A 219571-nucleotide genomic window follows, 5' to 3' on the forward strand; every position below is an offset into this window, starting at 1 on the left:
ATTCGGTGGAGCGGCGCGAGCCCTTCGAGGTGGGGACCGAGACCGTGCAGGCTCTGGCCGATCTGCGCAGCGCCATCGAGCACGAACGCGCGCGGGCCGGCACACCCGAGCGGCTGGTGCTGCTGGCCTCGGTGGAAGCATTGGCACGCAATCTCGCGCTGCTCGACGGCCAGCTCGCAGGGGCCAGCCAGCCTTCGGCGCGCGCGGGCCGTACGGAGATGGGCCTGTTCGACCGCTCGCCGCGCTCCTGGCGCGACGCGGTCGAGCGGGTGCGGCGGCAGCTCACGGTGCGCTCGCCGCTCTTCAGGCACGCGCTGCGGCTGTCGATCGCGCTGGTGGCGGGCTACGGGGTGATGCATGTCATCCACCCGGCGCAGGGCTACTGGATCCTGCTGACCACGCTCTTCGTCTGCCAGCAGACGTATGGCGACACCATCGCGCGCATGGGGCAGCGCATTGCCGGCACCGCCCTCGGCGTGGTGGCGGGCTGGGCGCTGCTGCAGCTCTTTCCGCAGCCGCTGGTGCAGTCGGTGCTCGCGGTGATCGCGGGGGTGCTCTTCTTCGCGACTCGCGCCACGCGCTACCTGCTGGCCACCGCATCGATGACGCTGCTGGTGCTGATGTGCTTCAACCAGGTCGGCGACAGCGGCGTGCTGCTGGTGCCGCGGCTGGTCGACACGGCCATCGGCAGCGCCATCGCCGGGCTGGCGGTGCTGCTGGTGCTGCCTCACTGGCAGGCCCGCCGCATCAACGAGCTCGCGGCGGCCGCCATGCGCGGCCACGCGGGCTACCTGCGGCAGATCGTCGGCCAGTACCGCACCGGCGCGCGCGACCACCTCGACTACCGGCTGGCGCGGCGCAACGACCACAACGCGGATGCGGCGCTGTCCACCGCCGTGTCGGACATGTTCCGCGAGCCGGGCTACGTGAGGCCGCGCGCGGGGGTGGCGCTGCGCTTCCTGATCCGCTCGCACACGCTGCTGAGCTACCTGTCGGCGCTCGGCGCGCACCGGGCCGCGCTGCCCGATTCGGCCCAGATGGCGGTGCTGCATGCCTCGGCCGAGGGGGCGATCGCGGCGCTGGAGGCGCTGGCGACCGGGCTGGAAAAGGGCGTGGTGGATGCAACAGGCGGCACGGAAGATGAAGCCGCAGCGCGGGCCGCGCTGGCACAGGCCGCAGCCGAAGGCGGGGAAAGCGGCGACCCGCAGGCGCGAACTTTCCATACCGAACTCGGTCTGATCTGGCTGCAGATAGACGCCCTGCGCACCCACGCAAGCGAATGGCTGCAGCCCGAAGGCGGTGATACGACGACCGCGCCAGCCTGAGGAACATCCATGCGATCCGGTCGGTTGAAACCGCCGCTGCGAAGAAAGGCCCGGCGCGGCAGGTAAAATACCCCTACATGTCCCGCTGGTTTGCCGCTACCGTTCTTGCCATCATGTTGTCCTGCTACGGCTTCGCCGTGCTTGCGCACAACATGCTCGGTGCCGGCCATTCGCATGCCGAACCACAGGCGGCACAGGCGACCCAGACGCTGATCGTCAGCGTCGCCTTCTCAGACATCTCCGATCTCTCCGAAGCCAGGAAGCCGGCAGGCGATGCCGACAAGGCATCGGACGACGCCCTCTCCATCGATGAAGCCGGCTCTGAACACGCCGAGCTGGTCGATGCACGCAACGGCGCGCCCGCGCTGCTGCGCTTCACGGAACAGCCGCCGAAACTCGGCCTGACCACCATCGTCTCGCCGTTTCTGGCGCGACCCAAGCGGCCACCCCGCGCCGCGTCCCTCGTCGCCTAGGCCCCAAAAGCCTTCGCGACCGGGAGCCGCCATGGCTCCCGCTCCCCTGTTGTGACCAGGGCCGGCCGCCATCGGGCGGCACCCGCATCGCAACCGCCGCTACCTGATCTCTCTCATTCACGGCCCTGTGCCCCTTTGCGCGCGCCATCCATTGCGCGCACCCGGCGCCGGTCCAGCTTCAAGGAATCAACACAGAATGAACAACAGCCCTACCACCTATCACGACGGCATCGAGCTGCCGATCGCCTCGCCGCAGGAGCGCAACCGCGTCCTGCGCAACACCTACTGGCTGCTCGCGCTGTCGATGCTGCCGACCGTGCTCGGCGCCTGGATCGGCGTCTCCACCGGCTTCTCGCGCGCCATGTCGCCGGGCATCGGCCTGATGGTCTTCCTCGGCGGCGCCTTCGGCTTCATGTACGCCATCGAGAAGACGAAGGAGTCGGCCGCCGGCGTGCCGGTGCTGCTGGCCTTCACCTTCTTCATGGGCCTGATGCTGTCGCGCCTGGTCGGCACCGTGCTCGGCCTGGCCAATGGCGCCAGCCTGGTGATGACGGCCTTCGCCGGCACCGGCGCGATCTTCTTCGGCATGGCCACGCTGTCGTCGGTCATCAAGCGCGACCTGTCGGCCATGGGCAAGTGGCTCTTCATCGGCGCCATCCTGCTGCTGGTGGCGGGCATCGCCAACTTCTTCATCAAGTCGAGCGCTCTGATGATGACGCTGTCGGTCCTGGCCATCGGCATCTTCTCGGCCTTCATCCTGCACGACCTCAAGCGCGTGAAGGACGGCCTGGAGACCAACTACATCTCCGCCACGCTGGGTGTGTATCTCAGCATCTACAACGTCTTCCAGTCGCTGCTGGCCCTGCTGGGCATCGCCGGCGGCCGGGACGAGTGATTCCCCACGAAGGAAGAAAAGGAAGGAACATCCCATGCGTCTCACCACCAAAGGCCGCTTCGCGGTCACCGCGATGATCGACATCGCCCTTCATGGGCGTTCGGGCCCCGTCACGCTGGCTTCGATCAGCCTGCGCCAGCGCGTGTCGCTGTCGTACCTGGAGCTGCTGTTCGGCAAGCTGCGCCGCGCCAGCCTGGTCGAATCGACCCGCGGCCCGGGCGGCGGGTACTCGCTCAGCCGCAAGGCGGCCGAGATTTCCGTGGCCGACATCGTCCTCTCGATCGAGGACCACGATGCCGAAACCACCCGCCAGCGCGATGCCAACGCGCCGGGCGAGGCCGGCCGCTGCGAGATCGACGAGCTCTGGGCCACCGTGAACCTGCGGGCGGTCGAGTTCCTCAAGTCGATCTCGCTGCAGAGCCTGGTCGACGAGCAGAAGGCCAAGGGCGTGCAGGCGGCGGTTCGCAGCGAAGTGCGGCGTTCGCCCAGCGGCCAGCCCGCCACGCGCAAGCCCTTCGTCGTCGACGCGCCGAACTCGGTGTTCGCGCTGGGACGGCGACAGCAAAGCGCCAGCTAGCTCCGAGCCAGCCAGCCCGCCCGGCCCATGCGGCAGGGCCCGTTGCCACGGATCGACGTGGCGGCGGGCTCTCGCCCGCATGGGCTTTTTTCGTTGGCTTCCCCAAGGAAGCCTCAGGAACCCTTCATGTTGCGACGCAACACGGCAGGCAGAATGCACCACAACAGTGCAAATCAATACAGACGCGCGACCCGGGCGATCCCGGCTCGCGCCGCAGCGCGTTTCCGGACGGCCATGACTTTCAAGCTTCTGCTTCTACCCCTCTCCCTGCTCGTGCTCGCCGCGTGCGGCGCCCGGCAGGCCCCTCAAACCGAGACCGCGCCGCCCGAAGTCGGCGTGATGGCGATGCACGCGGGCGATGTGCCCGTGCACACCGAGCTTTCGGGCCGCACGGCCGCGTTCCGCGTGTCCGAGGTGCGCCCGCAGGTCAACGGCATCGTGCGCAAGCGCCTGTTCGAGGAAGGCAGCATGGTCCGCGCGGGCCAGGTGCTGTACGAGATCGAGCCCGGCCCCTTCGAAGCGGCGCACGAGCAGGCGCAGGCCGCGCTCGCGACCGCGCAGGCCGGTATCGCGAGCCTGCGCGGCAAGGCCGAGCGATTCGGCGAACTGGTGAAGGCCAATGCCGTGAGCAGGCAGGAGCACGAGGAGGCGCAGGCCGCGCTCGTGCAGGCGCAGGCCGGCGTGAAGGCCGCGCAGGCTGCCCTGAAGGCGGCGCGCATCAACCTCGAATTCACGCGCATCGAGGCGCCCATCTCGGGCCGCATCGGCCGCTCCAGCGTGACCGAGGGCGCGCTGGTGGCGCCGGGCCAGGCCACGGCGCTGGCGACGATCCAGCGCATCGACCCGATCTATGTCGACGTGGTGCAGTCCAGCCTCGAACTCACGCGGCTCAAGCGCCGCTTCATCTCGGGCGACATGGCGCCTGCGAGCACGCGCGTGGGCCTGCGCATGGAAGACGGACTGCCCTACCCGCACGCCGGCACGCTGAAGTTCACCGAAGTGGCCGTCGACGCCGCGACCGGCTCGGTCACGCTGCGCGCGGAGTTTCCGAATCCGCAGGGTCTGCTGCTGCCCGGCATGTACGTGCGCGCGCAGGTCGAGGCCGGCGTCGAACGGCAGGCCGTGCTCGCGCCGCAGCGCGGCGTGGCGCGCAACGACAAGGGCGAGCCGACCGCACTGGTGGTGGGCAAGGACGACAAGGTCGAACTGCGCGCGCTCGAGGTGCGCGGCGCCTCGGGCGACCAGTGGATCGTGACCGGCGGTCTGCGCGAAGGCGACCGGCTCGTGGTCGACGGCCTGCAGCGCGCGCACCCGGGCGACAAGGTGAAGCCGGTGCCGGTATCGGCGGCGCCGACGCCCGCCTCGGCCGACTGAAGAAAAGACAACGCCCGTGATAGCCAACTTCTTCATCCAGCGGCCCGTGTTCGCATGGGTCATCGCCATCCTGATCATGCTGGCCGGCGGCGTGGCCATCCGCACGCTGCCGGTCTCGCAGTACCCGGACATCGCGCCGCCCACCGTCGTGGTCTCGGCCAACTACCCCGGCGCCTCTGCGCAGGCGGTGGAAAGCAGTGTCACGCAGGTGCTCGAGCAGCAGCTCAAGGGCATCGACGGCCTGCTGTATTTCAAGTCGACGAGCAGCTCGGCCGGCTGGGCCGAGATCGCCGTCACCTTCCGCCAGGGCATCAACCCCGACACCGCCCAGGTGCAGGTGCAGAACAAGGTCAGCCAGGCCACCAGCCGCCTGCCGCAGGCGGTGCAGCAGCAGGGTGTGACGGTTGCGAAGTCGCAGAACAACTTCCTGCTGATCGTCGCGCTCTACGACCAGACCGACCGCCGCACCGACACCGACGTGGCCGACTGGATGGCCAGCAACCTGCGCGATCCCATCAGCCGCGTCGACGGCGTGGGTTCGGTGCAGGCCTTCGGCGCTTCGTACGCGATGCGCATCTGGCTCGATCCGCACCGGCTCGCGAGCTACCAGCTGATGCCCTCTGACGTGACCGCCGCCATCACCGCGCAGAACACGCAGGTGTCGGTCGGCGAGATCGGCGCGCGGCCCTCGCCCGCGAAGCAGCAGCTCACCGCCACCGTGACGGCCCTGTCACGGCTGCAGACGCCGGAGCAGTTCCGCGACATCGTGCTGAAGACGCAGGCCGACGGCGCGGTGGTGCGCCTGGGCGACGTGGCGCGCGTGGAGATGGGCAGCGAGTCGTATGCCGAGACCACGCGCCTGAACGGCCACCCCGCCGCCGGCGCCGCGGTCATGCTGGCGCCCGGCGCCAACGCGCTGACCACCGCCAGCGCGGTGAAGGCGCGCATGGCCGAGATGGAGCCCTCGCTGCCCGCCGGCCTGCGTGTGGCCTACGCCGAGGACACGACGCGCTTCGTGAAGATCTCGATCAGGTCGGTCATCAAGACGCTGCTGGAGGCCATCGCGCTGGTGGTGGTCGTCATGTACCTGTTCCTGCAGAACTGGCGCGCCACGGTCATCCCGGCCATCACCGTGCCGGTGGTGCTGCTGGGTACCTTCGGCGTGCTCGCGGCCTTCGGCTATTCGATCAACGTGCTCACGCTCTTCGGCATGGTGCTGGCCATCGGCCTGCTGGTGGACGACGCCATCGTGGTGGTGGAGAACGTCGAGCGCGTGATGCACGAGGAAGGGCTGGACCCGAAGGCCGCCACCATCAAGTCGATGCAGGAAATCACCGGCGCGCTGGTGGGCATCGCGGTGGTGGTTTCGGCGGTGTTCCTGCCGATGGCCTTCTTCGGCGGCTCCGTGGGCGTGATCTACCGGCAGTTCTCGGTGACCATCATCGCGTCGATGGCGCTGTCGGTGGTGGTGGCCATCGTGCTGATCCCTGCGCTGTGCGCGCGCTTCCTGCGTGCGAGCGATGCGCCGCGCACGCGCGGCTTCCTGGGCGCATTCAACCGCCGCTTCGACGCCGCGCAGGGCCGCTACGTGGGCCTGCTGGGCCGCATCCTGCGCAAGCCGCTGCGCTTCGCGGCCGTGTACGCGGCCATCGTGGCCGGCATGGGCCTGCTGTACCTCGGCCTGCCCGGCGGCTTCCTGCCCGAGGAAGACCAGGGCAGCGTGATGGTGCAGCTCACGCTGCCGGCGGGCTCCACCATTGGCCGCACCGATGCGGTGAACCGCATGGTCGAGAGGCACTTCCTCGAAACCGAGAAGGACACGACCGACACCATCTTCACGCTCTCGGGCTGGAGCTATGGCGGCTCGGGGCAGAACATGGGCATGGCCTTCGTCTCGCTCAAGGACTGGTCCGAGCGCGGCCATGCCGACCAGCGCGCCCAGGCCATCGTCGAGCGTGCCGGCACAGCGCTGGGCAGGCAGCAGCGCGACGCCGAGGTCTACGGCATGGTGCCGCCGCCCATCGAGGGGCTGGGGCAGTCGAACGGCTTCGAGTTCTGGCTGCAGGACACCTCGGGCATGGGCGCGCAGAAGCTGGTGCAGGCGCGCGAGTCATTGCTGCGCGACGCGGGCAAGGACACGCGGCTGCAATCGGTGCGGGCCAACAGCGTGGCCGGCACGCCGCAGTTGCAGATCGACATCGACCAGCTCAAGGCCTCGGCCCTGCGGCTGTCGCTGGACGACGTGAACACCACGCTGGGCATCGCCTGGGGCGGCAGCTACGTCAACGACTTCATCGACCGCGGCCGCGTCAAGCGCGTGTACGTGCAGGCCGACGCACCCTACCGCTCCGACCCGGACGACATCCGGCAGTGGTTCGTGCGCGGCGCCACCGGCGCGATGACGCCGTTCTCGGCCTTCGCCACCACGCGCTGGTCGCAGGGCGCGCCGCAGCTGGAGCGCTACAACGGCCTGCCGGCGGTGCAGATCCAGGGCGCGGCCGCGCACGGCACGAGCTCGGGCACGGCGATGGCCGCGGTGGAAAGCATCGCGAAGAAGCAGCGTGGCACCGGCCATGCGTGGAGCGGGCTCTCGTACCAGGAGCGGCTCTCGGGCGGACAGGCGCCGCTGCTGTTCGCGCTGTCGATCCTCGTGGTGTTCCTGTGCCTGGCGGCGCTGTACGAGAGCTGGTCGGTGCCGTTCTCGGTGATGCTGGTGATTCCGCTTGGCGTACTCGGCGCGGTGATCGCGGCGGCGCTGCGGGGCCTGTCGAACGACATCTACTTCCAGGTCGGCTTGCTCGCGACCATCGGGCTGTCGGCGAAGAACGCGATCCTCATCATCGAGTTCGCCGAAGCCGTGCTGCGCCGGGGCATACCGCTGCTCGACGCGGTGGCCGAAGGCGCGCGCCTGCGGCTGCGGCCGATCCTGATGACCTCGCTGGCCTTCCTGGCCGGCGTGGTGCCGCTGGCGCTGGCCTCCGGCGCGGGCTCGGCCAGCCAGATCGCCATCGGCACCGGCGTGTTCGGCGGCGTGCTGGCCGCGACGGCGCTGGGGATCTTCTTCGTGCCGCTGTTCTATCTGCTGGTGAAGCGGGCTGCGGGCAGGTTCTTCAGGCGCAGCAGCGGGGTCGCGGCAACGCCTTGAGCGAAGCCAGGAGGCTTCTCAGCTCTTTCCGGTGGCCGGCGCCTGCCTCGGCAGCCCCGGCAAAGTCCATCCGAAGGTCATGCCCGCCGCCGAGACCAGGATGGCTGCCGCGCCCACCAGTTGCAGCATGCCCAGCCGCTGGCCGAAGACGACATGGTCGACGCCGATCGCAACCAGCGGATAGATGAACGACAGCGCCCCCGCCACCGGCGTCGACAGCTTCTGCAGCGCGCCGTACAGCAGCACGAACACCAGCCCCGTGTAGACAACGCCCATCGTCAGGTGCACGCCCCAGGTGGCCGCGTCGGTGGGCAGCGCCTTCAGGTTCGCGAAGGGGGCGAGCATCACGATGCCCACGCACACCTGTACCAGCGCGATGAGGTGCGGCGCGATGCCGTCGAGCTTCTTCGCGACGAAGGCGGCCACCGCGTAGCAGAAGGCCGCACCCAGCGCCATGAGCACGCCGATGAAATACGTGGAACCATCGGCGCCGCCGCCCGGCTTGGCCTGCGCCACCAGCACCACGCCGGCGAACGCGATGCACAGCCAGATCGCCTTCATCGCGGTGAGCCGCTCCGACAGCAGCAACGCGCCCAGCGCCACCAGCATGAAGGGCTGCGTGTTGTAGACCGCCGTGGCGATCGAGATCGATGCGCGCGAGAAGGACGCGAAGATCAGCACCCAGTTGACCACCAGGGCCACGCCACCGAATGCGGCCAGCGCGAACTTGCGCGGCGCGAAGCCCCGCTGGAGCAGACCCAGCGCAAGGCACACGACCAGCAGCGTCACCGCGCCGAACACGCAGCGCCAGAACAGCAGGTCGAACAGGGGCTGGTCGAAGCGCACCACGAACCAGCCGATGGTTCCCGAGATCGCCATGGCCGCGCTCATCTCGAGCGCGCCGCGAAGCTGGGTCTGCATGTCCGTCCGTTGTCGCCGCTGTTCAGGGGAAACAAGAGTGCCATGGATCGTGCCGCATGGATATGCTGCGAAGAAGGCGAAAACCACTGATGGCCTTCGAAAAGAAGGCATCCATGCCATTGCACCGGAGAACAGGAAAATGCTCGACGCAACCGACGAAGCCATCGTGCTGGCCCTCTCGGGCAATGCGCGCATGTCGCTGAAGGAACTGGCCCGTCACCTGGGGCTGTCGTCGCCCAGCGTGTCGGAGCGGCTGCGCCGGCTCGAGGAGCGCGACGTGATCCGCGGCTACACGCTCGAGCTGAACCCGAAGGCGCTGGGCTATCAGTTCCAGGCCATCGTGCGCATCCGGCCGCTGCCGGGGCAGCTGAAGGCGGTGCAGGAACTGATCGGGGACACGCCCGAGTTCTGCGAGTGCGACAAGGTCACGGGAGAAGACTGCTTCGTCGCGCGGCTCCATCTGCAGTCGCTCGAGCAGCTCGACGGCATCCTCGACCGCATCGCGGCCAGGGCGGAGACCAACACCTCCATCGTGAAGGCCCAGACGATCCCGAGGCGGCTGCCGCCCTTCGCGGCACGGTGAGGCGCCGCAGCCGATCGGCGGCGCCTTCCGATGGGTTATGTCCTGTTTTTGCATAGATGCGCACCATCGCCACGCGATGCGCCCTTCCAGAATCGATCGGCCGTGAGAGGCACGGCGCACGACGTCCATCCACAAGACCAAGGAGACACATGCCCATGATCACTTCCCGCCGCGGCCTGCTGGCCGGTTCCGCCGCCATGGCCACCGGTGCCATCGCCGGCTGTGCTCTGCCCGCCGGGGCCGGCCGCTCGGCCGCCACGCCGTTCGACGTCGCATCGTCGACCATTCCGATCGTCGGCAGCGACCAGGTCTTCCCGGTGCGGCGCATCTACTGCATCGGCCGAAACTACGAGGCGCACGCGCGCGAGATGGGCTCGGACCCGAGCCGCGAGCCGCCCTTCTTCTTCCAGAAGCCCGCCGATGCGATCCAGGTGGTGACGCCGGGCGTGGTGGCCGACCATCCCTACCCCACGCTCACGAAGAACTACCACTACGAGGTCGAGCTGGTGGTGGCACTGGGCAAGGGCGGACGCAACATCGCGACGAGCGCGGCGCTCGACCACGTGTACGGCTACTCGCTGGGCCTGGACATGACGCGCCGCGACCTGCAGCGCGAGATGGGCGACCAGAAGAAGCCCTGGGAGATCGGCAAGAGCTTCGACCACTCGGCGCCCGTCGGGCCGATCCACCCGGTGGCGAAGGTCGGGCACTTCAGCGACGGCGCGATCTGGCTCAAGGTGAACGGACAGACGAAGCAGAACGCCACGCTCAGGCACATGATCTGGTCGGTGGCCGAGCAGATCAGCCGGCTGTCGCAGGCCTTCGAGCTGAAGCCGGGCGACATCATCTACTCGGGCACGCCGGAGAACGTCGGGCCGGTGGTGCGCGGCGACCTGATCCAGATCCACATCGACCGGCTGCCGGAGCTGTCGGTGAGGATCGTCTGAGGAAGACGCCAAGGGTGCCGGGGGCTGGGCCGGGGCACCATTTTTTCTACGAGATTGGTGTCGATCATCGGGGCTCACGCAAACACCGAGCCACCATGTCCCAGCAACAGCAGCAGACCCCGCAAGCCACCTACATCGACGACCTGCACGCCCCGCAGGTGTTCGCGGACGAAGTCTCGGGCTACTGGGTCAACGCGGGCTGCGTGCACATCACCTTCGACGCCAGCCGCGTGGACCACAGCTCCGACCGGTGCCCGGTACACCGGGCCGCGGTGCTGCGCGTGACGCTGCCGATACCCATCGCGCAGGTGCTGGCGGTCAGCCTCTACGACTTCCTGAAGCAGCGCGGGCTGGCGCCCTCGCCGGGCAACGGGCACTGAGCGGCGGACAGCGGACAGGAGGTCAAACCGTACTCGCCGAAGGGGCAAGCTCCAATATTCCTGCCAGATTCATCGCGAAAATGAGATTCATTCTTATCTACAGAGTGAGTCAACGTTGAACCCCGGACGCAAGAAATCCGCCGCCGCAGCCTCGGTCCTTTCCTTTCCCTCCTCCCTATCTCCTTCTTCTCCCTCCCCGGTTTCATTCCGGCGCAGCCCGTTCGGTCCGCCCGCGCGCGCCACGCTGCTGGTGCTGTGGGCCGCCACGCTGGTCGGGCGCACGCACGCGCAGGAAGCGGCTGCCTCCGCCTCGCTGCCGACGGTGACTGTCACAGCCGAATCGCAGGACGGCACGCAGCAGCATCTGGGTGCCAAGGTGAGCAGCGGCGCGCTCGGTGCGCGCTCGCAGCTGGAAACGCCTTTCTCCACCAGCGTGGTCCGAGGCGAGGACATGGCCGAGCGCCAGGTGTCGAAGCTCGGTGACGTGTTCGCGCTCGACGCGTCGGTGTCCGACAACAGCGGCGCCTACAGCGCCTGGGCCAGCTACATCACGGTGCGCGGCCTGCCGCTGGACTGGCAGAACGGTTACCGCATCAACGGCCAGCCTTTCCTCAGCTACGCCATCACCTTGCCCTACGAACACTTCGAGCAGATCGAGTTGCTCAAGGGCTCGTCGGGCTTCATGTACGGCTTCGGCGCGCCGGGCGGCATCGTCAACTACGTGACGAAGAAGCCGACCGACCAGCCGGTGCGCAGCATCGAGGTCGGCTACAAGACCGCTGGCATCTGGAGCGAGCACGTCGACCTGGGCGGCCGCTTCGGCACCGACAACCGCTTCGGCTACCGGCTCAACGCCACGCACGAGGAAGGCAAGACCTATAACGACGGCAACGTGCGCCGCAACTCGGTGTCGCTCGGCCTCGACGCGAAGCTCACCGACAAGCTCACCTGGACCTTCGACACGCTCTACCAGAAGCGCAACACCTCCGGCCAGACGCCCTCGATCTACCTCGGCAGCTACACCGGCACGCAGCTGCCCTCCACCATCAGCGCCAGCAACCAGAGCCTGGTGGGCCCGGGCCAGCACCTGAATACCGACTTCAGGCTCTATTCGACCGGCCTGCAGTACCAGCTCGCGCCCGACTGGACATTGAGCACCAGCTACAGCCACAGCAGCGCCACCCGCAGCCGCAACGAAGGCATCGCCTACCTGCAGGACGCCGGCGGCAGCTATGACGACTACCGCTCCGACAGCGCCGAGGGCCACCGCTTCAACCAGTGGCAGGCGATGGTCAACGGCAAGCTGCGCACCGGCGACTTCGAGCACCGGATCACGCTGGGCACCTCGTGGCAGAAGCAGGTCAACTACTACAGCAGCAACGCCGTCTACCAGCTGATCGGCACCGGCAGCATCTTCGGCCAGAACACCAACAGCTACGCCACCTCCACCGACTTCAGGACCTACCGCAACAGCGACATCACGCAGCGCGCGCTGTTCGCGAGCGACACGCTGAAGCTGTCCGACAGGTGGTCGGTGCTGGCCGGCCTGCGCAGCACCACCTACGAGCAGATCGGCTACGACACCACCGGCGCGCGGAACTCCAGCTACCGCAAGAGCGGCGTGATCACCCCCACGCTCGCGCTGATGTACAAGCCCGCGCCCGACACCACGCTGTACACCAGCTATGTCGAATCGCTGGAACCCGGCAGCACGGTAAGCACCATGTACGCCAACAACGGCCAGCTGCTCAATCCGCTGAAGAGCAAGCAGTACGAACTGGGCGTGAAGACCGAGCACGACCGCTGGAGCGCCACGGCCGCGCTGTTCCGCATCGAGCGCGGCGCCGAGTACGCCAACAGCTCCAACGTGCTGGTGCAGGACGGCCAGTCGATCTACCAGGGCCTGGAAGTCGGCGCCTCCACCTGGCTGGGTTCGCAGTGGCAGATCGGCGGCAACCTGATGCTGCTCGACAGCTCGTACGAGCGCGGCAGCAGCTACATCGGCAACCGTGTGGCGGGCGCGCCCAAGCTGGTGGCGACCGCGCAGGTGTCGTACCTCGTGCCGCAGGTGCCGGGCCTGAAGCTCTCGGCCGACATGAAGTACACGGGCAACACCATGCTCAACGCATCGAACCAGCTGAACCTGCCGGGCTATACCGTCGCCAACATCGGCGCGAGCTACACGACGCGCATCGCGGGCCACAGCACGACCTTCCGCGCCGCGATCAACAACGTGACGAACCGCCGCTACTGGGAATACCAGTACGACAACTACATCAAGCCCGGCGATCCGCGCACCTTCAGCCTGAGCGCCAAGCTCGACTTCTAGTGCGCAGGATGGCCGCAGCGCGGCGCGGCGCGGCGCGGCGCGGCCATCCAATTTTTCTCCCCCTTTGAAATTCACGATACGGGTCATGAACAGTCCCCGGTATCGCAACCCACACAGCGCCTCGCGCGAGTCCCTCGCGGCACTGCGCGCCTTCCGCCTCGACGGCCTGCCGGCATTGGTGCATGCGCAGGGCTTCCCTCCGGAGCTCACGGTGCGGGCCCGATGGGACGGCAGGACGCAGTCTTCTTCCATTGCCACGGCGCGTTCCCGCAAGTCCTCCTGGCTGCCGCGCATCGCGGGCCTGCTGGCCTTCGGTGCGCTGGCCTTCGGCATCTTCTTGGCCGGCAGCGACACCTGCACGCGGCGCGAACCTGCCGCGGGCGGCAGCTACAGCCGATCGACCCTCGCACCGATCACCGCGAGCGACACCGCAAGCACGAGCCCGCGCGCCGGCAGCTGCAAGCGCAGCCCAGGCGGCTTCGGGCAATCGAAGACGGCCCCCTGAGGCACATCGGCCGCGGCGACGCAGCGCCGGGCCAGGAACGCGATGCGCGGGCCGCCCGAGAACTGGAACATCGCGAGCGGCGCGGGGCCGCAGACGGCAAGCGCGATCCGGGTGCGCCAGCCCTACAGCCTCAAGGACAGCAGTTTCATTTTCATCGATCACTTCCCCTGAACAGCGGCTCATCCGGCACAGCAGGAATGCTCGGCCACAAAGTCGGAGAAACCTCGGATCGCATGCGCGCTCGCGCGCACACAAACCCCAACGCATCAGCCAGATTTCTCCCAATTTGCGTGTTCGACTCGGCGTCCAGGAAGTTTCCGAATGCTTCCGGAACACGAGGAGTAGAACCACCATGACGCGGCTGCAGAAGAAGCCTCGAGAGGAGCGCCGTGCGCGGACGCGCGGCTTCACATTGATCGAGGTGATGGTCACCGTGGCGATCGTGGCGATCCTGGCGGCCATCGCCCTGCCCTCCTACACGGACTACGTCCGGCGTGGTCGCATCCCGGAGGCGACTTCCAATCTCTCCGCCGGCAACGCAAAGATGGAGCAATGGTTCCAGGATGCCAAGAGCTACTACGCCACCGGTTCCACCAGCGCATGCGGCGTAACGATCTCGAACACCAACCTGAAGTACTTCACGCTCACCTGCACGCCAAGTTCGTCCACGAGCTACACCATCACCGCCACCGGCACGTCTTCCATGGCCGGATTCGTCTACACCATCGACCAGGACGGCACGCGCACGTCCACCATCACCGGCGTATCGGGATGGACCGCGTCCTCGTCGAGCTGCTGGATCACCAACAGGGGCGGGAGCTGCTGATGCGCAGGCGGTCGCCTTCGACGCCAGGATTCGGCTTGATCGAGTTGATGGTGGGCATCACGATCCTGGCAGTCCTGACCATGCTGGCCGCGCCCTGGTTCGGCGACTGGACGCGCAACACCCGCCTGCGCAGCGCGGCCGAGTCGCTGCGCTCCGATCTGCAGATGGCCAGGGCGGAAGCCATTCGCCGCAACACCGGCACGCGCCTGCAGTTCGTCAGCTCGCTGGACGCCGGCTGCGCGCTGAGCACCAGTGTCGCGCTCTGGGTGACGAACGCCGGCCTCTCGCAGACGCCCGCCGGCGCTTGCGGCAACGCCTTGAGCGCCACCACCACGCCCTACCTGATCGGAAAGAGCCCGGTCGAGCCCAGCAAGAGTTCGGACCTCGTGCTCACCGCAACGCGCAGCACAGTGGGCTTCGACGCGCTGGGCCGCCAGTCCGCCACGACCAACCCGACCACATCCGTCATCGCGCTGACGGTGCAGCTGACCAGCGCCAGCGGCACCTGCGTCGCCTCCGGCGGCTCGGTGCGCTGCCTGAACGTGATCGTCTCGCCCGGTGGTGATGCCCGCATCTGCGACCCCTCGCGCAGCAGCAGCACCGACCCCATGACCTGCTGACCATGCCCCGCCAACACTCTTCCTCATCCGCCACCGGCGGCTTCACCCTCATCGAGGCAATGGCCGCATTGCTCATCTTCGCGATCGGCCTGCTCGGCATCACGGGCCTCTATGCCAGCGCGGCACGCACCGCGACGGGTGCCGAGTTCCGCACGGCCGCCGCGATGCTCGCCAGCGACCTGATCGGCCGCATGTGGATGAGCGACCGCACGGCCGCCACCCTCCAGGCCAGCTACGGGAGCACGGCTGCCGGTACGGGCTACACGAGCTGGAAGGCGGCCGTCGACAAGTCGAACCTGCCGGGCGTCAGCAGCCTGCCGCCGACCGTCACCTTCAGCACGGTCGCCGGCGGCGGCAGCTCGGCCGTCAGCAGCAGCCTGGCCACCATCACCATCTACTGGAAGGGCCCGGGCGACAGCAGCGCCCACCAGTACGTGGCCATGGCCCAGATGAAGCCGTGAGAAGCTCCGTGCCCACCCCGCGCCCTTCACGCCCCGCTCGCGGGCAGCACGGCTTCAGCATCATCGAGCTCATGGTCGGCCTGCTGGTCGGCATGCTCGCGGTGCTGATCGTCGTGCAGCTGCTGTACTCCACGAGCATGCAGCAGCGGCTGACCAGCACCAGCGGCGACGCCGAGATCAACGCCGCCACGGTCACCCACATGCTGGCACGCGAACTGAACCAGGCCGGACTGGGCATCAGCGCGTACACGCTGCTGGGCTGCAGCCTCACGTACACCACGACCTCCGACAGCAAGAGCGTCACGCTGTCGGCGCTGGCCCCGGTCACGGTGAACCCTGCCACCTCGCTGGTGCCCGCGGGCGACACCAGCACCGACACGCTGCTCGTCGTCAGCGGCAATTCCGCCAGCCCCACCGAGGGAGACGCACTCGCCGGTACCAGCACCGCGACCAGCTACACCGTGTCGACCCCTGCGTCCTTCGCCACGGGCGACTGGGTGACGGCCGCGGCGACCACGCGCGACAGCTCCACCTCATGCGCCCTGACCCTGGGCAAGGTGAGCGCCATCGCAAGCTATGTGCTGACCGTTTCCAGCGGCACCGCCGGCCTGACGGCGGCGGAGGCGGCCGTCTACAACCTGGGGGCCGCCCCCGTCATCCATGCCTATGCGGTCCGCAACGGCAACCTCACCGTGTGCGACTACGCGGCCTACAACTGCGGAGACACCAGCTACACCACCACGCTCAACAGCAGCGTCTGGGTTCCCATCGCCAGCCACATCGCGAGCCTGCGGGCCCAGTACGGCCGCGACACCAGCGACCTGGTCACGCCGAAGATGGACGGCGTGGTCGACAGCTACGACCAGGCCACGCCCGGCAGCACGAGCGACACCTCGGGCCTGTCCAGCTACTGCGGCTGGCTGCGGGTGGTCGGCCTGCGGCTCGCGGTGGTCGCGCGCAGCCAGCAGTACGACAAGGACGAGGTCACCACCACCGCGCCCACCTGGTCCGGCAGCAGCGCCAACACCAGCACCACCAGCACGCTGACCACCGTGACGCCTTCCGCCCTGGCGATCGACCTGAGCGCCAACTCGGAGTGGAAGCACTACCGCTACAAGACCATCGAGACCACGGTGCCGCTGCGCGACATCATCTGGAACGGCAACCAGGTCACCTACCAGAGCGGAGACGTCGCATGCTGAGCACCCGGCGCCCCCGGCACGGGCAACGCGGCTTCGTGATGATCATCGCCCTGATCGCGCTGGCGATCATGAGCATTGCCGCGATCGGCCTCATGCGCACCACCTCCAGCTCGGCGAGCATCGCGGGCAACCTGGCCTTCGAGCAGGCGGCCGTCACCTCCGCCGACCAGGCTATTGAGGCAGCGGTGACCTGGCTGGAGAACAACAGCGGACAGACAAGTTCCAGCACCGCCACCACCTGCTCGACAGGAAGCTCCGTGCTGGCCTGCGACCAGACGAGCCACGGCTACGCCGCCACGCGCACCGACCCGGGCAGCACGCAGTCGTGGTCGCAGCTGTGGACCCAATTGGTCAGCGCGGGCTACACCGCCGTCTCGCAGGGCCAGGACAGCTCGGGCAACACCGCGTCCTACCTGATCCAGCGCATGTGCGCCAGCGCGGGCGATGCGTCGTCGAGCAACGGCTGCGGAAGTTCTCCCATGGCCGTGAATACCGGCGGCAGCAAGAAGTCCGGCAGCACCCCATCGTCCAGCAGCCAGGTCTATTACCGCATCACCGTCAAGGTGAGCGGGCCTCGCAACACCGTCTCCTTCACGCAAGCCATGGTGGCCCTATGAACAAGCTCCTCTCCGGCCGCTGGCGCTCCTGCATGGGCGTCCTGGCGCTGATCCTCGCGGCTCCCGCCTTCGGCGCCCTCACCGACCTTGCCACGGCCCCGCTGGAAACATCCTCGGCCACGCTGGTCAAGCCCAACATCATGTTCATCCTGGACAACTCCGGGAGCATGAGTTCCGCCTACCTCCCGGACTGGGCGGACGACTACAGCGCCAGCAGCTATCCATACCTCTACCGCAACAGCCGCTTCAACGGCATCTACTACGACCCGTCGGTCACCTACACGCCGCCCGTCAACTACGCCGGCACCAGCTACACCAGCATGACCTCGGCCAATACCTCGGCATGGACCAAGGTACCCACCGACGGCTTCGGCATCATCTCCACGGGCACGACGGACCTGACGGGAACGAGCACCCCCGCCACGTACTACACCTTCGTTCCTGGCGAGTACTGCTCCTCGGCCAACCTGCGCACATGCAACAAGCAGAGCGCGGCCACCACCGCCTATGCCTACCCGGCGTACCTGCGCTGGTGCACCACGTCCGCACTGAGCACATGCCAGGCCGTCTACATCGACAGCACCTCCGCGCCCGCCACCTACAAGTACCCGCGGTATGCAGGCATGAGCTCCACCGCGACGATCGTCGTCAGCGGATCGAGCAGCACAAGCATCGGCGGCATCACGGTCAATGGCGTGCAGATTCTCTCGGCCACGACCTCGGCCAGCACCTCGTCCACCACGGTAGCAACCAACATCGTCACCGCCATCAACAACTGCACCAGCAGCAAGACAGGCAACTGCGGCATTGCAGGCTACAGCGCCAGCCGCAGCGGCAGCACGGTGACCATCACCTCGCCCAAGGGCGCCGATGCCTATGGCTATTCGCCCGTGGTCACACAATCCGGCAGCATGACGGCCACCGTCACCGCCTTCAGCGGCGGCACGCCGGGCAGCTGGATACAGACCACCATCAGCAGCAGCACGTCGACCTATGCCTACCCCGGCACCGGCGCCCGCTCCACGACCCGCACCGACTGCACGACCAACGGCACCACCTGCACCTACGCGGAGGAGATGACCAACTTCGCCAACTGGTGGGCGTACTACCACACCCGCATGCAGGCGATGAAGAGCGCCACCACCCTCGCCTTCAGCGGGCTGACCTCCAGCTACCGGGTGGGCTACATGACCATCAACAAGGTCAGCAGCTCGACGGACTTCCTGAACATCGCCGACAACACCACCACCAGCGGCGGGCAGAAGTCGCTGTGGTACGGCAAGCTGCTGGCGGCCCAGGCCAGCGGCACCACTCCGCTTCGCACGGCGCTGTCGAATGCAGGGCGCTACTTCGCCGCCAAGATCTCCTCCATCAATGGCGTCGCGACCACCGATCCGATGCAGTACGCCTGCCAGCGCAACTACACACTGCTGTCGACCGACGGCTACTGGAACGAGACCGCGACGCCCTACAAGGTCGACGGCACAACCGCCATCGGCGACCAGGACAGCAGCGAGTCCCGCCCCTATCTCGACGGCAATGCGGTGTCCAACACGCTGGCCGACACGGCGCAGTACTACTACGCCACCGACCTGCGCTCGTCCTCCCTGAGCAACGCGACGAATTCGAGCGGCACGGATGTCTCCAGCAACAGCTATTCCAACAAGCGCCAGAACATGGTGACCTCCACCATCGGCCTGGGCGCCTCGGGCTACATGCTGTTCGATGCGGACTATGCGAACGCCACGAGCGGTGACTACTACGACATCGCCAACGGCACCCCTACCAGCAGCACGACGCAGGCTTCCGGTGTGTGCATCTGGCAGAGCTCCGGCAGTTGCAACTGGCCCACGCCGGTCAGCAACACGCAAACCGCCATCGACGACCTGTGGCATACCGCCGTCAACGGCCGGGGCAGCTACTACAGCGCTTCCAACGCGGCCGACATCAAGACCAGCCTGACCAATTTCCTCAACACCGTGGACGCCACGACCAGCAGCTCCGCGGCAGTCACGCAAAGCGCCGCCGTGCTGACCTCCACCACGGCCGGCTACACCTTCTCGACCACCTATTGCTCGGGCAAGTGGTTCGGCGAACTGGCGCGCTATGCGGTGAATTCCAGCACCGGGGTCACCTCCAGCACCGCGGACTGGGCCGAATCGGGCGCGGGCTCCGACTGTTCGAGCACTTCGGGCAGCCTCACCACCACGGCGCTGCTGGACAACATCGGCTACGCCTCTCGCACCATCTTCACCTACGACGCCAGCACCGCCACGAAGCTGAGCTTCGCCTGGGACTCACTCACGACGACGATGCAGGGCTACTTCAAGATCGCGTCGATCAGCTCGCTGTCGCAGCTGTGCAGCTCGGGCACCAGCTGCCTGGCGACGGCATCGCAGGTCGACAGCTCCACCGCCGGCACCACCACCGGCGCGGGCGCGGTGAACCTGGTGAACTACCTGCGCGGCGACCGCAGCAACGAAGGCTCCACCAACACCAGGTACTACCGTTCGCGCACCCACGTGCTGGGCGACGTCGTCAACTCCACGCCGGTGTACATCAAGGCCCCCTCGCGCAGCTACAGCGACACGGGCTATGCCAGCTTCAAGTCTTCCAACGCCTCGCGCCAGGGCATGGTCTACGTGGGCGCCAACGACGGCATGCTGCATGCCTTCAATGCCGACACGGGCGCCGAGGCCTGGGCGTACATCCCCTCGGTACTGCTGCCCAACATGTACAAGCTGGCGGACAAGAACTACGCCTCCAACCACGTCTACTTCGTCGACGGCCAGATCACGCAGGCCGACGTCTACTACAACAGCGCCTGGCACACCATCATCATCGGCGGCCTGGGCGACGGCGGCCGCGCGTACTTCGCGCTGGACGTCACGGACCCGAGCTCTCCGACCGTGCTGTGGGAGTTCAGCTCGAGCAGCACGCTCACGCCCAATCTGTACGACACGGACCTGGGCTACACCTACGGCGCCCCCATCATCACCAAGCTGTCGGACGGAACCTGGGCGGTCGTCCTCAGCTCCGGCTACAACAACGTCTCCGACGGCGACGGCAAGGGCCACCTGTGGATCAGGAACGCCATGACCGGCGCGCTGATCAAGAAGATCGACAACGGCATGGGCAGCAACGCCAGCGGCAGCACCGTGACCGGCTGTTCCGTCGTGCCCTGCCCCAGCGGCCTGGCGAAGATCAGCGGCTGGACCAACAGCTCCACCGACAACACCACCACACAGGTCTATGGCGGCGACCTGTACGGCAACCTCTGGCGCTTCGACATCAGCGCCCTCGCCGCCAGCAGCGGCAGCGCCACGGTGCAGCTGCTGGCCACGCTGTCGGACAGCTCGGGCACCCGCCAGCCCATCACCACCGCGCCGGAGCTGGGTCTCGTGAACGGCCAGCACGTGGTCTTCGTCGGCACCGGCGCCTACCTGGGCGTGACCGACATCACCACATCGCAGGTGCAGTCGATGTACGCCATCAAGGACACGCTGAACGGCAGCTCCAGCACCACCGCCATCTACAGCAACCCGCGCAGCAACGCGTGCAGCTCGAGCACCGTGGCCAACTGCTTCATCAGGCTGACGCTCACCGACACCTCCGGCGTACGAACAGCCTCCAGTTCAGTGAGCTACTCCACCAATTTCAGCACCATGTACGGCTGGTTCGTCGACATGCCCGAATCGGGCGAACGCGTCGACGAAGACCCGGTGCTCTCCTCCGGCACGCTGGTCTACGTCTCCAACACGCCCAGCACCTCGGGCGCCTGCAGCACCGGCGGCTCCAGCTACATCAACTACGTCAACTACGCCACCGGCCTGACGGTGTCGGGCGCCGAGAATGCGGGGGTGCTGCTGTCGAGCGCGGGCCTGTCGAGCTCGGCCGCGCTCGCCATCACCACCAGCGGCAAGACCGTCGCCACCACCAAGGACTCCACCGGCGCGGTGACGACAACCACCATCCCGACCTCCTCTTCGAGCAGCACGCGACGCATCTCCTGGCGCCGGCTGACCGACGGCAAGTAGAAAGGGCCGTTGCCGGCCTGCTCGGGATCGATCCGCCTCCTGCCCAGGAGGCGAGCCCTCAAGATATCTCCCACATCGCCGCGCAGACTCGTCGGCATGTGCACTCCCTCAGCCTCGCGCCCGTGGATCCGCCTGCGCTGGCGGCTGCCGCGCGCGGGCTTGGGCGGATACATCGTCGAAGGGCATTGGCTGTGGGAGCCCGGCACGCCTGCGGTACGCGCCGCGTTCCAGGCGGCCGTGGATGCAGGCAACAGGACTTACGGCGCGGGAACGCATTGGGTGGAGCAGGAGGAAGCCGAAGCGCCTGCCGGCACCCAGATATCGGATGGACACCGAAGAACCATCGCGAAGACCTGCCGCTGATGTCCTGACTCTTCTTCGCGCCCCAGACCCGGCCCTTGTGCGAGACGCCGGGCACGACGCGGCAGATACCATACAACCATGAAGCCTGCTGCAAGCCGCGGGAAGTTCGTTGTCCGATACCTGGGCCCACTGATACCCTTGGGCCTTGCAGCCAATGGCATCTGGATACTGCTCTCCGGCTACTACACCTATAGACCGGGAAAGGGCAACTGGACCCTCACGCTGCTGCCGCCCGACTCCCATCTGGCCGGCCTTTTCTTCATCTTCCTCGGCGTGCTGGTCGCATCGCTCGGTGTCTCCGGGCGGAAGGAGCGATGGCTTTTCTGGAGCGGGCTCGCTGGCGCCCTGCTGTCCCTGATCATCGAAGGGCTGCGCCAGATCCTGCGCCTGGCCGTCCACGGCTAGCCGACGGCAGCCGATGAGCCGGGCGCTTCCCGTTCGATCGCGGGCCGCCTGAAGAAGCCGCGCAAGGCTCCCACATGGTCAGGTACATGGACCGGGCCGACCCGGCTCACCGCGCCGCGTTCCGATCCGAAATCATCTTCGGGCTGATGAAGATCAGCATCTCGGTCTTGTTGTTGACCCGGCTGCGGGTTCGGAACAGCGCGCCGACCATCGGAAGTTCGCCCAGCACCGGCACGCGCGATTCCGAGTTGGTGTCGGTCAGCTCGAAGACGCCGCCGATGACGACGGTGCCGCCGTTCTCCACCAGCACTTCGGTCTGGATGTGCTTGGTGTTGATGGCATAGCCCGCGGTGGTCGACTGGCCCACGGTGTCCTTGTTGACGTCCAGCGCCAGGATGATGTTGCCCTCGGGCGTGATCTGCGGCGTCACTTCCAGCTTGAGGTTGGCCTTGCGGAAGGCGATGGAGGTCGCGCCACTCGACGTCGCGACCTGGTAGGGCAGCTCGGTACCCTGCTCGATCAGTGCCTTGGTCTGGTCGGCCGTCACCACGCGCGGGCTCGACACCACCTTGCCCTTGCCGTCCGCTTCCAGCGCCGAGATCTCGAGGTTGAGCATCTTCGTCAGGCCCGAGTTGAAGAGCGACAGCGCGAAGGTGCCGACCGCGTCGCCCGTCGTGCTGGTCGCTGGCAGGTTGACGAAGCTGGTGCTCGAATAGGTGTTGGTGCTCGTGGTGGTGGTCACGCCGCCCGTGGTACTTGAACTCACGGAAGGCGTCACGCCCACCGACGAGTTCGCGTTGACGAAACCGCCGCCCAGCTTCGCGCCCAGGGACTTGCTGAAGGTGTCGGTCGCCTCGACGAAGCGCGCCTCGATCAGCACCTGCCGTATCGGCACGTCCAGCTTCTGGATGAGTTCGGCCACCTGCGAAAGACGCGAGGGAATGTCGGTCACGAAGAGCTGGTTGGTGCGCACCTCGGCCAGCACGCTGCCGCGTGAACTCAATATGCGCGTCGCGCCGCCCGAGCTGCCGCTGCCTCCGCCGGCGCTCGTGCCGGTGCCGGAGAGCCCCTGCGCCACCGTGGCCGCCTTCGCATAGTTGAGCTGGAACGACTGCGTGCGCAGTTGCTCGAGCCCCTGCAAGGTGGCCTGGGCCTCGGCCTTTATCTTGTCCTTGGCGTTGAGCTCGTCCTCAGGCGCGATGCGCAGCACGCTGCCGTTCTTGCGCATGCCGAGGTTCTTCGCCTCCAGGATGATGTCCAGCGCCTGGTCCCACGGCACGTCCTTCAGCCGCAGCGTGAGCGAGCCAGTGACCGAGTCGGAGGTGACGATGTTGAAGCTGGTGAAGTCCGCGATCACCTGCAGCAGCGAGCGGATCTCGATGTTCTGGAAATTCAGCGACAGCTTCTCGCCGTTGTAGCCCACGCCCTGCGTCAGCTTGGTCGGATCGACCTTGCGCGGGCGCACCTCCACCACGAACTGGCTGTTGCTCTGGTAGGCGCTGTGGTCCCAGTCGCCGCGCGGCTCGATCAGCATGCGCACGCGGTCACCGGCCTGCTGCATGCTCACCGTCTGCACGGGCGTGCCGAAGTCGGCCACGTCGAGCTTGCGGTTCAGGCCCTCGGGCAGCTGCGACTTGGTGAATTCGACGAGGAGGTTCTTGCCCTGCTGGCGGATGTCCACGCCGACCTGGTCGTTGGGCAGGCTCACGATCACGCGGCCCGCGCCTTCGGTGCCCAGGCGGAAGTCGACGTCGCGCAGCGGCAGCACGTCGCGGTTGCGGTTCTCCGCGAATTCGAAGGGCGTGGCGGCCACCAGAGCCGGGCCCGCCGCGGATTGCAGCGACACCAGCAGCGACTTGCCGCGCACCTCGGTCTTGTAGGCGGTGGCCTCTTTCAGGTTGAGCACGAGGCGCGTGCGTTCACCCGCCTGCACCACGTTCACGGAACGCAGGTTGCCCTGGTTCATCTCGATGGCCTCGCGGCCCAGGCTGCTGCGCATGCCCGGAAAATCGAGCGCGATGCGCGCGGGCGACTGGATGGCGAAGCCGTTGGGCGCTGCGGCCAGCGGCTCGGAGAAATCGACACGCAGCACTTCGCTGCCTGCCTGCAAGGAGCCCGTGACCGACTCGATCCTGTTCTGCGCCTGCGCCGCCGTGAGCGACCCGAACGCGACGAGCAGGAACACGGACGCGCGCAACCAGCGCGCGATCGCGAATATCTGTTTGTTCATTTGACTGCCTTGAAATGCGGCACCTTCTCCTCGCTGCCCTGAGCTTCCCTCCCGAGTGCAGCGTGTTCCGGAGACCGCGCAAGCCGTTGCGCGCGGCCGGAACGGGCAGCGCGGCGCCTCTGCGGCGGCCGCGCTGCCCCGTCACATCCTCACGCGATCAGAACGCGTGGCGGATGCCGAAGTCGTAGCCGGTGGAGGAACGCGGCAGGCCGGTGTAGCTGGTGCCCGTGCTGCCGTAGCCGGTGGTGCTGGCCGACACCAGGCTGCCCGTGTAGTTCACGTCGTTGCGGTTGTTCACGCGCGCCACCGTCGCATACAGCGCCGTGCGCTTGGACAGGTTGTGCACGTAGCCGATCGCGAACTTGCGCGCCAGCGGGTCCTCGCCCGTGATGCCGGCCGCGCCTTCGTTGTAGCGCACCTGCGAGTACGCCACGCGGATCAGGCCCGCGCCCACCGGCACCGTCGCGCCGATCAGGTAGCCGTTGTAGCTGTCGTGCGCGTCGGCCACTGCCGCGTAGTCGAACTTGTTCTTCACGTTCGACAGCTCCCCGAACAGCTTCACGGGACCGAAGTCGTACGAGGCGCCCAGGTTGATGGTCTGCACGCTGCGCTGCAGCGCGGTCGTGTCCACGACGGTGCTGCGGCCCACGCCCAGGGCGACGTCCAGCGGGCCGTTGGCGTAGCCGAAGCGGCCACCCACGTAGCGGCCCGCGCTGCTGCTCGAGGCGGCCGTGGTGCTGGTGGCGTCCGTGCTGGCGTTCTCGTGCAGCGCGTACTGGAACTGGCCGTAGAAGCCGCCCAGGTTCGGCGGCAGGAAGTAGCCGATCGAGTTGCTGGCGCGCACGTAGTTGGCGTTGTTGAGGGTGGTGTTGCCGCTGACGGTGCTGATGACGTTGGTGCCCGAGCCGTTGGTGCCGAACGGGTCGAAGACGGTGTCGTTCCAGAAGGTGGGCGTGTAGTCGCGGCCCAGGCGCAGCTCGCCGAAGCCACCCGACAGGCTCACGGTGGAGCGGCGCGAGAAGGTGGAGATGCCGGTGGCGCCGTCGTCGTTGGTGATGGGCGCTTCGAGCCAGAAGCTCGCGGCCAACCCGCCGCCGAGGTCTTCGGTGCCGCGGAAGCCGATGCGGCTGGAGTTGTAGCCCGAGTTGCCCAGGCTGGTCTTGCTTTGCTTGACCGACGCGCCGGTGGTGGTGTCGCGCGAGGTCGTCGACTGGTAGGTCAGGCCGGCGTCCACGACGCCGAACAACGTGACGGACGATTGGGCACAAGCCAGGCCGCAGACGGCCAGGGCAGCGAATGCCGTGAGGGTTTTCTTCATTCAGGGTTCTCCAGTTTCAGGTCTGTTGCGGCCGCTCGGTATCGACCGGCTGTACGCATCGTTTCGTCCAATTCGGGAGGAATTTGGTGGTTTGGTTTTCCTGCGCGCGGAGTGTTGTTCGCGCACATCAGACCTCTTCGCGTGAGCGTTACACCGCCCTTCAAATTTCTCCCAGATCGCCTGAAAAGATCCGTGCATGACGAAGCTGGAGACCCGAAGGTGATGCGTTCACGAACCCTGCTGGCGGCCGTGTGCGGCGCACTCGCCATCGCCTGCGCCAGCACGAGCATCGCGATGGTCCATCGCACTTCGCAGCAGCTTGCCGCGCACATGCTCGCCGGCCATGCCGCGCAAGGAGCACCCACTGCGCCACGCGCACAGGCGGACACACGCTCCTGGTGGTCCGCCTTCGAAGACCCCGCGCTGGACAGGTTGATTGCCGCGTCGCGCGACGGCAATGCCGAAGCCGGCATCGCCGCGACCTACATCGCGCTCAAGGTGAAGACGCTGGAGTCGAGCTACCTGGAGAACACGCGCGCGGCCATCGCGCGACAGACGGTGCTGATCAAGGGCGCGAAGCTGCCGTACGACGACTTTGCGAAACAGCTCGCGCAGCGCCAGTCGGGCGCGCAGGCCACCATCGAGAAGCTGCAGGCACAGCGCGCGAGCTACATCGCCTACCTCGCGAAACAGTGCCACATGAGCGAAGCGGCGCTCGGCGAGATGCTCGCCGATGCATTGCAGGACAAATCGCTTCCCCGCTTCGCGGCCGAGGTGCCGCGCGAGCTGCCGATGACGGTTCTCACCAACAGGAACGACATCAACCTGGCTGCCGCGCTCTACGACGCCGACCCGGCGGCGATGCCCGCGGGCACCATCGATGCGGCGGCAACCGACGAAGCGCAGGACATCGAAGTGCCCGGCAAGCCGCTCTATGCACGCGCGGTCGCGCAGGCGCGCGAGCAGGTCACCGAGGCGCTGCGCCGCCTGCAGATGCAGAGCGACATCGCAAACACCGCCTATGCGCGCGTGGTGAATGCGCGCGCGGGCTTCGAGGTGTCGAAGCGGCGGCGCGACCGCGGAGAGATTTCAGAAGTGCAGCTCATGGAGGACTTCCAGGGCCTGCTGCTCGACCTGCATGTGCTGGCCGCGGCCAATGGCGAGCTCGCGCTCGCATGGGTCGTTCTCATGGGAAGCATCGGAAGCGGTGCATCCATCGACACCATCGCCGACCCGCGCTCCGCACAAGCCGAGCGCACAGGACAGAGCGAGCAATTGCCGTTTCTGCACAAAGTCTCCCGAAAGTTGCGCAATCCTTGAGTTCCGAAGGAGCACCGAATGACCACAGCCCTGCACAAAGTTCCGGCCCGCCCCGTGCTGACACTGGCCGGCCACGGACACAAGAAGCCGGACCCCGCCGCGCTCGCGCGCCGCGCCTGCTCCCCCGACAGCGAACCCGCGACCAGCGCCGCCACCACGCTGGCCATCCAGCAGCTCGCCGCCGCGTTCCAGCCTGCGTTCGGACGCATGCACGTGCTGCGCGACCTCGTCATCCCCATGTACGAAGGCAGCGCCGTTCCCACGGCCCGCTTCGACGTCGCGCTGGTTTGCGAGGCCGGCGTGTACCTGTTCGAGGTGAAGGGCTGGCGCAACGCGGTGGTGTATCGCAAGACTTCCACGCAAACGGTGCCGCGCTGGTTCCTGCGCCAGCACGGGCACTCTCTGGCCCGCGAGGTGAAGGACCCGGCCTGGCAGTGCGGCCGCAAGACCACGCACCTGCGCAGCCTGATGCCTTCCGACCTGCGCGTGCAGTACTTCGTGATGCTGCCCTTCGACGGCGTGGAGCTCGAAGGCGTGATGCCCACCGTCGTCATCACGCCGCAAGACCTTCCCTACATCGCGCGTGTGGCGCGCAACAACGGCCGCAGCGAGCAAGGCTACCCCATGCTCGACAACGCCGCCATCGACCGCACGCTGCAGTTGCTGAACGACCTGCAGGGCGAGCTCACGGTGGACGACCACATGCGCAACTGCCGCGAGCGCACCGCGCAGCCCGGGGCCCTGAAGCTGCAATGACGCGATGAGCCGCATCCTGCTGGTGGAGGAAGGCCACGACGCCGCCTCGGTGCTGCTCGACGAACTGCGCCGCGCGGGGCACGAGACCGAGCACATCGAGGACGGCGCGGTCGCGCTGCACCGCATCCTGACCTCGCCGCCCGCGCTCACCCTGCTCGACGTGGAACTGCCGCGCGTCAGCGGCCTGCAGATACTGGAGAAGATCCGCGCACGCAGCGACCACCCGATCATCATGCTGACCGCGCTCGCGCAGGAGGCCGACCGGCTGCGCGGCTTCGAGCTCGGCGCCGACGACTACGTGTGCAAGCCCTTCTCGCCGCGCGAGGTGGCGGTACGCATCGGCACGGTGCTGCGCCGCTACGCGCAGCGCCAGCGCGTCGCGCGCCCGGGCATGCCGATCACTTTCGGCGCGGTACGCGGCTGCGCGATCCTCGACGGGCACTACCTGCCGCTGACGCGCCGCGAATCGCTGCTGCTGCGCGCGCTCTCGAAGGAGCCGGGCAAGGTGCTGACGCGCTCCAAGCTGCTGGAGGCCGCCTTCCCGGAAGCGCTGGACGTCAACGAGCGCGTGGTCGACACGCACATCAAGAACCTCAGGAAGAAGCTGGCCACCGTCTCGGCCGCGCACGACTGGATCCGCTCGGTCTACGGCGTCGGCTTCGCATGGGAATCGCAGGCCAGGCAGGACGCCTGAGCGGATACCGGCCTCTCTCGCACACTCTTCTCTTCACATGAAACTACGCTGGCGCGGCTTGTTTCCGCTGCCGCCGATGGTGCTGCTTTCGCTGCTCATGCTGCGCGCGCAGGCGGCCACGGCACAGGAAAACACATGGACCGAGGCGCCGCTCACGCTGCACCGAACGCCCGAGCTGGCAGAGACCATTCCGCCGGCCGAGCGCGGTCTGCGCCCCAGCATCGTCGATGGCGACAGGCTCGGCGGCCGGCCCGACCTCGAAGTGACGGTGGAAAGCAATGCCACGCTGCGGCGCGGCGACACGCGCATCACCGCCGACCGGCTCGAATACCAGCCGCCGGGCGACCTCGCCACGGCCACCGGCAACGTGCACCTGAACCAGGCCGGCAACGTGTACGAAGGCCCCGAGCTGCACCTGAAGGTCGAGAGCTTCGAAGGCTTCTTCGACCATGTGCGCTACACGCTGCTGGCCAACGGCGCGCACGGTGAGGCCGAGCGCATCGACTTCGTCGATCCGAAGGTGTCTGTGGCGCGGCACGTCACCTACACCACCTGCCTGCGCGAGAACTACCCGGGCTGGATGCCCGCGTGGATGCTCACGGCGGTCACGATGACCACCGACTCCGAGACCAACCTCGCGACCGCCACCGACGCGCAGATCACCTTCCTCGGCATCACCACCCCGCCCATACCGTCGGTGAGCTTCCCGCTGAGCAACGCGCGCCAGAGCGGCCTGCTGCCACCGGTGATCGGCTTCGACACCACCAACGGCTTCGAGTACCTGCAGCCCTACTACTGGAACATCGCGCCGAACCGCGACCTCACGCTGTACCCGGAACTCATGAGCAACCGGGGTGTGAACTTGGGCACCGAGTTCCGCTACCTGGAGAAGACCTACAGCGGCCAGATCCGCATCGACGAGATGCCCAGCGACAGCCTGCGCGACCGCAACCGCTGGGGCCTGTGGGCCAGGCACAGCCAGCAGTTCGACCCCAAGCCCTTCGGGCTGGATTCGCTGAGCACCTCGTTCAACATCAACCGCGTGAGCGACGACGACTACTGGCGCGACTTCACGCACTCGCCCACGCTGACCTCGCGCACGCTCACCAACGAGGTGGACCTCAACTGGAGCAAGGGCGACTGGAGTGGCCAGGCGCGCACGCTCTCCTACCAGACGCTGCAATACGCGGCCTCGCCGATCACGCCCTCGTACAACCGCGTGCCGCAGATCACGGCCAACTATAACAAGTACGACTGGCACGGCTTCGACGTGTCGGGCACGCTGGACTACTCGCGTTTCGAGGTCGATTCGGCCTACTCGCCCACGCTCAACGGCATCAAGCAGCCCAATGGCGAGCGCATGGTGGGCAACCTGCAGATCAGCCGGCCGTGGATCACGCCGGGCGGCTACGTCATTCCGAAGCTGCTGCTGCACACGGCCTCCTACCAGCTCGACTCGGCGCTGGCCAGCGGTGCGACCTCCATCAGCAGCGTGGTGCCCACCGTGAGCCTCGACAGCGGCCTGGTGTTCGAGCGCGACACCAATCTCTTCGGCCGCGCATGGCGCCAGACGCTGGAACCGCGAGCTTTCTACGTGCGCACGCCCTACCGCGACCAGAGCCAGCTGCCGGTGTACGACACGGCCGCCAACGACATCAGCTTCGCCACCCTCTACACGGAGAACGCGTTCTCGGGCAACGACCGCATCTCCGACACCAACACGCTGACCACGGGCGTGACCACGCGGCTGATCGACCCCACCACCGGCGCCGAGTCGGCGCGCTTCGGCATCGCGCAGCGCTTGCGCTTCAGCGACCAGAACGTCACGCTGCCGGGCGGCACCGCAGTGACCGACCGCTCGGGCGACTTCATCCTCGGCGGGCAGGTGCACTGGAACCCCAAGTGGAGCATCGACGGCCTGGCCCAGTACAACATGGACACCGGCAAGAGCACGCGCGACGCGCTCACCCTGCGCTACACGCCCGCGCCGTATCACACGCTCACCGCGGCCTTCCGCTACCAGGCCGACAGCACCACCACCGCGAACGACGGCACGAAGACGGTGGACTTCAACTGGCAGTGGCCGCTGAGCGAGCTGACCAGGGGGCTCTTCGGCGAAAGAAAACCCGGCGACCCGGGCCGCTGGTACGCGGTGGGCCGGCTAAGCTACAGCCTGCACGACCGCGCGATGTCCGACAGCCTGATCGGCGCCGAGTACAACGCCTGCTGCTGGGTCGGCCGCGTGGTGCTCGAGCGGCTGGTGTCGGGCCGCACGACGCCCGATACGCGGCTGATGTTCCAGATCCAGTTCAACGGCTTCGGCAACATCGGCTCGAACCCGACGAGCACGCTGCTGCAGAACATCCAGGGCTATCAGCCGCTGAACACCCAAACGCAGGAACCAAGCCGCTTCACCAACTACGATTGAGGCTCAGCTCAGGGCAGCATCTCGAACTTGAGCTCGGCCAGCGGCGTGACTTTTTCTTCGCGCACCATCTTGTATTCGGTGTTCGGGCCCAGCCACTTGGCCCAGAGGCGGTCGAGTTCGCCCGACTTCTCCAGCGCATAGAGAGCCGCGTTCACCTTCGACAGCAGCACGGGCTCGTCCTTCTTCATGCCGATGCCCACGGGTTGCAGCACCATCGGCTCGCTGATCATCTTCAGCGCCACGCCGCCGGTCTTCGACTGGTTGACCAGCTTGGTGATGGTCATGGTGTTGGCGACCATGCCCACCGACTTGTTCTGCTGCACCGCCATGAAGGCCGAGCCGGTGTCCTGGAAGGTGACCGGCTCGGAGCCGTTCATCTTGATCGACAGCTCGGAGGTGGAACCCTTGGTCGAGCTAAGGCGCTTGCCCTTGAAGTCGGCCTTGGTGGTGCCGGGGTCGGAGGCCTTCACGGCCAGCATCTCCTTGGCCACGTAGTACGGGTCGCTGAACTGGATCTGCTCGCCGCGGCTCCTGGTGTAGGCCAGGTTCGCGATGGTCACGTCGACGCGGCCGAGCTTCACTTCGGGCACGCGCGCTTCCACCGACAGCGGCGTGACCTTGGCGGTGAGGCCCAGTTCCTTGGCCAGCGCGTTGCACAGGTCGACGTCGTGGCCCACCATCTCGCGCGTCTTGGGGTCGGGCGCGGCGAAGGGCGGAACGTCGGCGAAGGTGCCGCACCTGAGTTCCTTGCGCTGGCTGATGTCGCTCCATTGGTCGGCGTGCGCGAGCAGCGAGGCCGCGCCAAGACATGCACCGACGGCGCAGAGACGAAAGACGGTCTGGTTCGACATGAGGAACTCCTTGTGTGGGATTCGAGGCGAGAAAGCAAGGGGAAATCGGTGCGGCTCAGTGCGCGCGCAGGTCCGACAGGAAGCGCTGCGCGCGCGGATGCTGCGGGCTGCCGAAGAAGGTGGCGGGGTCGGCTTTCTCGAGGATGCGCCCCGCGTCCATGAACCAGACACGGTCGGCCACCTCGCGGGCGAAGTTCATCTCGTGGGTGACGCACATCATGGTCATGCCGTCGTGGGCCAGCGCGCGCATCACCGACAGCACCTCGCCCACCATCTCGGGGTCGAGCGCGCTGGTGGGTTCGTCGAACAGCATGGCCGGCGGCTCCATCGCCAGCGCGCGGGCAATGGCCACACGCTGCTGCTGGCCGCCGGAGAGCTGTGCCGGGTATGCACCCGCCTTGTTCGACAGACCCACGCGCTCCAGCAGCTGCCCGGCCTTGGCCTTCGCGTCGGCGCGCTTCACACCCAGCACGCGCATCGGCGACAGCATGATGTTCTCCATCACCGACAGGTGCGGAAACAGGTTGAAGCTCTGGAACACGAAGCCGATGCGGCTGCGCAGCTTGTTCAGCGCCGCGCCGCCCATGGGCGCGTGGATGTCGTGGCCATCGAAGAGCAGTTGCCCCGACTTCACTTCCTCCAGCCGGTTCACGGTGCGGATCAGCGTGGACTTGCCCGAGCCCGAAGGGCCGCAGACCACCACCACCTCGCCCTTCTTAACCTCGGCGTTGATGTCGGCCAGCGCCTGGTAGTCGCCGTACCACTTGTTGATGTTCGAGAACAGGATCATGGTGTCGTCCCTGGCGGGCGATGTGTGGGGAGCGGGCGTCGTCATGGTCATGGCTGTGGCGCCGCCACCGGCGAAGGAAGCGGCGTGCTGTCTCCGGCCGCGGGTTGGACCTGCACCGCGCCGAGCCGCTTGTGCGCGACGCGCCGCTCCAGCCATTGGGTGAGCTGGGTCAGGCTGAAGCAGACCACGTAGTAGGTCATCGCCAGGATGAAGAACACCTGGAAGGGCTTGGTCAGCAGCTGGTTGTTGATCTGGTTGGCCGCGAAGGTGAGTTCCTGCACGTTGATCACGTAGCCCAGCGTGGTCTCCTTGATGGTGGAGATGAACTGGCTCAGCATGCTCGGCAGCATGTTGTAGAGCGCCTGCGGCAGGATCACGAACCACATGGTTCCCAGGTGGCTGTGGCCCAGCGCGCGCGCCGCCTCCGTCTGGCCCTTGGGCAGGGCCTGGATGCCCGCGCGCACCACCTCGGAGAGATACGCGCCCTCGTAGATCACCAGCGTGCACAGCATGGTGGTGAAGCCCGACACCTCGCGCCCGATGAGAAGCGGCACCAGGAAGTAGACCCACAGGATCACCATCAGCAGCGGCACGCCGCGCACCACGTACACCAGCACGGTGGCGGGCCAGCGCAGCACGCGCCAGGGCGACAACCGCGCCAGCGCGAGCAGCACCGACAGCGGAAAGGCCAGCACAATGCCCAGCACCGAGAGGATCAGCGTGGCGACGATGCCGCCGAGCGGACCGTTGGGGTACTGGCCGACCAGCAGCAGCAGCCAGTTGTCGCGAAGAATTTCGTAGACGCTGTACATGCGATGCCCCGCTTACCTTGTTCCCGCGATGCGATAGCGCCGCGACAGCCATCCGCCCACGGCCATGATGAGCAGCGAGCACACCAGGTACAGCACGGTGGCCACGCTGTAGGCCTCGAAGGTGCGGAAGCTTTGGCTTTCGATCTCCTTCACCGCGTGCGTCAGCTCGGCCACGCCGATGGCCATGGCCAGGCTGCTGTTCTTGAAGAGCGACACGCTGTGGTTGACCAGCGCCGGCACCGCATTGCGGATCGCCTGCGGCAGCATCACGTGGCGCATCGAGCCGATGTAGCCGTGGCCGAGCGCGCGCGCCGCCTCGGCCTGCCCCGCCGGCACGGCGCGCAGCCCCGAGCGCATGTCCTCGCTGAAGTAGGCGGCCTGGCACAGGCCGAGCGCGACGATGGACAGCAGCCGCTCCGCGTTGTTGGCCGACAGCCAGCCCTGCAGCGCGTCGGGCAGCAGGCTGAAGATGCCGAAGTACCAGAACATGAGCTGCACCAGCGTGGGCACGTTGCGGTGGTAGGAGACATAACCGGCCACCGCGCGTTCGGCGATGCGGTTCGGCGTGAGCCGCACCACCAGCAGCACGACAGCCATGGTCATCGCCAGCAGCCAGGAGCCGGCCGCGATCCTCAGCGTCTCCAGCATGCCGTGCAGCAGCATGTCGCCGAACTCCGGTTTCAGCAGGATCGCCAGCAGGTCGAAGTCCTTCATGCGCTGTTCCTTTGGCTGGCGTGCATGGACCTGGGGGAATCAGCCGCGCGGAGTTTCGGGCCGGGTGGTCGAGAGGCCGCCGGGCACCTGCAGCGTGGGCGTGATCTCCATGTGCCCCACGTTCACCGCAATGGGCGCCGCGATGGCGAAGGCGATGGCGCTGGCGATGTCCTCGGCCTGCGGCAGCTCGAATCCCTCGACGAAGCGCTTGTAGGTGTCCTCGGAATCGCCGTGCACGTGCGCGAAGATGTCCGTGGCCACGCGCCCCGGACAGATCTCGGTGACGCGCACGCGCTTGCCGAAGCAGTCGATGCGCAGCTGGCGCGACAGCATGCTCACCGCAGCCTTGGTCGCGTGGTAGGTGCTGTTGCCGCCGAAGTTGTAGGCGCCGGCGATGGAGCTGATGTTGACCACGTGCCCGCGGTCGCGCGCGACCATGCCCGGCACCACGAGCCGGCACAGGTGCAGCACCGCGCGCAGGTTCACGTCCACCAGCAGGTCGATGCCCTCGGCGTCGGCCTTGAGGATGGAGCCGGGGCGATCGACGCCGGCGTTGTTGACCAGCACGTCGAACTCGACTTCCTGCGCGAGCCGGGTGATGCCTGCGATGTCGCTCACGTCGACGGCGTGCGGAACGCAGCCGGTGCGCGCGGCCAGGTCGGCCAGCTTGCCGGCGCTGCGCGCCAGCGCATGCACCTTCAGGCCTTCCTTGCTCAGGCGCTCGACGACGGCGGCGCCGATGCCCGAGGAGGCTCCGGTCACCAGTGCGGTCTTGTAGTCGGAAAACGGCATGTTCGGTTCTTTCGTTGGGGGCAGATGACTGCCTGGATTTCACTGTAGCCAGCGCCCGCGGGCGGCGCCAAGACGGATTGGCTGTGGAGAGATAAGCCGCCCTTATGTCGCCCGCGATCCGTGCATATGGGTAAGGGTTAGCACCATGTTCGTGCCCCGACGCCCCACCGGTCAGGTGCGCTCAGGTGCGCTCAGGTGGATTGCCTGGAGATGGGCACCACGCGTCCCGCCTGCTCCACCACGCCGCGCACGGCACGCGCCAGCTCCACCGCGCCGGGGGTGTCGCCGTGCAGCAGGATGGAATGCACGCGCATCGGGATCTTCCGGCCGGTGACGCTGGTGACGGTGCCGTCTTCCAGCAGCTGGCGCACGCGCGCCAGCACGGCGTCGCGCTCATGGATGACGGCGCCGGGCAGCTTGCGCGGCACCAGCAGGCCGTCGTCTCCACAGGCGCGGTCGGCCAGGAAGGTCCGGCGCACGCGCAGGCCGCAGCGCTCGGCCGCGTCCTCGATGGCTCGGCTGGCGGAGGTGCTGACGGTGAGCGTGGGGTCGAAGTCGGCCACAGCCCGCACCAGCGGCTCGGCCAGCGCGGCATCGGCCGCTGCCATGTTGCCCAGTGCGCCATGAAAGCTCATGTGCGTCATGCGGTGGCCGGCGGTGCGGGCCATGCCGTCGAGCGCGCTCAACTGGTAGAGCACATAGGCCACCAGTTCCTTCGTCTCGATCTGCATCTGGCGGCGCCCGAACCCCATCAGGTCGGGAAAGCCCACGTGCGCGCCCACGTCCACGCCGCGCTGGCGCGCCATGCGCACGGTGCGGTCCATGATGACCGGGTCGCCCGCGTGGAAACCGCAGGCCACGTTGGCGGAGGAGACGATGTCCAGCAGGGCTTCGTCCTCGCCCATGCGCCAGGGGCCGAAGCCTTCGCCGAGGTCTGCGTTCAGGTCGATGTCCATGATGGGGAGTCCTTCTCTTTCTCGTTCTGTCAGAGGGGATGCAGATCGATCAGCGGGCTGCCGTAGCCGACGGCGACACCGTCGGCCGCACGGATGCCCTCGACGATGCCCGCCTGCGGCGCCGTCACCGGCAGCAGCAGCGGGCCGATCTTCAGCAGGCCGACGGCCTGGCCGGCCGCCACGCGCGCGCCGATGCGTGCCAGCGGCACGGCGGCCATCGGATGGCCGTGCAGGAAGACGCCGAGCGAAGGGGCGCGGATCGATACGAGTTCGATCTCTTCTTCCTCCTCCTCTTCCGGCAGCTCGACGACGTCGTCGCCCTTCCGTCCGAGGCGCAGCGTGCCCTGCGGCGTGCGCAGTTCGAGCAAACCGATGTCGGTGCCGGCCAGCCAGGCGGCGAGTCGGGAAACGTCCTGCATGCCGGTCATTTCGTGGCAGCGGGCGCGCCGCGGTGCAGTTCGACCATCCGCGCCACCTTGTCGAGCCAGGCGCGCACCTCGTCCAGCGCGTCCAGCGCTTCTTCCCAGCTGGTCTCGATGAAACGGATGCGGCTGCCGATGGGCGCCTGCCCCAGGCGCCACATGTCGGCCTCGATCACGGTGCCGAACTTGGGATAGCCGCCCGAGGGCTGGGCGTCGCGCATCTGGATGATGGGCTGCCCGCTGTGCGGCACCTGGATCACGCCGGGCACGATGCCGTGCGAGCGCAGCTCCATCGGCGCGATGGGCCGCAGCGCCTCGCCTTCGAGGCGGTAGCCGTAGCGGTCGCTGTGCGGCGTGATCTTCCATTCGCCGGCCCAGAAGGCCTCGCGCGAGGCCGGCTCGAAGGCCATGTACTCGGCGGCGGGCAGCACGCGCACGGCCGCGACGCCGTCGCGCTCCAGCGGCAGCGCGAGCGACGGAGGAACCAGACCGAATCCGGTGCGGCACGCAGCCCCGGCGCCAGCCGCACGCAGCAGGTCGCCCTTGCGCAGCGCGCGGCCCTCATGGCCGCCGAAGGCGCCGCGCAGCTGGGTGCTGCGCGAGCCCAGCACCTCTGGCACGTCGATGCCGCCGGCCACGCACAGCATGGCGCGGCTGCCGCGCTGGGCGCCGCCCCGCGGCAGGCCCAGCGTGAGCACCTGGCCGGCGCGGGCCTGGTGCACCCACCAGGGCAGCAGGGGCTGATCGTCGAGCCGGGCGGCGCAGTCTGCGCCGGTGAGCGCGAAGGCGCAGTCATCGTCGAATAGCACCTTGAACGGGAACACCGGCACCTCGACGGCGGCCGCGCCGAGCGCATTGCCCAACAGCAGGTTGCCGGCGGCCAGCGCGAGGTTGTCCATGGCGCCCGAAGTGCCCACGCCCCAGCGCAGGCTGCCGGTGCGGCCCAGGTCCTGCACGGTGGCGAGCGCGGCGGAGGAAAGTATCTCGATCATCGGACGATGCCCTCCACGCGGAATCGGATCATGTCGCCCGGCTGCAGCATCGCGGGCGGGTCCTGCGCGGGGTCGAAGAACACCATCGAGGTGGTGCCGATGGTGTTCCAGCCGCTGGGGCCGGCCGATGCCGACACGCCCGTCTGCGCGCCGCCGATGGACACGGCGCCGCCGGGAATGCTCAGCACCGGCACCTTGCGCCGGGGCGTGGCGATGCGCGGGTCCATGCCGCCCAGGTAGCAGTAGCCCGGGTGGCTGCCCAGCGCGTACACCGGATAGAGCGGCGTGCTGTGCAGCTCGACGATGACGTCGATGCCAAGCCCCGTGTGCGCCATCACGTCGGCCATGTGCGGACCGCCCTCGCCGCCGTAGACCACAGGCAGTTCGACGATGCGGCCCTCGCGCGGCAAGGCGGTGGCCGCGTCCCAGGCTTCGCACAGGCGCGTGCGCAACGCGTCGAGCTGGCGCGGCGCGCGCGTGAAGCTGAGCATCAGGTTGTTCATGCCCGGCACGGCCTCGCGCACCTCGGGCCAGCGCTCGGCCTCGCGCGCCAGCGCCCAGATTCGCTGCTGCGACGGCAGGTTCATGCCGCCGGGCGCCTCGAAGAGCAGCGCGGTGGTGCCCAGGAGGCTGATGGATGGTGCCGTGCTCACGCCGCGCTCCTTTGCTGCAGCCAGCGTTCGAGATGATGGATGTCGACGCCGCCGGCCGCGAAGCCCCCGTCGCTCAGCAGCGCGCGGTGCAGCGGCACGTTGGTGGCGATGCCTTCCACGAGCGTCTCGGCCAGCGCCAGGCGCATGCGCTCGAGCGCGTCGGCGCGGCTCGCGCCGTGCACGATGAGCTTGGCGATCATCGAGTCGTAGTACGGCGGCACGCGGTAGCCCGTGCCCGCGTGTGAATCGACGCGCACGCCGAAGCCGCCGGGCATCTGCCAGCCGGCGATGCGCCCCGGCGAGGGCGCGAAAGTGTCGGGGTTCTCGGCATTGATGCGGCACTCGATGGCGTGGCCCCGGCAGTGCACGTCGGCCTGCGCGATCGACAGGCGCTCGCCGCGCGCCATGCGAAGCTGCTGCTGCACGATGTCGATGCCGGCGGTCATCTCCGTCACCGGGTGCTCCACCTGCAGGCGGGTGTTCATTTCGATGAAGTAGAAGGCACCCTTCTCGTACAGGAACTCGAAGGTGCCGACGCCGCAGTAGCCGATCTGCCGGCACGCCGCCGCGCAGCGCTCGCCCACCTCGGCCAAGAGCGCCTCGTCGATGCCGGGCGCGGGCGCTTCCTCGATCACCTTCTGGTGGCGGCGCTGCAGCGAGCAGTCGCGGCTGCCCAGCCACACGGCGTTGCCGTGGCTGTCGGCCAGCACCTGGATCTCGACGTGGCGCGGGTGCAGCAGGAACTTCTCGATGTAGACCTCGGGGTTGCCGAAGGCCTGGCGCGCTTCCTCGCGCGTGAGCGCCATCGCTCCGGGCAGCGCTGCTTCGTCGTGCACCACGCGCATGCCGCGTCCGCCGCCGCCGCCCGCGGCCTTGACGATGACGGGGTAGCCGATCTCGCGCGCCAGCGCCTGCACGGCGGCGGCATCGTCGGGCAGCGCCTCGTCGGGGCCGGGCACGCAGGGCACGCCGGCCTTGCGCATCGCGCGCTTGGCCGAGACCTTGTCGCCCATGGTGCGGATGCACGCGGCGCTGGGGCCGATGAAGACCAGGCCGGCTTGCTCGACGCGCTGCGCGAAGCCCGCGTTCTCCGACAGGAAGCCGTAGCCGGGATGGATCGCCTGCGCGCCACTCACTTCGGCGGCGAAAAGAATGGCGGACTGGTTGAGATAGCTCTGGCCCGGCGCGGCGGGGCCCAGGCACAGGGCCTGGTCTGCCTGCGCAACATACACCGCGTCGCGGTCGGCCTCGGAGTGCACGACCACGGTACGCAGGCCGAGCCCACGGCAGGCGCGCTGGATGCGCAGGGCGATCTCGCCCCGGTTGGCGATGAGGACGGTGTCGAAGGACATCGCGCGTGCCTCCTCAGGCGAAGCGGAACAGGGGCTGCCCCGCTTCCACTTCCTGGCCCGACTGCACGAGCACCTGCTGCAGGGTGCCGCCCGCGTCTGTGCGGACCTCGTTGAACATCTTCATCGCCTCGATCACGCACAGCAGCTGGCCGGCTTCCACGGCCTGGCCCTGTCGCACGAAAGGCGGTTCGCCCGGCGCGGGCTGCAGGTGCACCACGCCGTGCAGCGGCGCGAGGCATTCGGTGCCGGCAGCCGTCGGATCGGCACTTGCTTCCAGGGCCTGTCGCGGAGCCCTGCGTACGGCGGAAGGCGCCCGTGCAGCGGGCGCAACGCCCAGCGCCGCGAGCTTCACCAGCCGCAGCGTGCTGCCGTTCTCGCTGAATTCCAGTTCCGCCAGGTCCGATGCGGCCAAAGCGTCGATGAGCGTCTTGATCTGTTCCTGCTTCATGCCGGGGCTTCGATGGCCGACGCGTTCCGCGAACGCGTGACGGCATGCATGAAAGGTAGCGGGCAGCGGGCACAAAGCCCAAGACGGATTGGCTGTGCCGGGATAAGGGCGGCTTATGACGCCCGGCTCAGGACAGGGCGGCGATCTCGGGCTCGGGCGTGGACGCGACGGTGCCCGCGAGGTCGGCCACCAGTTCGAGCAGGATGTCCTTCACCGCCTGCGCCGGCTCCGACAGTGGCAGGTGGTCGGACTGGCACAGCGCCAGCGGCGCCTCGATGACCGGATCGACGATGGGGAACTGCCATGCGCCGCAGCTCGCCACCACCTCGCGCGCCATCGACGCCGGCAGGATGGTGGCGCCCAGCCCGTCGGCAATGGCCGCCGTGAGGGTGAAGGCCGATTCGATCTCCGCCACCACGCGCGGCACCATGCCCGCGCGCACGAAGGCCGCGTCCACCAGCTTGCGCACCACGTTGTAGGGGCGCGGCAGGAAGAGTTCGATGTCGCGCAGGTCGGCCAGCTTCACCGGCTGCGAGGGCGCGGGCATCGAGGCCGGCCCGACCAGGAAGAGCGGTTCCTTCAGCAGCGGCAGGAAGCTCAGGCCGTGGATGGCCTTGTCGCCGTAGAGCACGGCCAGGTCCATCCGGCCGTTCATGATGAGTTCGCTGAGCGTGGTGCCGTAGTTCTCGTTCAGGTAGAGCAGGATGCCCGGGTGCCGCGCGCGCACGGTGCGCAAGAGCGGCAGCGAGAGCGCCGATGCCGCCGTGCCCGGCGCCAGCCCCACCGACACCTGGCCCGAGAGCCCTTCGCCGGCGGCTTCCATGTCTACACGGGCCTGCTCGCACTGGCGCAGGATGATCTGCGCGTGGCGGTAGAGCACCTTGCCGGCCTCGGTGGGCGTCACGCCGCGCTTGGTGCGCACCAGCAGCTGCTGGCGCACTTCGCCTTCGAGCGTGGCCAGCTGCTGGCTCAGCGCGGGCTGGGCGATGAAAAGAACCTCGGCCGCCTGAGTGAGGCTTCCGATGTCCACGATCTTCACGAAGTATTTGAGGCGTCGCAGGTTCACGCCTTGTCCCCAAGCAAAAGCCAAGCCTAGCACCGGCCCCGCGCGGCGGATATGGGTGCTCACCATGAGTCATAAGCTGCGCCTATACGACCAGTGCAATCTCGTCTTGGCCTCGCGGGATCGATGTGCGTACCGTTCGGTCCATGCAAGCCACTACTTCCAGCGCTGACTCCCGCATTGCCGCCCGCGTGCGGCGCATCAAGCCCTCGCCCAGCACCTCGGCGGCCGACCGCGCCAACGAGCTGCGCAGGCAGGGCAAGTCGATCGTGAACCTCGTGGTGGGCGAGCCCGACTTCGACACGCCCGCGCACATCCGCCAGGCCGCGGCGGCCGCCATCGAGCGCGGCGCCACGCGCTACACGCTGATGGCGGGCACGGTGGAACTGCGCGAAGCCATCGTCGCCAAGCTGCAGCGCGAGAACGGCCTGAGCTACGCGATGAACGAGATCATCGCCACCAGCGGCGCGAAGAGCGCGATCTACAACGCCTTCGCGGTCACGCTGGAGCCGGGCGACGAGGTGATCATCCCGGCGCCCTACTGGGTGTCGTATCCCGACATGGTTCTGGCCTGCGAGGGCACGCCCGTCACCGTGGCCTGCCCCGAAGCCAACGGCTTCAAGCTGACGCCCGCGCAGCTCGAGGCGGCCATCACGCCGCGCACGCGCTGGCTGCTGATCAACTCGCCGAGCAACCCGACCGGCGCGAGCTACACGGCCGCCGAATACCGCGCGCTGGCCGAGGTGCTGGAACGCCATCCGCAGGTGATGGTGATGACCGACGAGATCTACGAGCACATCCGCTTCGACGGCGAACCGCTGCCGCACATCCTCGGCGTGGCGCCTTCGCTGCGCGAGCGCACGCTGATCGTGAACGGCGTGTCCAAGACCTACGCGATGACGGGCTGGCGCATCGGCTACGCGGCCGGCCCGGCAGACCTGATCAAGGCGCTGGACACGCTGCTTTCGCAATCCACCGGCAACTGCTGCTCGGTGAGCCAGGCGGCGGCGGCGGCGGCGCTCAACGGCGACCAGGCCTTCGTGGCCGAGAGCGTGGCCGTCTACCGGCAGCGGCGCGACCGCACGCTGGCGCTGGTCAACGACATTCCCGGCCTGAGCTGCGCCACGCCGCCCGGCGCCTTCTACCTGTACATCAACTGCGGCGGCCTCATCGGCAAGACCACGCCCGAAGGCAGGCAGTTGCGCGAAGACGGCGACGTGGTGATGTACCTGCTCGAAAGCGAGGGCGTGGCGGTGGTGGCGGGCACGGCCTACGGGCTCTCGCCCTACTTCCGGCTTTCCATCGCCACGTCGCTCGAGACGCTGGAAGAGGGCTGCAAGCGCATCGCGCGCGCCGTGGCCGCATTGCGCTGAAGACTTCAAGACGAGGACGCTCCCCATGCCCTACAAAGCCATTCGCAAGAACCCGTCGGCACCGCAGGTGGCGCCGCACATCATTGCCGCGCTGCGCGACATCCCGGTGGCCGCGCTCAGCGACAACATGCACCGCAACATCGGCAGCGTGGGCCTGCAGCCCTACCACCGCCCCGGCCACAAGACCATGGCGGGCACGGCCGTGACCGTGAAGACGCGCGGTGGCGACAACCTCACGCCGATGCGCGCCTTCGAGTTCTGCAGGCCCGGCGACGTGCTGGTGATCGACGCGGGCGGCGACCTCAACAACGCGGTCATCGGCGGCATCCTGTCGTTCTACACCGCGACCATCGGCACCGCCGGGCTGGTGCTCGACGGCGCCATCCGCGACGTGGCCGAGATCCGCGAGCGCGACTACCCGGTGTACGCGCGCGGCGTGAATCACCGCGGTCCCTACAAGGACGGCCCCGGCGAGATCAACGTTCCGGTGTCGGTCGGCGGAATGATCGTGAACCCCGGCGACATCGTGGTGGGCGACCAGGACGGCCTGATGGCCTTTTCGCCCGACGAGGCGGAGCTGCTGATCGAGAAGGCGCGCGCGCACCTGGAGACCGAGGCGCACACCATCGCGGCGATGAAGGAAGGCCGCTGGGACCGCAGCTTCCTCGATGCGCTGGAAGCGCGCTGCGCCAACTGAAACGGACTGTGCTGATCAGCCGGCCTCGCTGACCAGCCCCCACAACGCCTCCGCCACCGGCGCCATCTGCGCCTGCTGGCGGTACAGGCGTATGTCCACCGGCACGCGCCAGCCGCCCGCGCCGGCATCGACCAGCGCGCCGCCGCGCAGGTCGCCCGACACCAGGCTCATCGGCAGCCATGCGAGACCGCGGCCTTCGAGTGCCATGGTGCGCAGCAGCGCGGCATGGTGCGCGGTGAAGACGATGGACAGCGACGCGGCGAAGTCCTTGCCGAACTCGATGTCCTGGATGGCACGCATGATGCGGCCCAGGCCCGAGGCCTCGCTGTAGGCCAGCACGGAGGGCGACTGGCCCTTGCCCAGCGCATGCAGCGGGGCGCCGCCGGCATCGGGCGCGCTCACGGGCACGAGCACGTCTTCGCTCAGCCGCCGCACGGGGTACTGCGCCTCGTCGAGCCGGCCCGGCGCATCGGCATGGCCGTGGCACAGCACGAACTGCACGCGGCGCTGCAGCATCAGGTCTTCGCAGGCGTAGGAGCTGTCGGAAATGGTCTGGATCGGGCCCATGCTCAGCCGCGATTCCACGCCGGCGAGCCAGCGCGGAAAGAAGGTGAGCGAGAGCACATGCGTGGCGGCGAAGCTCAGGCTGGCGGCTGCCAGGTCGTGCGCGGCGCGGGCCTTGATGCGCGCGGCCTCCAGGCCGGCCAGCACTTCCTGCAGCAGCGGCTGGAAGCGCTTGCCGGCGGCCGTGAGCGCAGTGGGGTGCGCGCTGCGGTCGAACAAATCGACGCCCGCCCATTCCTCCAGCGAGCGGATGTGGCGGCTGAAGGCGGGCTGCGCGATGGAGCGCGCCTGCGCGGCGCGCGAGAAATTGCCGGTCTCGGCCAGGGCCAGGAAGTCTTCCAGCCATTCGAGGTCGAGGGGTCGGTTGCCGGGGCCCATGCGCTGCGCGGTCGGTCGGGTTGAATAGTTGTATGCGATTCGAGTATTGGACGGTCCGCACCCCGCCGGCAAAAGATGCATCCATTCCTGCACCTTGAACCACCACGGAGACACAGCATGCCTTCCATCGCGAATTATCGCGGGATCATTCCCGCCATTTCCTGCCCCTTCACGGCCGACCACCGCATCGACGAACCCGCGCTGCGCAAGCTGGCTTCCTGGCTTGCCGGCCATGACGGCGTGGTGGCGGTCATGACCAACGGCCACACCGGCGAGGTGTTCTCGCTCACGCCTTCGGAGCGCGCCGAGGTCACGCGCATCGTCGCCGACGAGCTGCGCGGCCGCATGCCGGTGATCTCGTCGATCGTCTGCGAGGGCCTGGCCGAAGCCGCCGAGCACGCCCGCGCCGCCCAGGCCGCCGGCGCGGTGGCGCTGGACGTGATGCCGCCGCACCACTGGCTGCGCTTCGGCTTCACGCCCGGCCACGCGCTGCAGTACTTCGAGGCCATCCATCGCGCCGCGCCCGAACTGGACCTGGTCTGCCACGTGTACCCGGCCTGGACGCGCGCCTCGTATTCGTCGCAGCTGCTGGCCGAACTGGCGCGCCTGCCCTACCTGCAGGCCTTCAAGGTGGGCCAGCGCGACATGAACAAGTACGCCCGCGACATCCAGGCGATCCGCGAGGCCGATGCTTCCAAGGCCATCCTCACCTGCCACGACGAGTACCTGCTGGCGTCGATGGTGCAGGGCGTGGACGGCGCGCTGGTCGGCTTCGCGACCTTCATCCCGCAACTCATCATCGACCTGTGGAACGCGGTGAAGGCCGGCGACCTGAAGAAGGCGATGGCGGCGCAGGCGCTCATCACGCCGCTGAAGGACGCGGTGTACGGCGGCGGCGAGCCCACCGGCGAGGCCCACGCCCGCATGAAGGGCGGCATGTACCTGGCCGGCGTGCTGGAGAACGCCACGGTGCGCCCGCCCACGGAGGCGCCCAACGCGCGCGAGATGGACGCGCTGCGCGCCGCCGTCGAGCAGGCGGGCCTGTCGAAACGCTGACAGCAGGGGGCCGCCGCGCCCCTCGGTGAAAAGAACCCCAGGAGACAAGAGACATGCAACGCAAGCACTTCCTGCGCGCCACGCTGGCCGCGCTCGCGCTGGCCGCCGTATCGACCGCCGGCCTCGCCCAGAACTGGCCCGCCCGCCCGGTGCGCATGGTGATTCCCTTCCCGCCCGGCGGCACGCTCGACACGGTCGGCCGCCTGCTGGCGCAGAAACTGGGCGAGCAGACGGGCCAGACCTTCATCGTGGAGAACCGCCCCGGCGGCAACGGCGTGATCGGTGCCGACGTGGTGTCGAAGGCGCCGGCCGACGGCTACACGCTGCTGTTCAATGCATCGACCTTCACCACCGCGCCGATGACCATGAAGTCGGTGCCCTACGAGGTGGTGAGGGACTTCACCCCGGTGGCGCTGGTGGCCAAGGCGCCGCTGTCGGTGGCGGTCAACAAGAACCTGCCGGTGAACGACGTGAAGTCGCTCATCGCCTACGCCAAGGCGCACCCCGGCAAGATGACCTTCGCGGTGGGCTCCATCGGCTCGGCGGGGCACCTGTCGACCGAGCTGCTCAAGCGCGCGGGCGGCGGGCTCGACTACCTGATCGTGCCGTACAAGGGCACGGCGCCTGCCTTCCAGGACCTGATCGGCGGGCAGATCGACGGCTTCATCGACCCCATCCTCGGCTCGCTGCAGTACCACAAGAGCGGCATGCTGAAGGTGATTGCCGTCACCTCGGCCACGCGCGCCACCAGCCTGCCGAACGTGCCCACGGTGGGCGAGAGCATTCCGGGCTACGAGTTCTACAGCTGGTACGGCCTGTGGGGCCCGGCGAAATTGCCGCCGGCCATCACGCAGCGGCTGAACGCCGAGGTCAACAAGGCGCTGGGCACCGACATGCGCGAGACGCTGAACGCGCAGGGCCTGCTGCTGACGCCGGGCAGCGTCGAGGACTTCGCGAAGTTCCAGGCCGAGGACATGGCGCGCTCGAAGAAGATCATCACCGAGGGCAACATCCATGTCGAATAAGGGAGCCCAGCTTCCGCATGCCGTGGTGACGGGCAGCAGCGGCGGCATCGGCCGCGCCATCGCCTCGCACCTGCTGCAGTCGGGCTGGCGCGTGAGCGGGCTGGACCTGGCCGCGCCCACGCTGTCGTCCCACGCCGGCTTCACGCACATGGCGGTGGACCTCAGCGACGCCGCCGCCATCGCGCGCACCGCCTCGGCGCTGCAGGACGCGGGCGCGCTGGTGCACGCGGCCGGCGTGCTGCGCGTCGGCCCGCTGGGCGAACTCGACCATGCGGGCGGCGAACTGATGTGGCGCCTGCACGTGGACGCTGCCACGCGCCTGGCCGACGCGCTCGTGCCCGCGATGGCGGCGCGTGGCAACGGCCGCGTGGTGTTCGTCGGCAGCCGCGTCGCGCAGGGCCTGCCCGGGCGCGGCCAGTACGCCGCGACCAAGGCCGCGCTGATCGCGCTCGCGCGAAGCTGGGCGGCGGAAGTCGCCTCGCACGGCGTGACCGTCAACGTGGTGTCGCCCGGCGCCACGCAGACATCGATGCTTCAGGACCCGGCCCGCGCGGGCAGCGCGCCGCGCCTGCCGCCCATCGGCCGGCTGATCCAGCCCGAGGAGATCGCGGCGCTCACCGGCTTTCTTCTTTCGCCGCAGGCGGCGGCCATCACGGGGCAGGACATCCCGATCTGCGGCGGCTCGTCGCTGCATCTCTGAACCTCTTTCGCTTTCCCTCTCTTCCACCCGGAACCCGACCATGAAAATCGTCAACATCCTCGAATCCACCCGCCCCATCAAGTCGGACATCCGCAACGCCTACATCGATTTCTCGAAGATGACCCTGAGCCTCGTGGCGGTGGTCACCGACGTGATCCGCGACGGCAGGCCCGTCATCGGCTACGGCTTCAATTCCAACGGCCGCTACGGCCAGGGCGGGCTGATCCGCGAGCGCTTCCTGCCGCGCCTGCTGGAGGCCGACCCGGCCTCGCTGCTCGACGAGACCGGCGACAACCTCGATCCGCACAAGATCTGGGCCCGCATGATGATCAACGAGAAGCCCGGTGGCCATGGCGAGCGCTCGGTGGCCGTGGGCACCATCGACATGGCCGTGTGGGACGCCACCGCCAAGATCGCGGGCAAGCCGCTCCATCAGCTGCTGGCCGAGCGCTACGGCACCGGCAAGCCGAACCCGCGCGTGTTCGTCTACGCGGCAGGCGGCTACTACTACCCCGGCAAGGGCCTCGAAGGCCTGCAGCGCGAGATGACCAGCTACCTGGAGCGCGGCTACTCTGTGGTGAAGATGAAGATCGGCGGCGCCACGCTGGCCGAGGACTGCGAGCGCATCGAGTCGGTGCTGAAGATCCTCGGCCCCGGCCAGCAGCTCGCGGTGGACGCCAACGGCCGCTTCGACCTGCCCACCGCCATCGACTACGGCCGCGCGCTCTCGCAGTACCCGCTCTTCTGGTACGAGGAAGCGGGCGATCCGCTCGACTACGAACTGCAGGCCAAGCTCGGCGAGGTGTATGCCGGCCCGATGGCCACGGGCGAGAACCTGTTCTCGATGCAGGACGCGCGCAACCTCATCCGCCACGGCGGCATGCGCCCCGACCGCGACTGGCTGCAGTTCGACTGCGCGCTGAGCTACGGCCTCGTCGAATACCTGCGCACGCTCGACATGCTGAAGGAGAACGGCTGGTCGCCCTCGCGCTGCATTCCGCACGGCGGCCACCAGATGTCGCTGGCCATTGCCGCCGGCCTCGGCCTGGGCGGCAACGAGAGCTACCCCGACCTGTTCCAGCCCTACGGCGGCTTCCCCGACGGCGTGAAGGTGGACAACGGCTACGTCACCCTGCCGCCGCTGCCGGGCATCGGCTTCGAGGGCAAGGCCGATCTGATCTCCGAGATGCGGGCGCTCGCCAGCTGACGAGTCGAAGGGAACGCCCTCCGGGGCGTTCGGTCCTCAGGGGTGGAAACCGGAGCGGCGCACGACCGGCTCCCACTGTGCGCGGTAGGCCTTCAGCATCTGCGTCGTTTCCGCCGCGTTGCTGGAAACGGGCGTGATGAAGAGCGCGTCGGCCGCCTTGTGCAGGCCCGGGTCCTTCATCACGTCGCGGATCGAATTGGCCAGCAGCTGCACCTTGGCGGGCGGCATGGCCGCTGGCGCGAAAAAGGTGTTCCAGCCGTCGGCGTCGATCTTCATGCCGGCCTCGCTGAAGGTCGGGATGTTGGGCGCGAAGCTCGCGCGCTTCTTGCCCGAGGTGGCCAGGATGCGGATCTTGCCGGCCACGTGCTGCGGATAGAGCGAGTCGAGCGTGTCGATGGCAATCGGCAGGCTGCCGTTGACCAGGTCGGCCGCCAGCGGCGCCGAGCCGCCGTAACCCTTGATCTGCGGCTGCACGCTCAGCGCGTCGCCCACCATCAGGCCGAAGAAGTGCGGCAGGCTGCCGGTGGCGGGCACGCCGAAGATGGCTTCCTCGGGGTGCGCCCACAGCCGGCCCACGAGGAACATCGCGCGGTCGAGCTGGAGCTTGCTGCCGACGGCCAGCGCGAAGTCGTAGCTGCTCACCTGCGAAACGGGCACGAAGTCCTTGTCGGGGTCGTAGCCCGCGTCCTTGATGACCAGCGGCGCAACCACCATCACGGCGGGGTTGCCGAGCATCAGCACGTTCTGCGTGGCGGGCGCGCGCTTCACTTCCTTGGCCGCGAGACGACCGCCTTCACCCGGACGGTTTTCCACGCTCACCTGCACGCCGAGCTTCGGCGTGAGCCGCTCGGCGATCAGCCGCGCGATGCGGTCGGTGCTGCCGCCCGGGGCATAGCCGACCACGAGGGTGAGCGGCCCACCGTCCAGCGCGGCGGGCGCCTGGGCCTGGGCCAGGGGAGCGCAGGCGGCCAGGGCGACGCCCCATGCCATGATGAGCTTGCGCCGGGAAAGGAATGCGGGCATCGGATCGGGTCTCCTGCGGAGGTGGGCACGAGCGGAAGGACGGGCAGGCGCGGTTTCGCGGCGAAAATCGCGCACCAAGACTGTTTCCGGTCGTTCAAATTTGTTACTGGTTTATACGTACAGGGAAACAGTTGATCTAATCAATCAAGTGCCTGCCGAGGCGGGCGAACCACACTTCAACCGCTCGCGCCCTTCACGTTCCGTCACCTGTATGCAACAAGCTTTCCCCGATGCAGGAGCGTTGCGCGCGCCCCATTCACTGGACGACCTGCTGCTCTACCGCATGGCGCGCGCCGTGCGCGCGGGCAGCGGCATGGCGACGCGGCTGGTCGAGGGCGGCTTCGGCATCACGCGCCGCGAGTGGGGAATGATCGCCACGCTCGCCCAGGAGGGCGAGATGACCTCCTCGGCGCTGGCCACCCAGCTGCACCTGGACCGTGTGCGCACCTCGCGCGGACTGCGCAGCCTTGTCGAGAAGAAGCTGGTGCAGCGCCGGCAGAACGCGGAAGACCGGCGCGAAGTGCATGTGCGGCTGAGCGCCTCGGGCCAGCAGCTCTTCGGCAGGCTCTTTCCGCGCATCGCGGGGCTGAACACGGAACTGCTGGAAGGCGTGGCGCCCGCGGACCTGGACGCCCTCCTGCGCTGCCTGCACCACCTGGAGCAGCGCGGCGAAGAACTGCTCGCGCAGGGCGTAGTGGCGGAAAAGGCGGACCGGCGCTCGGGCGGAACACGGCACCGCTGGCCCGAGCGCGGCGGCTGACCCGGCGGGCGATCAAGCGGACAGTCAGGCCTGCACGTCCACCACGCTGCCGAGCGTGCCCGACGCACCGCGACTGGCGCGCTGCGTGCCCGCGGCGCTTTCCTCCAGCGAGGCCATCGCGCTCTGCTGGACGCCGGCGTTGCGCAGCGCATTCATCTGCTGCTGCAGCATCGCGAGCTTCGCCGCGAGCGCCTCGAGCTGCATCCGGATCGCATCGCGGGCATCCTCGGGCGCGGCGAGCAGCTGGGCCTGCGTCTCGCCGATCTGTTTCTGCGTGGCGGTGATCTGCCGCTGGATCTTCGCGATCTCGGCGTTCACGTTGACCCCGCTGCCTGTTGCGCCGCCGCTCGCGCCGATGGTATTGAGCATCTCTGTCCTCCTCTGGTTGTCCGCAAGGGAAAGAAGCTATATCGGCAGCCGGCGCGAAAAATAGAGGGCCGCCTCTGATCGCGCCGCAATTGCCCGCGACCGCTTGCACCGCCGCCATGGCCGACTAGACTGGAATTCGAGGGCACCCGCGGTGCCGGGGGCCAAGGAGCCTGCCATGTACAAGCGTGTTCTCGTGGCAACCGACGGCTCTGCGCTGTCGGAGCAGGCGGTCAATGCCGCCATCGATCTGGCCCTGCTCTGCAATGCCGAACTGGTGAGCGTCACCGTCGCGCACATCGAGCCCGTCGGCTACTTCGAAGGATCGCTGATGCTGAGCCAGCGCGACATCGAGGCCGCGCAGGAGCAGTCGGACCATGCCGCGCGCCGGCTGGTCGACAAGTCGGTCGCCGCCGCCACCGCCAGGGGCGTGCGCAATCCGAGGGCGGTGGTCATGAAGTCGAACCAGGTGGCCGAGGCCATCATCGCGGCCGCGAAGAACCAGCAGTGCGACCTGATCGTGATGGCCTCTCACGGCCGGCGCAGCCTGGCGCGGCTGCTGATGGGCAGCGAGACGCTGCATGTGCTGACGCACTCTCACATCCCGGTGCTGGTGCTGCGCTAGCGGCGCCAGCCCTTCTCCTGCTTTCTCTCGCCTTCTCCTGCTCAGCTCGCGTACCGCTTCTCCAGCGCGTCGAGTTCGGGCTTGCCCACCAGCCGCTGGCGTTCCGCGAAGGGCACGACCAGCGCCGGGTCTTCGTCCACGCGCTTCGTGTCGCGCAGCACCGTCAGCGCCTTCTGCATGCCGGCGACTGCCCCCTGCAGCGCCGCGTTGGCATACAGCACGATGCCGTAGCCCAGCCCGGCGAGTTCCTCGGCGCCGAAGATCGGCGTCCTGCCACCGATCACCATGTTCATGAGCTGCGGCTTCTTCAGCCGCTGCGGCAGCGCGCGGATCTCGTCGGCCGTGGTCACGGCCTCCACGAAGAGGATGTCTGCACCCGCCTCGCTGAACTTCTGCGCGCGCTCGATGGCGGCCTCGAAGCCCAGCGTGGCGGCGGCGTCGGTGCGGGCCATGACGAGCAGATCGGGGTCGGTGCGCGCATCGACGGCAGCCTTGATCTTGTTGACTGCCTCCTCGGTGGAGATCACGTCCTTGCCCGAGAAGTGGCCGCAGCGCTTGGGCGCGACCTGGTCCTCGAACTGGATGCAGTCGGCGCCCGCGCGCTCCAGCACGCGCACCGTGTGGCGCACGTTGAGCGCGTTGCCGAAGCCGGTGTCGGCATCCACGATCAGCGGCAGGCCCACCGCGTCGCGGATGCGCGCCGTGTGGTCGGCGATCTCGTGCAGGCCCATGAAGCCCTGGTCGGGCAGGCCGAACCACATGTTGGTGACGCCTGCGCCGGTGACGTAGATGGCCTCGAAGCCCAAGTCCTCGATCACGCGCGCCGACAGCGCGTTGAAGGCACCCGGCACCAGCACGCCCCGGCGCGCTTCGGCCAGGGCTCGGAGGGTCTTGCGAGTCGACATCGGTTCTTCCTTGTTGTGTTGCGTTGTCTTGTTGATTCCGGAGGTCAGAGCGCATCGCCGGGCACGCGCACCCAGCCTTCCATCAGCACGCGGGCGCTGCGGCTCATCTCGGCCTTGGTCACGCGCCATTCGCCATCGACCCGGCTGGCCTGCGCGCCCACGCGCAGCGTGCCCGAGGGGTGGCCGAAGCGCACCGCCGAGCGCTCGCCGCCACCGGCCGCGAGGTTGACCAGCGTGCCCGGAATGGCCGCCGCCGTGCCGATGGCTACTGCCGCCGTGCCCATCATGGCGTGGTGCAGCTTGCCCATGGACAGCGCGCGCACCAGCAGGTCGACATCGCCCGCCGCGACCGGCTTGCCGCTGGAAGCCGTGTAGCTCGCTGGCCTCGCGACGAACGCGACCTTGGGCGTGTGCTGGCGCCCTGCCGCTTCGCCGACGTTCTTGATGAGCCCCATGCGCACCGCGCCGTGCGCGCGGATGGCTTCGAACTTCGCGAGCGCGGCGGCGTCGCCGTTGATCGCGTCCTGCAGCTCGGTGCCCGTGTAGCCGATGGCTTCGGCCTCCACGAAGATGGTCGGGATGCCGGCGTTGATCATCGTCGCGCGCAGCCTGCCGACGCCCGGCACCTCGAGCTCGTCGACCAGATTGCCGGTCGGAAACATCGCGCCGCCCGCGCCCTCTTCTTCCGCAGCAGGGTCCATGAATTCGAGCTGCACCTCGGCGGCCGGGAAGGTCACGCCGTCGAGCTCGAAGTCGCCGGTTTCCTGCACCGCGCCGTCGCTGATGGGCACGCGCGCGACGATGGTCTTGCCGATGTTGGCCTGCCAGATGCGCACCACCGCCACGCCGTCGCGCGGCACGCTGCTGCCGTCGACCAGGCCGTTGGCGATGGCGAAGGGGCCGACGGCCGCCGAGAGGTTGCCGCAGTTGCCGCTCCAGTCGACGAAGGGCTGGTCGATCGACACCTGGCCGAAGAGGTAGTCCACGTCGTGGCCGGGCCTGTCGCTCTTCGAAAGAATCACCGCCTTGCTGGTGCTCGAGGTGGCGGCGCCCATGCCGTCGATCTGCTTGCCGTAGGGGTCGGGGCTGCCGATGACGCGCAGCAGCAGCGCGTCGCGCGCCTTGCCGGGCACCTGCGCGGCCCTGGGCAGGTCCTGCAGGCGGAAGAACACGCCCTTGCTGGTGCCGCCGCGCATGTAGGTGGCGGGAATCCTGATCTGTGGTGCGAAGGAAGCCATGGGCTGAGATTCTCGGTTCATGCGGCCACGGGCGCGGCCGAGGCAAGGAAGTCCTGTGCGAAGCGCTGCAGCACGCCGCCCGCTTCGTAGATCGACACCTCCTCGGCGGTGTCGAGGCGGCAGGTCATCGGCACTTCGAGCCGCTCGCCGTTGCGGCGGTGAATGACCAGCGTCACATCGGCGCGCGGCTCGCGCGCGCCGGTCACGTCGTAGGTCTCGGTGCCGTCCAGGCCCAGCGTGAGGCGACTGGTGCCGGACTTGAATTCGAGCGGCAGCACGCCCATGCCGATCAGGTTGGTGCGGTGGATGCGCTCGAAGCCCTCGGCCGCGATGGCCTCCACGCCCGCGAGGCGCACGCCCTTGGCGGCCCAGTCGCGCGAGGAGCCCTGGCCGTAGTCGGCGCCCGCCACGATGATCAGCGGCTGCCCGCGCAGCATGTAGGTTTCGATGGCCTCCCACATGCGCATGACCTGCCCTTCGGGCTCCACGCGCGCCAGCGAGCCGGCGCGCACGCTGCCGTCTTCCTTGCGCACCATCTCGTTCCTGAGGGTCGGGTTGGCGAAGGTGGCGCGCTGCGCAGTGAGGTGGTCGCCGCGATGGGTGGCGTAGGAATTGAAGTCGTCCTCGGGCAGGCCCATTTTGTGGAGGTACTCGCCGGCGGCGCTGTCCATCAGGATCGCGTTGGAGGGCGAGAGGTGGTCGGTGGTGATGTTGTCCGGCAGGATCGCCAGCGGCCGCATGCCCCTGAGCGTGCGCTCGCCGGCCAGCGCGCCTTCCCAGTAGGGCGGGCGGCGGATGTAGGTGGAGGCGGGGCGCCAGTCGTACAGCGGCGCCACCTTGTCGCCCGCATCGGGCCGGATCGCGAACATCGGCTCGTACACCTCGCGGAAGTGCGCGGGCTTCACGCTGGACTTCACGATGGCGTCGATCTCCGCGTCGTCGGGCCAGATGTCCTTCAGCCGCACCTCCCTGCCGTCGACCACGGCGAGCACGTCGCGCTCGATGTCGAAGCGCACGGTGCCGGCGATGGCGTAGGCCACCACCAGCGGCGGCGAGGCGAGGAAGGCCTGCCGCGCATACGGATGGATACGGCCGTCGAAGTTGCGGTTGCCCGAGAGCACCGCCGTCGCGTAGAGGTCGCGTTCGACGATCTCCTGCTGTATCGCCGGATCGAGCGCGCCCGACATGCCGTTGCACGAGGTGCAGGCATAGGCCACCACGCCGAAGCCGAGCTTTTCGAGCTCGCCCATCAGGCCTGCTTCCTGCAGGTACAGCGTCACGGCCTTGGAGCCCGGCGCCAGCGAAGACTTGACCCAGGGCTTGCGCACGAGCCCCAGTCGGTTGGCATTGCGCGCAAGCAGGCCGGCGGCGATCACGTTGCGCGGGTTGCTGGTGTTGGTGCAGCTGGTGATGGCAGCGATGATCACCGCTGCGTCGGGCATGCGGCCCGGTTCGTCGCGCCACGGCGCCGCGATGCCGCACGCCGCGAGATCGGCGGTGGCCACGCGCGCATGCGGATTCGACGGGCCCGCCATGTTGCGCACCACCGTCGAGAGATCGAAGTGCAGCACGCGCTCGTACACCGCGTCCTTCAGCGCATCGGCCCACAGGCCGGTGTGCTTCGCATAGGTTTCCACCAGCCGCACCTGCTCGTCACTGCGGCCGGTGAGGCGCAGGTAGTCGATGGTCTGCTGGTCGATCGCGAACATCGCGGCCGTGGCGCCGTATTCGGGCGCCATGTTGGAAATGGTCGCGCGGTCGCCCAGCGTGAGGCTCGCGGCGCCTTCGCCATGGAACTCCAGGTACGCGCCCACCACCTTCGACTGGCGCAGGAACTCGGTGAGCGCCAGCACCACGTCGGTGGCGGTGATGCCCGGCCGCGGCCGGCCCGAGAGCTTCACGCCGACGATGACGGGCAGGCGCATCCACGAGGCCCGGCCCAGCATCACGTTCTCGGCCTCCAGTCCACCCACGCCGATGGCGATGACGCCCAGCGCGTCGACGTGCGGCGTGTGGCTGTCGGTGCCGACCAGCGTGTCGGGGTAGGCCACGCCGTTTTGCGCATGCACCACGGGCGACATCCGCTCCAGGTTGATCTGATGCATGATCCCGTTGCCCGGCGGTATCACCTCCACATTCCTGAAGGCCCGCTTCGTCCAGTCGATGAAGTGGAAGCGGTCTTCGTTGCGCCGGTCCTCGATGGCGCGGTTCTTCTCGAAGGCATCGGGGTCGAAGCCGCCGCACTCCACCGCCAGCGAATGGTCGACGATGAGCTGCACCGGCACCACCGGGTTCACCTGCGCCGGGTCGCCGCCCTGCTCGGCAATGGCGTCGCGCAGGCCGGCCAGGTCGACCAGCGCGGTCTGGCCCAGGATGTCGTGGCACACCACGCGCGCCGGAAACCACGGAAAGTCGTGGTCGCGCTTGCCTTCGACGATCTGCCGCAGGCTCTGTTCGAGGATGGCCGGATCGCAGCGGCGCACAAGATTCTCGGCGTGCACGCGCGAGGTGTAGGGTAGCGTGGCCCATGCGCCTGGACGCAGGGCCTCGACGGCCTCGCGCGCGTCGAAATGGTCCAGCGAAGTGCCGGGAAGGTTCTTGCGGTACTGGGTGTTCATGGGGCGGCGCTCGGGCCTCTTGCCTTCTTGTCTTTTTACTTCCGATCCTGGATCGGCGCGAACTTCAGGTCTTCCGGCCCGGTGTAGTTGGCGCTGGGCCGGATGATCTTGTTGTCGACGCGCTGCTCGATGATGTGCGCCGCCCAGCCCGAGGTGCGCGCGATGACGAAGAGCGGCGTGAACATGGCCGTGGGCACGCCCATCATGTGATAGCTCACGGCGCTGAACCAGTCGAGGTTGGGAAACATCTTCTTGACTTCCCACATCACGCCTTCGAGCCGCTCGGCGATGTCGAACATCTTGGTCGAGCCCGCCTCCTGCGACAGCGACCTCGCCACGCCCTTGATGACCACGTTGCGCGGATCGCTCACCGTGTAGACCGGGTGGCCGAAGCCGATCACCACCTCCTTGGCCTCCACCCGGCGGCGGATGTCGGCCTCGGCTTCGCCGGGCGAGTCGTAGCGCTTCTGGATCTCGAAGGCCACCTCGTTGGCGCCGCCGTGCTTGGGCCCGCGCAGCGCGCCGATGGCGCCGGTGATGGCCGAGTACATGTCGGAGCCGGTGCCCGCCACCACGCGCGCGGTGAAGGTCGATGCGTTGAACTCGTGCTCGGCGTAGAGATTGAGCGAGGTGTGCATCGCGCGCACCCAGGCCTCGGAGGGCTTGCGGCCATGCAGCAGGTGGAGGAAGTGGCCACCGATGGAGTCGTCGCCGGTCTCCACGTCGATGCGCTTGCCCTGCGTGGACCAGTGGTACCAGTACAGCAGCATCGAGCCCAGCGAAGCCATCAGCCGGTCGGCGATGTCGCGCGCGCCCGGCAGGTTGTGGTCTTCCTTCTCGGGAAGCATGCAGCCCAGCGAAGAGACGCCGGTGCGCATCACGTCCATCGGATGCGCGCCGGCGGGCAGTTGCTCCAGCGCCTCCTTCAGGCTCGCGGGCAGGCCGCGCATCGACCTGAGCTTCGCCTTGTAGGCGCGCAACTCCGCCGCCGTGGGCAGCTTGCCGTGCACCAGCAGGTGCGCGATCTCCTCGAACTCGCAGACCTCGGCGATGTCGAGGATGTCGTAGCCGCGGTAGTGCAGGTCGTTGCCGGTGCGCCCGACGGTGCACAGCGCGGTGTTGCCGGCCGTCACGCCGGAGAGGGCCACGGACTTCTTCGGCTTGAAGCCGGCGAGGGCTTCGGCAGGGGAGGCGGTGTCGTTCATGCTGCTTCCTTTTCTGGGTTCGGTTGTGCGTTGGGGATGCGCCTGGGCCGCCCGCTCTTGTCGACGGCGACCATCTCGAAGAAGGAGCGCAGCGCCTCGCGCGGCGCCTGCCCCAGTTGCTCGAAGCTGCCGGTGACGCTGACGGTGAGCGAGCTGCGGCCCCGCCGGCTGATCCATGCGCGCAGCCGCAGCACGCTGCCGACCGGCACGGGCGCGAGGAACTGCGCGTCGCCGCAACCGGCCATGACCACGTCGGCCTGCGCGAAGTCGCGCGCCGCCAGGAAGGCTGCCTTGGACATCAGCATCAGCGCGTTGCCGCCGAACAGCGTGCCGTAGTGGTTCGCATGCTCCGGAAACACGATTTCCGTGAGTTCGAGCGCCGTGTTCCGGTTTGTCATGATTCGCAATTTACGCAAATGCGTACCCATAATGAAGGACTGAATTTGCCAATCATTGCGAATAGAAAACGCCAGATTTGCAAATATTGCGAATACCACAGATGCAGCCAGGAGCCGGACGATGAGCAAGACCTTCATGGGCGTGCGCCTGCGCAAGCTGCGCGCCGAGCGCGGCATGACGCAGGTGGCGCTGGCGCAGGTGCTGGGCCTGTCGCCCAGCTACCTGAACCAGCTTGAGCAGAACCAGCGGCCGCTCACCGTGGCCGTGCTACTTCGGATCAGCCGCACGCTCGGCGTCGACGTGCAGCAGTTTTCGGAAGACGAGGAAGCCCGCCTGGTCTCTGGCATGCGCGACGCTCTGGCCGACAACCCCGGCGGTGAAGCCGTCGCCCTGCCCGAGCTGCGCGAGGTGGCTTCGCAGATGCCGGCCGTTGCGCGCGCGCTGCTCGCGCTGCACCGCCGCCACCAGGAAGCGATGGAGCGGCTGGAGATCATGGCCGCCGAGCTGGGCGACGGACGCGGCGAACTCACCAACGCGCGGCCCATGCCCTTCGAGGCGGTGCGCGACTTCTTCTTCGCCCACCAGAACCATTTCGAGGAACTGGACCTGCAGGCGGAAAAGCTCTCCGACGAAGCGCGCGCCCGCGGTGGTCCGCTGTCGGAATGGCTGCAGCAGCGCCTTTCGAAGCAGCACGGCGTGCACGTGGTGCCCACCGATGACGACGCCATCGACAGCCAGCGCCGCTACGACCCCGCCAGCCGCGTGCTGCACCTGTCGGCCGGCCTGGAGCCCGGCCAGCAGGCCTTCCAGCTCGCGACCCAGCTGGCGCTGCTGGAGCAGGCGCGGCTGATCGAGTCGCTGCTGCAGGGCGCCGACTTCAACGACGACGCGCCCACGCATGCGCTGGCCCGCATCGGCCTGGCGAACTATTTCGCCAGCGCCATGCTGCTGCCCTACGGCCTGTTCCTGAAGACGGCGGAAGCCCTGCGCTACGACATCGACCTGCTGGCGCGCCGCTTCGGCGTGGGCTTCGAAACCGTCTGCCACCGCCTGAGCTCGATGCAGCGGCCCGGCGCGCCCGGCGTGCCCTTCTTCTTCATCCGCGTGGACCGCGCGGGCAACATCTCGAAGCGGCAGTCGGCCACGCACTTCCACTTCTCGAAGACCGGCGGCACCTGCCCGCTGTGGAACGTGTACGAAGCCTTCGCGCAGCCCGGGCGGGTGCTGCGGCAGCTCGCGCGCATGCCCGACGGGCGCACCTACCTGTGGGTGGCGCGCACCGTGTCGCACGGACAGCGCGGCTTCGGCTCACCGAGCAAGACCTTCGCGATCGGCCTGGGCTGCGACATCCGGCATGCGCCGAGGCTGGTCTATTCCAAGGGCCTCGACCTCGCGGACCAGGAAGCGCCCACGCCCATCGGCATGGGCTGCAAGGTGTGCGAGCGCACGGCCTGCCCGCAGCGGGCGTTCCCGTTCATCGGGCGGGCGCTGGACGTGAACGAGAACGAAAGCCGGTTCACGCCCTACGCGGTAGCGGATTCCTAGACGGCCGACATGGCGGCCGGGACCTAGACCGCCGATACGGCGGCCGATGCCGCAGCGCGGCCGTCGCCATAGACCGGCGGCGCCTTGACGATCGAAGTCAGCGCCGGCTCGGCCGCGCGCAAAGCGGTGAGATCGGGACGCGGCCTGCGCAGCTGCGCGCTGGACGAGAACGCCGCCTCCATCGCATGCGCCGCGCCCAGAACCTGGTGGTCGGCCCTGAAGCCGCCCACCACCTGCAGCCCGAAGGGCATGCCCGCATGGTCGAGGCCGCAGGGCAGCGTGATCGCGGGGTGCGTGGTCAGCGTGACCACGTAGGTCAGCGCCAGCCAGCGGTAGTAGTTGGCCTGCGGCTCGCCGTTGATGGCGGCTGCGTACAGTTGCGTCCAAGGGAAGGGCGAGACCGGCGTGGTCGGCGACAGCACGAGGTTGTAGTCGGCGAAGGTGGCCTGGAAGCGCTTCAGCAGCCGGGTCTGCTCGGCCTGCGCCCAGGCACTGTCGAGCAGGCTCATCTTCGCGCCCATCTCGTAGTTGGCGCGCGGGTTGGGGCCGAGGCTGTCGGGGTCGCGCTCGTAGGCCGCCTGCATGCCGGCCACGAAGGCCTCGGCGCGCAGCACGTCGAAGCAGCGGTGCGCCTCGCCCATGTCGAACTCGACCTTGTCGCAGCGGCCGAACAGGTGCCGCATCGCTTCGATCTTGCGGCGGAAGGTGGCGCGGATGCCGTCGTCCACCGCGCAGGTGCCGAAGTCTTCGGTCCACGCCACGCGCAGTCGGCCCAGGTCGACCGGCGGCGGCGTAAGAAAGGACAGCGGGTCCAGCGGATAGCTCAGCGGATCGCCCGCGCACATGCCGGCGGAGGCCGCCAGCTGCAGGCAGGCCTCTTCCACGGTGCGGCCCATGGGGCCGACGACAGAGATCGGCGTCCAGCCCAGCGGCTTGCGCACGCTGGGCACCACGCCGGGCGATGGCCTGAAGCCCACCACGCCGCACTTGGCGGCCGGAATGCGCAGCGAGCCACCGGTGTCGGAGCCAGTGCACACGGGCAGCATGTCGCAGGCCAGCGCGGCCGCCGAGCCGCCCGAGGAGCCGCCCGCATTGAGGTTCGGGTTGAACGGGTTGCCCGTGGCGCCCCACACGTCGTTGCGCGAGTTGGCGCCCGCGCCCATCTCGGGCACGTTGGTCTTGCCCGCGACGACTGCGCCCGCGCGACGCAGTCGCGCCACCAGCTCGATGTCTTCCGTCGGCACATGGTCGCGGTAGATCGGCGAGCCCCAGGTGGTGAGCAGGCCCTCGGTGGGCTCCAGGTCCTTCACGCCCATCGGCAGGCCGTGCAGCAGGCCCAGCCTGTCGCCGCGCATCACGGCGCCTTCGGCCGCCTTCGCTTCAGCGCGCGCGCGCTCGAAGCAGGTGGCTGTGACTGCATTGACGAAAGGGTTCACGCGCTCGATGCGCGCGATGCATGCCTCCAGCAGCTCGACGGGCGAGACCTGCTTGCTGCCGATGAGGCGGCGCAGTTCGACGGCGGATTTTTCGACGAGTTCGCTGGCGGAATCGTGGGTTGTCTTGGCAGAGGTCATCGATGTCTCTTGTTCTGGGCATGGCGCTGCGAATTCGCGGGACACCACGGAACCGGCTTCGCCGGGCCGTGGGTGTCGCCCCCGGCGAGGGGGTTGGCGCAGCGACACGAAGTGCGCGAAGCCTGGGGGAGTGCCAAGTCAATCTGCAGTGATGTTGGCTCTTGCGGCGACGGCCCGCATGATGGGCAGTTCGCGATTGATGAGCTCCACGCCCGCCGCGGCGCTGCTGTAGCTCGGCTCGAGCCCCGCGGCCAGCAGCTTGCTCTTCGTTTCCGGGTCGGCGATGGTCGCGGCCAGGGCCTTCTCCAGCTTCGCCTTCACGTCGGCGGGCACGCCCTTCGGCGCGGCCAGCATGAGCCAGGAATCCATCTCGACCTCGGGGTATCCGCTCTCGGCGAAGGTGGGCACATCGGGCAGCAGCGCCGAGCGCTTCGCGGTGGTCAGCGCGATGGCCTTGATCTTTCCGCTCTTGAGCTGCGGGACAGCCGCGCTCACGGTGTCGATGCTGAACGGGATCTGGCCGCCCATCAGGTCGGTCATGGCCGGTGCGCTGCCCTTGTAGGGCACATGCGTCATCTTCAGGCCGGTGGCATGCAGCACGGTTTCGCCCGCGAACTGCGCGGTGGTGCCGGTGCCGAAGGAGCCGTACGAGTATTTGCCCGGCGCGGCTTTCACGTAGTCGACGAACTGCTTCACCGTCTGCACCGGTACTTCGCTGTTCGCCAGAAGGATCAGCGCGACGCGCCCGGCGATGCCGATGGGCTCGAAGCTCTTCACCGGGTCGTAGGGCAGGTTGCTGCGGATCGCGGGGTTGACGGTGAAGGTGGAGCCCGAGCTCAGCAGCAGCGTGTAGCCGTCGGGCGCGGACTTGGCCACGTAGCTCGCGCCGACCACCGTGCCGGCGCCGCCGCGGTTCTCGATCACCACCGGCTGGCCCAGTTCCTTGCCCAGGCGCTGCGCGATCACGCGGCCGTTGACGTCGGTGGCGCCGCCGGGCGGGAAGGGAATCACCAGCGTGACCGGCCGTGCGGGAAACCCCGTCTCGGCGGCGAGCGACGCCAGCGGTACGGCGCCAAGTCCAAGGCTGCAGCAAAGCAATGCGATGCGCGCCACGAGCGGGAGACGGTTCATCGGGACTCCTGGAATATCGACTGGAAGACGAGGTTCAGCGGGGTTCAGGGTGCAGACGGGCCGATCCTAGGAGCGTCATGACGGTGTCACAAGCGCAATGTTTAGAATTCTTCGTTGCTGAATCGGCAATCCACAGCCTTCATCCAGATCACTTGCAGGAGCAATTCATGGCGCCTCGTGCCTTGCAGGAAACCGCCGTGCGCTACTTTCTCGAGGTCGTGAAGACCGGTTCGGTGAAGGAAGCCGCGGTCAAGCTCAACGTCGCGCCCTCGGCCGTGAGCCGGCAGGTGGCGCGGCTCGAACGCGAGCTCGACACCCTGCTCTTCGAACGCCATGCGCGCGGCATGGTGCCCAATGCCGCGGGCGAGCTGCTGGCAGCGCACGCCAAGCGCGCGCAGCAGGACATCGAGCGCGTCGCCAACGAGATCGCCGGCCTGCGCGGACTACGCAGCGGCCATGTGCGCGTGGCGAGCACCGAGGGCTTCGCCTTCGACTTCATTCCCCGGCTGATCGCGCAGTTCCGCCTCAAGCACGCGGGCATCCGCTTTCACCTGGAAGTCTGCGCGCCCGCCGACATCTCGCGGCTGGTGCGCGATGGCGAAACCGACGTGGGTATCACCCTCAGCGCCCTGCCCGAGCCGGGCATCGAGGTGGAGCTGCGGCACCCGAGCCCCATCCTCGCGGTGATGGCCATGGACCATCCGCTGGCGCAGCAGCGGCAGCTGTCGCTTCGCCAGGTGGTGGCCTATCCGCTGGGGCTGCCGCAGGAAGACAGCTCCATTCGCCGGCTGCTCGATGCCAGCTGCTCGCGGCAGGAGTTGCGCTACGAGCTGGCCATGTCCAGCAACCATGCGAACTCGCTGTTGAGCTTCGCGGCTGCGGGCGGCGGCAGCATCGCCTTCTACGGGCCGCTGTCGATCCGCACGCTGCTGCAGAGCAAGGCGCTGGTCGCCATTGCGCTGAAGGACCGCGAGATGCACGAGCGGCATCTCGCCATCGAGACCATGGCGGGCCGCTCGCTGCCCGATGCAGCGAAGGCCTTCGTGCGCTTCCTGGTGGACGCGGTGAAGGCCTCGGACTGAGTTTTCAGCGCTGCATCAGCGTATTCGACGGCAGCGTCTCGTCGAGCAGCTTGCGCGCCGTCTCGATGCCGGCCACCGGCAGCAGCTTCGGGTCGAGCAAGCCCACCTGCACCAGCACGCTGGCCTGGTCCCAGTAGATGTGCTCGTGATAGAGCTTGTCGCCGCGGAACTTGATGACCGCGAGCAGCGGAATCTCCACGCGCTTGCCGGTGGGCGCCACGCCCGGCAGCATCCACGGGATCTCGGTGGTGTGGGTGAAGCAGAACAGCATCTCGTCGACCACCTGCGTGGCGCCGATGGTGCGCGAGATCGGCACCAGCGAGGTGTCGGGCGGGTTGCTGTTGACGAAGTGGTTCGAATAGAAGGCGTGCAGGTTCCTGTAGCCCACGCCGCCGGTCATGGTCGGGATGTGGTTGACGTAGGGCTCGGCCACCATGGTCGACATGGTGTCGTCGACGTTGCGCGTGCCGAACTCGTACTCGCAGTGCTTGTCCCACAGCGCCGAGAGGTCGTAGTGCGGTCCGATGGCGTCCTTCAGCGTGGCGATGCTGCGCTCGTGCGCCATCAGCGCCGAGGGCTTGTGGTAGTGCTCGCCGCCCAGGCGAGCGAAGGCGTGGTCCATGCCCGGGTACACGTGCAGCGAGACGCCGGGGCGGCCCTTGAGCGCCGCGACGATGCGGTCGCGCGCCTCGGGCGGGCAGAACTTGTCGAGCTCTGCGATGTGCAGCGTGAGCGGGCGCCTGATCTTGTCGGCCTCGTCGAGCGCGGCATCGATGCCCACGCCGTAGTAGCCCACGGCCACGTCCGCGTCGGTGCGGCAGGCCGCGAGGTAGGCCAGCTTGCCGCCGAGGCAGAAGCCGAGCACGCCGACCTTGGCACCCTGCACTTCGGGGCGCTGGCGCAGGGCGGTGATGGCGGCCTGCATGTCCTCCATGCCCTTGGCCTCGTCGAAGCCCTGGTAGAAGCCGAAGGCACGCTGCCAGTCTTCGGGCGAATAGCCCAGCTCCACGTCGGGCTGCTGGCGCCAGAACAGGTCGGGCACGAGCACCACGTAGCCTTCCTCGGCGTAGTAGTCGGCCACCTCGCGCATCGTGGAGTTCACGCCGAAGATTTCCTGCGCGATGACCAGGCCAGGGCCGGTACCCGAGGCCGGCAGTGCGAGGTAGCCGCTGAAACTGCCGCTTGCGTCGGTGGCCTCGATGCGGATGCGTTGTGGTGCCGCTGCTTGAGGTGCTTTCTGCTGCATGTGTTTTGCTCCGTTCATGGGGTGGGTCACGGGATAAGTATGGCGGGCCGCGCGCTCATTGCATGCATTCCGGATGTCGTGTCGTCACCTGGTAGTAGCCCGAATGAAAGACCAGCGGCTCGCCGTCGAAGCGGTCGTAGCGCTCGACCTCGCCGATGAAGATGAGGTGGTCGCCGCCATCGTACTGCCTGACGTTGCGGCACACGAATCGCGCGATCACGCCGTTGAGCAGCGGCACGCCGGACGCGCCCTCGCAGCACTCCACGCCGCCGAACTTGTCCGCCTGCGGCGTCGAGAACTGCCGCGACAGGTGATGCTGGTTTGCCGCCAGCACGTTGATCGCGAAATGGCTCGCACCGGTGAAATCGGCCAGGCTCGGCGCCTGCCGCGCGAGGCTCCACAACACCAGCGGCGGATCGAGCGAGACCGAGGAGAACGAATTGGCGGTCATGCCCACGCGGCGGCCGTCCATCGCGCGGGTGGTGATGACCGTCACGCCGGTGCTGAACTGGCCGAGAGCCTTGCGGAAGTCGCGCCGGTCGAAGCGGTCCACCACGGCCTCGCGCGCCCGATCTTCGAGAAAGCGATCCGCCTCGGCGGCATCGAACCACCAGGGCGCGAAGGCGCGCGGGTCGTCGAAGCCGTTGACCACGATGCTCGCGACCGCGGGCATGCTGGCGGCGCTCTGCAGCAGCTTCTGCAGATGAGGTTGGGGCGGCGCGAGCAGGCTGTTGGTCCAGCCGGTGGCCCAGCGGGCATAGCCTTCCCAGTAGCGGTCGAAGGTCTGCTGCATCCACGCGGCGTCGAAGGGCGCGTCGCCGTGTTCGAGGATGCGCTTGAGGTAGATGTCGGCGCACTTGGCCGCGTTGTTGGAGCCCTGACCGGTGATCGGATCGTTGAGCACCACCGCGTCGGCTAGGCCCAGGACCTTGCGGCCCGACGGCAGCCGCGCCACCGGCTTGCGCACCGCGGGCGTGAAGCGGCCCGAGAGGATGCCGTTGTCGTCGGTCAGTTCGATGTCGCGGCAACGCTCGGCCTCCCAGGGCAGGAAGGTTTCCAGGATCCACTTGCTGCGGGCAAGGTGCTGCTGCGGTGTCTTCACGTCGGCCCAGCAGTCCATCGGGCCGCCCGGCACGCCTTCGAACACCATGATCTCGCACGGCCCCGTGGTCGTCAGCGCCGGAAACACGAAGTACTCGCCCACGCCGGGAATCAGGTTGAAGCACACCGCCGAGTGCGACGCGCGCGGCTTCATGCCCTTCACGTAGGTCAGCGCCAATGCGCGCTGCGGCTGCTCGTACGGGGAGCGCTCGTCGTCGCGCTCGAAGAGCCTGGAGATCTCGCCCTTGCCGCTCGCGACGACCACGAGGTCGTTCATCCGCGCGCAGGTCTCCAGGTCGTCGATGCCCATGTCCTGCAGCACCAGCCGGCCGCCGCGCCTCTCGAACTCGGCCATCCACGCGGGAATCTTGAGCCGCTGGTCGACCGACTGCGCGGGGCCGTCGAGCTTCGCGCTCCATTCGATGGCCTTGCCGCCCTCCGGATTGCGCACCGCGATGCCGATGCCCTCCACCGGCGGACACTCGTCCGCCCACCAGTCCAGTCCCAACTCGCGCTCGGTCTGCAGCGCGGTCTCGAACATGCACTGGCTGGACATCACCGGCCCTTCGCCGATCTCCTGCGCGCTGCGGTTGGAGAAGACCGTCACCTCGAGCCCCGAGCGCTGCAGGCCCAGGGCGAGCTGCATGCCGGACTGGCCGGCGCCGACGATGGCCACGCGTCGCTTCATGATGGGCTCCGCTCCAGGCTATGCGACGGCGGCGCAGGTGTCGATGAAGCGCTGCGCCTCGGTCGGGTCCGCGAACCAAGGGAAGTAGGTGCGCGGATCGTCGAAGCCGTTGGCGAATGCGCTGGCCAGCGGCGGCATCGCACCGGCCGCTCCGAGCAGGTTGAGCACGTGGGGCGGCGGCGGTGCCAGCAGCATGTTGGTCCACTGCGAGACCCATTGCGCGTAGCCGAACCAGTAGCGGTCGAAGGTCTGCTGCATCCAGGCCGCGTCGGCCGGGCCGTCGCCGCGCGCGAGGATGCTCCTGAGGTAGGTGTCCGCGCACTTGGCCGCGTTGTTCGAGCCCTGCCCCGTGATCGGATCGTTGAGCACCACCACGTCGGCCAGGCCCAGCACCTTGCGCCCCGACGGCAGCGTTGCCACCGGCTTGCGCACCGTGGGCGCGAAGCGGCCCGCGAGGATGCCGTTGTCGTCGGTCAGCTCGATGTCGTGGCAGCGCTCGGCCTCCCACGGCGTGAAGGTGTCGAGGATCCACTTGCTGCGCGCCAGATGTTCCTCGGGCGTCTTCACGTCGGCCCAGCAGTCCATCGGGCCGCCGGGCACGCCTTCGAACACCATGATCTCGCACGGGCCCGTGGTCGTCAGTGCCGGGAACACGAAGTACTCGCCCACGCCGGGAATCAGGTTGAAGCACACCGCCGAGTGCGGCTCGCGCGGCTTCATGCCCTTCACGTAGGTCAGCGCCAGTGCACGCTGCGGCTTGTCGTAGGTGGATTTGTGAGCGTCGCGCTCGAAGAGCTTGGAGATTTCGCCCTTGCCGCTGGCCACCAGCGTGAGGTCGTGCGTCTGCGTGCAGGTCTCGAGCTCGTCGATGCCCGCATCCTTGAAGACGAGCTCGCCGCCCTTCTTCCGGAATTCGTCCATCCACGCCGGAATCTTCACGCGCTGGTCGACCGACTGTGCGCTCGAATTCAGCCGTGCCACCCAGTCGATGGCCTTGGAGCCCTTCTGCTCGGGATGCGGCACGGCCAGGCCGATGCCTTCCACCGTGGGGCACACGCTGCCCCAGTGGTCGAGCCCCAGGTCGCGCTCGATCTGCAGCGAGGTGTGGAACATGCACTGGCTCGACATGACCTTGCCCTGGCGGATGTCCTCGCCCGTGCGGTTGCTGAACATCATGACCTCGTAGCCCGCGGCAAGCAGGCCCAGCCCCAGTTGCAGGCCCGACTGGCCCGCGCCGACGATTGCGATTCGCTTCATTGCCTTGCTCCTTGCTTGGTTGCTTGCTAGTCCATCAACTTGGGAATGGCCGGCACGGCCTGCTCGGGGCCCATGGCGGAGTAACCGCCGTCCACCGCATAGTCGGCGCCGGTCACGAAGCTCGCATGGTCGGAGCACAGGAACAGCACCACCTGCGCCACCTCGTCCGGGTCGCCGACGCGGCCCAGCAGGTGGAAGGGCGCGGCCACGCGGTCGGTCTTGGCGCGGTCGCCGTTGGTGAGCTGGTTCATCACGGCCGACCAGGTCCAGCCCGGCGACACGCTGTTCACGCGGATGCGGTCGGGCGCGAGGTCCATCGCCATGTTGCGCGTGAGCTGCGCCATCGCGGCCTTGCTCACCGGATAGAGCCAGCGGCCCGTCTGCGCCACGCTCGAGGAGATGCTCGTGAAGTTGACCACCGCTCCGCCACCGGCCGCCACCATGTGCGGATGCACGGCCTGCAGCATCGCCACCGCGCTGGCCACGTTCACGTTGAACGAGGTGAGCCAGTCGGCGCGGGGCGACTTGAAGCCGTCGTCCACGTAGGAGCACGCCAGGTTGACGAGAAAGTGCACGCCGCCGTGCCGCTCGGCCGCCTCAGCCACGCAGGCCTTCACCTGCGCGTCGTCCGTGATGTCGGTGCGCACGAAGCGCACGCCGGTGCCCAGCGAATCGGCCAGGGCCTGGCCGTTGCCGGCGTCGATGTCGGCGATGACGACCTTCACGCCCGCCGCATGCAGGGCGCGCACCACGCCCGCGCCTATCAGTGTGGAGCCACCGGTGACGATGGCGCTCTTGCCTTCGAGTCCCTTGAACATGACGCTTGCTCTCCTCGGTTGATCGGGCAGGCCCGGCTGGTGCCTGTGGGAGCGAACGTTAGGGGCAAGGGTTGCCAGGACGAGTCCCGCAAACGCAGGCGCTGTCCCTGGCGCGCAGATTTCTGGGGAGACGGCTCTCGCGGGCCCCGAGGGGAGGCCCGAATTGTGGGTAGGGATGGTTTTTGCTACGGTGCCCTGGCCCTGTACTCGCCCCATGGAAACCCTCACGACCCCACCGTTGCCGTTGCAGCGCTACCGGCTTTTCGAGAGCCACGACGTGGACGAGGCTCGTGAAAGCGTGGCCCGCATCTTCTGTCCGCACGGCCTCGTCATGCTCAGGCCGCGCACCACGCTGGACGCCTGCCACCACAGCGCGCGGCTGCACCGGGACGTGAGCCTCAACTACGTGCAGTACGGCCCCGGCGTGCAGATCGACCCGGGCTACCTGCAGGATTTCTTCCTGTTGCAGATTCCGTTGCGCGGCGGCGCCGAAATCCGCTGCGGCGCGCAGCAGATCGACGCCACGCCCCGCCTCGCATCGCTGCCCTCGCCCACCGAGCCGCTGTCGATGCGCTGGGCCGACGGCAGCCCGCACCTCATCGTGCGGCTGGCCCGTTCGGCGCTGCATTCGCGGCTGGAGTCGCTGCTGCAGGCGCCCCTCGGACGGCCGCTGGTGTTCGACCTCGGCGTGCCGCTGGACAGCCCCACGCTCGCGCCGCTGGTGCATTTCATCGACTACCTGCGGCTCACGCTCGACGCCGGCAACGGGCTGGAGGCCGGCGGCCCGCTGGCCGAGCATGCGGAGGCGTACCTGATCTCCAGCCTGCTGATGTCTGCCGGGCACAACCACTCGAAGGCCCTCGCCGGAGACAACCAGCGGCGCCTGCTGCCGCGCGTGGTCAGAAAGGCGCAGGAATACATGTCGGCGCATGCGGACCAGCCCCTGTCGCTGGCCGACGTCTGCCGCGAGGTCGGCTGCAGCGCACGCGCCCTGCAGCTGGCGTTTCGCCAGCATGCGGGTCAGGGGCCGATGGAGTTCCTGCGCGAGACGAGGCTCGACAGGGTGCGCACCGAGTTGCAGCGCACATCGGGCGGCGCCGCCGGAGCCGGCGTGCGCGAGGTGGCGCAGAAGTACGGCTTTCTCCACCTGGGGCACTTCGCGGCGCAGTACCGTGCGCGCTTCGGGGAGCGGCCCTCGGAGACGCGGGCTCCGCGCCCCCGCTGACCGCGCGCCCCCTGGGGGTGGATCAGACCGCCAGCGTCTGCTCCACGTCCTGCGTCTTGCGGCGCGCGAGCGCGAGGTTCGACTTCGACTTGTCGAGCACCAGGTAGATGAACAGGCCTTCGTGCTTCTGCAGCGGGCGGATGATGTGGTACTGGCGCCCGAGGGTGATCAGGATGTCCTCGATCACGTCGTTCAGGCCCAGTGCACGCATCGTCTTGTGCTTGGCGCGCACCACTTCGGTATTGCCGGCGGCGGCGACTTCCAGGTCGACGCCCGAACCGATCTGCCCAAGGATCATGCCGCTGCCCGAATCGACCAGTGCCGCGCACAGCGCACCGTCGATCGTCATGAGTTCGTCCATGGATTGCTTGATGTTTGCCATCGGAGTCTTTCGTAGGTAGTCCATCGCCCTGATGATCGGCCGCCGCCCGGGCGAATGATGAGCGGCGGCCGCTTGTAAAAAGGCTGGGTGCTCAGGCTCGCTGCAGCGCGAGCGTGGCCTGCTTGGAGAAGTACAGCGCCTGGCCGATGACGGCGTCCTTGCCCGTCACCACGCTCACGATCAAACCCGCTTCCTCGTGGCGGGCCTGCAGCATCAGGATGTGGCCCAGCGCGGTTTCGATGGCGACGTTCTCGCACTGGCCGAGGCCGCTCTCCTCGCCCGCCACCGCGCCGAGCGCGGCCAGCGAGCTCGCGATGGCCGACATGCGCGCGACCTGCGCGGTGTTCTCCGCGCGCGCGGCGAGCTCCATGCCGTCCTCGGTGGCGATCACCACGGCCTTCACGCCCTTGATCTCGCGCATGAGCGTGTCCACGACGGTCTCGGCGGCGTCCTTGATGCGGGGTGCGATGTTCATGTGGGTGGGGTCCGGCGTTGCGGCAGGAAGAGAAGAAAAGGGAAGAACAGGAAAGAAAGCAGTCCGGTGCTCGCTCAGGCTTCGAGCTGGATCAGCAGCAGATCGAGCAACTGCACCACCTGCTGCGGATCGGTTACGTTGGCGGGCAGCACTGGGCACAGCACGCCCTTGTCCTGCATGCGCTGGGCGTAGGCCTCCAGCCCGGGCTCGGGGTGCGTCTCCATGCGGCCCACCGCGACCACGCAGGCGGTCTTCTCGATGAGTTCGGCGAAGCCATCGAGATACACCTCGAGATCGGCCAGCGGATCGGGACGGCTGTTGTCGACCAGGACCACGAGGCCCAGCGCGCCGCGCGCGAGGATGCGCCACATGAAGTCGAAGCGCATCTGCCCGGGCGTGCCGTACAGGCGCAGCTTCTCGCCGTTGTCGAGCGTGAGCTCGCCGTAGTCCAGGCCGACGGTGGTGGTGGCCTTGGCGACCGAGGCGTCGTTGTTGCGCACCTCGGTGCGCACCGGTGGAATCTCGCTCACCGCGGCGATGGCGGTGGTCTTGCCCGCACCCATGGTGCCGGTGAAAAGAATCTTGTGCTCCACGCTGTTCAGGCCCTCGGTCCGGATGACAGCAGCCCCAGGCGGCTGCGGATGCGCGCGAGCAGGCCCGGCTCCACGGTGGCTCGCGGCGCGGGAGACACTGGAGGTGCGGCGTGTGGCGCCTCGTTGCCGGTTGCGATGTGCGAATCGGGCCAGATCGACTCGGGCGCGCGGCTGTTGACGAAGCCGGTGGCCCCATGACCACCACCACTGCTCGCGACGAAGCCCGCGCGCTCGAGCGCGGAGATGAAATCCGCGCACTCCTGCGCGCTGGCGTTCGAGCGCTGCTGCAGCGCCTGCAGCGAGGCCGGCCGACTCGCGAGCAGCGTGGCGAGCTTCATGCGCATGGTGGTGTCGAGCAGCGTCGACGAGGGCCAGCGCAGCAGCCGGTATTCCTCGCTGCGCGCGGCCTGCTCGTTGCGGCTGCGCGAAGCCGCGGCGAGCCCGAGTTCGCGGGCATGGACCACCATCGCGCCGAGGCGGTTGAGCATGGCCTCGAGCGCATCTGCATGCAGCGGCAGGCGCAGGAACGGGCCGCGCGAGGGTGGTGTGTCGCCGATGGTCAGCAACGGCACCGGGCGGTCGGCCGGGTCTACTTCAGGCGGCGCCGCAGCGAGCTTGTCGCCCACCACGCGGAGGTCGGCGTCCTCGACCTGCCAGGCCCAGTGCTGATGGGTGCGATGGTCCAGCAGCCGGACCAGGGACTTGAAGAGCAGTTCGTCGCGGGCCGGCAGGCCCTCGACGCTGAAGCTCAACAGCGGCCGGCGGGCGCGCGAGGCGGCGACCGGCGTGTTCATGGACAACTCCGAAACGGGCATGCGACGGCCGAGGCTGGCCGCACCAAATTGGGGCTTTCTTGCGGCTTGAACTGCAATTCCGGAGCTCCCCATGATGAACATTCACAGGGAGACGCGACGTCTGCCCTGGACTGAATGCCTAAGTGTTATGAGAATGTTTCTGGGAAAATATAACATTCGTTGCAAATAAAAACACTAGATTACAGAACCCGACTGCGGCCTACGGGAATCGGTGGGGAAGAGAGGGTGTGATGAGAGGGCGACGGGATGCTCCCTCCGCGCGCAAGAGTCAGGACGCCGCATCGATGCGGGAGCCTCGAAGCCAGCGACCGAGGGCGTCCGCATTGCCATGAGCACGAGCAAAAGGACGGCTGCGAGCTTCTCTCGACGATTCAGCAGTTCACGACCAGCGGGCTGTCGGTGGCCCTGATCTACGACGACGGCCAGCGAAATCGGCTGAACAAACAAGATCGTCGCCGACCAGAAACAGCGCGACCTGATTCGGCACCGCTGACGTCTGGCAACATGAAGCGCTCGGGCTGGAGGAGCGCGAAGACAGATGCCTCTTGCGGTGAAAAGACATCTGCCAATGAAAAAGTCCCGTCGCAGAGACTGCGCGGGACTTTCAAAAACTGCCAGAGATTGATTCTGGCGGAGAGTGTGAGAGCAAAATATCCTTTTAAGACATCCACTTAGCCGAAAGATACCACGATGAATGCCATAATTCACGCGAGCTACAAACGCGTTAGGGTGCTACGGCTCATGTTCTCGCTGACCGTTCAATTTCTCGCCGAGTTATCTTCCTCAGTGAGCTATCGCCTGTACTCCCGCGAGCTGCTGGCCCCAGCGATTGAGCCATTGCACCAGCGCCGACATCTCAGAATCGCTCATGGTTGAGCACAGCTCTCCCCATAGCGCAGATGCAGGGCCGTTGTAGTCGCGCACGTCCCTAGCTACATCCAAAAGCAATCCAGGCACTTCGGATGTGATGCTCTCTACCCACTTATCCCATTGAGAGCTCGCTTGCGCTGCAATCGATGCAATCTCGGAAAAATCCTCACTTGCACTTTGCTCAAGTGCGATCTGAATTCTTTCGAACATTGTCGGCGTGATTCCGTCGCGCAGATCTTTGTCACTCCCTGCATCCGAAACCAGCAGCATCAGCAAGTTAAGGATTAGAGCTGTGTTCCCGGAGGTTTCCTGATTGGATGTGAGCCCCCGATTGAGCCCCGACAGCGTTTCACAATCATGCGCGACCAATTGTGCGGTATTCATTGCACGCAGAAACTGACGCTCAGTCTCTTTCATGCGCGGCAAGGAATATTCAACATCCCAATAGCTGCTGTTCTCACCGACAAAACCCTTCACTATGCCTCGGCACTGCATGCTCATTTCAGTCGCGGCTTTCGAGGAGCTCAGCAGACCACAGCGCCCCCATGCTTGAAGAAACCAGTCGGTACTGAGCAACAATGTCAGGTCATCAGTTCGGTATTTCATGCTACAAGATTCGAGAAGGCAGTGGCGCGTAGGCGAGACGGAAAGCAAAAGGCGGGACTCTGCAGCCTGAAGAAAGTGCATCCGTTATTGCTTTCCGCAACTGGCTTTGCTTCTGCTCTAGTTGCTGAATGTGCCCATTCCAACTGCCGGACCCCGCGGGTAAAGAAGGAGATGGTTTTTGTGGTGCATGGGTCTTGAGGTTGAGCTTGTCAATATACAGATCCGTCAGTCGCCCTTCGATCTCGGTCATCAGGCGATATATCGCAGTGAGCCTCGCCTCGCAGTTATCCTCCGGATGGCACATTTGATATGTCAGAACCCCGGCGGCAAACGCCAACGTCCAGACGCTAGCTGCGGTAACGGGCCGCATCGCTCCGGACCCTCCCCGGTAGAGAGCATCATTGGCTGCCGGAGGGAACAGACGTGGAAACGGATCCGGTGTTTTGGGCAACGCCTGCAATCCCATCGGGTCACTGAAGCTCAGCGAATCTCCATCCACATACCCGAACCGATTCCATCCGCCATCGAGCCCAATGGGATCAGGCTGGCTGTATCGCCCAGTTCTTGAGTCGTAGCTCCTGAAGTAGTTGTAGAACAGCCCCGACTCCTCATCCGCATACTGCCCCGGATACCGCAGGTTGAACTTCACCTCTGCGATGTTTGTGGTGCCCGGGTTGGGTGTGACCTCCGTGTTGACGAAGCGATACCTTGCAAGCGTCGGCTTATCCTCGCCGAACGCGCTGTAGCTCCATTGCCAGACAGCCTGACCGTCCGCGTTGGTCAGCTTTCTCGGCGTGTTCAAGTGATCGCTGTGGACGGCATAGATGGTCCCATCGATGACGGCGGCGATCGGCATTGGCCCATTTGCCGTAGGCAGGTAGATGTACTGGTTCTGCCCCGCACTGGCCGTGCCGCCGCTGCCCACCTCGGCGATCAGCGTGCCCTGCTCGTCATAGGTGTAGGCATAGCCCAGCTGCTCCGCCTGTGTCGTGCTCGGGCTCCACAGCTTCGTGAAGAACGCGATCAGGCTGGCCATGAAGCCGGGGTCTGCCTCGTCGCCCTGGGTGGGTGGGTACAGCGGCTCCGTCTTGAACACCCGCTGCCCCAGCGCGTTGTGGGCGTAGCGAGTGGTCGGGCTGACGTCGGTGGCACCGGTGGTTGCCGCAGCCAGGCGTCCTTCGGCATCGTAGGTGTAGCTCCGAAGCCCATCGGTGAGCATGTCGCCGTTGGCGTTGTAGCCGTAGGTGACGCTGGTGCTGCTCGATCCGTTGAGGGTCTGGGTGAAGCCGGTGAGCTGATTGCTGAAGGCGCCGACGGCGTAGGTGCGGTTGGTGGTCTGGCCGTTGAGGACCCGGGTGCTGCTGGAGCGGTTGCCGTTGGCGTCGTAGCCAAAGCCTGCGATATCACTGGCCGTGTTACCCGTGGCGTTGAAGCTGGTGATGCGCCCCACGCTGTTGTAGCCCACGCTCCAGGTCACGTTCGCATTGGCGATGGTGCTGTGGGTGGGATCGGTGTCCCCGGGCAGGTTCAGGTTCTGCGTGAGGCTCGTGATGCGGCCTGCCGCGTCATAGCCGTAGCTGCTGAACTCGGTGTTCGTGAGCCGGCCCGCGGTGTCGTAGGTGCGGCTGGCGGCGAGTTGCGGGCTGCCGGTGGTGAAGGCCCAGGTCCATGCGGTGGGCTGGCCCAGCGGGTTCCAGGCGACGCCGCTGACCAGCGGATTGCCGCTCCAGTTCAGGCCCGTGAGGCGGCCCGTGGCGTCGTAGACGTGGCTGAGGGTGCCTCCGTTGGGATAGCCGATGCTCGCCAGGGTGCCGTTGGGGTTGTAGGCGTAGCTGACCTGCTGGACGCTTCCGTTGGCGAGGGTCTGCTTCTTGAGCGTGACCCGCCCGAAGGCATCCCGGGTGTACTCGGTGGTGCCGCTGCGGTCGATGATCTCCGACAGATACCCCTTGCTGTTGGCCGTGAGGTCGTAGCGCAGGGCGGTGGCCTTGCCGTCGGCGAAGACCAGTCCGGTGGGGCGGCCCAGGGCGTCGCGGGTGATGGTCGTGGCCTGGCCCAGGGCATCGGTAACCTGGCTGGGCAGGCCGAGGTTGTCGTACTGGGTGCTGGAGCCGCCTGTGTCGGCGCTGCTCTCGGTGGTGGCGTTGCCCTGGGCATCGCGGCCATAGGCGGTGACCACGCCCTTGAAGTCCTTGGCCTCGGTGACGGCATCCAGGGCGTTGTACTTCAGGGTGGCGCTGGCGTTGGCTGCGTCGGTGACGCTCTTGACGCGGCGCAGGCTGTCCAGGCCGTAGCTGGTGCTCTGGTTCAGGCCGTTGGTCGAACTGGTCAGCTCGCCGTTGGCGTCGTAGCCGAAGGTGCTGCTCTGGTTCGTGCCTTCGGTCCTGGAGGACAGCCGGTTGATGTTGTTGACTGCGCGAGCCACGCTCCAGGCGACGTTGCCGGCAGCGTCCTTGATCTGCTCGGCGGTGCGGTTGCCCATGCCGTCCAGGGTGTAGGTGCCGCTCTCGCCTCGGTTGTTGCTCCAGCCGATCAGGCGGTGGGCGGCGTCGTAGGCGTAGGTCAGGACGAGGCCGCTGGGCAACGAGACGGTCTCGACGGTGCCGTAGGGCTTGTAGGTGAGGACTGTGGTCTGGCCGCCTACGGTCTGGGTCAGCAGGCGGTCGCGCTGGTCGTAGGTGTAGGTGGTGGTCAGGCCATTGGGAGCCGTGCTACTCACGACGCGGTTGGCGAGGTCGTAGCCATACTGCGTCACATGGCCCAGGGCGTTCGTGGACGTGAGGACGTTGCCTCGGGGGTCGTAGGTGTAGCTGGTGACTGCGCCGTTGGGTTCGGTGGCTGTATCGACCAACTGCGACGCGTTGTAGGTCCACTGCCAGAGTTGGGCCTTGTTCGTGGCGGTTTCGGTGACAGTCTTCGACAACGGATTGCCGACGGCATCGTAGTTGTAGGCAGTGGTACGGCCGGGCTCGGTGATCAGCACGGGCAGCGAGAAGGTCGCATGCCATTGCGTAGTCACCGTGCGGGCATCGGGCGTGCCGGAGGCTGACACCACTGTCGTTGGCAAGCGCCGGGCAACGTCCCACGTCGTGGTGGTCACCACACTATTGAAGTCCGTCTCCGAGGTGATCAGGCCATTGCTGTCTTGAACCCGGAGCGCCGCATCGCTCTTGCCTTCGCCAGAAGGCAGTGAGCCTCCGGTGACAGCAAGCTTGCCCATCGTGGTGCCATAGCTGTAGTTGCGGCTCGTGCCCAGTGGATCGACCACGGTCGCTAACCCTGTAGACGGATAGCTGACCTGATAGCTGTCGACGGAGCCCGCGAGCTGGGTGCTGATCGCGCGGCCCGCGCTGTCGTAGGCAAACGTGCCCCAGCGAACACCGGCTTCATCGAAGATGCCGGTAAGCGCCTGGGGGAACGATGCGTTCTCGTAGACGAAGTTGCGGCCCTTGCCATCCGGGTACAGGACCGAGACCAGGCGGCTCGATCCATCGTAGGCATAGGCGATGACGCGGGCATCCGGCGTCGTGGCGGTGGTCAGTTGGCCTGCGCCGTTGTAGCCGAAGACGAGAGTGCGGCCGAAGTGGTTGGTGACCGAAGCGAGTTGGCCTGGGCCGTTGTAGGTATAGGTGATGACCCATCCGTTGTGATCCGTCTCGAACTGCAGCTTGCCGGTGCTGTCGAAGCTCAGCGTCGCGTTGTCATCGGCGCGGGAGTAGGTCCAGACGCCGGAGGAAAGTTGGACCAAAGTGTCCGCGCTGCCGCTTGCAGTCCAAACAGCCTCGCCTGCAGTCTTGCCGAATGTACGCACATAACCTTCGCCAGTGGTGATGGTCACGCTTGTAGGCGAAGCACTGGGCGTGGCGGCCAGTCTTGTGCTGAAGTTGTGCGACCAGACTTGACCGAGCGGACCGCCAACCCGCGCCGAATCACCGGCCCAGTTGCTACGGTAGGTGCGAGTGAAGGACAGCGCCCCGGGACCGGAATCGGACCAATCGGGTTCAGAACGGTACTTTTCAGCTGTCGCAGGAAAGATGGGCGAGCCTTCGAAAACGCCTGCAACCGGTCGTCTACAGATGTCGGCCGGCTCAGGGGCTGGCGGCGCGCTGCATGAGCGCCCATCCTCGCTTTCCGTTGAACCCTGGACACATTCGCATCCATCGCCAACTCTTCTCGCATTTGCCGGGCAACTGTTCCAACCAGCTTCTACGTCCAAACCGCCACTTGCGCAGCCCGAAAGAGCTGCGCCGAAGGACATCGTCGTGGCATTAATCCAGTTGACGGAAGTCCATATGCGGCAAGACAGATATCCACCGTTCACGGCATCCCAAGAGGCCTTTTCTGCCGCCAATCCAACATCTGGATCCGAGTAGCTCACGCCGGTGCGCGATCCAACCCACGAAGTAGAAGCAACCGGTAGCACTGCGCCCGCGATACCTGACGCAGCCATCAACTTGAGCAAGACCATGAGGCTGAGAAGCCTTCGAAGCACCCTGCTACTCCGATTCAGCAGGTGTCCACTCGGAACTACGATCAGTCCGTGAATCGCCCCTAATGCTCTCCAAAGACTCATCGAACACTCCCTCATGCTTTTCAATTCATTTGCCTAAGCAGCCGCAGGAAACTCCGAGGATTGCAACGGTCCACATTTTTCGAACGGCCGATCAAGCCGTCATGTAGCGCGCGTCACCGCACGAAGCGCACTCTGTACAAGTTGTTTCAGATTAGCCGAAACGTCTCACACCGACAACGCTAAATCGATGGCAGTCAAAGTGCCGGCGGCACGATGAATGCAAAAGAACTCCATTCATGGAATTGCTGTCGCGAAACGACCACTGAGCAGTACGTGGTCGCGCAAACCGAATCGCTATTGCCCGTGCGGTGAACTGCTCGCACATCCGGCCGACAGCGGCGCGGCGGCGCCCATCGATGCAGGCAGCGATACGGTGCCGACGCCCGCGAGAGCCGTGCACTCCGTCCTTCTGCACGACTATCCGCCGCCGCGTATTTTTGTAACGGGGTTTATCATTGCGCCTTCGCGATGCCACACCCTACGAGCTACCGACCCGACATCGACGGTCTGCGCGCCGTGGCGGTGCTTTGCGTCTTGGCATTTCACGCGTTCCCGAGCGCTTTGCCGGGCGGCTTCATTGGCGTCGATGTGTTCTTCGTCATCTCCGGCTTCCTGATCACACGGATCATCCGGACGGCACTGAATACGGGTCAATTCAGTTTCATTGACTTCTACAGTCGCCGAGTTCGTCGCATTTTTCCCGCACTCGTGCTGATGCTAGTCGCAGTGCACGTCGCCGGCTCCATGTTCCTTTTTTCTCACGAACTGAAGAGCCTTGGGCTTCACGTGGCGAGCGGCGCAGGTTTCGTTTCCAACCTGCTCTTGTGGCACGAGACGGGCTATTTCGACGCAGCGGGCGAGACAAAGCCACTAATGCATCTGTGGTCGCTCGGCATTGAAGAGCAGTTTTACATAGTGTGGCCCCTATTACTCTGGGGCTTGCACAAGTTCAATGCATTGCAAGCTCGAGCGATCCTCTTGCTTGGGCTAGCGTCGCTGGTCTTCAACATTCTCGTGGTGCAGCTCAGCGTCACGACTGCGTTCTATGCACCCCACGCCCGGGCGTGGGAGCTCGCAGCAGGGTCGTTGCTCACTTTCTGCAATTTGCGTCGAGTTGGTCGCTTTGCCAATGCGCTGGCAACCTGTGGAGCCGCACTGCTCGTGGTCTGCGCGCTGACATTTTCCGGGCGCCTCAACTTCCCTGGCGCATGGGCAGTGCTGCCAGTTTTGGGGGCAGCTTTACTGCTCGTAGCCGGGCCGGAGAGCGCCATTGGTCGACGAGTGCTGTCGCACCCGGCTGTCGTATGGGTCGGACTGATAAGTTTCCCACTCTACCTTTGGCACTGGCCGTTGCTCAGTTTTGTACGCATCTGGACAGGCGGCACTCCGGCCATGACGGTCCAGGTCTGCGCCGTCGGCTGCGCGGTGTTTCTTGCGTGGGCAACATACAAGTTCGTCGAGAAGCCGGTGCGTTTCGGCACTTGGTCCGGTCGGTGGCATGCATCAACGGCCATGCTTGCCGGGGCTGCTCTCTCAATCGGCGTAATCGGATTAACGACGCACCTGACCGATGGCGCGGCCGCGCGCGGGGTTCCACCTCAAATTGCGAAGCTGGCAGAAACTCACATTGGCCCAGCTCAGCGCGACGCGTGTTTCGACCTGCCGGCAGCCGAAACGGCCAGCGTTTGGAGCTGCTCGTACGGCAAAGCACAATCCAGCGTCGAGATCGTGGTCACGGGAGATAGCCACGCTTTTGCGCTCACCCCGGCGCTGGATCGCCTCAGCGCAGATCTTGACGCTCGCGTCACTGCTGCGATGACAGCTGCATGCCCCCCTCTTCTTGGGATTCAAACTCGCGGACATGGCCGATCCGATTGCAGGCGGTTCAACGAACGCGTTTTTGACTATGTCAAGCGTCTCGGCGTCAAAACGGTGGTACTCGCTGCTCGCTGGACGCACTACAGCGGCGGCATGACCAAGCCTCGCGACGTGATGCCTCTTTCCGTCAACGGCGAGCCGACCGATCTGACTGCGTCAAGGCGATTGTTCGAAGACGCGTTGGATCAAACGCTGCGGCAGTACCAAGCCGTGGGAGTGTCCGTCTACTTGGTCTTGGACAACCCGCAGCAGGTGGTCGCCCCGCGCGATGCTATTGCGAAGTCTCGCCGCGATGTGGCACGCGTGAACGACTGGTCGGTACCTAAGGCTGTGCATGACGGCGATCAGCGCTGGTCGCGCGAAACGATAGAGCGCATCGCAAACGGACGCGCCACGGTCATCGACTTTGACGATTTGCTTTGTGATTCACGCGTTTGCAGGCTAACCGATCCAGCGGGATTTCTGTACTCCGACGGTGACCACCTGAGCGTCCATGGGGCGCTCGTCGTCTACCCGGCAATCAGTGCCGCACTTCGTGGCGCAGGACCGGTCGGTAAACCGGATGGCGCGCTGCAGTAGCGTTTTCGACCAGCAGCGGATCGGCACGCACAGCCCGAACGGCGGGATCACTTCCCCGTGTCGCCCCGCCCCAGCAGTCGCGCACCTCGAAGCATGCCGGCACGCCGAGGCCGTTGGGGCCATGGTCCGGCGACGCTCAACCAGAAGAAACGGATTCGAGCCACCGCGGGGCAACTAGCGCAGCGCAATTGCCGCCGTGCACACATCGAGCGCCGCATTTAGTTCCAGTTCGTAGCCCTCGCGCAGCTCAATCTCGGCCATGGCCGCCGCCGAGAAGCGATCAGGATCGACGCCAGGCGCAAGCGCCTCGGTCGGCATGGCCGGCCGCGCCGGCCGCTGCACGCGGCATTCGACGGGAATCGGCGTCTTCACCGGCTGCACGGGCGCAACCCCACAACCGACGACAGCCACGCAAAGGCCCGCAACGGCCCACAGACGCGCGCAAACCTTCATTGCCCTGCCCTCCCCCTCAACCAATCGTCGATACGCGCCTGCGCGCTCGCGCAGGCACCGTCGCGATGGCGTTGGCGAGATGCCCGAGCACGCCGGCATCCACCATGCGCTCGATCTGGGCGAAGGGAGCTTCCATCACCATTGCACCGCCTCGCTCAGCGCACCTTGGCCGCGAAGGACGCGTTGATGCGGTACGGCACGGGCAGCGGCGCCGACTGCAGCAGCAGGATGCGCACGGCCGGGTCCTTCTCGATCCACGACTTGGAGAAGTACGGCACCGCCTGGAAGCCGGCCTCCTCGTCGCGGATCGCACCGTAGGCCCGGGCGCCTTCGAGGTCGGGGCTGGTGATGATGACGGTGTAGTCAGGCAGGTACGGCACCAGCTCTTCCGTCTCCGGGTCTTCGTACCAGCCGGCATAGACCCAGATGTCGAAGTCGCCGATGTTCCCCATGTAGCGACCGCCCTCGCCCACCACCGTGGGGTTGAGCTTGTCGTTGCCGCGGAAGCGGTCAAGCAGCTTACCGAGTCGTCGTATCCATCGATGGCACGCATCAGCGCTCCAGCTTCTTCTGGCGGAATGCTCGCCATCGGCTTCTTCGTCTTGCGCGCGACAAGCACGCGCGTAAGGCCCGCCGCGCCGTGCTGCTCTATCAGCCCGGTGTCCTGGGCGTAGTCGAAAACCGCTGAAATCCGGCTCGCGACACGATGTCCCGTCTCGATTTTTCCGCCCTCCTGGGCAGCGCGCACCACCTTCACCAGCTCTGACCTGGGGATCGCGTCGATGGGCAGCTTGCCGATAAAGGGCAGCGCATAGCGCTCCAAGGTGTTCGCGACCTGAATCTGATGTTTGCCATTGGAAAGGGTCGGCAGCTTCGCCTTCAGCCAGTCGCGCATGACCGTCTCGAAGTTAGGCGCCACGTTCCGGGCCGGAGCCTCTTCACGCCCCGCCAGGTGGGCTTTTCGCGCCTCGGCCAAGCTGACCCCAGGGTAGAGGCCGTACGTCCTGGTCTTCTGCTTTCCGGCTTCCGTGTAGTTGGCTCGCCAGCTCTTCGCACCCCTGGGCGAAACATAGAGATAGAGGCCGTGGGCGTCCGCCAACTTGTACGCCTTCTCGCGCGGCTTGGCCGCATCAACAGCTTTAACGGTGAGTGTCATGGTATCGACAGAAAAATACCATGACTGATGCCATGTTGGGAGCCGGGCTGGAGAGGATTCGAGCCGGACCTTTAGAGACCCAAAAGGAGCAATCTCCCAATGAAAAGTCCCGTCGCAGAGGCTGCGCGGGACTTTCAAAAACTGCCAGAGATTGATTCTGGCGGAGAGTGTGAGATTCGAACTCACGGACGCTTTCACGTCGGCAGTTTTCAAGACTGCTGGTTTAAACCACTCACCCAACTCTCCGGAGCCAGCGATTTTATGCCGACCGTGGCGCCCTACTCCTCGTCGGGCAGGAACATGGCCTGCAGGTCGCTCAGGAAGTCGAGGCCGCGCTCGGTCGGCCATACGCGGAACAGGTCTCGTGCGACGAGGCCCTTGCGTTCGGCTTCTTCTAGGCCGCGCTGGATCGACGTCATCGCCAGCCCGGTGCGTTCGCTGAACTGCGGCAGCGTGAAGCCCTGCTTCAGCCGCAGCGCATTCAGCATGAATTCGAACGGCAGGTCTGCCAGCGCCACTTCGTCGCTCTGCGACACGGCGGCACCGGCGCGTGCGTTATCCATATACAGGCGCGGTTCGCGAAAACGCACCTGCCGCACGATGCGGTGCGCGAAGCTCAGCTTGCTGTGCGCGCCGGCGCCGATGCCGAGATAGTCGCCGAACTGCCAGTAGTTGAGGTTGTGCGCGCACTGGTGCCCCTCGCGTGCATAGGCCGAGATCTCGTAGCGCGACATGCCGCTGGCACTGGTGCGCTCGGTGATGCGGTCGAGCATGGCGTAGGCGATGTCGTCCTCGGGCAGCGTCGGCGGAAACTTGGCGAACCAGGTGTTGGGCTCGATGGTCAGGTGGTAGACCGAGAGGTGCGGCGGCGCGAGCGACAGGGCCTGCGAGAGGTCGGTCTCGAGGTCTTCGAGGGTCTGGCCCGGCAGCGCGTACATCAGGTCGAGATTGAAGGTGTCGAAGGCGCTCGCGGCTTCCTCGAGCGCGGCGATGGCCTGCGCGCGGTCGTGCACGCGGCCCAGCGCCTTCAGGTGCTCGTCGTTGAAGCTCTGCACACCCACCGACAGGCGCGTGACACCGGCCGAGCGGTAGGCGCGGAAGCGATTGCGCTCGAAGGTGCCGGGGTTGGCTTCGAGCGTGATCTCGCAGTCGGGCGTGAGCTTCAGGCGTGCGCGAACGTCGCTCAGCAGGCGGTCGATGGCCTGCGGCGAGAACAGGCTGGGCGTGCCGCCGCCGATGAAGATGGTGTGGACGCTGCGGCCCCAGATGAGCGGCAAGGCAGCGTCGAGGTCGGCGACAAGCGCGTCGATGTAGGCGGTCTCGGGAATGCCGTCGATGTCGGCCTCGCTGGCGGCGCGCCACTCGTGCGAATTGAAGTCGCAGTACGGGCACTTGCGCAGGCACCACGGCAGGTGGATGTACAGCGACAGCGGCGGCAGCGCGCTGAGCTGCAGCGGGCCGGGGCGCATCCAGTGCAGGACGTCGTTGGCGTGCTGCGCGCCGGCGGGCTGCGCCGGCTGAATCGGGAAGGTGGTAGCCATCTATCGACCGCCGGTCAGAACCAGCGCTCGCGCATCAGCACCAGCATGGCCTGTGCCGCGCGGCCGCGGTGGCTGTTGGCGTTCTTCACCTCGGGCGTCAGCTGCGCGAAGGTCTTGCCGAAGGACGGCAGGTACATGACGGGGTCGAAGCCGAAGCCGTTGTCGCCGATGGGCGCGGGCGCGATCTCGCCGACCACGCGGCCCACGGCGATGAGCGGCTCGGGGTCGTCGTGGCTGCGCAGCGCGACCAGCGTGCTGACGAGCGCGGCGCGACGGTTGGCGACGCCGTCGAGCTGCTCGAGCAGGGCCTTCACGTTGTTGGCGTCGCCCTTGGCGTAGCCGAACTGCGTGGCGTAGTAGGCGGTGTCGACGCCCGGCAGGCCGCCGAAGGCATCGACGCACAGGCCGGCGTCGTCGGCGATGGCCGGCAGGCCGGTGGCGGCGCTGGCATGGCGCGCCTTGGTCAGCGCGTTCTCGACGAAGGTACGGAAGGGTTCTTCAGCCTCGCTTACCCCCAGCGCCGACTGCGGCACGAGGGTGACGGCGAGCTCCGCGAACAGTTGCTGGAGTTCGGCGAGCTTGCCCGCGTTGTTGGAAGCCAGAACCAGTTTCATGAATTCGCCAGTGGATGCGTCAGTTGGAGAGCAGTGCCTGCTTCTGCAGTTCCACGAGTTCGCCGATGCCCTTCTCGGCCAGGCCGAGCAGGATGTTCATTTCTTCGCGCGTGAAGGCCACGCCTTCGGCCGTGCCCTGCACTTCGACGAAATGGCCGGCGCCCGTCATGACGACGTTCATGTCGGTGTCGCAGGCCGAGTCTTCGGTGTATTCCAGGTCGAGCAGCGGCGTACCGCCGACGATGCCGACCGAGATGGCCGCCACGTGCCCCTTGATGGGCGATGCGGCAATGGCGCCCGAGGCCAGCAGCTTGTTGACGGCGTCCTGCGCGGCGACGAAGGCGCCCGTGATGGCCGCGGTGCGCGTGCCGCCGTCGGCCTGCAGCACGTCGCAGTCGAGGTGGATGGTGCGTTCGCCGAGCGCGGCGAGATCGAACACGGCGCGCATCGAGCGGCCGATGAGACGCTGGATTTCCTGCGTGCGGCCGGTCTGCTTGCCCTTGGCGGCCTCGCGGCTGCTGCGGGTGTGGGTGGCGCGCGGCAGCATGCCGTATTCGGCCGTGACCCAGCCTTCGCCGCTGCCCTTCTTGTGCGGCGGCACTTTTTCCTCGACGGAGGCGGTGCACAGCACGCGGGTCTGGCCGAACTCGATGAGCACGGAGCCTTCGGCGTGGATGGTGAAACCGCGGGTGATGCACACCGGGCGCAGCTGGTCGGCGGCGCGGCCGCCGCTTCGTGTGAAAGCAGTCATTGTTCGGGAACCGGAAAAGAAAAAAGAAAGAAGGCCGCGCTCAGGTCTTGCGCGCCGCCGATCTGCGGATGGCTTCGTTGATCTCGGCGATGGAGCGCTCGATGGCGTCCTCGTCGAGGTCGTCGATCTCGTTGTCGGAGGGCATGCCGGCCTGGATGGTCGAGGCGAAGACGCCGTCCTCGATGGTCTCGGTGGAAACGCCGCTGCGGTCGTCCGCGCTGTCGGGCATTTCCCATTCGAGCGCGATGAGCGTGACGTTGTCGCTGTGGGAGCCGCCCTTGCGCAGGGCCATCTCGGCGAGGTCGGGGGCAGCGTCGGACACGGGCTTGCCGGAGGAAAGCGTGTGCACGATGAGTTCGTCGTCGAGCACGCCCCAGACGCCGTCCGAGCACAGCATGATGCGGTCGCCGCGCTGCAGCTGCAGCGGCACCGAAACGTCGAAGAGCGGCGTGGTCGGCGAGCCCAGGCAGGTCAGCAGCAGGTTGCGGTTGACGGGCATGTCGGAGCCGTGCGGCTTCGGGCGTTCGGCGTGCGAATGGTCGCGCGTGCGCACCAGCAGGCGGCCGTCGCGCACGACGTACAGGCGCGAATCGCCGCAATGCATCCAGGTGGCGGCGTTGTTCTGGAGCACGGCCGCGACGACGGTGGTGCGCGGCGTGTCGAGCATGGCCTTGTGGCTCGCGTAGCGCATGATCTGCTGATGCGCAGCCATGGCCGATTCGGCGAGGAAGGATTTCACGTCCTTCACCATCGGGCGCGCCTCGCGCTGGTAGAGCGCGGCAATGGTCTGCAGCGCGAGCTGCGCCGCCACTTCGCCTTCCGGGTGGCCTCCCATGCCGTCGGCCAGCACGAACAACCCCGATTCCCGCGTGTAGCAATAGCCCATGCGGTCTTCGTTCTTGAGACGCCCGCCCTTGCGGCTGACCTGGAAGACGGAGAATTTCATGATGTCATGCAGGGCGCGTGGTCGGCGCGGCAGCCTTGGGCAGGGCCTTCTTGTCGAAGGAGCGGATGTTGTCGATCGACAGGCGCACTTTCTCGCCCACCGTGAGCTTGGTGTAGCGGCGCTCGCCCTCGCGGCTGAGCTCCTTCTGCAGCGCGAAGACCGACTGCGGGCGCGACAGCGGGTCGAGCGACATGCACCACTCGACCACTTCGATCAGGTTGTCGGAGTAGACGCCGCGCAGCCGCGAGAGCGACAGGCTGAGGCGGTCTTTTTCGATGCGACGGGGCGCGTCGTTGGGCGGATAGCCCTGCATGCAGGCGTAGATGCAGGCGCCGATGGCGTAGATGTCGGTCCAGGGGCCCATGGACGAATCGCGCCGGTACATCTCGGGGGCGGCGAAGCCTGGGGTGTACATCGGGCGGATGAAGATGCCTTCCTTGCTGAGCACTTCGCGCGCGGCGCCGAAGTCGATGAGCACGGCGCGGTCGTCGTCGGTGACGAAGATGTTGGCCGGCTTGATGTCCAGGTGCAGCATCTTGTACTGGTGGACGATGCGCAGGCCGCGCAGGATCTCGTCGAAGAGCGAACGGATGGTCGACTCGCGGAACACCTTCTGCTTCTTCAGGTCACGCGCCGTGACCACGAAATCCTGCAGGGTCGCGCCCTCCAGGTAATTCATGACCATGTAGACGGTCTCGTTCTCGCGGAAGAAATTGAGCACGCTGACCACCGACGCGTGCGAGATCTGCGCCAGCGAGCGCCCTTCCTCGAAGAAGCTCTTCAGGCCCAGCCGGTACAGCGACAGTTTCTCCGGCGGCACCTGTGGCGCAAGCTCGCCCGGACCCCGCGTGGCCAGCGACGACGGCAGATATTCCTTGATGGCCACCTGCTGGCCGCTGGAATCGATGGCGAGGTAGACGACCCCGAAACCGCCCGCGGAAAGCCGGCGTACAACGCGGTAACCACCAATGACCGTATCGGGCGGCAGGGGCGTAGGCTTGACCTTTGACATAATCCGGGAGTTTCGCCCGAAGGCGATGGTGCGGCAAGCGAACGCCGTGCCGGCGCCTCGGAGCATGCAAGCAAAACCACAGTGAGGCGCAATGCCAGTTTACAGCATGACCGGCTACGCCAGCGGCCAGAACGGGCCCGCAGGCAGCCACTCCGAAGCCGAAGCACGGCCTTCCGCCGCGGGCCGGCTCGGGGTTGAAATCCGCTCGGTCAACAGCCGCTTCCTCGATCTCACCTTCAAGCTGCCGGAAGAACTCCGTCAGCACGAAACCGCCCTGCGCGAACTGCTCACGGCCAAGCTCAAGCGCGGCAAGGTCGAAGTGCGCGCCGCCATCGAAAGCACCTCTTCCTCGGGCGTGGTCGAACCCTCCGTCAAGCTGCTGCAGCGGCTCAATGGCGTGCAGGACAGCATCAAGGCATGGCTGCCGGGCGCACGCGAACTCAGCGTGGCCGACGTGCTGCGCCTGGCCGGCGGCGACAGCGCCACGCGCGGCGATTGGGGCCCCGACCTGCTCGACGTGACAGGCAAGGCGCTCGAAGGCCTGATCTCGGCCCGCCAGCGCGAAGGCGCCCGGCTGGCCAAGATGCTCGAAGCCCACCTCGCGCAACTGCGCACCCTGGTGCAGCAGGCCGGTCCGCTGGTTCCGCAGCTGGTCGAACAGCAACGCACCCGGTTCCTGGAGCGCTGGCAGGAAGCCATGGGCCTGAGCGCCGGAACGGGCGGCACGCCGCCCGAGGCTGCTCAAGACCGTGCACTGACCGAAGCGACCGCGTTCGCCATCCGCATCGACGTGGCGGAAGAGCTCACCCGGCTGAACTCGCATCTCGACGAGATCGAGCGCCTGCTCAAGAAGGGCGGCGAGATCGGCAAGCGCCTCGACTTCCTGATCCAGGAGCTGCACCGCGAGGCCAACACCCTGGGCTCGAAGTCTGCGGCGCTGGAACTCACGCGCATCGGCGTGGACATGAAGGTTCTGATCGAGCAGATGCGCGAGCAGGTCCAGAACATCGAATGACGACGAAGACGAGCGAGAGAATGGACTACCCCGGCAATATCTTCGTGGTGGCGGCGCCCAGCGGCGCGGGCAAGTCGAGCCTGGTGAAGGCGCTGATGGAACTCGATTCGGCGGTGCAGCCTTCGGTGTCGCACACGACCCGGTCGCCGCGCGGACAGGAAAAGCACGGCCGCGAATACTTTTTTGCCTCGCCGACGGAGTTCGACGCCATGATCGCGGCCGACGGCTTCGTGGAGTGGGCCCATGTGCACGGCCACCGCTACGGCACCTCGAAGAAGGCCGTCGAGGACCGCATCGCCCAGGGGGCCGACGTGATTCTGGAAATCGACTTCCAGGGCGCGTTGCAGATCCGCAAGACCTTCGCCAATGCGGTCATGATCTTCATCCTGCCGCCCAGCTGGGAAGAACTGCGCTCCCGGCTCGAACGGCGCGGGGAAGACAGCGCCTCGGTCATCGAATTGCGCCTGAAGAACGCTGCCGAAGAGATGGCCCAGGCCGGGCAATTCGACTTCGTTATAATCAACGAGTTATTTGAGCGGGCACTTTTCGATCTCAAGGCGATCGTCCACGCTCAGCGGCTTCGGTATTCCGCACAACGCCGAGCGCGTGCCGACACCTTCGCCGCACTGAACATCCCCTGATTTCCGAGCCCGCCGCTCACCAGACCGACCGAAAGATCCTCATCATGGCCCGCATCACCGTCGAAGATTGTCTCGTCAACATTCCGAACCGCTTCCAGCTCGTCCTGGCCGCCACCTACCGTGCGCGCATGCTGAGCCAGGGCCACGCACCCAAGATCGAGAGCAAGAACAAGCCGGCAGTGACCGCCCTGCGCGAGATCGCCGAAGGCAAGATCGGCCTCGAAATGCTCAAGAAGGTGCCGGGCTGATCTGACGCAGCCCTGCAACGAAAAGGCACCGCAAAGCGGTGCTTTTTTTATGTCCGGACGCGTGCACACATCGGTCACGCTAAAGTGGTAGGCATGAGCGCGGTCGCCAAATCTCAGTCCCATGCCCCCAAAGGCACGCCGAAGCCGAGCCCGGCGGCGCTGAATGCGGCCGCAGCGAGCTTCGCCGCACTCACCGCTCGCCTGGACTACCTGAGCCCCGAAGACACCGAACTGGTCCGCCGCGCCTACCGCTTCGCGGACGAGGCGCACCTGGGGCAGCTGCGCAACAGCGGCGAGCCGTATATCACCCACCCGATCGCCGTGGCGGCGCAGTGCGCCGAATGGAAGCTCGACGCGCAGGCGCTGATGGCCGCCCTGCTGCACGACGCCATCGAAGACTGCGGTGTCACCAAGCCCGAGCTCATCGAGCGCTTCGGCGCCCCGGTCGCCGAACTGGTCGACGGGCTCACCAAGCTCGACAAGCTGCAGTTCAACACCCGCGAGGAAAACCAGGCCGAGTCCTTCCGCAAGATGCTTCTGGCCATGGCGCGCGACGTGCGCGTCATCCTGGTCAAGCTGGCGGACCGCACGCACAACATGCGCACGCTGGCCGATGCGCCGCGTGAGAAGTGGGGCCGGATCTCGCGCGAAACGCTCGACATCTACGCGCCCATCGCGCACCGACTGGGGCTGAACCAGACCTACCGCGAGCTGCAGGAGCTGTCGTTCCGGCATCTGAAACCGTGGCGTTATGCGACGCTGTCCAAGGCCGTAGCCAAGGCCCGCGGGCGCCGGCGAGACCTGATCCAGAAAGTGCAGAAGGAGGTCGAGGCCGCCTTTTCCGCCGCCGGGATGACGCTGCGGATCGCCGGCCGCGAGAAAACGCTCTACTCCATCTACCGCAAGATGGAAGAAAAGCACCTGAGCTTCGCCCAGGTGACCGACATCTACGGCTTCCGCCTGATCGTGCCGAACGTGATCGCCTGCTACACCGGGCTCGGCATCCTGCACCAGATGTACAAGCCCCTGCCGGGCAAGTTCAAGGACCACATCGCGATCGCCAAGCTCAACGGCTACCAGTCGCTGCACACCACGCTCGTGGGGCCGGCCGGCGTGAGCGTCGAGTTCCAGCTGCGCACCGAGGCCATGCACGTGGTGGCCGAATCGGGCGTGGCCGCCCACTGGCTCTACAAGGCGGCCGAGCCGAATGCGGCCAGCAACGACCGGCTGGGCACCAAGTGGCTGCAGTCGCTGCTCGACATCCAGGACGAGACGCGCGACGCGGCCGAGTTCTGGGACCATGTCAAGGTCGACCTGTTTCCCGACGCGGTCTACGTCTTCACGCCCAAGAGCCAGATCATGGCGCTGCCGCGCGGGGCGACGGTGGTCGACTTCGCCTACGCCATCCACAGCAACATCGGCGACCACACCTCGGCTGCCCGCATCAACGGCGACCAGGTGCCCCTGCGCACCGAGCTCAAGAACGGCGACGTGGTCGAAGTGATCACCGCGCCGGTTTCCACGCCCAATCCGGCTTGGCTGGGCTTCGTGCGCACCGGCCGCGCGCGCTCGAAGATCCGCCACTACCTGAAGACGCTGGCGCATGCCGAGTCCGAAGGGCTGGGCGAAAAGCTGCTCGCTCAGGCGCTGCGCGCCGAGGGGCTGAGCAAGCTGCCCGAGGAAGACGAAGAGCACCAGGCGCTGTGGGAGAAGCTGCTGCGCTTCACCGGCAACCGCACGCGCTCCGAGTTGCTGACCGATATCGGCCTGGGCAAGCGCATCGCAAGCATCGTCGCCAAGCGGCTGGTAGCGATGCTGACCGAACTGGGCGAGCGGCCCGACGCGCTGCTGCTGAGCCGCGAGCGCTTCATCTCGCACGAAACGGTGTCGCAGGGCGCGGTCACGCTGGACGGCAGCGAGAACTCGTCGGTGCGCTTTGCGCTGTGCTGCAGGCCGATTCCCGGCGACTCGATCGTCGGGTATCTCGGCCATGGCGAAGGCCTGGTGGTGCACACGGAAGAATGCGGCGTCGGCCAGCGGCTGCGCCACAAGGACAGCGAACGCTTCTTCGCCGTCGAGTGGGCGGACGAGCCCACGCGTGCGTTCGAGACCGGGGTTGTCATCACCGTGCGCAACGACAAGGGCGTGCTGGCGCGCGTCGCGGCGACGCTGGCCGATGCGGAAGCCGACATCACGCACGTGGAAATGGCCGACGAGACTCCGCAGGATTCGACGGATCTGCGCTTCGTGATCGCGGTGCGCGACCGTGCGCATCTGGATGCGGTGCTGCGGGCGGCGCGGCGCACGGCATCGGTGCTGACCGCTTCCAGGACGATTCCCGCGCCCTGACCCGATGGCCCTGCCGGGCTACGAAGCTCCGGCCGGGCGCGGCGCCGGGTAGCTCACGGACAGGATCTCGACATCGTGCGCCCCGCCGGGCGTCACCAGCTTCACGACATCGCCTTCGCGCGACTTCAGCAGCGCCCGGGCGATCGGCGAGATCCAGCTGACCTGCGACTTCGCGCTTTCCGCTTCGTCGATGCCGAGGATCGTCACGCTGCGTTCATCGCCGGTCTCGTCGGCATAGAGGACGGTGGCGCCGAAGAAGACCTGATCGCGGCCATGGTGCACCGACGGATCGGTGACCTCCGCGATTTCGAGCCGCTTGGTGAGGAAGCGGATGCGCCGGTCGATCTCGCGCAGGCGCTTCTTGCCGTAGAGGTAGTCGCCGTTCTCCGAGCGGTCGCCGTTCTTGGCGGCCCAATGGACGGTCTCGACGATCTTCGGGCGCTCCTCGTCCATCAGCTGCAGCAGCTCGTCGCGCAGGCGCGCGTAGCCTTCGGGGGTGATGTAGTTCTTGCCGCCCGCAGGAAGCGGAGGCGAGGCACCGTCGGCGCCGTCGTCGTCTGCGTCGGAATCCGTTTCCTTGGTGAATGCCTTGTTCACGCCAAACCTCCAAAAGAAAAAAGCCCGCAACTCGCGTTGCGGGCTTTCTTTATAGTGGTGCGGCTGGCAGGAATCGAACCCACGACCCCTTGGTTCGTAGCCAAGTACTCTATCCAGCTGAGCTACAGCCGCACAGCTTGCGATTATAGCCCGCTTTAATGGCCATTCTCGAACTATTCGGGTTAATTGGAGCGAAAGACTAAAAAAGAAAAATGCCCGGAAGACGAATCTTCCGGGCATTTTCAAGATGGTGCGGCTGGCAGGAATCGAACCCACGACCCCTTGGTTCGTAGCCAAGTACTCTATCCAGCTGAGCTACAGCCGCGAAGCTTTCGATTATAGCCTGATTTTTGGCTGCTCCCCGAAAGCATGGCAAGACGTTGCAATATCGAATCGCCGAAGGGAGGGTGGTAGGCCGTGCTGGGCTTGAACCAGCGACCAACGGATTATGAGTCCGCTGCTCTAACCAACTGAGCTAACGGCCCACGCGGCACGATTCTATTCGCGCAACCGGGCCTACTTGCGATGGCTCAGCGCATTGGTCACCAGGCGCGACGTGATGTCGACGATCTGGATCATGCGCTCATACGGCATGCGAGTCGGTCCGATCACGCCGAGCGTACCCACGACTTCCCCGTCGACCTCGTAGTTGGCGCTGACGATGGAGAGCTCCTCGAACGGCACCACCTGGCTCTCGCCGCCGATGAAGATGCGCACGCCCTCGGCCTTGCTGGATACGTCGAGCAGCCGCATCAACTGGGCCTTCTGCTCGAAGAGTTCGAAGGCGCGGCGCAGTTGCCCCATGTCGCTGGAGAAATCGCTCACCGCCAGCAGGTTGCGCTCACCGGAAATGACGACGTCGTCCTCCTGCGCCTCGGTCAGCACTTCCGAGCTGACCTGCACTGCCGCCTGCATCAGGGTGGCGATCTCGCCGCGCAGCTTTTCTATCTCGGACTGCAGCCGGTCGCGCACCTGCTCGATGGTCAGCCCCGCATAGTTCGCGTTGATGTAGTTCGAGGCCTCGACCAGCTGCGACTGCGAGTAGTCGGCCTCCGGAAAGATCACCCTGTTCTGCACGTCGCCATCGGGCGAGACGATGATCACCAGCAAGCGCCGCTCCGACAGCCGCAGGAACTCGATCTGCTTGAACACCGACGCGCGCCGCGGCGCCATCACCACGCCCACGAACTGCGACATGTTCGACAGCAGGTGCGCCGCATTGGCGATCACCTTCTGCGGCTGGTCGGGCGCGAGGCTGGGCGCGGTCATCTGCTCGCGCTGTGCCGTCAGCATGGTGTCGACGAAGAGGCGATAGCCGCGGTGCGTGGGAATGCGCCCGGCCGAGGTGTGCGGGCTGGCGATCAGCCCCAGCGCCTCCAGGTCGGACATGACGTTGCGGATGGTCGCCGGCGACAGATCGAGCCCCGAGGAGCGCGACAGCGTACGCGACCCGACGGGCTGCCCATCGGCTATGTAGCGCTCGACGAGCGTCTTGAGCAGCAACTTGGCACGGTCGTCCAGCATTGCAAGATTTTAGTGTTGTACTTTGAAAAACTCGGAAGAAGACGAAAAGCCTAGCTCAGCCTGCGATACCTTGCCCCACCCCAACCTCGCCGAGTCACGCCGCCCCGAACCAACGCAGAGCGCACCGCAGTGGGCGAAACGCCCAACATCAAGGCCACCTCCATGAGCGTGAAGCCTGCCGAGTAAAGCATCCGGACCACCTCGGCAGCGTCACCTGTCACCAGAGGCTGACGCCCAAACTGAACCCCCCTCGCACGAGCAGCTAATCTCCCAGCCTCGCACCGTTCACGAATGATGGCGCGCTCCAACTGCGCCACCGCACCGAGAATCTGAAGGACGAATTCACCCATGGCAGAAGACGTGTCAATCGGCTCTGTGAGCGACTTGACCGAGCAACCCGCGACCTTAAGCCTGTCGAGTAGCTGAAGCAGATCCTTCAAGCTGCGCGCCAACCTGTCGAGCTTGTAGACAACCAACGTGTACCCCGGCTGGAGCGAAGCTAGGGCCTTATGCAACTCAGGGCGAGGCCCTACCCCGCTGGTCTTCTCGGCGTAGATGCGACGCACGCCAGCACCCCGCAGGGCATCGAGCTGCATCCGTGTTTCCTGTTCATTCGTCGAAACCCTCGCATACCCCACCAACATCGGCCCCTCTGCCTTCCTTTTCCAAAATCTCAGCCCGCTTTTTCTCGTAATCAGCCCGCGAAGACGAGTTCAACCGTAGATGCTGATCGCGTTGATACGCGGCAACTTTCTCGGCGTAAGTCAGCCGAGGCCGATCACCATGGAAAACCCAGTTCGGTCGGTAGCTCGAATATTCGTCAGGCATGCGCCTTTGTAACCGATTGGTACGGAAAACGGGTGAACAGTAATAGGGGAACAGGGTGAGTGGAGGCCCTACATGGGGGGTCTGCACCCCCATACCCCCAGCCCCCACAAGTGGGGCCCCCGGTTGTTCTTCAGTGAAGGGGGTGGCCTGGGCCTGCTGGACTACGTGGACTCAGCGGGTGAGTTCACGCAGCCAGCGAGCCACATCGCGCGAGAGCCAGGAGGCGACCACCCAGACCGCGATGGCGGTGATCGTCACGTCGATGATGGTCAAGGTCATGCTGTGAACATACCACTGCGGCCCGGCGCTACGGTGCGCGTCGCAGGCTAGCGCACCTTCGCTTGTGACGGTTCCACAGCGGCCTGTGCCTGCACGGTTGCCCTTTGGCCCATGTACGTCAAAACCTCGCGGTCGTTGTTGGCCCACGAAAGACGTGCAAGCCTCTCGCGATGTTCCGCGCCATCGTCGCGCAGATGATCGAGCACGGCGCCCATGCCCACGGCCACCCGCGTCATGTCCTCGCAGAACAGCTTCTCCTTCTCAAAGGGCTTGCCCTTCTCATCGAAGCACTGGCACCGTTCCCGGATACGCGCGCATCCAGCAAACACCGGCGAGGCCGCTGCACCAACCAAAGGCGCAGGAACGGGGCTTGCGGGGCCAGCAGCAGCCGCAACGACCTGCACCGGGGCCTCCCCCTTACTTTCAGTCTTCGCGGCCTCTACGGGCTTCGGGTTGAATCGCTCGTGCAACCGGCCGTAGACCGTCGGGCCGAGGAAGCCGAGCATCACGACGGCAATCAAGATGCCGAAAATGACCGTGGGCAGTGATCGCTTCTGCTTCGTGTGCAGCGAGCTGGAGCGGTAGACCTCCTCGGCCTTCTTCGAGCGGCGCCACGGCTTCTTCGAGAACGAGTTCTTGTAGAGAAGCGTACGGCTCACGCCGTCCCATTCGTAGATCGTGGCGTACCGAGAGTTGCCGAGCTTCCGGATGTGGAAGTGCTGCCCAGCCAGACGGACGATGGCCGCGTTGATCAACATCGGATGCTGTGTCAGCAGGTGCATGTCGATGCCGTAATGGCGATGCGTCTCCAGCTCGGTGATGCACTTCGGCTGTTCCTTGTTCGCACCGGTCAACGGCCATGGCTTCTGAACTTCGTCGAACACGATCAAGTCACCGGGCTTCACCCACTCCTGCCACCGGTTCAAATCGTCCGCGTCGATCTTCTCGTGTTCCAGGAGGAGCCCGTTGATATTGGTGAACAGCTTACGCTTGACCTCCACCGCGTTGCCCTCTGCGTCCACCGCATGCTCGATCCACCCCTTCGCGGCCAGTGGCATCAACACCTTCTCGATCACGCCGGAGGTTTTGCCCGACCCCGGCAGGCCGGTCCATACGGTCAACATCAGCCGTTGCTCTTTCCAAGAATGCTCGTCGCGTTCTGGATCGACCACAGCAACAGCTTCGTCGTGCACGCGCCGAAGATGATGCCGATTGCCTTGCCGATCCCCATGAACAGCGCGAAATTGAGAACGTCCACCGGCAGCGCACCCATCTGCGCAACTATCTGCGCCTTCAGTTGCGCTACGACGGACTCCATGCCCACGATGGTGATCACACTGAACCCGAGAGTGGCGAGCACCTTCGCAATCAGCGGTTCCATCATCGCCAGCAGCCACACGCCGAGCTTCATGTGCGCACCTCCTTGCCCGGCATGACGATCAAGAACGCCGCGAACACAGCCAGCAGAATCACGAGAGCGCGCGCCGGGAGCGCGAACCCGCAAAAGGTCTGCCAGTCGATCAGCTTGAAGGACGCGTGCAGCGTGCCACTTGACCAATCCTTATCGCTCGGGCAACTGCCACCGCCAAACACCGACTCCTCGGCGTAGGTGATGGTCTTCGTCTCCTTGGGAACTTGGCCGGTTGGCGTGTCCAAGTCGGCGCAGCCAACGGAGTTCGGCCGTTTCGCACACTCATCCTCTTTGTCGGCGGACTCTTCTGTCGGCGTCTCCGTCGTGCTGCTGGTGCTGCGGACGCTGTTGTCGGTGTTGTACGTCGTGTTGTTCGTGACGTTCGACACGTTCGTGATGGTGTTGCCGGAGGTCTGGAAGTTGTACGTAGTGCGCTCCACCGTGCGTGAACCATCCGGGTTGGTCGTGGTCTTCTCGGGACCTTGAATCTGCGTCGGCCCTGTCACGGTCGGCGCGGGCAGCGGGAACTCTGCCCCCTTCTCGATGGCTTCGCCCCAGACCCGGCCATCAGGTATCACGTCTCGCATGTAGGGCGCGATATCGTCCATTGAGGACGGGTACCACGTCGGAGACAGCGGCGGTGCATCACGTCGCTCAAGCGAGCGATCAACCTGCCCGTTGCTCGCGGCGCGGCAAAGACCGTTATCGGAGAAGTAGACAAGGTTGGGGCCGTACGCGGTGTAGAAGCTGTCACAGGCGTACTCACCGTCGCGGGTCCACGCACCGGAAGCGTCCTTGAACTCATAGCAGGGCCCAACCGTGCAGGCGGTCAAGTCCTGCCGCTCCAGCGCGCCGGTCTCTGGGTTGATGCGCCCGCCGGACCGAGTGATCCAGTCGTACAGGTAGGGCAGCGCCACGGGGAGCCCGAGACACGCCACTGTGGCAACCCCACCAGTTGCGAACGTGCACCCAATGGCTGCGGCCGCCCCGAGCGCGGGCATCACCCAAGACGACTTCGGCTGCTGGTAGCCCGCTTGAAACGGGTACTTCTGCCCCGCGATGTAGGCCTCGCCATTCTGGCCGAGCTGCATCGTGGTGCCGGTCGCTCCGGGGGGCACACCGTAGTTGCCCGCCTGCGTCCAGCCGCCCATGTTGGGGGATACGGGGATGGTGCTGCCGCCGCTGTTGGTGACAGGGCCGATGGTGGTGCTCCGGCCGTTCGACTGCTGCTGCGCGCGGCCGATGTTGTACTTGTTGACGGCCCCAGCATTCAGCCAAAAGCAACCCAGAGCAAGAGCACACAGCCAAGCGCGAGCATGAGTTCGATGGAGGAAGGCATAGAGAACCCTAGTCATGAGGTGTGGCCTCGAAGAACTTGAGGAACTGCCGTCCGCAGTAAACGACGATGGCAGCACCGAGGAGCAGGCCGAACACGAGGCCGATATCGGCCACGTTGTCGGTGGTTGGCGGAGCGGGCGCGAGCTGCACGGTCACCGTGCACGCAGCGCCGCATTCGATGGTCTGTGAGGCCATGCCCGCTCCTATGGGCTTACAGCCAGCCCATCTTCTGGCCGAGCTTCTTCACGGCGTACACCGCGATGCCGGCCGCGATCACGAGGCCGATGGCGGCCACCACGTCGGTCTTGTAGGTGTTGATGGCCTCGGCCGCGCCCTCGGGCAGCGCAGCATGTGCACCAGCACCCAGAGCCAGCAGAGCAGCGCCGACAGCGGCGGGACGGAACGAGAGACGTGCGAACTTGTTCAATTTGAACTCCTTGAATGCCGGTCGTTAATGGAGGTACGCAGCCGGACCGGCGTCGGCTGTGTTCGTGTGTTCTGGGAGCCACGAGAAAGGCCCTGATGGGTCGATGCGGCGCGGAGTGGTCCGCACTCGGATAAAGCTCTGAAAACCGCCGCCTGTTGGTGCGAACTCAGAGAGCAGAAGCTCTCCGGTCTGGTCATTGCGATAGCCGCCTCCCTTCGCAGGTCTGAAGCGGTCGGTGATCGCAGCATTGCCCTGCACATACGCAGGCCAAAGAGCCCAGCGACGAATAGCAGCGCCAACAGAGCAAAGCCCTCCGACGCCGTGAATGCGTGCCCCACGGGGAAACCCTCCTACGTTCTTGCTGTCCGCCTTCTTGGCGTAGCTCATGAGGTAGGCCACGGGTGCGCGGCCCTTCTCGGTGTTGGTGAAACCGTGCGTCCACCAGCCGCGCTTGTCTGCCATGGGCATGGACACGCCGAGAGGCAGGAAAAAAATGGCGTGGTAGTGGATGACGCCCCGGCCTTGACCGTCCTCGCGACGCTTGCCGTCCTGCAGCTCGCCGACCCACACGTACTTCAGGCGCCGGCCAGGGCAGCGGTCCTTGAACCACGCGCGGACCTTGCGCAGGTAGTCGGAGATGTGGCGCGGGCGCCAGTCGGCATTGGTGCCCCTGTACGTTAGGGTCACCATGACGTTGTTATCGCCAACGCCGTCACCGAGGTTCAGGAGGCATTTCGCGCCGACGCCTACGGCCTTGCGAAGGCGGGTGACTCGCGCTTGCGCGCGGTCGATCTTGATGCAGTGCTCTGCCCAAACCATCACCGTCGGAAGGGAAGGCTTCAAGGCAAAACCACTTGTTGATTCTGAGACAAGCCCGCGCGCTGCGCGCGCTTCCGGAGCACGCGCCGAGCGCTCCAGCACCGCAGCCAGGTTCGCATCGCGCGCGGCGATCCACTCGGGCGAACGGACCACGCGCGCGGCTGCGAGGTCAACGTGGGAGGCGTAATGCATAGTCACGCGAGTCCGAGCAGGCGCACCACGAGCAGCGCGACGAACGACGCCGACAACGCGCCCAGGCCGAAACCGAAGCGCATGCCCATGGCGAGCAGCTTGATGAAGAGACGGCGACGGCTTGAGCGCGTCATGCTTCGACCAGGTGCGATGCCTGCGCGCGGAGCGAGTCCCACAGGCGTTGTTCGTACGGCGACAGCGAACGAGCTTCGCCGCCGTCGAGACCTTCGAGCCAGTAGCGAAGGCGGAGGAAGTTGCGGGCGTAGGCGCTCATCGCAGCGGCCCCTCAAATAAGAGCCAGTTGACGAACGCCACGAAACTCAGCGCCGCATAGCAGAGCGCCATGAAGATGACGAACGGCTTCACAGCGACTCGCCCGAGAGCGGCACGCCGGCCGCGCTGTACGTCACGTCGATCACGACCTGACCATCATCAGCCGATGCCTCGACGCTGATCGCATCAAGGCCGTCTTCCTGCGCGGCACGCAGGAGAGCGAGCAGCGCACCTTCCAGCGTGGCGAGGTGCGCGGCCTGCATCGCTTCACGCGAATGCATGGTGCACCCCTTCAGCTCGACGACTTGGGAGCCGGCGCGACGGCCTTAGCCAGCCTCGGAGCCACCGAGAGGCGGCCCTTGCTGTCGACGTAGATGCTGGAGGGGTGCAGGAGGTAGTCGCCGGGGGCGTAGAACAGCGCGGCGCCGTCCTTGTCCTTGGGCAACGAAACTTCCACCTTGGTCGGGTGGGGATCGGGCGTGCCGTCGCGGTCGCTGAGGAACATCCAGACGTCTTGGAAAGCCATGTCGTACGGCTTGCCGGTGGTCTTCGAGTTGCCCTGCATGCGCCGGACGGTGGTGCTGGTGACGGAAACTTTGATCATGGTGGCTCCTGTTGAACGCTACTCAAGGTGAATAGCGTTGCGGAGCGTAAGGTTCTCCACTTGGTATAACAAGCGATGGCTACACTTTCTTCACTCTGTGTAACCGTTATACAACGCGAGGAATTTACTGATATGCAAACGACAATGAATCTGCTAGACGCCGCGACAGCGAAGCAAGACCTGTCGGCATGGGCTCGCACCTTGGGCCTGACGCACCGAGCGCTCTACACCGCGAAGTACAGAGGTCACCTGAGTCCAGCCGTAGCCGGCGCGCTCGCGGAGCAACTCGGCGAAGACGTAGACCGTTGGATCGTGATCGCCGCGCTCGAATCGGAGAAGGACAGCAAGTGCAAAACACGCATGCTGACCCGAATGCGCAAGACTTTGATGTTGTAATTTGTGAGATATGACCTCACGCTTTCGTCACGTCGCCCTGATCGGCAAATACCAGGCTTCCGGCGCCCGGGCGCAGGCGGATGCGCGCGACAGCGTCATGGAAGGCATCGGAGCCTTTCTGGAATCGCAGGGTTGCACGGTCTATGTCGAGCGGCCGACGTGCGAGGAAGCCGATGCCGGCGCCGCCGCCCATCCGCGCTACGCCGCCCTCACCGTCGAGGAAATCGGCCAGCGCTGCGACCTCGGCCTGGTGGTCGGCGGCGACGGCACCATGCTGGGCATCGGCCGGCAGCTCGCGAGCTACGGCATTCCGCTGATCGGCATCAACCGCGGCCGGCTGGGCTTCATCACCGACATCCCGCTCGACAACTACCAGGCCACGCTGATTCCGATGCTGGCCGGCGAGTACGAGGAAGACCACCGCAGCCTGATGCAGGCCAAGGTCGTGCGCGACGGCGCCTCGGTGTTCGATGCCTTCGCCATGAACGACGTGGTCGTCAACCGCGGCGCCACCTCCGGAATGGTCGAGCTGCGCGTGTCGGTGGGCCGCCATTTCGTGGCCAACCAGCGCGCCGACGGCCTGATCATCGCCACGCCGACGGGCTCGACCGCCTACGCGCTATCGGCCGGCGGCCCGCTGCTGCACCCCGCGGTCCCGGGCTGGGTGCTGGTACCGATCGCGCCGCACACGCTTTCCAACCGGCCCGTGCTGCTGCCCGATGCCGACGAGATCGTCATCGAGCTGGTCGGCGGGCGCGACGCCAGCGCCAATTTCGATATGCAGTCGCTCGCCTCGCTCGCCATCGGCGACCGCGTGGTGGTGCGCCGCTCCGATTTCCGCGTGCGCTTCCTGCACCCGCGCGGCTGGAGCTATTTCGACACGCTGCGCAAGAAACTTCATTGGAACGAGGGAGGCTCCTGAATGAAGCACACCCCCAGGCTGCGCGCACTTCGTGTCGCTTCGCCAACCCTCTTGCAGGGGGCAACACCGGCGGCCCGGCAAAGCCGGTTCCGCGGTGTTTCACAGCTCGAACCCTACAAATTCGCACAACGCCCCCTGCCCGGAACCTGGAGGAACAACTGAGATGGCATTGCGACGCATCGCACTGCGCGACTTCGTGATCGTGCGATCACTCGAACTCGACCTGTCCGGCGGCTTCACCGTGCTGACCGGTGAAACAGGCGCGGGCAAATCCATCCTGATCGACGCGCTGCAACTGGCGCTGGGCAACCGGGCCGATGCCGGCGCGGTGCGCGAAGGCGCCGAGCGCCTGGACGTGAGCGCCGAATTCGACGCCGACCCGGCCCTGGACAGCTGGCTCGACGAAGGCGGCTTCGAGCGCGGTGACGCACTGCTGCTGCGCCGCACCGTCGACCTGCAGGGCCGCAGCCGAGGCTGGATCAACGGCAGCCCCGCCACCGCCACGCAACTGCGCGAACTGGGTGATCGCCTGCTCGACATCCACGGCCAGCACGCCTGGCAGAGCCTGACACGGCCCGAGGCGGTGCGCGGCCTGCTCGACGCCTACGCGGGCGCGCGCACCGACGCGCTGGACGCCGCATGGCAGGCCTGGCGGCAGGCGCTCTCTACGCTCGAACACGCCCGCTCGGCGCAGGACTCGCTGCAGCGCGAACGCGAGCGGCTGCAATGGCAGATTTCCGAAGTCGCCAAGCTCGCGCCGGGCGTCGACGAGTGGGAAGAACTGTCGACCAACCACTCGCGCATCTCCAACGCGCAGGCGCTGATCGACGCGGCCCAGGGCGCCAGCCAGGCGCTGGAAGACGACGACAACGGCGCCCTCTCCGCGCTGCAGCGCGCGGCCACGCTGCTGCAGAACTGCGAGCACATCGAGCCCGAGTTCCGCGCGCTGGGCGAAGTGCTCGCCTCGTGCGTGGCCCAGGCCTCCGACGCCGCTCACACGCTGCACGGCTACCTGCGCGATGCCGACACCGATCCGCAGAGCCTGGCCGAGCTCGACGAGCGCATGGGCCTGTGGATGTCGCTCGCGCGCCGCTACAAGCGCCCGCCGGCCGAGCTGCCGGCGCTGCTGGCCGGCTGGCAGGCCGAGTTGCAGGCGCTCGACGCGCAAAGCGACCTCGAAGGCCTGGAGCGCGCCGAGCAGGCCGCGCAGCAGGCCTACATGAAGGAAGCCAAGGCGCTGGGCAAGATCCGCAAGCAGGCGGCACCCCGCCTCTCGCAGGCCGTCACCGACGCGATGCAGGGCCTGGGCATGCAGGGTGGGCGCTTCGAGGTCGAACTGCAGCCGCTCGCGCAGCCCAGCCGCGCCGGCCTCGAGGACGTGGCCTTCCTCGTCGCGGGCCACACCGGCAGCACGCCGCGGGCCATCGGCAAGGTGGCTTCGGGCGGCGAACTCTCGCGAATCGCGCTGGCCATCGCGGTCACCACCAGCCAGCTCGGCGCAGCGCAGACGCTGATCTTCGACGAGGTCGATTCCGGTGTGGGCGGCGCGGTCGCCGAGACCGTCGGGCGGCTGATGAAGCAGCTCGGCCGCGATCGCCAGGTGCTCGCCGTGACCCACCTGCCGCAAGTGGCAGCCTGCGCCGACCACCACCTGGTGGTGGCCAAGCGCCAGACCGCGGCGACTGGCAGCGACGGCCCCCGCACCGAAAGCGGCGTGTCGCGCCTGGACGACGACAGCCGCGCCAGGGAAATCGCTCGCATGCTGGGCGGCGAGAAGGTCTCGCAGACCTCGCTCGCCCACGCACGCGAGATGCTCGGCCACAAGACCTCGGCAGCCCTGCAATGACCCTCGACCTCGTGCTCATCACGGGCATGTCGGGTTCCGGCAAGTCGGTGGCCCTGCATGCGCTGGAAGACGCGGGCTACTACTGCGTCGACAACCTGCCGCCCGAGCTGCTGACCTCGTTCATCGCGCTGCAGCACGAGCAGCAGGCCACGCGCGTGGCCATTGCCATGGACGTGCGCAGCGGCGTCTCGCTGCCCATCGTTCCGCAGCAGCTGGAGGCGCTGCGCCGCGACGGCGGCATCTCGCTGCGTTCGCTGTTCCTCGACGCGACCACCGACGCCCTGCTGCGCCGCTATTCGGAAACCCGCCGCCGCCACCCGCTCTCACGCCAGGAAGGCCGCACCGACGTGCCCGAGCAGCACCGCGTGCTGACCCAGGCGATCGAACTCGAGCGAGAGTTGCTGGCCGACCTGCGCGACGGCGCCGACGTGATCGACACCAGCCTGATCCGGCCGGCGCAGCTGCAGAGCTACATCAAGTCGCTGATCTCCGCGCCGCAGACGCCGCTCACGCTGGTGTTCGAATCCTTCGCCTTCAAGCGCGGCGTGCCGCTGGATGCCGACTACGTATTCGACGTGCGCATGCTGCCCAACCCGCACTACGTGCCCGCGCTGCGCCCGCTCACCGGCCGCGACGAGCCGGTGATCGAATGGCTGCGCGAGCACGACGACGTGGCGCGCATGTACGACGACATCGAGCAGTTCCTGGCGCACTGGCTCGACGCACTGGCGCGCGACCATCGCAGCTACGTGACGGTGGCCATCGGGTGCACCGGCGGGCAGCACCGCTCGGTGTTCCTGGTCGAGCAACTGGCGCGTTCGTTCGGCGCGCGCTGGGGTGCGTTGAAGAGGCACCGCGAACTCGACGCGGGCTGACCAGCCAGGGGCGGGTTGGCTGGCTGGCTAAGCCTCGCCGCCTTCCAGCAGCTTGCGCATCGGAGCCGGCAGGCCCAGCCGGCTCCATTCATCAGCTTCGAACCAGCGCGCAGCCTCGCCCTGTGGCTGGCCGCCGTCGATCCGCACCGGGTGCAGGTGCAGGTCCTTGTGGGTCAGCACGTGCACGAAGGCCGGCAAGTCATGCACTCCGCGCCTTGCGGCCGGCAAGGCAGCAAGAAGTTCTTCGCGGCTGTCGAACACCGGGAGGCAATAGAGCCCGGCCCAGATACCCTTCGCCGGCCGCTTCTCCAGCCAGACGCGCCCTTGCTCATCGCGCGCCAGCAGCACCCACAACGACTGCGCGCTGCGCTTGAGCTTGCGCGTCTTGACCGGGTAGCGCTCGGGCGCGCCTTCACGAAGGGCGACGCAGCTCTGCTGCACCGGGCAGATCATGCAGCTTGGCTTGCGCGGCAGGCAGACCGTGGCGCCCATGTCCATCACGCCCTGCGTGTAGGACGCGATGGCTTCCCTGTCATTCGCAGGCGGGAGCAGTTGCGTCGCCAGATCCCACAGCGCGCGCTCCTGCGCCGCCGAGGACATGTCGCCCGCGAAGCCGAGCACGCGCGTGAGCACGCGCTTGACGTTGCCGTCGAGGATCGCCACTCGCTCGCCGAAGCAGAAGGCCGCGATGGCCGCCGAGGTGGAGCGCCCGATGCCCGGCAGCGTGACCAGTTCTGCAGCCGTGCGCGGAAACTCCCCGCCGAATCGCGCGACGACTTCCTGCGCGCAGCGGTGCATGTTGCGCGCGCGGCTGTAGTAGCCCAGCCCGCTCCACAGGCCGAACACCTCGTCCTCGGTGCCCGCGGCGAGAGCCTTCACGTAGGGAAAGCGTTCGAGAAAGCGCGCGAAATAACCGAGCACCGTCGACACCTGCGTCTGCTGCAGCATCACTTCCGACAGCCACACGCGATACGGGTCGCGCGTGTTCTGCCACGGCAGCTGGCTGCGCCCGTGGCTGCGCTGCCAGCTCACGATCTGCGCTGCGAAATCCGGAGGCAATGGCTGGGTCGCGGTCGCCGCCGTGGAGGCGGTTTTCTCAGGCCGCACGCAGCTCGCCGATGGTGGCCGCGGGCTGCGGCTTTCCGTGCTGCGCGATCAGCGAAGTGAACTCGCGCAGCTGCACATGGAGTTCGGTGAGGTTGCTCTCCTGCGCGGCCAGCTCGACCAGCCGCTCGTCGAGGCTGCCCGCCGCGCTCTGGATGCGCTCGATCGCCTCGATGCGCTTGCTGAAGTTGCGGCGGCGCTCCTTGAGCTGCGCATCGATCTGCGCGCTCGCGCCCTTGCTCCAGCGCTCGACCTCGGTCATGGCCGCCTCGTTCACCAGCCGCAGCCGGCTGGCGAGCGCGCGCACCAGCTTGTCGCAGAAATCGGCCTGCGCGAGCTTCAGCAGGTTGCCCACGCCCAGGTAGTGGATGTGGCTGCGCTCGATCTGCGCGAGCTCCTGCTCGAAGCCGGTGAGGTCGGGCTCGGCCGGCGCCTGCAGGGTGAAGCCCTGCTCGGCGTTGAGCTGGCGGAAGGTGGCGTGCAGCATCGACTGGATCTCGGCCGTGGTCGCCTGCACCTCGCGCAGGTTGTTGCGCAGCGAGTCGAAAGTCTCGGCGTACACCTTGCGCACGTTGAACTTGACGCCGGGGCGCTTGAGCGCGGCCGACAGCTTCACCATGTCGGCCTTCAGCGCGGTGCGCCCCAGCACGGCATACACCTCGCGCAGCAGTTTGCCCTGCACCGAACGCAGCGCCAGGATGCGCGTGTTGCTGCCCTCGAACTCGGCGTGTTCCTGGTCGATGCGCGCGCGCATGTGGCGGATCACCGAAACGTTCTTGCCGCGCAGGCCCTGCAGCTCGAGCGCCTGCTCGGCCAGGTCGCGCTGGCGCACCTTCAGGATGCGCTCGGCCTCGGCGCGCAGCGCGGTCATGCCCGCATCGACCGCGAGCCGCAGCATGGTTTCGCGCTTGCCCAGCACGCCTTCGGCCAGCAGCGTTTCGAGCGCCGGCAGGCGGCTGGCCTGCAGCAGCTGGCCGTCGTGCTGGATCTTGGCCTGCAGGCCCTTCTGCGCCGACACGGGCAGCACCTGCGCCAGCGGCACCTCGAGCAGTCGGGCCGCGCCTTCGCGCTGGCGCTCGATCTGCTGCTCGATCTGCGCGGGCGTGCTGAGCGTGTCCCACATGGTGTCGATCTTGTTGAGCACCACGAAGCGCGTGTCGTTGCTTTCGTCCTCGGTGATCAGGTGCTCGCGCCAGATGGAAAGGTCGGAGCGGGTCACGCCGGTTTCGGCGCCGAGGATGAAGACCACCGCGTGCGCCTGCGGGATCAGGCTCACTGTCAGTTCGGGTTCGGCGCCGATCGCGTTCAGGCCCGGCGTGTCCAGAATGACCAGCCCCTGCTCCAGCAGCGGATGCGGCATGTTCAACACCGCATGGCGCCAGCGCGGAATCTCGACGCGGCCTTCGGCGTCCTGCACCGGGTTGTCGTCGGGCGTCTCGTCGTTCCAGAAGCCCAGCGTGCGGGCTTCGTCCTTGCTTACCCAGCGCACCTCGGCCACCTTGCCCATGGCCTGCGCCAGGTGCTCGGCGTTGCCCACGTCGATGGCGATCTCGGTCCAGCGCGTGGGCTTGTCGCGCCAGTGGGCCAGCGAATGGGGCTCCAGCCGGGTCTCGATGGGCAGCAGCCGCAGCTTGGGCGCGATCGCGGCGTCGTAGCCCAGCTCGGTCGGGCACATCGTGGTGCGGCCGGCGCTGGCGGGCATGATGCGCCGCCCGTAGCCGGCGAAGAAGATGGCGTTGATCAGCTCCGACTTGCCGCGCGAGAACTCGGCCACGAAGGCGACCATGACCTTGCTGGTGCGGATCTGCGTTTCCAGCCCGCGCAGGCGCTCCGCCACCGCCTGGTCGAGCAGCTCGTTCTCGGTCAGCCAGCGGGACAGCCACTGCAGCCGGTGGGCGAAGTTGCTCCGCCATGCACCGTGCTGATCGAGTTGTTGATTGAAGGAGCGGCTCAAGGGGAATGTGTAAGAAACAATTTACAAATATACATCGGCGGACATGCCACCGTCGTTTCTGGATTGTTTCTATTTTTCTGTTCCATCGCGCGAGCCCGCGCCTACTTCTGGCAATTGGGGCAGTAATAGGTGGAGCGCTGCCCCTGCCGCAGCAGCCGAATCGGCGTTGCACAAACCCGACAGGGCTCGCCCGCGCGGCCATAGACGGTCGCCTCGAGCTGGAAGTAGCCGTTCTGCCCGTCGATGTTGGAGAAATCTCGCAGCGTGCTGCCCCCCTTCTCCACCGCCCGCGCCAGGATCTCGCGCACCGCCGCGTGCAGCCTTGCCGCCCGCGGGCGGCTGATGCGAGCCGCCGACAGCGTCGGCCGGATGCCCGCCTGGAACAGCGCCTCCGACGCGTAGATGTTGCCGACGCCCACGACCACGTCGCCCGCCAGCAGCACCTGCTTGACCGCCGTCTTCCGCTTTTTCAGGCCGTCATGGAAGGCGTCGAGGTCGAAGCCTTCGTCGAGCGGCTCCATGCCCAGTCCACCCAACAGCTTGATGGCCCATGGAGCGGACTCGTCTTCCACGTAAACAACTGCACCGAAGCGGCGCGGGTCGTTGAGCCTCAGCGTGCCCCGGTCGGTAACAAGATCGAAGTGATCGTGCGGTCCGGGCGGCGGCAGCGCGGCATCGAAGCGCAGGCTGCCCGACATGCCCAGATGCAACAGCAGGATGCCGCGATCGAGATCGATCAGCAGGTACTTGCCGCGCCGGCGCACCTGGCGCACCTGCCGGCCGGCCAGCGCTTCGGGCAACACCATCAGCGCCCATCGCAGCGGCTTGCCGATGCGCACCGACTCGATGCGGCCGCCCGCGATACGGTCCGCAAACCCTCGGCGGGTGACTTCGACTTCGGGTAGCTCGGGCATGAAAGGTAAATCTTCGGCAAACGCCCGCGGCGGCGAAGCCCCACGGCGATGCTCGTACAAAAGGCTGGATTATTATGGTTGCATGAACCTTTCGCCCCGCCGACACCGCCTTGCGGCGGCCGCGTCTCTCGCCTTGATGGCTTGCGCCGTCAATGCGCAATCTTCCGATCCCGCAGCCCCTTTCAGCCCCACACCTGTCATCGAACGGCCGGCGCAGACGAGGCCCATAGTCAGGCCGCGACCGGCCGCAGCCAAGGAAGCAGCCGAACCCGCGCCGCTGCAGTCCGCGCTGACGGCCGACCTGTTCTACGAGATCCTGATGGGCGAAATGACCGCCCGTTCCGGCGACCCCGGCTCCGGCTATGCGCTCGTGCTCGATGCGGCCCGCCGACTGCGCGACGGCAAGCTGTTCCAGCGCGCGGTCGAGATCGCGCTGCAGTCGCGCTCCGGCGACGCGGCGCTCGCCGCGGCACGTGCCTGGCAGGAAACCCTGCCGAATTCGCGCGACGCGCGCCGCATCGAGTTGCAGATCCTGATCGCGCTGAACCGCATCAGCGAAACCGTCGAGCCGCTGCGCGCCGAGGTGGCGGCCACCTCGCAGATCGAGCGCCCGCTGCTGATGGCCGTGATCGCGCGCAACTACTCGCGCGCATCGGACAAGAAGCTGGCCGCCTCGGTGGTCGAGCAGGCGCTGGTCGACGAACTGAAGAGCCCCACCACCGGAGGGCTTGCCTGGGCCACGGTCGGCCGGCTGCGCCTGAACGCGGGCGATGCCTCGGGCGCGCTGGAAGCCGCGCGCAAGGGCCAGGAGATCGACCCGGCCTCGGAAGCCCCCGCTGCGCTGGCGCTCGAGATGATCGACCCGGGCCAGCCGCTGGCCGAGCCGATCGTCACGCGCTTCCTGAACAGCAACCCGAAGGCCTCGGCCGAGCTGCGCGTGGCCTACGCCCGCGTGCTGGTCGAGAACCGCCGCTACAGCGACGCCTCCGCGCAGCTGCAGACGCTGACCACCTCGCGCCCCGAACTCGCCGAGCCCTGGCTGCTGCTCGGCAGCCTGCAGATGCAGGCGCGGCAGGACGCCGCGGCCGAAGCCTCGATCAAGCGCTTCATCGAGCTGTCGGGCAATCCGAAGAGCGGCGCCGGCAACAAGGATGCCGACGACGCCACCGACCGCAAGCGCGGCATCTCGCAGGCCTACTTCGCGCTGTCGCAGCTGGCCGAGCGGCGCAAGGACTATGCGGCCGCCGAACGCTGGCTCTCGCGCATCGACGGCGCCGACGAGCTGGTGGCCGCGCAGACCCGCCGCGCGACGCTGCTGGCGCGCCAGGGCAAGCTGCCGCAGGCACGCGAGATCATCCGGGGCCTGCCCGAGCGCACGGCCGACGACAAAAAGCAGAAGTTCCTCGCCGAAGTGCAGCTGCTGCGCGACGCGAAGCAGTACCAGGCGGCCTACGACATGCTCGCCCAGGCTTCGGCGGCATCGCCGGACGACGGCGACCTCGTCTACGACCAGGCCATGGTCGCCGAGAAGCTCAACCGTCTCGACGACATGGAGCGCCTGCTGCGCCGCCTCATCGAGCTCAAGCCCGAGAACCAGAACGCATACAACGCGCTGGGCTACTCGCTGGCCGATCGCAAGATCAGGCTCGAGGAGGCACGCACGCTGATCCAGAAGGCGGTGCAGCTGGCGCCGGAAGACCCCTTCATCGCCGACAGCCTGGGCTGGGTCGAATTCCGGCTCGGCAACACGGCGGAGGCCATCCGCATCCTCGAGGCGGCCTACAAGACGCGGCCCGACCCCGAGATCGGCGCGCACTTCGGCGAAGTCCTGTGGACCTCCGGCCAGAAGGACCGCGCGGTCACGATCTGGAAGGAAGCCCTGCTGAGCGACGCCGAGAACGAAACGCTGCAGGAAACGCTCAAGCGCCTGCGAGTGAAGCCCTGACATGGCGCAGGCAGAGGCATTCGCGCCGGTGCAGGGCGGCCGTCGCGCTTTTCTCGCGGCCGGCGGGGCAGCAGCCTTGCTGGCGACCGGTTGCGCGCAGCTGTCCGGCGGTTCGTCGGCACCGAAGCCGACGGACAGCTGGAGCGGACGCATGTCGCTGCGCATCGAGAGCGAGCCGGTGCAGACCTTCGCGGCACTGTTCGAACTTCGCGGCTCGGCCGAGGCGGGCGACCTGACGCTCACGACACCCATCGGCAGCACCCTGGCCCAGTTGCATTGGGCGCCGGGCGAAGCGCTGCTGAAGGACGGCAACCGGACACGCCGGTTCGACTCGGTCGATGAGCTCATCGAGGCGGCTACCGGCGCGGCCATTCCGGTCGGAGCTCTTTTCGGCTGGCTGGCGGGCCGCAACGAACCCGTGCCCGGCTGGAAGCCCGATCTCGCGCAGCTCGGCAGCGGACGGCTGCAGGCGGTGCGCGAGTCGCCGAGTCCGAGGGCCGATCTGCGCATCGTGTTCGAGCGGTCATGAAGGCGATCTACGACCTCCCCGCGCCGGCCAAGCTCAATCTCTTTCTCCACATCACCGGCAGGCGCGACGACGGGTATCACCTGCTGCAGTCGGTGTTCATGCTGATCGACTGGTGCGACACGCTGCACGTCGAACTGCGGCGCGATGGCCAGCTCAGCCGGGAGGATCTGACGACGGAGCTGCCGGCGGACGACCTGATCCTGCGTGCCGCGCGTGCGTTGCAGCCCTTCGCCGCGCCAGGCCAGGGTGCGCACATCGGCGTCGCCAAGCATGTGCCGGCGCAGGCGGGGATGGGTGGTGGCTCGTCGGATGCCGCCACCTGCCTGCTCGCGCTGAACCGCCTGTGGGGCCTGAACCTGCCGTTGTCGCGGCTGGCCCACATTGGCCTGAAGCTGGGCGCCGACGTGCCTTTCTTCCTCGGCGGGCGCAACGCGTGGGTGGAAGGCATCGGGGAGGAAATCACACCGGTTACACTCCCTTCCGCACGCTTCGTGGTGGTCAAACCACCCGAAGGACTCGATACCCGATTAATTTTTTCGGATTCGAACCTTCAACGTGCCACGCCTGTTGCTATAATCTCAGGCTTTGCTGCAGACAGCGAATCGTCGGAAGCGACAAACTTGGGAAACCGGGTTTTCGAGTTCGGCCACAACGACCTGCAGCCGGTTGCCCAGCGACTTTGTCCCGCGGTCACCGACGCCATCGAATGGCTCGGTACCCAAGGATTGAAGGCACGGATGACCGGCTCCGGAAGCTCGGTGTTCGCGAAGCTGCCGCAATCGCCGCAGGAAGCGGAACTGCTCGAGGCCCCCGAAGGCTGGCAGGTTCGTCAATGCAGCAATCTGGAAGTTCATCCACTCTGGGGATGGGCAACCTGAAGATAATCGGATCGTTCGTTCGGTTCGATGCGACATATATCGGTTGATGGCGAAAGCCGTCGACCCGTGTAGGGGAGTCGCCAAGCTGGTTAAGGCACTGGATTTTGATTCCAGCATGCAAAGGTTCGAATCCTTTCTCCCCTGCCAAATCTTCACGACTGCGGCCCGAGAGCCGCAGTCTTCATTTGCAGCCCACCCGCTGCAATAATCGGCGGCTCACCGGCCGCCATGCATACGAACCTTTTGGCGGCTTCCTAAGCCCACTTGCACTGCCGGGACGCGCTCATGCAGGCTAATCACCCTGATTTCATGGTTTTCACCGGCAATGCCAATCCGGGCCTTGCCGCAGAAATCGCGCACAACCTTGGCACCTCGCTGGGCGCTGCCCGCGTGGGCCGCTTCTCCGACGGCGAAGTCACTGTCGAGATCAACCAGAACGTCCGCGCGCGCGACGTGTTCGTGGTGCAGTCGACCTGCGCTCCGACGAACGAAAACCTGATGGAACTGCTGATCATGGTCGACGCGCTCAAGCGCGCTTCGGCCGAACGCATCAGCGCCGTGATCCCCTACTTCGGCTATGCCCGCCAGGACCGCCGTCCGCGCTCGAGCCGCGTGCCGATCTCGGCCAAGGTGGTGGCCAACCTGCTGGAAACCGTCGGTGTCGAGCGCGTGCTCACCATGGACCTGCACGCCGACCAGATCCAGGGCTTCTTCGACATCCCCGTCGACAACATCTACGCCTCGCCGGTGCTGCTGGGCGACCTGCGCGCCAAGAACTACGAAGACCTGATCGTGGTCTCGCCGGACGTTGGCGGCGTGGTTCGCGCCCGCGCGCTGGCCAAGCAGCTGAACTGCGACCTCGCCATCATCGACAAGCGCCGCCCGAAGGCCAACGTCAGCGAAGTCATGAACGTGATCGGCGAGATCGACGGCCGCAACTGCGTGATCATGGACGACATGATCGACACCGCCGGCACGCTGGTCAAAGCGGCGGAGGTGCTCAAGGAGCGCGGCGCCAAGAGCGTGTACGCCTATTGCACGCACCCGATCTTCTCGGGCCCGGCCATCGAGCGCATCACCAAGGGCTCGGCCCTCGACGAAGTGGTCGTGACCAACACCATCCCCCTCTCCGACGGCGCCAATGCCTGCGGAAAGATCCGCCAGCTCTCCGTGGCACCGCTGATCGCCGAAACGATCCAGCGCATTGCCAAGGGCGAGTCGGTGATGAGTTTGTTCTCGGATCAGGACAACCTGTTCTGACCTGGGCAAAGAGCGGGCTTCACCCCTGAAGCCTTTTTGAACCGGAGTCGCACTGGTCGCGGTGGACTCTTACAGGAGCTAGTTATGAAATTCGTCGCTTTTGAGCGCGCAAAGCAGGGCACGGGTGCGAGCCGCCGTCTCCGCATCACGGGCAAGACCCCCGGCATCGTCTACGGCGGTGGCGCCGAGCCCCAACTGATCGAGCTCGATCACAACGCACTGTGGCACGCCCTGAAGAAGGAAGCCTTCCACTCCAGCGTTCTCGAGATGGAACTGGGCGGCAACGTCAGCAAGGTTCTGCTGCGTGACGTGCAATACCACCCCTTCCGCCAGCTGGTGCAGCACATCGACTTCCAGCGCGTGGACGCCAAGACCCGCATGACCCTGAAGGTGCCCGTGCACTTCAAGGGCGAGGAAGAGTCCGACGCCGTCAAGCTCGACCACAACCTGGTCAACCACGTCACGACCGAACTGGAAGTGAACTGCCTGCCGACCGACCTGCCCGAGTTCATCGAAGTCGACCTGTCGGGCCTGAAGAAGAACGGCACCGTCACGCTGAAGGACATCAAGCTGCCCCGCGGCGTGAAGTGGGTCAGCCACGGCAAGGCCAACCCGGTGCTGGCTTCGGCCGTGACCCCGGCTGCCGAAGAAGAAGCTCCCGCCGAAGGCGCAGCAGCTGCCGACGCAGCAGCCGCTCCGGCAGGCAAGGGTGGCAAGGCCGCGGCCAAGACGCCCGCTGCCAAGGCACCTGCCAAGAAGTAATCCGCTTCTTCGCACTCGTTGCTTCCCGATGAAGGCCCGCCTCGTGCGGGCCTTTTTGCTTTTACGGCGACCGGATAATCCACGACCATGATCAAGCTGTTTGTCGGCCTCGGAAACCCGGGCCCCGAGTACGAAGCCACGCGGCACAACGCCGGCTTCTGGTGGATCGACGCCCTCGCGCGTGAATGGAAGCTCAACCTCGTGCCCGAGCGCAGCTACCACGGCCTCGCCGCGCGCACGAGCATCGGCGGCCAGAGCATCTGGCTGCTGGAGCCGCAGACCTTCATGAACCTGTCGGGCAAGTCGGTGGCAGCCCTGGCGCGCTTCTTCAAGATCGCGCCGGAAGAAATCCTCGTGGTGCACGACGAGCTCGACGTGGTCCCCGGCCAGGTCAAGCTCAAGTTCGGCGGCAGCCATGCCGGCCACAACGGACTGCGCGACATCCACGCGCAACTGGGCACCGGCGACTACTGGCGGCTGCGCCTGGGCATCGGCCACCCCGGCGTGAAGTCGGAGGTCGTCAACTGGGTGCTCAAGAAGCCACTCAAGGAACAGCGCGAAGCGATCGAGGACGCCATCACCCGCACGCTGCACGCGATTCCCGCGCTGGTGGCGGGCGAGATGGAAAAGGCGACCCTGGTCATTCACACGAGCAAACCGCCCCGGCCCAAGCCGCCGCGGAGGGAGCCCGGCGAAGGGGGCACGCCTGCCGCCACCTAGCCGGCCATTGAAGTGCAGGAGGGAGAGAAATAAAAAATGAGCGAAAAAAAAGAGAAGAACGGAAAGACGGTTTCGAAACCCGCAATCGCTATCTTTTCAATAGCAGCCGGCATCTGCTCCGCAGGCGCTGCCGCCCAAGGGGCGAACACCTGGCGCTGCGGCAACACCTATTCCGACCAACCCTGTGAAGGCGGCAGGACGGTGAAGGTGGACGACCGCCGCAGCGACGAAGACCGCCGCGCCGCCGATGCCGGCACCCGCAGCGCCCAGACCCAGGCCGACCGCATGGAGCGCAACCGCCTGTCGCTGGAAAAGGCCGCTCATGACCGCGACCAGCGCGCCGCGCGGGAGGCAAGAAGCGCGGCCCTGGCGGAAAGGCGGCTCGCCATGGCCGAGCAGAGGGAGCGCGACCGCGCTCGCAAGGAAGCCAATGCGCCCCGCAAATCGAGCCTGAGCTTCAGCAGCGGCCCAGGCGCCGACGCACCGGAGCGCAAGAAAAAGAAACGGAAATCGGCCGATTAAGCGCCGGACGAAGCTGCTGCTGCAGTCACCTTGATCGCCGTGAGACGCTGGTATTTCTGCATCAGCGTCTCGCGGCTTTCCACATGCTCGGGGTTCACGGGAATACAGGCCACGGGGCAGATCTGCACGCACTGCGGCTCATCGAAATGGCCAACGCACTCGGTGCACTTGTGCGGATCGATCTCGTAGAACGCCTCGCCCATGTAGATCGCGTCGTTCGGGCACTCGGGCTCGCAGACATCGCAATTGATGCATTCGTCGGTGATCATGAGGGCCATGGCCCCGATTATCGCGGCTCGGGCCGGGCCGGCAGCCGGTGAATGACAAAGGCCACATTCGCGGCACATTTGTTGCGGGAGTCAGTTATGCTGCGCCCCGCCCCATGAGTCTGTTCCTAGTCAAGCGCCTCGCCACGCTGATCGGCACCCTGATCGGCGCCTCGGTCATCGTCTTCCTCGTGCTCGAGATCCTGCCCGGCAACGCCGCGCAGATGCTCATGGGCCCCGACGCCTCCCCCGAGGCCGTGGCCGCCCTGGCCACCAAGCTCGGCCTCGATCAGCCCGCGTGGACGCGCTACTGGCACTGGATCGGCGGCCTGCTCACCGGCAGCCTCGGCGACAGCTACGCCTACAGCTCGCCCGTGCTCGACCTCATCCTCGAACGCCTCGCGCTCACCGTGCCCCTGGCCGTGCTCGCCATGGCGCTCACCGTCGTGATCGCCCTGCTGGTGGGCGTGACCGCCGCGGCCCGCCACAACAAGCTCGGCGACGTCGGCCTCATGGGCATGGCCCAGGTCGGCATCGCCATTCCGAACTTCTGGTTCGCCATCCTGCTGATCCTGGTGTTCTCGGTGCAGCTGCAGTGGTTCTCCGCTGGCGGCTTCGAGGGATGGGGCGAAGGGATCTTCGCGGGGATCAAGTCGTTGCTTCTGCCTGCGCTTTCGCTGGCAGTCGTTCAGGCGGCGATCCTCGCACGCATCACGCGCTCGGCCGTGCTCGAAGTGATGCGCGAAGACTTCGTGCGCACCGCCCGAGCCAAAGGCGTCTCTCAGCGCATGGTGCTTTGGACGCACGTGCTGCGCAACGCGATGATCCCCGTCATCACGGTCATGGGCATGCAGTTCTCCGAACTGCTGGCCGGCACCATCGTGGTGGAGAACGTGTTCTATCTTCCCGGCCTGGGCCGGCTGATCTTCCAGGCCATCAGCAACCGCGACCTGATCGTGGTGCGCAACTGCGTGATGCTGCTGGCGGCCATGGTGGTCATCGTGAACTTCGTGGTCGACGTGCTCTATGCCGTGATCGACCCGCGCATCAAGGCCAGCGACATATGAGCACAGCAGCAGTTCCCAACGCCGCCGCGCTCAAGGTGCCGGGCTTCTGGCGCCGCGCATTGCATCACCGCAGCTTCGTCATCGGCGGCGCGCTCACGCCGCTCCTGCTGCTGGCCGCGGCCGTCTCGCTGGTGTGGACGCCATGGTCGCCCTACGAGATGGACATGGCCAGCAAGCTGAAGCCGCCGACGGGTTCGCACTGGCTGGGCACCGACACCTACGGACGCGACGTGGCCTCGTTGCTGCTCGTGGGCGCGCGCGCGTCCATCCTCGTGGGCGTGATCGCGGTCGGCATCGGCCTCGTGGTCGGCACCGCGCTGGGCCTGCTCGCGGCAGCGAAGCGCGGCTGGGTGGAAGAAGCCATCATGCGGCTCACCGACTTCTCGCTGGCTTTCCCCGCGATCCTCTCGGCCATCATGATGACGGCCGTGTTCGGCGCGGGCATCGTCAACGCGATCATCGCGATCGGCATCTACAACATCCCGACCTTCGCGCGCATCACGCGCGCATCGGCCAACGCCATCTGGTCGCGCGAATACGTGGCCGCCGCACGCGCCTGCGGCAAGGGCAGCTTCGCGATCACCATGCAGCACGTGCTGCCGAACATCTCGGCGGTGCTGATCGTGCAGATCACCATCCGCTTCGCCATCGCGATCCTCGCCGAAGCCGCCCTCTCCTACCTCGGCCTGGGCACGCAGCCGCCGCAACCTTCTTGGGGCCGCATGCTCAGCGAAGCGCAGACGATGATGTTCCAGGCGCCTCTGCTCGCGGTGTTTCCCGGCATGGCCATCGCCTTCGCGGTGCTTGGCCTGAACCTGCTCGGCGACGGCCTGCGCGACCTGCTCGATCCGCGCCTGGCGAGAGCAAGGTAAGCAAGATGCCCCTGCTCGAAGTCAAGGACCTCCACATCGGCCTGCAGACGCAACGCGGCCCCGCGGAGGCGGTGCGCGGCATCGGTTTCTCGCTGGAACGCGGCGAAACGCTGGGCATCGTCGGCGAATCGGGCTGCGGCAAGTCGATCACCGTGATGTCGCTCATGGGCCTGCTGCCCTCCACCGCGACGGTCGGCGGCAGCATCCGCTTCGACGGCACCGAGCTCGTCGGGTTGCCCGAGAAGCGGATGTGCGAGATCCGCGGCAACCGCATCGGCATGATCTTCCAGGAGCCGATGACGGCGCTGAACCCGGTACACACCATCGCGCGCCAGGTCGGCGAGCCGCTGCGGCTGCATCGCGGACTCTCGAAGGCCGACGCGCGCAAGGAGGTGCTCGCGCTGCTGGAGCGCGTGGGCATTCCGGATGCGGCTTCGCGCCTCGACGCGTATCCGCACCAGTTCTCCGGCGGGCAGCGGCAGCGCATCGGTATCGCCATGGCGCTCGCGTGCGGGCCCGACCTGTTGATCGCCGACGAGCCCACCACCGCGCTCGACGTCACCATCCAGAAGCAGATCCTCGAGTTGATCAAGAGCCTCGTGGCCGAGCGCGGCATGGCGCTGATCCTGATCTCGCACGACCTCGGCGTGATCGCGCAGACGGTCTCGAAGATGCTCGTGATGTATGGCGGCAGCGTGGTCGAGAGCGGGCCGACCGAAGCCGTGTTCGCCCGGCGCGCCCACCCGTACACGCAAGGCCTGTTCGCCGCGCGCCCCGTCATCGGCGCGCCGCGCGGCGTGCGGCTGGCCACCATCAAGGGCAGCGTGCCCGAGCTGGTCGACCTGCCCAAGGGCTGCCCCTTCGCGGGACGGTGCAGCTACACCGTCGACGCCTGCATGACCACGCGGCCGCCGGCCACGATGCTGCCGCAGGACCATGCGGTGCGCTGCATCCGCCTCGAAGAGATCGCCGCTGAAGGAGCCATCGCACCATGAGCGCGACCGCCGCCGCTTCTTCGCCGCTGCTGCGGGTCGCCGACCTCGTCCGCCACTACGCGCTGCCGCGCGAGAAGCTCTTCGGCCCGCCGCCGACCGTGAAGGCGCTCAACGGCGTGAGCTTCGAAGTGCAGGCCGGCCAGAGCGTGGGCATCGTCGGCGAATCGGGCTCGGGCAAGTCGACCATCGCGCGTCTCGTGATGGCGCTCGATACGCCCACTTCCGGCACCGTTTCCCTCGAAGGCCGCAATCTGCACGCGCTCTCCAAGAAAGAGCTGCGCGTCGCACGCCGCGACTTCCAGATGGTGTTCCAGGACCCGTACGGCTCGCTCGATCCGCGCCAGACGGTCGCGCGCATCGTCGCCGAGCCGCTCGAAGCGCTCGCGGCCACCACTCGCGCCGAGCAGCGCGAACGCGCCGCCGAAACACTCGCCGCAGTGGGCCTGCGCACCACCGACCTCGACAAGTACCCGCACGAGTTCTCGGGTGGGCAGCGCCAGCGCATCGCCATCGCACGCGCCCTCATCACGCGCCCCAAGCTCATCGTGGCCGACGAACCCGTGAGCGCGCTCGACGTGTCGGTGCAGGCGCAGGTGCTCAACCTCATGCAGGACCTTCAGCAGCAGTTCGGCATCAGCTACCTGCTCATCAGCCATGACCTCGCGGTGGTCAACCACCTCTGCGACAACGTGTGCGTGGTCTTCAAGGGCCACATCGTGGAGCAGGGAGCGCCCGCCGAACTCTTCCAGCACGCGCAGCACGAATACACGCGCACGCTGCTCGACGCCGTGCCGCGCACGCCTGCCGGCGGCACGCTGCTGCCCGGCTGACATCGAAGCGTCGTCCCGCCTCCCTAGGATGAGTGGGTCATAAGCATCTGGTTGCGCACGCGCGCGCCGTCGCGGATGATGCCTGCCCCTGTTTCGAGGACACCGCTCCATGCTCAAACGACGCACCCTGCTCGCCACCGGCGCCGCAGCCCTGACCCCGCTGGCACTGCCGACCCTCGCGCTGGCACAGAAAAAGAAGGATGCGCTGGTCATTGGCCTCACGCTGGAGCCCACGGGCCTGGACCCCACGGCCAAGGCCGGCGCGGAGATCGCAGAGGTGGTGCTCTACACCGTCTTCGAGACCCTCACCAAGATCAACTCCGACGGCAGCGTCACGCCGCTCCTGGCCGAGAGCTGGGAGGTCTCGCCCGACCTGAAGACGCTCACATTCAAGCTGCGGCGCGGCGTGAAGTTCCAGAACGGCGAACCCTTCAACGCGCAGAGCGTGAAGTTCTCGTTCGACCGCGCGGCCGCCGCCAACAGCACCAACAAGGACAAGCGCACCTTCACCAACATCGCGACGCAGGTGGTCGACGATCACACGGTGGTGCTGATCACCAAGGAGATCGAGCCCGACCTGCTGTTCCTCCTCGGGCAGGCCTCGGCCATCATCGTCGAGCCCAAGACAGTGGAGACCAACGCCACCAGGCCTGTCGGCACCAGCCCCTACCGGCTCGACAACTGGGCCAAGGGTTCGAGCATCGTGCTCGCCAAGTGGGACGGCTGGCGCAGCGCCGACACGGTGCAGATCCGCAAGGCCAGCTTCCGCTTCATCTCCGAACCGGCCGCGCAGACCACCGCGCTGCTCTCCGGCGACGTCGACCTGTTCCCGCATGCCTCGGTGTCGCGCAGCCTGCCGCAGTTCCAGAACGACAAGCGCTTCCAGGTGGTGTTCAACGCATCGCGCGGCAAGACCATCCTAGCCATCAACAACAGGCGCAAGCCGCTGGACGACGTGCGCGTGCGCCGCGCCATCTCGGCGGCCATCGACCGCAAGGCGGTGATCGAAGCCGCGGCCGACGGCCGGGGCGTGCCCATCGGCAGCCACTACGTGCCGGGCGCGCCGGGCTACGTCGACACCACGGGCATCAACGCCTACGACGTGGAGAAGGCGAAGAAGCTGCTGGCCGAGGCCGGCGTGAAGACACCGCTCGAACTCGAACTGGTGCTGCCTCCACCGCCCTACGCGCGCCAGGGCGGCGAACTCATCGCCGCGCAGCTCGCCAAGGTGGGCATCGTCGCGAAGATCCAGAACGTCGAATGGGCGCAGTGGATCAGCGGCACCTACGGCAACAAGAACTACGACCTCTCGCTGATCCTGCACGTCGAGCCCTTCGACCTGGTGAACTACACCAAGCCCGACTACTACTGGGGCTACCAGTCGGCGAAGTTCAACGAGGTCTTCGAGAAGGCCCGCAATGCGGCGCGCCCCGCCGACCGCCAGCGCTACCTGGGTGACGCCCAGAGGCTGCTGGCGGAGGACGCGGCCAACGTGTTCCTGTACCAGCCGCAGTTCATCACCGTGGCAGCGCGCAACCTGCGCGGGCTGTGGAAGGACACGCCGATCTTCGTGAACGACATCGCGGCACTGTCCTGGGCCTGAGTCACCGGGTCCGAGCCCGGCCGGAGCCCCCGCATACGGGAACGTCCCGAGGAAAAACCGGCCCGAGGGCCGCGCACCGGCGTGCCCTGTGCATCAAAATGACCGCTCGCGCAGGTGGCATCCTTCGTGCTGCTTGCCGTGTCTTTCGCGGCGCCGCGCCTCCCTTCGGGGCACGGCGTGCGCCGCAGCAGTCATCCGCCGTTCGAACCTGGCATGTTTTTCCGGAGATCACACGTATGTTGAACCGTCGCACCCTCCTTACCACCGCCGGCGCCACCGTGGCGCTGGCCAGCCCGCTCGCCGGCATGGCGCAGGGCAGGAAGGACGCTATCGTGATCGGCATGGCGCTCGAGCCGCCGGGGCTAGACCCGACCACGGGCGCGGCGGCCGCCATCGCCGAAGTGGTGCAGTACAACATCCTGGAGACGCTCACCAAGATCAACTCCGACGGCAGCGTCACCCCGCTGCTGGCCGAGAGCTGGGAGATCTCCCCCGACCTCAAGACCTACACCTTCAAGCTGAAGCGCGGCGTGAAGTACCAGAACGGCGAGCCCTTCAACGCGGCGGCCGTCAAGTTCTCGTTCGACCGCGCCGGCAGCGAGAAGAGCACCAACAAGGACAAGCGCACCTTCGCCAACCTGAGCACGCAGGTGGTCGACGACTACACGGTGGTCATCATCAACAAGGAGATCGACCCCGACCTGCCCTTCGTGCTGGGCCAGGCCACGGCCGTGATCGTCGAGCCCAAGAGCGCCGAGGGCAACGCCACCAAGCCGGTGGGCACCGGCCCCTACAAGCTCGACAACTGGGCCAAGGGCTCGTCGATCACGCTGAGCAAGTGGGAAGGCTTTCGCAGCCCCGCCACTGCGAAGATCAACAAGGTCACTTTCCGCTTCATCTCCGACACGGCCGCGCAGGCCGCGGCCATGCTCTCGGGCGACATCGACGTGTTCCCGCGCATCGGCACGCGCGTGGTGCAGCAGTTCAAGATGAATCCGCAGTTCCAGGTGATCCTGGCCGGTTCTCGCGCCAAGACCATCCTGTCGATCAACAACAGGAAGAAGCCGCTGGACGACGTGCGCGTGCGCCGCGCCATCCTCGCGGCCATCGACCGCAAGGCCGTCATCGAGGGCGCTGCCGACGGCTTCGGCGTGCCTATCGGCAGCCACTACGTGCCGGGCGCGGCGGGCTATGTCGACACCACCGGCATCAACCCCTTCGACGTCGAGAAGGCCAAGAAGCTGCTGGCAGAGGCCGGCGTGAAGACGCCGCTCGAGCTGAAGATGACGCTGCCCCCGCCGCCCTACGCACGCCAGGGCGGCGAGGTGATCGTGGCGCAGCTGGCCAAGATCGGCATCGTGGTGAAGGTTCAGAACGTCGAGTGGGCGCAGTGGCTGAGCGGCACCTACGGCAACAAGGACTACGACCTGTCGATCGTGTCGCATGTGGAGCCCTTCGACCTGGGCAACTACGCCAAGGCCGACTACTACTGGGGCTACCAGTCGAAGGCCTTCGACGCGCTGTTCGACAAGATCAAGACCACCGCCAACGCCACCGAGCGCAACAAGCTGCTGGGCGATGCGCAGAAGATGCTGGCCACCGACGCGGCCAACGGCTTCCTCTACCAGCCGCAGTTCCCGACGGTCGCGAAGAAGAGCGTGAAGGGCATCTGGAAAGAGAACCCGATCTTCGTCAACGACCTCTCCGCGCTCTCGTGGAGTTGATGAGGCTCGCCCCCAGGCTTCGCGCACTTCGTGTCGCTTCGCCAACCCCCTACCGGGGGCAACACCAGTGGCCCGGCAAAGCCGGTTCCACGGTGTTCCCCGAAGGGGCCGTGGGCGTCTCGTGCGCTGTGAATCATGATGAATGCGGAGCTTGAGTGAGTGACGCAATGTCCGATGTCGCCTTGCTGAGCAGTCTTTCCGCTCAGGAGCTTGCCGCCGCCTACCGCGACCGCAAGCTCTCGCCGGTCGAGGTCACGCAGGCCGTGATCGCGCAGGTGGAGCGCTGGGAGCCCCACCTGCAGGCCACCTGGCTCTTCAGGCCCGAGGCTGCGCTCGAACAGGCGCGGGCCTCGGAGGCGCGCTGGCTGCGCGGCGACGCGCGCGGGCCGCTGGATGGCGTGCCGGCCACCATCAAGGAAAACATCGCGACGCGCGGCGACCCGATGCCCGCAGGCACCGCCGCCGTCGACCTGAAGCCCGCGGCTGCGGATGCACCGCCTGCCGCGCGCCTGAAGGAAGCCGGCGCGGTGATCGTGAGCAAGACCACGATGCCGGACTACGGCATGTTGTCTTCGGGGCTGTCGAGCTTCCACACGCTGGCGCGCAATCCGTGGGACCTGAGCCTGACACCGGGCGGCTCCAGCGCGGGTGCCGCAGCTGCCACGGCGGCGGGCTACGGCCCCTTGCACCTGGGCACAGACATCGGCGGCTCGCTGCGCCTGCCCGCGAGCTGGTGCGGCATCTTCACGCTCAAGCCCAGCCTGGGGCGCGTTCCCATCGACCCGCCCTACATGGGCCGCGCCGCAGGACCGATGACCCGCGCCGTGGGCGACGCCGCGCTGCTGATGCAGGTGCTGTCCAAACCCGACGCACGCGACAGCATGAACCTGCCGCCGCAGGACATAGCCTGGGCGGGCTTCGATGTTGCGCCCGACCATCTGCGCGGCCTGCGCTTCGGGCTGCTGCTCGATGCGGGCTGCGGCCTGGCAGTGGAGCCCGAGATTCAGGCGGCGGTCGAGCAGGCCGCGCGCCTGCTGGAGAAGGCCGGCGCCGTCATCGAGCCGATGCGGCCCTTCATGTCGCAGGCCATGCTCGACGGCATGGACCACTTCTGGCGCATGCGCTCGCTGGTGGACATGAAGAGCCTGCGCGCCGACCAGCGCTCGAAGGTGCTGCCCTACATCCGCGAATGGGCCGAGAGCGCCGCGGAGTTCAGCGGCGAGCATGTGTTCCGCGGCTTCAGCCAGTTCCATGCGACGCGGGTGGCCGCCGTGAGCGCCTGCGCGCGCTTCGACTACGTGATCTCGCCCGTGTCGCCCAACATGCCGGCGGCGGCCGAGGCGCCCTCGCCCACCAACGACCCGCTGCGGCCGCTGGAGCACATCGGGTTCACCGTGCCGTTCAACATGTCGGAGCAGCCTGCGGCCTCGGTGAACTGCGGGTACTCGGCTGCGGGCCTGCCGATCGGGCTGCAGATCGCCGGCCAGCGCTTCGACGATCTCGGCGTACTGCGCGTGTCGCGCGCCTTCGAGCAGATCCGCGAACCGCAGCGCCCCTGGCCCTCGCCGCCCGGCCGCTAGCGAGGCACCTCAGGTCGCGGCATAGCGCCCTGGCTTGTGGTTGATCCAGAGGAAGAGTCCCATCACCACCGCGGCCAGCACCGACCACCCCACCCGCTGCGGCGGGATCACGAACATCGCCAGCAGCACTACGGTGCAGTCGATGCCGATCTGCACCTTGCCGGCGGGCCAGCCGCGCTTTTCCTGCAGGTAGAGCGTGAGCACCGTCGCGCCGCCCAGGCTGGCGCGATGGCGGGCGAGGAACAGGCAGCCGGTGCCCAGCATCAGGCCGCCGAGCACGGCCGCGAAGGCCGGGTGCAGCGAACCGATCGACAGGTAGCGCGGCGCCAGATCGGTCATCACCGAGAGCAGCGCGATGGCCGAGAAGGTCTTGAGCGTGAACGCCCGGCCCATGTGGTGCCAGGCGAACCAGTAGAACGGCAGGTTGACCAGGAAGAACAGCTTGCCGAAGCTCGCGCCGGTGGCGTAATGCAGCAGGAACGCGATGCCGGCCGTGCCGCCGGTGAGCAGGCCTGCCTGGCCGAACAGCATCATCGCGATGGCGACGAAGAGCGTGCCCGAGAAGATGGCCTGCGCGTCGTCGAAGCGGGTGTGGCGCAGCAGGCTGGGCGAGGAGGTCGTGGGAGGTGGCGCATCCATGGCCGGGGCTGACGCAAATCCCGCGCCACCCCTGGCGAGATCCGTCACATCAGGTGAGTGGCCAGCATCTCCCTCGCCCGGGTCACGAACGCGGTCTCGCCCTTGCGCCCCGCCAGGAACTGGAAGGCAACGCGCGGCAGCGCCGGCAGGCCGTGAGGCGGCGCCAGCCGTGTCACGCCGTCGCTGATCGATGACTCGTTGAGGCAGGCAACGCCCAGGCCCGCCGCCAGCGCCGACTGCAGCCCCGCCACGCCCGACGCGACGTGCGCCAGCGCATACGGTATGCGCCGGCGCCGCAGCAGCGAAACGGTGAACTGGTGCAGCGAGCAGGTGTCCGGCAGGGCCAGCAGCCGCAGCGGCTCCCCGCGCACGAGCCGCATGCCCTCCGCGCCGAGCCACACCAGCGACTCGCGCCGCAGCACCGAGCCCCGGGCCTCGGGCGCGGAAGCTCCGGCGATGTTCATCGCGATGGCCACGTCGAAATCGCCTTGGGCATAGGCCGAACGCAGCGCGTCGCTCTTCAGGATGGTGACGTGCAGCCGCACCTGCGGATAGCTCTCGCCGAGCCGCCCCAGCAGCCGCGTCAGGTCGCCCGGGCGGAAGTAGTCGGTGACCGCGAGACGCAGCTCCCCCTGCAGCGTCTCGCCGTGCAGGTCGCGGAATGCCTCGTCGCTCAGCGCGAGGATGCGCCGCGCATAGCCCAGCAGCCGCACCCCCGCCTCGGTGGGCGCGACGCCAGCCTTGCTGCGCGTGAGCAGCGACTGCCCTGCCCGCTCCTCCAGCTTGCGGATCTGCTCGCTCACCGACGACTGCGAGAGAAAAACGCGCGGCGCGGCCGCCGTGAGGCTGCCCGCTTCGACGACGGCGGCCAGCGTGCGCAGTTGCTCCAGGTCGAACCCTTGCATGGTCAATCCATCCGTTTATCCGATGGAATGCATCATATATTCCCGCTTTTCCGATGACCAGCAGGCTCCCACAATCACCCCATCGACAACCCATTCATCCAAGGAGCCAGCCATGCCCCACATCGTCGTCCACCTCTCCGGCCAACCCGATGCCGACCTCACCCGCAAGACCGTCGACGCCGTCGCCGAGCTCACGCAGAGCGTGCTCGGCAAGCAGCTGCCGGTCATCGCCGTCACCGTGCAGTACATCGCCGCCGACGCCTGGTTCATCGGCGGGCAGTCGCTCGCCTCGCTGGGCAAGTCGGCCTTCCACCTCGACATCAGCATCACCGACGAGACCAACACCAAGGCCGAGAAGGCGCGCTACCTGCGCGAGGTGCATGCGGCCATGGCGAAGATCAGGCCGGACCTGCACGAGGTGTCGTACATCCATGTGATCGACGCGCGCGGCGCAGCCTACGGCTATGGCGGCAAGACGCAGGAGTACCGGCACCAGCAGGCCGGGGTATAGGTTCACCCCCAGGCTCCGCGCACTTCGTGTCGCTGCGCCAACCCCCTCGCCGGGGGCAACACCGGCGGCCCGGCAAAGCCGGTTCCGCGATGTTCCTGGCCTTGGCAGTTGCAATCCGGCGTTGCGCGCCCGGCAATGGCACGGCAGAAAAACTATGCAACGCTGAAGCATTCCTGCCGTGGCACCATGCCGCCATGCCTTCCGCAAATCCCCTCGCCGACAGCCTCGGCAACCCGCTCACCCTCGACGATGCCGCAAGCCTGCCGCTGGTCGACGACTTCGTCATGGGCTTCATCTCCAGCGAGGCGCGCGCGGTCAACCTGCTAGCTGCCGCCGGCAACGACGCGAGCCCCGTCGTCCAGGCCTACTGCGCCACGCTGCACCTGTTCGCCGAATCGCGGGAAGCCGTGACCAATGCGCGGCCGTTCCTCGCGAAGGCTCGCGCCGGCGCCTCGCGCGCCACGCCGCGCGAGCAGCGCTACATCGCGGCCATCGAAGCCTGGGCCGAGGGCGACATCGCCCGCGCCATCGCGCTGCACGCCGAGCAGGCGCGCGAGCATCCGCGCGACCTGGTGTCGGTCAAGCTCGGCCAGTACCACTGCTTCAACACCGGCGACTGCCCCGGCATGCTGAAGCTCGCGCTGGCGGTGCTGCCGCACGCGGCAGACGTGCCCTACGTGCACGGCATGGCGGCCTTCGGCTACGAGCAATGCCATCTGATGCGCGAAGCCGAGGCAAGCGCGCGCTGCGCCATCGCGATGTGCCGCAAGGAGCCTTGGGCGCACCATGCGCTGGCGCACGTGATGCTCACCGAGGGCCGGCTCGCCGAGGGGCTGGCGTTCATGGAGAGCGTGAGCGACACCTGGATCGGCCTCAACTCGTTCATGGTCACGCACAACTGGTGGCACATGGCGCTGTTCCTCATCGACCTCGGGCGCGATGCCGAGGCGCTCGCGGTCTACGACGAGCACGCCTGGGGCGTGGTGAAAGACTACTCGCAGGACCAGATCGGTGCGGTCTCGCTGCTCGCGCGGCTTGAGCTTGCCGGCATCGACGTGGGCAGGCGCTGGGACGACGTGGCCGACCACCTGCGGCAGCGGCAGGCCGACCACGTGCTGCCCTTTCTCGACCTGCAGTACCTCTACGGCCTGGCGCGCGCCGGCCGCCCCGAGGCGGGGGTTCTGTTGCGCAACATCTTGGCCTTCGCACCGGATGCGCCGGCGTCGACGCGCGCGGCATGGCAGCGCGTCTGCGTCCCCGCCGCGCACGGGCTGGTGGCCTACGCGCAGGGCAATCTTCCGGCAGCCATCGAAGGCCTGGGCACGGCGCTGCCGCGCATGATCGAGATCGGCGGCAGCCACGCGCAGCGCGACCTGTTCGAGCAGGTGTATCTCGATGCGCTGGTGCGCAGCGGCACGGCGTCTTCGCTGGGGGTTGCCCAGGGCATCCTGCAGCAGCAGCTCAACGGCCAGCCCGAGTCGCTGCGCCTGCGCAGGCAGGCGGCCGCGGTGTATGCCCGGCTCGGCCTCGGGCAGTTGACCGGTGGAACCGCGGCGCACGCCTGAGCAGGTCCGGCCCGAGCGTTGAGGCAGACCAAAACTCCATGCCTTCAGGTCATGGGGCATGGTGCAAAAGGAATTGGCGACAGCATGCGAGCGGCTCCTAGACTGGCCGCTCCCTCAGACACCACGCCCTCGCGGGCAGGCCTTCCATGCACAAGTCGCTCGTCACGCTGGCCGTTCTCTCGGCACTCGCGCCCTTCTCACCCGCTCTCCATGCCGCTGATGGCACCCCGGTCGCCCTCGACCTGCTGCTGCGCGGCGGCACCGTGTACACGGGCGACTCCGACATGCCGGTGGTGGGCGACGTCGGCATCGCGGGCGACCGCATCGTGTTCGCGGGCAAGGCGGCGCCGGCGCAGTTCACGGCAAGGCGCGTCATCGACGCCACGGGCATGGTGGTGGCGCCGGGCTTCATCGACGCCCATACGCACGCGGATGCCGACCTGCACTCGAACGACCCGAAGAAGCGGCTGAACATCCCGTTCATCACGCAGGGCGTGACCACCGCGGTGATCGGCAACGACGGCTTCGGCGGCTTCGACATCGCGGCGCAGGCGCAGAAGCTGCGCGCCGCGCCGGTGGGCACCAACGTGGCCATGTACGTGGGTTTCGGCCCGGTGCGCATGAGCGAGCTGGGCGAGGCCAACCGGGCGCCCACGCCCGAACAGCTGGAGGCGATGAAGAAGCGCGTGAGCCAGGGCATGTGCGAGGGCGCGCTGGGCCTTTCCACCGGCCTCTTCTACACGCCGCAGAACTTCTCGAAGACCGAGGAGGTCATCGAGCTCGCGAAGGTGGCGGCACGGCACGGCGGCCTGTACGACAGCCACATCCGCGACGAGTCCATGTACAACATCGGCCTGAAGGGCTCCATCGACGAGGTGATCCGCATCGGCCACGAGGCGAAGCTGCCGGTGCACGTGGCGCACATCAAGGCGCTGGGCGTCGACGTGCAGGGCCAGAGCGGCGACATCATCGGGCGCATCGAGAAGGAGCGCGCGGGCGGGCTGGACATCACGGCCGACCACTATCCGTGGACCGCGTCGAGCACGCGTTTCTCGGCCGCGCTGCTGCCGCCCTGGGCCAACGAGGGCGGCCGTGCCGCGACGCTGCAGCGCTTCGACGATGCCTCGCAGCAGGAGCGCCTGCGCAAGGACATGCGCGAGAACCTGCGGCTGCGCGGCGGCCCCGAGGCCATCCTGTTCTCGGCCGGCAGCACGAAGTACGTGGGCAAGACGCTGGCCGACGTGGCCAAGGCGTCGAACGCCGATCCGGTGGAAGCCGCCATCGCGGTGCTGCGCGACGGCGACCTGATGATCGCCTCGTTCAACCAGAGCGACGACGACGTGCGCGCCTTCATGAAGCGGCCGTGGGTCATGACCTCGTCGGACTCCTCGCTCGGCCATCCGCGCGCCTACGGCACCTTCGCGCGCAAGTACGACCAGTACGTGGTGAAGGAGCACACGATCTCGCTGGCGCAGTTCATCCGCAGCAGCTCCTCGCTCACGGCCGACACGCTGGGGCTGAAGCAGCGCGGCCATCTGCGCCCGGGCTACTACGCGGACGTGGTGGTGTTCGACCCCACCCGTTATGCGGCGAAGGCCACCTATACGCAGCCAACGCTGCTCTCCGAAGGGGTGAGCACTGTGCTGGTGAACGGCCAGTTGGCGGTCGACGGCGGCAAGCCCACGGGTGTGGGCGCGGGCCAGCCGCTGCTGCGCACGCCGAAGGCCGGCAGCTGCGTCTGAGCGTGCCCGCTCAGTCCTTGTTCTTCAGGTGCCGCGTCTGGTCGTAGGTCGGCTGCGGCGGCAGGTCGGCCAGGTGGCGCGTGTCGGCCCATTCGACGATCTCGATGTCGTCGGGCCGCTGCGGATCGGCGATGCGGATGCGGTTGAAGCCTGCGTTGGGAATGTCGCTGCGGCGCGGGCCGCTCAGGCTCAGGCCCCTGGCGGTGCGCCACACCATGTCGAGCACGCCGCCATGCGTGACGACGATCAGGTGCCGGCCCCGGTGCTCCGAGGCGATGCCGCCCAGCGCCGCGATGATGCGCGCATGGAACTCGCGTGCCGTCTCGCCCTCGGGCATGGCGTGGTCTTCACGGAACTCCAGCCACTCTTCCCAGGCACGCGGATGCAGGCTCTGGATCTCATCGGAGCGCATGCCCTCGACCACGCCGAAGAACTGCTCGCGCAGCGCCGCCGAGGTGACCACCGGCAGCGACAGCTGCTGCGCCCCGGGCGCGGCGGTCTGCTGCGCGCGCATGAGGTCGCTGCTGATGATGTGCCGCACCGCCGTCTCGCTGGCCAGCCTCAGTCCGATGCGGCGGGCCTGCTCATGGCCGATGTCGTTGAGCGGAACGTCGGCATGCCCCTGGAAGCGGAGCTCGCGGTTCCAGGCGGTCTCGCCGTGGCGGATCAGGATCAGGTCGGTGGTGGTTTCGGGCTTGGGCGTTGGCATTGCCGCCCATTTTCCACCGTGGGCATGACGCTCAGGTATTCGCCCGCGCCGCCTGTTGCAGCACCGCCACCACGGCGTCGGCCGCAGGCGCCGCGCCCAGTCGCATCGGCGACGGCGTGAGCAGCGCCAGCACCCACGCGATCACCACGCCGCCGACGATGGCGCACACCACCACCACGGCGGTGTACGCAACGGCCTTGTCGGGCGGGCATTTCATGAGCACCGGCAGGCCGGTGTAGAGCAGGTAGATGCCGTAGAGCGCCGCCAGCGCCCCCAGCACCGAAAGCGAAGGCAGCAGGCTGAACACACCGCCGACGAAGGCCGCAGTGCTCGCATACGCCGACAGCTTGAGCGCGCCGATCTGGCTCCTGGTGCCCTCGAAAGTGGGCGCCATCGCGTCGATGATCAGCGCGAGCACGAACACCATCACCAGCGACAGCACGTAGCCCACGATCATGGTCGCGAGCCCCGAGGCCAGCGGCACGCGGAAGCTCACGCCGAAGGCACCCACGCCGATCAGCGACAGGCCGATGAAGCTGGCGAGCGCCGGGATCAGCGCGAGGATCATCACGTAGTTCCTGTAGAGCGATGCGGCGTCGGCCGGCTCGGCGTCGATCTCGGGCCAGGTGGCCTTCGGCTTGAGAAGGATGGCCTGGACGCGTTCTACAAGATTCATTGCGGGATTCCTCTGCACGGGCTGTCGAGTATGTCGGCGCCGCCGCGCGATGGCTGCTGGCCATGAGGCCTATGCCACGACCTATGCCGCTGCGTCCTCTGCCGCAATCGCGCAGAATCCGTGGCCATGCCCAATCTGATCCTGCTGCCCGGCCTCGCCTGCGACGAGCGCATCTGGCAAGCCCAGCTGCCCGCCCTTCCCCCCGCCTTCGGCGCCCGCGTGAGCGACGTCCAGCGGCACAACGACACCATCGAGGGCATGGCCGCAGCCGTGCTGCGCGACAACGAGGGCCCGCTGGTGCTGTGCGGCGCCTCGATGGGCGGCATGGTCGCCATGGAGGCTGCCCGCCAGGCGCCCGAACGCATCGCGGGGCTCGCGCTGCTCGGCACCAGCGCACGGCCCGAGACGCCGGAGATGTTCACGCTGCGCGAAGGCGCCATCGAGTACTTCGAGCGCGGCGAGCTGCGCGACGTGATCGAACCGAACGTCTACTTCGCCTTCCACCCCGTGCAGGCCGCCGACGAGGCGCTGGTGCAGCGCTACCTCGACATCGTGCTGGGCGCGGGCGCGCAGCAGCTCATCAGCCAGAACCGCGCGGTGATGCGCCGGCCCGACGCGCGCCTGCACCTCGCGTCGGTGCGCGCGCCCGTGCTGCTGATGTGCGGCAACGAGGACAAGCTCGCGCCCCCCGAGTGCACCACCGAGATGGCGGCACTGCTACCGCAGGCCGAGGTGGTGTGGGTGCCCGACTGCGGCCACATGCTGACGATGGAGAAGCCCGACCTCGTCAACGCCGCGCTCAACCGCTGGCTGGCGAAGAACTTTCCCGCCTGAGCCCGGACTCCCGCGGCCGCTCAGTGCAGCTGGCCGCCTGTCTCGGCGATGTCGTGCTCCACGGCCAGCGATGTGCTCACCGCGATGCGCAGCGCCTTGACCATGGTTTCCAGCGACATGCTCGGCGCCCCCGGAAAGCGCGCCGCCTGCTCAGGCAGGTACGGAATGTGGATGAAGCCGCCGCGCAGCCCCGGCACCGGATGCGTCGCGATGCGGTGCATCAGCCCGTAGAAGATGTGGTTGCACACGAAGGTGCCCGCGCTGTTCGACACCGAGGCCGGCACGCCGGCCGCGCGCAGTTCGCGCACCATGGCCTTGATCGGCAGCGTCGAGAAGTACGCGGCGGGCCCGCCCGGCACCACCGGCACGTCGATGGGCTCCTGCCCCTTGTTGTCGGTCGTGCGCGCGTCGTCGATGTTGATGGCGATGCGCTCCGGCGTGAACTCCGTGCGGCCGCCGGCCTGGCCGATGCACAGCACCAGTTGGGGCTGCAGCTCGTCCATGGCCGCCAGCAAGGCGTCGATGGCATCGCCGAAGACGCAGGGCACCAGTCGCGCATGGACCGTCGCTCGGCCCACCTTCCAGCCGTCGAGCGCGCGCACGGCATCCCACGAGGGGTTGAGCACCTCCTGCTCGAAGGGCTCGAAGCCGGTGAGCAGGACCTTGATGGGCTTGGCTGCCACGGTCTACCTTGCTCGTTCAGGTGTTCCGGCGGTCAGGCCGTCGCCCGGACGGCGATGCCCTCGGCCTCCAGCCGCTCGCGGATGCGGCGCGCAAAGGCCAGCGCATGGGCGCCGTCGCCATGCAGGCAGACGGTCTGCGCATTGACCGGCACGACACTGCCGTCGATGGCGGTCACGCGGCGGTCGCGCACCAGCGAGAGGGTCTGCGCGAGCGACTGCTCCTCGCTCTCGATCAGCGCGCCGGGCTGGCTGCGCGGCACGAGGCTGCCGTCGGGCATGTAGCCGCGGTCGGCGAACACTTCCTCCACGGGCTCGAGGCCGGCGCGGCGGGCCGCATCGATCATGTTGCTGCCCGCCAGGCCGAAGAACCTGAGCGAGGGATCGAAGCGGCGCACGGCCTCGCACAGCGCGTCGGCGAGTTCGGGCTCCTTCACGGCCTGGTTGTAGAGCTGGCCGTGGGCCTTCACGTGCGAGAGCCTGCCGCCCTCGGCCTTCACGATGGCCGCCAGCGCGCCCACCTGGTAAAGCACATTGGCCACGATCTCCTCGGGCGGCAGGTGCATGGTGCTGCGGCCGAAGTTCTCGCGGTCGGGAAAGCTGGGATGCGCGCCGATGGCCACGCCGTTGCGCATGGCCCAGCGCACGCACTGCTGCATGGTCTTCGCGTCGCCAGCGTGCCAGCCGCAGGCGATGTTGGCGGAACTCACCAGCGCGAGCAGCGCTTCGTCGTTGCCGGCGCCTTCGCCGAGGTCGGCATTCAGATCGATTTGCATCGTGGGCTTCCTTTTTCTCTCTCGCGCTTTCTCGCGATTTCCGGGCAGTCTATGCCGCGCCCGGCCAGCCCGCAGCCGCAAGGCCTTGAGCCACCTGCGCGAGGTAGCGCTGCTGGCCGGCCCACGCGGCCAGCGCCTGCGGCTGGTCGACCTGCACGAGGCGCAGCCTGCCGTTGAGCGGCGCCTGCGCGAGCTTCCAGAGGTCGGCGCGGATGACCACGCCGATGCGCGGATAGCCACCGGTGGTCTGCGCGTCGCCCATCAGGATGATCGGCTGGCCCGAGGGCGGCACCTGGATCGTGCCGGGGATCACGCCAGAGGAAAGCATGTCGCCGCTGCGCTTGCGCCTGAGCTCGGCGCCTTCGAGGCGGCTGCCCATGCGGTTGCTCTGCGGCGTGATGCGCCAGCGCTCGCCCCAGAGTTGCTCGCGCGCGGCCAGCGTGAACAGTTCGAACTCGGGGCCTGGCAGCACGCGCAGCGCGATGGTGCCGTCGTCCTCGGCCGGGCCCCAGTCAGGACCGCGGATGCCGAAGGGCCGGCGTTCGCGCTGCGCGGCATCGAGCATCGAAACACCCGTCGGCAAGCGGTCTCCCTTGCGCAGCGCACGGCCTTGAAGCCCGCCGAAGCCGGCCTTGAGATCGGTGCTGCGCGAGCCGAGGACCGGCGGCACGTCGATGCCGCCCGCCACCGCGAGCCAGCTGCGCACGCCGGGCTTCTTCGTGCCGCCGGCGTTGGCGCCTGCGAGCCTGAGCGTCTGGCCGGCAGCGACGGGCACGCTCCAGCAGGGCCACAGCGACACGCCGTCGAGGCTGGCGCCGAAGTCGTCGCCCGCGAGCGCGATGCGCGTGTCGGCCTCGAACTGCAGTTCGCAGCCGCCCATGGTGAGCTCCAGCCCCGCCGCGCGATCGGCATTGCCCACCAGCCGATTGGCCAGCGTGAGCGCGAGCACGTCGAGCGCGCCGCCCGGGCAGATGCCGAGCTGGCGATGGCCATGGCGGCCCAGGTCCTGCACCGAGGCGAGCACGCCGGGCTTGCGCACGGCGATCATGTCTGCACGCTCTCGGCGACGAAGCGCACGCGGTCGCCGGGTCGCAGCAGCGTAGGCGGCTCGGCGGCAGGGTCGAACATCTCCAGCGGCGTGCGGCCGATCAGCTGCCAGCCGCCCGGCGACACCAGCGGATAGATGCCGGTCTGCTCGCCGCCGATGCCGACCGAGCGCGCGGGCACCGCGAGGCGCGGCTCCGCCCGGCGTGGCGTGGCGAGTTCGGGCGGCAGTCCGCCCATGAAACTGAAGCCGGGCAGGAAGCCCAGCAGGTAGACGACGTACTCGGCGGCGGTGTGGCGCCGCACCACCTCGGCCGGTGTGAAGCCGGTGTGGGCCGCGACGTCGGCCAGATCGGGCCCGTGCTCGCCGCCATAGGCCACCGGGATCTCGACCAGTCGGCCCTCCACAGCGCCAGCCGACAGCTTCGGCCAGGCTTCGAGCACCCGCGCGGTGAGCGTGTCGAGGTCGATCGCGGTCGGATCGAAGGTGAGCGTGAGGTTGTTCATGCCCGGCAGCGTCTCGCCGACGCCGGGCCACTCCCGCGCATGCTCGGCCAGCGCCCAGATGCGCTGCTGCTGCGCGAGCGTGGCGGGTGCGGGCAGGTCGCACAGCAGTGCTGCGTCGCCCAGCAGATGCAGGCGCGGCAGGGGCACGTCGTTCACTTCACGCCGGCCCGTGGTCAAGGCTGGGCTCTTCGCGCGACACTGTGGAACCGGCTTTGCCGGGCCACCGGTGTCGCCCCCGGAGAGGGGGTTGGCGAAGCGACACGTAGTGCGCGCAGCCTGGGGGAGAACTTACTCACGTCCGAGGCTGCGGACTTTTGCAGCCAGTTGCTGCTCCACGTTCGGGGAGACGAACTTGTGGACTTCGCCGCCGAGCATCGCGATCTCGCGCACGAAGGTGCTGGAGATGAACTGGTACTTGTCGCTCGGGGTCAGGAAGACGGTCTCGACATCGGGCATCAGCGAGCGGTTCATGCCCGCGAGCTGGAACTCGTAGTCGAAGTCGGTCACGGCGCGCAGGCCGCGCACCATGGCCTTGCCGCCGCGCGCGACGACGAAGTCGCGCAGCAGGCCCGAGAAGCTTTCGACGGAGACCTGGTCGCTGTAGGGCTTGACGGCCTCGCGGGCCATGTCCATGCGTTCGGAGAGGGTGAACAGCGCCTTCTTGTGATGGCCCGCCGCGACCGCGACGATCACCTTGGAAAAGAGCTGGGTGGCACGGCGCACCACGTCCTCGTGACCGAGGGTGATGGGGTCGAAAGTGCCGGGATAAACCGCGATGACGTTGCTGGCCATGGTTGCTTCTTCCTCATGCTGCCGGTGCGGCTTGTCCGGCGGATTATGCAGTCCCCTGCGCGGCGGGCCTCAGCAGATGTGCATGCACGGCGCCGGCCTTCAGGTAGCGGAACTCGGCGAGGCCCAGGGCCGCGAGTTCTTCGCCGCTCCAGCGGCGCGGGGCCTCGAGGTACACCGAGCCTTCGGCGCGCAGCGAACGTGCGGCGGCACGAAGCGCGGGCTCGTAGAGCGCGGCGTTGTCGAAGGGCGGATCGAGGAAGACGACGTCGAGGCTGCCCGCGGGCGCTCGTTCGAGCGCGGTGACGCCGTTGCCGCGCTCGATGCGAACGGCCTCGGCTTCGAGCTTGGTCTTGACGGCCTGCAGCTGGGCGACGAGCGCGGCGTCCTGCTCGCACAGCAGCACGCTGGCCGCGCCGCGCGAAGCGGCCTCGAGGCCGAGCGCGCCGGTGCCCGCGAAGGCATCCACGCACCGCCAGCCGGGAAGCTCCCCGCCACCGGCGCCGGCCAGGCTGGCGAGCCAGTTGAAGAGGGTCTCTCGCACGCGGTCGGGTGTGGGGCGCAGGCCGGGCTTGTCGGCCACGGCGAGGCGGGTGCGCTTCCATTCGCCGCCGATGATGCGCACCTCGCTGGGCTTCGAGGGGCGCTTGACCGCCGGCTTGGACCTGTTGCCGGCAGGTGCGGATCGGGAGGATGAGGCGGCTTTCTTCTGGTGCTGGGGCATGCGACGAGCTTAACGCCGCCGAATCCGCCGGACTCTCAAGCCCCTGCCAACGCGCGGCGCAGAAGCATTGCCGCGAGCACGAGCATGGTGCCGCCGATCAGCGCGTCGAGCATCTGCCAGGCGCGGGGCTTGGCGAAAACAGGCGCGAGCAGCCGCGCTCCGAAGCCCAGCGAGGTGAACCACAGCGCGCTCGCCGTGGCGGCGCCCGCCACGAACCAGACCTTCAGCAGTCCCGCCTGCTGCGCACCCGCGCTGCCCACGAGCAGCACCGTGTCGAGGTAGACGTGCGGATTCAGCAGCGTGAAGCCGGCCGCCTGCGCCACCACCGCCGCGCGCGACAGCGACGAGGCGCCCTGCGCCGTGGCCTGCAGTGCCGCCGGCTGCCGCGAGCGCCACAGCGCCCTGAGCCCGTAGGCGCACAGGAAGGCGGCGCCCAGCCCCGCGAGCGCGGTGGCCAGCATCGGCCGCCCCTTCAGCGCCTGCGCCATGCCGGCCACGCCGGCGCCGATCAGCACCGCATCGCTGGCGGCGCAGAACAGCACCACCGCGCCGACGTGCTCGCGCCGCAGGCCCTGGCGCAGCACATAGGCGTTCTGAGCACCGATGGCGACGATGAGGACCAGGCTCATGAAGAGCCCATTGGCGAAGGCGGTGGTGACTTGTACGGCTTGCATCCGTCGGAGGATGCCGGCCGCCACGCATTAACTCAAACTAAACTTTCTTAAGTAGATTCAGTTTTTCTTCATTACTCGAGGACCGCCCATGCTCGACTATGCCGCCCTGAACGCCCTTGCTGCCGTGGTGCGCGAAGGCAGCTTCGAACGCGCCGCGCGCGCGTTGCACGTCACGCCTTCGGCGGTGTCGCAGCGCATCCGTCAACTGGAGGAGAAAACCGGCGGGGCGCTGCTGGTGCGCGGCCAGCCCTGCGTGGCGACCGAAGCCGGCCAGCAACTGTGCCGGCACGTCGAGCGCGTGGGCATGCTGGAGCACGAGCTGCGCGACGCCCTGCCCGCCCTGGGCATGGGCAGCGGCGAAGCGGGGGACGAGCGCGTCACGATCCGCGTGGCGGTCAATGCCGACACGCTCGCGACCTGGTTCATCGCAGCGGCGTCGGCCTTCACCGCGCAGGAACCGGGCGCGCTGCTCGACCTGACGGTGGACGACCAGGACCACACGGCCGAGCGCCTGCGCAGCGGCGCGGTGCTCGCGGCGGTCACCGCGCTGGCCCAGCCGGTGGCGGGCTGCAACAGCGAGGCCCTGGGCACGACGCACTACGTGGCGGCGGCCAGCCCCGGTTTCGTGCGGGAGCATTTCGCAAAAGGCGTGGGCGCCCGCACGCTGGCGAGCGCGCCCAGCCTGGTGTTCGACCGCAAGGACAGGCTGCAGGCGCGCTGGGTGCGGCGCATCTGCCACCGGAATGTCGAGACGCCGAGGCACTGGATTCCGTCGCCCAGCGCTTTCGTCGAAGCTGCGTGCTCGGGGATGGGCTGGGGCATGCACCCGGTCAGCATGGTGGCCGGGGCACTCAAGGAGGGAAAGCTGGTCGAGCTGGTGCCCGATTCGATGCTGCCGGTGCCGCTCTACTGGCAGCACGCGCGCGCGGCGCCGAAACTGCTCGAACGGCTGGGCGCCGCGGTGCGCGCGGCCGCCACCAGCGGGCCGCACGCATTGGCCCAGTAGCTATTGCTGCGCCTTGGCAGTACTGGCGTCCTTGCCGCCCACCACCACCGTCACCATGCGTTCGGGCTGCAGCTTGCGCTGGAACGCGGCCTTCACGTCGGCGGCGGTGACCGCGTTCATGCGCGCAGTCCAGGTGTCGAGGTAGTCCAGCGGCAGGTCGTGCCAGGCGATGTTGGCGACGTTGCCGATCAGCTTGCGGTTGCTGTCCAGCAGCAGCGGGAAGCCGCCGATCAGGTTGTCCTTGGCCGCCTTCAGCTCGGCGGCGGTCGGGCCCTCAGCCACGAACTTCGCGAGCACTTCGCGCGACACCTTGACGGCCTCTTCGGCCTGGTCGGGACGGGTCTGGAAGCCGATGCGGAACGCGCCTGCCTCGAGCCCAGGCGCGAAGCCGCTGTAGATGCTGTAGGTGAGGCCGCGCTTCTCGCGCACCTCGTTCATCAGGCGCGAGACGAAACCGCCGCCGCCCAGCACATAGTTGCCCAGCGTGAGCGCGAAGTGGTCCGGGTCCTTGCGCGGATAGCCGGGCTGGCCGATGAGCACATGGGCCTGCGCCGAGTCGAAGGCGATGCGCTCGTTCTTCGGCGCAGTCAGCGCAGCAACCGGGGCGACGGCCGGCAGCGGCGTGCAGGCCTCGGGGCCGGGCAGGCGCGACAGCAGCGTGGTCGCGATGGTCTCGGCCTCCGCGCGCGTGACGGCGCCGACGATGCTGAGCTTGGCGCGGCACGGCACCATGAGCTGCTGGTAGCGCTGGCGCATGGCGGCGGTGTCGATGCGCGCGAGCGTCTCTTCCGTCACTTCCTGGCCGTAGGGGTGCGTGCCGTACACGTCTGCAGCGAAGGCGCGGCCAGTAACGGTGGCGGGCTTGGTGTTGGCCTCCTTGATGGCGGCGTTGATGCGCTCGCGCTCGCGCTGCCACACGTCGTCGGGGAAGGAGGGCTCGCCGATCTCGCGCGCGGCCAGCGCCACCGCCTTGTTCAGCAGCGCCGGATCGGACAGCGAGCGCAGCGAATAGCTGGTGCGATCGGTGCCGGCGCTCACGTCGAAGCTGGCGCCCAGATCGGCCCAGGCTTCGCCCAGCGCGTTCTGGTCGAGCGCGGGCTCGCCGCTCTTGCCTGCACGCACGCCCTTCTCGACCATGGTCGCGGTCACGCTGGCCAGGCCGGCCTGCGGCGCCGGGTCGCGACGGCTGCCGGCGTCGAAATCGATCTGCGCGTCGACGATCGGCAGCGCGTTGGTCGACACGAGATAGATCTTCGCGCCGTTGGCCAGCGTCCAGTGCTGGATGGGCAGCGCGGCCTGCGCGCCGGTGATGCCCGCCACGGCGACGGCACCCGCGATCAGGGCGCGACGCGCGGTCTTCATGAAAGTCTTCTGCATGGGAATCGTCACCTTTCAGCGCATCTCGCCCGCGGGCGCGGCGAAGCCACGGCCACGCGGCTTGGCCTCGGGTGGCAGGGGGCGCAGCGTGGCGACGGTGAGCTGGTCGTCGCCGAAGTACTTTGCGGCCACGGCCTGCACCTGGGCGGCCGTGACGGATTGCAACCGGGCGACGATGCGCTCGCTGGCGTCCAGCGGCAGGCCCTGGATCCAGTTGCTGCCGAGCTCGCGTGCCTGCGCCATCACGGAGTCGCGCTTGTAGGTCTCGCTCGCCACCCACTGGGTCTTGACGCGGGCCAGTTCGGCCTCGCCCACGCCCTCCTTGGCGATGCGCGCGACCTGGGCACGCAAAGCGGCCTCGACCACCTCCGCGCTCTTGCCGGCGGCCGGAACGCCGTCGAGCACGAAGAGCTGCGGGCCGCGGCCGACGAAGCCCGAGTAGGCGCCCGCGGAATCGGCGACGCGATCGGGTCCCTGGGTCAGCGCGCGGTCGAGCCGGGCGCCGGAATAGCCGTCGAGCACGGCCGAGAGCACCACCAGCGCCCAGGCGTCGCTGTTCACGTCGTCGATATTGGCGAGCTGCGGCACGCGGTACGCGAGCGACACGTAGGCCTGTTCAGCCGGGGCCTTCAGCTCGATGCGGCGGATGCCGCGCTGCGGCGGCTCGATGCGCGGCTTGCGCGCGGGCACGGCGCGCGAGGGGATGCGGCCGTAGTACTTCTCGGCCATGGCGCGCACCTGCGCCACGTCGACGTCGCCGGCCACCACGAGCACGGCGTTGGCGGGCACGTACCACTGCTTGAAGAAGGCGCGCGCGTCCTCGGGCGTCATGGCGTCGAGGTCGCTCATCCAGCCGACCACGGGGCGATGGTAGGGAGAGGCTGTGAAGACGGCGGCGTTCTGCTGCTCGCCCAGAAGGGCACGCGGCTGGTCTTCGGTGCGCAGGCGGCGCTCTTCCTTGACCACCTCGATCTCGCGCTTGAACTCGTCGTCGGGCCACTGGTTGTTGGCGAAGCGGTCCGATTCGAGCTTCATCACCTGCTCCAGGCTGCCGACCGGGATCTGCTGGTAGTAGCCGGTGTAGTCGCGGGTGGTGAAGGCGTTTTCCTGGCCGCCGAGGGCGGCCACGCGGCGGGAGAACTCGCCGGGCTTGATGTCCTTGGTGCCCTTGAACATCATGTGTTCAAGCGCATGGGCCACGCCGGAGGTGCCGTCGACCTCGTCGATGGAGCCGACGCGGACCCACACCATCTGCACCGCCGTCGGCGAGCGCCGGTCGGGCTGCACGATCAGCGTCATGCCGTTGGCGAGCGTGAATTGCTGGGGACCGGGAGCCGCGGCGGCGCCTGCGGCGGAAGGCGAAGCGGATTGAGCCTGGGCAGGCACGGCCCATGGCGCCAGGAGCGCCATCGCCAGCACCGCACCAGACGCAGCGCGGCGTGGCGGGAGGTGTTTCATAGAATGGCTCGGATTGTAAAAAGCTCCCGATGTTCAGTTTCTTCAAGAAAAAACCGCCTGCCGAGGCCCCCGACGCGCCGGCGCCCACCCCGCCGGCCCCGGCGGCGCCTGCCCCGGACCCCGCGCCCGCACGCTCGGTGTTTTCGCCTTCGAGCTGGTTCGGCTCGAAGCCGGCGGCGGAAGAAACGCCGGCGCCCGCACCGGTCGCCGCGCCAGCGTCCGTACCGGTTCCCTCCCCCGCTCCCGCACCGGCCGCTGCCCCGGTCGTGCCACCCTCCCCGGCCGCCGCTCCTTCCGCCACGCCTGCGCCCGCGCCGACTCCGGTGACCGCCGCGCCGGTTGCCGAACCCGTGATCGCCACCGAGCGCAAGGGCTGGTTCGACAAGCTCAAGACCGGCCTGCGCAAGACCGGCACCGGCATCCAGGCCGTGTTCGTCAATGCGAAGATCGACGAAGAGCTCTACGAGGAGCTCGAATCCGCCCTGCTGATGGCCGACACCGGCGTCAAGGCGACCGAATACCTGCTCGACGACCTGCGCGGCCGCGTGAAGCGCCAGATGGCCACCGATGCTTCGCAGGTCAAGGCACTGCTGGCCGAGACAGTGGCCGACCTGCTGAAGCCGCTCGAGAAGCCACTGGTGATCGGCCAGTTCACGCCCACCGTGATCATGGTGGCCGGCGTCAACGGCGCGGGCAAGACCACCTCCATCGGCAAGCTCACCAAGCACCTGGCCGACGAAGGCGCCTCGGTGCTGCTGGCCGCCGCCGACACCTTCCGGGCGGCTGCGCGCGAGCAGCTGCTGGTCTGGGCCGACCGCAATACCGTCGAGATCGTGAGCCAGGAAGGCGGCGACCCGTCGGCCGTGAGCTTCGACGCGGTGAACGCCGGCCGGGCCCGCGGCAAGGACGTGGTGCTGGTCGACACGGCCGGGCGCCTGCCGACGCAGCTGCACCTGATGGACGAGCTCAAGAAGATCAAGCGCGTCGTCACCAAGGCCGACGGCACCGCGCCGCACGAGGTGCTGCTGGTGATCGACGGCAACACCGGCCAGAACGCGCTGGCGCAGGTCAAGGCTTTCGACGAGACGCTGGGCCTCACGGGCCTGGTCGTGACCAAGCTCGACGGCACGGCCAAGGGCGGCGTGCTGTGCGCCATCGCGCGGGAAAGGCCGATCCCGGTCTACTTCATCGGCGTGGGCGAGAAGCTGGAAGACCTGGAAACCTTCAACGCCCGCGAGTTCGCGCAGGCGCTGCTCGGATAAAAAAAACGGCCCCGGCTTGCGCCGGGGCCGCTCACTTTTCTCTCTCCCCTACCTACTACTCCATCGCGAGCGACGCGATGCAGTGAAGATAGGTCACGGCGCCGACACCCGCCAGTGTCGAAAGTCATGGGCGCAGCCGAACACAACGTCTACGCGCCGCATCAGGCGTTAAAACTAATACAAATGAATTCAAATGCAGGCTGACCCGTTGCAGCCGGCTGGTGCTATCTGGCAACGGCAACCTCGGCCATCGCCTGCAGCAGCAGGTCGGCCACCACCGGCTTGAAAAGCACCGGCACCTGCGACTCGCGCACGCGCTGCAGCCGGTCGGGCGAGGTTTCGCCGGTGATGAGCAGCAGCGGCGTCGCCGCGCCATCGGCCTGGCTCAGCCGCAAGCCCGCATCGAGCCCGTCCGCGCCATCGGCCAGACGGTAGTCGCACAGCAGCAGATCGAAGGGCCTACCCTCGCGTGTCGCCTGGCGCAGGGCTGCCGCGGCGCCGGCTTCGTCCGACACGGCGTGAGCGTCGATGGCGTGGGAGCGCAGCAGGCCGGTCATGGCCTCGCGGATTTCCAGTTCGTCGTCGAGCAGCAGCACGCGGCCGGGCAACGCCAGCGTCGACACCTTGCGCTCCCCGGCGGAGGCGACCTCGTTCATGGAAGCGGGCGCCAGCCCGGCCTGCGCCCGCTCGGGCGCACTCGCGACGGGCACCACCACGCGGAAATGCGTGCCGCGCCCCGGCCGCGAATGCATCTGCACCGGGTGGCCCAGCAGCCGCGACAGCCGCTGCACGATCGACAGCCCGATGCCCAGCCCCCGCGAGCGGTCGCGGCCCGGATTGTTGATCTGATAGAACTCTTCGAAGATCCGCCCCGACTGTTCGGGCGGGATGCCGATGCCGGTGTCGCGCACCTCGATCCATACCGCCTCGCCGCGCTCGCGCGCGGTGACGGTCACGCCGCCGCGCGTCGTGTACTTGAGCGCGTTGTCCATCAGGTTCGACAGCATGCGGTGCAGCAGCTGCGGGTCGCTGTGCACCCACAGGCCGCTGGCGCGCACGCGCAGCTGAAGCTCCTTCTGTTCGGCGCGCGCCGCGAAGGTGTGGTTCAGCGGCAGGAACAGCGCGTCGAGCTGCACCGGCTGCGGCGCGGGCGTGATCACGCCGGCGTCCAGTCGCGACACGTCGAGCATGGTGTCGAGCGAGGCGCCCAGCGCGTTCACCGCGCGCATCAAGCGCTCGGCGTTGCGGCCTTCTGGGCGGTCGCGCAGTTCGTTCTCCAGCGCGGCGCCGAACAGCGCGATGGCGTGCAGCGGCTGACGCAGGTCGTGGCTGGCGGTGCCGAGGAAGCGCGTTTTCTCCTCGCTCGCGCGCTCGGTGGCGGCGATCTGCTCGCCGAGCCGGGCGGCGAGCGCCTCGTTCTCGAATCGCAGCATCAGCGACTCGGTCAACAGCTTGTGCTGGCCGATGCCCGCGTACAGCGTGAGCAGAAGGTAGGCCGCGCCGGCCGCCGCCAGGAACAGGTGCAGCCCGTCGCCCTGCCAGGCCAGCGCGGTGATCATGCCCAGCGACATCGGCATGGTGTAGCCGAAGAGCGCCGGCTTCAGCGGCCACAGCGACTGCGCCGCCCGCGCGCAGCTGCCGACGATCACCGCCATCAGCAGTGAGGTCATCGGCAGGTTGTTGTGCGGCACGATGAGCCAGGGCACCACCGCCGTGACCATGCTCACCAGCGTGACCACCCGCGAGATCTTGCGTGCCCAGTAGGCGCTCTCGCGCACCGGACGCGAGGGGGTCCAGCGCGGCGTGAAGAAGACGTAGATGTCGGCCATCAGCAGGCCGGCGAGCCAGAACAGCAGGCTCGGGTCCTTCAGCTGCGAATAGATGATGCTGCCGAACACGACCACGAAGGCCATGTGCGTGAGCGTCGAGATGCCGTAAGTGCTGTAGACAGAGGCGACGTGCTCGCGCAGCACCCGCTGGCCGAGCGCGTGGTCGGCGGTCGGGGCGTTCGGCGCGGCGGACTGCACGCTCAATGCAGGGTGCTGATCAGCTGGGCACGCGAGCGCATGCCGAAGAGCAGCAGGATGGTCGAGACATGGTTCTTCACCGTGCCTTCGCTCAGGTTCGCGAGCTGGGCGATTTCCTTGTTGGCCTTGCCTTCGAGCACCCACTGCAGCACCTGCATCTGCCGGGGCGTGAGTTCCTGCCAGGCGCTGGCGTGGGCGAACTCGGCATATCCGCTGAGTGCCTTGCCGGGCATGGCCGGGGCCGCCGGTTGCTGCTGCTGTTGCGTGGCGTCGGGGCCGCCGTCGAGCAGGCCGCAGGCGCGGATGAAGCTCACGACCTCCTTGAGATCGGCCGACTTCGGCAGGAAGGCGGCGGCGCCCAGCGCGAGCACGCCCTGCGCCAGGGTGCTGTTGCCGGTGCCCGAGAGCACGACGATCCGCGCCTCGGGAAAGCGCATACGGAACTCGGCCAGGCCGCTCAGGCCGTGGGTGTCGGGCAGAGCCAGGTCGAGCAGCACAAGGCCGATGGAAGCCCGGTGGGCTTCGTAGAGCCTGAGCGCATCGGCGACGTTGCTGGCCTCGAAGACCTCGATGCGCGCGTCGGAGGGACCGGCCTGGGCCTGCACCAGGGCGCAGACACCCAAGCGCAGCAGATCGTGATCGTCCACGACGAGGATCGCCCGGGGCGTGCGGGTGGCCGTACCGGTCTCCGCGGCCGGCGACTGGGATGCGGGTGGAGAGTCGAAGGGAGGCACATGCCGATCTTAGCGATGTAACCTTCTTGTGACAGTGTAGAAAGACACGGCAACAACCGTGGCTGTAGTACCTTATGCTACTTATTTGATAGCATTTTCACATGGCGGTCGCCCTTGCCATCGGGCTTCTCTGTGGGCACCATCGAAAGCCTCGCCGCATCGCACGGCGCCCACGGAGACCTGCCATGACGCACACCGCTGCCGCCCCCCTCGAGTCGAGTGATCGCAAGGTCGACCGGCTGCTCGCCCACTACGAGGAGAGCCACCGCAATCCGACAAACGAGCTGATCCACTTCGCGGCCATCCCGGCCATCATGCTGAGCATCGTGGGACTGCTGTTCGCGATCCATCCCTGGGTGGCCTACGCCTTCGTGGCGGCCAGCCTCGTCTACTACGTCCTGCTGCGGTCCCCCGCTTTCCTGGTGGCCATGCTCGTGCTGACCGCCCTGGCCCTGGTGCTGGTGCATGCGATGGGGGGACTTGTATTGCCGGTTTCCGCCGCTATCTTTGTAGTGGCCTGGGTCTTCCAGTTCGTGGGCCACAAGATCGAAGGCAAGAAGCCCTCGTTCTTCGAAGACATCCAATATCTCTGGGTCGGTCCCCTTTTCGTCTTGTCCAAGCTCTTCCTAAGATTGGGCATCCGCTGGTAGCCATAGGCTATTCCGGCGATAGAAATTCAAGGGAACCCTTGGATTAGCACTCCCTCTAACCGAGTGCTAATATGGCCAACACAAAGGAGTTCCCCCTGATGACAACGCTGTCTGGAGTCTCTGCCAACCAGCTGGCCGTCGCCAACCCGTGGTCGATGGTTCCCCCGCTGGGTAACCTGGACGCCTACATTTCGGCCGCCAACCGCCTGCCCATGCTCACGCTCGAAGAAGAGCAAGGCTACGCACGCAAGCTGCGCGACCACAACGATCTCGAAGCCGCCGGCGCGCTCGTGCTGTCGCACCTGCGCCTCGTGGTCTCCATCTCCCGCCAGTACCTGGGTTACGGGCTGCCGCACGGCGATCTGATCCAGGAAGGCAACGTCGGTCTCATGAAGGCCGTGAAGCGCTTCGACCCCGACCAGGGCGTGCGGCTCGTGAGCTACGCCATGCACTGGATCAAGGCCGAGATTCACGAGTACATCCTGAAGAACTGGCGCATGGTCAAGGTCGCGACGACCAAGGCCCAGCGCAAGCTGTTCTTCAACCTGCGTTCGATGAAGCAGGGCTTCAAGGCCGACTCTGCCGCTGCCGACAACGGCACGCATCGCGAAACGCTGAGCTCCGACGAGGTTTCGCAGATGGCTACCCGCCTGAACGTGAAGCCCGAGGAAGTGCTCGAGATGGAAACCCGCCTCTCCGGCGGCGACGTGATGCTCGATCCGGGCCCGACGGACGACGGCGACGAAGCCTTCGGCCCGATCGCCTACTTGGCCGACGCCTCGCAGGAACCGACCGCCCTGCTCGAATCGCAGCAGCGCGACCGCCTCTCGAGCGACGGCATCGCGACTGCGCTCGAAGCGCTGGACGACCGCAGCCGCCGCATCGTCGAAGAGCGCTGGCTCAAGGTCAACGACGACGGTTCGGGTGGCATGACGCTGCACGATCTGGCGGCCGTGTACGGCGTGAGCGCCGAGCGCATCCGCCAGATCGAAGTGGCGGCAATGAAGAAGATGAAGAAGGCCCTCGCGGACTACGCGTAAGTCCCTTCCTCCTTCCACAAAGACAAAGCCCGGCAGTGCCGGGCTTTTTTCATTGTCTGGACAGCGTTCGCAGCGCCCGCTTCGCGATGTAGCGGGTCTCGGCTGCATCCGACTCCGCCAGCCAACGCGCGCAGAGCTTGTCGACCCACTCGGGCTGGCTCTTGCTCGCGTCGTTGAGCCAGTTCGCCACCGAGTTCTGCACATAGCGGCTGGTGTCGGCGCGCAGCGGTTCGATCAGCGGCAGCGCGCGCCAGGGCTCGGCCTTGAGCACCTCGATCTGCGCACACCACACGCCGCGCGGCCGCGTGAGTTCGCTGGCGAAGCGGCGGATGTTGGGGTCGGCGTCGCGCACCCAGGGCTGCAGCAGCACGAGCGCCTCGTCGAGCGATGCATTCACAGCGTCGCGCACCGCCATCCACGCGATCTCGCGCACGCCGAAATGCGGGTCGGCGGCGAAGCGGCGCACCGACTCCAGCTGCGCCGCCAGCGGCAGGCCCGAGAGCGTGACCCACTGCGCAGCCCAGCAACGGGCCACGTCGCTGGCGTGCGTGGCCAGCCGGTGCGCGACGGCATCGCGCTCGTCGTGCAGCGCGGCCAGATCGTAGAGCGCACGCGCGATGTGCCCGTGCCGCTGCATCGGCTTGAAGGCGCCCAGCATCGCGATCGTGTCGGCCAGCCGCTCGCTCTGCGCGTCCAGCCCGATGTGCCCCGCTACGCTGCGCGCCAGCCGGGGCAGTTCCAGCGCGAGGAATTCGTTGAGATTGACGGTTTCGATCAACCCGTCGTTGAGGGCATCGAGCACCTCGGGCGGGATCAGCGCGATGCGGAACGCGCCCTTGCGCCCCTTCAGGTGCCCGAGGGGATCGATGGCGGACATCGGGTGGCGGCCCCTTTCAGGAAGCCAGCAGCGTTTTCAGGTCGGACACCATCGGCGCCACGCCCGCGCCGTAGCGCGCATAGAGCCGCAGCCGGCCCTGCGTGTCATAGACGTAGCTGGCGGCCGAGTGGTCCATCGAGTAGCTGGTCGGCGTCTTGCCGTCGACCTTCTTGTAGTAGACCTTGTAGTCCTTCGCGACCGCAGCCAGCTGGTCGGCCGTGGGAATCAGCGCGACGAAGCTCGGGTCGAACGCGCCCATGTAGGCCTTGAGCACCTCCGCGGTGTCGCGAGCCGGGTCGACCGTGATGAACAGCACCTGCAGCTTGTCGCCGTCCTTGCCGAGCTGCTGCTTGACCTGGGCCATCTCGGTCATGGTGGTCGGGCAGACGTCCGGGCACTGCGCGTAGCCGAAGAACAGCACGACCACCTTGCCCTTGAAGTCGGCGAGCGTGCGGACCTTGCCGTCGGCGTCCTTCAGCGAGAAGTCCTTGGCGTAGTCGGCGCCGGTGATGTCGACGGCATTGAAGCTCTGCCCGGTCTCGCTGCACGCCGAGAGACCAAGGCCGAGCGCGGCGCTGACGCCCACCCAGCCGGCGCCGGCAGCCATCAGTCGAAGAGCGTTGCGCTTGTTCATTGAAACTTGATGCTCACTGGATGTAGTGATCCACCAGCAGCGCCAGGAACAGCACGCTCAGGTGGATCAGCGAGAAGCGGAAGGTCTTGCGCGCCAACGCGTCGGAGTAGTTGCGCCACAGCGCGAAGGCATAGCCGGTGAAGCCGATGCTCACTGCGACCGCCACCGCCAGGTACAGCCAGCCGCTCATGCCGTGGATGAAAGGCATCAGGCAGGCCGCGAAAAGGATGAAGGTGTAGAGCAGCACCTGCAGCCGCGTGAACTCGTTGCCGTGCGTCACGGGCAGCATCGGAAGGCCGGCCTTGCGGTAGTCCTCCACGCGGTAGAGCGCCAGCGCCCAGAAGTGCGGCGGCGTCCAGAGGAAGATGATGAGAAAGAGAATCCAAGCGCCCGGATCGAGGCTGCCCGTCATCGCGGCCCAGCCCAGCACAGGCGGCATAGCACCCGAGGCGCCGCCGATCACGATGTTCTGCGGCGTGAGCGGCTTGAGGATCACGGTGTAGATCACCGCATAGCCCACGAAGGTGGCGAAGGTCAGCCACATGGTCAGCGGGTTGACCATGAACCACAGCAGCGCCGAACCCGCCGCGCACAGAAGCGCCGAGAACACCAGCGCCTGCCGGTCGCTGAGCTCGCCGCGCGCCGTCGGGCGCCAGGCCGTGCGCTTCATCTTCGCGTCGATGCCCTTCTCGACCAGGCAGTTGAAGGCCGCGGCCGCGCCGGCCACCAGCCAGATGCCGATGCAGGCGACCACAGCACGCTTCACCTCGGCCCACGAAGGCAGCCCCGGAACGGCCAGCACCATGCCGATCAGCGCGCAGAACACGATCAGCTGCACCACGCGCGGCTTGGTCAGCGCGTAATACTGGCGCAGCACGTTGGCGCTGGCGGTTTGCTGAACGGAAATCGGGGTGCTCACGCGGCGGCCTTCCTTTGACTGTTGTTGTTGCGACCGGCCGTATTTTCACTGGCATGGGCGATCTGCGCCGCCGGAGCGCGCCGGCTCTCGCACAGCGCCCAGGTGAGCACCACGGCGAGCGCCGCGGCGCCGCCGGTATGGAGCACCGCAGCGGCCAGCGGCCAGCCGAGCAGCACGTTGCCCAGGCCGGTGGCCAGCTGCAGCAGCGCGAGGCCCGCGAGCCACCGCGCCTGCGGGCGCAGCGCGCCGATGCGGCGCATGCGCCAGGCCAGCACGCCGAGCGCGACGAAGACCGCATAGGCCATCAGCCGGTGCGCGTAGTGGATGGCGGTGAGGGCGGAAAAATCGAGCGGCTGGCCGTCACCGGTCACGCCCAGGTGGCGCCAGATCTCGAAGCCCTGCGCGAAATTCATGGTCGGCCACCAGCTGTCCTGGCAGGTCGGGAACTGCGTGCAGGCCAGCACCGCGTAGTTGGTGCTGACCCAGCCGCCCAGAGCGATCTGCAGCACGAGCAGCACGGTGGTCGCGATGAGGCCGTTGCGCAGCGCGGGCGACACGGGAGTAGGCAGCCGGTCGGCGGCCGCCTGCCGGTAGTGCACGGCCTGGATGCACAGCAGCGCCAGCAGCACCACGGCGCCGAGCAGGTGCAGCGTGACGATCGCGGGAAACAGCTTCCACGTCACCGTGAGCGCGCCGAAGGCTCCCTGCAGGCACACCCAGACCAGCGTGAAGGCCGGCCACCAGGCGCTCAGCGTGGCGTGGTGCTCTCCGCCCTTCTCAGGCGGGATGCGACTCTGGCGCCTGCGCACGATCCAGGTGGCCGCCGCGAGCGTGAGGATCAGCACCCCCACTCCAGTGGCCAGGTAGCGGTGGACCATCTCGACCCACGCCTTGCTGTGCGTGACCGGGCCGGTCGGCTGCGCCGACTGCGCCATCGCGATCTCGTGGCGTGCGCCGTGCGGACTGGCGTTGCCGTAGCAACCCGGCCAGTCGGGGCAGCCCAGGCCCGAATCGGTGAGCCGCGTGAAGGCGCCGAACAGCGTCAGGTCGAAGGTGAGGAAGAGCGTGAGCACCGTCAGCGCATGCAGCCGCCGCGCTGGTCCACTGCCTGCATTGCGGCGCCACACCCACACCAGCGGCCCGAGCGCGATCAGCACGCCGACCGCCATGAGCCAGGCGATGGGCGTCAGGTCGTAGAGCGAGCTCGTGGTGTCCATGCGGCGTCCGTCGTGCCGTCAGCGGCCGGGTTCGTCCCACGACGCCGAGGCGCGCAGCAGGCGGTCGAGGTCGCGCTTGGCGCGGCTCGCGCCTGCGACGTCCATGCGGGCCGGAAAACGCATCATCCAGTTGCCCATGGGGTCGACCACGTACAGGTGTTCGGCCAGCGAGTGGCCTTGCGCGGGCGCTAGCCATTTCGAGAGCTGGTCGGCCGGCACGCGCAGCACGGTCGCGCCGTGCAGGCCATTGTTCAGGCGCTCGGGCACGGGAGCGGCGTCGCTCACCAGCCAGACGCGGTCCATGCGATCTTTCTCGCGGCCCAGGCTCTCGCGCAGCTGCCGCGCCAGATAGAGCTGCTGCTCGCACAGCGTGTCGCATGCAGCATCGGCCACCGTCACCAGCAGCCACTGGCCCTTGAGCGTGGCAAGGTCGACGGGTGCGCCGCCGCGGTCGGTGGCGGCGATCTTCGGCAGCTCGCGCTGCGGGTCGATCAGCTCGCCGTAGACGCTGCGCCCTTCGGGCCGGATCACGTAGTACGTGAAGTACGAGGCGATGACGGGCGATGCGCACATCAGCATCACCGCGATCATCTTCCAGCGTCCCATGGCCGTGCGCCGGCCCTCCGCGCCGTCGAGCGCCTGGTTGGGCGACGGCATCGAATGCACCGTCAGGCCCAGCGGCTCGTCAGAAGCGGCCATCGCGTGCGCGGCGCCTTGAGCGGCGGATGGGCGTGATGAATTGGAACCAGACATAGAGGATGACGACGAGGGCCGACAGGCCGAACCACTGGAATGCGTAACCGTAGTGCCTCTCGAGGCCCAGTGCCGGCGCCGGCCAGTCGCGCTGCAGGCCCTCGGAAGCCGGGCCGCCCTGCTGCAGCGACACGTCGGTGCGCAGGGGCAGCCTGGTTTCGGCACGGAAGGCCTCAAGGTCGAGATTCTGCCGGATGGGCGAATACCCTTCGGCGACCGGTGCCGCAGCAGCGGTGGACGCCGGGGCCGAGGCCGCCGCGGCAGGCGCGGAGGCTGCGGGCACGGGCGCTGGCGCGGCGGAGCCCAGTTCCAGCAGGTGGCTCGGCGGCGGCTCGATCAGGCCGGTGACTTCGACGATGCCGGCCGGCGTCTCGACCGCGCCCAGCTTCGTGCGGTCGACGAAATTGCGCTGGATCCAGCCGCGCTGCACCATCACCGTCTGCTCGGTGCCCTCGAGGGCGAAGGGCGTCAGCACGTAGAAGCCGGGCGTGCCGTGCATCTGGCGGTTGTCGAGATACACGGTCTGCGGCGTGAGCCAGAGGCCGCGCAGGCGCACTGCGCGGTGCATCGCGTCGGAGGCCTTGCCGAGGGCAAGGAACTCTGCCTGCGTCAGCGGCGGCTTCAGCTTCTCGGCGTCGATGCTGGCCTGAAGCGCTTCCTTCTGGGCGGCGCGCGAGAGCTGCCAGCGGCCCAGCGAAATGGTGGCCGACACGGTCAGGGCGGCGGCAATGGTCATCACCCAGAAGCGGCCCCGGCGCAGGCGAGGTTCGTCGGGATACAGGGATACGGGAGTCACTGGAGGGGGCGGGGCGTGCGGCCGATAATGCGGGTCATGAAATACTTCGTCGCCCTGGTGTTCGTGGGCATCTTCGCGAGCCTCGCGTTTGCCCTGTACTTCATGCTGAAGGACGGGCGCAACGGGCGCGCCAAGAGCGGCGGCATGGCGCGCGCGCTCACCGTTCGGATCGGCCTCTCGGTGTTTTTGTTCCTCTGCATGCTGCTCGCCTGGAAGTTCGGATACATCCAGCCAACCGGGCTCCCGCTCGGCAAGTAGATGATGCTCGTGCCAGGAGAACCAAGAAAAAGGCGCCTTCCGGCGCCTTTTTTTTGGAATGCCGCGAGGTTCTTCGCTCAAAGCCAATAGACCAGCAGATAGAGGCCGAGCCAGACCACGTCCACGAAGTGCCAGTACCAGGCCGCGCCCTCGAAGCCGAAGTGGCGCTCGGGCGTGAAGTGGCCCTTGCGCAGTCGCAGCGTGATGAACAGCAGCATCAGCATGCCGATGAACACGTGCAGGCCGTGGAAGCCGGTCAGCATGAAGAAGGTCGAGCCGTAGGTGCCGGAGCTGAGCTTGAGGTTCAGTTCGGTGTACAGGTGGTGGTATTCGTAACCCTGCACGCCCAGGAAGATCACGCCCAGCAGCACGGTGAGCCACATGAAGCGGATCGTCTGCGCGCGATGGCCGGCGCGCAGCGCGTGGTGGGCGATGGTGAGCGTCACGCCCGAGCTCAGCAGCAGCGCGGTATTGATCGTGGGCAGCCAGAACGGGCCGACGGTCTGGAAGGGCTCGACGATGCCTGCCGGCGAGGCGGTGGCGCCGGCGGCGACGCTGGGCCACACGGCCTTGAAGTCGGGCCACAGCAGCGCGTTGTCCAGGCTGCCGAGCGACGGCAGCGCGTGAGTGCGTGCCCACCACAGCGCGGTGAAGAACGCGCCGAAGAACATCACTTCCGAGAAGATGAACCAGCTCATGCTCCAGCGGAACGAGAGGTCGATCTTGTGGCCGTACTGGCCGCTCTCGCTCTCGCCGATGGCGGCGCGGAACCAGACGAAGAGCGTGCCGAGCCAGATCACCATGCCGGCCAGCAGGGACCATGCGCCCCACTGGTGGCCGTTGATCCATTGCGCGGCGCCAAGGATCACGAAGAACAAACCGATCGCGGCCGAGACCGGATAGGCCGAGGGGCCCGGCACGAAATAGTAGGGCGTGGTGCCGTGGGTGGTTGAACTCATATCAGCTCCTGGCTCTCTTTCTTCTCTTCTCGGTTCAATGGATTCTGCTTGCCGTGGAAGGCTTCTTTTCCGTCAGGCCCCGGCCGACGCGACCACATGGCGCACCAGCAGCACAAGCGCGACCACGAAGACCACCACCGCCACGAACGCCACCGCGATGATGTGCAGCGGGTTGAGCTTGCGCAGGTCTTCCTGGTAGGCGCTGTTCTTGCGCACGCCGAAGAACGACCAGCCCACCGCCTTCACCGTGTCCCACAGCGAAGCCTTCGGCCGGTTCGAGGGATCGGTCACGAGCGGGGCTCATTCGTGGTGCCGGAAACTGCGGCCACCGGGGCCGCGGGCGTCTTGCCGCCCACCTCGAAGAAGGTGTACGACAGCGTGATGGTCTTCACGTCCTTGGAAATCTTCGGGTCGATCACGAACGCGACCGGCCACTGCTTCTTCTCGCCCGGATCGAGCGTGTACTGGTTGAAGCAGAAGCACTCGAGCTTGTTGAAGTACGGCGCGGCCTGCTGCGGCGCGTAGCTCGGAATGGCCTGCGCGGCCATGCGGCGGTTCTGCACGTTCTGGAACTCATACATCACCGTGTTGAGCTCGCCCGGGTGCACCTGGATGGTCCGCTCCGCGGGCTTGAAGTCCCACAGGCCGCCGCGCACGTTGGAATCGAACTCGACCGTGATGGTGCGGCTCTTGTCGACCTGCGTGTTGTCGGGCACGCGCACGTTCTTGCCGCCGCTCGCACCGCCGGGCACCTCGAGCTCGGACAGCGCGAGGATGTTGATGCCGGTCATCTCGCAGATCGCGCGGTACATCGGCACCAGCGCATAGCCGAAGGCGAACATGCCGCAGGCCACGACGGCCAGCTTGCCGACCATGCGGACGTTGGCGCGGCGGATGCGAGGACCGAGGCTCATGCGCGTGTGCTCCCGTTCGTTGCCTGCTCGAATGCCCGGTTCAGCGGCCGCTGAACCAGACCATGCGGACGATGAAGCCGATGAAGAACACCACGGCGATGGAGGCCAGCGTGAGCCCCATGCGGCGGTTGTTCCTTTTCTGCTCGGGCGTCATCGTGCTGCGTAGACTGACAGTGCGTTCAACCGATCACCTTGGTGGCGGTCGCGTCGAGCTTGGGCGGGTTCTCGAAGGTGTGGAATGGTGCTGGCGACGGCACTTCCCACTCGAGGCCCTCGGCAGCTTCCCACGGCTTCTGGGCAGCCTTTTCGCCCTTGCCGCGCATCGTGGGCAGCACGATGAACAGGAAGAAATACAACTGGGCAAAACCGAAGAAGAAGGCACCGACAGACGCGACGGCGTTGAAGTCGGCGAACTGCATCGGGTAGTCGGCGTAGCGTCGCGGCATGCCGGCCAGGCCCAGGAAGTGCATCGGGAAGAAGGTCACGTTGAACGAGATCAGCGACCACCAGAAGTGCACCTTGCCGCGCGTCTCGTTGTACATCACGCCGGTCCACTTCGGAGCCCAGTAGTAGAAGCCCGAGAACATGGCGAACAGCGAGCCGGCCACCAGCACGTAATGGAAGTGGGCCACCACGTAGTAGGTGTCCTGCAACTGCGTGTCGATGGGTGCGACGGCCAGGATCAGGCCGGTGAAGCCGCCCATGGTGAACACGAAGATGAAGCCCACCGCGAACAGCATGGGCGTCTCGAAGGTCATCGAGCCCTGCCACATCGTCGCGATCCAGTTGAAGATCTTCACGGCCGTGGGCACCGCGATCAGCATGGTCGCGTACATGAAGAACAGCTGGCCGGTCAGCGGCATGCCGGTCGTGAACATGTGGTGAGCCCACACGATGAACGACAGGATGGCGATCGACGAGGTGGCGTAAACCATCGAGGCGTAGCCGAAGAGCTTCTTGCGGGCGAAAGCCGGCACCACCTGGCTGATGATGCCGAAGGCCGGCAGGATCATGATGTAGACCTCGGGGTGGCCGAAGAACCAGAAGATGTGCTGGTACATCACCGGGTCGCCGCCGCCGGCGGGGTTGAAGAAGCTGGTGCCGAAGTGGCGGTCGGTCAGCGTCATCGTGATGGCGCCCGCGAGCACGGGCATCACGGCGATCAGAAGGTAGGCGGTGATGAGCCAGGTCCAGCAGAACATCGGCATCTTCATCAGCGTCATGCCGGGGGCGCGCATGTTGAGGATGGTCACGATGATGTTGATCGAGCCCATGATCGACGAGGCACCCATGATGTGCATCGCGAAGATGCCGGCGTCCATCGAGGGGCCCATCTGCAGCGTGAGCGGCGCGTACAGCGTCCAGCCCGCGGCAGGTGCGCCGCCGGGCATGAAGAAGGAGCCCACCAGCATCAGCGCCGCGGGGATCAGCAGCCAGAAGCTGAAATTGTTCATGCGCGCGAACGCCATGTCGGAGGCGCCCACCTGCAGCGGGATCATCCAGTTCGCGAAGCCCACGAAGGCCGGCATGATCGCGCCGAACACCATGATCAGGCCGTGCATGGTGGTGAACTGGTTGAAGAGCTCCGGGTTCACCAGCTGCAGCCCAGGCTGGAACAGCTCGGCGCGGATCAGCAGCGCGAGCACGCCGCCCACCATCAGCATGGTGAAGCTGAACAGCAGGTACAGCGTGCCGATGTCCTTGTGGTTGGTGGCGAACACCCAGCGGCGCCAGCCGGTGGGCGCGTGGTGGTCGTGATGATCGTCGTGTGCGTGATCGCCGTGGCCTGCTGCGTGACCGTGGGGGTCGAGAACTGCGCTCATTTCGTTGTTCCTTGCAATTTCTTCGTCGCGGGGCGCTCGCGCATCACTTGGCGCGCAGGGCCAGCACTTCGGCCGGCTGCACCAGCTGGCCCGTCTTGTTCGACCAGCTGTTCTTGGTGTACGTGGCCACGGCCGCGAGGTCGGTATCGCTCAGTTGCTTCCAGGAGGGCATTGCACCGTTGTTCTGACCGTTGAGCAGCACCGTCAGCTGGACCTTGTGGTCGGCGTCGGTCACCTTGGCCGAGCCGTCCAGCGGCTTGATCGGGCCGGCGCCCTTGCCGTTGGCCTGGTGGCAGGCCGCGCAGTTGGCGGCATAGACCTTCTCGCCGCGCGCGAGCATGTCGGGCAGGGTCCAGACCTTGGTCGGATCGTCGAGCTTGGCTGCGGCTTCCTTGCGCTTGGCGGCCACCCAGGTCGTGTAGTCGGCGGCCGAGACCACCTTCACGTGGATGGGCATGTAGGCGTGTTCCTTGCCGCACAGTTCCTGGCACTGGCCGTAGTAGTCGCCCACGGTCTCGGCGCGGAACCAGGTGTCGCGAACGAAGCCGGGGATGGCGTCCTGCTTGAGGCCCAGTTGCGGCACGGCGAAGGCGTGGATCACGTCGTTCGCGGTGGTGATGATGCGGACCTTCTTGTTGACCGGCACGACCAGAGGGTTGTCGACCTTGAGCAGGTAGTCGTCGGGCATCTGGCCCCTGGCGCCCGCGTCGGACATGGCGCGCTGCGAGCTGTCGAGCGTGGAAATGAAGGCCAGGCCCTCGCCTTCGCCGTTCAGATAGTCGTAGCCCCACTTCCACTGATAGCCAGTGGTCTTGATCGTGAGGTCGGCGTTGGTGGTGTCCTTCTGGGCCACCAGCACCTTGGTGGCGGGCAGCGCCATGATGATGACGATGAGGAAGGGCACGATGGTCCAGATGACCTCGACCACCACCGATTCATGGAAGTTGGCGGCCTTGTGGCCCACCGACTTGCGGTGCTTCCAGATGGAATAGAACATCACCGCGAACACGCCGACGAAGATGACCGTGCACAGGATCATCATGATCGTGTGGAGCAGATGCTGCTCCTGCGCGATCTTGGTCACGCCGACCGGAAGATTCAACTGGCGCACCGAAGGGCCGCCGGGCAGATCGTTGACTGCGTGCGCCGCGCTGCTGAAAGCCGCGCCGGCCGCCAGCAACAGATTCGCCGGCCTGTACTTATTGCGCCAAATGCTCTTCATCGTGTTCACGTTTCTTCAATTTTTCGACAAACCCAACCGTGCAGCACTGCGCGAGCCCCCTCAGGCGCCACGCAACGCCATTCGAATCTCGCGGGCCAAGGCCGCACGCAACTCCGGGCGTACATAGCGCCCCACCCTGACCGATCGACCCTGCCCCGAGACCTCGATCAGCGAGCGATCGCCGGTCTGGGGTTCGATCCGCACCTGGTGCGGAAGAAATTCCGTGCGCTCGTAGTGCCCGCCGTTTTCGAGCTCCACGACGAGCCGCCCCTCCTGCAATGCGATCTTCTCGCCGTCTGTCGCATGCCGTGCGTAGACCATGAACGCAAACCCGACAGCGGCCAGTTCGAGCCAGGCAAAAGGCAGCACCATGGGCGCACCGTGCAGCCAGAACAGGGTGCCGATGCCGAGAGATACCACGCACAGCGAGGCGTAGAGCCAGCCCAGCTGGCTCGGCGTCACCGAGCAGTTGCGCTTCAGGAACCAGTGGATGCTCTGGCCTGAAACGGTGGCAAATCGAAACACGGAATTCGACACGGGCGAGTTCAGCAAATCGGTGCGTCGACGGTCGCCAAACCCTCTCGTACGAACAGGATCCGACACCCCTCGATCGCGGGACAATACCCGCGAGTTTCACGCAACGGCGGATTGTAGCGGGTAGATACCTGCGCCCGAGTGCCCTGTGGGACGCCTACGGGTCACTACTAGTAGGCAAGAAACGCCCTGTACGACTAGCGTTTCCGGCACACGTTTTCCACACGCGCCCGCCGCGATCGCTCAGGCGCCCGGACGCCCGCGCTGGAGCATCGATCGCATCTCGCGCAACGACACCGCGCTCTCGGCCGCGAGCGACACGCGCGGCACCGGCTTGAACGCGTGGCCGTAGACGACCTCGAAGGTCAGCGCGATGCGCCCGTCGCCGCCCTCGGCCGGCGCGAGTTCGGGCAGCGCCTTCTTCAACGACTGGAGCCAGCCCTTGCCCCGCAGCGCCGGAAAGCGCGCCGGATGCAGGTTGCGGCCCAGCGTGCGCAGCTCGGCCAGCGCCGCCTCGGGCGTGGCCCAGGTCAGCACGATGCGCTCCATGTCCATCACCGGCTCGGCGAAGCCGGCATGCACCAGCATGTCGCCCCAGTCGTGCATGTCGGTGTACTCGTGGCCCGCGGCCGGCCAGCCGAGGCGGGCATGCAGCGCGCGCAGCTCGCGCACGGTGTCGGGGCCGAGGCAGGAGAACATGAGGAAGCCGTCGGTCGCCACCAGCCTGTGCCAGTGCGAGATCAGCGCCTCGGGGTCGGCCGCCATGTGCAGCGACATGTTGGCCCAGAGCAGGTCGACACCGTCTTCGGGCGGCGCCTCGAAGCGCGCCTTGCCGGCCTGCCAGCGCCGCGCGCTCCACCACGGCGCGGCGAGCGCCTGGCCGGTGGCGGCGGCGAGCGCGGGCTCGGGTTCGATCACGTAGGAGGCCGCGTCCTTGTAGCGGCGTGCGACAAGTTCATGGGCCTCGAGGCCGCTGCGCAGCGGCGCCCAGTCGGCCCAGTGGCGAGGCTGGGCCTTGATCCATTGCAGCCGGTCTTCCATTCGGCGGCCGATTTCCTCGTGCAGCCAGGGAGAGGCGCCATCAGCGGGCGCGAGCCGGCGCCAGCGGGCGGCCGCCGTGGCATCGATGGTCGGCGGTCGTCTTGTGGGGTCGGTGGCCATGGGGCCGTGAGTATATTGAGGCGATGTCCAGCCTCCGGGCCATGTGGCCTTTCGCTCCTCTTTCCCCTTTCGCGTCGTTCGGCTCGCTGCTGGCGCGGCTGCCCAGCCAGTGCGCGGTCTGCCGCGCCTGGCCCTCGCGCCCCGTGTGCGACGCCTGCGTGGCCCGCTTCGCACCGCCAGCCGCGCGCTGCGGGGGCTGCGCCCTGCCCGTGCCAGATGGCGTTAGCCGCTGCGGCGAGTGCGTGAAGAACCCGCCGCCGCTGGATGCCTGCCTCGCAGCCTGCACCTACGCCTGGCCCTGGCCGGACGCCATCGCCGCCTTCAAGTTCCGTGGCGAGGCCGGCTGGGCCGGTCCCTTCGCCACGCTCCTGCGCAGCGCGCCCTGGGTGGAGCCCGCGCTGGAAGCCGGCGACATCGTGCTGCCGATGCCGCTTGCGCGCGGCCGATTGCGCGAACGCGGCTTCAACCAGGCGCACGAACTGGCACGCCGACTGGCGCCAACGAAGACCGACGCCACCCTGCTCCTTCGCACACGCGAAACGCCGGCGCAGAGCGGCCTGTCGCGCGCCGAGCGGCTGCGCAACCTGCGCGGCGCCTTCGCCGTCGAACCGCTGCGCGCCCACAAGCTGCGCGGCCGGCGCGTCGTGCTGGTGGACGACGTGATGACCAGCGGCGCATCGATCTTCACCGCCGCAGAGGTGCTGCGGCAGGCCGGCGCGGCCCACGTCACCGCCATCGTGCTCGCCCGGACCGATCCGCCACGCTGAGCCTCGTGCCGCCCCGCCGACAATCGCCGCATGTTCAATATCGTCCTGGTCCACCCCGAAATCCCCCCGAACACCGGCAACGTGATCCGGCTCGCAGCCAACACCGGCTGCAAGCTGCACCTCGTGGAGCCGCTGGGTTTCTCGATGGACGACCGCCTGCTGCGCCGTGCCGGTCTCGACTATCACGAGTACGCCGAGGTCAGGCGCCACGCCGACTGGCAGGCCCTGCTCTCGGCCGAGCAGCCGGCCACCGATCGCATGTTCGCGCTCACCACGCGCGGCTCGCGTCCGGTGCACGACATACGCTTCCAGCCCGGCGACTGGCTGGTGTTCGGCTCGGAAACCAGCGGCCTGCCGTCCGCGCTGCGCGACGGCTTCCCCGAGGCCCAGCGCCTGCGGCTGCCGATGCGCGAGGGCCAGCGCAGCCTGAATCTCTCGAACGCGGTGGCGGTGACGGTGTTCGAAGCCTGGCGGCAAAACGGCTTCGGCTGACCCATCGGCCGCCCCTACGGGCAACAGGGGCGGACACATCCGACCGGCGAGGTGCGCCGTAAGGAAGACATGCCGGCCATCAGCCGACCGGCATTTGCTCCATCCACCACCTTGCTCCAAGGAGTCCCGCCATGAACGCCAAGCCGATTGCCCTCGCCGCCTTCGCCACGCTCGTTTTCGCCAGCGGCGCGCAAGCCTTCCAGGGAGAGCAGAACCCGCTGCCGCCCGCGCCGTTCCAGTCGACGCTGTCGCGCGCGCAAGTGCAGGCCGATGCGCGCCAGCCGCTGCAGATCGGCAACGGCGGTGCCGGCGTGACGCAGGCCAGGAACGGCAATACCGACCGTGACGCAGTGCGCGCCAGCGCCCGCAGCATCACCCGCCAGGGCGCAGCCACCTATGGCGAAGTGACCGACCGCCGGATGTAGAAAGAACGAGAAAGAGAAAAGAAGGCCGCCGCGCCTTCAGCGGTAGCGGCGCACCACCGACTCGGCCACGCAGGCCGGCTTGGCGGCACCCTCGAGCTCGATGGTGGTTTCCCAGGTCATCTGGAAACCATCGTCGGCAATGGGCTCCGCCGTCAGCAGCTTCATGCGCGCCCGCAGGCGCTTGCCCACCGGCACCGGCGACATGAAGCGCACCTTGTTCAGGCCGTAGTTCACGCCCATGCGCGACTCGACCACGTCCAGCGCCGTCTCGTAGAAGCGCGGCAGCAGCGACAGCGTGAGAAAACCGTGCGCGATCGGCCCGCCGAAGGGGCCGGCCTTGGCCCGCTCGATGTCGACGTGGATCCACTGGTGGTCGCCCGTCGCCTCGGCGAACTGGTTGACCTGCTCCTGCGTGATGGCGATCCAGTCGCTCACGGCGACTTCCTGGCCGACGCAGGCGGCGAGATCCGGAAGGGTCTGGAATGTCTTCTTGGTCATGCGGGGCATTCTGGCGTCTGGGGTCGCCGCGCGGCTGTCGGCCTCGCGACAACCGGGATCAGGGTAAACCGGGAGCAGGCAGCACGCCGTTCAGGCGTCGAGCCATTCGCAGATCGGCTGCCACTGCTCCAGGTCGCGCTGCACGCGCCCGGGTGCGATGTCGAACAGCGTGAGCCCGCGCGCGGCCAGTTGCACGTAGTTCTGCGTGTCGCGCAGCTCGCCGATCACCGGCACGCCAAGCCCCGCGATGAACTCGTGGAGCCGGTCGGCCGCCAGCGTGCGGGCGTTCACCCGCATGCCGACGAGGCCGATCTTCGTCTTCTCGGCGCGGCGGTTCTCCAGCAGCCGGTCGAGGAAATCGCGCGTGGCGTAGATGTCGAAGATGCTGGGCTGCAGCGGCACGATCACCCGGTCGGCCAGCGCCAGCACTTCCTTGAAGCGCCAGCCGTGCAGGCCGGCGGGCGTGTCGAGCACCGCGTGCGTGGTGCCGCGCGGCGGGCGCACCACGGTGCTTTCGCCGGTGGCTTCCCAGGTGGAGATCGGCCGGGCCATCGGCGGGCGCAGGCCCAGCCACAGGCGTGAGGATTGCTGGCGGTCCACGTCGCCCAGCATCACGGCATGGCCGCGGCTTGCGAAGTAGCCCGCGACGTTCGTCGCGATCGTCGACTTGCCCACGCCCCCCTTGGGATTGGCGACCAGAACCACCGGCATAAAAGCACTCCTCCAGAACGGCAACAGCGCAAATGGTAGTCGCTGAGCGTTTTTGCCCGGCGAAACGCCTTGCAGCGTGCTCTTGAGATATGTTCGCGGGATGACGACAACAACACCGACGGGAACTCCCGCCGAGGGCACCGAAACCGGCTCCGGCGGCATCTATGTGCTGGCCGCGCACCCCCACTGGCGCGACTCGCGCGTCAACCGCCGCATGCTCGCAGCCGCGCGCGGCGTGCCGGGGGTCGACGTCAACGACCTCTACGGCAGCTACCCCGATTTCGCCATCGACGTCGAGGCCGAGCAGGCCCGGCTCGCCAGGGCCAGCCTGGTGGTGCTGGTGCATCCGATCCAGTGGTACTCGATGCCCGCGCTGCAGAAGCTCTGGCTCGACGACGTGCTCGCCTACGGCTGGGCCTACGGCCCCGGCGGCACCGCCCTGCAGGGCAAGGACCTCTGGCTGGTCGCAACCACCGGCAGCCCCGAGGCCAGCTACCACCCGCAGAACTACCACCGCTATTTCTTCGACGCCTTCCTGCCGCCCTACGAGCAGACCGCCGCGCTGTGCGGCATGCGCTTTTTGCCGCCGATGATCTTCTACGGCGCGCGCAGCGCCGGCGAGGCGGCGGTGAAGGCCCACGTCGACACCTTCGCCCAGCGGCTGGGCAGCTATCCCGACTGGCCGGAGATCGAGGAGATCGACGCCTGCATCGCCTGCCCCGTGCCCGAGAGCGACCGGCCTGCCGACAACGACGAGGTCGGCAAGGTAGTCTCCGACGCATTCCGCGCGGCAATGACCCATGGGCTGGCCACCACCACAGCCTCCACTGGCGGAAACGGGAAGGCGGCCTGAATGGAACACGCACCCGCCTGGCTGACCAACAGCCTGATCTACCTGAGCGCCGCCGTGCTGGTGGTGCCGCTGTCGAAGGCCCTCGGACTGGGCTCGATCATCGGCTACCTCGTGGCCGGCATCGCCATCGGGCCCTGGGGGCTGGGGCTGGTCTCCAGCGTCGAGGACGTGCTGCATTTCGCCGAGTTCGGCGTGGTGCTGATGCTCTTCCTGGTGGGCCTGGAGCTCGAACCCAAGCGCCTGTGGAACCTGCGCCGGCCCATCTTCGGCTGGGGCACGGCGCAGGTGCTGAGCTGCGCGGCCGTGCTGTTCGCGGTCGGCTGCGCCGTGGGCGCCAGCTGGCGCGTGGCGCTGGTGGCGGCGCTGGGCCTGGCGCTCTCTTCCACCGCCATCGCGCTGCAGGTGTTCGGCGAGCGCAACCTGCTGAAGACGCCCAGCGGGCAGGCCGGCTTCTCGATCCTGCTGTTCCAGGACGTGGCGGCCATTCCGATCCTCGCGCTGCTGCCGCTGCTGGCCGGCGCCACCGCGGCAGAGCAGTCGATGACCGGGCTGGAGCGCGCGCTGGAGGCAGCGAAGATCATCGGCGTGATCGGCGGCATCATCCTCGGCGGCCGGCTGCTGCTGCGGCCCATCCTGCGCTGGATCGCGCGCAGCGACACGCCCGAGATCTTCACCGCCGCCGCCCTGCTGCTGGTGGTGGCCATCGCGGCGCTGATGCAGCTGGTGGGCCTGTCGATGGCGCTGGGCGCCTTCCTCGCCGGCGTGCTGCTGGCCGAGAGCGAATACCGGCGCGAACTCGAGACCGACATCGAGCCCTTCAAGGGCCTGCTGCTGGGCCTCTTCTTCATCGCGGTGGGCATGTCGATCAACTTCGGCGTGCTGATCGCGAGCCCGTGGATCATGGCGATGCTGGTGGTCGGCTTCATGGTCGTCAAGCTGGTGGTGATCTACGCGCTCGCCAAGGCCATGGGCATCGCCTACCAGGAGCGGCCGGTGTTCACGCTGCTGCTCGCGCAGGGCGGCGAATTCGCCTTCGTGGTGTTCCAGGCGGCGGGCCCCGACGTGCTGCCGCCCGAGGTCACCTCGCTGCTGATCGGCGCGGTGGCGCTGTCGATGCTGCTGTCGCCGCTTCTGCTGGTGCTGCTCGACCGGTTCGTGCTGCCGCGCTACAGCCGCAACACGGGCACGAAGCTCGAAGAGATCTCGGAGCAGCAGGACGCCAAGGTGCTGATCTGCGGCTTCGGCCGCTACGGCCAGATCGTCGGGCGCATGCTGATGTCGCAGGGCCTGCGCGTGACGGTGCTCGACCACGACGCCGACACCGTCGAAGGCCTGCGGCAGTTCGGCTTCCGCGTGTTCTACGGCGACGCGACGCGGCTCGACCTGCTGCGCACCGCAGGCGCGGGCACGGCCAAGGTGATCGTGGTGGCGGTGGACGACATCGAGCAGTCGCTCGAAATCGTCGACCTCGTGAAGGAGAACTTCCCGCAGGCGCGCATCATCGCGCGGGCGCGCAACGTGACGCACCTGTTCCAGCTGCGCGACCGCGGCGTGACGGAGGTGGAGCGCGAGGTGTTCGAGTCCTCGCTGCGCAGCGCGCGCTCGACGCTGGAGGCGCTGGGCTGGCCGGCGCACGAGGCGCGCGAATCGGCGATGCGCTTCCGCCGCCGCAACATCGAGCTCAGCAACGAGATCTACCCGCACTACAAAGACCGCGCCAAGCTGATCGCCGCCAACAAGGCCGGCCGCCAGCAGTTCGAGGAGCAGATGGCGCGCGAGCGCGAGGAGCGCCAGCGGCGGCTCGGGCGCGACTGGGGCAAGCTCGACGACGAGGAAGTGGCGGCGCCGGAAGCCGAGCCGGAATCGCAGTCCGCGCCCTGAACAGGCGCAGCTAGATCGGCACCGTCAGGTACACGCCCTCGCGCCCCACCAGCGGCGCGCGCGTGGGCATGAAGATCGTGCAGTCGTCGCAGGGCGAGCGGATCTCCTGGCCCGCGTCGGTCGCGATCAGCTCCCCCTTGCTGAAGACTTCGAAGCCCAGCACCGGTCGAGCGAAGGCGAAGCTCTCGGTCTTCACCATGTGCACTTCGAGCAGCCGGAAGCGCCGCGCCGGCGCCTTCCGTTCGGCGCCCGGCGGCGGCTCGACCAGCCCCAGGTGCGCGAGGAAGCGCAGCGTCACGTCGGTCGCCAGTTCGGCCGCCGCCCGGCTGAAATGCTGGCCGCATTCCACGACCACCGCGCCGCCGTCGACGCCCTCCTCGCCATGGCGGCCGTAGGCCGTCACGCCCGTGCCCGGAGCGCCACCCACCGGCATCACCAGGTGCACCAGCGGATTGCCGATGGCCAGCGCCAGCCCGGCGTTGCGCTCGAACTCCGGGTATACCCAGAAGGGCTGCACCGGTGCGCGGGTCGAATGGATGTCGAGCACGTAGTCGGCCGCGTCCAGCACCGGCCGCAGCTCGCGCGCGCGGCGCAGTTCGGGGCTGTCCTCGCTGCCATCGAGCATGGCCTTCGACCAGATGCGGTTGAGGTTGTGCACCAGCTGGCGGTTCTCGTAAGGCAGCGTGATGTCGAAGGCGTTGTAGGCCTCCACATTCGCGAAGCTCACGGTGAGCGAGCCGGTCTTCGGCCGCACGCCGGTGTCCAGCAGGTGCGTGGCGGCGACCATGCCGCAGATCTCGTTGCCGTGGGTCAGCGCGTTGACCAGCACGTGCGGCCCCGGTCGGCCCGACTCGAAGCGGTGCACGTAGTCGATGCCTGTGTTTCCCTGCCGGTAGGCTGAGATGTCGCGCGGCAGCACTTCCAGCGGCGCCGTGTCGGGCGCGAAAGATGGCTCTGTCATGCGGCGCTCACTCGCCGCGGATGCCGGCGCGCTTGACCAGGTCGCCGTAGACCGCGAGGCGCTCCGACATCATGGCGGTGAACTGCGCGGGCGATTGCGCCTCCGGCGGCAGCGAGCCGCGCGACTGCAGCGCCTCGACCATCGAGGGCTGGTCGGCCACCGAGCGCACGGCCTTGTGCAGCGCCTCGACGATCTCGGGTGGCGTCTTCGCGGGCGCGGCCAGGCCGATCCACGAAGTGGTGTTGAGCACCGGATAGCCTAGCTCCGCGAAGGTCGGGATGTCGGGTAGCGCCGCCACGCGCGTGGGCGCGGCCACGGCGAGTGCACGCAGCTTGCCCGACTGGATCAGCGGCAGGAAGGGCGCAAGGTTGTCGAGGCCGAACTGCACTTCGTTCGAGATCAGCGCGGTGACCAGGGGGCCGCCGCCGCGATACGGCACGTGCGTGGCGTTGAGCTGCAGCTGCGACTTCATCAGCTCCACGTTGAGCTGCCCCATGCTGCCCGGGCCGGCGCTGCAGAAGTTGAGCTCGCCGGGGCGCGACTTCACCAGCGCGATGAATTCCTTGAAGTTCTTCGCGGGCACCGCCGGATTGACCAGCAGCACGTTGATCGAGCGCGCGAGCTGGCTGATCGAGGCGAAGTCCTTGATCGGGTCGTAGCCCGGGTTGGGCTGGGTCAGCGGATTGGCCAGGTGCGAGCTCTGCGACGAAGCGACCAGCGTGTAGCCGTCGGGCTTGGCGCGCGCCACCTGCGCGCTGGCGATGGAGCCGCCTGCACCGGCGCGGTTGTCGATGACCACCGGCGTACCCAGCGCCTTCGCCAGCGGATCGGCGTACAGCCGCGCGATCAGGTCCACCGAACCGCCCGCCGGGAACGGCACCACCAGCGTGACCGGCCGCGAGGGCCAGGCCTGCGCGTGCGCCGCCAGAGGCAGCACCGATGCGAGGCCGGCGGCGAGGAGCTCGCGGCGGCGCAGTGCCGCGGCGGTGAAGAGGGATTCCATGGGGCGTCCTGTCGTGCAATAGAAAGTGCGCGCATTGTTGCAAGATGATTTCATTTTTGCAATGACCATTGCAAAATCGGGTGTAACAGCGCTGCGCGTGCAGAATGCCCCCGACCATGAACCTGAACCAACGCATCGCGGGCTACGGCAGGAAGCTCACCCGGAGCGAGCAGCGCCTGATCGACGAACTGCAGACGCGCTACCCGCAGGGCCTCCTCGAATCTGCAACGAGCCTTGCAAAGAAGGTGGGCACCAGCGCCTCGACCGTGGTGCGGCTGCTGGCCAAGCTGGGCTATCCCAGCTACGCCGACGCACAGATCGAGGCGCGCTCGGAGGTGACCGCGCGGCTGTCGTCGCCGGCCACGCGTGCGGACGCCGTCATCGCCGACGACGCCTCGGTGCGCAGCTGCCTGGACAACGCGCTGCTGCACGACCAGCACAACCTGGCCTCGACCTTCGCGGCGCTCGACGTCGCGGCCTTCGAGGGCGCGGTGCGGCTGCTCACGCAGCGCAGGACGCGCGTGCACGTGACCGGCCAGAGGCATGCCGCCGCGCTGGCCGGCCACCTCTCGCTGCACCTGAACATGTGCCTGCCCGACGTTCGCCCGATGAACGGCGGCGGCCCGTTGCTCCTGGAAGACCAGCTGCTGTGGATCGGCGAGAACGACGTGCTGCTGGCCCTCACCTTCAGGCGCCACGGGCTCGCCACCGCGCGCGCGGTCAGGTACTTCAGGGAGAAGGGGGCGAAGGTCATCGTCATCACAGACGGCCCGTCGGTCGCTGCGGCCTCAGCGGCCGACCATGTGATGCTGGTGCGCACGTCGAGCGCGTCGCCCTTCGATTCGTACACGGCGGCGCTGTCGCTGTGCAACGCGCTGGTTACCGCCGTCGTGCAGCGGCGCAAGAAGGAGCTCGGCGCAGCGCTCGAACGTGGCGATGCCCTGTGGGAGCAGCACTGGAACGACACGGCCGCGCCGGCCGGCCGTTCGCACAAGGCGGCTTCAGCCGGCTGACGGCGCGGGAGCGGCCGGCGCGGCATCGAGCCGCAGCAGCCGCATCGCGTTGCCCTTGAGGATGCCGGGCATCACCTCGGGCTTGAAGCCCGCGTTCTCGAAGTCGCGCATCCAGCGGTCCGGCGTGATCAGCGGGTAGTCGCTGCCGAAGAGCACGCGGTCCTTCAGGAGCGTGTTGGCGTACTGAACGAGCTGCTTCGGAAAGTACTTGGGGCTCCAGCCCGACAGGTCGATCCACACGTTGGGCTTGTGCGTGGCCACGCTCAGCGCCTCGTCCTGCCAGGGGAAGCTGGGGTGCGCCATGACGATCTGCATGTCGGGGAAGTCGATGGCCACGTCGTCCAGGTGCATCGGGTTGCTGTACTCCAGCCGCAGGCCGCCGCCGCAGCGCATGCCAGAACCGATGCCGCTGTGGCCGGTGTGGAAGATGGCCGGCAGGCCGTATTCGGCGATGACCTCGTAGATGGGCCAGGCCATGCGGTCGTAGGGGTGGTAGCCCTGCACCGTGGGATGGAACTTGAAGCCCTTCACGCCGTGCTCCTCAATGAGCCGGCGCGCCTCGCGCGCGCCCATCTTTCCCTTGTGCGGATCGACGCTGCCGAAGGCGATCATGATGTCGCTGTTGTTCCTCGCGGCCTCGGCGATCTCCTCGTTCGGGATGCGGCGGCGGCCCATGTTCGATTCGGCGTCGACCATGAACATCACCAGGCCGATCTTCCTTTCGCGGTAGTACGCCACGCTCTCGGCAATGGTGGGCCGGCCGCTGGAGCCGAAGTACTTGTCGGCCGCGCGGTCGTATTCCTCGCCATAGTTGTCGAACGGGTTCCAGCAGCTGACTTCTGCGTGGGTGTGGATGTCGATCGCGATCAGGTTCTGATGGTCCATGCGCTGTCTCCTGTACGGGTAAATCCCTAGTCTCTGGGGGCTTCAAATTCCTTGAATTGATTATTTCCCATAACCATAATTCGACGCAACCCCGGACCCCATCATGACCAATCCAGACCTCCAACTCGACATCCGCGACGAAGTCGCCATCGTCCGCCTGACGCGCGGCTCCAAGCGCAACGCGCTGTCCGACGGACTGATCCTCGCGCTGCGCGACACCTTCGAGAAGCTGCCTTCCACCGTGCGCGCCGCGGTGATCGACGGCGAGGGTCCGCACTTCTGCGCCGGCCTCGACCTGAGCGAGCTGAAGGAGCGCGACGCCGGCCAGGGCATGCAGCACTCGCGCATGTGGCACGCCGCGCTCGACCTGATCCAGCACGGCCCGGTGCCGGTGATCGCCGCGCTGCACGGCGCGGTGGTCGGCGGCGGGCTCGAATTGGCAAGCGCCTGCCACATCCGCGTGGCCGACCGCACCACCTTCTACGCGCTGCCCGAGGGCTCGCGCGGCATCTTCGTGGGCGGCGGCGGCTCGGTGCGCATCCCCAAGCTGATCGGCGTGGCCCGCATGACCGACATGATGATGACCGGCCGCGTCTACAACGCCGAGGACGGCGAGCGCGCCAACTTCGCGCAGTACCTCGTCGACGAGGGCACCGCCTTCGACAAGGCCTTCGAGCTCGCCAGGCGCGTAGCCACCAACGCCCCGCTCACCAACTACGCGCTGATGCACGCGCTGCCGCGCATCGCCGAGCAGTCGGCCGACCATGGCTTCTTCACCGAGGCGCTGATCTCCGGCATCACGCAGGCCGCGCCCGAGGCCAAGCAGCGCGTTCGCGACTTCCTCGAAGGACGCGGCGCGAAAGTGAGCAAGGGATGAGCGCCCCCGCCGTCCGCTACCGCCCGCTGGTCTTCGGCATCACCCGCGCGGTGCTGCGCGACGGCGCGCCGGGCACGCAGTACCTGAGCGCCGAAACGCCGCTCGCCCCCTACCGCGAACGCATGACCGACCGCCTCGCCCACTGGGCAGAGCGCACGCCCGACCGCACCTTCATCGCCCGCCGCGAACGGCTGGCCGACGGCAGCACCGGCGACTGGCTGCGCGTGAGCTACGCGCAGGCGCTGGAGGAAGCACGCGGTATCGGACAGGCACTGCTGGAGCGCGGCCTGAGCGCCGAGCGCCCGGTCGCGATCCTCAGCGAGAACGGCATCGAGCACGCGCTGATGGCGCTGGGCTGCCTCTACGCCGGGGTGCCCTATTGCCCCGTCTCGCCCCCCTACTCGGTGGTGAGCCAGGACTTCGAAAAGCTGCGCCACGTCTTCGACACCCTCACGCCCGGCCTCGTCTTCGCGAGCGACGCGGCGCGCTTCGCCAAGGCCATCGCCGCCGTGGTGCCCACCGGCACAGAGGTCGTGCTGGCCGAGGGCAGCCTCGAGGACCGGCCCGTCACCGCGTTCAGCGCCCTCGCCTCCACGCCGGCCACGAGCGCCATCGACGAGGCGATGCGCGCCACCGGCCCCGACACCATCACCAAGTTCCTCTTCACCTCGGGCTCGACCAAGATGCCCAAGGCCGTGATCAACACGCACCGCATGTGGTGCGCCAACCAGCAGCAGCTGCGCCAGTCGATACCCGCCCTGGGCGACGAGCCGCCCGTGCTGGTCGACTGGCTGCCCTGGAACCACACCTTCGGCGGCAACCACAACGTGGGCATCGTGCTGGACAACGGCGGCACGCTCTACATCGACGACGGCAAGCCCACGCCCGCCGGCATGGCCGAGACGCTGCGCAACCTGCGCGAGATCGCGCCCACCATCTACTTCAACGTGCCCACCGGCTTCGAGGCCATCGCGCAGGCGATGGAAACCGACGAGGTGCTGCGCCGCAACCTGCTGTCGCGCGTGAAGATGTTCTTCTACTCGGGCGCGGCGCTCTCGCAGCCGGTGTGGGACAGCCTGCACCGCACTCAGGAGTCGGAAGTCGGCGAGCGCATCGTGATGGGCACGGGCCTGGGCATGACCGAATCGGGCCCCTTCGCGCTCTACGTGACCGGCCCCGACGTGAAGTCGGGCGACGTGGGCCTGCCTGCGCCGGGCATCGAGCTCAAGCTGATCGAGGTCGACGGCAAGACCGAGGTGCGCTACCGCGGCCCCAACATCACTCCCGGCTACTGGCGCGCGCCCGAGGCCACGGCCGAGGCCTTCGACGAGGAAGGCTTCTTTTCCACTGGCGACGCGGTGAAGTGGATCGACGAGGGCAACATCCATCGCGGCCTGCGCTTCGATGGCCGCATCGCCGAAGACTTCAAGCTCGCCACCGGCACCTTCGTGAGCGTGGGCCCGATGCGCGCGAAGATCATCGCGGCCGGCGCGCCCTACGTGCAGGACGCGGTGCTGACCGGCATCAACCTGAAGGAAGTGGGCGCGCTCATCTTCCCGACGCAGAAGGTGCGCGAGCTCGCCGGCCTGCCGGCCGGCGCCACCATGCGCGAGGTGCTGGAAAGCGCACCCGTGCAGGCGCACTTCCAGCAGGTGGTCGACACGCTGGCCGCCGCCGCCACCGGCAGCGCCAACCGCATCGCGCGGCTGCACCTGATGGCCGAGCCGCCTTCCATCGACAGGGGCGAGGTCACCGACAAGGGCTCCATCAACCAGCGCTCCGTGCTCAAGCACCGCGCCGCGCTGGCCGATGCGATGCACGACGGCAGCCTGCCGTTCACCCTGAAGCCACGCTGAGCCTTTCCACACTTTTTCTGGAGACAAGACAAATGAAGATCGAAGGACAAGCCGCACTGGTCACCGGCGGCGCATCGGGCCTGGGGGAAGCCACCGCGCGCGAGCTCGCGCGGCTGGGCGCGAAGGTCGCGGTGCTCGACCGCAACGGCGAATTGGCCGAGAAGGTCGCAGCCGAGATCGGCGGCATCGCCTGCGCCTGCGACATCACCGACACCGACAGCGTGAACGCCGCGCTCGACAAGGCCGAGGCCGCGCACGGCCCCGCGCGCATCCTGATGAATGTGGCCGGCATCGGCAGCGCCAAGCGCATCGTCGGCAAGGACGGCAGCCCCGCGCCGCTGGAAGACTTCGTGCGCGTGGTCAACATCAACCTGATCGGCGGCTACAACATGGCGCGCCTGTTCGCCGCGCGCTGCGCGAAGCTCGCGGCCCTGGACAACGGCGAGAAGGGTGTGATGCTCTTCACCGCCTCGGTCGCCGCCTTCGACGGGCAGGTGGGCCAGCAGGCCTACAGCGCCTCCAAGGGCGGGCTGGTCGGCATGACGCTGCCGATGGCGCGCGACCTCGCGCAGCACGCCATCCGCGTGTGCACGGTGGCGCCGGGCATCTTCGCCACGCCGCTGCTGCTGGAGCTGCCCGAGCCGGTGCAGCAGTCGCTGGCTGCCTCCATCCCCTTCCCGCCGCGTCTGGGCAAGCCCTCGGAGTTCGCCGAGCTGGCCTGCCACATCGTCACCAACGGCCACCTCAACGGCGAGGTGATCCGCATCGACGGCGCGCTGCGCATGGCGCCGCGCTGAGGCCCTTCCTTCTTTTTCGCGTTCGTTCCGCCCGCTTCACAACGTACCCAGGAGACACCGATGACCTTCAAGAAGACCACCCTCGCCGCCATGCTGGCGCTCATGGCCATGGGCCTCGCCCATGCCGACATCACCGTGGGCGTGGTGCAGCCGCTCACCGGCCCGGCCTCGGGCCTGGGCATTCCGGTGAAGAACGGCATCGCCATCTGGCCGAAGACCATCGCGGGCGAGACGCTCAAGGTGGTGGTGCTCGACGACGCCACCGACCCGACCACCGGCGTGAAGGACGCGCAGCGCCTGGTCACCGAGGACAAGGCAGACATCATCATCGGCTCCAGCGCCACGCCCGTCGCCATCCCGATGGCCGACGTCACGGCCGAGTCGGGCACGCCGCAGCTGTCGACCGCGCCGGCCGGCCTGCCGCCGGGCAAGGACAAGTGGTTCTTCCGCCTGCCTCAGTCGAACGACGTGATGGCCTACGCGGTGGTCGCGCACATGAAGAAGCAGAACGTGAAGACGGTCGGCTTCCTCGGCTACACCGACGCCTACGGCGAACTGTGGCTCAAGGCGCTGACGGCCGAGGCCGCCAAGAACGGCATCAAGATCGTCGCCACCGAGCGCTTCGCGCGCGCCGACACCAGCGTGACCGGCCAGGTGCTCAAGCTCACCTCGGCCAATCCCGACGCGATCCTGATCGTGGCTTCGGGCAGCGGCGCCGGCATGCCGCAGAAGGCGGTGATGGAGCGCGGCTACAAGGGCAAGGTCTACCAGACGCACGCCGCCGCCACGCAGGACCTGATGCGCACCGCGGGCAAGGACGCCGAGGGGACCTTCGTGGTCTCGGGCCCCGCCACCGTGGCCGAGCAGCTGCCCGACAGCCATCCCTCGAAGGCCGCCGCCGTCGCCTTCGTGCAGGGCTACGAGAAGGCCTACGGCCCCGGCTCGCGCAACCAGTTCGCCGGCCACGCGGCCGACGCGCTCACGGTGCTCGAGAAGGCCGTGCCGGTCGCGCTCAAGAAGGCCAAGCCCGGCACGCCCGAGTTCCGCGCCGCGCTGCGCGACGCGCTCGAGGGCATGGGCCGCACGGTGCTCGCGCACGGCGTGCTGAACTGGACGGCGCAGGACCACTGGGGCTACACGACCGAGACCGGCGTGATGCTCAAGGTGGTGAACGGCGCGTTCAAGGTCGAGCAGTAATCCCCTTCTTCAGCCGCATCGAACACACGCCATGGATCTCTCGATCGCCAGCATCCTGACGCTGGACGGCCTCACCAATGGCGCGATCTATGCCCTGCTGGGCATGGGCATCGTGCTCGTCTTCACGGTGACCCGCGTCATCTTCATTCCGCAGGGCGAATTCGTGGCGTACGGCGCGCTGACGCTGGCGATCTTCCAGACCGGCAAGACGCCGGGCACGGTGTGGCTGCTGCTCATCCTGGCCGGCGTCGCGGCGCTGATGGACCTGGTCACCACCTGGCGCCACAACGGCAGCGCGGCGGCCGGGCTGAAGGCTGCCTTGCGCACGCTCGCGGCACCCGCCGTCATCTGCGCGATCTCGGCCTGGGCCGGCCCGCGCAACCTGCCGATCGGCGTGCAGGCGCTGCTCACGGTGTTCATCGTCACGGCGTTCGGGCCACTGGTTTACCGCGTGGCCTACCAGTCGCTGGCGGGTGCGAGCTCGCTGGTGCTGCTGATCGTCTCGGTGGGCGTGCACTTCGCGATGACCGGGCTGGGCCTGCTCTTCTTCGGCGCGGAGGGTTTCCGCAACCCGCCGTTCTGGGACGAGCGCATGGCGCTCGGGCCTCTCAACGTGAGCGGGCAGGCGCTCATCATCTTCGGCATGTCGGCCGCGCTGATCGTGCTGCTGTACCTGTTCTTCGAGCGCAGCCTGTACGGCAAGGCGCTGCGCGCCACCGCCGTGAACCGGCTGGGCGCTCGGCTCATGGGCATCTCCACCCAGGCGGCCGGGCAGCTCACCTTCGCGATGGCGGCGCTGATCGGCGCGCTCTCGGGCCTGCTGATCGGTCCGACCACCACGGTGTTCTACGACTCGGGCTTCCTCATCGGCCTGAAAGGCTTCGTGGCCGGCGTGATCGCAGGCCTGGCGAGCTACCCCGGCGCGCTCGTCGGCGCGCTGGCCGTGGGCGTGATCGAGTCCTTCGGCTCCTTCTGGGCCAGTTCGTTCAAGGAAGTGATCGTGTTCACCATCATCCTGCCGGTGCTGCTGTGGCGCTCGCTGAAAAGCGGCCATTCGGACGAGGAACATTGACATGGAAGCACTCCTGAATCCCTCGACGGCCCATGCGCCCGACAAGAGCGCGCTGCGCACCTGGGGCCCGCTCGCGCTGGTGCTGGTGCTCATCGCGCTGCCGCTGCTGCCGCTGCCCGACTTCTGGATCATCCAGCTCAACTACGTCGGCATCTACACGCTGCCGGTGCTGGGCCTGGTGCTGCTCACCGGCGTGGGGGGCCTCACCTCCTTCGGGCAGGCGGCCTTCGTGGGCATCGGCGCGTACACCACCGCCTACCTCACGGTGAACACCGGCCTGTCGCCATGGGTCACGCTCTTCATCGGCATGGCGCTCACGGGCATCAGCGCGGCGATCATCGGCGCGATCACGCTGCGCATGTCGGGGCACTACCTGCCGCTGGCCACCATCGCGTGGGCGCTGTCGCTCTACTACCTCATGGGCAACCTGGAGGCGCTGGGCAAGTACGACGGCATCCTCGGCGTGAAGGGCCTCACGGTGTTCGGCTTCGAGATCGGCCAGCAGCGCATGTTCTATGCGGTGGTGTGGATCTTCGCGCTGCTCGCGGCCTTCGCGGTGATCCGCCTGCTCGACTCGCGAAGCGGCCGCGCCATCCGCGCGCTGGCCGGCGGCTCGCAGATGGCCGAGGCCATGGGCGTGAACACGCTGCGCTTCAAGATCGGCATCTTCGTACTCGCCGCCCTCTTCGCATCGGTCTCGGGCTGGCTCTTCGCGCACTTCCAGCGCACGGTGAACCCGTCGCCCTTCGGGCTGAAGATGGGCATCGAGTACCTGTTCATGGCAGTGCTCGGCGGCGCGGCCCATGTGTGGGGCGCGATTGCCGGCGCGGGCGTGGTCAAGCAGCTCGAAGACCAGCTGCAGGTGCTGCTGCCCAAGCTGATCGGCACGGCCGGCAGCTACGAGCTGATCGTCTTCGGCATCATGATCGTGCTGGTGCTCAAGTACCTGCCCGACGGGCTCTGGGCCTTCGTCGACCGCCGCCTGCCGCGCCCGCGCCGCGCGGTCGACTGGCGCGATGCCGGCGACCTGCCCGCGCGCGCCAGGCCGGCAGCCGGCGAGGTGGTGCTCGACGTGCGCGCCATCCGCAAGACCTTCGGCGGACTGGTGGCGGTGAACGACATCAGCTTCCAGACGCGCGCGGGCCAGATCGTCGGCCTGATCGGGCCGAACGGCGCGGGCAAGTCGACCACCTTCAACCTGATCACCGGCGTGCTCGGGCTCTCGGGCGGCGCGGTGAGCTTCCGCGGCGAGGCCATCGGCGGGCTGGGCGCGCGGCAGATCGCGCAGCGCGGCGTGTCGCGCACCTTCCAGCACGTGAAGATGGTGGCCGACATGACGGTGCTGGAGAACGTGGCGCTGGGCGCGCACCTGCGCGGGCGCAAGGGCGCCGTCGCCGCCATGCTGCGCATCGACCGCGCAGAAGAGCGCGCGCTGTTCCGCGAGGCCGAGCGCCAGCTGCAGCGCGTGGGCATGGGCGACTACCTGCACGAGCTCGCGGGCAACCTCGCGATGGGCCAGCAGCGCCTGCTGGAAATCGCGCGCGCCCTGTGCGCCGACCCCGCCCTGCTGCTGCTCGACGAACCCGCCGCCGGCCTGCGGCACAAGGAGAAGGAAGCGCTGGGCAAGGTGCTGCGCCAGCTGCGCGGCGAGGGCATGAGCATCCTGCTGGTCGAGCACGACATGGGACTGGTGATGGACATCTGCGATCACATCGTGGTGATGGAATTCGGCACGCACCTGATGGAGGGCACGCCCGCCGAGGTGCAGGCGAGCGACAAGGTGCGCGCTGCGTATCTGGGAACGGAGCACTGACATGACATCTCCATTGCTCCGCATCCGCGGCCTGCACGCCGGCTACGGCCGCGCCGAGGTGCTGCACGGCATCGACCTGCAGGCCGGCCAGGGCAGCGTGGTCACGGTGATCGGCCCGAACGGCGCGGGCAAGTCCACGCTGCTGAATTCGCTGATGGGCGTGCTGCCCTCCAAAGGCACCATCGAGTTCAAGGGTCAGCCGGTCAACGGGCTGTCGCTGGAGGAGCGCGTGATGCTCGGCATTGCGCTCGTGCCCGAGAAGCGCGAACTGTTCGGCACCATGCCGGTGGAAGACAACCTCGTGCTCGGCGCCTTCCGCCAGGTGCGGCTGCGCAACCGCCAGTGGCGCGACCGCATCGACGAGGTCTACACGCTGTTCCCGCGCCTGAAGGAGCGCCGCGCGCAGCTGGCCGGCACGCTCTCGGGCGGCGAGCGGCAGATGCTGGCAGTGGGCCGCGCGCTGATGTCGCGCCCCACGCTTCTGATGCTCGACGAGCCCAGCCTCGGGCTCGCGCCGCTGGTGGTGCAGGAGATCTTCCGCACCGTAAAGGCCCTGCGCGCCACCGGCGTGACCATCCTGCTGGTGGAGCAGAACGCGCGCGCCGCGCTCGAGGTGGCGGACCACGGCTACGTGCTCGAGATGGGCAGCGTAAGCCTCGAAGGCGAGGCGAAGAAGCTGGCCGTCGACTCGCGCGTGATCGACACCTACCTGGGCGCCGCGAAAAAGGCCGCCTGAGCCGACGACAACGCCGTGCCCGCGCGGCAGCAAGGAGACGACCGCATGAAGAAGCCACCACGCCGCTTCCACCCTGCCCTGTGCGCGACCGCGCTCGGCGCCGCCGCGCTGCTCGCGGCCTGCGCGAGCTGGTCCACCGCGCCTCCGGCGCCTCATGCGCCGCTGGCCGCCGCGCGCCCCGGCACGCTGCAGGCCTGCACCGACCTCGCGGCCCGCGCGGTGCTGCCCGGCACCATCTACACATCGGCCACCGAGGTGGCGGCCGGCACCGTCACGGTCGGCGGCGTCCCGATGGCTGCGCCTGCGCACTGCCTCGTGCAGGGCCGCATGAACGAGCGCACCAGCCCCGTCGATGGCCAGCGCTATGCCATCGGCTTCGAGATGCGGCTGCCGGTCGCCTGGAATGGCCGCTTCTTCTACCAGGCCAACGGCGGGCTCGACGGTGTAGTGGTGCCCGCGCTTGGCGGCATCGGCGGCGGCGGGCCGCGCAGCAGCGCGCTGCAGATGGGCTTCGCGGTCATCAGCTCCGACGCCGGCCATGCGGGCTCGATGGGCCCGCGCTTCGGACTCGACCCGCAGGCGCGGCTCGACTACGGCTACAACGCCGTAGCGCAGCTCACGCCGATGGCCAAGAACCTGATCGCCAAGGCCTACGGACGCGGGCCCGACCGCTCGTACATCGGCGGCTGCTCCAACGGCGGCCGGCATGCGATGGTGGCGGCCGTGCGCTCGGCCGGCCAGTACGACGGCGTGCTCGCGGGCGACCCCGGCTTCAACCTGCCGAAGGCGGCGGTGGCGCAGCTCTACGGCGCGCAGCAGTACGCGGCGGTGGCCAGCGCGAAGACGCCCGCGGGCCAGCCCGACCTGCAGAGCGCCTTCACGCCTGCCGAGCTGAAGCTGGTGGCCGACAAGGTGCTGCAGCGCTGCGATGCACTCGACGGCATTGCCGACGGCATCGTGTCGGACGTCAACGCCTGCCGCACGCGCTTCGACATCCAGCGCGACGTGCCGACCTGCGCCGCCGGCACGCGCGACGCCATGTGCCTGAGCGCGCCGCAGAAGAACGCGCTCGCCAACGTGTTCAAGGGCGCGCGCAACAGCGCGGGCCAGCCGATCTACAGCGGCTTTCCGTTCGACGCGGGCGTGAGCGGCGCCAACTGGCGCGAATGGAAATTCGCGAGCCCGCCGACGCGCGACGCAGGCGCGGTCGGCTTCATCTTCAGCACGCCGCCGCTGGCCGACCGGCCGCAGGGCCTGCCCTTCGCGCTGGGCTTCGACATGGACCGCGACGCGCCGCGCATCGCCGCCACCGACGGCGTGTTCCGCGAGTCGGCGCTGTCGTTCATGACGCCGCCCGACGCGGCCAACCTGGGCGCGCTGCGCGAGCGCGGCGGCCGCATGATCGTCTACCACGGCACCAGCGACCCGGTGTTCTCGTCCGACGACACCCAAGCTTGGTACGAGCGCGTGCGCGCCGCGAACGGCGGCGATGCCTCCTCGTTCGCGCGCTACTTCCCGGTGCCCGGCATGAACCACTGCGCGGGCGGTCCGGCCACCGACCAGTTCGACATGCTCAGCGCGCTGGTCGACTGGGTCGAGCAGGGCAAGGCGCCCGCATCCGTTACCGCCTCGGCACGCGGCGCGGGCACGCCGGTGCCGAATGCCGAAGTGCCTGCCGGCTGGGCCGCGCAACGCACGCGGCCGCTGTGCCCCTATCCGCAGGTCGCCACCTACACAGGCGGCGACGCCGAGCGCGCAGGCAGCTTCGCTTGCAAGCTGCCCACGCCCTGATATCTAGCCAGTTACCGAGCCTCCGATGGATTACCAGCCCCGCCCCGATGACGTCCGCTTCCTGCTGAACGCGGTGCTCGATGCGCCCGCGCGCCTTGCCGCGCTCGCGCCCTTTGCCGAAGTCGACGAGGCGCTGCACTCGCAGGTGCTCGAGGAGGCCGGGCGCTTCGTCGGCGAAGTGGTCGCGCCGATCAACCGGGCCGGCGATGAAACGGGCTGCAGTTTTTCCAATGGCGAAGTCACCTCGCCGCCTGGCTTTCGCGAGGCGTACCAGGCCTTCGTCGACGGCGGCTGGCCCGCGCTCTCGGCCGCGCCGGAAGACGGCGGCCAGGGCCTGCCGGCGGTGCTCGAAGCGGTGCTCTACGAGTGGCTGGCCGCCGCCAACCACGGCCTCACGATGGCGCCCGGTCTGCTGCACGGCGCGTACGCCTGCCTCAAGCACCACGGCAGCGACGAGCTGAAGCAGCGCTACCTGCAGAAGATCGCCACCGGCGAATGGCTCGCCACCATGTGCCTCACCGAGGCGCACGCGGGCAGCGACCTGGGACAGGTGCGCACGCGCGCCGTGCCGCAGGCCGACGGAAGCCTGCGGGTGAGCGGCAGCAAGATCTTCATCTCCGGCGGCGAGCACGACCTGACGCCGAACATCGTCCACCTTGTGCTGTGCCGCCTGCCCGATGCGCCGGCCGGCCCCAAGGGCCTGTCGCTGGCGCTGGTACCCAGGCTGCTGCCCGACGGCACGCGCAACGCGGTGCACTGCGAGCGCATCGAGGAAAAGATGGGCCTGCACGGCAGCCCCACCTGCAGCATGCGCTTCGACGACGCCACCGGCTGGCTGGTCGGCGAGCCCGGCCGTGGGCTGGCCGCCATGTTCGTGATGATGAATTCGGCGCGCCTGCACGTGGCCCTGCAGGGCATCGGCCTGCTCGACGCGGCCTGGCAGAAAGCCGACGCCTACGCGGCGGAGCGCCGCCAGATGCGCGCGCCGGGCCCGGTGCCCGCGAGCCGCGGCGGCGAGAGTGCCGACCTGATCGCCGAGCACCCGGCGGTGCGCCGCATCCTCGACACGCAGCGCGCCTGGATCGACGGGGCGCGCACCATCGCCTACCGCAGCGCGCTGATGCTCGACGTGGCCGCGCACGACGCCGACCCCAAGGCCCGCGAGCGCGCGCAGCGCTGGTGCTCGCTGGTCACGCCGGTGCTCAAGACCGCGTGCACGCACCAGGCCTTCCACGGCGCGAGCGAATGCCTGCAGGTGTTCGGCGGCCACGGCTACGTGCGCGAATGGGGCATCGAGCAGATCGTGCGCGACTCGCGCGTGACGATGATCTACGAGGGCACCAACGAGATCCAGGCCATCGACCTGCTCGTGCGCAAGGTGCTGCCCGACGGCGGCGCCGCCATGTCGGCCGTGCTGCTGGAGCTGCGCGACACGCTGGACGCCTCCCGCGAGGCCGATGCCGACGTGCAGCGCCGGCTGGCGCAGCTGCGCTACCTGGGCACCACCGTGGCCATGGCTGCGCATGCCGACCCGGCGCTGCCGTACGAGGTGGCCGACGACTACCTGCGCTCGACCATGCTCGCGATGCTGGCGTGGGCCTGGGCACGCATCGAGACGGCCTCGCCCGGCGACGCGGAGAAGGCGCGCGTGGCGGCCGCCTTCAGGCGCTGGGTGCTGCCTGAATTCGAGATGCGGATGGGCATCGTCAAGAAGGCCTGCGAAACAGTGGCGCTGACCCATGCGGCCGCGCCCGGTGGCGGTGTCTCCAACTAGCCACTCCGGGCGTTCGCGGGCGTCCGGGCGGGGTTACGCTCGGGCCATGGCCTCCACCCCGAAATCCGCTCCCGCCAAAGGCGAGCAGGCCGCGGCGCCGCAAGGCAAGCCGGACCGGCTCGATGCGCGCATGCTCGAAACCCTGGTCGGCTACAACGCCCGCCGAGCCTGGCTGATCGTCAGCGCCTTCTTCGCGGAGCGCATGGCGCCCTACGGGCTCAAGCAGATCGATTTCTCGGTACTGTCGCTGCTGGCGCACAACCCCGGCGCCACTTCGCGGCAGCTGTGCAACGCGCTGGACATCCTGCCGCCGAACCTCGTGAGCCTGGTGGCGACGCTCGACAGCCGGGGATTGATAGAACGCCGCCCTCATCCGCATGACGGCCGCGCGGTCGGGCTGCATCTCACGGCGGCCGGAGAGGCGCTGATCCGCGAGGCGGAGCAGACCGTGATCCAGCTGGAAGCCGATGCCAGCGCCAAGCTCACGGCGCGGGAGCGCGAGACGCTGATACGGCTGCTGCAGAAGATCTATCTGTAGCAGCGGTCGCGGGCTTCACAGGCCCCGCTCGACCATGTCGATCAGCTGCTGGCCCAGCTTGTAGGCCGCTTCGGGCGGGATCTCGCGCAGCGGCCCGTCGATGATGAGCAGCGCCAGCCCGTGCACCGCGCTCCACGCGCAGTACTCGGCGTTCGGGCGCCGCGCCGCATCGAGCACGCCGGCATCCACCAGCCGGTCGATGGCCTTGCCCAGCAACTGGAACGGATCGAGCCCGCTCTCGCCGGCCTTGCCTGGGCCGAGTTCGCCGCGGCCCTCGTCGGAGATCACGAAGGCCGTGCGGAACAGGCCCGGCTCGGCCTGGGCGAAGCGCAGGTAGGCGGTGCCGATGGCGCGCACCTGCCCGCGCGCGAAGTCGGCGGGGGGCTGGTCGCAGGGCTGGGCCGCCAGTTCTTTTTCCATCGCCTGCGCCGCCGCGGCCAGCGCTGCCTCGCGCACCGCGAGCAGCAGTTCCTGCCGGCTTTCGAAGTGCCGGTAGGCCGCGTTGGGCACCACGCCGACGCGCCGGGTGGCCTCGCGCAACACGACCGCGTCGGGACCGCCGTCGCGGGCCAGTTCGATGCCTGCTTCCAGCAGCGCCCGGCGCAGATCGCCGTGGCGATACGTGCTGCGGGCGGGCGGCAGGCTCTCGGGGACGTTGTTGAGCTTCATCGCTTCTCCATGTGGACACTGTCCATTATCTCTGCTATTCTTTGTGGACGGTGTACACAAAGTAATCCGATTGTTTGCGGCCCGAGACACCGGGGGCCTCCGAGTCACCTCTTCAGTCCAAAGGAATCGTCATGAAAGTCCAGTCGTATCTCTCATTCGAAGGCCGCTGCGACGAAGCGCTCGGCTTCTACAGGAAGGCGCTCGGCGCCGAAGTCACCCAGCTCATGCGCTACAAGGAAGCACCCGCGGGCGACCCTTCGGAGAATGCCGAAGCCGGCTGCGCCGGCGGCACGCCCGATGCCGAGAAAGTGATGCACGCAGTGTTCCGCATCGGCGAGACCGAGCTGATGGCCTCCGACGGCCGCTGCTCGGGCCAGCCGAAGTTCGAGGGCGTGATGCTCGCCCTCACCGCCAGCACCGACGCCGAAGCCGTCAAGTGGTTCGACGCGCTGGCCGAAGGCGGACAGATCATGCAGCCGCTGATCCCGACCTTCTTCACCTCCAAGTTCGGCATGCTGACCGACCGCTTCGGCGTGGGCTGGCTGCTGGTCGTCGCACAGCCTGCCTGATCGCACCCGCCCGCGCCGCCAATCTCCCGGAAGCCCCGCCATGCTCAAGAAAATCGCCCTCGTCATCGTGCTCGCGATCGCCGCGATGCTGATCTTCGCGGCCACCCGGCCCGACACTTTCCGCGTCGAGCGCACCGCGCGCATCGAGGCGCCGGCCGAGAAGATCTTTCCGCTGATCGACGACTTCCACCGCTGGGGCGCCTGGTCGCCCTACGAGAAGCTCGACCCCGCCATGAAGCGCAGCTTCGGCGGCAGCGCGAGCGGCAAGGGCGCGACCTATGCCTGGGAAGGCAACGACAAGGCCGGCGCGGGCCGCATGGAGATCGTCGAGTCGGCGCCTTCGTCGAAGGTCGCGATCAAGCTCGACTTCATCAAGCCCTTCGAAGGCCACAACACGGCCGAATTCACGCTGCAGCCCCAGGGCAATGCGACGCAGGTCACCTGGGCCATGTACGGCCCGAGCCCCTACGTCGCCAAGCTCATGGGCATCTTCTTCAACATGGACCAGATGATCGGCAAGGACTTCGAGACGGGCCTTGCCAACCTGAAGGCCGCCACCGAAAAGTAATTCCCGAAAGGAAAAATCATGCCCCACATCCACGCCTACCTCACCTTCGACGGCAACGCAGCCGAGGCCATGCGCTTCTACGAGAAGACGCTGGGCGGCACCATGCAGATGATGATGACCGTCGGCGAAGCGCCCGACACCGAGCAGTTCCCGCCCGAGGCGAAGAAGCGCATCATGCATGCCTCGCTCGCCTACGGCCAGGGCATCCTCATGGCCTCCGACTCCATGCCTGGCCAACCGTACGAAGGCATGAAGGGCTTCGGCGTCGCGCTGACCATCGAGACCGTGGCCGAGGCCCGCCGCGTGTTCGACGCCTTCGCCGAGGGCGGCCATGTCGGCATGCCCTTCGAGAAGACCTTCTGGGTCGAAGGCTTCGGCATGGTGACCGACCGCTTCGGCACTCCGTGGCTCATCAACGGCGGCAAGCCGCTGGTCTGAGCCGCTTCCTGTCCACTCCAAGAAACCCGCTTCCCATGACCAACCAACTCGACAGCCGCAAGCGCTGGCTCGCATTGATGGTGCTGTGCCTCGGCGTACTGATGATCGTGCTCGACACCACCATCGTGAACGTGGCGCTGCCCTCGATCCGTACCGACCTGGGCTTCACCGAGACCTCGCTGGTCTGGGTGGTGAACGCCTACATGCTGACCTTCGGCGGCTTCCTACTGCTGGGCGGCCGGCTGGGCGACCTGTACGGCCACCGTCGCGTGTTCCTCGCGGGCCTGGTGCTTTTCACGCTGGCATCGCTGGCCTGCGGGGTCTCGACCTCGCAGGGCCTGCTGGTGGCGGCGCGCGCGGTGCAGGGCCTGGGCGGCGCGGTGGTGTCGGCCGTGTCGCTCTCGCTCATCATGAATCTCTTCACCGAGCCGGCCGACCGCGCAAAGGCGATGGGCGTGTACGGCTTCGTGTGCGCCGGCGGCGGCAGCATCGGCGTGCTGCTCGGCGGCCTGCTCACCAGCACGCTGAGCTGGCACTGGATCTTCCTGGTCAACCTGCCCATCGGCATCGCGGTGTACGCGCTGTGCGTGGCGCTGCTGCCCAGCGCGCGCGGCCATGCGCACGGCGAGAAGCTCGACGTGGCCGGCGCCATCACCGTCACGCTCTCGCTGATGCTCGCTGTGTACGGCGTGGTCAACGGCAACGAGGCCGGCTGGGGCTCCACCCAGACGCTCGGCCTGCTCGGCGCCGCCGTGGTGCTGCTGGCGATCTTCATCGCCATCGAATCGCGGGTGCAGCATCCGCTGATGCCGCTGGGCCTGTTCAAGCTGCGCAGCGTGTCGGTGGCCAACGTGGTCGGCGTGCTGTGGGCCGCGGCCATGTTCGCGTGGTTCTTCATCTCGGCGCTCTACATGCAGCTGGTGCTGAACTACACGCCAATGCAGATCGGCCTGGCCTTCCTGCCGGCCAACATCATCATGGCGGTGTTCTCGCTGGGCCTCTCGGCGAAGATCGTGATGCGCTTCGGCATCCGCAAGCCGTTGGCCGCCGGGTTGTGGCTCGCGGCCATCGGGCTGGCGCTGTTCGCGCGCGCGCCGGTCAACGGCAGCTTCGTGGTCGACGTGCTGCCCGGCATGATGCTGCTGGGCCTGGGGGCGGGCATGGCCTTCAACCCGGTGCTGCTGGCCGCGATGAGCGAGGTGAGCCCTTCCGATTCCGGCCTGGCCTCGGGCGTGGTCAACACCTCGTTCATGATGGGCGGCGCGCTGGGCCTGGCCGTGCTGGCCAGCGCGGCGGCCGCGCGCACCGCGTCGATGGAGGCCGCCGGCGCGCAGATGCCGCTGGCGCTCACGGGCGGCTACAACCTCGCGTTCCTCGTCGGCGCCGTGTTCGCGGCGGTGGCGGGTCTGCTCGGTGCCTTGCTGCTTCGCTCCGCCATGCCGGGGCAGATGCAGAACAACGAAGAAACAGCGGCACCCCAGGGAACGGCGGCATCGCAATGAGCGGCAACGTGCCATGCAGCCGCCGGTCTTCTTTCTTCAACGGTTCCACAGACTCTTCAGGAGAACAAACATGGCTCGCTATGTAGACGGCTTCATCATCGCCATCCCCACGGCCAACGTCGAGGCCTATCGCAAGCTGGCGCGCAAGGCCGGCAAGGTGTGGATGGAGTACGGCGCGCTCGAATACGTGGAGTGCATCGCCGACGACGTGAAGCCGGGCAAGCTCACTTCATTTCCGCAGAGCGTGAAGCAGAAGCCCGACGAGACCGTCGCTTTCTCGTGGATCGTCTACAAGTCGCGCAAGCACCGCGACACGGTCAACGCGAAGGTGATGGCAGACCCGCGCATCGCCGGGATGGACCCCAAGTCCATGCCCTTCGACGGCAAGCGCATGATCTTCGGCGGCTTCAAATCCATCGTCGAGTTCTAGGCTCGCTCCCAGGCTTCGCGCACTTCGTGTCGCTACGCCACCCCCTACCGGGGGCAACACCTGCGGCCCGGCAAAGCCGGTTCCGCGGTGTTCGCGAAAAGGCCTCGCTTCGCCGGCCTCAGGCCAGGAAGCCGTCATAGACGAGCTTGAGGCCGGTCAGAAACATCCCGAGATAGACGAAGCGATAGAACCACGTCGCATCGATGCGCCGCGCGATGCGGATGCCGACCCACACGCCGAAGGGCGCGATCGGCATCAGCACCAGCGAGGTGGCCAGCGTGCGGAAGTCGAGCAGGCCGAGCCACGCGTAGGGAATCCACTTGCTGAGATTCACCACGAAGAAGAAGTAGGCCATGGTGGCCGTGAAGATCACCGGCGAGAGCCGCAGCGGAATCACGTAGGCGTTGATCGGCGGCCCGCCCGCGTGGGCGATGAAGCTGGTGAAGCCCGATACCGTGGTCAGCACCGCGCCGACGCCGCGCGAGGGCAGCGGATCGTCGGGCTTCGGCGGAAACAGCAGGCGCTGCGCCAGAAAGAGCAGCGTGAACACGCCGACGATGCCCGCCACAGTGTGTGCCGAGAGCATGCGAAACAGCAGCGTGCCGATCACCGTGCCCAGCAGCCCGAAGGGAATCAGGAACTTCAGCAGCGAGCGGTCGAAGTCGCGCCGGAACGCGGCAAGGCCCAGCACGTCCATCAGCAGCAACAGCGGCATCAGGATCGCCGCCGCCTGCGGCACGGTGACGGCCAGCGCCATCATCGGCACCGCCAGCGAGCCGAAGCCCGCGCCGAAGCCGCTCTTGCTGATGCCGAGCAGGAGCACGGCGGGAATGGCGACCGCGTAGAAGTACGGGTCGGTGATCAGGGGAAAAGCCATGGAGGGAGGAAGCAGCCGCACAAGCCCCGCCATCGCGGCGGGCCTGCCGAGCGTAGCAGGACGGTGCCGGCCGCGCCCGCCAGGGGACTACTCCGTCCGCTGCAGAACAGCCGCTATCCCTGCTTCAGCGGATTGAGCACGAAGTCGAAGTCGAGCCGCCAGCGGCCGTTGTCCTGCTTCGTCCAAGGCGCGACCAGCGACTGGCGCACCGCGAACACGGCATCCGAGTCGAGGTACTCATCGCCCTCGCGGAACACGTGCGTGATGAGCCGCTCGTAGCCCGGCGCCTCGATCTTGAAATGCAGGTGCGCGGGCCGCCACGGATGGCGCTTCGTCGCGCGCAGCAGGTCGCCCACCGGCCCGTCGACCGGGATCGGGTACGCCACCGCCACCACGCTGCGGAAGTGCAGCGAGCCGTCGGGCCCCGTGCGCAGCGTGCCCCGGTTCTCCGCGTGGTCGAGTCCCGCGTGCTGCACGTCGTAGTGCCCGCCCGCATCGGCCTGCCAAACATCGACGACCGCATTCGCCACCGGCTCGCCGCCGAGACCGCGCACCGTGGCGAACACGTCGCAGGGCTCGCCCTCGGCGCCGTTGGCCACGTCGTCGCCATGCTCGTACTCGGGCGCGCCATCGAAATAGAAGGGGCCGAACACGGTGGCCTCCGTGCAGCCGGCCGGCTTGTCGTTGTTCATCGCGATGGTGAGCATCGAGAGCCCCAGCACGTCCGACAGCAGGATGAACTCCTGCCGCTTGTCGTCGCACTTCCGGCCCGTGGCCGTGAGGTACTGGATGCCCTGGAACCACTCGTCCTCGGTGAGCTTCACCTCGCGCGCGAAGGCGTGCAGGTGCTGCACCAGGCTGGTCAAGATCTCGCGCAAGCGCGGATCAGGCGTGTCGGCGAAGCGCGCGAGCACGGCCTGCGTGATGTTGTCCTGGTTGAGGTTGCGCATCGTGGCTGTCTCCAAGTTGTCCGGTCGAACTTCGACTTCGCCAGACTGTAGGCCGCTCGCCGCGCCGGTTGAAGCACCCCGGGCGCAAATGATTTTTCCGTGCAGCGGAAAGGTCGTTCGCCCTGTGGCGGCGTTCCGTCTGCGGCTGGCTGGCTATCGGGGAGACGCGCTCACCGCTTCCGGCCGCTGTCACCACAGGCCGGGGAGCAACCTCCAGCGCACGCGACCGGCATAGTCCGCGTACCCGGAAAGCTCTGCCTGCAACAGGCGATCTTCCCAGGAGGTTCGCAGTACCAGCAACGCCGAAGCGAGCGCGGCGGGCAGGAGCGCCCACAGCGAGCCCAGCGCGAGCGCCATGCCGAAGAACAGTGCGAGCGCCGCGGCATACCCCGGATGCCGGATGAACCGGTAAGGCCCCACATCGATCACGCACTGATGGCGCTCCGACTGGATTCGAACGCCGGGCTCGAAGAAAGGATTCACGGCCTGTGCCCAAGCGGTCATTGCGATCCCGGCGAGCAACGCGACGTGCCCCACCACCATGACCCAGGCCGGCACTGGTGACCACTGATAGCGCCCGGCATCGAGCGCCGCGACGGGAAGAATCGCCACCATCGCGGGCAGGATGACCGCAAGCAGCGCCTTGTCCCAGTCTTTCGTCCCCGGCTGGAAGCGACTGCGTGCACGATAGATCATCGGGTTGACTCGCGCGAGCACCAGCGCCGAGACACCGAACCCAAGAAGCAGCACTGCAAGGAACACCCACCCAGGTCGCCAGCCGATGGAGCCTGCGGGCAGGAAGATCAGGACGAGCAAGGCCAGCGGCAGGCCGATCGCATAGGCGATCGCTGCAGGCGGTGAGATCGATGGCGGTTGCCTGGGGGCTTCCATGACTGGTGCTCCTTCCGGGGTCATCCGATCTGGCGCGCTTCTTCGTCATTGCGCTGCCGCGCGCGAGCCGATGACGTGCGTTGCGGGTCTCGATGATGTGGTCATCATGCCGGATCAGGCATGTCAATTTTCTTCAAGACAGGCGTTTCCTGCGCTGCAAGAATGGCTTCATGCGAGAAGACGGACACCGTGAAGAAGCACTCGGGCCTGATGGCCTCCGATCCCGCAACGCGCTGCGGGACGACGCACGCTTCTTCACCTCGGGGTGCATGACAGGCGAGGAACGGGTGGACTGCCTGACCGCAACCTTCAGGAAGCACCGCTATGCCCTGCATGCGCACGAGACTTTCGTGATCGGAGCGATCACCTCGGGCTGTGGCACCTTGTGGCTTCAAGGTACGCGGCATCGCGCCAGCCCGGGAGACCTGACGCTGCTCAACCCGGAAGACGTGCACGACGGGACGCCCCATGACGACACGGGCTACAGCTACCGGGTGACCTACCCTTCCGCGTCGCTCGTTCAGCGCCTGGCGGCCGAGATCACCGGCCATGAAGTCCAGCCGCATTTCCGGTGCCGGGTGATCCGGGACCCCGCCGCGGCCACTCGCCTGGTGGCCGCGCACCTGGCACTGGAGACCTATGGCTGGTCGCTGGGCACGGAGGAAGCGCTGCTGCTGGCCTATGCCTGCTGCCTCGAGCGACACGCCGAGCGCTTCCGCCCCGAGGCCCCGCGAGGCCGGGAGCAGCAGCGAGTGTCCAGGGTCAAGTCGATGCTGGAAGATCAAGCCACGTCGAGCGACGTGTGCCTGGCCGACCTCGCCGGCGAAGTCGGCGTGAGCCGGTTCCACCTGATCCGCATGTTCCGCAATGAAGCGGGGACCACACCGCACGCCTATCTGGTCGGCCGCCGCATCGAGGCGGCAAAGCGCCGCCTGCGCCGGGGAGAAGCGCCGATCGCCGTGGCGTCGGCAACCGGCTTTGCGGACCAGGCCCACCTGACACGCGTCTTCAAGGCCAGGGTCGGCGTGACACCCGGTGCCTACAGGGACGGGGTGTCGAAATGAGGCCGCGCGAAGGCCCCGCCTCATCCGCGGCTCCGCCGGATCGCCGCCCCTCCTCGCTCGCCACAGCCGCCGAAGGCGCAAGGGACATCCTGCCTGCGGTGATGGTCGCGGTTCCGATCGGCCTGCTGCTCGGAGCCCTGTGCAGGTCCAAGGGCATCCACGCCGCGGAGGCCGGATGGATGTCACTGCTCGTCAACGCGGGCGCATCGCAGTTCGCGGCGGTCCAGCTGTGGGCGAACGACGGGCCGAGGCTCGGGCCGATCCTGCTGTCCACCTTGCTGATCAATGTGCGCCACGCGCTGATGAGCCTGACCCTCGTTCCGAAGCTCGCGAAGGCCGGCATGACGCGCCTGCGCATGTGCGTGGCGCTGGCCTTGCTCACCGATCCGACATGGGGATTCGCAGAGCAGCGTGCGCGCGCGGGCCTGCCGGTCACCTGGTCCTACTGGATGGGCCTGGCGCTCGTCTTCACGGCCGCGTGGGCTGGTGCGACCATGGCCGGCGCGTGGCTGGGCGCCTATCTCGGCGATCCCCGGCAGATCGGCGCGGACTTCGCGCTGGCGGCCTTGTTCATCGGCATGACGGCCAGGTTCTGGATGGGGTGGCGGCGCACCGGTTTTGCCATCGCCGCCAGCGGCCTGTCGTCGGCGGCCGTGTTCCACACCCTGGGTGCGCCGTGGCACGTGATGGCCGGCGCCATGGCCGGCATCGCGGTGGCCTACTTCGCGGCGCGGCCGGAGCAAGCACAGGAGCCGCAGCCCGCATGACGTTCCACGCGACAACCCTCGAGGCGATCGCGGCGATGGCCATCGTCACCTATCTCACCCGGGTCGCCGGCATGCTGTTGGTGCGCGGGGATCGGTTCGCCGTCCGCGGCCGCGCGAAAGCAGCCCTGGATGCCATACCGCCCGTCATGTTCGTCACGATCATCGCGCCGACCCTGCTGGTCACCGGCTGGCCGGAAACGCTGGCGGGCCTGCTGGCGGCGGTGGCCTCGGTCCGCCTTCCGCTTCTCGGAACGATCCTGGTGGGCGTCGTTGCTGTGGCCGTGCTGCGTCTTGGCCTCGGCATGGCAGGTGCGCCATGAGTGTCCGCGAGTACGGCAACCACGGCTCGGATCGGCTTCCCGGTTCCTCGATACCCTGGATGCGATGAGCCCGGCCATACATTCCTTCCTGACGTCGAGCGATGCGATCTTCGAAGTGCACGACCACGACGCCGTGGTGAGCTTCGCTGAAGCGCAGCGCCTGCTTCCCTTCGATCCCGATGCGATGGTCAAGAGCCTGGCCTTCCGCCTGCCGGGCGATCGCTACGCGATCGCCGCCATGCGGGCGGCCGAGCGCGCGGACTACAAGAAGATCGCCGATGCACTTGGCGTAAGGAGAGCGGATCTCCACATGGCAACGGACATGGAACTGGCACAGTTCCTCGCGATGGTCCCGGGAGGCGTCGTACCCTTGCCGATCAACGGGGCACGGGTAGTCGTCGATTCGGGAGTGACGGCAATGGAAACGATCTATTGCGGCACGGGGCGGAATGATTCGACTCTGCAGATTCGCAGTGCCGAACTTGTCCGGGTAAGTCGCTGTGCGCTGCACGACCTCGTCAAGCGGTGATCGCCCGCATTTGCCGGACTGAGTCCAGCATTGCCGGTCGCGGCTCTTCGTTTGATCGCCAGAGTCAACGGGTCGGCCGCGTCTGAGCCCAAGAGATTCCTCGCAGCCATCAGGGCGCAGCCGCCGGCAGGCAGCCCCGCAGCTCTTCCTGCACATCGCTGCCTGGCAGGATGCCCCAGCGCACCCGCACACTGCGCGCATCGTCCTCGCCCGCCCAGGGCAGGCGCAGGCTGCCGGAGCAGCTGGCGGTGGCCAGCAGCGGCTCCAGCAGCGCGCCCTCGGAGCGGAACTCCGGCGTGTCGAGGATCAGCACCATGCCGCCCTCGCGCGCCAGCGCATCGGGCGGCAGCCATGGCGAGGTGCGGGGATCGCCGTCGATCAGCAGCTGTACGGCCGGGTCCATGTGCAGCACCACCGCGCCGGTGAACCAGGTGTCGCCCACCATGAGCTTCAGCGGACGGTCGCCGGCGCGCTCATGCCACACGGCCTGAACGGCTTCGGCGATCTGCCCCGATGGCAGGTTGGCGCGGGTGATGTAGCCATGGCGCGCGCTCCAGACGCCATCGACCCAGGCCTGGCCGAACGATCCGGCGATGTGGAGCACGGCGGCCGTCAGGAGCGTGCCGACCCGGCGGCGCCGCGTCCAGCGCTCGGCCTCCAGGCCCGGCACCTTCATCACCGTCCACAGGGCGACCGGCAGGAAGAAGGTGCTGAGCCACGAAGCCACCAGCCGCATGTTGAGCAGCACCGACATCGCCAGCACCAGGCACAGCGGCCCGAAGGTGGCCCAGGCGAGGAAGCGGCGGTCGAAGCCGCCTTGCGGCGTCTTCTCCTGCGCCGTGCCGCGCTCGCGCGTGAACCACGCCCACGCGACGAACAGCAGCATCGGCGACAGGCGAGCGACCTGCACCAGCAGGATGCGAAGCGGCCGCGGGTGCACATGCTTCAGCAGCGGCCCCGACGGATGCACCGAATGCCGCGCATAGCCGATGGTCTGGTCGCCGTGCTGCAACAGCCATGCGAGATGCGGCGCCATGAGCAGCAGCGCCACGCCGCCTGCGCGCAGCAGGTCGCGGCGCACGCGCGCGTCTCGCCACGATCCCTCGCGCAGGATGAAGCCCGCGCCCACCGCGAACTGCACCAGCGCGCTGTACTTGGTGAGCATCGACAGCGCCGCGAACACGCCGAGCCAGAGCCAATCGAAGCGGCCGCCTGCCGAAGGCCTGCGCAGCACGCGCCACAGCATCCACCAGTAGCCCGCCATCGGCAGCAGCTGCACGGTGTTGTGGTTGAAGATGGTGGCGCGCTGCACGTGGTAGGTCACCAGCGAGCCGAGCAGCACCGCGAGCGCCGCCCGCATCGGCGGCATCATGCCCAGCGACCAGCGCCACATGATGTAGAGCGCGCCCACGCCGCAGCCCACGCCGGCGGCATAGGTCAGCCAGGGCTGGCGGCCGGCCAGCAGTACCGGCAGGCCCATCAGCCAGCTCGGCAGCGGCGGGTGTTTGTAGTAGCCCCATTGCATGCTGCCGCCCCAGAAGAGCTCCTCGACGTTGTCCCAGGGCGGCGTCTCGTAGAACGTTGCCATGGGCAGCGTCCACAGCACCACCAGCGCCAGCAACGCGACGACGACCGCGCCATTCAGGGAAAGATGCCGCGCGAACGCGGGCGCCGGACGGGCGCCGGGAGGGATCAGCCAGGAATTCATTGCCTCCCTTTGTAAAGCTGCAGTCCTAACGGCACCTGACCAACCCGCCATCCCCTGCACTCCCCGGCACATAGAATCGCCAGCCTGCCTGCAGGCGTCCGGGCCCCGGTTCAGCCCAGGATCGGCCCGCAAGTCTCGGAGACACACAACCCATGGACCGCTGGACCGAAATCGCCCTGCTCGTGCAGATCGCCGATGCCGGCAGCCTGAGCCGCGCCGCCGAGGCGCTGGGCCTCTCGAACGCCGCCGCCAGCCGCCACCTGAGCGCGCTCGAGGCACGGCTGGGCGCGCGGCTGGTCGAGCGCAACACGCGCCGGCTGTACCTCACCGACACCGGGCGCGAGTTCTGCGGCCGCGCCCGCACCATCCTGGCCGACCTGTCGGACGCCGAATCGGCGGTGAACGCCACCGCGCTCAACCCGACGGGCACGCTGCGCGTCACGGCCTCGCTGTCGTTCTCCATCCACCACATCGCGCCCCTGCTGCGCGAGTACACCGACCGCTACCCGGGCGTGACGGTGCACGTGGAGGCGGCCAACCGCTACTTCGACCTGATCGACAACAACATCGACGTGGCGATCCGCACCCGCGAGTTCGAGCCCGACTCCAACGTCACCATCCGCCGGCTCGGCGAGACGCGGCGCATCCTCGCGGCCTCGCCGCGCTACTTCGCGCAGCACGGCTTTCCGAAGACGCTGGACGAGCTGAAGCGGCACAAGCTGCTGATCTACACCCATGCCAACAACCCGAACGAGCTGCGCTTTCGCCGCGGTAAGGAGACGCACACGGTGTCGGTCACGGGCCTGCTGGAGTCGAACGACGGCCAGGTGCTGCGCGCGGCCGCGCTGGACGGCATGGGCATCCTGGTGCAGCCCACCTACATCGTCTACGACGACATCGTGGCCGGTCGGCTGGTGCCCACGCTGGACGACTGGGACCTGCCGCACCTGACGATCAACCTGGCCTACCCGAGCCGCAAGCACCTGTCGGCCAAGGTGCGCAGCTTCATCGACTTCATGGCAGCCCACTTCCGCAAGATGGACTACGAGCGCAAGTGGACAGGCAGGTTCTAGGCTCGCCCCCAGGCTTCGCGCACTTCGTGTCGCTGCGCCAACCCCCTACCGGGGGCAACACCTGCGGCCCGGCAAAGCCGGTTCCGCGGTGTTCCACGAAAGGGACTGCACCGCAGCCAATGCTTGAAACATGTGCGTAAACGCACATTCCGCGTTTCCGCAGCCCCGCACACTGGAACCGCAACCGTCGCATTCCGCGGCGGACCCACCGTTTCCACCCTTCAAGGATCTGCCATGAACACCCAGGCCACCGCCGCCAACACCCCGCGTGCGCCGATCGCGTCGCCGCTGTCCGCCCTCTCCCCCTCCACGCTGGACGATTCCGGCAAGCTGCTGATCCGCGTGACGGTCGGCTTCCTGGTGCTGCTGCATGGCATCTTCAAGATCTCGGCCGGCGTGGGCTTCATCGCCGGCATGCTGGCCAAGGCCGGCCTGCCGGGCGGCATCGCCTACCTGGTGTACGTCGGCGAGATCGTCGCGCCGCTGCTGATGATCGCGGGCCTCTACACCCGCGCCGCCGCCGGCGTGGTGGTCATCAACATGCTGGTGGCCTTCGGCCTCGTGCACATGGCCGATTTCTTCGCGCTGACCAAGCAGGGCGGCTGGGCGCTGGAACTGCAGGGCCTGTACCTGTTCGGCGCGCTGACCGTGGTGCTGCTGGGTGCTGGCCGCTTCTCTCTCGGCGGCACCAAGGGCCGCTGGAACTGATCGCCTTCCGGCTCAGCCGGCGTCGCCGCGTACCTGCGAGACCATCGCCTCCAGGCGGGCCACGTCGGCGACCAGAAGGGCCTTGTCGTCCTTGCGCAGCACGCCGCTGCGCGCCAGCACGTTGAGTTCGCGGGTCACCTGCTCGCGGTTGGTGCTGATCTGGCTGGCCAGCGCCGCGTGCTTGGGCGCCGGGTCGAGCCGGGCCTGGTTGCCCTCCACGCCGGCGGCGCGGGCCAGGCGCAGCAGCTCGGCATGCAGCCGGTTCTGCACGCCCAGGGTGCTCAGGTCGATCACCCGCTCCGAGAGCTGCCGCACCAGCGTCGCCAGCCGCAGCATCACCCGGCCGGCCACCAGGGGCTCGTCGCGCAGCAGGGCCATGAAGGAAGCGCGGTCGAGGCTCGCGACCACGCTGGGCTCCAGCGTGACCACGTCGGCGGAGCGCGGGCCGCCGTCGATTGCGGAGATATCGCCGAAGTGCTCGCCCGCTTCGGAGTCGCGGAAGGTCACCTGGCGGCCGTTGGCCGAGTAGGTCGTCACCCGCACACGGCCCGAGACCAGCAGGAACACCTCGCCCTGCTGCTCGGCGCGCAGCAGCAGGGGCTTGCCGGCCTCCACGCTGTGCCACAGGCATTGCTGGGCCAGCAGGTCCAGCCGCTGGTCGGAAAGGCCTTCGAGCAGCGCGATCTGGCGCAGCGCGAGGCTGGAGCGGGGGGTAGGTTCGGGTTTGGCCATGCCGGGGGACGGTAGGGGCGCGCGCATTATGCTCGGGTGCCGCTTCGAACCCGTTCATGGACAGACGTTCCCCCAAAGCCGTTGCTGCCGACACCTTTTCGCTGAGACCGCCCACACGGCGCAATCTCCGCTGGGCGAGCGGGCTGGTGCTGATGGCCTACGTCACGGCGCACCTGCTGAACCATTCGCTGGGCATCTATTCCTTCGCCGCCGCCGAGACCGTGCTGCGCGGCGTGCAGGCCTTCTGGCACACCCTGGCGGGCACCGCGCTGCTGTATGGCGCGGCCGCCACGCACCTGGCGCTGGCGGTGGTCGCCCTGTGGGAGCGGCGCACGCTGCGCATGCCCCCGCTCGAAGGCCTGCGCGTGGCGCTGGGCTTCGCACTGCCGCTGCTGCTGGCCACGCACCTCACGGCCATGCGCGGCGCCTACCTGGCCTACGGCATCGAGGGCTCGTATGCCCGCGTGGTCTGGGGCCTCTGGGACTGGCAGGGCGCGGCAGCACAGCTGCTGATGATGCTGGCCGCCTGGACGCACGGCTGCCTGGGCCTGCACTTCGCGCTGCGGGCCAAGCCGGTATGGAGGCGCTTCTCGCACCTGCTGCTGGCCGTCGCGGTGGTACTTCCGCTGACCGCCGCGATGGGCTTCGTCTCGATGGGGCGCGAGTTCCAGTGGACCGGCGTGCCGCCGACCGCCCTCCCCACGACCGAACAGGGCAAGGCGCTGGGCGCGGCCGAGAACGCGATCAAGTGGGGCTACGGGCTGGCGCTGGTCGCGCTGCTGGCAGCGCGCTGGGGCCGCAACGGCCTCGCGCGCTGGTCGCGCCAGCCGCAGGTGGCGCTGCGCTACCCGGGCCGCACGGTGCATGTTCCGCATGGCTGGAGCGTGCTGGAGGCGAGCCGCTCCCACGGCATCGACCATGTGTCGATCTGCGGCGGACGGGCGCGCTGCTCCACCTGCCGCGTGCGCGTGGCCGGCCCTGCCGACCACATCGGCGAGCCGGGCCGCGACGAGCGGCGCACGCTCGAGCGGGTGCGCGCGCCGGCCGACGTGCGGCTGGCCTGCCAGCTGCGCCCGCGCGGCGACATCGAGGTCACGCCGCTGTTCGCGCCGCTGCCCAACGAGGGCCGGCCCGCGCCGGTCGGCAGCTTCGGGCGCGAGCGCGACGTGGCCATCCTCTTCGTCGACCTGCGGCGCTGGTCGGGCCTGTCGGAGCGGCAGTGGCCCTTCGACCTCGCCTACGTGCTCGACCGCTACTTCGCCACCGTGGGCGCGGCCGTGCGCGAAAGCGGCGGCGTGCCCAACCAGTTCATCGGCGACAGCGTGATGGCGATCTTCGGCCTCGACTGCGACCTGCCCACCGCGTGCAGGCAGGCATTGCGCGCCACCGAGCTGATCGGGCAGCGCATGGACGCATGGAGCGAAGGCTTCGAGGCGCAGTTCGGCCAGCGGCTGGAGTTCGGCATGGGCCTGCACGCGGGCCGCGCGGCTGTCGGCGAAGTGGGCTACCTGGAGACCACCACCTTCACCGCCATCGGCGAAGTGGTCAACACCGCGAGCCGGTTGCAGGATCATTCGAAGACCGCGGCGTCACGCCTCGTTGTGTCGCTGTTCGCGGCCGAGAAGGCCGGTGTCGCGCACGCCATGGGCGCGGCCGAAACGCTCACGGTGCGCGGCCGCTCCGAGCCGCTGGCGGTGCTCTACGGACAGCACGCGGCAGCCGCCCCTGTCTGAACAATCGCCGAAAGCGGTGCGCAAACGCACAGCGCCGGCCGCGATGCGGTTTCACACTGCATCCCGTGGCAACGACGAATGTCCGCCGCCCACACCAGTCAGCAAAGGGACTCGCATCATGAACACCAAGCAACGCATCGCCGCTCTCTCCGCCATCGCATTCGCCATGCTCGGCGCAGCGGGCGCGGTCCACGCCGAAACCTATGAAGGCGTGCATCCGATCACCTCGTCCGTCAGCCGTGCAGACGTACGTGCCGAAGCCGTGGCTGCCGCGCGCGCCGACAACCCCTACGCCGATGGCGCCAGCGCCGGCCCCGCTCCGGTGATCGCCTCGTCGGCCAGCCGCGCCGCGGTGCGCGCCGAAGCTGTCGCCGCCGCGCACAACGACAACCCGTACGCCGAAGCCGCTTCGTCGGGCGTGGCCCCGATGGTGGCCAGCACGGTCGACCGTGCCACCGTGCGTGCGGCAGCACGCGCTGCAGCCCGCGGCGACGCACTGCCGCTCTGATCGGCCCAAATCGCTCGAAAGGAATCCCGCAATGAACAACAAGCAACGCATCGCCGCATCCGCCCTCGCCGCAGCCTTCGCCATGCTGGGCGCCGCTGGCGCGCACGCCGAAGCCTATGAAGGCGTGCAGCCCCTGACCTCCTCCGCCAGCCGCACCGACGTGAAGGCCGAAGCCGTGGCCGCGGCGCGCGAAGGCAACCCCTATTCGGACACCGTCGCCGAAGGCGCCGTGGCCTTCAAGTCCACGCTCGACCGCAGCACCGTGCGCGAGCAGGCCGTGGCCGCCGCCAACAACCCGCTGCAAAGCCTGGACCGCCGCGCCTTCTACCGCGACGAAGTGCCCGCCGCCTACAAGAAGCCCAGCGTCTCGTTCACGCAGCAGGCTGGCCTGCCGGTCACGGCACGCCCCTGACGCATTGGCATTGCCTCAGGGCCGCACGCCTTCCCAGGCGTTCTGCAGCAGCGCGCGGATCGCCGCGCGCTCCAGCGGACGCGGGTTGGGATACTGGTTCTTGAGCGCGTGCTCGCAGGCCAGGTCCAGATCGGCTTCCTTCATGCCGATGTCGCGCAATGCGACCGGCGCGCCGTTGTCGCGCGCCAGGTCGTACACGGCCTGCGCGGCGCCACCGCTTCCCCCAAGTGCCTTCGCGATCTTCGCCATGGCTTCGGGCGCAGCCCCGGCGTTGTAGGCCAGCGCGTGCGGCAGCACGATGGTGTGGGTCTCGGCATGCGGCAGGTTGAAGCTGCCGCCCAGCGTGTGGCACAGCTTGTGGTGCAACGCCATGCCCACATTGCCCAGCACCGTGCCGCACAGCCATGCGCCGTAGAGCGCGTCGCCGCGGGCGGCCGGGTCCTTCGGCGTGGCGCGGATGGCCGGCAGCGCGCGGCCCAGCGCGGCGATGCCTTCCTGCGCCATCAGGTCCATGATCGGATTCGAATCGACCGCATAGAGCCCCTCGGCCGCATGCGCGATGGCGTTGATGCCGCTGGTCACGCTCATGCCCACGGGAAGGCCGAGCGACAGCTCGGGGTCGTAGATCACGGTGCGCGGCAGCACGCGGAAGTCCTTGCCGGTCTTCTTCATGCCGGCTTCGGTGATGCCGTAGATCGGCGTCATCTCGGAGCCCGCGTAGGTCGTCGGAATCGCCAGGATCGGCAGGCCCGAGTCGAGCGCGATCGCCTTGCCCAGGCCGGTGGTGGAGCCGCCGCCGATGGCCACGGCGCAATCGGCGCCGAGCCTGGTGGCCACTTCCCTCGCCTCGCGCGCGGTCTCGATGGGCACATGCATCACGGCGCGGTCGAACACGCCGGCCGCATGGGCGCCGAGCATGTCGGCCACGCGCTCGGCCTGCGGGCGCTGCTCGGGCGTGGAAAGCACCAGTGCCTGGCGCGCGCCCAGCGCATCGATCTCGCGGGCCAGGTGCTGCAGCGAGCCGGCGCCGAAAACCACCCGCTGGGGGGCGCTGGTGTAGATGAACGAGGGTGTGGTCATGGCTTTGGCCTGTGTCTCGGGTCTTTGCTCGAACGGATCTGTCTGCCGCCCGGCTCGCGCCGGGGCATCCACGATACGCCGGCTCGCCCCTCGCTCAATGGCGGAAAACGGAAAGGAGTTTTCCGCTCACCCCCTGGAGCCGGCCCCGCGCTCGACAGTGGAGACGTAGGCGATGAGCACCAGGAAGCCGCCGACCATTGCCACGTTCTTCAGGAAGTTGTTGAGCTGGCCGGCGAACTGGGCCGCGTCGGCCGCCCAGAAGGCATGAGCGGCGAAGGCCGAGGCCAGCGTGAAGAGCGCCAGCGCCGAAGCCACCCATCGCACCTGCCAGCCCGCGATCAGCAGCAGCCCGCCACCCACTTCGAGCGCGATGGTCAGCGGCAGCACCACGTCGGCCAGCGGAATGCCGAGCTTGCCGAAGTAGCCCAGCGTGGCGCCGTAGGTGAGCAGCTTTCGCACGCCCGCGACCAGGAAGATCACCGCCATCAGCACGCGCGCGGCCAGGACCAGGCCGCTGCGGGCCTGGGCGTTGTTCATCGTTTTCGTCATTTCGTTGCTCCGGAAGATGCCTGGCGCGCGGTGGCGCCGGTGAATTTCAATCGCCCCATGCACAGCACCATGGCGCAGGACAGCAGCGCCGGCACGGCCGCCGCGAAGAAGAGCGCGCTGTTGCTCCAGTGCAGGGCGATGAGCCAGCCCGCCAGCACCGGCCCCACGATGGAACCCGCGCGGCCGATGCCCAGGCTCCAGCCCATGCCGGTGGCGCGCACCGTCGTCGGGTAGACGCCCGAGGCCAGCGCGATGAGCGCCGGCTGCGCGCCGACCACGCAGAAGCCGCTGACCGCAACCACCGCGAGCAACATCAGCAAGGGCAGCGCCGGCTGGCCGATGACCGCGATGGCCACCGCCGCCACCGCGAACACCGGCACCAGCACGCGGTAGAAGCCCACGCGGTCGATCAGCGGCCCCATCGCCACCGTGCCGACCACGCCGCCCACCTGCAGCAGCGTGCCCACCAGCACGGCGGTGCTCGCGCTGTAGCCTGCTCCGGCCGCGATGGTGGGCAGCCAGTTCGCCAGGAAGAACAGGTTGAGCAGGTTCATGAAGTTGATGCCCCACAGCAGCAGCGTGGCCGGCCCGCGTCCGGCGCGGAAAAGCTCGACCACCGGCGTGCCGTCCTGCTTCGCCTCGTGCACCACGTAGCGCGTGCCGGGCCCGGCGGGCGCGCCGGGCGCGATGCGGCCCAGCCACTGCTGCACGCGGTCGAGCTTGCGCCCGCGCAGCACCAGGAACTGCATCGACTCGGGCATGTAGCGCCACATGAGCGCGGCGATCAGCAACGGCACCACGCCGCCGAAGACGAACACCGACCGCCAGCCGCCCCAGGGGATGAGCACCGCCGAAATCAACCCGCCCAGCACCGCGCCGCCGGTGAAGCCGCAGGACACCCACATCATCAGCGTGACGCGCCGGCGCTGCGGGCTGTACTCGCTGGCCAGCGCGCTCGCGTTGGCCATGATGCCGCCCAGCCCGATGCCGGTGATGAAACGCATCGCGAGCAACTGGTCGAGCGTGTGCGCGAAGGCGGTGGCCAGCATGCACAGCGCGAAGAACACCGTGGCGCCCAGCAGTACCGGGCGCCGGCCGATGCGGTCGGCGCAGATGCTCAGCACCAGCGAGCCGACCAGCATGCCGAGCAGGCCGGCGCCGAACACCGGGCCCAGCGAGGCCTTCTCGATGCCCCAGGCCTGCACGATGGCGGGCGCGACGAAGCCCATGGCCTGCACATCGAAGCCGTCCATGACGACCGCGCAGCCGACCAGCAGAAGAATCCATTTCTGGAAGGCGCTGACTGGGTGGCTGTCGATCAGGGCCGGTATGTCGATCGTCGCAGCGGCCGCGCCGCCGCCGCCCGCCTCGATGGATGCCGAGTCGATCTTCACGCGCCAGCCCCGTCGCTGTCGGCGAGGCAGCTCGCGGCGGTCCATCCGTAGAGCCATTCGAGCGCGTCGTAGAAGCGCTCCTGCGGCCTGCCGGTCCACATGCTGTTGCGCACCAGCCGCTCCACGCCCTTGGCGTGGTAGATGCGGCCCATCTCCCGCGCCGACAGAACCACCCGCGCGGTGCGGGCGACGCGGGATCGCTCGTACAGCGCGAGCGCTCGTGTCCAGTCACCGCCTTCGCGCCGCAGGGCCAGGCCCAGCGTCACCGCGTCCTCGCAGGCCATGCACGCGCCCTGGGCCAGGTACTGCACCATCGGGTGTGCCGCATCGCCCAGCAGCGTGGCGCGTCCGAAGGTCCATTGTTCGATGGGGTCGCGGTCGGCCGTGGAGTAGCGCTTCCAGGCCTTCGGGATGCGCAGCAGTTGCTGCACCCGCTCGCAGGTCGAGCGGAAGTAGCGCTGCACTTCGGCCGGGTCGCCGTCCATCGAGCCCCATTCCTCGGGCTGGTCGCTGTGGAAGGTGACGGCGATGTTGAACTTGTCGCCGCCCTTCAGCGGGTAATGCACCAGATGGCAGTTGGGGCCGACCCAGATGCAGGGCGCTGTGAAGCGCAACGCTTCGGGAAAGTCAGCCGTGTCGACCACAGCGCGGAACACCACATGGCCCGAGACGCGGATGCTGTCGCCCACGTACTGCTGGCGCACCGCCGAGCGCACGCCGTCGCAGCCGATCACGGCCTGGCCCTCGTGGCGGCCGCCCTGGGCATCGATGAGCGTCACGCCGCCTTCGTCCTGCTCGATGTGCACCACCTTGGTCGAGGTGAGGAACTCGATGCCCTCAGTGGTCGCCTTCACGCCTTCGAGCAACGCGCCGTGGATGTCGGCACGGTGGATCACCGCATAGGGGTTGCCGAAGCGCTCGCGGAAGCGCTCCGACAGCGAGATGCCCGCCACGCGCTTCGCGTCGATGGCGTCGAACATCACCATCTCTTCGGTGTAGACCGCCTTGGCTCGCAGGTTCGCGCCAACGCCCAGCGCATCGCAGGCCGCGAAGGCATTGGGGCTGAGCTGGATGCCCGCGCCGATCTCGCCGATCTGGCCGGCCTGCTCGATCACCTTCACGCGGTAGCCCTCGCGCACCAGCGCCAGCGCCGCGGCGAGCCCGCCGATGCCGCCGCCGGACACGAGCACGGGGCGGTTGTCTTTGTGCCGGCTCATGTCACTTCAGCCCGAAGAGCTTGACCGCGTTGTCGCGGCCGATCTTGCGGCGGTCGTTCTCGCTGATCTCGCACCTGTCGAACCAGCGCGCCGCGTCCTCGTGCTTCTCGAACGGGTAGTCGACCGAATACATGATGCGGTCCGCGCCCACCTCGAGCATGGTCGACAGCAGCGTCGGCGTGCGGAAGTTGCCGCTGGTCGTGATGTGGACGTTGCTTCGCAGGTAGTCGCCGATCTCCCTGTCGCAGGGCATGCCGCGGCGGCCCTTGCGCAGGATGTGGTCCACGCGCCAGATGTTGAACGGGATGCCTTCGCCGAAGTGGCCGAGGATCATCTGCAGCTCCGGGTGGCGGTCGAAGAGGCCGCTCGAGAGCAGTCGCAGCGCGTGGATGCCCGTTTCCACCGCGAAGGCCCAGGTCGGGCCGGTGAGCCAGTGCGCGCCTTCGTAGATGGGCTCGCGGCCGAGCAGCGGATCGCGCGGGTGCATGTAGAAGGGCTTCTTCAGCGCCGCGGCCACGGCCCAGAAATCGGCGAAGCGCGGATCGTCGTAGTAGACGACGGTGTTCTCGTCTCCCACCTGCGAGAAGCCGTTGACCAGGAAGCCGTGAAAGCCCAGCTGCGTGACGCAGCGTTCCAGCTCGCGCGCGGCAGCCTGCGGGTCCTGCATGGGCAGCGCGGCGAAACCGCCGAAGCGCGTCGGGTGGCGGGCGATCTGCTCGGCAAGCACGTCGTTGGCGCGGCGGGCCACGTCGATGGCGCGCCGTGCGTCGGGAATGCCCTGCACCGCCGGCGAGTTGAGCGAGAGGATGGACAGCTCGGTGCCCCACTCGTCCATCTGCTCGATGCGCTGCTGCTCGAAGTCGAGCAGGTTGCTCTTCAGCGTCTGCCACACCTCGGGGCGGGCGTAGACCTGCGAGTCGCCGATGGTCATGTCGATCGCGAAATGCTCTTCGAGCGCAATCTTGTTCTTCATTGGGGAAATCACTCCGGTTTGATGTTGAGCTTGTCCAGCACGTCCTGCCAGGTCTTGCGGTCCTCGGCGATGTAGCGCGCCAGCTGTTCGGGGGTGCCGGGCCTCGGATAGGTGCCGAGCTCGCGCGACTTGGCCACCACGTCGGGCAAGAGCAGGGCTTCGTTCATGTCCTTGTTGAGCCTGGCGAGCACCTGCGGATCGACGCCCTTCTTCGCGATGACGGCGAACCAGCCGTGCGCGACGGCGCCGGGCACTGTCTTGCTCGCTAGCGGGAACTGCTCCAGCCCGGCTTCCACGCGGTCGCCCATGCTGGCCAGCACGCGCATGCGGCCGCCCTGCACGTTGCCGGCGACCACGTTGTAGGTCTCGACCATCATCTGGGTCTGGCCGCCCAGCGTGGCCTGCATGGCCTGCGCACCGCCCGGGTAGTGCACTTCGAGGAACTGCGCGCCCGACTGCAGGCCCAGCAGCGCCGACGCGAGATGCGGCGCCGTGCCGCGTCCGTTGTCGGCCACCTCGATGCCCTGCGGCCTGGCACGCGCGGCGGCGATGAAGTCGGCCAGTGTCTTGTACGGCGAATTGGCGGGCACCGCGAGCATGAAAGGCGCGACGGCCGCGAGCGTGACGGGCACGAAGTCGCGGTTGAAGTCGTAGCTCACGCCCCTGATGGTGCTGGGCGCCACCGAGATCGCCGAGCCCTGCACGAAGCCGAAGGTGTAGCCGTCGATCGGCGCCGCGAGGATCGCGTTCATGCCGATCACGCCGCTGCCGCCGGGCTTGTTGTCGACGATCACGCCCTGCCCCCACTTCTCGCCGAGCCTGGCGCCGACGTGGCGGATCAGCACGTCGGGCGCGGAGCCCGCCGGAAACGGCACCACGAAGCGCACGGCCTGGGACGGCCATTTCGCCGCGCCCTGCGCATGAGCCGGCGGCAGCGCCGACAGCAGGGAAAGTGAAACGGCCCATGCGATGGCACCGCGGCGGGAAGGCGTCCGGCTCATTTTCATCTCCGTATTTGCTTGATTATTCAAGTAATTGCGGCGGACTATATACTTGATTGATCAAGCATGTCTAGATGAAAACCCTCCCCCAAGACCACGACCTCGAGAAGGCCATCCCCTTCCTCCTCGCACGCGCCGGCGCTCGCATGGGCAACGCCTTCGCGAAGGCGCTCAAACCCTACGGACTGAGCCTGAGCGAATGGCGTGTTTGCGCCTCGCTGCAGCACACGCCGCGGCAGACGCTGTCGGAACTGGCCACGCACGCATCGACCGACCTGTCGGCGCTGTCGCGCATCGTCGACCGGCTGGCTTCGCATGAACTGGTGGCGCGCGAGAAGTGCGACACCGACAAGCGCGCGGTGCGCATCGCGCTCACCGAGCGCGGCCTTGCGTTGACGCTGGAGCTGATTCCGCTCGCGCAGCACTACGAGGCCGTCGCGACCTCGGACTTCACTGCAGCCGAAGTGAAGACACTGCGCGCGATGCTGCTGCGCCTGTACGCGAACGCCACGCCGCTCGCCTGAGCGGGTGGCACCCGTTTGCCTGCTTCAGGCAGGCGAGACCTGCACCGTACAGGCCTGGCGGCTCTCGGCGATCGCGAAGCGCACCGGCAGGAAGCGCTCGATCACCGCGCAGTTGGTACGCGTGTGCTCCGTCACCTCGCTGCAGGTGAAGGCGCCGGCCTTCCTGCTTTGCCACGCGGCGAGCGCCAGCAGCAGCGCCAGCTGGTCCGCCAGGTGCGGACCGACAGCCGCCTCGCTCTTCTGGAAAGAGCGCAGTTCCTTCACCAGCCCATGCGCGACCTGCTCTGCGCTCAGCGACTTCTCGCCGAAGGCGGTGAACACCTCCGTCACGTGCTCGTAGGCCAGCGTGGCCAGCAGCGCGTTGCCCGGGCCTTCGTTCTGGCGCACCGAGCCGAAGCGCAGTTGCTCGCTCGACCAGCCCATTGCGCCACCCAGCGTGTCGAGCTCGCGCGTCGGCACATGGCGCGGGATGCCCGGTGCCAGGCACTCCGCATAGCTAGAGAGATTCGCGCCGCGCGCCATCAGGTCGAAGGGCTGCAGCGCACCAGCCGCAGGCACGATGGCCGCCTCGACCTCGCCGCCGCCGGCCGGATAGAAACCGCAGCGGCGCAGCGTCAGCTGCAGGTCGGCGCCGAGCCGGCGCACCAGCGGCGCGAACGCGCGCTCCAGGAAGTGGAACGGCGGCGCCATCGGGTTGTGCGTGCCGCCGCTCAGATGCACGCGGCTCTGCGCGCCGGCCAGCAGCAGCGGCGGCAGCACGGTCTGCAGCACCAGCATGCAGCTGCCGGCGCCCGAGATCGCGAAGCGATACTCGCCCGCGCGCACTGTGCCGGGCACGAAACGCAGCGACTGCGAACCCAGCTCGGCGCCATCGACTTCCGCGCCGCTGATCGCGGCCGCCGCGTTCACGCACGCGAGGTGCTGGCGCATCAGGCCCGGCTTGGCGCGGCCTGCGCGGATCTTCTCGATGGACATGGGCTGGCCCGTGACCATCGACAGCGCGAGGCTGGTGCGCAGGATCTGGCCGCCGCCCTCACCTTGGGAGCCGTCGAGTTCAACCATGCGCGGCCTCCTTCTCGCTCTTCTTCGCTTCGAAACGCAGGACCGTTTCGTACAGGAAGGCATCGAGGCCGGCCTGCTCGGACTGCGGCAGCGGCGTCACCGGCTGCGCGGCATTGGCTGCCAGCTCCGACTCGATGAACGCGTGGATGCCGGGCCAGCGCGGGCTGGTCGCGGCCTCGCCGGCGCGCATCTTCACTTCGAGCAGCGCGTTGATCTCGCCGATCAGCGCGGCGTCGCGCACCGGGTCGAGCGTGCGCTGCGCAAGGTCGGCGAAGCGCATAGGCGGCACACCGGGCTGCGAGCGGATCCAGCGCGCGGCCAGCAGCGGACGAAGCACGTAGAGGTATTTCTTGTAGCGCACCTCGTCGGCCTGCAGGTGCTCGCGGAAGTTCTTCCTCGCCATCGAGCTGTAGTGGTGCCAGCCGCGCGCGTTGGAGAACACCGCCTCCGACAGTTCGCGAAAGCGCGGCATCGCCGTCGCGTCGTCGCGGTACACGACGGGCGAGCGCAGCCATTCGAGCAGCGTCGGGTTCGACTCGCGCATCAGGCCCAGGGCCTTGCGCAGGTCCCATCCGTTGATGTCGAGGTCGCCGCTGATCGGCACCTCGATCACGTCGCGGCGCGGCGCCACCGTGAGATACCACGGCAGGCGGTTGACGTAGATGAAGCGCACGTCGTAGTCGCTGTCGGGCGAGGCGAAGCCCCAGCCTCGGCTGCCGGATTCGCAGGCGAACAGCACACTCACGTCGTGCTTCGCCTCGATGTCGCGCAGGGCCTCCATGATCTGCGCGCGCATGGCGGGCTCGATCGGATGGGCGGAGCGCAGGAATTCTTCTTCGGTACTCATCTTCGATTCTTCTTTCTTCTTCTTTCTTTCGTCAGGCCCGCGTGACGGTCACCTTGCCGGCACTGTCGAGCTCGTAGACATCAAGGTCGTTGGCCAGGAACGCATGGCCGCGGTAGTGCGCCAGCGTCTCGGCCATCAGCGCCGCCATGCCTTCCCCGTTCTGGTGGCGCGCGCTGAAGTGCGTGAGGATCAGGTTCGGCACTTCGACGGACTGCGCGAACTCGGCCAGCAGGCGCGCCGAGCTGTGCATCGGCCCGGGGCCGACCTTGTCGAGCGCGTCCTGCGTGAACGTGGCTTCATGCACCAGCAGCTGCGCGCCCTGGCAGGCTTCATGGAGCATCGCCGGCTCGGCGTTGTCTCCGCCGAGCACGGCGACGGCCGTGTCGACCTGCGTATCCACGAAATCAGCGCTGTGCAGCGTCTCGCCGTTGAATGACACATCCTCGCCGTTCTGAAGCGCACGCCATGCCGGACCGGGCGGCAGTCCGACAGCCCGCAGCGCCTCGGTCTTGAGCCGCACGCGCCGCGTCTCGACCTGCACGCGATAGGCGTGGCTCGGCACGCGATGCCGCAGCACGTGGCGCTCGATGCGCAAACCGGGCATGTCGTACACCAGCGCTTCGTTCTCCAGATCGACATGCTCCACCTCGTAGGGCAGATGCAGGTCGGTCAGCCGTCGCGTGGCCTCGAACCATTCCCACACCGGCAGCGGCGCGATCAGCTTCAGCGGCTTCGTGCGCTTGCCCATGCCGGCACTCGCGAGCAATCCCGGCAGGCCATAGCAATGGTCGCCATGCACATGCGTGATGCAGACGGCGGCCAGGTCATTCAGCGACAGCGGGGTCTGCAGCACGCGGTGCTGCGTACCCTCGCCGCAATCGACCAGGAACCAGTCGGCGCCAAGCACCGTCTGCACCGCAAGCCCGGAGACGTTGCGGTGGCGCGTGGGGGTGCCGGAAGAGGTCCCCAGGAAAGTCAGTTTCATCATCGTCGTCAAGGCCATCGCTCCCTGTTCAGCAGCGCGCTCCTTGCCGCATCGGCGGCAACGCGCTCCCAGGCAAAGTATCGGCGACCTCCCTCGGGACGAGCCGCCATCAACTCATGCAGCTTGGCGAGGTTCGCTTCGCCTCCCCAGCGAGCCATGGTCTGGATCGCCACGACGCGCAGGCTCCACCATTTGCATTCAAGCGCAGCCTCGATTTCGGCGACGGCGCTCGCGGTCGGTTTTGCGTCGCCCAGCGCACGAAGGCGATCCGTCTGTTCGCGCAGGAGGCTCGCACCCGGCGGCGCGTTGCGCAGTCGCTCGCGCCGTGCACGTCGACATGCGAGGCATCGCACGGCGCGGCTATCGATATGCCCGTGCACGACCTCATACCACCACTTCTGCTGCTTGGCCGTCCACACTTCTTCGGCGCCGCAATCGCGGCAGGTGAAGGGGCGGGCTGCATAGAACGCAGGCAGCACCCCATAGGTGTTGTTGTATTGCTCCAGGACGAACCGATCAGCCGGCTCGCAGCCGAGCGCGGACCCGAAATCGGGCTGCGGCAGGCGGACATCTTTCTCGCGCAGATGCGCGGCCGACGCTGCTGCGGCTCGCTCGAGGCGCCGCGCCTTGATCTCGGCACGGCGCTGCTTGTTGCTCTTCTTCATCTCTCGGACCTTTCCCAAACGCGAGGTGCCGCGAAGGAGGGCCCGAGCCCTCCTCCCTACGTCACCCCAGCCATGAGGCCGTGCACCGGCCTCGAATTCATCCCTTCACGCATACGACCTGCTTGAGCGTGTAGACCACCTCCACCAGGTCCTTCTGCGCATCCATCACCGCGTCGATGTCCTTGTAGGCCATCGGAATCTCGTCGATCACGTCGGCGTCCTTTCGGCATTCCACGCCTTCGGTCGCGGCGATCTGGTCGGCCACCGTGTAGAGCTTCTTGGCCTTGGTGCGGCTCATCTTTCGACCGGCGCCGTGGCTGCAGCTCATGAAGCTCTCGGGGTTGCCCTTTCCGCGCACGATGTAGCTCTTGGCGCCCATGCTGCCGGGGATGATTCCCAGCTCGCCGGCCTTGGCACTCACCGCGCCCTTGCGGGTCACGAGCACGTCTTCGCCGAAGTGCGTTTCGCGGCTCACGTAGTTGTGGTGGCAGTTCACCGCTTCCACGTGCGCTTCGAACGGCTTGGTGATGACCTTGCGCGCGGCCGCGACCACGCGCTGCATCATCACTTCGCGGTTCGCTCGCGCGAACTTCTGGGCCCAGCCCACCGCGCGCACGTAGTCGCCGAAGTACTTGGCGCCTTCCTCGAAGTACGCCAGGTCCTGGTCGGGCAGGTTGCGCTGGTGCTGCTCGGCGTCCTTCTTCGCGAGTTCGATGAAGTGCGTGCCGATGGCGTTGCCCACGCCGCGCGAACCCGAGTGCAGCATGAACCACACGGAGCCAGCTTCGTCCAGGCACACCTCGATGAAGTGGTTGCCCGTACCCAGCGTTCCCAGGTGCTTGTGGTTGTTGGTGTTCTTCAGGCGCGGGTAGTCCTCGCAGATCGCGTCGAACTCGTCCACCAGGCCGGCCCAGGCCACGTCGGTCTCGTTGGGAGGCGTCTCCCACGAACCCTTGTCGCGGCCCATGCGCTTGGGGTTCGAGCCGTGCGGCACGGCCTTCTCGATCGCCGAGCGCAGCGGCGCCAGGTTGTCGGGCAGGTCGTTGGCATGCAGCGTGGTCTTGCACGCCATCATTCCGCAGCCGATGTCCACGCCCACCGCGGCCGGGATGATGGCCTTGAAGGTCGGGATCACCGAACCCACCGTTGCGCCGATGCCGTAGTGCACGTCGGGCATGGCCGCGATGTGCTTGAACACGATGGGCAGGCGGGCGGCGTTCTCGAGCTGCTTCTGCGCCTCGTCTTCCACTGGCACGCCGCGGGTCCACATCTTCACGGGAACGCCGTTGTCGACTTCGTGCAGGTTGTAGTTCTTGCTCTGTTCCATTTTTCTTTCTCTCTCTTTGGCTATCTATCTATTCATTCTTCACGAACGACTGGTGGACACGGCGGGATTCGAACCCGCATCAATACGGCGACCGTGGTGTTTCAATCCAGCGGCCCAGTCGACGATTGGAAACGCGCGCCAGTGACAGACCCGTCATCGGAGCCAGCACCTGCATCCTCAACCTTGCTCGTCGACCGACTTGCCCGCCGCATCCGGTGCTACCCGGACTGCCGGCAATATCAACATTTTTGGCAGTGGCGCTCCCTTCTGTGCCTGCGTGCCCGTATCCCTTTTTTCCTTCAGAACTCAGGAACCGTTCGGCCGAAGCGTCACCAGTCCGTTGAGCACCTGGTCCAGACCGCCGACCACCGAGATCTTGTCGATCCGCTCGGCCACACGTTCCAGCGTTTCAAGTTCCTTCATCCGCAACGCGACGGGGTTGCCCTCCATCACCTTGGCGGTGTTCAGCAGCGAGCGCGTGGCCGCGGTTTCCTCGCGGCGACGGATCACGTTGGCCTGGGCCGACTTCTCGGCCTCCACCACCTGCGCAAGGATGGTCTTCATCTCGCCCGGCAGGATGATGTCCTTCACGCCCACGCTTTCCAGCATGACTCCCGAGCCTTCCAGCCGCTCGCGCACCTGCGCCAGCACGGTCTGGTCGATGGCTGCCTTGTTCTCCAGCAGCGCGTCGAGGGTCTGCTCGCCGACCGCGGCACGCAGACCGAACTGCAGCTCGCGATACACGTGCTCCGCCGGCTTGGGCATCTGCGCCAGGGCCTGCCGCACGTCGAGGAAACGCCATACCGCCGACAGGTTCAGCCGCAGCCCCACCTTGTCGCGGGTCAGGATCTCCTGGCCGCTCACTTCGGCGATCTGCGAACGCAGGTCCACGGAGGTCACCGACACCTGACGGTTGAAGCGCCAGAAACCGTGGTTTCCAGGCGGCAGCAAGGCCTGCATCTGCCCTTCGAGCGTCAGCACACCGGCATGGAACTCTGGCACCTGCACCAGCAGTACGCCCTCGAGCCCCTGCACCGCGCGCGGACGCAAGGCCACGCTCTGCAGCTTTGCCAGCAACTCGGCCGGCAGACGCGCATCGGCGGAAACATCGATCACGTCGATGCGCTGCTCGCGCAGCCCACGCCAGTAGAGCTTGCGGGTGGAGGGCGGCAGGATCTGCACAAGCACGCCCTCCTCATGACGCAGGCCGACCTGGGTTTCGCCCAGCGACACCTGCACGAACTCGCGTTCGACCAGCTCCGGCTCGCGTGCCAGGAAGTAGTCGGCCAGCTCGTGCTCGAACACCGGCTCGGCGAGCGAGAAGCGTTGCAGCTGGACGGTGTCGAAGCCCGCGAACACGCGGTGCTTTCCAGGTCCGAGCAGTCGCTCGAAGTCGCCGTTGCGCAGCAGCAGTGCGCGTTCGTTCTTCTTGATGGTGTATTGGTTGAAGCCCAGCATTCTTTTTCTCCTCTTTGTTCGGTTCGACTGTTCGTTTCGTTCTCGTCGGCCAGTCGTCATTCATCCATTCATTCAATCCAGGCCCTCGAAAGGGCAGGCGGCGGACACTGCGGCGGTCAAGGCCTGTCATGCGGCGGTCGCGCGGTTCGGTAGGTGCCTCCCGTCGTTGCATCGCAACGTCCTCACCTCCCTTGCCGTCGATGGCCACACGCAGTTCCTTGCCACGCACGCGGTGCGCAAGCCGCCTGCGCTTGGCACTGTGTCGCGCGCCGCAAGGCTTTGAGGGCCTTGCGCCATCGCTCCGGTGTGCCGGGGCGGGGGGCTTTCGCCCCATCAGATGGCGGTGCGAGCACCGCCAGGGTTTTTCGCGGGAATCGAACCCACAACGCCGTGCGGTTGGCACGGTGCTCAACCATGAGCAGAACTGAAACAAGTTCAGTTGCCAGCCAGTTCAACAGCGGCATACCGCGAGCCCAAGACAGGATCTGGCCTGCGGCACCGGGCCGCTTTCACGCGGCACCTGCGAGCGGATGAACTGCATCCGACGGGTTGTCTATTGCACCCAGCGTGCCAGGCGACGGCGAGAGAGGCAAAAAAGCGTTCGAAACTCACGCAAGCCGTTGATATGAATAGACAAATTCTTCTTTATCGACCGGTGCACGTCATATTCGATCTGCTAGCATTCAACCGATTTCTATAAATTTAGCTAGATCTTTATTCATGAAGCTAATCGTCGTCATCGGCTTCCTCGGCACCCAGCTCGATGCCGGCCAGGGCGCGGGCCGCTGGAACAAGTGGCGCCCCACCGTCTCGCTCGCGCAGCACGAGGACATGGTGGTCTCGCGCATGGAGTTGCTCTACACGCTGCGGCACAAGGCGCTGGCCGAGGTGGTGAAGGCCGACATCGCCACCGTGTCGCCCGAGACCACGGTCAACCTTGTGCCGCTCGACCTGGCGGACCCCTGGGACTTCGGCGAGGTCTACACGCGCCTTTACGACTGGGCGCGCGGCTACAGCTTCGACACCGAGCGCGAGCAGTACTGGACGCACATCACCACCGGCACGCACGTCGCGCAGATCTGCATGTTCCTGCTGTCCGAATCGCGCGTGGTTCCAGGCGTGCTGGCGCAGACATCGCCGCCGAAGAAGCAGCGCGAGGGCGAAGCCGGCAAGTGCACGCTGATCGACCTCGACCTGTCTCGCTATGACGTGATCGCGCGGCGCTTCGACGCGGAGCAGCGCGACGCGGTCGCCTTCCTGAAGAGCGGCATCGCCACGCGCAACGCGCGCTTCAACGCGCTGATCGACGAAATCGAGCGCGTGGCGGTGCGCTCGCGCGCGCCCATCCTGCTGGTGGGGCCGACGGGCGCGGGCAAGTCGTTCCTGGCGCGGCGCATGTTCGAGCTGAAGCAGTCGCGCCACCAGATGACGGGGCCTTTCGTCGAAGTGAACTGCGCGACGCTGCGCGGCGACGGCGCGGCGTCCACGCTCTTCGGCCATAAGAAGGGCTCCTTCACGGGCGCCGCCGCCGACCGCGCGGGCCTGCTGCGCACCGCGCACCAGGGAGCCCTTTTCCTCGACGAGATCGGCGAGCTCGGCCTCGACGAGCAGGCGATGCTGCTGAAGGCCATCGAGGAGAAGCGCTTCTTCCCCGTGGGTGCCGACAAGGAGGTGGAAAGCGACTTCCAGCTGATCGCCGGCACCAACCGCGACCTGCGCAGCGACGTGGCCGAGGGGCGCTTTCGCGAAGACCTGTTCGCGCGCATCAACCTCTGGACCTACGACCTGCCCGGCCTCGCGCAGCGGCCGGAGGACATCGAGCCCAACGTCGACCATCTGCTGGCCCTCCACGCCGCCGAGAACAACCGCGTGGTGCGCTTCAACGCCGAGGCGCGCGCCGCCTACTTGCGCTTCGCGCAAAGCGGCGAGGCGATCTGGAGCGGCAACTTCCGCGACCTGTCTGCCAGCGTGACACGGCTGGCCACGCTGGCCGACGGCGGACGCATTCCGGTCGCCCTGGTGGAAGCCGAGATCGCGCGGCTGCGCTGGCTGTGGAAGCACGCAGGCGCAATGCCGGCCGCTGGCGAAGGCGTGGACCTCGACGCCCTGCTCGGCGAGGAACGCAGCGCCGCACTCGATCTCTTCGACCGCCTGCAGCTCGAAGCAGTGGTGCGCGTCTGCCGTCAGTCACGCAGCCTGTCGGATGCGGGCCGCCAGCTCTTCCAGGCTTCGCGCGCGCAGCGCAGCGTGGTGAACGACGCCGACCGGCTGCGCAAGTACCTTGCCAAGCACGGCCTGGAATGGGGCCGGATCGCGAACGCCTGAGCTATCCTCCGCCGCCATGGCCATCTCCGCATTCGCCGTGAAGGTTCCCGCCGCCGAGCCCATGGTGGGCGATCTGCGCCGCCTCTACGACGCCACCGTGGCCCTCGGAGTGCCTGCACACATCACGGTGCTCGTTCCTTTCATGGACCCGGCGCGGATCACGCCCGAAGTCCTGGAGCGTGCGAGGCTGGCCTTGAATCGGACGACTTCGTTCTCCTTCACGCTGAACAGGGTCGGGCGTTTTCCGGAAACCGCGTACCTCGCGCCGGAGCCTGCGGCACCTTTCATCGAAATGACGCGAGCGCTCGTGGAAGCGTTTCCCGACTTTCCTCCGTATGGCGGCGAGCACGACAGCATCGTTGCGCATCTGTCGGTTGCGCATGGCAGTGCATCCGATGCGGATGCTGCGGCGGTCGAACTGCAGGCCCGGCTTGCCGCGTCGGGAGCCGTGCATGCGAGTTGCACGGAAGTCGCGCTGATCGAGAACTCGACGGGCAACTGGCGGGACATGCACGTCTTTCATCTGCAGCGTGCAATCCAGCCAATACCCTCCATCCGATAAGAACAACACATGTCAGAAATCTACATAAGCACAGACGTCGAATCCGATGGCCCCATCCCCGGCCCGAACTCGATGCTCAGCTTCGGCTCGGCCGCCTACACGGCCGACAAGCAACTCGTTTCCACATTCAGCGCCAACCTTCACACGCTGCCCGGCGCGCAAGCCGATCCGAAGACCGCCGCATGGTGGAAGACCCAGCCCGAGGCCTGGGCCGCATGCCGCACCGATCTTCAGGACCCCGCCCACGCCATGAAGAACTACGTGGGCTGGCTCAAGGGCCTGAAAGCGCGGCCGGTGTTCGTCGCCTATCCGGCGGGCTTCGACTTCCTCTTCGTCTACTGGTACCTGATGCGATTCGCGGGCGAGAGCCCGTTCAGCCATTCGGCGCTCGACGTCAAGTCGTTCGCAATGGCGATGCTCAAGCTCGACTACCGCGACAGCACCAAGCGCGCCATGCCGCGGCGCTGGTTCGACGCCGGCCTGCCGCACACGCACGTGGCGCTCGACGACGCCATCGAGCAGGGCGCGCTCTTCTGCAACATGCTCGCGGAGAACCGCGCGGCATCCGCCGGCGGACGGCTTTCATGAAGGGCGGCGCGCTGCGTCGGTGGTTCGCAAGGCTGGCGCTGTGCACGCTGCCGCTCATGCTGGGCGGCTGCGTGCAGTCGATGTTCTATTACCCGGACAGCGTGCGCTACGAGACCCCCGAGGCTCTCGGCATGCGCTACGAGAACGTGCAGTTCGCCAGCGCCGACGGCACACGCCTGAGCGGCTGGTTCCTGCCCGCCGAGAACCGGCAGAACCCGAAGGAGGCCAAGGGCACGGTGGTGCACTTCCACGGCAACGCGCAGAACATGAGCACGCACTGGCGCTTCGTGGCCTGGCTGCCGAAGCGGGACTACAACGTGTTCGTGTTCGACTACCGCGGCTACGGCCAGTCGGAAGGCAAGCCCGAGCCCAAGGGCGTCTTCGAGGATTCGAACGCCGCGCTGAACTACGTGCGCTCGCGCAAGGACGTGGACCCCGAGCGGCTCTTCGTCTTCGGACAGAGCCTGGGCGGCACCAACGCGATCGCGGTGGTGGGCTCGGGCAACCGCGCGGGCGTGAAGGCCGCGGCCATCGAGTCGACCTTCTATTCCTACTCGTCGATCGCCAACGAGAAGCTCAGCGGCGCCGGCCTGCTGGTGAGCGACGAGTACGCGGCCTCGAAATACGTGGCGGCCATATCGCCCATTCCGCTGCTGCTGATCCACGGCACGGCCGACCAGGTGATTCCGCCCTCGCACTCCAAGCGGCTGCTGGCCGACGCGCGCGAGCCCAAGCGGCTGATCGAGGCGCCGGGCGCCGCGCATCTCGAACCGATGACGGCCCTGCGCTATGGCGCGGCCTACCGCAAGGCGCTGACCGAGTTCTTCGAGTCGGCACTGCACCCGCTACAGCAATGACGACTGCCATGAAGCATTTCGACGAAGCCGCCACCCGTGCGCCGCTGGCCTTCGACCGGCTGGTACCCGCGCTGCGCGCGGCCTTCGCGGCGGGCGCCCAGGTGCCGCCGCGCCACGTGCACGCCATCGACACCACAGCCGGCGCCAGCGGCAAGGGCACCGTGCTCATCATGCCGGCATGGAGCGACGCGGGCTTCCTCGGCATCAAGACGATCAACATCTTCCCTGGCAACAGCGAGCGCGGACTGCCCGGCCTGCATGCGACCTACGTGCTGTACGACGCGCGCACCGGCGTGCCGCTGGCGATGATGGACGGCAACGAGATCACCGCGCGCCGCACGGCCGCGGCCTCGGCGCTGGGCGCGTCGTTCCTGGCGCGCGCCGATGCGCGCCGGCTGCTGGTGCTGGGCACCGGCCGCATCGCACGCATGCTGCCCGCCGCGCATGCGAGCGTGCGGCCCATCGACGAACTGTGGGTGTGGAACCACCGGCCGGAAGGCGCGCAAGCGCTGGCCGTCCAATGGCGCGCCGAGGGCTGGAATGCGCGGGCGGCAACGGATCTGGAAGCCGCCGTGCGTCAGGCCGACATCGTGAGCTGCGCCACGCTGGCCACCTCGCCGCTGGTGCGCGGCGAGTGGCTGGCACCGGGCTCGCACCTGGACCTGATCGGCAGCTTCACGCCCGCGATGCGCGAAGCCGACGCCCGGTGCTTCGATGGCGCCCTGACCTGGGTCGACACCGAGGAGGCGCTGCAGAAATCCGGTGACCTGCTCGACGCGATGGCCGCCGGCACGCTGCGCGCGGAGGAGGTGCAGGGCACGCTGGCGATGCTGTGCCGCGGGGAGCACCCTGGCCGCACGAACGATGCCGGGCGCACCGTGTTCAAGGCCGTCGGCAGCGCGCTGGAAGACCTGGCCGCTGCCACGCTCGTGTGGCAATCAGGCGACGCCATCTAATACTTATGGCTTGTTTTCCGCTGTGTTTTCCTACATCCGGATACGTCTTGTAGCCAATAGCGCACGCAGCGCATCGCGAGTACCGTGCTCCTCACGCCATCGAATCGGGGGGCACGACATGCTGAGCACCGAACACAAAGCCAACATCCTGCGCAAGGCCGGATACACCGTGCCCGCAGGTCCGGGAAACCCCAACAGCCCCTACCAGACGGCCCAGTGCTGGGCGAAAGCGATCGACACGCTCTACGTGACGTACGCCGCCAGCCGTGCAGCCAAGAGCCTGCGCGACGCGGAAGAGGCCCGGATGCTGGCGCTGCTGCAGCTGCGCTCGGCCAAGGCCTGGGCCTGACGGCCCGTGCGGCCTCAGGGCTTCTTCTGCTTTTCGGGCGCGTCGCCGCTGCCGCCGCGCGAGAGCTGGCCCGCCTTCATGGCCTCGCGGTTCGCCGCACGGCGCTTGGCCGCGGCGGCCCGGCGCTCTTCCCTCGACATCTTCGGTGCGGTCGTCGCGCGCACCTCGCCCTCCTGCATCTGCGGCCCACGGGCGGCGGCTGCGCCATCCATGCGGCGCTCCTTGCGAGCCTCGGCGCGCTCCGCCCTGGTGGTGGGCGCCGTGGGCCGCGCCTTGCCCTGCGCCGGATCGGCTTCGCCGGAAGACTGGGCGGACGCCACCTGCACGACCATCATCTGAGCCAGGGCCAGGCAAGCCGGCACGAGCATTTTTTTCATTGCGATGACCTTTCAGCACCCGCGACGGCACGGGGCCGGGGCATTGTGGTCAGGGTCCGGGGGCGGTGTCCACACCGGCAACCCGCATGCCGATGGAGCTTCAGTCCGTACGCTGGCGGTCGCCCAGATAGGCCAGCACCAGCCTGAGGAGTTCGGTCCTCATCGCCGGAGCATCCAGGTCGCCGCGGCGCGCCGCCGCGTGGACCGCGCCTTCGACCGCGGACGAGAGCATGCGGGCTGCGATGTCGGCATCGGCGCCGTCTCCCGGCCCACCGCTTTCAACGACGAGTGCCCGGTAGCGGCGCTGGTATTCGGCCTCGAACTCGGGGTAGGTCGAGCGCGCGGCGAGCGGCACCTCGTCGACGAGCACGCGGTGCAGCGCCTGGTCGACCGAATGGGCGGCGATGACCCCGTCGACGAAGCGCTCCACGCGGCGCGAAAGCGGAGCCGAAGCGTCGACATCCGCATCGGAACCGTTCAACGCCGCCAGCACCTCGTCGAGGTGACGCTGCCGTATCGCCTCGGCGATGGCCAGCTTGTCCGGGAAGTACTGGTAGAGCGAGCCGACGCTGACGCCAGCCACCGCCGCGATCTCGTTGGTGGTGAACCGCGCCCATCCGCGGCGCGCCAGAACGCGAGTTGCGGCCTCGACGATGGCGTCCACCGTGACGCGCGAACGCTGCTGCCGGGGCGCTTTGCGCATGGTCCTGCGCTGTGGGGGAATGCGAGTACCCAAGTTCGAGGCTCCACTCAAGAATGGGAGCGCACGCCAGGCGTGCGTTCAACTGTCCGAAGGGAGATTGTGATGAGTACGCAGACGCTTCTGGCCTCGCTGTTCCGCTACAAGGCCTGGGCCGACGAGGGCCTGCTGGCGGCCCTGGCCGATCTGGCGGCCAACGGCCCGGCCGACGAGTACCGCGCGGCCGCGCGCGTGCTCAACCACGGCCTCATCGTCGACCGCATCTTCGTCGCTAACGTGCAGCGCAAGGCACACGGCCACACCGCGACCGGCGCGCCCGAGCCGCCGCCGCTGGAAACGCTGGGCGAGGCGGTGCGGGAAACCGATCGCTGGTACATCGACTACGTCGCGCGCCTGAACCCGCGCGAGCTGGAGGAAGGCATCGAGTTCACCTTCACCGACGGCGCGCCGGGCCGGATGTCGCGCGAGGAAATGCTGGCCCACGTGGCGACTCACGCGGGCTATCACCGTGGAGAAGTCGGCCGGATACTGACCCGGCTCACGGGCTCGTCGCCGCCGGACACCTTCACCGGCTTTCTGCATCAGGCCGAACCCGCGCGCCGCGCACGCAACGCATAGCGGCGGCGTCTCCCGTCTTCGGGGCCACGGCCCGCCGGCTTACTTGCCTTGTGCCGATTGCAGCACCGGGTTCTGCATGGTCGAGATGACCTTGCTGTTGACGCGCGAGCCGCTGGTCACGTTCTGGTCGGGCGCCGCGGCGGTGGCCATGGCTTCCTGGTAGACCTGCGCCGGGTCGCGGCTGGAGGTGAACGGGTCCGCGCCGCGCGAGCCGCGCGTCACGTTCTGGTTGGGCGCGTGGGCGGTCTCGACGGCCTGCCTGTACATGGCCTCGGCATCGGCCGTGGACGTGAACGGATCGGCGCCGCGCGAACCGCGCGTAACGTTCTGGTCCTTGGCGTGGGCGGCGGCGACGGCTTCGGCTTCGACGGCTTCGCGCGTGCGCTGCTGGGCCTGGGCGGGCACGGAAGCGATGGCGAGCAGGGCGAGCGCGGCAGCGAGGGCGATCTGGGAGGTCTTCATGGTTCGGTCTTTTCTGTGAGTTGTCTGTCGGTCCGTAAGAGGCTTGCCCGGGGATACGGGAAAACCCTGAGCGAGGCTATTCAGCGCAAAAGGCAGATCCGTGACGCCCCCGCCCCGAGCACCAGCTCTCGCGCGCACCCTGCAGCCTCTGCGAACTTCTGTTAACTGACGCGGCCCGGTCCGCCCCTTTCCTGCGCCGCGAATGCACTTCGGGCTTGCGCGCGGGCCATCGCTTCTGAGACAGTCGCCCGGGCCACACCCGGACCGTCCCCCTGTCTCCATCGGAAAGAACGAAGGGAAAACCGCAACCATGGGAATGTTCGATTTCCTGAAGAAGAAACCCGCCATGCCCGCGACGCTGGAGGAAGGCATGGCCTCGCAGGCCAAGGACTTCGTCGGCGCCTTCTCGCAGCCCGGCGCGCCCATCGACGGCTCCCGGCTCGACTACACGGCCCCCTCGCTGGCGCTTGTCGACCGCGTGCTCGACGACTTCTTCAAGCAGCAGGCGCCGCTGCCGGAGGATCTGCACTTCCTCGCATCGGCCTACGTCTTCGAGGTCGCGCGCCGCGAGTTCGGCGGGCGCTACCTGCGCGGCGACGAGGACAACCCCTTCGTGCTCGTCATCGGCGAGGGCGAATCGCAGGTCGGCGTGTGCGTGATGGGCAAGGTGCGCGGACGGGCCACCAACGGCCCCGAGGACGACCTGGGCTTCTTCTACGCCGGCATCGCGCCCACGGTGGCACGCGGCGTGCGCGCGACCATCATCTGAAGCCACGGCGCCGGGCCGCGGTCACAGCCGGCTGCTACCCGCCGCGCCCTGCTCCTTCGAATAATCCGGAAACGGCCCGCGCCCGGTGCGCCGGGCCGCATTCCAACCTCATCCGAAGGAGACAAGAGACATGGCGCGCAAGATCCTGATGCTCTGCGGCGACTACGCCGAAGACTACGAAACCATGGTGCCTTTCCAGGCCCTGCTGGCCGTGGGCCACACGGTGCATGCGGTGGCGCCGGACAAGAAGGCCGGCGACTGGGTCCACACCGCCATCCACGATTTCGAGGGTGCCCAGACCTACAGCGAAAAGCCGGGCCACCGCTTCACGCTGAACGCCAACTTCGCCGACGTCCGCCCCGAGGCCTACGACGCGCTGGTCATTCCGGGCGGCCGCGCGCCGGAGTACCTGCGCATGAACACCCGCGTGGTCGAGATCGCTCGGCACTTCCTGGCCGCCGACAAGCCGCTGGCGGCGGTGTGCCACGGCGCCCAGCTGCTCGCGGCCACGGGCCTGCTCAAGGGCCGCAAGGTGTCGGCCTATCCGGCCTGCCAGGTGGAGGTGGAACTTGCGGGCGCCGAGTACATGGGCATCCCGGTCGACCAGGCCGTGACCGACCGCAACCTGGTCACCGCGCCCGCATGGCCGGCGCACCCGGCATGGCTCTCGCAGTTCCTCGTGGTGCTGGGCACGCGCATCGAGCATTGAACTCCCGGCGGGCGGCGCGGCGCTACAGTGCGGCGTCGCCCACCTTCCTTCAAGCAAAGGAGACAGCCACCATGTGCGAAGTCTTCATCAGTGCCGATCCGCAGAGCTATGACGCGCGCACGCGCTCGGTGCGGCTGCACGGCGTCGTCACCAGCATCCGGCTGGAGAACCTGTTCTGGCAGGTGCTGGAAGAAATCGCGCGGCGCGACGGCATGGTCGTGGTGCAGCTCATCGAGCGGCTCTACGACGAGCTGGTGGCCGCGCGCGGCGAAGTCGGCAACTTTGCCTCGTTCCTTCGGGTGAGCGCCCTGCGCTACGAGGCGCTGCTGGCGCAGGGGCGCATTCCCGCCGACAGCTCGGTGGCGATCCGTTCGCTCGACGCGAAGGCGGTGCTGCACGAGCTGCCCGAGGGCTGGGGCAGCCCTCTGCCTGACCAGGCGCGCGTGCACACGCTGCACGTGGCAGCGCGGCGCCAGGCCTAGCGATCAGTCCAGCGAGACGTTCGCCTTGCGGATCACGTCGGTGAAACGCTTCGTCTCGCTCGCCACGAACTCGTCGAACTGCGGGCGCGTGGTCGGGAAGGGCTCGTAGCCGAAGCTCTTGAACTTCTCCAGCACGTCGGGCTCTGCCAGCCCCTTCTCGATGTCGCGCTTGATCTTCTCGGTGACCGATGCGGGCAGGCCCTTCGGCACGGCGATGGCGTTCCAGCCGATGACCTCGAAGCCCTTCGGGCCGCCCGACTCGCCGACCGTCGGCACGTCGGGGAAGGCCGCCACGCGCTGGGGCGCGGCAGCGGCCAGGAAGCGCAGCTTGTTCGCGCGCTGCAGCGGGCCGGCGGTGGCGCTGCTGCCCAGCGCGAAGGCCAGCTCGCCGGTGGCGACCGAGGTGTAGAGCTGCGTGGTCTCCTTGTAGACGATGTGCTCCATCTGCGTGCCGGTGGCCGACTCGAAGAGCTCCGAGCCCAGGTGCACCGGATTGCCGACCGACCAGGAGCCGTAGTCGAGCTTGCCGGGGTTGGCCTTGGCGTCGGCGATCAGGTCGCCGATGGTCTTGTACTTGCTGTTGGTGGCGACGGTGAAGAAGAAGTAGGTCTTGAACAGCGGCAGCAGCGCGTCGAAGTCCTTGGCGGTGTCGTAGGGCAGCTTCTTGAAGAGCGCCGGGTACGCGGCAAGGTGAACGTTGTCGAGCACGATGATGTCGTGGCCGTCCTTCGCGCCGCGTTTGAAAGCGTCGATGGCGATGAAGCCGTTTCCACCGGGGCGGTTCTCGACCACCACCGGCTGGCCCCATGCGCGCGAGAGCTTGTCGGCCACCAGCCGCGCCACGCCGTCGGGTCCGCCGCCCACCGGGAACGGCGTGATGATGCGCACCGGCTTGGTGGGAAAGGACTGCTGTGCGAGGGCCGTTGTGGGCAGCAGCGCCGCTGCGGCCAGTGCGAGCGTTGCAAGGCCAGCGCCGCGGCGCGTTGTCTTCCTGGTCGACGTGTCGTTCATCCTCTGATCCTTCTCTTTCATCCTCTTCGGTTAAAAAAATGCCATCGGGCCGCTGTTGCCGCGGCTGCCGATGGCCTTGTCTTCTTGCTTCTCTGGTTGTTTTCGTTGCGTGGCCGCCCGATCGGCGGCGCTGTTGTCGTCAGACGCGCTCGAGGATCACTGCGATGCCCTGACCCACGCCGATGCACATGGTGCAAAGCGCATAGCGGCCGCCGCCCTTGTGCAGCTGGTTGACCGCGGTGGTGGCAAGGCGCGCGCCGCTGGCGCCCAGCGGGTGGCCCAGCGCGATGGCGCCGCCGTTGATGTTGACGCGCGCGTCGTCGTCCTTCAAGCCCAGCAGGCGCAGCACGGCCAGGCCCTGCGCGGCGAAGGCTTCGTTGAGTTCGATGACGTCGATCTGCTCGAGCTTCAGGCCGGTGAGCGCCAGCACCTTCTGCGTGGCGGGCGCGGGGCCGATGCCCATCACGCGCGGCGCGACGCCGGCGGTGGCCATGCCGACCACGCGGGCGCGCGGCGTGAGGCCGTGCTTCGCGGCGCTGGCTTCGTCGGCCAGCAGCAGCGCGCAGGCGCCGTCGTTCACGCCGCTGGCATTGCCGGCGGTGACGGTGCCGTCGGGACGCACCACGCCCTTGAGCTTGGCCAGCGACTCGAGGCTGGTTTCGCGCGGATGCTCGTCCTTGTTGACGATGATCGCGTCGCCCTTCTTCTGCGGCACGGTCACGGGCACGATCTCGGCGTCGAAGAAGCCCGACTTCTGCGAGGCCACGGCGCGCAGCTGCGAGTTCAGCGCCATCAGGTCCTGCGCCTCGCGCTCGATCTTGTAGTCGGTGGCCACGTTCTCCGCCGTCTCGGGCATGGAGTCGACGCCATACTGCGCCTTCATGAGCTTGTTGACGAAGCGCCAGCCGATGGTGGTGTCGTACACCGCGTTGTTGCGGCTGAAGGCGCTCTCGGCCTTGGGCATGACGAAGGGCGCGCGGCTCATGCTCTCGACGCCGCCGGCGATCATGAGGCCCGCTTCACCGGCGCGGATGGCGCGTGCCGCGGTGCCCACGGCGTCGAGGCCCGAGCCGCACAGGCGGTTGATGGTGGCGCCGCCGAGTTCGATCGGCAGGCCCGCCAGCAGCGCCGACATGCGCGCGACGTTGCGGTTGTCCTCGCCGGCCTGGTTGGCGCAGCCGTAGAGCACGTCGCTCACGGCCTGC

At 67.7% G+C, this 219571-nt stretch carries 224 protein-coding genes, 5 tRNA genes and 3 pseudogenes (2 of these 232 only partly in view); 109 read left to right on the top strand and 123 right to left on the bottom strand.

What is annotated here, in order from left to right:
* From yccS to ABL843_RS25185, 6 genes are all read left to right on the top strand, one after another.
* Positions 1 to 1325, top strand: the 3' portion of a protein-coding gene (gene yccS, locus ABL843_RS25160) for a YccS family putative transporter (protein WP_418117707.1). 895 nt of this gene lie to the left of the window's left edge; only the last 1325 of its 2220 coding nucleotides appear in the window; the start codon falls outside the window, past its left edge; the stop codon is at positions 1323 to 1325.
* A 77-nt stretch (positions 1326 to 1402) separates the two neighbouring features.
* Positions 1403 to 1798 (top strand): hypothetical protein, encoded by a 396-nt coding sequence (locus ABL843_RS25165; RefSeq protein WP_240650806.1) that lies wholly within the window; start codon positions 1403 to 1405, stop codon positions 1796 to 1798.
* Between the two features lie 196 nt (positions 1799 to 1994).
* The gene (locus ABL843_RS25170; RefSeq protein WP_126024971.1) at positions 1995 to 2693 is read left to right on the top strand and encodes a Bax inhibitor-1/YccA family protein; all 699 of its coding nucleotides are present in this window, start codon (positions 1995 to 1997) and stop codon (positions 2691 to 2693) included.
* 34 nt (positions 2694 to 2727) lie between these two features.
* Entirely contained in the window at positions 2728 to 3270 is a 543-nt protein-coding gene (locus tag ABL843_RS25175; protein ID WP_418117708.1) for an Rrf2 family transcriptional regulator, read from the top strand.
* A gap of 234 nt (positions 3271 to 3504) precedes the next feature.
* Positions 3505 to 4644, top strand: coding sequence for an efflux RND transporter periplasmic adaptor subunit (locus ABL843_RS25180; RefSeq protein WP_418117710.1), 1140 nt, complete (start codon positions 3505 to 3507; stop codon positions 4642 to 4644).
* A 19-nt stretch (positions 4645 to 4663) separates the two neighbouring features.
* On the top strand, positions 4664 to 7789 hold the full coding sequence (locus ABL843_RS25185; RefSeq protein WP_418120514.1) for an efflux RND transporter permease subunit: 3126 nt from the start codon (positions 4664 to 4666) through the stop codon (positions 7787 to 7789).
* 18 nt (positions 7790 to 7807) lie between these two features.
* Here ABL843_RS25185 and ABL843_RS25190 read toward each other — a convergent pair whose 3' ends face one another.
* A complete protein-coding gene (locus ABL843_RS25190) occupies positions 7808 to 8710 on the bottom strand; it encodes a DMT family transporter (protein WP_418117711.1) in 903 nt (300 codons plus the stop codon).
* Positions 8711 to 8849: 139 nt separating this feature from the next.
* On the opposite strand from ABL843_RS25190, the gene ABL843_RS25195 reads away from it, so the two are divergent.
* The 14 genes from ABL843_RS25195 to ABL843_RS25260 all read left to right on the top strand — a co-directional run bounded on the left by ABL843_RS25195 (position 8850) and on the right by ABL843_RS25260 (position 21985).
* Positions 8850 to 9293, top strand: coding sequence for an Lrp/AsnC family transcriptional regulator (locus ABL843_RS25195; RefSeq protein WP_418117713.1), 444 nt, complete (start codon positions 8850 to 8852; stop codon positions 9291 to 9293).
* Positions 9294 to 9448: 155 nt separating this feature from the next.
* Positions 9449 to 10240, top strand: coding sequence for a fumarylacetoacetate hydrolase family protein (locus tag ABL843_RS25200; protein WP_418117714.1), 792 nt, complete (start codon positions 9449 to 9451; stop codon positions 10238 to 10240).
* Positions 10241 to 10335: 95 nt separating this feature from the next.
* Positions 10336 to 10620 (top strand): hypothetical protein, encoded by a 285-nt coding sequence (locus tag ABL843_RS25205; protein ID WP_126024978.1) that lies wholly within the window; start codon positions 10336 to 10338, stop codon positions 10618 to 10620.
* A 244-nt stretch (positions 10621 to 10864) separates the two neighbouring features.
* The gene (locus ABL843_RS25210) at positions 10865 to 12949 is read left to right on the top strand and encodes a TonB-dependent siderophore receptor (protein ID WP_418120515.1); all 2085 of its coding nucleotides are present in this window, start codon (positions 10865 to 10867) and stop codon (positions 12947 to 12949) included.
* A gap of 85 nt (positions 12950 to 13034) precedes the next feature.
* Positions 13035 to 13454, top strand: coding sequence for a hypothetical protein (locus ABL843_RS25215; RefSeq protein WP_418117715.1), 420 nt, complete (start codon positions 13035 to 13037; stop codon positions 13452 to 13454).
* A gap of 42 nt (positions 13455 to 13496) precedes the next feature.
* A complete protein-coding gene (locus ABL843_RS25220) occupies positions 13497 to 13625 on the top strand; it encodes a hypothetical protein (RefSeq protein WP_369660958.1) in 129 nt (42 codons plus the stop codon).
* 181 nt (positions 13626 to 13806) lie between these two features.
* Positions 13807 to 14280 (top strand): type IV pilin protein, encoded by a 474-nt coding sequence (locus tag ABL843_RS25225; protein ID WP_418117716.1) that lies wholly within the window; start codon positions 13807 to 13809, stop codon positions 14278 to 14280.
* Positions 14226 to 14900, top strand: coding sequence for a GspH/FimT family pseudopilin (locus ABL843_RS25230; protein WP_418117718.1), 675 nt, complete (start codon positions 14226 to 14228; stop codon positions 14898 to 14900). Before ABL843_RS25225 ends, ABL843_RS25230 begins: the two co-directional genes overlap by 55 nt.
* A 2-nt stretch (positions 14901 to 14902) precedes the next feature.
* Positions 14903 to 15361: a type IV pilus modification protein PilV gene (gene pilV / locus ABL843_RS25235; protein ID WP_418117719.1), complete on the top strand. Its 459-nt coding sequence runs from the start codon at positions 14903 to 14905 to the stop codon at positions 15359 to 15361.
* 8 nt (positions 15362 to 15369) lie between these two features.
* Entirely contained in the window at positions 15370 to 16563 is a 1194-nt protein-coding gene (locus tag ABL843_RS25240) for a PilW family protein (protein ID WP_418117720.1), read from the top strand.
* A complete protein-coding gene (locus ABL843_RS25245) occupies positions 16557 to 17180 on the top strand; it encodes a pilus assembly PilX family protein (RefSeq protein WP_418117722.1) in 624 nt (207 codons plus the stop codon). Before ABL843_RS25240 ends, ABL843_RS25245 begins: the two co-directional genes overlap by 7 nt.
* Entirely contained in the window at positions 17177 to 21217 is a 4041-nt protein-coding gene (locus tag ABL843_RS25250; protein WP_418117723.1) for a pilus assembly protein, read from the top strand. The genes ABL843_RS25245 and ABL843_RS25250 overlap by 4 nt, the downstream gene beginning before the upstream one ends.
* A gap of 96 nt (positions 21218 to 21313) precedes the next feature.
* A complete protein-coding gene (locus ABL843_RS25255) occupies positions 21314 to 21580 on the top strand; it encodes a hypothetical protein (protein WP_418117724.1) in 267 nt (88 codons plus the stop codon).
* A 78-nt stretch (positions 21581 to 21658) separates the two neighbouring features.
* Positions 21659 to 21985 (top strand): hypothetical protein, encoded by a 327-nt coding sequence (locus tag ABL843_RS25260; protein WP_369660950.1) that lies wholly within the window; start codon positions 21659 to 21661, stop codon positions 21983 to 21985.
* Positions 21986 to 22091: 106 nt separating this feature from the next.
* Here the strand turns inward: ABL843_RS25260 and pilQ are convergent, their stop codons facing one another.
* Together pilQ and ABL843_RS25270 are read right to left on the bottom strand one after the other, a co-directional pair.
* Complete coding sequence (pilQ, locus tag ABL843_RS25265; RefSeq protein ID WP_418117726.1) at positions 22092 to 24215, bottom strand: type IV pilus secretin PilQ; 2124 nt, start codon at positions 24213 to 24215, stop codon at positions 22092 to 22094.
* 157 nt (positions 24216 to 24372) lie between these two features.
* Positions 24373 to 25533: a porin gene (locus ABL843_RS25270; protein ID WP_418117727.1), complete on the bottom strand. Its 1161-nt coding sequence runs from the start codon at positions 25531 to 25533 to the stop codon at positions 24373 to 24375.
* Positions 25534 to 25755: 222 nt separating this feature from the next.
* Here ABL843_RS25270 and ABL843_RS25275 point away from each other — a divergent pair, with 222 nt between their 5' ends.
* From ABL843_RS25275 to ABL843_RS25290, 4 genes are read left to right on the top strand one after another with little or no spacing between them, the layout of a single operon-like run.
* Entirely contained in the window at positions 25756 to 26853 is a 1098-nt protein-coding gene (locus ABL843_RS25275) for a hypothetical protein (protein WP_418117729.1), read from the top strand.
* Between the two features lie 18 nt (positions 26854 to 26871).
* Complete coding sequence (locus ABL843_RS25280; RefSeq protein WP_418117730.1) at positions 26872 to 27609, top strand: nuclease-related domain-containing protein; 738 nt, start codon at positions 26872 to 26874, stop codon at positions 27607 to 27609.
* 4 nt (positions 27610 to 27613) lie between these two features.
* Positions 27614 to 28303, top strand: coding sequence for a response regulator (locus tag ABL843_RS25285; RefSeq protein WP_418117731.1), 690 nt, complete (start codon positions 27614 to 27616; stop codon positions 28301 to 28303).
* Positions 28304 to 28340: 37 nt separating this feature from the next.
* The gene (locus ABL843_RS25290) at positions 28341 to 30731 is read left to right on the top strand and encodes an LPS-assembly protein LptD (RefSeq protein ID WP_418117732.1); all 2391 of its coding nucleotides are present in this window, start codon (positions 28341 to 28343) and stop codon (positions 30729 to 30731) included.
* Between the two features lie 8 nt (positions 30732 to 30739).
* On the opposite strand, the gene ABL843_RS25295 is transcribed toward ABL843_RS25290, so the two are convergent.
* The 12 genes from ABL843_RS25295 to nac form a co-directional block, all read right to left on the bottom strand.
* Positions 30740 to 31582: an ABC transporter substrate-binding protein gene (locus ABL843_RS25295; protein WP_369660945.1), complete on the bottom strand. Its 843-nt coding sequence runs from the start codon at positions 31580 to 31582 to the stop codon at positions 30740 to 30742.
* A 55-nt stretch (positions 31583 to 31637) separates the two neighbouring features.
* Positions 31638 to 32372: an amino acid ABC transporter ATP-binding protein gene (locus tag ABL843_RS25300; protein WP_184642271.1), complete on the bottom strand. Its 735-nt coding sequence runs from the start codon at positions 32370 to 32372 to the stop codon at positions 31638 to 31640.
* 47 nt (positions 32373 to 32419) lie between these two features.
* Positions 32420 to 33184, bottom strand: a complete 765-nt coding sequence (locus tag ABL843_RS25305) for an amino acid ABC transporter permease (RefSeq protein WP_418117733.1) — start codon at positions 33182 to 33184, stop codon at positions 32420 to 32422.
* Between the two features lie 12 nt (positions 33185 to 33196).
* On the bottom strand, positions 33197 to 33898 hold the full coding sequence (locus tag ABL843_RS25310; RefSeq protein WP_184642220.1) for an amino acid ABC transporter permease: 702 nt from the start codon (positions 33896 to 33898) through the stop codon (positions 33197 to 33199).
* Positions 33899 to 33937: 39 nt separating this feature from the next.
* Positions 33938 to 34690 (bottom strand): SDR family oxidoreductase, encoded by a 753-nt coding sequence (locus ABL843_RS25315; RefSeq protein ID WP_418117736.1) that lies wholly within the window; start codon positions 34688 to 34690, stop codon positions 33938 to 33940.
* 191 nt (positions 34691 to 34881) lie between these two features.
* Positions 34882 to 35646, bottom strand: coding sequence for a LamB/YcsF family protein (locus ABL843_RS25320; protein WP_418117738.1), 765 nt, complete (start codon positions 35644 to 35646; stop codon positions 34882 to 34884).
* Between the two features lie 29 nt (positions 35647 to 35675).
* Positions 35676 to 36065 carry an acetyl-CoA carboxylase biotin carboxyl carrier protein gene (locus tag ABL843_RS25325; RefSeq protein ID WP_418117739.1) on the bottom strand — a complete coding sequence of 130 codons (390 nt, stop codon included), beginning with the start codon at positions 36063 to 36065 and terminating at the stop codon, positions 35676 to 35678.
* A 5-nt stretch (positions 36066 to 36070) separates the two neighbouring features.
* Complete coding sequence (locus ABL843_RS25330) at positions 36071 to 37060, bottom strand: biotin-dependent carboxyltransferase family protein (RefSeq protein ID WP_418117740.1); 990 nt, start codon at positions 37058 to 37060, stop codon at positions 36071 to 36073.
* On the bottom strand, positions 37057 to 37713 hold the full coding sequence (gene pxpB / locus ABL843_RS25335; protein WP_418117741.1) for a 5-oxoprolinase subunit PxpB: 657 nt from the start codon (positions 37711 to 37713) through the stop codon (positions 37057 to 37059). The genes ABL843_RS25330 and pxpB (ABL843_RS25335) overlap by 4 nt, the downstream gene beginning before the upstream one ends.
* Entirely contained in the window at positions 37710 to 39065 is a 1356-nt protein-coding gene (gene accC, locus ABL843_RS25340) for an acetyl-CoA carboxylase biotin carboxylase subunit (protein ID WP_418117743.1), read from the bottom strand. Before accC ends, pxpB (ABL843_RS25335) begins: the two co-directional genes overlap by 4 nt.
* Before the next feature lie 13 nt (positions 39066 to 39078).
* Positions 39079 to 39513 carry an acetyl-CoA carboxylase biotin carboxyl carrier protein gene (locus tag ABL843_RS25345; RefSeq protein ID WP_418117744.1) on the bottom strand — a complete coding sequence of 145 codons (435 nt, stop codon included), beginning with the start codon at positions 39511 to 39513 and terminating at the stop codon, positions 39079 to 39081.
* A gap of 127 nt (positions 39514 to 39640) precedes the next feature.
* The gene (gene nac / locus ABL843_RS25350) at positions 39641 to 40579 is read right to left on the bottom strand and encodes a nitrogen assimilation transcriptional regulator NAC (RefSeq protein ID WP_184642227.1); all 939 of its coding nucleotides are present in this window, start codon (positions 40577 to 40579) and stop codon (positions 39641 to 39643) included.
* A 143-nt stretch (positions 40580 to 40722) separates the two neighbouring features.
* Here nac and ABL843_RS25355 point away from each other — a divergent pair, with 143 nt between their 5' ends.
* Both ABL843_RS25355 and ABL843_RS25360 read left to right on the top strand, forming a co-directional pair.
* Positions 40723 to 41949, top strand: a complete 1227-nt coding sequence (locus ABL843_RS25355) for an aspartate transaminase (protein ID WP_418117745.1) — start codon at positions 40723 to 40725, stop codon at positions 41947 to 41949.
* Positions 41950 to 41974: 25 nt separating this feature from the next.
* Complete coding sequence (locus tag ABL843_RS25360; RefSeq protein ID WP_418117746.1) at positions 41975 to 42646, top strand: RraA family protein; 672 nt, start codon at positions 41975 to 41977, stop codon at positions 42644 to 42646.
* 15 nt (positions 42647 to 42661) lie between these two features.
* Here the strand turns inward: ABL843_RS25360 and ABL843_RS25365 are convergent, their stop codons facing one another.
* Complete coding sequence (locus tag ABL843_RS25365; RefSeq protein ID WP_418117747.1) at positions 42662 to 43588, bottom strand: LysR family transcriptional regulator; 927 nt, start codon at positions 43586 to 43588, stop codon at positions 42662 to 42664.
* A gap of 117 nt (positions 43589 to 43705) precedes the next feature.
* On the opposite strand from ABL843_RS25365, the gene ABL843_RS25370 reads away from it, so the two are divergent.
* Genes ABL843_RS25370 through ABL843_RS25385 form a run of 4 tightly spaced genes read left to right on the top strand, consistent with a single transcriptional unit; the run spans position 43706 to position 47576 of the window.
* On the top strand, positions 43706 to 44644 hold the full coding sequence (locus ABL843_RS25370; protein WP_418117748.1) for a dihydrodipicolinate synthase family protein: 939 nt from the start codon (positions 43706 to 43708) through the stop codon (positions 44642 to 44644).
* A gap of 53 nt (positions 44645 to 44697) precedes the next feature.
* Positions 44698 to 45669 carry a Bug family tripartite tricarboxylate transporter substrate binding protein gene (locus tag ABL843_RS25375; protein ID WP_369660932.1) on the top strand — a complete coding sequence of 324 codons (972 nt, stop codon included), beginning with the start codon at positions 44698 to 44700 and terminating at the stop codon, positions 45667 to 45669.
* The gene (locus tag ABL843_RS25380) at positions 45659 to 46369 is read left to right on the top strand and encodes an SDR family NAD(P)-dependent oxidoreductase (protein WP_184642233.1); all 711 of its coding nucleotides are present in this window, start codon (positions 45659 to 45661) and stop codon (positions 46367 to 46369) included. Before ABL843_RS25375 ends, ABL843_RS25380 begins: the two co-directional genes overlap by 11 nt.
* 40 nt (positions 46370 to 46409) lie before the next feature.
* Entirely contained in the window at positions 46410 to 47576 is a 1167-nt protein-coding gene (locus ABL843_RS25385; RefSeq protein WP_418117750.1) for a mandelate racemase/muconate lactonizing enzyme family protein, read from the top strand.
* Positions 47577 to 47612: 36 nt separating this feature from the next.
* On the opposite strand, the gene ABL843_RS25390 is transcribed toward ABL843_RS25385, so the two are convergent.
* Complete coding sequence (locus ABL843_RS25390; RefSeq protein ID WP_369660930.1) at positions 47613 to 48599, bottom strand: tripartite tricarboxylate transporter substrate-binding protein; 987 nt, start codon at positions 48597 to 48599, stop codon at positions 47613 to 47615.
* Positions 48600 to 48810: 211 nt separating this feature from the next.
* On the opposite strand from ABL843_RS25390, the gene ABL843_RS25395 reads away from it, so the two are divergent.
* Positions 48811 to 49359, top strand: coding sequence for a MarR family winged helix-turn-helix transcriptional regulator (locus ABL843_RS25395; RefSeq protein ID WP_126024999.1), 549 nt, complete (start codon positions 48811 to 48813; stop codon positions 49357 to 49359).
* Between the two features lie 24 nt (positions 49360 to 49383).
* Here ABL843_RS25395 and ABL843_RS25400 read toward each other — a convergent pair whose 3' ends face one another.
* Positions 49384 to 49728 carry a FlxA-like family protein gene (locus ABL843_RS25400; protein WP_418117751.1) on the bottom strand — a complete coding sequence of 115 codons (345 nt, stop codon included), beginning with the start codon at positions 49726 to 49728 and terminating at the stop codon, positions 49384 to 49386.
* 175 nt (positions 49729 to 49903) lie between these two features.
* On the opposite strand from ABL843_RS25400, the gene ABL843_RS25405 reads away from it, so the two are divergent.
* Positions 49904 to 50350, top strand: a complete 447-nt coding sequence (locus ABL843_RS25405; protein ID WP_126025001.1) for a universal stress protein — start codon at positions 49904 to 49906, stop codon at positions 50348 to 50350.
* Positions 50351 to 50391: 41 nt separating this feature from the next.
* Here the strand turns inward: ABL843_RS25405 and ABL843_RS25410 are convergent, their stop codons facing one another.
* The 5 genes from ABL843_RS25410 to ABL843_RS25430 are packed head-to-tail and all read right to left on the bottom strand — an operon-like array spanning position 50392 to position 56714.
* Positions 50392 to 51255, bottom strand: coding sequence for an isocitrate lyase/PEP mutase family protein (locus ABL843_RS25410; protein ID WP_126025002.1), 864 nt, complete (start codon positions 51253 to 51255; stop codon positions 50392 to 50394).
* A 44-nt stretch (positions 51256 to 51299) separates the two neighbouring features.
* Positions 51300 to 52493 (bottom strand): 2-methylaconitate cis-trans isomerase PrpF, encoded by a 1194-nt coding sequence (prpF, locus tag ABL843_RS25415; protein ID WP_418117752.1) that lies wholly within the window; start codon positions 52491 to 52493, stop codon positions 51300 to 51302.
* 17 nt (positions 52494 to 52510) lie between these two features.
* Positions 52511 to 55111 (bottom strand): Fe/S-dependent 2-methylisocitrate dehydratase AcnD, encoded by a 2601-nt coding sequence (acnD, locus tag ABL843_RS25420; protein ID WP_418117753.1) that lies wholly within the window; start codon positions 55109 to 55111, stop codon positions 52511 to 52513.
* A 35-nt stretch (positions 55112 to 55146) separates the two neighbouring features.
* The gene (gene prpC, locus ABL843_RS25425; RefSeq protein WP_418117754.1) at positions 55147 to 56316 is read right to left on the bottom strand and encodes a bifunctional 2-methylcitrate synthase/citrate synthase; all 1170 of its coding nucleotides are present in this window, start codon (positions 56314 to 56316) and stop codon (positions 55147 to 55149) included.
* A complete protein-coding gene (locus ABL843_RS25430) occupies positions 56313 to 56714 on the bottom strand; it encodes an acyl-CoA thioesterase (RefSeq protein ID WP_418117755.1) in 402 nt (133 codons plus the stop codon). The genes prpC and ABL843_RS25430 overlap by 4 nt, the downstream gene beginning before the upstream one ends.
* A gap of 121 nt (positions 56715 to 56835) precedes the next feature.
* Between ABL843_RS25430 and ABL843_RS25435 the strand changes: the two genes are divergently transcribed.
* Complete coding sequence (locus ABL843_RS25435; RefSeq protein ID WP_418117756.1) at positions 56836 to 58260, top strand: short-chain fatty acyl-CoA regulator family protein; 1425 nt, start codon at positions 56836 to 56838, stop codon at positions 58258 to 58260.
* Between the two features lie 23 nt (positions 58261 to 58283).
* Here the strand turns inward: ABL843_RS25435 and ABL843_RS25440 are convergent, their stop codons facing one another.
* Together ABL843_RS25440 and ABL843_RS25445 are read right to left on the bottom strand one after the other, a co-directional pair.
* Positions 58284 to 59834, bottom strand: coding sequence for an amidase (locus tag ABL843_RS25440; RefSeq protein ID WP_418117757.1), 1551 nt, complete (start codon positions 59832 to 59834; stop codon positions 58284 to 58286).
* A gap of 138 nt (positions 59835 to 59972) precedes the next feature.
* Positions 59973 to 60965, bottom strand: coding sequence for a Bug family tripartite tricarboxylate transporter substrate binding protein (locus tag ABL843_RS25445; protein ID WP_369660922.1), 993 nt, complete (start codon positions 60963 to 60965; stop codon positions 59973 to 59975).
* A 167-nt stretch (positions 60966 to 61132) separates the two neighbouring features.
* Here ABL843_RS25445 and ABL843_RS25450 point away from each other — a divergent pair, with 167 nt between their 5' ends.
* Positions 61133 to 62047, top strand: a complete 915-nt coding sequence (locus ABL843_RS25450; RefSeq protein ID WP_369660921.1) for a LysR family transcriptional regulator — start codon at positions 61133 to 61135, stop codon at positions 62045 to 62047.
* 4 nt (positions 62048 to 62051) lie between these two features.
* Here ABL843_RS25450 and ABL843_RS25455 read toward each other — a convergent pair whose 3' ends face one another.
* The 5 genes and pseudogenes from ABL843_RS25455 to ABL843_RS25475 form a co-directional block, all read right to left on the bottom strand.
* Positions 62052 to 63293, bottom strand: coding sequence for a dienelactone hydrolase family protein (locus ABL843_RS25455; RefSeq protein WP_418117759.1), 1242 nt, complete (start codon positions 63291 to 63293; stop codon positions 62052 to 62054).
* 55 nt (positions 63294 to 63348) lie between these two features.
* On the bottom strand, positions 63349 to 63849 hold the full coding sequence (locus ABL843_RS25460; RefSeq protein WP_418120516.1) for a flavin reductase family protein: 501 nt from the start codon (positions 63847 to 63849) through the stop codon (positions 63349 to 63351).
* Positions 63844 to 65082 (bottom strand): annotated as a pseudogene (locus tag ABL843_RS25465) (styrene monooxygenase/indole monooxygenase family protein); the annotation flags it as partial. The gene ABL843_RS25460 and the pseudogene ABL843_RS25465, both read right to left, overlap by 6 nt.
* Before the next feature lie 18 nt (positions 65083 to 65100).
* Positions 65101 to 66339, bottom strand: a complete 1239-nt coding sequence (locus ABL843_RS25470) for a styrene monooxygenase/indole monooxygenase family protein (RefSeq protein WP_418117760.1) — start codon at positions 66337 to 66339, stop codon at positions 65101 to 65103.
* 26 nt (positions 66340 to 66365) lie between these two features.
* A complete protein-coding gene (locus ABL843_RS25475; protein WP_184642248.1) occupies positions 66366 to 67157 on the bottom strand; it encodes an SDR family oxidoreductase in 792 nt (263 codons plus the stop codon).
* 214 nt (positions 67158 to 67371) lie between these two features.
* On the opposite strand from ABL843_RS25475, the gene ABL843_RS25480 reads away from it, so the two are divergent.
* Positions 67372 to 68382 (top strand): AraC family transcriptional regulator, encoded by a 1011-nt coding sequence (locus tag ABL843_RS25480; protein ID WP_418117761.1) that lies wholly within the window; start codon positions 67372 to 67374, stop codon positions 68380 to 68382.
* Between the two features lie 22 nt (positions 68383 to 68404).
* On the opposite strand, the gene ABL843_RS25485 is transcribed toward ABL843_RS25480, so the two are convergent.
* The 7 genes and pseudogenes from ABL843_RS25485 to ABL843_RS25515 form a co-directional block, all read right to left on the bottom strand.
* Entirely contained in the window at positions 68405 to 68764 is a 360-nt protein-coding gene (locus tag ABL843_RS25485; protein WP_019656468.1) for a hypothetical protein, read from the bottom strand.
* Positions 68765 to 68855: 91 nt separating this feature from the next.
* Positions 68856 to 69239 (bottom strand): roadblock/LC7 domain-containing protein, encoded by a 384-nt coding sequence (locus tag ABL843_RS25490; RefSeq protein ID WP_126025016.1) that lies wholly within the window; start codon positions 69237 to 69239, stop codon positions 68856 to 68858.
* A gap of 74 nt (positions 69240 to 69313) precedes the next feature.
* Positions 69314 to 69832: a GTP-binding protein gene (locus ABL843_RS25495; RefSeq protein ID WP_126025017.1), complete on the bottom strand. Its 519-nt coding sequence runs from the start codon at positions 69830 to 69832 to the stop codon at positions 69314 to 69316.
* A gap of 5 nt (positions 69833 to 69837) precedes the next feature.
* Positions 69838 to 70626, bottom strand: a complete 789-nt coding sequence (locus tag ABL843_RS25500; RefSeq protein ID WP_418117762.1) for a hypothetical protein — start codon at positions 70624 to 70626, stop codon at positions 69838 to 69840.
* Positions 70627 to 71430: 804 nt separating this feature from the next.
* A complete protein-coding gene (locus tag ABL843_RS25505) occupies positions 71431 to 72123 on the bottom strand; it encodes a hypothetical protein (protein WP_418117763.1) in 693 nt (230 codons plus the stop codon).
* 1 nt (position 72124) lies between these two features.
* Positions 72125 to 75961, bottom strand: coding sequence for an RHS repeat-associated core domain-containing protein (locus ABL843_RS25510; protein WP_418120517.1), 3837 nt, complete (start codon positions 75959 to 75961; stop codon positions 72125 to 72127).
* Positions 75962 to 75982: 21 nt separating this feature from the next.
* A pseudogene (locus ABL843_RS25515) lies at positions 75983 to 76711 on the bottom strand (DUF6531 domain-containing protein); the annotation flags it as partial.
* A 453-nt stretch (positions 76712 to 77164) separates the two neighbouring features.
* Between ABL843_RS25515 and ABL843_RS25520 the strand changes: the two are divergent.
* Positions 77165 to 79153 carry an acyltransferase family protein gene (locus ABL843_RS25520; RefSeq protein WP_418117764.1) on the top strand — a complete coding sequence of 663 codons (1989 nt, stop codon included), beginning with the start codon at positions 77165 to 77167 and terminating at the stop codon, positions 79151 to 79153.
* Positions 79154 to 79327: 174 nt separating this feature from the next.
* Here the strand turns inward: ABL843_RS25520 and ABL843_RS25525 are convergent, their stop codons facing one another.
* The 9 genes and pseudogenes from ABL843_RS25525 to ABL843_RS25565 form a co-directional block, all read right to left on the bottom strand.
* Positions 79328 to 79525, bottom strand: coding sequence for a hypothetical protein (locus ABL843_RS25525; RefSeq protein ID WP_418117765.1), 198 nt, complete (start codon positions 79523 to 79525; stop codon positions 79328 to 79330).
* Between the two features lie 236 nt (positions 79526 to 79761).
* On the bottom strand, positions 79762 to 80058 hold the full coding sequence (locus ABL843_RS25530; protein WP_418117767.1) for a major capsid protein: 297 nt from the start codon (positions 80056 to 80058) through the stop codon (positions 79762 to 79764).
* Between the two features lie 233 nt (positions 80059 to 80291).
* Positions 80292 to 80762, bottom strand: a pseudogene (locus ABL843_RS25535) (tyrosine-type recombinase/integrase); the annotation flags it as partial.
* 158 nt (positions 80763 to 80920) lie between these two features.
* Positions 80921 to 81008 (bottom strand) — tRNA-Ser (locus ABL843_RS25540).
* Between the two features lie 32 nt (positions 81009 to 81040).
* Positions 81041 to 82303 carry a radical SAM family heme chaperone HemW gene (hemW, locus tag ABL843_RS25545; RefSeq protein WP_418117768.1) on the bottom strand — a complete coding sequence of 421 codons (1263 nt, stop codon included), beginning with the start codon at positions 82301 to 82303 and terminating at the stop codon, positions 81041 to 81043.
* 14 nt (positions 82304 to 82317) lie between these two features.
* Positions 82318 to 82917, bottom strand: coding sequence for an RdgB/HAM1 family non-canonical purine NTP pyrophosphatase (gene rdgB, locus ABL843_RS25550; RefSeq protein WP_126025046.1), 600 nt, complete (start codon positions 82915 to 82917; stop codon positions 82318 to 82320).
* A 19-nt stretch (positions 82918 to 82936) separates the two neighbouring features.
* Positions 82937 to 83668 carry a ribonuclease PH gene (gene rph / locus ABL843_RS25555; protein ID WP_418117769.1) on the bottom strand — a complete coding sequence of 244 codons (732 nt, stop codon included), beginning with the start codon at positions 83666 to 83668 and terminating at the stop codon, positions 82937 to 82939.
* A 40-nt stretch (positions 83669 to 83708) separates the two neighbouring features.
* Positions 83709 to 84614 (bottom strand): PP2C family protein-serine/threonine phosphatase, encoded by a 906-nt coding sequence (locus ABL843_RS25560; protein ID WP_418117770.1) that lies wholly within the window; start codon positions 84612 to 84614, stop codon positions 83709 to 83711.
* 4 nt (positions 84615 to 84618) lie between these two features.
* The gene (locus tag ABL843_RS25565; protein WP_126025049.1) at positions 84619 to 85626 is read right to left on the bottom strand and encodes a serine/threonine protein kinase; all 1008 of its coding nucleotides are present in this window, start codon (positions 85624 to 85626) and stop codon (positions 84619 to 84621) included.
* A gap of 91 nt (positions 85627 to 85717) precedes the next feature.
* Here ABL843_RS25565 and ABL843_RS25570 point away from each other — a divergent pair, with 91 nt between their 5' ends.
* From ABL843_RS25570 to ABL843_RS25585, 4 genes are all read left to right on the top strand, one after another.
* On the top strand, positions 85718 to 86641 hold the full coding sequence (locus ABL843_RS25570; RefSeq protein WP_126025050.1) for a YicC/YloC family endoribonuclease: 924 nt from the start codon (positions 85718 to 85720) through the stop codon (positions 86639 to 86641).
* A gap of 20 nt (positions 86642 to 86661) precedes the next feature.
* Positions 86662 to 87282, top strand: coding sequence for a guanylate kinase (gene gmk, locus ABL843_RS25575; RefSeq protein WP_093209718.1), 621 nt, complete (start codon positions 86662 to 86664; stop codon positions 87280 to 87282).
* Positions 87283 to 87326: 44 nt separating this feature from the next.
* The gene (rpoZ, locus tag ABL843_RS25580) at positions 87327 to 87530 is read left to right on the top strand and encodes a DNA-directed RNA polymerase subunit omega (protein WP_007835875.1); all 204 of its coding nucleotides are present in this window, start codon (positions 87327 to 87329) and stop codon (positions 87528 to 87530) included.
* Positions 87531 to 87623: 93 nt separating this feature from the next.
* Positions 87624 to 89879, top strand: coding sequence for a RelA/SpoT family protein (locus ABL843_RS25585; protein ID WP_126025051.1), 2256 nt, complete (start codon positions 87624 to 87626; stop codon positions 89877 to 89879).
* A gap of 18 nt (positions 89880 to 89897) precedes the next feature.
* Here the strand turns inward: ABL843_RS25585 and greB are convergent, their stop codons facing one another.
* The 16 genes from greB to ABL843_RS25665 form a co-directional block, all read right to left on the bottom strand.
* Complete coding sequence (gene greB, locus ABL843_RS25590) at positions 89898 to 90476, bottom strand: transcription elongation factor GreB (protein WP_369660915.1); 579 nt, start codon at positions 90474 to 90476, stop codon at positions 89898 to 89900.
* Positions 90477 to 90531: 55 nt separating this feature from the next.
* Positions 90532 to 90608: transfer RNA gene (locus ABL843_RS25595), tRNA-Arg, on the bottom strand.
* A gap of 116 nt (positions 90609 to 90724) precedes the next feature.
* Positions 90725 to 90801, bottom strand: a tRNA-Arg gene (locus ABL843_RS25600).
* Positions 90802 to 90884: 83 nt separating this feature from the next.
* A tRNA-Ile gene (locus tag ABL843_RS25605) sits at positions 90885 to 90961 on the bottom strand.
* Between the two features lie 31 nt (positions 90962 to 90992).
* A complete protein-coding gene (hrcA, locus tag ABL843_RS25610) occupies positions 90993 to 92000 on the bottom strand; it encodes a heat-inducible transcriptional repressor HrcA (protein WP_369660914.1) in 1008 nt (335 codons plus the stop codon).
* 50 nt (positions 92001 to 92050) lie between these two features.
* The gene (locus ABL843_RS25615; protein ID WP_418117773.1) at positions 92051 to 92596 is read right to left on the bottom strand and encodes a recombinase family protein; all 546 of its coding nucleotides are present in this window, start codon (positions 92594 to 92596) and stop codon (positions 92051 to 92053) included.
* A 558-nt stretch (positions 92597 to 93154) separates the two neighbouring features.
* Entirely contained in the window at positions 93155 to 94300 is a 1146-nt protein-coding gene (locus tag ABL843_RS25620; protein WP_418117775.1) for a zonular occludens toxin domain-containing protein, read from the bottom strand.
* Positions 94231 to 94518, bottom strand: a complete 288-nt coding sequence (locus tag ABL843_RS25625; RefSeq protein WP_418117776.1) for a DUF2523 family protein — start codon at positions 94516 to 94518, stop codon at positions 94231 to 94233. The genes ABL843_RS25620 and ABL843_RS25625 overlap by 70 nt, the downstream gene beginning before the upstream one ends.
* Positions 94515 to 95873: a virulence factor TspB C-terminal domain-related protein gene (locus ABL843_RS25630; RefSeq protein WP_418117777.1), complete on the bottom strand. Its 1359-nt coding sequence runs from the start codon at positions 95871 to 95873 to the stop codon at positions 94515 to 94517. Before ABL843_RS25630 ends, ABL843_RS25625 begins: the two co-directional genes overlap by 4 nt.
* Positions 95866 to 96051 carry a hypothetical protein gene (locus tag ABL843_RS25635; RefSeq protein WP_418117778.1) on the bottom strand — a complete coding sequence of 62 codons (186 nt, stop codon included), beginning with the start codon at positions 96049 to 96051 and terminating at the stop codon, positions 95866 to 95868. The genes ABL843_RS25630 and ABL843_RS25635 overlap by 8 nt, the downstream gene beginning before the upstream one ends.
* A 16-nt stretch (positions 96052 to 96067) precedes the next feature.
* Positions 96068 to 96283: a major capsid protein gene (locus ABL843_RS25640; RefSeq protein ID WP_418117779.1), complete on the bottom strand. Its 216-nt coding sequence runs from the start codon at positions 96281 to 96283 to the stop codon at positions 96068 to 96070.
* 24 nt (positions 96284 to 96307) lie between these two features.
* A complete protein-coding gene (locus ABL843_RS25645) occupies positions 96308 to 97294 on the bottom strand; it encodes a rolling circle replication-associated protein (RefSeq protein ID WP_418117780.1) in 987 nt (328 codons plus the stop codon).
* A gap of 2 nt (positions 97295 to 97296) precedes the next feature.
* Positions 97297 to 97428 (bottom strand): hypothetical protein, encoded by a 132-nt coding sequence (locus ABL843_RS25650; protein WP_418117781.1) that lies wholly within the window; start codon positions 97426 to 97428, stop codon positions 97297 to 97299.
* On the bottom strand, positions 97425 to 97568 hold the full coding sequence (locus tag ABL843_RS25655) for a hypothetical protein (RefSeq protein ID WP_301512110.1): 144 nt from the start codon (positions 97566 to 97568) through the stop codon (positions 97425 to 97427). The genes ABL843_RS25650 and ABL843_RS25655 overlap by 4 nt, the downstream gene beginning before the upstream one ends.
* An 88-nt stretch (positions 97569 to 97656) precedes the next feature.
* A complete protein-coding gene (locus ABL843_RS25660; RefSeq protein WP_395317276.1) occupies positions 97657 to 97848 on the bottom strand; it encodes a hypothetical protein in 192 nt (63 codons plus the stop codon).
* An 11-nt stretch (positions 97849 to 97859) separates the two neighbouring features.
* Positions 97860 to 98171 carry a single-stranded DNA-binding protein gene (locus ABL843_RS25665; RefSeq protein ID WP_418117782.1) on the bottom strand — a complete coding sequence of 104 codons (312 nt, stop codon included), beginning with the start codon at positions 98169 to 98171 and terminating at the stop codon, positions 97860 to 97862.
* Positions 98172 to 98315: 144 nt separating this feature from the next.
* Between ABL843_RS25665 and ABL843_RS25670 the strand changes: the two genes are divergently transcribed.
* From ABL843_RS25670 to rapZ, 4 genes are all read left to right on the top strand, one after another.
* Positions 98316 to 98567, top strand: coding sequence for a hypothetical protein (locus ABL843_RS25670; protein WP_418117784.1), 252 nt, complete (start codon positions 98316 to 98318; stop codon positions 98565 to 98567).
* 10 nt (positions 98568 to 98577) lie between these two features.
* Positions 98578 to 99489: an NAD kinase gene (locus ABL843_RS25675; protein ID WP_418117786.1), complete on the top strand. Its 912-nt coding sequence runs from the start codon at positions 98578 to 98580 to the stop codon at positions 99487 to 99489.
* A gap of 163 nt (positions 99490 to 99652) precedes the next feature.
* Positions 99653 to 101335: a DNA repair protein RecN gene (gene recN / locus ABL843_RS25680; RefSeq protein WP_418117787.1), complete on the top strand. Its 1683-nt coding sequence runs from the start codon at positions 99653 to 99655 to the stop codon at positions 101333 to 101335.
* Complete coding sequence (rapZ, locus tag ABL843_RS25685; RefSeq protein WP_418117788.1) at positions 101332 to 102210, top strand: RNase adapter RapZ; 879 nt, start codon at positions 101332 to 101334, stop codon at positions 102208 to 102210. The genes recN and rapZ overlap by 4 nt, the downstream gene beginning before the upstream one ends.
* A gap of 27 nt (positions 102211 to 102237) precedes the next feature.
* Here the strand turns inward: rapZ and mutY are convergent, their stop codons facing one another.
* The 3 genes from mutY to mutM form a co-directional block, all read right to left on the bottom strand.
* Positions 102238 to 103269 (bottom strand): A/G-specific adenine glycosylase, encoded by a 1032-nt coding sequence (mutY, locus tag ABL843_RS25690; protein ID WP_418117789.1) that lies wholly within the window; start codon positions 103267 to 103269, stop codon positions 102238 to 102240.
* A 37-nt stretch (positions 103270 to 103306) separates the two neighbouring features.
* Positions 103307 to 105268 carry a dynamin family protein gene (locus tag ABL843_RS25695; protein ID WP_126025058.1) on the bottom strand — a complete coding sequence of 654 codons (1962 nt, stop codon included), beginning with the start codon at positions 105266 to 105268 and terminating at the stop codon, positions 103307 to 103309.
* Positions 105269 to 105369: 101 nt separating this feature from the next.
* Complete coding sequence (mutM, locus tag ABL843_RS25700) at positions 105370 to 106182, bottom strand: bifunctional DNA-formamidopyrimidine glycosylase/DNA-(apurinic or apyrimidinic site) lyase (protein WP_418120518.1); 813 nt, start codon at positions 106180 to 106182, stop codon at positions 105370 to 105372.
* 82 nt (positions 106183 to 106264) lie between these two features.
* Here mutM and ABL843_RS25705 point away from each other — a divergent pair, with 82 nt between their 5' ends.
* The 8 genes from ABL843_RS25705 (at position 106265) to ABL843_RS25740 (ending at position 112798) form a co-directional block, all read left to right on the top strand.
* On the top strand, positions 106265 to 108127 hold the full coding sequence (locus ABL843_RS25705) for a tetratricopeptide repeat protein (protein WP_369660911.1): 1863 nt from the start codon (positions 106265 to 106267) through the stop codon (positions 108125 to 108127).
* 1 nt (position 108128) lies between these two features.
* Complete coding sequence (locus ABL843_RS25710) at positions 108129 to 108656, top strand: lipoprotein insertase outer membrane protein LolB (protein WP_418117792.1); 528 nt, start codon at positions 108129 to 108131, stop codon at positions 108654 to 108656.
* Positions 108653 to 109534 (top strand): 4-(cytidine 5'-diphospho)-2-C-methyl-D-erythritol kinase, encoded by an 882-nt coding sequence (ispE, locus tag ABL843_RS25715; RefSeq protein ID WP_418117794.1) that lies wholly within the window; start codon positions 108653 to 108655, stop codon positions 109532 to 109534. The genes ABL843_RS25710 and ispE overlap by 4 nt, the downstream gene beginning before the upstream one ends.
* A gap of 70 nt (positions 109535 to 109604) precedes the next feature.
* Positions 109605 to 109681 (top strand) — tRNA-Gln (locus ABL843_RS25720).
* Between the two features lie 138 nt (positions 109682 to 109819).
* Positions 109820 to 110794 carry a ribose-phosphate pyrophosphokinase gene (locus ABL843_RS25725; protein ID WP_019656422.1) on the top strand — a complete coding sequence of 325 codons (975 nt, stop codon included), beginning with the start codon at positions 109820 to 109822 and terminating at the stop codon, positions 110792 to 110794.
* A gap of 84 nt (positions 110795 to 110878) precedes the next feature.
* On the top strand, positions 110879 to 111556 hold the full coding sequence (locus ABL843_RS25730; RefSeq protein WP_126025063.1) for a 50S ribosomal protein L25/general stress protein Ctc: 678 nt from the start codon (positions 110879 to 110881) through the stop codon (positions 111554 to 111556).
* Positions 111557 to 111643: 87 nt separating this feature from the next.
* Positions 111644 to 112276 carry an aminoacyl-tRNA hydrolase gene (gene pth, locus ABL843_RS25735; RefSeq protein WP_184640656.1) on the top strand — a complete coding sequence of 211 codons (633 nt, stop codon included), beginning with the start codon at positions 111644 to 111646 and terminating at the stop codon, positions 112274 to 112276.
* Positions 112277 to 112312: 36 nt separating this feature from the next.
* On the top strand, positions 112313 to 112798 hold the full coding sequence (locus ABL843_RS25740; protein ID WP_418117795.1) for a hypothetical protein: 486 nt from the start codon (positions 112313 to 112315) through the stop codon (positions 112796 to 112798).
* Here ABL843_RS25740 and ABL843_RS25745 read toward each other — a convergent pair.
* Positions 112795 to 113076: a YfhL family 4Fe-4S dicluster ferredoxin gene (locus ABL843_RS25745; protein ID WP_126025066.1), complete on the bottom strand. Its 282-nt coding sequence runs from the start codon at positions 113074 to 113076 to the stop codon at positions 112795 to 112797. The two genes, ABL843_RS25740 and ABL843_RS25745, sit on opposite strands and share 4 nt — an antisense overlap.
* Before the next feature lie 104 nt (positions 113077 to 113180).
* Between ABL843_RS25745 and ABL843_RS25750 the strand changes: the two genes are divergently transcribed.
* The 7 genes from ABL843_RS25750 (at position 113181) to ABL843_RS25780 (ending at position 121735) form a co-directional block, all read left to right on the top strand.
* Positions 113181 to 114131, top strand: coding sequence for an ABC transporter permease (locus ABL843_RS25750; protein WP_184640660.1), 951 nt, complete (start codon positions 113181 to 113183; stop codon positions 114129 to 114131).
* Entirely contained in the window at positions 114128 to 115003 is an 876-nt protein-coding gene (locus ABL843_RS25755) for an ABC transporter permease (protein ID WP_418117797.1), read from the top strand. The genes ABL843_RS25750 and ABL843_RS25755 overlap by 4 nt, the downstream gene beginning before the upstream one ends.
* A 5-nt stretch (positions 115004 to 115008) precedes the next feature.
* A complete protein-coding gene (locus tag ABL843_RS25760) occupies positions 115009 to 115998 on the top strand; it encodes an ABC transporter ATP-binding protein (RefSeq protein ID WP_418117798.1) in 990 nt (329 codons plus the stop codon).
* Entirely contained in the window at positions 115995 to 116828 is an 834-nt protein-coding gene (locus ABL843_RS25765; RefSeq protein WP_418117799.1) for an ATP-binding cassette domain-containing protein, read from the top strand. Before ABL843_RS25760 ends, ABL843_RS25765 begins: the two co-directional genes overlap by 4 nt.
* A gap of 109 nt (positions 116829 to 116937) precedes the next feature.
* Entirely contained in the window at positions 116938 to 118431 is a 1494-nt protein-coding gene (locus ABL843_RS25770; RefSeq protein WP_418117800.1) for an ABC transporter substrate-binding protein, read from the top strand.
* Between the two features lie 236 nt (positions 118432 to 118667).
* Positions 118668 to 120155, top strand: coding sequence for an ABC transporter substrate-binding protein (locus tag ABL843_RS25775; protein WP_418117801.1), 1488 nt, complete (start codon positions 118668 to 118670; stop codon positions 120153 to 120155).
* Positions 120156 to 120322: 167 nt separating this feature from the next.
* The gene (locus ABL843_RS25780) at positions 120323 to 121735 is read left to right on the top strand and encodes an amidase (RefSeq protein ID WP_418117802.1); all 1413 of its coding nucleotides are present in this window, start codon (positions 120323 to 120325) and stop codon (positions 121733 to 121735) included.
* A gap of 9 nt (positions 121736 to 121744) precedes the next feature.
* Here ABL843_RS25780 and ABL843_RS25785 read toward each other — a convergent pair whose 3' ends face one another.
* Both ABL843_RS25785 and ABL843_RS25790 read right to left on the bottom strand, forming a co-directional pair.
* Entirely contained in the window at positions 121745 to 122374 is a 630-nt protein-coding gene (locus tag ABL843_RS25785) for a YitT family protein (RefSeq protein ID WP_418117803.1), read from the bottom strand.
* 44 nt (positions 122375 to 122418) lie between these two features.
* A complete protein-coding gene (locus ABL843_RS25790; RefSeq protein ID WP_418117804.1) occupies positions 122419 to 123279 on the bottom strand; it encodes a LysR family transcriptional regulator in 861 nt (286 codons plus the stop codon).
* Positions 123280 to 123391: 112 nt separating this feature from the next.
* Between ABL843_RS25790 and ABL843_RS25795 the strand changes: the two genes are divergently transcribed.
* The 3 genes from ABL843_RS25795 (at position 123392) to ABL843_RS25805 (ending at position 127097) form a co-directional block, all read left to right on the top strand.
* A complete protein-coding gene (locus ABL843_RS25795) occupies positions 123392 to 123790 on the top strand; it encodes a tautomerase family protein (RefSeq protein WP_126025532.1) in 399 nt (132 codons plus the stop codon).
* A 194-nt stretch (positions 123791 to 123984) separates the two neighbouring features.
* Positions 123985 to 125355: a tetratricopeptide repeat protein gene (locus ABL843_RS25800; RefSeq protein ID WP_418117806.1), complete on the top strand. Its 1371-nt coding sequence runs from the start codon at positions 123985 to 123987 to the stop codon at positions 125353 to 125355.
* Between the two features lie 146 nt (positions 125356 to 125501).
* Positions 125502 to 127097: an N-acyl-D-amino-acid deacylase family protein gene (locus ABL843_RS25805; protein WP_418117807.1), complete on the top strand. Its 1596-nt coding sequence runs from the start codon at positions 125502 to 125504 to the stop codon at positions 127095 to 127097.
* A gap of 10 nt (positions 127098 to 127107) precedes the next feature.
* Here ABL843_RS25805 and ABL843_RS25810 read toward each other — a convergent pair whose 3' ends face one another.
* A complete protein-coding gene (locus tag ABL843_RS25810) occupies positions 127108 to 127806 on the bottom strand; it encodes a histidine phosphatase family protein (RefSeq protein WP_126025535.1) in 699 nt (232 codons plus the stop codon).
* Between the two features lie 31 nt (positions 127807 to 127837).
* Positions 127838 to 128482 (bottom strand): Yip1 family protein, encoded by a 645-nt coding sequence (locus tag ABL843_RS25815; RefSeq protein WP_418117808.1) that lies wholly within the window; start codon positions 128480 to 128482, stop codon positions 127838 to 127840.
* Between the two features lie 126 nt (positions 128483 to 128608).
* Between ABL843_RS25815 and ABL843_RS25820 the strand changes: the two genes are divergently transcribed.
* Positions 128609 to 129316 carry an alpha/beta fold hydrolase gene (locus ABL843_RS25820; protein WP_126025537.1) on the top strand — a complete coding sequence of 236 codons (708 nt, stop codon included), beginning with the start codon at positions 128609 to 128611 and terminating at the stop codon, positions 129314 to 129316.
* 20 nt (positions 129317 to 129336) lie between these two features.
* Here ABL843_RS25820 and pcp read toward each other — a convergent pair whose 3' ends face one another.
* The 7 genes from pcp to ABL843_RS25855 form a co-directional block, all read right to left on the bottom strand.
* A complete protein-coding gene (gene pcp / locus ABL843_RS25825; protein ID WP_418117809.1) occupies positions 129337 to 129999 on the bottom strand; it encodes a pyroglutamyl-peptidase I in 663 nt (220 codons plus the stop codon).
* Between the two features lie 32 nt (positions 130000 to 130031).
* Positions 130032 to 130772, bottom strand: a complete 741-nt coding sequence (pxpA, locus tag ABL843_RS25830; protein ID WP_418117810.1) for a 5-oxoprolinase subunit PxpA — start codon at positions 130770 to 130772, stop codon at positions 130032 to 130034.
* 49 nt (positions 130773 to 130821) lie between these two features.
* A complete protein-coding gene (locus ABL843_RS25835) occupies positions 130822 to 131820 on the bottom strand; it encodes a biotin-dependent carboxyltransferase family protein (RefSeq protein ID WP_418117811.1) in 999 nt (332 codons plus the stop codon).
* Complete coding sequence (gene pxpB / locus ABL843_RS25840; protein WP_126025541.1) at positions 131817 to 132464, bottom strand: 5-oxoprolinase subunit PxpB; 648 nt, start codon at positions 132462 to 132464, stop codon at positions 131817 to 131819. Before pxpB (ABL843_RS25840) ends, ABL843_RS25835 begins: the two co-directional genes overlap by 4 nt.
* Before the next feature lie 147 nt (positions 132465 to 132611).
* Positions 132612 to 133115, bottom strand: a complete 504-nt coding sequence (gene coaD, locus ABL843_RS25845; protein ID WP_126025542.1) for a pantetheine-phosphate adenylyltransferase — start codon at positions 133113 to 133115, stop codon at positions 132612 to 132614.
* Between the two features lie 43 nt (positions 133116 to 133158).
* Positions 133159 to 133836 (bottom strand): RsmD family RNA methyltransferase, encoded by a 678-nt coding sequence (locus ABL843_RS25850; protein WP_418117813.1) that lies wholly within the window; start codon positions 133834 to 133836, stop codon positions 133159 to 133161.
* Between the two features lie 35 nt (positions 133837 to 133871).
* Positions 133872 to 134510 carry a LysE/ArgO family amino acid transporter gene (locus ABL843_RS25855; RefSeq protein ID WP_184640691.1) on the bottom strand — a complete coding sequence of 213 codons (639 nt, stop codon included), beginning with the start codon at positions 134508 to 134510 and terminating at the stop codon, positions 133872 to 133874.
* A gap of 88 nt (positions 134511 to 134598) precedes the next feature.
* Between ABL843_RS25855 and ABL843_RS25860 the strand changes: the two genes are divergently transcribed.
* Positions 134599 to 135516 (top strand): LysR family transcriptional regulator ArgP, encoded by a 918-nt coding sequence (locus ABL843_RS25860; RefSeq protein WP_418117814.1) that lies wholly within the window; start codon positions 134599 to 134601, stop codon positions 135514 to 135516.
* Here ABL843_RS25860 and ABL843_RS25865 read toward each other — a convergent pair whose 3' ends face one another.
* Both ABL843_RS25865 and ABL843_RS25870 read right to left on the bottom strand, forming a co-directional pair.
* The gene (locus ABL843_RS25865) at positions 135517 to 136893 is read right to left on the bottom strand and encodes a M16 family metallopeptidase (RefSeq protein ID WP_418117815.1); all 1377 of its coding nucleotides are present in this window, start codon (positions 136891 to 136893) and stop codon (positions 135517 to 135519) included. It lies immediately after the preceding gene.
* Between the two features lie 15 nt (positions 136894 to 136908).
* On the bottom strand, positions 136909 to 138303 hold the full coding sequence (locus tag ABL843_RS25870) for a M16 family metallopeptidase (RefSeq protein WP_418120519.1): 1395 nt from the start codon (positions 138301 to 138303) through the stop codon (positions 136909 to 136911).
* Positions 138304 to 138380: 77 nt separating this feature from the next.
* On the opposite strand from ABL843_RS25870, the gene ftsY reads away from it, so the two are divergent.
* The gene (gene ftsY / locus ABL843_RS25875) at positions 138381 to 139613 is read left to right on the top strand and encodes a signal recognition particle-docking protein FtsY (protein ID WP_418117816.1); all 1233 of its coding nucleotides are present in this window, start codon (positions 138381 to 138383) and stop codon (positions 139611 to 139613) included.
* Positions 139614 to 139837: 224 nt separating this feature from the next.
* Here ftsY and ABL843_RS25880 read toward each other — a convergent pair whose 3' ends face one another.
* Together ABL843_RS25880 and ABL843_RS25885 are read right to left on the bottom strand one after the other, a co-directional pair.
* Positions 139838 to 141646, bottom strand: a complete 1809-nt coding sequence (locus ABL843_RS25880; protein WP_418117817.1) for a hybrid sensor histidine kinase/response regulator — start codon at positions 141644 to 141646, stop codon at positions 139838 to 139840.
* Positions 141643 to 142374 (bottom strand): response regulator transcription factor, encoded by a 732-nt coding sequence (locus ABL843_RS25885; protein ID WP_126025548.1) that lies wholly within the window; start codon positions 142372 to 142374, stop codon positions 141643 to 141645. The genes ABL843_RS25880 and ABL843_RS25885 overlap by 4 nt, the downstream gene beginning before the upstream one ends.
* Positions 142375 to 142559: 185 nt before the next feature.
* Here ABL843_RS25885 and ABL843_RS25890 point away from each other — a divergent pair, with 185 nt between their 5' ends.
* On the top strand, positions 142560 to 143024 hold the full coding sequence (locus ABL843_RS25890) for a DUF962 domain-containing protein (RefSeq protein WP_126025549.1): 465 nt from the start codon (positions 142560 to 142562) through the stop codon (positions 143022 to 143024).
* Between the two features lie 98 nt (positions 143025 to 143122).
* Positions 143123 to 144064 carry an RNA polymerase sigma factor RpoH gene (rpoH, locus tag ABL843_RS25895; RefSeq protein ID WP_126025550.1) on the top strand — a complete coding sequence of 314 codons (942 nt, stop codon included), beginning with the start codon at positions 143123 to 143125 and terminating at the stop codon, positions 144062 to 144064.
* 49 nt (positions 144065 to 144113) lie between these two features.
* Here the strand turns inward: rpoH and ABL843_RS25900 are convergent, their stop codons facing one another.
* The 6 genes from ABL843_RS25900 to ABL843_RS25925 are packed head-to-tail and all read right to left on the bottom strand — an operon-like array spanning position 144114 to position 149260.
* Positions 144114 to 144941, bottom strand: a complete 828-nt coding sequence (locus tag ABL843_RS25900) for a DNA alkylation repair protein (protein ID WP_126025551.1) — start codon at positions 144939 to 144941, stop codon at positions 144114 to 144116.
* Positions 144942 to 144957: 16 nt separating this feature from the next.
* On the bottom strand, positions 144958 to 145575 hold the full coding sequence (locus ABL843_RS25905) for an SCO family protein (protein ID WP_418117818.1): 618 nt from the start codon (positions 145573 to 145575) through the stop codon (positions 144958 to 144960).
* 13 nt (positions 145576 to 145588) lie between these two features.
* Positions 145589 to 146494 carry a heme o synthase gene (gene cyoE / locus ABL843_RS25910; protein WP_369660885.1) on the bottom strand — a complete coding sequence of 302 codons (906 nt, stop codon included), beginning with the start codon at positions 146492 to 146494 and terminating at the stop codon, positions 145589 to 145591.
* Complete coding sequence (locus tag ABL843_RS25915; RefSeq protein WP_369660884.1) at positions 146491 to 147711, bottom strand: COX15/CtaA family protein; 1221 nt, start codon at positions 147709 to 147711, stop codon at positions 146491 to 146493. Before ABL843_RS25915 ends, cyoE begins: the two co-directional genes overlap by 4 nt.
* 18 nt (positions 147712 to 147729) lie before the next feature.
* The gene (locus tag ABL843_RS25920; protein ID WP_418117819.1) at positions 147730 to 148410 is read right to left on the bottom strand and encodes an SCO family protein; all 681 of its coding nucleotides are present in this window, start codon (positions 148408 to 148410) and stop codon (positions 147730 to 147732) included.
* Positions 148397 to 149260, bottom strand: a complete 864-nt coding sequence (locus ABL843_RS25925; protein WP_418117820.1) for an SURF1 family protein — start codon at positions 149258 to 149260, stop codon at positions 148397 to 148399. Before ABL843_RS25925 ends, ABL843_RS25920 begins: the two co-directional genes overlap by 14 nt.
* Before the next feature lie 27 nt (positions 149261 to 149287).
* On the opposite strand from ABL843_RS25925, the gene ABL843_RS25930 reads away from it, so the two are divergent.
* Positions 149288 to 149518, top strand: coding sequence for a twin transmembrane helix small protein (locus ABL843_RS25930; RefSeq protein WP_093206674.1), 231 nt, complete (start codon positions 149288 to 149290; stop codon positions 149516 to 149518).
* 77 nt (positions 149519 to 149595) lie between these two features.
* On the opposite strand, the gene ABL843_RS25935 is transcribed toward ABL843_RS25930, so the two are convergent.
* The 8 genes from ABL843_RS25935 to ABL843_RS25970 all read right to left on the bottom strand — a co-directional run bounded on the left by ABL843_RS25935 (position 149596) and on the right by ABL843_RS25970 (position 156131).
* Positions 149596 to 150477, bottom strand: coding sequence for a cytochrome c oxidase subunit 3 (locus ABL843_RS25935; RefSeq protein ID WP_126025557.1), 882 nt, complete (start codon positions 150475 to 150477; stop codon positions 149596 to 149598).
* Positions 150478 to 150549: 72 nt separating this feature from the next.
* Entirely contained in the window at positions 150550 to 150768 is a 219-nt protein-coding gene (locus ABL843_RS25940; protein WP_418117821.1) for a DUF2970 domain-containing protein, read from the bottom strand.
* Positions 150765 to 151391, bottom strand: coding sequence for a cytochrome c oxidase assembly protein (locus ABL843_RS25945; protein WP_184640702.1), 627 nt, complete (start codon positions 151389 to 151391; stop codon positions 150765 to 150767). The genes ABL843_RS25940 and ABL843_RS25945 overlap by 4 nt, the downstream gene beginning before the upstream one ends.
* A 40-nt stretch (positions 151392 to 151431) precedes the next feature.
* Entirely contained in the window at positions 151432 to 151545 is a 114-nt protein-coding gene (locus ABL843_RS25950; RefSeq protein WP_019656111.1) for a cytochrome oxidase small assembly protein, read from the bottom strand.
* Positions 151546 to 151570: 25 nt separating this feature from the next.
* The gene (gene ctaD / locus ABL843_RS25955; protein WP_126025560.1) at positions 151571 to 153214 is read right to left on the bottom strand and encodes a cytochrome c oxidase subunit I; all 1644 of its coding nucleotides are present in this window, start codon (positions 153212 to 153214) and stop codon (positions 151571 to 151573) included.
* Positions 153215 to 153257: 43 nt separating this feature from the next.
* Positions 153258 to 154436, bottom strand: a complete 1179-nt coding sequence (gene coxB / locus ABL843_RS25960) for a cytochrome c oxidase subunit II (RefSeq protein ID WP_126025561.1) — start codon at positions 154434 to 154436, stop codon at positions 153258 to 153260.
* Between the two features lie 60 nt (positions 154437 to 154496).
* On the bottom strand, positions 154497 to 154973 hold the full coding sequence (locus ABL843_RS25965; protein WP_126025562.1) for a DUF2244 domain-containing protein: 477 nt from the start codon (positions 154971 to 154973) through the stop codon (positions 154497 to 154499).
* A gap of 240 nt (positions 154974 to 155213) precedes the next feature.
* Positions 155214 to 156131 (bottom strand): class I SAM-dependent methyltransferase, encoded by a 918-nt coding sequence (locus ABL843_RS25970; protein ID WP_126025563.1) that lies wholly within the window; start codon positions 156129 to 156131, stop codon positions 155214 to 155216.
* 41 nt (positions 156132 to 156172) lie between these two features.
* On the opposite strand from ABL843_RS25970, the gene ABL843_RS25975 reads away from it, so the two are divergent.
* The 3 genes from ABL843_RS25975 (at position 156173) to ABL843_RS25985 (ending at position 157815) form a co-directional block, all read left to right on the top strand.
* Positions 156173 to 156898: a phosphoribosyltransferase family protein gene (locus ABL843_RS25975; protein ID WP_418120520.1), complete on the top strand. Its 726-nt coding sequence runs from the start codon at positions 156173 to 156175 to the stop codon at positions 156896 to 156898.
* 30 nt (positions 156899 to 156928) lie between these two features.
* Positions 156929 to 157390, top strand: a complete 462-nt coding sequence (trmL, locus tag ABL843_RS25980) for a tRNA (uridine(34)/cytosine(34)/5-carboxymethylaminomethyluridine(34)-2'-O)-methyltransferase TrmL (RefSeq protein WP_184640704.1) — start codon at positions 156929 to 156931, stop codon at positions 157388 to 157390.
* 131 nt (positions 157391 to 157521) lie between these two features.
* Positions 157522 to 157815, top strand: a complete 294-nt coding sequence (locus ABL843_RS25985) for a DUF4148 domain-containing protein (protein ID WP_418117823.1) — start codon at positions 157522 to 157524, stop codon at positions 157813 to 157815.
* Between the two features lie 36 nt (positions 157816 to 157851).
* On the opposite strand, the gene ABL843_RS25990 is transcribed toward ABL843_RS25985, so the two are convergent.
* Positions 157852 to 158322: a MaoC family dehydratase gene (locus ABL843_RS25990; protein WP_418117824.1), complete on the bottom strand. Its 471-nt coding sequence runs from the start codon at positions 158320 to 158322 to the stop codon at positions 157852 to 157854.
* An 81-nt stretch (positions 158323 to 158403) separates the two neighbouring features.
* Positions 158404 to 159024, bottom strand: coding sequence for a ParA family protein (locus ABL843_RS25995; protein WP_126025567.1), 621 nt, complete (start codon positions 159022 to 159024; stop codon positions 158404 to 158406).
* Positions 159025 to 159124: 100 nt separating this feature from the next.
* On the opposite strand from ABL843_RS25995, the gene ABL843_RS26000 reads away from it, so the two are divergent.
* Both ABL843_RS26000 and kefC read left to right on the top strand, forming a co-directional pair.
* Positions 159125 to 159877, top strand: a complete 753-nt coding sequence (locus tag ABL843_RS26000) for an NAD(P)H-dependent oxidoreductase (protein WP_418117826.1) — start codon at positions 159125 to 159127, stop codon at positions 159875 to 159877.
* Positions 159878 to 161758, top strand: coding sequence for a glutathione-regulated potassium-efflux system protein KefC (gene kefC / locus ABL843_RS26005; RefSeq protein ID WP_418117827.1), 1881 nt, complete (start codon positions 159878 to 159880; stop codon positions 161756 to 161758).
* Between the two features lie 10 nt (positions 161759 to 161768).
* On the opposite strand, the gene ABL843_RS26010 is transcribed toward kefC, so the two are convergent.
* Together ABL843_RS26010 and ABL843_RS26015 are read right to left on the bottom strand one after the other, a co-directional pair.
* Entirely contained in the window at positions 161769 to 162719 is a 951-nt protein-coding gene (locus ABL843_RS26010) for a succinylglutamate desuccinylase (RefSeq protein WP_418117828.1), read from the bottom strand.
* 7 nt (positions 162720 to 162726) lie between these two features.
* Entirely contained in the window at positions 162727 to 163722 is a 996-nt protein-coding gene (locus tag ABL843_RS26015; protein WP_184640709.1) for a Bug family tripartite tricarboxylate transporter substrate binding protein, read from the bottom strand.
* 116 nt (positions 163723 to 163838) lie between these two features.
* Between ABL843_RS26015 and ABL843_RS26020 the strand changes: the two genes are divergently transcribed.
* Positions 163839 to 164735: a MurR/RpiR family transcriptional regulator gene (locus ABL843_RS26020; protein WP_369660877.1), complete on the top strand. Its 897-nt coding sequence runs from the start codon at positions 163839 to 163841 to the stop codon at positions 164733 to 164735.
* On the opposite strand, the gene ABL843_RS26025 is transcribed toward ABL843_RS26020, so the two are convergent.
* Positions 164724 to 165620 carry an amidohydrolase family protein gene (locus ABL843_RS26025; protein WP_369660876.1) on the bottom strand — a complete coding sequence of 299 codons (897 nt, stop codon included), beginning with the start codon at positions 165618 to 165620 and terminating at the stop codon, positions 164724 to 164726. The genes ABL843_RS26020 and ABL843_RS26025 overlap by 12 nt on opposite strands.
* A gap of 103 nt (positions 165621 to 165723) precedes the next feature.
* On the opposite strand from ABL843_RS26025, the gene ABL843_RS26030 reads away from it, so the two are divergent.
* The 10 genes from ABL843_RS26030 to ABL843_RS26075 are packed head-to-tail and all read left to right on the top strand — an operon-like array spanning position 165724 to position 178071.
* A complete protein-coding gene (locus ABL843_RS26030; protein ID WP_418117829.1) occupies positions 165724 to 166497 on the top strand; it encodes a crotonase/enoyl-CoA hydratase family protein in 774 nt (257 codons plus the stop codon).
* Positions 166494 to 168353: a feruloyl-CoA synthase gene (locus ABL843_RS26035; RefSeq protein ID WP_418117830.1), complete on the top strand. Its 1860-nt coding sequence runs from the start codon at positions 166494 to 166496 to the stop codon at positions 168351 to 168353. Before ABL843_RS26030 ends, ABL843_RS26035 begins: the two co-directional genes overlap by 4 nt.
* A 32-nt stretch (positions 168354 to 168385) precedes the next feature.
* The gene (locus tag ABL843_RS26040) at positions 168386 to 169150 is read left to right on the top strand and encodes an SDR family NAD(P)-dependent oxidoreductase (RefSeq protein ID WP_418117831.1); all 765 of its coding nucleotides are present in this window, start codon (positions 168386 to 168388) and stop codon (positions 169148 to 169150) included.
* Positions 169151 to 169210: 60 nt separating this feature from the next.
* On the top strand, positions 169211 to 170347 hold the full coding sequence (locus tag ABL843_RS26045; protein ID WP_184640715.1) for an ABC transporter substrate-binding protein: 1137 nt from the start codon (positions 169211 to 169213) through the stop codon (positions 170345 to 170347).
* A gap of 31 nt (positions 170348 to 170378) precedes the next feature.
* Complete coding sequence (locus ABL843_RS26050; protein WP_184640716.1) at positions 170379 to 171419, top strand: branched-chain amino acid ABC transporter permease; 1041 nt, start codon at positions 170379 to 170381, stop codon at positions 171417 to 171419.
* Position 171420: 1 nt separating this feature from the next.
* A complete protein-coding gene (locus tag ABL843_RS26055) occupies positions 171421 to 173232 on the top strand; it encodes an ABC transporter permease subunit (RefSeq protein ID WP_184640717.1) in 1812 nt (603 codons plus the stop codon).
* Between the two features lies 1 nt (position 173233).
* Positions 173234 to 173968, top strand: a complete 735-nt coding sequence (locus tag ABL843_RS26060; protein WP_418117832.1) for an ABC transporter ATP-binding protein — start codon at positions 173234 to 173236, stop codon at positions 173966 to 173968.
* 45 nt (positions 173969 to 174013) lie between these two features.
* On the top strand, positions 174014 to 175759 hold the full coding sequence (locus ABL843_RS26065; protein ID WP_418117833.1) for a tannase/feruloyl esterase family alpha/beta hydrolase: 1746 nt from the start codon (positions 174014 to 174016) through the stop codon (positions 175757 to 175759).
* 25 nt (positions 175760 to 175784) lie between these two features.
* Positions 175785 to 177533, top strand: coding sequence for an acyl-CoA dehydrogenase family protein (locus ABL843_RS26070; protein WP_418117834.1), 1749 nt, complete (start codon positions 175785 to 175787; stop codon positions 177531 to 177533).
* Between the two features lie 46 nt (positions 177534 to 177579).
* Positions 177580 to 178071 carry a MarR family winged helix-turn-helix transcriptional regulator gene (locus tag ABL843_RS26075; RefSeq protein ID WP_369660870.1) on the top strand — a complete coding sequence of 164 codons (492 nt, stop codon included), beginning with the start codon at positions 177580 to 177582 and terminating at the stop codon, positions 178069 to 178071.
* 15 nt (positions 178072 to 178086) lie between these two features.
* On the opposite strand, the gene ABL843_RS26080 is transcribed toward ABL843_RS26075, so the two are convergent.
* Entirely contained in the window at positions 178087 to 178740 is a 654-nt protein-coding gene (locus tag ABL843_RS26080; RefSeq protein ID WP_126025581.1) for a TetR/AcrR family transcriptional regulator, read from the bottom strand.
* A 131-nt stretch (positions 178741 to 178871) separates the two neighbouring features.
* Here ABL843_RS26080 and ABL843_RS26085 point away from each other — a divergent pair, with 131 nt between their 5' ends.
* The 5 genes from ABL843_RS26085 (at position 178872) to ABL843_RS26105 (ending at position 182247) form a co-directional block, all read left to right on the top strand.
* On the top strand, positions 178872 to 179309 hold the full coding sequence (locus tag ABL843_RS26085) for a VOC family protein (protein ID WP_418117835.1): 438 nt from the start codon (positions 178872 to 178874) through the stop codon (positions 179307 to 179309).
* A 40-nt stretch (positions 179310 to 179349) separates the two neighbouring features.
* Positions 179350 to 179877, top strand: a complete 528-nt coding sequence (locus ABL843_RS26090; RefSeq protein ID WP_418117837.1) for an SRPBCC family protein — start codon at positions 179350 to 179352, stop codon at positions 179875 to 179877.
* Positions 179878 to 179895: 18 nt separating this feature from the next.
* Entirely contained in the window at positions 179896 to 180315 is a 420-nt protein-coding gene (locus tag ABL843_RS26095) for a VOC family protein (protein WP_007833153.1), read from the top strand.
* A 35-nt stretch (positions 180316 to 180350) separates the two neighbouring features.
* Positions 180351 to 181817 (top strand): DHA2 family efflux MFS transporter permease subunit, encoded by a 1467-nt coding sequence (locus ABL843_RS26100; RefSeq protein WP_418117838.1) that lies wholly within the window; start codon positions 180351 to 180353, stop codon positions 181815 to 181817.
* A gap of 70 nt (positions 181818 to 181887) precedes the next feature.
* Positions 181888 to 182247 (top strand): DUF1428 domain-containing protein, encoded by a 360-nt coding sequence (locus ABL843_RS26105; RefSeq protein WP_126025586.1) that lies wholly within the window; start codon positions 181888 to 181890, stop codon positions 182245 to 182247.
* Positions 182248 to 182365: 118 nt separating this feature from the next.
* Here ABL843_RS26105 and ABL843_RS26110 read toward each other — a convergent pair whose 3' ends face one another.
* The 3 genes from ABL843_RS26110 to ABL843_RS26120 form a co-directional block, all read right to left on the bottom strand.
* On the bottom strand, positions 182366 to 183124 hold the full coding sequence (locus ABL843_RS26110; RefSeq protein WP_126025587.1) for a sulfite exporter TauE/SafE family protein: 759 nt from the start codon (positions 183122 to 183124) through the stop codon (positions 182366 to 182368).
* Positions 183125 to 183237: 113 nt separating this feature from the next.
* Entirely contained in the window at positions 183238 to 184074 is an 837-nt protein-coding gene (locus ABL843_RS26115) for an intradiol ring-cleavage dioxygenase (RefSeq protein WP_369660865.1), read from the bottom strand.
* A 189-nt stretch (positions 184075 to 184263) separates the two neighbouring features.
* Positions 184264 to 184965: a methyltransferase family protein gene (locus tag ABL843_RS26120; protein WP_206169584.1), complete on the bottom strand. Its 702-nt coding sequence runs from the start codon at positions 184963 to 184965 to the stop codon at positions 184264 to 184266.
* 170 nt (positions 184966 to 185135) lie between these two features.
* Between ABL843_RS26120 and ABL843_RS26125 the strand changes: the two genes are divergently transcribed.
* The 4 genes from ABL843_RS26125 (at position 185136) to ABL843_RS26140 (ending at position 187645) form a co-directional block, all read left to right on the top strand.
* Entirely contained in the window at positions 185136 to 186029 is an 894-nt protein-coding gene (locus ABL843_RS26125; protein WP_369660864.1) for an AraC family transcriptional regulator, read from the top strand.
* Between the two features lie 101 nt (positions 186030 to 186130).
* Positions 186131 to 186796: an AzlC family ABC transporter permease gene (locus ABL843_RS26130; protein ID WP_206169585.1), complete on the top strand. Its 666-nt coding sequence runs from the start codon at positions 186131 to 186133 to the stop codon at positions 186794 to 186796.
* Positions 186793 to 187116 (top strand): AzlD family protein, encoded by a 324-nt coding sequence (locus ABL843_RS26135; RefSeq protein ID WP_126025591.1) that lies wholly within the window; start codon positions 186793 to 186795, stop codon positions 187114 to 187116. Before ABL843_RS26130 ends, ABL843_RS26135 begins: the two co-directional genes overlap by 4 nt.
* Positions 187117 to 187180: 64 nt before the next feature.
* Positions 187181 to 187645: a YbaK/EbsC family protein gene (locus ABL843_RS26140; protein ID WP_126025592.1), complete on the top strand. Its 465-nt coding sequence runs from the start codon at positions 187181 to 187183 to the stop codon at positions 187643 to 187645.
* A gap of 109 nt (positions 187646 to 187754) precedes the next feature.
* Here the strand turns inward: ABL843_RS26140 and ABL843_RS26145 are convergent, their stop codons facing one another.
* Entirely contained in the window at positions 187755 to 189353 is a 1599-nt protein-coding gene (locus tag ABL843_RS26145) for a glycosyltransferase family 39 protein (protein WP_418117839.1), read from the bottom strand.
* A gap of 152 nt (positions 189354 to 189505) precedes the next feature.
* Between ABL843_RS26145 and ABL843_RS26150 the strand changes: the two genes are divergently transcribed.
* On the top strand, positions 189506 to 190426 hold the full coding sequence (locus ABL843_RS26150; RefSeq protein WP_184640732.1) for a LysR family transcriptional regulator: 921 nt from the start codon (positions 189506 to 189508) through the stop codon (positions 190424 to 190426).
* A 234-nt stretch (positions 190427 to 190660) separates the two neighbouring features.
* A complete protein-coding gene (locus tag ABL843_RS26155) occupies positions 190661 to 191134 on the top strand; it encodes a DoxX family protein (protein ID WP_184640733.1) in 474 nt (157 codons plus the stop codon).
* A gap of 12 nt (positions 191135 to 191146) precedes the next feature.
* Here the strand turns inward: ABL843_RS26155 and ABL843_RS26160 are convergent, their stop codons facing one another.
* The gene (locus tag ABL843_RS26160) at positions 191147 to 191893 is read right to left on the bottom strand and encodes a Crp/Fnr family transcriptional regulator (protein ID WP_126025596.1); all 747 of its coding nucleotides are present in this window, start codon (positions 191891 to 191893) and stop codon (positions 191147 to 191149) included.
* A 29-nt stretch (positions 191894 to 191922) separates the two neighbouring features.
* Here ABL843_RS26160 and ABL843_RS26165 point away from each other — a divergent pair, with 29 nt between their 5' ends.
* From ABL843_RS26165 to ABL843_RS26175, 3 genes are all read left to right on the top strand, one after another.
* Positions 191923 to 193599 (top strand): adenylate/guanylate cyclase domain-containing protein, encoded by a 1677-nt coding sequence (locus ABL843_RS26165; RefSeq protein ID WP_418117840.1) that lies wholly within the window; start codon positions 191923 to 191925, stop codon positions 193597 to 193599.
* Positions 193600 to 193717: 118 nt separating this feature from the next.
* Positions 193718 to 194107, top strand: a complete 390-nt coding sequence (locus ABL843_RS26170) for a helicase SNF2 (protein ID WP_126025598.1) — start codon at positions 193718 to 193720, stop codon at positions 194105 to 194107.
* A gap of 31 nt (positions 194108 to 194138) precedes the next feature.
* Positions 194139 to 194519, top strand: coding sequence for an alpha/beta hydrolase (locus tag ABL843_RS26175; protein ID WP_369660858.1), 381 nt, complete (start codon positions 194139 to 194141; stop codon positions 194517 to 194519).
* Between the two features lie 15 nt (positions 194520 to 194534).
* Here ABL843_RS26175 and ABL843_RS26180 read toward each other — a convergent pair whose 3' ends face one another.
* The 6 genes from ABL843_RS26180 to ABL843_RS26205 form a co-directional block, all read right to left on the bottom strand.
* Positions 194535 to 195599 carry a maleylacetate reductase gene (locus tag ABL843_RS26180; protein WP_418117842.1) on the bottom strand — a complete coding sequence of 355 codons (1065 nt, stop codon included), beginning with the start codon at positions 195597 to 195599 and terminating at the stop codon, positions 194535 to 194537.
* Positions 195600 to 195725: 126 nt separating this feature from the next.
* Positions 195726 to 196148, bottom strand: coding sequence for a DoxX family protein (locus ABL843_RS26185; RefSeq protein WP_418117843.1), 423 nt, complete (start codon positions 196146 to 196148; stop codon positions 195726 to 195728).
* Complete coding sequence (locus tag ABL843_RS26190; protein WP_418117844.1) at positions 196145 to 197542, bottom strand: MFS transporter; 1398 nt, start codon at positions 197540 to 197542, stop codon at positions 196145 to 196147. The genes ABL843_RS26185 and ABL843_RS26190 overlap by 4 nt, the downstream gene beginning before the upstream one ends.
* A complete protein-coding gene (locus tag ABL843_RS26195; RefSeq protein ID WP_369660855.1) occupies positions 197539 to 198759 on the bottom strand; it encodes a 3-hydroxybenzoate 6-monooxygenase in 1221 nt (406 codons plus the stop codon). Before ABL843_RS26195 ends, ABL843_RS26190 begins: the two co-directional genes overlap by 4 nt.
* 1 nt (position 198760) lies before the next feature.
* Positions 198761 to 199732 carry an amidohydrolase family protein gene (locus ABL843_RS26200; RefSeq protein ID WP_418117845.1) on the bottom strand — a complete coding sequence of 324 codons (972 nt, stop codon included), beginning with the start codon at positions 199730 to 199732 and terminating at the stop codon, positions 198761 to 198763.
* A gap of 8 nt (positions 199733 to 199740) precedes the next feature.
* On the bottom strand, positions 199741 to 200733 hold the full coding sequence (locus ABL843_RS26205; RefSeq protein ID WP_418117846.1) for a Bug family tripartite tricarboxylate transporter substrate binding protein: 993 nt from the start codon (positions 200731 to 200733) through the stop codon (positions 199741 to 199743).
* 74 nt (positions 200734 to 200807) lie between these two features.
* Between ABL843_RS26205 and ABL843_RS26210 the strand changes: the two genes are divergently transcribed.
* The gene (locus ABL843_RS26210; protein ID WP_126025605.1) at positions 200808 to 201257 is read left to right on the top strand and encodes a MarR family winged helix-turn-helix transcriptional regulator; all 450 of its coding nucleotides are present in this window, start codon (positions 200808 to 200810) and stop codon (positions 201255 to 201257) included.
* Between the two features lie 24 nt (positions 201258 to 201281).
* Here the strand turns inward: ABL843_RS26210 and rtcA are convergent, their stop codons facing one another.
* From rtcA to ABL843_RS26240, 6 genes are all read right to left on the bottom strand, one after another.
* Positions 201282 to 202319, bottom strand: coding sequence for an RNA 3'-terminal phosphate cyclase (gene rtcA / locus ABL843_RS26215; RefSeq protein WP_418117847.1), 1038 nt, complete (start codon positions 202317 to 202319; stop codon positions 201282 to 201284).
* On the bottom strand, positions 202312 to 203166 hold the full coding sequence (locus ABL843_RS26220) for a nucleotidyltransferase domain-containing protein (RefSeq protein ID WP_418117848.1): 855 nt from the start codon (positions 203164 to 203166) through the stop codon (positions 202312 to 202314). The genes rtcA and ABL843_RS26220 overlap by 8 nt, the downstream gene beginning before the upstream one ends.
* A gap of 31 nt (positions 203167 to 203197) precedes the next feature.
* Complete coding sequence (locus tag ABL843_RS26225; RefSeq protein ID WP_418117849.1) at positions 203198 to 204154, bottom strand: MBL fold metallo-hydrolase; 957 nt, start codon at positions 204152 to 204154, stop codon at positions 203198 to 203200.
* Between the two features lie 5 nt (positions 204155 to 204159).
* Complete coding sequence (locus ABL843_RS26230) at positions 204160 to 204816, bottom strand: zinc-ribbon domain containing protein (RefSeq protein WP_418117850.1); 657 nt, start codon at positions 204814 to 204816, stop codon at positions 204160 to 204162.
* A 97-nt stretch (positions 204817 to 204913) separates the two neighbouring features.
* Positions 204914 to 206143: an RtcB family protein gene (locus tag ABL843_RS26235; protein WP_418117851.1), complete on the bottom strand. Its 1230-nt coding sequence runs from the start codon at positions 206141 to 206143 to the stop codon at positions 204914 to 204916.
* Positions 206144 to 206449: 306 nt separating this feature from the next.
* Complete coding sequence (locus tag ABL843_RS26240; RefSeq protein WP_418117853.1) at positions 206450 to 207601, bottom strand: slipin family protein; 1152 nt, start codon at positions 207599 to 207601, stop codon at positions 206450 to 206452.
* Positions 207602 to 208321: 720 nt separating this feature from the next.
* Here ABL843_RS26240 and rtcR point away from each other — a divergent pair.
* The 6 genes from rtcR to ABL843_RS26270 all read left to right on the top strand — a co-directional run bounded on the left by rtcR (position 208322) and on the right by ABL843_RS26270 (position 213238).
* The gene (gene rtcR / locus ABL843_RS26245; RefSeq protein WP_418117855.1) at positions 208322 to 209926 is read left to right on the top strand and encodes an RNA repair transcriptional activator RtcR; all 1605 of its coding nucleotides are present in this window, start codon (positions 208322 to 208324) and stop codon (positions 209924 to 209926) included.
* Positions 209927 to 209942: 16 nt separating this feature from the next.
* Positions 209943 to 210488 (top strand): 2'-5' RNA ligase family protein, encoded by a 546-nt coding sequence (locus tag ABL843_RS26250; protein WP_369660845.1) that lies wholly within the window; start codon positions 209943 to 209945, stop codon positions 210486 to 210488.
* Positions 210489 to 210497: 9 nt separating this feature from the next.
* Positions 210498 to 211076, top strand: coding sequence for an exonuclease (locus ABL843_RS26255; protein WP_184640748.1), 579 nt, complete (start codon positions 210498 to 210500; stop codon positions 211074 to 211076).
* Positions 211073 to 211933, top strand: a complete 861-nt coding sequence (locus ABL843_RS26260; protein WP_184640749.1) for an alpha/beta hydrolase — start codon at positions 211073 to 211075, stop codon at positions 211931 to 211933. The genes ABL843_RS26255 and ABL843_RS26260 overlap by 4 nt, the downstream gene beginning before the upstream one ends.
* Before the next feature lie 8 nt (positions 211934 to 211941).
* Entirely contained in the window at positions 211942 to 212889 is a 948-nt protein-coding gene (locus tag ABL843_RS26265) for an ornithine cyclodeaminase family protein (RefSeq protein ID WP_418117857.1), read from the top strand.
* A 118-nt stretch (positions 212890 to 213007) separates the two neighbouring features.
* On the top strand, positions 213008 to 213238 hold the full coding sequence (locus ABL843_RS26270; RefSeq protein ID WP_126025617.1) for a hypothetical protein: 231 nt from the start codon (positions 213008 to 213010) through the stop codon (positions 213236 to 213238).
* A gap of 14 nt (positions 213239 to 213252) precedes the next feature.
* Here ABL843_RS26270 and ABL843_RS26275 read toward each other — a convergent pair whose 3' ends face one another.
* Together ABL843_RS26275 and ABL843_RS26280 are read right to left on the bottom strand one after the other, a co-directional pair.
* Positions 213253 to 213615, bottom strand: a complete 363-nt coding sequence (locus tag ABL843_RS26275; RefSeq protein ID WP_418117858.1) for a hypothetical protein — start codon at positions 213613 to 213615, stop codon at positions 213253 to 213255.
* A 100-nt stretch (positions 213616 to 213715) separates the two neighbouring features.
* Positions 213716 to 214318, bottom strand: a complete 603-nt coding sequence (locus ABL843_RS26280) for a TetR/AcrR family transcriptional regulator (protein WP_184640752.1) — start codon at positions 214316 to 214318, stop codon at positions 213716 to 213718.
* A 102-nt stretch (positions 214319 to 214420) separates the two neighbouring features.
* On the opposite strand from ABL843_RS26280, the gene ABL843_RS26285 reads away from it, so the two are divergent.
* Positions 214421 to 214933 carry a DinB family protein gene (locus ABL843_RS26285; protein WP_418117859.1) on the top strand — a complete coding sequence of 171 codons (513 nt, stop codon included), beginning with the start codon at positions 214421 to 214423 and terminating at the stop codon, positions 214931 to 214933.
* A 39-nt stretch (positions 214934 to 214972) separates the two neighbouring features.
* Here ABL843_RS26285 and ABL843_RS26290 read toward each other — a convergent pair whose 3' ends face one another.
* Complete coding sequence (locus ABL843_RS26290; protein WP_369660839.1) at positions 214973 to 215395, bottom strand: hypothetical protein; 423 nt, start codon at positions 215393 to 215395, stop codon at positions 214973 to 214975.
* 310 nt (positions 215396 to 215705) lie between these two features.
* Between ABL843_RS26290 and ABL843_RS26295 the strand changes: the two genes are divergently transcribed.
* The 3 genes from ABL843_RS26295 to ABL843_RS26305 all read left to right on the top strand — a co-directional run bounded on the left by ABL843_RS26295 (position 215706) and on the right by ABL843_RS26305 (position 217355).
* Positions 215706 to 216164, top strand: coding sequence for a hypothetical protein (locus ABL843_RS26295; RefSeq protein WP_418117860.1), 459 nt, complete (start codon positions 215706 to 215708; stop codon positions 216162 to 216164).
* 130 nt (positions 216165 to 216294) lie between these two features.
* Positions 216295 to 216873: a DJ-1/PfpI family protein gene (locus tag ABL843_RS26300; RefSeq protein WP_126025623.1), complete on the top strand. Its 579-nt coding sequence runs from the start codon at positions 216295 to 216297 to the stop codon at positions 216871 to 216873.
* Between the two features lie 71 nt (positions 216874 to 216944).
* The gene (locus ABL843_RS26305; RefSeq protein WP_418117861.1) at positions 216945 to 217355 is read left to right on the top strand and encodes a ribbon-helix-helix domain-containing protein; all 411 of its coding nucleotides are present in this window, start codon (positions 216945 to 216947) and stop codon (positions 217353 to 217355) included.
* 3 nt (positions 217356 to 217358) lie between these two features.
* Here the strand turns inward: ABL843_RS26305 and ABL843_RS26310 are convergent, their stop codons facing one another.
* Both ABL843_RS26310 and pcaF read right to left on the bottom strand, forming a co-directional pair.
* The gene (locus ABL843_RS26310; RefSeq protein ID WP_418117862.1) at positions 217359 to 218366 is read right to left on the bottom strand and encodes a Bug family tripartite tricarboxylate transporter substrate binding protein; all 1008 of its coding nucleotides are present in this window, start codon (positions 218364 to 218366) and stop codon (positions 217359 to 217361) included.
* Between the two features lie 139 nt (positions 218367 to 218505).
* Positions 218506 to 219571: the 3' portion of a 3-oxoadipyl-CoA thiolase gene (gene pcaF / locus ABL843_RS26315; RefSeq protein ID WP_126025626.1), read on the bottom strand. 140 nt of this gene lie beyond the right edge of the window; the window shows 1066 of its 1206 coding nt (coding positions 141-1206); the start codon falls outside the window, past its right edge; its stop codon occupies positions 218506 to 218508.

Source organism: Variovorax sp. 350MFTsu5.1, from assembly GCF_048302515.1.
In the GTDB taxonomy this organism is placed as follows: domain Bacteria; phylum Pseudomonadota; class Gammaproteobacteria; order Burkholderiales; family Burkholderiaceae_C; genus Variovorax; species Variovorax guangxiensis.

Excerpts from the sequence above, each read along its gene's own strand:
- ABL843_RS25165 (WP_240650806.1), top strand. The coding sequence starts at position 1,403 with ATGTCCCGCTGGTTTGCCGCTACCGTTCTTGCCATCATGTTGTCCTGC.
- ABL843_RS25170 (WP_126024971.1), top strand. The coding sequence starts at position 1,995 with ATGAACAACAGCCCTACCACCTATCACGACGGCATCGAGCTGCCGATC.
- ABL843_RS25175 (WP_418117708.1), top strand. The coding sequence starts at position 2,728 with ATGCGTCTCACCACCAAAGGCCGCTTCGCGGTCACCGCGATGATCGAC.
- ABL843_RS25180 (WP_418117710.1), top strand. The coding sequence starts at position 3,505 with ATGACTTTCAAGCTTCTGCTTCTACCCCTCTCCCTGCTCGTGCTCGCC.
- ABL843_RS25190 (WP_418117711.1), bottom strand. The coding sequence starts at position 8,710 with ATGCAGACCCAGCTTCGCGGCGCGCTCGAGATGAGCGCGGCCATGGCG.
- ABL843_RS25195 (WP_418117713.1), top strand. The coding sequence starts at position 8,850 with ATGCTCGACGCAACCGACGAAGCCATCGTGCTGGCCCTCTCGGGCAAT.
- ABL843_RS25200 (WP_418117714.1), top strand. The coding sequence starts at position 9,449 with ATGATCACTTCCCGCCGCGGCCTGCTGGCCGGTTCCGCCGCCATGGCC.
- ABL843_RS25205 (WP_126024978.1), top strand. The coding sequence starts at position 10,336 with ATGTCCCAGCAACAGCAGCAGACCCCGCAAGCCACCTACATCGACGAC.
- ABL843_RS25215 (WP_418117715.1), top strand. The coding sequence starts at position 13,035 with ATGAACAGTCCCCGGTATCGCAACCCACACAGCGCCTCGCGCGAGTCC.
- ABL843_RS25220 (WP_369660958.1), top strand. The coding sequence starts at position 13,497 with ATGCGCGGGCCGCCCGAGAACTGGAACATCGCGAGCGGCGCGGGGCCG.
- ABL843_RS25225 (WP_418117716.1), top strand. The coding sequence starts at position 13,807 with ATGACGCGGCTGCAGAAGAAGCCTCGAGAGGAGCGCCGTGCGCGGACG.
- ABL843_RS25230 (WP_418117718.1), top strand. The coding sequence starts at position 14,226 with ATGGACCGCGTCCTCGTCGAGCTGCTGGATCACCAACAGGGGCGGGAG.
- pilV (WP_418117719.1), top strand. The coding sequence starts at position 14,903 with ATGCCCCGCCAACACTCTTCCTCATCCGCCACCGGCGGCTTCACCCTC.
- ABL843_RS25245 (WP_418117722.1), top strand. The coding sequence starts at position 16,557 with ATGCTGAGCACCCGGCGCCCCCGGCACGGGCAACGCGGCTTCGTGATG.
- ABL843_RS25250 (WP_418117723.1), top strand. The coding sequence starts at position 17,177 with ATGAACAAGCTCCTCTCCGGCCGCTGGCGCTCCTGCATGGGCGTCCTG.
- ABL843_RS25255 (WP_418117724.1), top strand. The coding sequence starts at position 21,314 with ATGTGCACTCCCTCAGCCTCGCGCCCGTGGATCCGCCTGCGCTGGCGG.
- ABL843_RS25260 (WP_369660950.1), top strand. The coding sequence starts at position 21,659 with ATGAAGCCTGCTGCAAGCCGCGGGAAGTTCGTTGTCCGATACCTGGGC.
- pilQ (WP_418117726.1), bottom strand. The coding sequence starts at position 24,215 with ATGAACAAACAGATATTCGCGATCGCGCGCTGGTTGCGCGCGTCCGTG.
- ABL843_RS25270 (WP_418117727.1), bottom strand. The coding sequence starts at position 25,533 with ATGAAGAAAACCCTCACGGCATTCGCTGCCCTGGCCGTCTGCGGCCTG.
- ABL843_RS25275 (WP_418117729.1), top strand. The coding sequence starts at position 25,756 with ATGCGTTCACGAACCCTGCTGGCGGCCGTGTGCGGCGCACTCGCCATC.
- ABL843_RS25280 (WP_418117730.1), top strand. The coding sequence starts at position 26,872 with ATGACCACAGCCCTGCACAAAGTTCCGGCCCGCCCCGTGCTGACACTG.
- ABL843_RS25285 (WP_418117731.1), top strand. The coding sequence starts at position 27,614 with ATGAGCCGCATCCTGCTGGTGGAGGAAGGCCACGACGCCGCCTCGGTG.
- ABL843_RS25290 (WP_418117732.1), top strand. The coding sequence starts at position 28,341 with ATGAAACTACGCTGGCGCGGCTTGTTTCCGCTGCCGCCGATGGTGCTG.
- ABL843_RS25295 (WP_369660945.1), bottom strand. The coding sequence starts at position 31,582 with ATGTCGAACCAGACCGTCTTTCGTCTCTGCGCCGTCGGTGCATGTCTT.
- ABL843_RS25300 (WP_184642271.1), bottom strand. The coding sequence starts at position 32,372 with ATGATCCTGTTCTCGAACATCAACAAGTGGTACGGCGACTACCAGGCG.
- ABL843_RS25305 (WP_418117733.1), bottom strand. The coding sequence starts at position 33,184 with ATGTACAGCGTCTACGAAATTCTTCGCGACAACTGGCTGCTGCTGCTG.
- ABL843_RS25310 (WP_184642220.1), bottom strand. The coding sequence starts at position 33,898 with ATGAAGGACTTCGACCTGCTGGCGATCCTGCTGAAACCGGAGTTCGGC.
- ABL843_RS25315 (WP_418117736.1), bottom strand. The coding sequence starts at position 34,690 with ATGCCGTTTTCCGACTACAAGACCGCACTGGTGACCGGAGCCTCCTCG.
- ABL843_RS25320 (WP_418117738.1), bottom strand. The coding sequence starts at position 35,646 with ATGGACATCGACCTGAACGCAGACCTCGGCGAAGGCTTCGGCCCCTGG.
- ABL843_RS25325 (WP_418117739.1), bottom strand. The coding sequence starts at position 36,065 with ATGCAGGACGTTTCCCGACTCGCCGCCTGGCTGGCCGGCACCGACATC.
- ABL843_RS25330 (WP_418117740.1), bottom strand. The coding sequence starts at position 37,060 with ATGATCGAGATACTTTCCTCCGCCGCGCTCGCCACCGTGCAGGACCTG.
- accC (WP_418117743.1), bottom strand. The coding sequence starts at position 39,065 with ATGTCCTTCGACACCGTCCTCATCGCCAACCGGGGCGAGATCGCCCTG.
- ABL843_RS25345 (WP_418117744.1), bottom strand. The coding sequence starts at position 39,513 with ATGAAGCAGGAACAGATCAAGACGCTCATCGACGCTTTGGCCGCATCG.
- ABL843_RS25355 (WP_418117745.1), top strand. The coding sequence starts at position 40,723 with ATGCAAGCCACTACTTCCAGCGCTGACTCCCGCATTGCCGCCCGCGTG.
- ABL843_RS25360 (WP_418117746.1), top strand. The coding sequence starts at position 41,975 with ATGCCCTACAAAGCCATTCGCAAGAACCCGTCGGCACCGCAGGTGGCG.
- ABL843_RS25365 (WP_418117747.1), bottom strand. The coding sequence starts at position 43,588 with ATGGGCCCCGGCAACCGACCCCTCGACCTCGAATGGCTGGAAGACTTC.
- ABL843_RS25370 (WP_418117748.1), top strand. The coding sequence starts at position 43,706 with ATGCCTTCCATCGCGAATTATCGCGGGATCATTCCCGCCATTTCCTGC.
- ABL843_RS25375 (WP_369660932.1), top strand. The coding sequence starts at position 44,698 with ATGCAACGCAAGCACTTCCTGCGCGCCACGCTGGCCGCGCTCGCGCTG.
- ABL843_RS25380 (WP_184642233.1), top strand. The coding sequence starts at position 45,659 with ATGTCGAATAAGGGAGCCCAGCTTCCGCATGCCGTGGTGACGGGCAGC.
- ABL843_RS25385 (WP_418117750.1), top strand. The coding sequence starts at position 46,410 with ATGAAAATCGTCAACATCCTCGAATCCACCCGCCCCATCAAGTCGGAC.
- ABL843_RS25390 (WP_369660930.1), bottom strand. The coding sequence starts at position 48,599 with ATGCCCGCATTCCTTTCCCGGCGCAAGCTCATCATGGCATGGGGCGTC.
- ABL843_RS25395 (WP_126024999.1), top strand. The coding sequence starts at position 48,811 with ATGCAACAAGCTTTCCCCGATGCAGGAGCGTTGCGCGCGCCCCATTCA.
- ABL843_RS25400 (WP_418117751.1), bottom strand. The coding sequence starts at position 49,728 with ATGCTCAATACCATCGGCGCGAGCGGCGGCGCAACAGGCAGCGGGGTC.
- ABL843_RS25405 (WP_126025001.1), top strand. The coding sequence starts at position 49,904 with ATGTACAAGCGTGTTCTCGTGGCAACCGACGGCTCTGCGCTGTCGGAG.
- ABL843_RS25410 (WP_126025002.1), bottom strand. The coding sequence starts at position 51,255 with ATGTCGACTCGCAAGACCCTCCGAGCCCTGGCCGAAGCGCGCCGGGGC.
- prpF (WP_418117752.1), bottom strand. The coding sequence starts at position 52,493 with ATGGCTTCCTTCGCACCACAGATCAGGATTCCCGCCACCTACATGCGC.
- acnD (WP_418117753.1), bottom strand. The coding sequence starts at position 55,111 with ATGAACACCCAGTACCGCAAGAACCTTCCCGGCACTTCGCTGGACCAT.
- prpC (WP_418117754.1), bottom strand. The coding sequence starts at position 56,316 with ATGAACGACACCGCCTCCCCTGCCGAAGCCCTCGCCGGCTTCAAGCCG.
- ABL843_RS25430 (WP_418117755.1), bottom strand. The coding sequence starts at position 56,714 with ATGACAAACCGGAACACGGCGCTCGAACTCACGGAAATCGTGTTTCCG.
- ABL843_RS25435 (WP_418117756.1), top strand. The coding sequence starts at position 56,836 with ATGAGCAAGACCTTCATGGGCGTGCGCCTGCGCAAGCTGCGCGCCGAG.
- ABL843_RS25440 (WP_418117757.1), bottom strand. The coding sequence starts at position 59,834 with ATGACCTCTGCCAAGACAACCCACGATTCCGCCAGCGAACTCGTCGAA.
- ABL843_RS25445 (WP_369660922.1), bottom strand. The coding sequence starts at position 60,965 with ATGAACCGTCTCCCGCTCGTGGCGCGCATCGCATTGCTTTGCTGCAGC.
- ABL843_RS25450 (WP_369660921.1), top strand. The coding sequence starts at position 61,133 with ATGGCGCCTCGTGCCTTGCAGGAAACCGCCGTGCGCTACTTTCTCGAG.
- ABL843_RS25455 (WP_418117759.1), bottom strand. The coding sequence starts at position 63,293 with ATGCAGCAGAAAGCACCTCAAGCAGCGGCACCACAACGCATCCGCATC.
- ABL843_RS25470 (WP_418117760.1), bottom strand. The coding sequence starts at position 66,339 with ATGAAGCGAATCGCAATCGTCGGCGCGGGCCAGTCGGGCCTGCAACTG.
- ABL843_RS25475 (WP_184642248.1), bottom strand. The coding sequence starts at position 67,157 with ATGTTCAAGGGACTCGAAGGCAAGAGCGCCATCGTCACCGGTGGCTCC.
- ABL843_RS25480 (WP_418117761.1), top strand. The coding sequence starts at position 67,372 with ATGGAAACCCTCACGACCCCACCGTTGCCGTTGCAGCGCTACCGGCTT.
- ABL843_RS25485 (WP_019656468.1), bottom strand. The coding sequence starts at position 68,764 with ATGGCAAACATCAAGCAATCCATGGACGAACTCATGACGATCGACGGT.
- ABL843_RS25490 (WP_126025016.1), bottom strand. The coding sequence starts at position 69,239 with ATGAACATCGCACCCCGCATCAAGGACGCCGCCGAGACCGTCGTGGAC.
- ABL843_RS25500 (WP_418117762.1), bottom strand. The coding sequence starts at position 70,626 with ATGAACACGCCGGTCGCCGCCTCGCGCGCCCGCCGGCCGCTGTTGAGC.
- ABL843_RS25505 (WP_418117763.1), bottom strand. The coding sequence starts at position 72,123 with ATGAAATACCGAACTGATGACCTGACATTGTTGCTCAGTACCGACTGG.
- ABL843_RS25520 (WP_418117764.1), top strand. The coding sequence starts at position 77,165 with ATGCCACACCCTACGAGCTACCGACCCGACATCGACGGTCTGCGCGCC.
- ABL843_RS25530 (WP_418117767.1), bottom strand. The coding sequence starts at position 80,058 with ATGGGGAACATCGGCGACTTCGACATCTGGGTCTATGCCGGCTGGTAC.
- hemW (WP_418117768.1), bottom strand. The coding sequence starts at position 82,303 with ATGGCTACCACCTTCCCGATTCAGCCGGCGCAGCCCGCCGGCGCGCAG.
- rdgB (WP_126025046.1), bottom strand. The coding sequence starts at position 82,917 with ATGAAACTGGTTCTGGCTTCCAACAACGCGGGCAAGCTCGCCGAACTC.
- rph (WP_418117769.1), bottom strand. The coding sequence starts at position 83,668 with ATGACTGCTTTCACACGAAGCGGCGGCCGCGCCGCCGACCAGCTGCGC.
- ABL843_RS25560 (WP_418117770.1), bottom strand. The coding sequence starts at position 84,614 with ATGAAATTCTCCGTCTTCCAGGTCAGCCGCAAGGGCGGGCGTCTCAAG.
- ABL843_RS25565 (WP_126025049.1), bottom strand. The coding sequence starts at position 85,626 with ATGTCAAAGGTCAAGCCTACGCCCCTGCCGCCCGATACGGTCATTGGT.
- ABL843_RS25570 (WP_126025050.1), top strand. The coding sequence starts at position 85,718 with ATGCCAGTTTACAGCATGACCGGCTACGCCAGCGGCCAGAACGGGCCC.
- gmk (WP_093209718.1), top strand. The coding sequence starts at position 86,662 with ATGGACTACCCCGGCAATATCTTCGTGGTGGCGGCGCCCAGCGGCGCG.
- rpoZ (WP_007835875.1), top strand. The coding sequence starts at position 87,327 with ATGGCCCGCATCACCGTCGAAGATTGTCTCGTCAACATTCCGAACCGC.
- ABL843_RS25585 (WP_126025051.1), top strand. The coding sequence starts at position 87,624 with ATGAGCGCGGTCGCCAAATCTCAGTCCCATGCCCCCAAAGGCACGCCG.
- hrcA (WP_369660914.1), bottom strand. The coding sequence starts at position 92,000 with ATGCTGGACGACCGTGCCAAGTTGCTGCTCAAGACGCTCGTCGAGCGC.
- ABL843_RS25615 (WP_418117773.1), bottom strand. The coding sequence starts at position 92,596 with ATGCAGCTCGATGCCCTGCGGGGTGCTGGCGTGCGTCGCATCTACGCC.
- ABL843_RS25625 (WP_418117776.1), bottom strand. The coding sequence starts at position 94,518 with ATGAAGCTCGGCGTGTGGCTGCTGGCGATGATGGAACCGCTGATTGCG.
- ABL843_RS25630 (WP_418117777.1), bottom strand. The coding sequence starts at position 95,873 with ATGACTAGGGTTCTCTATGCCTTCCTCCATCGAACTCATGCTCGCGCT.
- ABL843_RS25635 (WP_418117778.1), bottom strand. The coding sequence starts at position 96,051 with ATGGCCTCACAGACCATCGAATGCGGCGCTGCGTGCACGGTGACCGTG.
- ABL843_RS25645 (WP_418117780.1), bottom strand. The coding sequence starts at position 97,294 with ATGCATTACGCCTCCCACGTTGACCTCGCAGCCGCGCGCGTGGTCCGT.
- ABL843_RS25650 (WP_418117781.1), bottom strand. The coding sequence starts at position 97,428 with ATGACGCGCTCAAGCCGTCGCCGTCTCTTCATCAAGCTGCTCGCCATG.
- ABL843_RS25655 (WP_301512110.1), bottom strand. The coding sequence starts at position 97,568 with ATGAGCGCCTACGCCCGCAACTTCCTCCGCCTTCGCTACTGGCTCGAA.
- ABL843_RS25660 (WP_395317276.1), bottom strand. The coding sequence starts at position 97,848 with ATGCATTCGCGTGAAGCGATGCAGGCCGCGCACCTCGCCACGCTGGAA.
- ABL843_RS25665 (WP_418117782.1), bottom strand. The coding sequence starts at position 98,171 with ATGATCAAAGTTTCCGTCACCAGCACCACCGTCCGGCGCATGCAGGGC.
- ABL843_RS25670 (WP_418117784.1), top strand. The coding sequence starts at position 98,316 with ATGAATCTGCTAGACGCCGCGACAGCGAAGCAAGACCTGTCGGCATGG.
- ABL843_RS25675 (WP_418117786.1), top strand. The coding sequence starts at position 98,578 with ATGACCTCACGCTTTCGTCACGTCGCCCTGATCGGCAAATACCAGGCT.
- recN (WP_418117787.1), top strand. The coding sequence starts at position 99,653 with ATGGCATTGCGACGCATCGCACTGCGCGACTTCGTGATCGTGCGATCA.
- rapZ (WP_418117788.1), top strand. The coding sequence starts at position 101,332 with ATGACCCTCGACCTCGTGCTCATCACGGGCATGTCGGGTTCCGGCAAG.
- mutM (WP_418120518.1), bottom strand. The coding sequence starts at position 106,182 with ATGCCCGAGCTACCCGAAGTCGAAGTCACCCGCCGAGGGTTTGCGGAC.
- ABL843_RS25705 (WP_369660911.1), top strand. The coding sequence starts at position 106,265 with ATGAACCTTTCGCCCCGCCGACACCGCCTTGCGGCGGCCGCGTCTCTC.
- ABL843_RS25710 (WP_418117792.1), top strand. The coding sequence starts at position 108,129 with ATGGCGCAGGCAGAGGCATTCGCGCCGGTGCAGGGCGGCCGTCGCGCT.
- ispE (WP_418117794.1), top strand. The coding sequence starts at position 108,653 with ATGAAGGCGATCTACGACCTCCCCGCGCCGGCCAAGCTCAATCTCTTT.
- ABL843_RS25725 (WP_019656422.1), top strand. The coding sequence starts at position 109,820 with ATGCAGGCTAATCACCCTGATTTCATGGTTTTCACCGGCAATGCCAAT.
- ABL843_RS25730 (WP_126025063.1), top strand. The coding sequence starts at position 110,879 with ATGAAATTCGTCGCTTTTGAGCGCGCAAAGCAGGGCACGGGTGCGAGC.
- pth (WP_184640656.1), top strand. The coding sequence starts at position 111,644 with ATGATCAAGCTGTTTGTCGGCCTCGGAAACCCGGGCCCCGAGTACGAA.
- ABL843_RS25740 (WP_418117795.1), top strand. The coding sequence starts at position 112,313 with ATGAGCGAAAAAAAAGAGAAGAACGGAAAGACGGTTTCGAAACCCGCA.
- ABL843_RS25745 (WP_126025066.1), bottom strand. The coding sequence starts at position 113,076 with ATGGCCCTCATGATCACCGACGAATGCATCAATTGCGATGTCTGCGAG.
- ABL843_RS25750 (WP_184640660.1), top strand. The coding sequence starts at position 113,181 with ATGAGTCTGTTCCTAGTCAAGCGCCTCGCCACGCTGATCGGCACCCTG.
- ABL843_RS25755 (WP_418117797.1), top strand. The coding sequence starts at position 114,128 with ATGAGCACAGCAGCAGTTCCCAACGCCGCCGCGCTCAAGGTGCCGGGC.
- ABL843_RS25760 (WP_418117798.1), top strand. The coding sequence starts at position 115,009 with ATGCCCCTGCTCGAAGTCAAGGACCTCCACATCGGCCTGCAGACGCAA.
- ABL843_RS25765 (WP_418117799.1), top strand. The coding sequence starts at position 115,995 with ATGAGCGCGACCGCCGCCGCTTCTTCGCCGCTGCTGCGGGTCGCCGAC.
- ABL843_RS25770 (WP_418117800.1), top strand. The coding sequence starts at position 116,938 with ATGCTCAAACGACGCACCCTGCTCGCCACCGGCGCCGCAGCCCTGACC.
- ABL843_RS25775 (WP_418117801.1), top strand. The coding sequence starts at position 118,668 with ATGTTGAACCGTCGCACCCTCCTTACCACCGCCGGCGCCACCGTGGCG.
- ABL843_RS25780 (WP_418117802.1), top strand. The coding sequence starts at position 120,323 with ATGTCCGATGTCGCCTTGCTGAGCAGTCTTTCCGCTCAGGAGCTTGCC.
- ABL843_RS25785 (WP_418117803.1), bottom strand. The coding sequence starts at position 122,374 with ATGGATGCGCCACCTCCCACGACCTCCTCGCCCAGCCTGCTGCGCCAC.
- ABL843_RS25790 (WP_418117804.1), bottom strand. The coding sequence starts at position 123,279 with ATGCAAGGGTTCGACCTGGAGCAACTGCGCACGCTGGCCGCCGTCGTC.
- ABL843_RS25795 (WP_126025532.1), top strand. The coding sequence starts at position 123,392 with ATGCCCCACATCGTCGTCCACCTCTCCGGCCAACCCGATGCCGACCTC.
- ABL843_RS25800 (WP_418117806.1), top strand. The coding sequence starts at position 123,985 with ATGCCTTCCGCAAATCCCCTCGCCGACAGCCTCGGCAACCCGCTCACC.
- ABL843_RS25805 (WP_418117807.1), top strand. The coding sequence starts at position 125,502 with ATGCACAAGTCGCTCGTCACGCTGGCCGTTCTCTCGGCACTCGCGCCC.
- ABL843_RS25810 (WP_126025535.1), bottom strand. The coding sequence starts at position 127,806 with ATGCCAACGCCCAAGCCCGAAACCACCACCGACCTGATCCTGATCCGC.
- ABL843_RS25815 (WP_418117808.1), bottom strand. The coding sequence starts at position 128,482 with ATGAATCTTGTAGAACGCGTCCAGGCCATCCTTCTCAAGCCGAAGGCC.
- ABL843_RS25820 (WP_126025537.1), top strand. The coding sequence starts at position 128,609 with ATGCCCAATCTGATCCTGCTGCCCGGCCTCGCCTGCGACGAGCGCATC.
- pxpA (WP_418117810.1), bottom strand. The coding sequence starts at position 130,772 with ATGCAAATCGATCTGAATGCCGACCTCGGCGAAGGCGCCGGCAACGAC.
- ABL843_RS25835 (WP_418117811.1), bottom strand. The coding sequence starts at position 131,820 with ATGATCGCCGTGCGCAAGCCCGGCGTGCTCGCCTCGGTGCAGGACCTG.
- coaD (WP_126025542.1), bottom strand. The coding sequence starts at position 133,115 with ATGGCCAGCAACGTCATCGCGGTTTATCCCGGCACTTTCGACCCCATC.
- ABL843_RS25850 (WP_418117813.1), bottom strand. The coding sequence starts at position 133,836 with ATGCCCCAGCACCAGAAGAAAGCCGCCTCATCCTCCCGATCCGCACCT.
- ABL843_RS25855 (WP_184640691.1), bottom strand. The coding sequence starts at position 134,510 with ATGCAAGCCGTACAAGTCACCACCGCCTTCGCCAATGGGCTCTTCATG.
- ABL843_RS25860 (WP_418117814.1), top strand. The coding sequence starts at position 134,599 with ATGCTCGACTATGCCGCCCTGAACGCCCTTGCTGCCGTGGTGCGCGAA.
- ABL843_RS25865 (WP_418117815.1), bottom strand. The coding sequence starts at position 136,893 with ATGCAGAAGACTTTCATGAAGACCGCGCGTCGCGCCCTGATCGCGGGT.
- ABL843_RS25870 (WP_418120519.1), bottom strand. The coding sequence starts at position 138,303 with ATGGCGCTCCTGGCGCCATGGGCCGTGCCTGCCCAGGCTCAATCCGCT.
- ftsY (WP_418117816.1), top strand. The coding sequence starts at position 138,381 with ATGTTCAGTTTCTTCAAGAAAAAACCGCCTGCCGAGGCCCCCGACGCG.
- ABL843_RS25890 (WP_126025549.1), top strand. The coding sequence starts at position 142,560 with ATGACGCACACCGCTGCCGCCCCCCTCGAGTCGAGTGATCGCAAGGTC.
- rpoH (WP_126025550.1), top strand. The coding sequence starts at position 143,123 with ATGACAACGCTGTCTGGAGTCTCTGCCAACCAGCTGGCCGTCGCCAAC.
- ABL843_RS25900 (WP_126025551.1), bottom strand. The coding sequence starts at position 144,941 with ATGTCCGCCATCGATCCCCTCGGGCACCTGAAGGGGCGCAAGGGCGCG.
- ABL843_RS25905 (WP_418117818.1), bottom strand. The coding sequence starts at position 145,575 with ATGAACAAGCGCAACGCTCTTCGACTGATGGCTGCCGGCGCCGGCTGG.
- ABL843_RS25915 (WP_369660884.1), bottom strand. The coding sequence starts at position 147,711 with ATGGACACCACGAGCTCGCTCTACGACCTGACGCCCATCGCCTGGCTC.
- ABL843_RS25920 (WP_418117819.1), bottom strand. The coding sequence starts at position 148,410 with ATGGCCGCTTCTGACGAGCCGCTGGGCCTGACGGTGCATTCGATGCCG.
- ABL843_RS25930 (WP_093206674.1), top strand. The coding sequence starts at position 149,288 with ATGCGGGTCATGAAATACTTCGTCGCCCTGGTGTTCGTGGGCATCTTC.
- ABL843_RS25935 (WP_126025557.1), bottom strand. The coding sequence starts at position 150,477 with ATGAGTTCAACCACCCACGGCACCACGCCCTACTATTTCGTGCCGGGC.
- ABL843_RS25945 (WP_184640702.1), bottom strand. The coding sequence starts at position 151,391 with ATGAGCCTCGGTCCTCGCATCCGCCGCGCCAACGTCCGCATGGTCGGC.
- ABL843_RS25950 (WP_019656111.1), bottom strand. The coding sequence starts at position 151,545 with ATGACGCCCGAGCAGAAAAGGAACAACCGCCGCATGGGGCTCACGCTG.
- ctaD (WP_126025560.1), bottom strand. The coding sequence starts at position 153,214 with ATGAGCGCAGTTCTCGACCCCCACGGTCACGCAGCAGGCCACGGCGAT.
- coxB (WP_126025561.1), bottom strand. The coding sequence starts at position 154,436 with ATGAAGAGCATTTGGCGCAATAAGTACAGGCCGGCGAATCTGTTGCTG.
- ABL843_RS25970 (WP_126025563.1), bottom strand. The coding sequence starts at position 156,131 with ATGGCCACCGACCCCACAAGACGACCGCCGACCATCGATGCCACGGCG.
- ABL843_RS25975 (WP_418120520.1), top strand. The coding sequence starts at position 156,173 with ATGTGGCCTTTCGCTCCTCTTTCCCCTTTCGCGTCGTTCGGCTCGCTG.
- trmL (WP_184640704.1), top strand. The coding sequence starts at position 156,929 with ATGTTCAATATCGTCCTGGTCCACCCCGAAATCCCCCCGAACACCGGC.
- ABL843_RS25985 (WP_418117823.1), top strand. The coding sequence starts at position 157,522 with ATGAACGCCAAGCCGATTGCCCTCGCCGCCTTCGCCACGCTCGTTTTC.
- ABL843_RS25990 (WP_418117824.1), bottom strand. The coding sequence starts at position 158,322 with ATGCCCCGCATGACCAAGAAGACATTCCAGACCCTTCCGGATCTCGCC.
- ABL843_RS25995 (WP_126025567.1), bottom strand. The coding sequence starts at position 159,024 with ATGCCGGTGGTTCTGGTCGCCAATCCCAAGGGGGGCGTGGGCAAGTCG.
- ABL843_RS26000 (WP_418117826.1), top strand. The coding sequence starts at position 159,125 with ATGACGACAACAACACCGACGGGAACTCCCGCCGAGGGCACCGAAACC.
- kefC (WP_418117827.1), top strand. The coding sequence starts at position 159,878 with ATGGAACACGCACCCGCCTGGCTGACCAACAGCCTGATCTACCTGAGC.
- ABL843_RS26010 (WP_418117828.1), bottom strand. The coding sequence starts at position 162,719 with ATGACAGAGCCATCTTTCGCGCCCGACACGGCGCCGCTGGAAGTGCTG.
- ABL843_RS26015 (WP_184640709.1), bottom strand. The coding sequence starts at position 163,722 with ATGGAATCCCTCTTCACCGCCGCGGCACTGCGCCGCCGCGAGCTCCTC.
- ABL843_RS26020 (WP_369660877.1), top strand. The coding sequence starts at position 163,839 with ATGAACCTGAACCAACGCATCGCGGGCTACGGCAGGAAGCTCACCCGG.
- ABL843_RS26025 (WP_369660876.1), bottom strand. The coding sequence starts at position 165,620 with ATGGACCATCAGAACCTGATCGCGATCGACATCCACACCCACGCAGAA.
- ABL843_RS26030 (WP_418117829.1), top strand. The coding sequence starts at position 165,724 with ATGACCAATCCAGACCTCCAACTCGACATCCGCGACGAAGTCGCCATC.
- ABL843_RS26035 (WP_418117830.1), top strand. The coding sequence starts at position 166,494 with ATGAGCGCCCCCGCCGTCCGCTACCGCCCGCTGGTCTTCGGCATCACC.
- ABL843_RS26040 (WP_418117831.1), top strand. The coding sequence starts at position 168,386 with ATGAAGATCGAAGGACAAGCCGCACTGGTCACCGGCGGCGCATCGGGC.
- ABL843_RS26045 (WP_184640715.1), top strand. The coding sequence starts at position 169,211 with ATGACCTTCAAGAAGACCACCCTCGCCGCCATGCTGGCGCTCATGGCC.
- ABL843_RS26050 (WP_184640716.1), top strand. The coding sequence starts at position 170,379 with ATGGATCTCTCGATCGCCAGCATCCTGACGCTGGACGGCCTCACCAAT.
- ABL843_RS26055 (WP_184640717.1), top strand. The coding sequence starts at position 171,421 with ATGGAAGCACTCCTGAATCCCTCGACGGCCCATGCGCCCGACAAGAGC.
- ABL843_RS26060 (WP_418117832.1), top strand. The coding sequence starts at position 173,234 with ATGACATCTCCATTGCTCCGCATCCGCGGCCTGCACGCCGGCTACGGC.
- ABL843_RS26065 (WP_418117833.1), top strand. The coding sequence starts at position 174,014 with ATGAAGAAGCCACCACGCCGCTTCCACCCTGCCCTGTGCGCGACCGCG.
- ABL843_RS26070 (WP_418117834.1), top strand. The coding sequence starts at position 175,785 with ATGGATTACCAGCCCCGCCCCGATGACGTCCGCTTCCTGCTGAACGCG.
- ABL843_RS26075 (WP_369660870.1), top strand. The coding sequence starts at position 177,580 with ATGGCCTCCACCCCGAAATCCGCTCCCGCCAAAGGCGAGCAGGCCGCG.
- ABL843_RS26080 (WP_126025581.1), bottom strand. The coding sequence starts at position 178,740 with ATGAAGCTCAACAACGTCCCCGAGAGCCTGCCGCCCGCCCGCAGCACG.
- ABL843_RS26085 (WP_418117835.1), top strand. The coding sequence starts at position 178,872 with ATGAAAGTCCAGTCGTATCTCTCATTCGAAGGCCGCTGCGACGAAGCG.
- ABL843_RS26090 (WP_418117837.1), top strand. The coding sequence starts at position 179,350 with ATGCTCAAGAAAATCGCCCTCGTCATCGTGCTCGCGATCGCCGCGATG.
- ABL843_RS26095 (WP_007833153.1), top strand. The coding sequence starts at position 179,896 with ATGCCCCACATCCACGCCTACCTCACCTTCGACGGCAACGCAGCCGAG.
- ABL843_RS26100 (WP_418117838.1), top strand. The coding sequence starts at position 180,351 with ATGACCAACCAACTCGACAGCCGCAAGCGCTGGCTCGCATTGATGGTG.
- ABL843_RS26105 (WP_126025586.1), top strand. The coding sequence starts at position 181,888 with ATGGCTCGCTATGTAGACGGCTTCATCATCGCCATCCCCACGGCCAAC.
- ABL843_RS26110 (WP_126025587.1), bottom strand. The coding sequence starts at position 183,124 with ATGGCTTTTCCCCTGATCACCGACCCGTACTTCTACGCGGTCGCCATT.
- ABL843_RS26115 (WP_369660865.1), bottom strand. The coding sequence starts at position 184,074 with ATGCGCAACCTCAACCAGGACAACATCACGCAGGCCGTGCTCGCGCGC.
- ABL843_RS26120 (WP_206169584.1), bottom strand. The coding sequence starts at position 184,965 with ATGGAAGCCCCCAGGCAACCGCCATCGATCTCACCGCCTGCAGCGATC.
- ABL843_RS26125 (WP_369660864.1), top strand. The coding sequence starts at position 185,136 with ATGCGAGAAGACGGACACCGTGAAGAAGCACTCGGGCCTGATGGCCTC.
- ABL843_RS26130 (WP_206169585.1), top strand. The coding sequence starts at position 186,131 with ATGGTCGCGGTTCCGATCGGCCTGCTGCTCGGAGCCCTGTGCAGGTCC.
- ABL843_RS26135 (WP_126025591.1), top strand. The coding sequence starts at position 186,793 with ATGACGTTCCACGCGACAACCCTCGAGGCGATCGCGGCGATGGCCATC.
- ABL843_RS26140 (WP_126025592.1), top strand. The coding sequence starts at position 187,181 with ATGAGCCCGGCCATACATTCCTTCCTGACGTCGAGCGATGCGATCTTC.
- ABL843_RS26145 (WP_418117839.1), bottom strand. The coding sequence starts at position 189,353 with ATGAATTCCTGGCTGATCCCTCCCGGCGCCCGTCCGGCGCCCGCGTTC.
- ABL843_RS26150 (WP_184640732.1), top strand. The coding sequence starts at position 189,506 with ATGGACCGCTGGACCGAAATCGCCCTGCTCGTGCAGATCGCCGATGCC.
- ABL843_RS26155 (WP_184640733.1), top strand. The coding sequence starts at position 190,661 with ATGAACACCCAGGCCACCGCCGCCAACACCCCGCGTGCGCCGATCGCG.
- ABL843_RS26160 (WP_126025596.1), bottom strand. The coding sequence starts at position 191,893 with ATGCGCGCGCCCCTACCGTCCCCCGGCATGGCCAAACCCGAACCTACC.
- ABL843_RS26165 (WP_418117840.1), top strand. The coding sequence starts at position 191,923 with ATGGACAGACGTTCCCCCAAAGCCGTTGCTGCCGACACCTTTTCGCTG.
- ABL843_RS26170 (WP_126025598.1), top strand. The coding sequence starts at position 193,718 with ATGAACACCAAGCAACGCATCGCCGCTCTCTCCGCCATCGCATTCGCC.
- ABL843_RS26175 (WP_369660858.1), top strand. The coding sequence starts at position 194,139 with ATGAACAACAAGCAACGCATCGCCGCATCCGCCCTCGCCGCAGCCTTC.
- ABL843_RS26180 (WP_418117842.1), bottom strand. The coding sequence starts at position 195,599 with ATGACCACACCCTCGTTCATCTACACCAGCGCCCCCCAGCGGGTGGTT.
- ABL843_RS26185 (WP_418117843.1), bottom strand. The coding sequence starts at position 196,148 with ATGACGAAAACGATGAACAACGCCCAGGCCCGCAGCGGCCTGGTCCTG.
- ABL843_RS26195 (WP_369660855.1), bottom strand. The coding sequence starts at position 198,759 with ATGAGCCGGCACAAAGACAACCGCCCCGTGCTCGTGTCCGGCGGCGGC.
- ABL843_RS26200 (WP_418117845.1), bottom strand. The coding sequence starts at position 199,732 with ATGAAGAACAAGATTGCGCTCGAAGAGCATTTCGCGATCGACATGACC.
- ABL843_RS26205 (WP_418117846.1), bottom strand. The coding sequence starts at position 200,733 with ATGAGCCGGACGCCTTCCCGCCGCGGTGCCATCGCATGGGCCGTTTCA.
- ABL843_RS26210 (WP_126025605.1), top strand. The coding sequence starts at position 200,808 with ATGAAAACCCTCCCCCAAGACCACGACCTCGAGAAGGCCATCCCCTTC.
- rtcA (WP_418117847.1), bottom strand. The coding sequence starts at position 202,319 with ATGGTTGAACTCGACGGCTCCCAAGGTGAGGGCGGCGGCCAGATCCTG.
- ABL843_RS26220 (WP_418117848.1), bottom strand. The coding sequence starts at position 203,166 with ATGAGTACCGAAGAAGAATTCCTGCGCTCCGCCCATCCGATCGAGCCC.
- ABL843_RS26225 (WP_418117849.1), bottom strand. The coding sequence starts at position 204,154 with ATGATGAAACTGACTTTCCTGGGGACCTCTTCCGGCACCCCCACGCGC.
- ABL843_RS26230 (WP_418117850.1), bottom strand. The coding sequence starts at position 204,816 with ATGAAGAAGAGCAACAAGCAGCGCCGTGCCGAGATCAAGGCGCGGCGC.
- ABL843_RS26235 (WP_418117851.1), bottom strand. The coding sequence starts at position 206,143 with ATGGAACAGAGCAAGAACTACAACCTGCACGAAGTCGACAACGGCGTT.
- ABL843_RS26240 (WP_418117853.1), bottom strand. The coding sequence starts at position 207,601 with ATGCTGGGCTTCAACCAATACACCATCAAGAAGAACGAACGCGCACTG.
- rtcR (WP_418117855.1), top strand. The coding sequence starts at position 208,322 with ATGAAGCTAATCGTCGTCATCGGCTTCCTCGGCACCCAGCTCGATGCC.
- ABL843_RS26250 (WP_369660845.1), top strand. The coding sequence starts at position 209,943 with ATGGCCATCTCCGCATTCGCCGTGAAGGTTCCCGCCGCCGAGCCCATG.
- ABL843_RS26255 (WP_184640748.1), top strand. The coding sequence starts at position 210,498 with ATGTCAGAAATCTACATAAGCACAGACGTCGAATCCGATGGCCCCATC.
- ABL843_RS26260 (WP_184640749.1), top strand. The coding sequence starts at position 211,073 with ATGAAGGGCGGCGCGCTGCGTCGGTGGTTCGCAAGGCTGGCGCTGTGC.
- ABL843_RS26265 (WP_418117857.1), top strand. The coding sequence starts at position 211,942 with ATGAAGCATTTCGACGAAGCCGCCACCCGTGCGCCGCTGGCCTTCGAC.
- ABL843_RS26270 (WP_126025617.1), top strand. The coding sequence starts at position 213,008 with ATGCTGAGCACCGAACACAAAGCCAACATCCTGCGCAAGGCCGGATAC.
- ABL843_RS26275 (WP_418117858.1), bottom strand. The coding sequence starts at position 213,615 with ATGAAAAAAATGCTCGTGCCGGCTTGCCTGGCCCTGGCTCAGATGATG.
- ABL843_RS26280 (WP_184640752.1), bottom strand. The coding sequence starts at position 214,318 with ATGCGCAAAGCGCCCCGGCAGCAGCGTTCGCGCGTCACGGTGGACGCC.
- ABL843_RS26285 (WP_418117859.1), top strand. The coding sequence starts at position 214,421 with ATGAGTACGCAGACGCTTCTGGCCTCGCTGTTCCGCTACAAGGCCTGG.
- ABL843_RS26290 (WP_369660839.1), bottom strand. The coding sequence starts at position 215,395 with ATGAAGACCTCCCAGATCGCCCTCGCTGCCGCGCTCGCCCTGCTCGCC.
- ABL843_RS26295 (WP_418117860.1), top strand. The coding sequence starts at position 215,706 with ATGGGAATGTTCGATTTCCTGAAGAAGAAACCCGCCATGCCCGCGACG.
- ABL843_RS26300 (WP_126025623.1), top strand. The coding sequence starts at position 216,295 with ATGGCGCGCAAGATCCTGATGCTCTGCGGCGACTACGCCGAAGACTAC.
- ABL843_RS26305 (WP_418117861.1), top strand. The coding sequence starts at position 216,945 with ATGTGCGAAGTCTTCATCAGTGCCGATCCGCAGAGCTATGACGCGCGC.
- ABL843_RS26310 (WP_418117862.1), bottom strand. The coding sequence starts at position 218,366 with ATGAACGACACGTCGACCAGGAAGACAACGCGCCGCGGCGCTGGCCTT.